This is a genomic window from Agrobacterium sp. B1(2019), from assembly GCF_008274755.1.
Taxonomy (GTDB): Bacteria; Pseudomonadota; Alphaproteobacteria; order Rhizobiales; family Rhizobiaceae; genus Agrobacterium; species Agrobacterium salinitolerans.
On record NZ_VTPB01000001.1, the window covers coordinates 1,293,902 to 1,522,203 of the forward strand.

At 59.3% G+C, this 228,302-nt stretch carries 218 protein-coding genes, 5 tRNA genes and 1 pseudogene (2 of these 224 running past the window's edge); 84 read left to right on the plus strand and 140 right to left on the minus strand.

Annotation, left to right across the window (positions count from 1 at the left end; genetic code table 11):
* The 5 genes from AGR1_RS06445 to cysG form a co-directional block, all read right to left on the minus strand.
* A protein-coding gene (locus AGR1_RS06445) for a ferredoxin--NADP reductase (RefSeq protein ID WP_149146497.1) crosses the window boundary here: on the minus strand, positions 1-674 show its 5' portion. The gene continues 139 nt to the left of window position 1, outside the view; the window shows 674 of its 813 coding nt (coding positions 1-674); the start codon lies at positions 672-674; the stop codon falls past the left edge of the window.
* Between the two features lie 146 nt (positions 675-820).
* A complete protein-coding gene (locus AGR1_RS06450) occupies positions 821-1,327 on the minus strand; it encodes a DUF934 domain-containing protein (RefSeq protein WP_149146498.1) in 507 nt (168 codons plus the stop codon).
* Positions 1,328-1,337: 10 nt separating this feature from the next.
* On the minus strand, positions 1,338-3,008 hold the full coding sequence (locus AGR1_RS06455; RefSeq protein WP_149146499.1) for a nitrite/sulfite reductase: 1,671 nt from the start codon (positions 3,006-3,008) through the stop codon (positions 1,338-1,340).
* 8 nt (positions 3,009-3,016) lie between these two features.
* A complete protein-coding gene (locus AGR1_RS06460; RefSeq protein ID WP_077982333.1) occupies positions 3,017-3,331 on the minus strand; it encodes a DUF2849 domain-containing protein in 315 nt (104 codons plus the stop codon).
* Positions 3,324-4,787 carry a siroheme synthase CysG gene (cysG, locus tag AGR1_RS06465; RefSeq protein WP_149146500.1) on the minus strand — a complete coding sequence of 488 codons (1,464 nt, stop codon included), beginning with the start codon at positions 4,785-4,787 and terminating at the stop codon, positions 3,324-3,326. Before cysG ends, AGR1_RS06460 begins: the two co-directional genes overlap by 8 nt.
* A 263-nt stretch (positions 4,788-5,050) precedes the next feature.
* Here cysG and AGR1_RS06475 point away from each other — a divergent pair, with 263 nt between their 5' ends.
* The gene (locus tag AGR1_RS06475) at positions 5,051-5,638 is read left to right on the plus strand and encodes a nucleoside deaminase (protein WP_080790781.1); all 588 of its coding nucleotides are present in this window, start codon (positions 5,051-5,053) and stop codon (positions 5,636-5,638) included.
* 77 nt (positions 5,639-5,715) lie between these two features.
* Positions 5,716-6,561, plus strand: coding sequence for a nucleoside triphosphate pyrophosphohydrolase (mazG, locus tag AGR1_RS06480; protein ID WP_149146502.1), 846 nt, complete (start codon positions 5,716-5,718; stop codon positions 6,559-6,561).
* A gap of 159 nt (positions 6,562-6,720) precedes the next feature.
* Here mazG and hflX read toward each other — a convergent pair whose 3' ends face one another.
* From hflX to dusB, 8 genes are all read right to left on the minus strand, one after another.
* Entirely contained in the window at positions 6,721-8,157 is a 1,437-nt protein-coding gene (hflX, locus tag AGR1_RS06485) for a GTPase HflX (protein WP_187772067.1), read from the minus strand.
* Positions 8,158-8,249: 92 nt separating this feature from the next.
* Complete coding sequence (gene hfq, locus AGR1_RS06490; protein ID WP_003496145.1) at positions 8,250-8,492, minus strand: RNA chaperone Hfq; 243 nt, start codon at positions 8,490-8,492, stop codon at positions 8,250-8,252.
* A 184-nt stretch (positions 8,493-8,676) separates the two neighbouring features.
* Positions 8,677-10,053: a Trk system potassium transporter TrkA gene (gene trkA / locus AGR1_RS06495; RefSeq protein WP_077982336.1), complete on the minus strand. Its 1,377-nt coding sequence runs from the start codon at positions 10,051-10,053 to the stop codon at positions 8,677-8,679.
* A gap of 48 nt (positions 10,054-10,101) precedes the next feature.
* Positions 10,102-11,466: a sigma-54 dependent transcriptional regulator gene (locus tag AGR1_RS06500; RefSeq protein ID WP_003521348.1), complete on the minus strand. Its 1,365-nt coding sequence runs from the start codon at positions 11,464-11,466 to the stop codon at positions 10,102-10,104.
* Positions 11,456-13,717: a PAS domain-containing sensor histidine kinase gene (locus tag AGR1_RS06505; protein WP_149146504.1), complete on the minus strand. Its 2,262-nt coding sequence runs from the start codon at positions 13,715-13,717 to the stop codon at positions 11,456-11,458. Before AGR1_RS06505 ends, AGR1_RS06500 begins: the two co-directional genes overlap by 11 nt.
* 150 nt (positions 13,718-13,867) lie before the next feature.
* The gene (ntrC, locus tag AGR1_RS06510; RefSeq protein ID WP_077982338.1) at positions 13,868-15,319 is read right to left on the minus strand and encodes a nitrogen regulation protein NR(I); all 1,452 of its coding nucleotides are present in this window, start codon (positions 15,317-15,319) and stop codon (positions 13,868-13,870) included.
* The gene (locus AGR1_RS06515; RefSeq protein ID WP_080790785.1) at positions 15,316-16,464 is read right to left on the minus strand and encodes a nitrogen regulation protein NR(II); all 1,149 of its coding nucleotides are present in this window, start codon (positions 16,462-16,464) and stop codon (positions 15,316-15,318) included. Before AGR1_RS06515 ends, ntrC begins: the two co-directional genes overlap by 4 nt.
* Entirely contained in the window at positions 16,461-17,477 is a 1,017-nt protein-coding gene (gene dusB, locus AGR1_RS06520; RefSeq protein ID WP_080790786.1) for a tRNA dihydrouridine synthase DusB, read from the minus strand. The genes AGR1_RS06515 and dusB overlap by 4 nt, the downstream gene beginning before the upstream one ends.
* Positions 17,478-17,753: 276 nt before the next feature.
* On the opposite strand from dusB, the gene AGR1_RS06525 reads away from it, so the two are divergent.
* Entirely contained in the window at positions 17,754-18,941 is a 1,188-nt protein-coding gene (locus AGR1_RS06525; RefSeq protein WP_149146505.1) for a bifunctional 2-C-methyl-D-erythritol 4-phosphate cytidylyltransferase/2-C-methyl-D-erythritol 2,4-cyclodiphosphate synthase, read from the plus strand.
* Entirely contained in the window at positions 18,938-19,447 is a 510-nt protein-coding gene (locus AGR1_RS06530) for a CinA family protein (RefSeq protein WP_149146506.1), read from the plus strand. The genes AGR1_RS06525 and AGR1_RS06530 overlap by 4 nt, the downstream gene beginning before the upstream one ends.
* Here AGR1_RS06530 and AGR1_RS06535 read toward each other — a convergent pair.
* Together AGR1_RS06535 and AGR1_RS06540 are read right to left on the minus strand one after the other, a co-directional pair.
* On the minus strand, positions 19,429-19,884 hold the full coding sequence (locus tag AGR1_RS06535) for a type II toxin-antitoxin system RatA family toxin (protein ID WP_149146507.1): 456 nt from the start codon (positions 19,882-19,884) through the stop codon (positions 19,429-19,431). The genes AGR1_RS06530 and AGR1_RS06535 overlap by 19 nt on opposite strands.
* Positions 19,885-19,893: 9 nt before the next feature.
* Positions 19,894-20,463 carry an AAA family ATPase gene (locus AGR1_RS06540; RefSeq protein ID WP_149146508.1) on the minus strand — a complete coding sequence of 190 codons (570 nt, stop codon included), beginning with the start codon at positions 20,461-20,463 and terminating at the stop codon, positions 19,894-19,896.
* A gap of 240 nt (positions 20,464-20,703) precedes the next feature.
* Here AGR1_RS06540 and AGR1_RS29510 point away from each other — a divergent pair, with 240 nt between their 5' ends.
* The 3 genes from AGR1_RS29510 (at position 20,704) to AGR1_RS06555 (ending at position 22,766) form a co-directional block, all read left to right on the plus strand.
* Complete coding sequence (locus tag AGR1_RS29510; protein ID WP_003496171.1) at positions 20,704-20,880, plus strand: hypothetical protein; 177 nt, start codon at positions 20,704-20,706, stop codon at positions 20,878-20,880.
* Between the two features lie 127 nt (positions 20,881-21,007).
* A complete protein-coding gene (locus AGR1_RS06550) occupies positions 21,008-21,742 on the plus strand; it encodes an AraC family transcriptional regulator (protein ID WP_149146509.1) in 735 nt (244 codons plus the stop codon).
* A gap of 94 nt (positions 21,743-21,836) precedes the next feature.
* Positions 21,837-22,766: a DMT family transporter gene (locus AGR1_RS06555; RefSeq protein WP_149146510.1), complete on the plus strand. Its 930-nt coding sequence runs from the start codon at positions 21,837-21,839 to the stop codon at positions 22,764-22,766.
* Positions 22,767-22,967: 201 nt separating this feature from the next.
* On the opposite strand, the gene lipA is transcribed toward AGR1_RS06555, so the two are convergent.
* The 11 genes from lipA to AGR1_RS06610 form a co-directional block, all read right to left on the minus strand.
* Positions 22,968-23,939: a lipoyl synthase gene (gene lipA, locus AGR1_RS06560; protein WP_080790793.1), complete on the minus strand. Its 972-nt coding sequence runs from the start codon at positions 23,937-23,939 to the stop codon at positions 22,968-22,970.
* Positions 23,940-24,041: 102 nt separating this feature from the next.
* Entirely contained in the window at positions 24,042-24,290 is a 249-nt protein-coding gene (locus tag AGR1_RS06565; protein ID WP_149146511.1) for a GlsB/YeaQ/YmgE family stress response membrane protein, read from the minus strand.
* Between the two features lie 95 nt (positions 24,291-24,385).
* The gene (gene lpdA / locus AGR1_RS06570; protein WP_149146512.1) at positions 24,386-25,831 is read right to left on the minus strand and encodes a dihydrolipoyl dehydrogenase; all 1,446 of its coding nucleotides are present in this window, start codon (positions 25,829-25,831) and stop codon (positions 24,386-24,388) included.
* A 57-nt stretch (positions 25,832-25,888) separates the two neighbouring features.
* Positions 25,889-26,533 (minus strand): SGNH/GDSL hydrolase family protein, encoded by a 645-nt coding sequence (locus tag AGR1_RS06575; RefSeq protein ID WP_080790796.1) that lies wholly within the window; start codon positions 26,531-26,533, stop codon positions 25,889-25,891.
* A 12-nt stretch (positions 26,534-26,545) separates the two neighbouring features.
* The gene (locus AGR1_RS06580) at positions 26,546-27,907 is read right to left on the minus strand and encodes a pyruvate dehydrogenase complex dihydrolipoamide acetyltransferase (RefSeq protein WP_149146513.1); all 1,362 of its coding nucleotides are present in this window, start codon (positions 27,905-27,907) and stop codon (positions 26,546-26,548) included.
* A 14-nt stretch (positions 27,908-27,921) separates the two neighbouring features.
* Entirely contained in the window at positions 27,922-29,343 is a 1,422-nt protein-coding gene (locus AGR1_RS06585; RefSeq protein ID WP_149146514.1) for a pyruvate dehydrogenase complex E1 component subunit beta, read from the minus strand.
* 17 nt (positions 29,344-29,360) lie between these two features.
* Positions 29,361-30,404 (minus strand): pyruvate dehydrogenase (acetyl-transferring) E1 component subunit alpha, encoded by a 1,044-nt coding sequence (pdhA, locus tag AGR1_RS06590; protein WP_149146515.1) that lies wholly within the window; start codon positions 30,402-30,404, stop codon positions 29,361-29,363.
* A gap of 153 nt (positions 30,405-30,557) precedes the next feature.
* Entirely contained in the window at positions 30,558-30,875 is a 318-nt protein-coding gene (locus AGR1_RS06595; RefSeq protein WP_080790800.1) for a septum formation initiator family protein, read from the minus strand.
* A gap of 316 nt (positions 30,876-31,191) precedes the next feature.
* A complete protein-coding gene (gene eno / locus AGR1_RS06600) occupies positions 31,192-32,466 on the minus strand; it encodes a phosphopyruvate hydratase (RefSeq protein ID WP_149146516.1) in 1,275 nt (424 codons plus the stop codon).
* A 149-nt stretch (positions 32,467-32,615) separates the two neighbouring features.
* Positions 32,616-33,461: a 3-deoxy-8-phosphooctulonate synthase gene (gene kdsA / locus AGR1_RS06605; RefSeq protein WP_149146517.1), complete on the minus strand. Its 846-nt coding sequence runs from the start codon at positions 33,459-33,461 to the stop codon at positions 32,616-32,618.
* Complete coding sequence (locus AGR1_RS06610; RefSeq protein WP_149146518.1) at positions 33,461-34,342, minus strand: VOC family protein; 882 nt, start codon at positions 34,340-34,342, stop codon at positions 33,461-33,463. Before AGR1_RS06610 ends, kdsA begins: the two co-directional genes overlap by 1 nt.
* A gap of 212 nt (positions 34,343-34,554) precedes the next feature.
* Here AGR1_RS06610 and lexA point away from each other — a divergent pair, with 212 nt between their 5' ends.
* Entirely contained in the window at positions 34,555-35,277 is a 723-nt protein-coding gene (gene lexA, locus AGR1_RS06615) for a transcriptional repressor LexA (RefSeq protein WP_080790804.1), read from the plus strand.
* 437 nt (positions 35,278-35,714) lie between these two features.
* Positions 35,715-36,392 carry a glutathione S-transferase family protein gene (locus tag AGR1_RS06620; RefSeq protein WP_149146519.1) on the plus strand — a complete coding sequence of 226 codons (678 nt, stop codon included), beginning with the start codon at positions 35,715-35,717 and terminating at the stop codon, positions 36,390-36,392.
* Between the two features lie 19 nt (positions 36,393-36,411).
* Here AGR1_RS06620 and AGR1_RS06625 read toward each other — a convergent pair whose 3' ends face one another.
* Positions 36,412-38,841, minus strand: a complete 2,430-nt coding sequence (locus AGR1_RS06625; RefSeq protein ID WP_149147289.1) for a ComEC/Rec2 family competence protein — start codon at positions 38,839-38,841, stop codon at positions 36,412-36,414.
* Between the two features lie 307 nt (positions 38,842-39,148).
* Here AGR1_RS06625 and gltA point away from each other — a divergent pair, with 307 nt between their 5' ends.
* Positions 39,149-40,438 (plus strand): citrate synthase, encoded by a 1,290-nt coding sequence (gltA, locus tag AGR1_RS06630; protein WP_003502585.1) that lies wholly within the window; start codon positions 39,149-39,151, stop codon positions 40,436-40,438.
* Positions 40,439-40,513: 75 nt separating this feature from the next.
* Here the strand turns inward: gltA and AGR1_RS06635 are convergent, their stop codons facing one another.
* The 19 genes from AGR1_RS06635 to AGR1_RS06725 all read right to left on the minus strand — a co-directional run bounded on the left by AGR1_RS06635 (position 40,514) and on the right by AGR1_RS06725 (position 58,605).
* The gene (locus tag AGR1_RS06635) at positions 40,514-41,248 is read right to left on the minus strand and encodes an amino acid ABC transporter ATP-binding protein (RefSeq protein ID WP_080790806.1); all 735 of its coding nucleotides are present in this window, start codon (positions 41,246-41,248) and stop codon (positions 40,514-40,516) included.
* On the minus strand, positions 41,226-41,885 hold the full coding sequence (locus AGR1_RS06640; RefSeq protein WP_003521390.1) for an amino acid ABC transporter permease: 660 nt from the start codon (positions 41,883-41,885) through the stop codon (positions 41,226-41,228). The genes AGR1_RS06635 and AGR1_RS06640 overlap by 23 nt, the downstream gene beginning before the upstream one ends.
* The gene (locus AGR1_RS06645; RefSeq protein WP_149146520.1) at positions 41,882-42,553 is read right to left on the minus strand and encodes an amino acid ABC transporter permease; all 672 of its coding nucleotides are present in this window, start codon (positions 42,551-42,553) and stop codon (positions 41,882-41,884) included. The genes AGR1_RS06640 and AGR1_RS06645 overlap by 4 nt, the downstream gene beginning before the upstream one ends.
* Before the next feature lie 81 nt (positions 42,554-42,634).
* A complete protein-coding gene (locus AGR1_RS06650; protein ID WP_149146521.1) occupies positions 42,635-43,420 on the minus strand; it encodes a transporter substrate-binding domain-containing protein in 786 nt (261 codons plus the stop codon).
* 6 nt (positions 43,421-43,426) lie between these two features.
* A complete protein-coding gene (locus AGR1_RS06655; protein ID WP_149146522.1) occupies positions 43,427-44,137 on the minus strand; it encodes a GntR family transcriptional regulator in 711 nt (236 codons plus the stop codon).
* Positions 44,138-44,300: 163 nt separating this feature from the next.
* A complete protein-coding gene (gene lpxB / locus AGR1_RS06660) occupies positions 44,301-45,485 on the minus strand; it encodes a lipid-A-disaccharide synthase (RefSeq protein ID WP_149146523.1) in 1,185 nt (394 codons plus the stop codon).
* On the minus strand, positions 45,482-46,348 hold the full coding sequence (locus AGR1_RS06665) for an LpxI family protein (RefSeq protein WP_187772068.1): 867 nt from the start codon (positions 46,346-46,348) through the stop codon (positions 45,482-45,484). Before AGR1_RS06665 ends, lpxB begins: the two co-directional genes overlap by 4 nt.
* A 3-nt stretch (positions 46,349-46,351) precedes the next feature.
* Positions 46,352-47,167 carry an acyl-ACP--UDP-N-acetylglucosamine O-acyltransferase gene (gene lpxA / locus AGR1_RS06670; protein WP_149146524.1) on the minus strand — a complete coding sequence of 272 codons (816 nt, stop codon included), beginning with the start codon at positions 47,165-47,167 and terminating at the stop codon, positions 46,352-46,354.
* Positions 47,164-47,631, minus strand: a complete 468-nt coding sequence (gene fabZ, locus AGR1_RS06675) for a 3-hydroxyacyl-ACP dehydratase FabZ (protein ID WP_149146525.1) — start codon at positions 47,629-47,631, stop codon at positions 47,164-47,166. Before fabZ ends, lpxA begins: the two co-directional genes overlap by 4 nt.
* Entirely contained in the window at positions 47,624-48,691 is a 1,068-nt protein-coding gene (gene lpxD / locus AGR1_RS06680) for a UDP-3-O-(3-hydroxymyristoyl)glucosamine N-acyltransferase (RefSeq protein ID WP_149146526.1), read from the minus strand. The genes fabZ and lpxD overlap by 8 nt, the downstream gene beginning before the upstream one ends.
* 49 nt (positions 48,692-48,740) lie before the next feature.
* The gene (gene bamA, locus AGR1_RS06685; RefSeq protein ID WP_149146527.1) at positions 48,741-51,065 is read right to left on the minus strand and encodes an outer membrane protein assembly factor BamA; all 2,325 of its coding nucleotides are present in this window, start codon (positions 51,063-51,065) and stop codon (positions 48,741-48,743) included.
* 199 nt (positions 51,066-51,264) lie between these two features.
* Entirely contained in the window at positions 51,265-52,386 is a 1,122-nt protein-coding gene (rseP, locus tag AGR1_RS06690) for an RIP metalloprotease RseP (RefSeq protein WP_187772170.1), read from the minus strand.
* Between the two features lie 49 nt (positions 52,387-52,435).
* Positions 52,436-53,269, minus strand: coding sequence for a phosphatidate cytidylyltransferase (locus AGR1_RS06695; protein WP_080790816.1), 834 nt, complete (start codon positions 53,267-53,269; stop codon positions 52,436-52,438).
* Entirely contained in the window at positions 53,269-54,012 is a 744-nt protein-coding gene (locus AGR1_RS06700) for an isoprenyl transferase (RefSeq protein ID WP_080790817.1), read from the minus strand. The genes AGR1_RS06695 and AGR1_RS06700 overlap by 1 nt, the downstream gene beginning before the upstream one ends.
* 65 nt (positions 54,013-54,077) lie before the next feature.
* Positions 54,078-54,635 carry a ribosome recycling factor gene (gene frr / locus AGR1_RS06705; RefSeq protein WP_004441558.1) on the minus strand — a complete coding sequence of 186 codons (558 nt, stop codon included), beginning with the start codon at positions 54,633-54,635 and terminating at the stop codon, positions 54,078-54,080.
* Between the two features lie 61 nt (positions 54,636-54,696).
* Entirely contained in the window at positions 54,697-55,419 is a 723-nt protein-coding gene (pyrH, locus tag AGR1_RS06710; RefSeq protein ID WP_077982942.1) for a UMP kinase, read from the minus strand.
* A gap of 97 nt (positions 55,420-55,516) precedes the next feature.
* A complete protein-coding gene (gene tsf / locus AGR1_RS06715) occupies positions 55,517-56,443 on the minus strand; it encodes a translation elongation factor Ts (protein ID WP_077982378.1) in 927 nt (308 codons plus the stop codon).
* Between the two features lie 358 nt (positions 56,444-56,801).
* Entirely contained in the window at positions 56,802-57,569 is a 768-nt protein-coding gene (gene rpsB / locus AGR1_RS06720; RefSeq protein ID WP_003496241.1) for a 30S ribosomal protein S2, read from the minus strand.
* A 193-nt stretch (positions 57,570-57,762) separates the two neighbouring features.
* Positions 57,763-58,605 carry a cell envelope integrity EipB family protein gene (locus AGR1_RS06725; protein WP_149146529.1) on the minus strand — a complete coding sequence of 281 codons (843 nt, stop codon included), beginning with the start codon at positions 58,603-58,605 and terminating at the stop codon, positions 57,763-57,765.
* A gap of 116 nt (positions 58,606-58,721) precedes the next feature.
* Between AGR1_RS06725 and AGR1_RS06730 the strand changes: the two genes are divergently transcribed.
* The 4 genes from AGR1_RS06730 to AGR1_RS06745 are packed head-to-tail and all read left to right on the plus strand — an operon-like array spanning position 58,722 to position 61,573.
* Positions 58,722-59,192 (plus strand): RidA family protein, encoded by a 471-nt coding sequence (locus AGR1_RS06730; protein ID WP_020012414.1) that lies wholly within the window; start codon positions 58,722-58,724, stop codon positions 59,190-59,192.
* Positions 59,189-59,929 carry a glycerophosphodiester phosphodiesterase gene (locus AGR1_RS06735; RefSeq protein ID WP_162927365.1) on the plus strand — a complete coding sequence of 247 codons (741 nt, stop codon included), beginning with the start codon at positions 59,189-59,191 and terminating at the stop codon, positions 59,927-59,929. Before AGR1_RS06730 ends, AGR1_RS06735 begins: the two co-directional genes overlap by 4 nt.
* On the plus strand, positions 59,926-61,119 hold the full coding sequence (locus AGR1_RS06740) for a GNAT family N-acetyltransferase (RefSeq protein WP_149146530.1): 1,194 nt from the start codon (positions 59,926-59,928) through the stop codon (positions 61,117-61,119). The genes AGR1_RS06735 and AGR1_RS06740 overlap by 4 nt, the downstream gene beginning before the upstream one ends.
* A gap of 22 nt (positions 61,120-61,141) precedes the next feature.
* Entirely contained in the window at positions 61,142-61,573 is a 432-nt protein-coding gene (locus AGR1_RS06745) for an HIT family protein (protein ID WP_149146531.1), read from the plus strand.
* 125 nt (positions 61,574-61,698) lie between these two features.
* On the opposite strand, the gene AGR1_RS06750 is transcribed toward AGR1_RS06745, so the two are convergent.
* A complete protein-coding gene (locus AGR1_RS06750; RefSeq protein ID WP_149146532.1) occupies positions 61,699-62,550 on the minus strand; it encodes an urea carboxylase-associated family protein in 852 nt (283 codons plus the stop codon).
* A gap of 110 nt (positions 62,551-62,660) precedes the next feature.
* On the opposite strand from AGR1_RS06750, the gene AGR1_RS06755 reads away from it, so the two are divergent.
* Positions 62,661-63,524: a LysR substrate-binding domain-containing protein gene (locus tag AGR1_RS06755; RefSeq protein WP_149146533.1), complete on the plus strand. Its 864-nt coding sequence runs from the start codon at positions 62,661-62,663 to the stop codon at positions 63,522-63,524.
* Between the two features lie 12 nt (positions 63,525-63,536).
* On the opposite strand, the gene AGR1_RS06760 is transcribed toward AGR1_RS06755, so the two are convergent.
* The 6 genes from AGR1_RS06760 to AGR1_RS06785 form a co-directional block, all read right to left on the minus strand.
* Positions 63,537-63,881 carry an AzlD domain-containing protein gene (locus AGR1_RS06760; protein WP_020810566.1) on the minus strand — a complete coding sequence of 115 codons (345 nt, stop codon included), beginning with the start codon at positions 63,879-63,881 and terminating at the stop codon, positions 63,537-63,539.
* Positions 63,878-64,636 carry an AzlC family ABC transporter permease gene (locus AGR1_RS06765; protein ID WP_149146534.1) on the minus strand — a complete coding sequence of 253 codons (759 nt, stop codon included), beginning with the start codon at positions 64,634-64,636 and terminating at the stop codon, positions 63,878-63,880. Before AGR1_RS06765 ends, AGR1_RS06760 begins: the two co-directional genes overlap by 4 nt.
* Before the next feature lie 167 nt (positions 64,637-64,803).
* Complete coding sequence (gene clpA / locus AGR1_RS06770) at positions 64,804-67,317, minus strand: ATP-dependent Clp protease ATP-binding subunit ClpA (protein ID WP_080790824.1); 2,514 nt, start codon at positions 67,315-67,317, stop codon at positions 64,804-64,806.
* Positions 67,318-67,327: 10 nt separating this feature from the next.
* Positions 67,328-67,684, minus strand: coding sequence for an ATP-dependent Clp protease adapter ClpS (gene clpS / locus AGR1_RS06775; RefSeq protein ID WP_003502541.1), 357 nt, complete (start codon positions 67,682-67,684; stop codon positions 67,328-67,330).
* Between the two features lie 283 nt (positions 67,685-67,967).
* On the minus strand, positions 67,968-70,556 hold the full coding sequence (locus AGR1_RS06780; protein ID WP_149146535.1) for a PAS domain-containing sensor histidine kinase: 2,589 nt from the start codon (positions 70,554-70,556) through the stop codon (positions 67,968-67,970).
* 166 nt (positions 70,557-70,722) lie between these two features.
* Positions 70,723-71,004 carry a hypothetical protein gene (locus AGR1_RS06785; RefSeq protein ID WP_246669631.1) on the minus strand — a complete coding sequence of 94 codons (282 nt, stop codon included), beginning with the start codon at positions 71,002-71,004 and terminating at the stop codon, positions 70,723-70,725.
* A 234-nt stretch (positions 71,005-71,238) separates the two neighbouring features.
* Here AGR1_RS06785 and AGR1_RS06790 point away from each other — a divergent pair, with 234 nt between their 5' ends.
* The gene (locus tag AGR1_RS06790) at positions 71,239-72,489 is read left to right on the plus strand and encodes a flagellar biosynthetic protein FliO (RefSeq protein WP_187772069.1); all 1,251 of its coding nucleotides are present in this window, start codon (positions 71,239-71,241) and stop codon (positions 72,487-72,489) included.
* Between the two features lie 110 nt (positions 72,490-72,599).
* Here AGR1_RS06790 and dksA read toward each other — a convergent pair whose 3' ends face one another.
* On the minus strand, positions 72,600-73,019 hold the full coding sequence (gene dksA, locus AGR1_RS06795; protein ID WP_003496274.1) for an RNA polymerase-binding protein DksA: 420 nt from the start codon (positions 73,017-73,019) through the stop codon (positions 72,600-72,602).
* A 302-nt stretch (positions 73,020-73,321) separates the two neighbouring features.
* Here dksA and AGR1_RS06800 point away from each other — a divergent pair, with 302 nt between their 5' ends.
* The 4 genes from AGR1_RS06800 (at position 73,322) to AGR1_RS06815 (ending at position 77,172) form a co-directional block, all read left to right on the plus strand.
* A complete protein-coding gene (locus tag AGR1_RS06800) occupies positions 73,322-73,798 on the plus strand; it encodes a histidine phosphatase family protein (protein WP_236760873.1) in 477 nt (158 codons plus the stop codon).
* A gap of 129 nt (positions 73,799-73,927) precedes the next feature.
* Complete coding sequence (locus AGR1_RS06805) at positions 73,928-75,406, plus strand: YcjX family protein (RefSeq protein ID WP_149146537.1); 1,479 nt, start codon at positions 73,928-73,930, stop codon at positions 75,404-75,406.
* Entirely contained in the window at positions 75,403-76,482 is a 1,080-nt protein-coding gene (locus AGR1_RS06810) for a YcjF family protein (RefSeq protein ID WP_149146538.1), read from the plus strand. Before AGR1_RS06805 ends, AGR1_RS06810 begins: the two co-directional genes overlap by 4 nt.
* Before the next feature lie 129 nt (positions 76,483-76,611).
* Positions 76,612-77,172 (plus strand): hypothetical protein, encoded by a 561-nt coding sequence (locus AGR1_RS06815; protein WP_149146539.1) that lies wholly within the window; start codon positions 76,612-76,614, stop codon positions 77,170-77,172.
* Between the two features lie 14 nt (positions 77,173-77,186).
* Here AGR1_RS06815 and folK read toward each other — a convergent pair whose 3' ends face one another.
* The 3 genes from folK to folP form a co-directional block, all read right to left on the minus strand.
* Positions 77,187-77,702 carry a 2-amino-4-hydroxy-6-hydroxymethyldihydropteridine diphosphokinase gene (gene folK, locus AGR1_RS06820; RefSeq protein WP_187772171.1) on the minus strand — a complete coding sequence of 172 codons (516 nt, stop codon included), beginning with the start codon at positions 77,700-77,702 and terminating at the stop codon, positions 77,187-77,189.
* Between the two features lie 4 nt (positions 77,703-77,706).
* A complete protein-coding gene (gene folB / locus AGR1_RS06825; RefSeq protein WP_080790831.1) occupies positions 77,707-78,072 on the minus strand; it encodes a dihydroneopterin aldolase in 366 nt (121 codons plus the stop codon).
* Between the two features lie 75 nt (positions 78,073-78,147).
* Positions 78,148-78,933, minus strand: coding sequence for a dihydropteroate synthase (gene folP, locus AGR1_RS06830; protein ID WP_149146540.1), 786 nt, complete (start codon positions 78,931-78,933; stop codon positions 78,148-78,150).
* Between the two features lie 179 nt (positions 78,934-79,112).
* Here folP and AGR1_RS06835 point away from each other — a divergent pair, with 179 nt between their 5' ends.
* Positions 79,113-79,739 carry a DUF922 domain-containing Zn-dependent protease gene (locus AGR1_RS06835; RefSeq protein ID WP_149146541.1) on the plus strand — a complete coding sequence of 209 codons (627 nt, stop codon included), beginning with the start codon at positions 79,113-79,115 and terminating at the stop codon, positions 79,737-79,739.
* A gap of 301 nt (positions 79,740-80,040) precedes the next feature.
* Here AGR1_RS06835 and AGR1_RS06840 read toward each other — a convergent pair whose 3' ends face one another.
* Positions 80,041-80,361 (minus strand): 2Fe-2S iron-sulfur cluster-binding protein, encoded by a 321-nt coding sequence (locus tag AGR1_RS06840; RefSeq protein WP_003502527.1) that lies wholly within the window; start codon positions 80,359-80,361, stop codon positions 80,041-80,043.
* Between the two features lie 130 nt (positions 80,362-80,491).
* On the minus strand, positions 80,492-80,860 hold the full coding sequence (locus AGR1_RS06845) for an Hpt domain-containing protein (RefSeq protein ID WP_080790834.1): 369 nt from the start codon (positions 80,858-80,860) through the stop codon (positions 80,492-80,494).
* Positions 80,861-81,336: 476 nt separating this feature from the next.
* Between AGR1_RS06845 and AGR1_RS06850 the strand changes: the two genes are divergently transcribed.
* From AGR1_RS06850 to AGR1_RS06860, 3 genes and pseudogenes are all read left to right on the plus strand, one after another.
* Positions 81,337-87,681, plus strand: a complete 6,345-nt coding sequence (locus tag AGR1_RS06850) for a hypothetical protein (RefSeq protein WP_149147292.1) — start codon at positions 81,337-81,339, stop codon at positions 87,679-87,681.
* Between the two features lie 118 nt (positions 87,682-87,799).
* Positions 87,800-88,578, plus strand: a protein-coding gene (locus tag AGR1_RS06855) for an IS5 family transposase (RefSeq protein ID WP_246666603.1) whose coding sequence is annotated in 2 segments (ribosomal slippage) — positions 87,800-88,126 and positions 88,129-88,578 — 777 coding nt in all. Because the reading frame shifts where the segments join, the coding sequence is not laid out codon by codon here.
* A gap of 73 nt (positions 88,579-88,651) precedes the next feature.
* Positions 88,652-89,869, plus strand: a pseudogene (locus AGR1_RS06860) (IS701 family transposase).
* Between the two features lie 259 nt (positions 89,870-90,128).
* On the opposite strand, the gene AGR1_RS06865 reads toward AGR1_RS06860, so the two are convergent.
* Together AGR1_RS06865 and AGR1_RS06870 are read right to left on the minus strand one after the other, a co-directional pair.
* Complete coding sequence (locus AGR1_RS06865) at positions 90,129-92,078, minus strand: TetM/TetW/TetO/TetS family tetracycline resistance ribosomal protection protein (RefSeq protein WP_149146542.1); 1,950 nt, start codon at positions 92,076-92,078, stop codon at positions 90,129-90,131.
* A gap of 249 nt (positions 92,079-92,327) precedes the next feature.
* Positions 92,328-93,245, minus strand: a complete 918-nt coding sequence (locus tag AGR1_RS06870) for a PhzF family phenazine biosynthesis protein (protein WP_149147293.1) — start codon at positions 93,243-93,245, stop codon at positions 92,328-92,330.
* Positions 93,246-93,549: 304 nt separating this feature from the next.
* Between AGR1_RS06870 and AGR1_RS06875 the strand changes: the two genes are divergently transcribed.
* Positions 93,550-94,323: an NAD kinase gene (locus tag AGR1_RS06875; RefSeq protein ID WP_149146543.1), complete on the plus strand. Its 774-nt coding sequence runs from the start codon at positions 93,550-93,552 to the stop codon at positions 94,321-94,323.
* Positions 94,324-94,344: 21 nt separating this feature from the next.
* Positions 94,345-94,845 (plus strand): hypothetical protein, encoded by a 501-nt coding sequence (locus AGR1_RS06880; RefSeq protein WP_149146544.1) that lies wholly within the window; start codon positions 94,345-94,347, stop codon positions 94,843-94,845.
* A 27-nt stretch (positions 94,846-94,872) separates the two neighbouring features.
* On the opposite strand, the gene AGR1_RS06885 is transcribed toward AGR1_RS06880, so the two are convergent.
* The 4 genes from AGR1_RS06885 to AGR1_RS06900 all read right to left on the minus strand — a co-directional run bounded on the left by AGR1_RS06885 (position 94,873) and on the right by AGR1_RS06900 (position 100,683).
* A complete protein-coding gene (locus tag AGR1_RS06885; protein ID WP_149146545.1) occupies positions 94,873-95,343 on the minus strand; it encodes a cysteine hydrolase family protein in 471 nt (156 codons plus the stop codon).
* A 75-nt stretch (positions 95,344-95,418) separates the two neighbouring features.
* Positions 95,419-96,550 (minus strand): peptide chain release factor 2 gene (gene prfB / locus AGR1_RS06890; RefSeq protein WP_162927369.1). Its coding sequence is split into 2 segments (ribosomal slippage): positions 95,419-96,480 and positions 96,482-96,550, totalling 1,131 coding nucleotides; the frame shifts between segments, so codons are not numbered across the junction.
* Between the two features lie 98 nt (positions 96,551-96,648).
* On the minus strand, positions 96,649-99,096 hold the full coding sequence (locus AGR1_RS06895) for a penicillin-binding protein 1A (protein WP_149146546.1): 2,448 nt from the start codon (positions 99,094-99,096) through the stop codon (positions 96,649-96,651).
* Positions 99,097-99,423: 327 nt separating this feature from the next.
* Positions 99,424-100,683, minus strand: a complete 1,260-nt coding sequence (locus AGR1_RS06900) for an N-acetylmuramoyl-L-alanine amidase (RefSeq protein WP_149147294.1) — start codon at positions 100,681-100,683, stop codon at positions 99,424-99,426.
* A gap of 645 nt (positions 100,684-101,328) precedes the next feature.
* Between AGR1_RS06900 and AGR1_RS06910 the strand changes: the two genes are divergently transcribed.
* Positions 101,329-104,217 (plus strand): ribonuclease E/G, encoded by a 2,889-nt coding sequence (locus AGR1_RS06910; protein WP_149146547.1) that lies wholly within the window; start codon positions 101,329-101,331, stop codon positions 104,215-104,217.
* 90 nt (positions 104,218-104,307) lie between these two features.
* Here the strand turns inward: AGR1_RS06910 and AGR1_RS06915 are convergent, their stop codons facing one another.
* The 3 genes from AGR1_RS06915 to AGR1_RS06925 form a co-directional block, all read right to left on the minus strand.
* Positions 104,308-105,012, minus strand: coding sequence for an SDR family oxidoreductase (locus AGR1_RS06915; protein WP_149146548.1), 705 nt, complete (start codon positions 105,010-105,012; stop codon positions 104,308-104,310).
* Between the two features lie 132 nt (positions 105,013-105,144).
* Positions 105,145-105,504 (minus strand): antibiotic biosynthesis monooxygenase, encoded by a 360-nt coding sequence (locus AGR1_RS06920; RefSeq protein ID WP_080790842.1) that lies wholly within the window; start codon positions 105,502-105,504, stop codon positions 105,145-105,147.
* Positions 105,501-105,827, minus strand: a complete 327-nt coding sequence (locus AGR1_RS06925; RefSeq protein WP_003521451.1) for an NIPSNAP family protein — start codon at positions 105,825-105,827, stop codon at positions 105,501-105,503. Before AGR1_RS06925 ends, AGR1_RS06920 begins: the two co-directional genes overlap by 4 nt.
* 74 nt (positions 105,828-105,901) lie before the next feature.
* On the opposite strand from AGR1_RS06925, the gene AGR1_RS06930 reads away from it, so the two are divergent.
* Entirely contained in the window at positions 105,902-106,585 is a 684-nt protein-coding gene (locus tag AGR1_RS06930) for a winged helix-turn-helix domain-containing protein (protein WP_149146549.1), read from the plus strand.
* A gap of 24 nt (positions 106,586-106,609) precedes the next feature.
* Here AGR1_RS06930 and AGR1_RS06935 read toward each other — a convergent pair whose 3' ends face one another.
* The gene (locus tag AGR1_RS06935) at positions 106,610-107,767 is read right to left on the minus strand and encodes an aminotransferase class I/II-fold pyridoxal phosphate-dependent enzyme (protein ID WP_187772172.1); all 1,158 of its coding nucleotides are present in this window, start codon (positions 107,765-107,767) and stop codon (positions 106,610-106,612) included.
* 173 nt (positions 107,768-107,940) lie between these two features.
* On the opposite strand from AGR1_RS06935, the gene AGR1_RS06940 reads away from it, so the two are divergent.
* The 5 genes from AGR1_RS06940 to aat all read left to right on the plus strand — a co-directional run bounded on the left by AGR1_RS06940 (position 107,941) and on the right by aat (position 111,768).
* Positions 107,941-108,708: a DsbA family protein gene (locus AGR1_RS06940; RefSeq protein WP_077982407.1), complete on the plus strand. Its 768-nt coding sequence runs from the start codon at positions 107,941-107,943 to the stop codon at positions 108,706-108,708.
* Positions 108,709-108,833: 125 nt separating this feature from the next.
* Positions 108,834-109,271 (plus strand): type II 3-dehydroquinate dehydratase, encoded by a 438-nt coding sequence (aroQ, locus tag AGR1_RS06945; RefSeq protein WP_077982408.1) that lies wholly within the window; start codon positions 108,834-108,836, stop codon positions 109,269-109,271.
* A 25-nt stretch (positions 109,272-109,296) separates the two neighbouring features.
* Entirely contained in the window at positions 109,297-109,788 is a 492-nt protein-coding gene (gene accB / locus AGR1_RS06950; RefSeq protein WP_080790847.1) for an acetyl-CoA carboxylase biotin carboxyl carrier protein, read from the plus strand.
* Positions 109,789-109,800: 12 nt separating this feature from the next.
* Positions 109,801-111,147, plus strand: a complete 1,347-nt coding sequence (accC, locus tag AGR1_RS06955) for an acetyl-CoA carboxylase biotin carboxylase subunit (protein WP_077982410.1) — start codon at positions 109,801-109,803, stop codon at positions 111,145-111,147.
* A 6-nt stretch (positions 111,148-111,153) separates the two neighbouring features.
* Complete coding sequence (gene aat / locus AGR1_RS06960; protein ID WP_080790849.1) at positions 111,154-111,768, plus strand: leucyl/phenylalanyl-tRNA--protein transferase; 615 nt, start codon at positions 111,154-111,156, stop codon at positions 111,766-111,768.
* A 15-nt stretch (positions 111,769-111,783) separates the two neighbouring features.
* Here the strand turns inward: aat and AGR1_RS06965 are convergent, their stop codons facing one another.
* From AGR1_RS06965 to gatB, 5 genes are all read right to left on the minus strand, one after another.
* Positions 111,784-112,221 (minus strand): DUF2155 domain-containing protein, encoded by a 438-nt coding sequence (locus tag AGR1_RS06965; protein ID WP_080790850.1) that lies wholly within the window; start codon positions 112,219-112,221, stop codon positions 111,784-111,786.
* Positions 112,222-112,349: 128 nt separating this feature from the next.
* A complete protein-coding gene (locus tag AGR1_RS06970) occupies positions 112,350-112,748 on the minus strand; it encodes an NADH:ubiquinone oxidoreductase subunit NDUFA12 (protein ID WP_004441414.1) in 399 nt (132 codons plus the stop codon).
* Between the two features lie 109 nt (positions 112,749-112,857).
* A complete protein-coding gene (locus tag AGR1_RS06975) occupies positions 112,858-113,331 on the minus strand; it encodes a GNAT family N-acetyltransferase (protein ID WP_149146551.1) in 474 nt (157 codons plus the stop codon).
* Positions 113,328-113,825 carry a GNAT family N-acetyltransferase gene (locus AGR1_RS06980; protein WP_080790853.1) on the minus strand — a complete coding sequence of 166 codons (498 nt, stop codon included), beginning with the start codon at positions 113,823-113,825 and terminating at the stop codon, positions 113,328-113,330. Before AGR1_RS06980 ends, AGR1_RS06975 begins: the two co-directional genes overlap by 4 nt.
* A 207-nt stretch (positions 113,826-114,032) precedes the next feature.
* Positions 114,033-115,538, minus strand: a complete 1,506-nt coding sequence (gene gatB, locus AGR1_RS06985) for an Asp-tRNA(Asn)/Glu-tRNA(Gln) amidotransferase subunit GatB (RefSeq protein WP_149146552.1) — start codon at positions 115,536-115,538, stop codon at positions 114,033-114,035.
* A gap of 151 nt (positions 115,539-115,689) precedes the next feature.
* On the opposite strand from gatB, the gene AGR1_RS06990 reads away from it, so the two are divergent.
* On the plus strand, positions 115,690-116,013 hold the full coding sequence (locus AGR1_RS06990) for a DUF1294 domain-containing protein (RefSeq protein WP_149146553.1): 324 nt from the start codon (positions 115,690-115,692) through the stop codon (positions 116,011-116,013).
* On the opposite strand, the gene AGR1_RS06995 is transcribed toward AGR1_RS06990, so the two are convergent.
* Complete coding sequence (locus tag AGR1_RS06995; RefSeq protein WP_149146554.1) at positions 115,995-116,504, minus strand: GNAT family N-acetyltransferase; 510 nt, start codon at positions 116,502-116,504, stop codon at positions 115,995-115,997. The two genes, AGR1_RS06990 and AGR1_RS06995, sit on opposite strands and share 19 nt — an antisense overlap.
* A gap of 274 nt (positions 116,505-116,778) precedes the next feature.
* On the opposite strand from AGR1_RS06995, the gene AGR1_RS07000 reads away from it, so the two are divergent.
* Positions 116,779-117,036, plus strand: a complete 258-nt coding sequence (locus tag AGR1_RS07000) for a YjhX family toxin (protein WP_149146555.1) — start codon at positions 116,779-116,781, stop codon at positions 117,034-117,036.
* Between the two features lie 65 nt (positions 117,037-117,101).
* Here AGR1_RS07000 and AGR1_RS07005 read toward each other — a convergent pair whose 3' ends face one another.
* The 4 genes from AGR1_RS07005 to AGR1_RS07020 form a co-directional block, all read right to left on the minus strand.
* Positions 117,102-117,599 (minus strand): GNAT family N-acetyltransferase, encoded by a 498-nt coding sequence (locus tag AGR1_RS07005; protein WP_348640583.1) that lies wholly within the window; start codon positions 117,597-117,599, stop codon positions 117,102-117,104.
* A complete protein-coding gene (gatA, locus tag AGR1_RS07010) occupies positions 117,590-119,071 on the minus strand; it encodes an Asp-tRNA(Asn)/Glu-tRNA(Gln) amidotransferase subunit GatA (RefSeq protein WP_080790857.1) in 1,482 nt (493 codons plus the stop codon). The genes AGR1_RS07005 and gatA overlap by 10 nt, the downstream gene beginning before the upstream one ends.
* Before the next feature lie 54 nt (positions 119,072-119,125).
* The gene (gene gatC, locus AGR1_RS07015) at positions 119,126-119,413 is read right to left on the minus strand and encodes an Asp-tRNA(Asn)/Glu-tRNA(Gln) amidotransferase subunit GatC (protein WP_003521472.1); all 288 of its coding nucleotides are present in this window, start codon (positions 119,411-119,413) and stop codon (positions 119,126-119,128) included.
* A gap of 124 nt (positions 119,414-119,537) precedes the next feature.
* Positions 119,538-120,242, minus strand: a complete 705-nt coding sequence (locus AGR1_RS07020; protein ID WP_149146557.1) for a metal-dependent hydrolase — start codon at positions 120,240-120,242, stop codon at positions 119,538-119,540.
* Positions 120,243-120,326: 84 nt separating this feature from the next.
* On the opposite strand from AGR1_RS07020, the gene AGR1_RS07025 reads away from it, so the two are divergent.
* Together AGR1_RS07025 and ruvX are read left to right on the plus strand one after the other, a co-directional pair.
* Positions 120,327-120,629 carry an alkylphosphonate utilization protein gene (locus tag AGR1_RS07025; protein WP_149146558.1) on the plus strand — a complete coding sequence of 101 codons (303 nt, stop codon included), beginning with the start codon at positions 120,327-120,329 and terminating at the stop codon, positions 120,627-120,629.
* Between the two features lie 14 nt (positions 120,630-120,643).
* Positions 120,644-121,123: a Holliday junction resolvase RuvX gene (gene ruvX / locus AGR1_RS07030; protein ID WP_080790859.1), complete on the plus strand. Its 480-nt coding sequence runs from the start codon at positions 120,644-120,646 to the stop codon at positions 121,121-121,123.
* On the opposite strand, the gene AGR1_RS07035 is transcribed toward ruvX, so the two are convergent.
* The 5 genes from AGR1_RS07035 to AGR1_RS07050 form a co-directional block, all read right to left on the minus strand.
* Positions 121,075-121,392 (minus strand): DUF6105 family protein, encoded by a 318-nt coding sequence (locus tag AGR1_RS07035; protein ID WP_004441389.1) that lies wholly within the window; start codon positions 121,390-121,392, stop codon positions 121,075-121,077. The two genes, ruvX and AGR1_RS07035, sit on opposite strands and share 49 nt — an antisense overlap.
* On the minus strand, positions 121,389-121,550 hold the full coding sequence (locus tag AGR1_RS29515; protein ID WP_162927292.1) for a hypothetical protein: 162 nt from the start codon (positions 121,548-121,550) through the stop codon (positions 121,389-121,391). Before AGR1_RS29515 ends, AGR1_RS07035 begins: the two co-directional genes overlap by 4 nt.
* Before the next feature lie 246 nt (positions 121,551-121,796).
* A complete protein-coding gene (locus AGR1_RS07040) occupies positions 121,797-122,441 on the minus strand; it encodes a TetR/AcrR family transcriptional regulator (protein WP_080790860.1) in 645 nt (214 codons plus the stop codon).
* 155 nt (positions 122,442-122,596) lie between these two features.
* Positions 122,597-123,208: a GNAT family N-acetyltransferase gene (locus tag AGR1_RS07045; RefSeq protein ID WP_080790861.1), complete on the minus strand. Its 612-nt coding sequence runs from the start codon at positions 123,206-123,208 to the stop codon at positions 122,597-122,599.
* A gap of 138 nt (positions 123,209-123,346) precedes the next feature.
* Entirely contained in the window at positions 123,347-124,999 is a 1,653-nt protein-coding gene (locus AGR1_RS07050; RefSeq protein ID WP_149146559.1) for an acyl-CoA dehydrogenase family protein, read from the minus strand.
* Between the two features lie 336 nt (positions 125,000-125,335).
* Here AGR1_RS07050 and AGR1_RS07055 point away from each other — a divergent pair, with 336 nt between their 5' ends.
* The 5 genes from AGR1_RS07055 (at position 125,336) to dprA (ending at position 130,057) form a co-directional block, all read left to right on the plus strand.
* Entirely contained in the window at positions 125,336-125,767 is a 432-nt protein-coding gene (locus tag AGR1_RS07055) for a nuclear transport factor 2 family protein (RefSeq protein ID WP_149146560.1), read from the plus strand.
* 238 nt (positions 125,768-126,005) lie between these two features.
* Complete coding sequence (locus AGR1_RS07060; RefSeq protein ID WP_080790864.1) at positions 126,006-126,947, plus strand: aspartate carbamoyltransferase catalytic subunit; 942 nt, start codon at positions 126,006-126,008, stop codon at positions 126,945-126,947.
* Positions 126,944-128,236 carry a dihydroorotase gene (locus tag AGR1_RS07065; RefSeq protein WP_149146561.1) on the plus strand — a complete coding sequence of 431 codons (1,293 nt, stop codon included), beginning with the start codon at positions 126,944-126,946 and terminating at the stop codon, positions 128,234-128,236. Before AGR1_RS07060 ends, AGR1_RS07065 begins: the two co-directional genes overlap by 4 nt.
* A 48-nt stretch (positions 128,237-128,284) precedes the next feature.
* Complete coding sequence (plsY, locus tag AGR1_RS07070; protein WP_187772070.1) at positions 128,285-128,902, plus strand: glycerol-3-phosphate 1-O-acyltransferase PlsY; 618 nt, start codon at positions 128,285-128,287, stop codon at positions 128,900-128,902.
* 21 nt (positions 128,903-128,923) lie between these two features.
* Positions 128,924-130,057 carry a DNA-processing protein DprA gene (dprA, locus tag AGR1_RS07075; RefSeq protein WP_149146562.1) on the plus strand — a complete coding sequence of 378 codons (1,134 nt, stop codon included), beginning with the start codon at positions 128,924-128,926 and terminating at the stop codon, positions 130,055-130,057.
* Here dprA and AGR1_RS07080 read toward each other — a convergent pair.
* A complete protein-coding gene (locus AGR1_RS07080) occupies positions 130,010-130,243 on the minus strand; it encodes a hypothetical protein (protein WP_149146563.1) in 234 nt (77 codons plus the stop codon). The two genes, dprA and AGR1_RS07080, sit on opposite strands and share 48 nt — an antisense overlap.
* Before the next feature lie 259 nt (positions 130,244-130,502).
* Here AGR1_RS07080 and topA point away from each other — a divergent pair, with 259 nt between their 5' ends.
* From topA to rpmG, 6 genes are all read left to right on the plus strand, one after another.
* A complete protein-coding gene (topA, locus tag AGR1_RS07085; RefSeq protein WP_149146564.1) occupies positions 130,503-133,187 on the plus strand; it encodes a type I DNA topoisomerase in 2,685 nt (894 codons plus the stop codon).
* Positions 133,184-135,526, plus strand: a complete 2,343-nt coding sequence (rnr, locus tag AGR1_RS07090) for a ribonuclease R (protein WP_149146565.1) — start codon at positions 133,184-133,186, stop codon at positions 135,524-135,526. Before topA ends, rnr begins: the two co-directional genes overlap by 4 nt.
* Before the next feature lie 42 nt (positions 135,527-135,568).
* Complete coding sequence (locus AGR1_RS07095) at positions 135,569-136,012, plus strand: DUF983 domain-containing protein (protein ID WP_080790870.1); 444 nt, start codon at positions 135,569-135,571, stop codon at positions 136,010-136,012.
* Between the two features lie 62 nt (positions 136,013-136,074).
* Positions 136,075-136,701 (plus strand): NUDIX hydrolase, encoded by a 627-nt coding sequence (locus AGR1_RS07100; protein WP_080790871.1) that lies wholly within the window; start codon positions 136,075-136,077, stop codon positions 136,699-136,701.
* A 17-nt stretch (positions 136,702-136,718) separates the two neighbouring features.
* The gene (locus AGR1_RS07105) at positions 136,719-137,885 is read left to right on the plus strand and encodes an MFS transporter (RefSeq protein ID WP_162927516.1); all 1,167 of its coding nucleotides are present in this window, start codon (positions 136,719-136,721) and stop codon (positions 137,883-137,885) included.
* A gap of 89 nt (positions 137,886-137,974) precedes the next feature.
* Entirely contained in the window at positions 137,975-138,142 is a 168-nt protein-coding gene (gene rpmG / locus AGR1_RS07110) for a 50S ribosomal protein L33 (RefSeq protein WP_003496403.1), read from the plus strand.
* 894 nt (positions 138,143-139,036) lie between these two features.
* On the opposite strand, the gene AGR1_RS07120 is transcribed toward rpmG, so the two are convergent.
* Positions 139,037-140,407, minus strand: a complete 1,371-nt coding sequence (locus AGR1_RS07120) for a PleD family two-component system response regulator (protein ID WP_149146566.1) — start codon at positions 140,405-140,407, stop codon at positions 139,037-139,039.
* Between the two features lie 18 nt (positions 140,408-140,425).
* Positions 140,426-140,797 carry a response regulator gene (locus AGR1_RS07125; RefSeq protein WP_003521498.1) on the minus strand — a complete coding sequence of 124 codons (372 nt, stop codon included), beginning with the start codon at positions 140,795-140,797 and terminating at the stop codon, positions 140,426-140,428.
* A gap of 131 nt (positions 140,798-140,928) precedes the next feature.
* Between AGR1_RS07125 and AGR1_RS07130 the strand changes: the two genes are divergently transcribed.
* From AGR1_RS07130 to AGR1_RS07140, 3 genes are all read left to right on the plus strand, one after another.
* Positions 140,929-141,237, plus strand: a complete 309-nt coding sequence (locus AGR1_RS07130) for a DUF3572 domain-containing protein (protein ID WP_149146567.1) — start codon at positions 140,929-140,931, stop codon at positions 141,235-141,237.
* 69 nt (positions 141,238-141,306) lie between these two features.
* A complete protein-coding gene (locus AGR1_RS07135) occupies positions 141,307-142,590 on the plus strand; it encodes a DNA polymerase IV (protein ID WP_149146568.1) in 1,284 nt (427 codons plus the stop codon).
* A gap of 169 nt (positions 142,591-142,759) precedes the next feature.
* Positions 142,760-143,998, plus strand: a complete 1,239-nt coding sequence (locus AGR1_RS07140) for a L,D-transpeptidase family protein (protein WP_149146569.1) — start codon at positions 142,760-142,762, stop codon at positions 143,996-143,998.
* A 10-nt stretch (positions 143,999-144,008) separates the two neighbouring features.
* On the opposite strand, the gene dnaE is transcribed toward AGR1_RS07140, so the two are convergent.
* The 25 genes from dnaE to AGR1_RS07270 all read right to left on the minus strand — a co-directional run bounded on the left by dnaE (position 144,009) and on the right by AGR1_RS07270 (position 171,595).
* Positions 144,009-147,509 carry a DNA polymerase III subunit alpha gene (gene dnaE, locus AGR1_RS07145; RefSeq protein WP_149146570.1) on the minus strand — a complete coding sequence of 1,167 codons (3,501 nt, stop codon included), beginning with the start codon at positions 147,507-147,509 and terminating at the stop codon, positions 144,009-144,011.
* Positions 147,510-148,044: 535 nt separating this feature from the next.
* Positions 148,045-148,728 carry an ABC transporter ATP-binding protein gene (locus tag AGR1_RS07155; RefSeq protein ID WP_149146571.1) on the minus strand — a complete coding sequence of 228 codons (684 nt, stop codon included), beginning with the start codon at positions 148,726-148,728 and terminating at the stop codon, positions 148,045-148,047.
* A 15-nt stretch (positions 148,729-148,743) separates the two neighbouring features.
* Positions 148,744-150,051, minus strand: a complete 1,308-nt coding sequence (locus AGR1_RS07160) for a lipoprotein-releasing ABC transporter permease subunit (protein WP_149146572.1) — start codon at positions 150,049-150,051, stop codon at positions 148,744-148,746.
* A gap of 124 nt (positions 150,052-150,175) precedes the next feature.
* A complete protein-coding gene (gene proS, locus AGR1_RS07165) occupies positions 150,176-151,498 on the minus strand; it encodes a proline--tRNA ligase (RefSeq protein ID WP_149146573.1) in 1,323 nt (440 codons plus the stop codon).
* A 637-nt stretch (positions 151,499-152,135) separates the two neighbouring features.
* Complete coding sequence (locus AGR1_RS07170) at positions 152,136-152,441, minus strand: DUF1467 family protein (RefSeq protein ID WP_162927371.1); 306 nt, start codon at positions 152,439-152,441, stop codon at positions 152,136-152,138.
* Between the two features lie 132 nt (positions 152,442-152,573).
* Positions 152,574-154,241 carry a ribonuclease J gene (locus AGR1_RS07175; protein WP_149146574.1) on the minus strand — a complete coding sequence of 556 codons (1,668 nt, stop codon included), beginning with the start codon at positions 154,239-154,241 and terminating at the stop codon, positions 152,574-152,576.
* Positions 154,242-154,445: 204 nt separating this feature from the next.
* Entirely contained in the window at positions 154,446-155,186 is a 741-nt protein-coding gene (locus AGR1_RS07180) for a biotin--[acetyl-CoA-carboxylase] ligase (RefSeq protein ID WP_187772071.1), read from the minus strand.
* Positions 155,187-155,212: 26 nt separating this feature from the next.
* Entirely contained in the window at positions 155,213-156,655 is a 1,443-nt protein-coding gene (gene nuoN / locus AGR1_RS07185) for an NADH-quinone oxidoreductase subunit NuoN (protein WP_149146576.1), read from the minus strand.
* 18 nt (positions 156,656-156,673) lie between these two features.
* Entirely contained in the window at positions 156,674-158,185 is a 1,512-nt protein-coding gene (locus tag AGR1_RS07190) for an NADH-quinone oxidoreductase subunit M (protein WP_149146577.1), read from the minus strand.
* Positions 158,185-160,182, minus strand: a complete 1,998-nt coding sequence (gene nuoL, locus AGR1_RS07195; RefSeq protein WP_065115441.1) for an NADH-quinone oxidoreductase subunit L — start codon at positions 160,180-160,182, stop codon at positions 158,185-158,187. The genes AGR1_RS07190 and nuoL overlap by 1 nt, the downstream gene beginning before the upstream one ends.
* A gap of 7 nt (positions 160,183-160,189) precedes the next feature.
* Positions 160,190-160,498 (minus strand): NADH-quinone oxidoreductase subunit NuoK, encoded by a 309-nt coding sequence (gene nuoK, locus AGR1_RS07200; protein WP_003521516.1) that lies wholly within the window; start codon positions 160,496-160,498, stop codon positions 160,190-160,192.
* Between the two features lie 28 nt (positions 160,499-160,526).
* Positions 160,527-161,141, minus strand: a complete 615-nt coding sequence (locus AGR1_RS07205; protein ID WP_149146578.1) for an NADH-quinone oxidoreductase subunit J — start codon at positions 161,139-161,141, stop codon at positions 160,527-160,529.
* 136 nt (positions 161,142-161,277) lie between these two features.
* Entirely contained in the window at positions 161,278-161,769 is a 492-nt protein-coding gene (gene nuoI / locus AGR1_RS07210; RefSeq protein WP_077982447.1) for an NADH-quinone oxidoreductase subunit NuoI, read from the minus strand.
* A 36-nt stretch (positions 161,770-161,805) separates the two neighbouring features.
* Positions 161,806-162,852, minus strand: coding sequence for an NADH-quinone oxidoreductase subunit NuoH (gene nuoH / locus AGR1_RS07215; protein ID WP_080790884.1), 1,047 nt, complete (start codon positions 162,850-162,852; stop codon positions 161,806-161,808).
* A gap of 13 nt (positions 162,853-162,865) precedes the next feature.
* A complete protein-coding gene (gene nuoG / locus AGR1_RS07220) occupies positions 162,866-164,947 on the minus strand; it encodes an NADH-quinone oxidoreductase subunit NuoG (RefSeq protein WP_149146579.1) in 2,082 nt (693 codons plus the stop codon).
* Positions 164,948-165,095: 148 nt separating this feature from the next.
* On the minus strand, positions 165,096-166,400 hold the full coding sequence (gene nuoF / locus AGR1_RS07225) for an NADH-quinone oxidoreductase subunit NuoF (RefSeq protein ID WP_077982450.1): 1,305 nt from the start codon (positions 166,398-166,400) through the stop codon (positions 165,096-165,098).
* 10 nt (positions 166,401-166,410) lie between these two features.
* Positions 166,411-167,508, minus strand: a complete 1,098-nt coding sequence (locus AGR1_RS07230; RefSeq protein ID WP_149146580.1) for an NADH-quinone oxidoreductase subunit E — start codon at positions 167,506-167,508, stop codon at positions 166,411-166,413.
* A 16-nt stretch (positions 167,509-167,524) separates the two neighbouring features.
* Positions 167,525-167,785, minus strand: coding sequence for a hypothetical protein (locus AGR1_RS07235; protein WP_149146581.1), 261 nt, complete (start codon positions 167,783-167,785; stop codon positions 167,525-167,527).
* Positions 167,785-168,975 carry an NADH-quinone oxidoreductase subunit D gene (locus AGR1_RS07240; protein WP_020012326.1) on the minus strand — a complete coding sequence of 397 codons (1,191 nt, stop codon included), beginning with the start codon at positions 168,973-168,975 and terminating at the stop codon, positions 167,785-167,787. Before AGR1_RS07240 ends, AGR1_RS07235 begins: the two co-directional genes overlap by 1 nt.
* A gap of 1 nt (position 168,976) precedes the next feature.
* Positions 168,977-169,405: a GFA family protein gene (locus tag AGR1_RS07245; RefSeq protein ID WP_149146582.1), complete on the minus strand. Its 429-nt coding sequence runs from the start codon at positions 169,403-169,405 to the stop codon at positions 168,977-168,979.
* On the minus strand, positions 169,402-170,004 hold the full coding sequence (locus AGR1_RS07250; protein ID WP_149146583.1) for an NADH-quinone oxidoreductase subunit C: 603 nt from the start codon (positions 170,002-170,004) through the stop codon (positions 169,402-169,404). Before AGR1_RS07250 ends, AGR1_RS07245 begins: the two co-directional genes overlap by 4 nt.
* Before the next feature lie 21 nt (positions 170,005-170,025).
* Positions 170,026-170,610 carry an NADH-quinone oxidoreductase subunit B gene (locus tag AGR1_RS07255; RefSeq protein WP_003512655.1) on the minus strand — a complete coding sequence of 195 codons (585 nt, stop codon included), beginning with the start codon at positions 170,608-170,610 and terminating at the stop codon, positions 170,026-170,028.
* Positions 170,601-170,966 carry an NADH-quinone oxidoreductase subunit A gene (locus AGR1_RS07260; protein WP_003496469.1) on the minus strand — a complete coding sequence of 122 codons (366 nt, stop codon included), beginning with the start codon at positions 170,964-170,966 and terminating at the stop codon, positions 170,601-170,603. Before AGR1_RS07260 ends, AGR1_RS07255 begins: the two co-directional genes overlap by 10 nt.
* Positions 170,967-171,400: 434 nt before the next feature.
* Positions 171,401-171,477: transfer RNA gene (locus AGR1_RS07265), tRNA-Asp, on the minus strand.
* A 41-nt stretch (positions 171,478-171,518) separates the two neighbouring features.
* A tRNA-Asp gene (locus tag AGR1_RS07270) sits at positions 171,519-171,595 on the minus strand.
* 447 nt (positions 171,596-172,042) lie between these two features.
* On the opposite strand from AGR1_RS07270, the gene AGR1_RS07275 reads away from it, so the two are divergent.
* Both AGR1_RS07275 and AGR1_RS29520 read left to right on the plus strand, forming a co-directional pair.
* Positions 172,043-172,118, plus strand: a tRNA-Val gene (locus AGR1_RS07275).
* A gap of 310 nt (positions 172,119-172,428) precedes the next feature.
* Complete coding sequence (locus AGR1_RS29520; RefSeq protein ID WP_165691159.1) at positions 172,429-172,566, plus strand: hypothetical protein; 138 nt, start codon at positions 172,429-172,431, stop codon at positions 172,564-172,566.
* 193 nt (positions 172,567-172,759) lie between these two features.
* Here the strand turns inward: AGR1_RS29520 and AGR1_RS07280 are convergent, their stop codons facing one another.
* The 5 genes from AGR1_RS07280 to clpP form a co-directional block, all read right to left on the minus strand.
* Positions 172,760-174,958 (minus strand): esterase-like activity of phytase family protein, encoded by a 2,199-nt coding sequence (locus tag AGR1_RS07280; protein WP_149146584.1) that lies wholly within the window; start codon positions 174,956-174,958, stop codon positions 172,760-172,762.
* A gap of 255 nt (positions 174,959-175,213) precedes the next feature.
* Positions 175,214-175,489, minus strand: a complete 276-nt coding sequence (gene hupB, locus AGR1_RS07285; RefSeq protein WP_003496481.1) for a DNA-binding protein HupB — start codon at positions 175,487-175,489, stop codon at positions 175,214-175,216.
* A 289-nt stretch (positions 175,490-175,778) separates the two neighbouring features.
* Positions 175,779-178,196 (minus strand): endopeptidase La, encoded by a 2,418-nt coding sequence (gene lon, locus AGR1_RS07290; protein ID WP_003521527.1) that lies wholly within the window; start codon positions 178,194-178,196, stop codon positions 175,779-175,781.
* A 411-nt stretch (positions 178,197-178,607) separates the two neighbouring features.
* Positions 178,608-179,885, minus strand: coding sequence for an ATP-dependent Clp protease ATP-binding subunit ClpX (gene clpX / locus AGR1_RS07300; protein WP_063951205.1), 1,278 nt, complete (start codon positions 179,883-179,885; stop codon positions 178,608-178,610).
* 291 nt (positions 179,886-180,176) lie between these two features.
* Positions 180,177-180,809 (minus strand): ATP-dependent Clp endopeptidase proteolytic subunit ClpP, encoded by a 633-nt coding sequence (gene clpP / locus AGR1_RS07305; protein WP_003521529.1) that lies wholly within the window; start codon positions 180,807-180,809, stop codon positions 180,177-180,179.
* Between the two features lie 453 nt (positions 180,810-181,262).
* Here clpP and AGR1_RS07310 point away from each other — a divergent pair, with 453 nt between their 5' ends.
* Together AGR1_RS07310 and AGR1_RS07315 are read left to right on the plus strand one after the other, a co-directional pair.
* The gene (locus AGR1_RS07310) at positions 181,263-182,510 is read left to right on the plus strand and encodes a GGDEF domain-containing protein (RefSeq protein WP_149146585.1); all 1,248 of its coding nucleotides are present in this window, start codon (positions 181,263-181,265) and stop codon (positions 182,508-182,510) included.
* A gap of 83 nt (positions 182,511-182,593) precedes the next feature.
* A complete protein-coding gene (locus AGR1_RS07315; protein ID WP_162927373.1) occupies positions 182,594-183,847 on the plus strand; it encodes a cytochrome P450 in 1,254 nt (417 codons plus the stop codon).
* A 23-nt stretch (positions 183,848-183,870) separates the two neighbouring features.
* Here AGR1_RS07315 and AGR1_RS07320 read toward each other — a convergent pair whose 3' ends face one another.
* Positions 183,871-184,641: an SDR family oxidoreductase gene (locus AGR1_RS07320; RefSeq protein WP_187772072.1), complete on the minus strand. Its 771-nt coding sequence runs from the start codon at positions 184,639-184,641 to the stop codon at positions 183,871-183,873.
* An 89-nt stretch (positions 184,642-184,730) separates the two neighbouring features.
* On the opposite strand from AGR1_RS07320, the gene AGR1_RS07325 reads away from it, so the two are divergent.
* Entirely contained in the window at positions 184,731-185,045 is a 315-nt protein-coding gene (locus tag AGR1_RS07325; RefSeq protein ID WP_080790894.1) for a helix-turn-helix domain-containing protein, read from the plus strand.
* Between the two features lie 23 nt (positions 185,046-185,068).
* Here AGR1_RS07325 and AGR1_RS07330 read toward each other — a convergent pair whose 3' ends face one another.
* The 3 genes from AGR1_RS07330 to AGR1_RS07340 all read right to left on the minus strand — a co-directional run bounded on the left by AGR1_RS07330 (position 185,069) and on the right by AGR1_RS07340 (position 187,217).
* Entirely contained in the window at positions 185,069-185,413 is a 345-nt protein-coding gene (locus AGR1_RS07330; protein WP_080790895.1) for a cupin domain-containing protein, read from the minus strand.
* Between the two features lie 12 nt (positions 185,414-185,425).
* The gene (locus AGR1_RS07335; protein WP_149146587.1) at positions 185,426-186,709 is read right to left on the minus strand and encodes an O-acetylhomoserine aminocarboxypropyltransferase; all 1,284 of its coding nucleotides are present in this window, start codon (positions 186,707-186,709) and stop codon (positions 185,426-185,428) included.
* Positions 186,710-186,782: 73 nt separating this feature from the next.
* On the minus strand, positions 186,783-187,217 hold the full coding sequence (locus AGR1_RS07340) for a CoA-binding protein (RefSeq protein WP_149146588.1): 435 nt from the start codon (positions 187,215-187,217) through the stop codon (positions 186,783-186,785).
* A gap of 901 nt (positions 187,218-188,118) precedes the next feature.
* Here AGR1_RS07340 and AGR1_RS07350 point away from each other — a divergent pair.
* From AGR1_RS07350 to AGR1_RS07375, 6 genes are all read left to right on the plus strand, one after another.
* A complete protein-coding gene (locus AGR1_RS07350; protein ID WP_149146589.1) occupies positions 188,119-188,955 on the plus strand; it encodes an EamA family transporter in 837 nt (278 codons plus the stop codon).
* Between the two features lie 252 nt (positions 188,956-189,207).
* Positions 189,208-189,672 (plus strand): 50S ribosomal protein L13, encoded by a 465-nt coding sequence (gene rplM / locus AGR1_RS07355; RefSeq protein ID WP_080790898.1) that lies wholly within the window; start codon positions 189,208-189,210, stop codon positions 189,670-189,672.
* 2 nt (positions 189,673-189,674) lie between these two features.
* Positions 189,675-190,142: a 30S ribosomal protein S9 gene (rpsI, locus tag AGR1_RS07360; RefSeq protein WP_051795849.1), complete on the plus strand. Its 468-nt coding sequence runs from the start codon at positions 189,675-189,677 to the stop codon at positions 190,140-190,142.
* Positions 190,143-190,274: 132 nt separating this feature from the next.
* Positions 190,275-191,228 (plus strand): agmatinase, encoded by a 954-nt coding sequence (speB, locus tag AGR1_RS07365; RefSeq protein WP_080790899.1) that lies wholly within the window; start codon positions 190,275-190,277, stop codon positions 191,226-191,228.
* A gap of 70 nt (positions 191,229-191,298) precedes the next feature.
* The gene (argC, locus tag AGR1_RS07370) at positions 191,299-192,231 is read left to right on the plus strand and encodes an N-acetyl-gamma-glutamyl-phosphate reductase (protein ID WP_149146590.1); all 933 of its coding nucleotides are present in this window, start codon (positions 191,299-191,301) and stop codon (positions 192,229-192,231) included.
* A 10-nt stretch (positions 192,232-192,241) separates the two neighbouring features.
* A complete protein-coding gene (locus AGR1_RS07375; RefSeq protein WP_149146591.1) occupies positions 192,242-193,087 on the plus strand; it encodes an aminoglycoside phosphotransferase family protein in 846 nt (281 codons plus the stop codon).
* Positions 193,088-193,093: 6 nt separating this feature from the next.
* Here AGR1_RS07375 and AGR1_RS07380 read toward each other — a convergent pair whose 3' ends face one another.
* Positions 193,094-194,197: a COX15/CtaA family protein gene (locus tag AGR1_RS07380; RefSeq protein WP_162927517.1), complete on the minus strand. Its 1,104-nt coding sequence runs from the start codon at positions 194,195-194,197 to the stop codon at positions 193,094-193,096.
* A 141-nt stretch (positions 194,198-194,338) separates the two neighbouring features.
* On the opposite strand from AGR1_RS07380, the gene AGR1_RS07385 reads away from it, so the two are divergent.
* Positions 194,339-194,551, plus strand: coding sequence for a DUF2842 domain-containing protein (locus AGR1_RS07385; protein ID WP_020811154.1), 213 nt, complete (start codon positions 194,339-194,341; stop codon positions 194,549-194,551).
* 97 nt (positions 194,552-194,648) lie between these two features.
* A complete protein-coding gene (gene uppA, locus AGR1_RS07390) occupies positions 194,649-195,875 on the plus strand; it encodes a polysaccharide biosynthesis GNAT family N-acetyltransferase UppA (RefSeq protein WP_149146592.1) in 1,227 nt (408 codons plus the stop codon).
* 28 nt (positions 195,876-195,903) lie between these two features.
* Here the strand turns inward: uppA and uppB are convergent, their stop codons facing one another.
* Complete coding sequence (gene uppB / locus AGR1_RS07395; protein WP_149146593.1) at positions 195,904-198,174, minus strand: polysaccharide biosynthesis protein UppB; 2,271 nt, start codon at positions 198,172-198,174, stop codon at positions 195,904-195,906.
* 210 nt (positions 198,175-198,384) lie between these two features.
* Between uppB and uppC the strand changes: the two genes are divergently transcribed.
* From uppC to AGR1_RS07425, 6 genes are all read left to right on the plus strand, one after another.
* The gene (gene uppC, locus AGR1_RS07400) at positions 198,385-198,957 is read left to right on the plus strand and encodes a polysaccharide export protein UppC (protein ID WP_080790905.1); all 573 of its coding nucleotides are present in this window, start codon (positions 198,385-198,387) and stop codon (positions 198,955-198,957) included.
* Positions 198,958-198,973: 16 nt separating this feature from the next.
* The gene (uppD, locus tag AGR1_RS07405; protein ID WP_162927518.1) at positions 198,974-200,116 is read left to right on the plus strand and encodes a polysaccharide biosynthesis type 4 glycosyltransferase UppD; all 1,143 of its coding nucleotides are present in this window, start codon (positions 198,974-198,976) and stop codon (positions 200,114-200,116) included.
* 223 nt (positions 200,117-200,339) lie between these two features.
* Positions 200,340-201,893: a polysaccharide biosynthesis glycosyltransferase UppE gene (gene uppE / locus AGR1_RS07410; protein WP_080793017.1), complete on the plus strand. Its 1,554-nt coding sequence runs from the start codon at positions 200,340-200,342 to the stop codon at positions 201,891-201,893.
* Positions 201,890-203,131, plus strand: coding sequence for a polysaccharide biosynthesis O-antigen ligase family protein UppF (gene uppF / locus AGR1_RS07415; protein ID WP_149146594.1), 1,242 nt, complete (start codon positions 201,890-201,892; stop codon positions 203,129-203,131). Before uppE ends, uppF begins: the two co-directional genes overlap by 4 nt.
* Positions 203,132-203,208: 77 nt before the next feature.
* Positions 203,209-203,358 carry a hypothetical protein gene (locus AGR1_RS07420; RefSeq protein WP_003521552.1) on the plus strand — a complete coding sequence of 50 codons (150 nt, stop codon included), beginning with the start codon at positions 203,209-203,211 and terminating at the stop codon, positions 203,356-203,358.
* A gap of 172 nt (positions 203,359-203,530) precedes the next feature.
* Positions 203,531-204,184, plus strand: a complete 654-nt coding sequence (locus AGR1_RS07425; RefSeq protein WP_149146595.1) for a hypothetical protein — start codon at positions 203,531-203,533, stop codon at positions 204,182-204,184.
* 71 nt (positions 204,185-204,255) lie between these two features.
* Here the strand turns inward: AGR1_RS07425 and AGR1_RS07430 are convergent, their stop codons facing one another.
* Entirely contained in the window at positions 204,256-204,792 is a 537-nt protein-coding gene (locus AGR1_RS07430; protein WP_003521556.1) for a DUF1269 domain-containing protein, read from the minus strand.
* A 218-nt stretch (positions 204,793-205,010) separates the two neighbouring features.
* On the opposite strand from AGR1_RS07430, the gene AGR1_RS07435 reads away from it, so the two are divergent.
* The 3 genes from AGR1_RS07435 (at position 205,011) to AGR1_RS29525 (ending at position 205,793) form a co-directional block, all read left to right on the plus strand.
* Positions 205,011-205,087, plus strand: a tRNA-Pro gene (locus AGR1_RS07435).
* A gap of 138 nt (positions 205,088-205,225) precedes the next feature.
* Positions 205,226-205,486, plus strand: a complete 261-nt coding sequence (locus AGR1_RS07440) for a hypothetical protein (protein ID WP_020811146.1) — start codon at positions 205,226-205,228, stop codon at positions 205,484-205,486.
* 103 nt (positions 205,487-205,589) lie between these two features.
* On the plus strand, positions 205,590-205,793 hold the full coding sequence (locus AGR1_RS29525; protein ID WP_020811145.1) for a hypothetical protein: 204 nt from the start codon (positions 205,590-205,592) through the stop codon (positions 205,791-205,793).
* A gap of 70 nt (positions 205,794-205,863) precedes the next feature.
* On the opposite strand, the gene AGR1_RS07450 is transcribed toward AGR1_RS29525, so the two are convergent.
* From AGR1_RS07450 to AGR1_RS07480, 7 genes are all read right to left on the minus strand, one after another.
* Positions 205,864-206,361, minus strand: coding sequence for a ferritin (locus AGR1_RS07450; RefSeq protein WP_078054033.1), 498 nt, complete (start codon positions 206,359-206,361; stop codon positions 205,864-205,866).
* A 73-nt stretch (positions 206,362-206,434) separates the two neighbouring features.
* A complete protein-coding gene (locus AGR1_RS07455; protein WP_080790911.1) occupies positions 206,435-206,890 on the minus strand; it encodes a pseudoazurin in 456 nt (151 codons plus the stop codon).
* Positions 206,887-207,708 carry an ABC transporter ATP-binding protein gene (locus tag AGR1_RS07460; RefSeq protein ID WP_149147296.1) on the minus strand — a complete coding sequence of 274 codons (822 nt, stop codon included), beginning with the start codon at positions 207,706-207,708 and terminating at the stop codon, positions 206,887-206,889. Before AGR1_RS07460 ends, AGR1_RS07455 begins: the two co-directional genes overlap by 4 nt.
* A complete protein-coding gene (locus AGR1_RS07465; protein WP_149146596.1) occupies positions 207,705-208,757 on the minus strand; it encodes an iron ABC transporter permease in 1,053 nt (350 codons plus the stop codon). The genes AGR1_RS07460 and AGR1_RS07465 overlap by 4 nt, the downstream gene beginning before the upstream one ends.
* 112 nt (positions 208,758-208,869) lie before the next feature.
* A complete protein-coding gene (locus AGR1_RS07470) occupies positions 208,870-209,982 on the minus strand; it encodes an ABC transporter substrate-binding protein (RefSeq protein ID WP_187772073.1) in 1,113 nt (370 codons plus the stop codon).
* Between the two features lie 294 nt (positions 209,983-210,276).
* Positions 210,277-210,831: a dual specificity protein phosphatase family protein gene (locus AGR1_RS07475; RefSeq protein ID WP_187772074.1), complete on the minus strand. Its 555-nt coding sequence runs from the start codon at positions 210,829-210,831 to the stop codon at positions 210,277-210,279.
* A gap of 138 nt (positions 210,832-210,969) precedes the next feature.
* Positions 210,970-211,557, minus strand: coding sequence for a YqaA family protein (locus tag AGR1_RS07480; protein WP_080790915.1), 588 nt, complete (start codon positions 211,555-211,557; stop codon positions 210,970-210,972).
* Positions 211,558-212,068: 511 nt separating this feature from the next.
* Here AGR1_RS07480 and AGR1_RS07485 point away from each other — a divergent pair.
* A complete protein-coding gene (locus AGR1_RS07485; RefSeq protein WP_080790916.1) occupies positions 212,069-212,713 on the plus strand; it encodes an exopolysaccharide biosynthesis protein in 645 nt (214 codons plus the stop codon).
* A gap of 3 nt (positions 212,714-212,716) precedes the next feature.
* Here AGR1_RS07485 and AGR1_RS07490 read toward each other — a convergent pair whose 3' ends face one another.
* On the minus strand, positions 212,717-212,995 hold the full coding sequence (locus AGR1_RS07490) for a hypothetical protein (RefSeq protein ID WP_080790917.1): 279 nt from the start codon (positions 212,993-212,995) through the stop codon (positions 212,717-212,719).
* A gap of 176 nt (positions 212,996-213,171) precedes the next feature.
* Here AGR1_RS07490 and AGR1_RS07495 point away from each other — a divergent pair.
* Positions 213,172-213,246 (plus strand) — tRNA-Asn (locus tag AGR1_RS07495).
* A gap of 85 nt (positions 213,247-213,331) precedes the next feature.
* Here the strand turns inward: AGR1_RS07495 and AGR1_RS07500 are convergent.
* The gene (locus tag AGR1_RS07500; RefSeq protein WP_149146598.1) at positions 213,332-213,691 is read right to left on the minus strand and encodes a DUF2934 domain-containing protein; all 360 of its coding nucleotides are present in this window, start codon (positions 213,689-213,691) and stop codon (positions 213,332-213,334) included.
* Between the two features lie 167 nt (positions 213,692-213,858).
* On the opposite strand from AGR1_RS07500, the gene AGR1_RS07505 reads away from it, so the two are divergent.
* Complete coding sequence (locus AGR1_RS07505; RefSeq protein WP_080793020.1) at positions 213,859-214,098, plus strand: hypothetical protein; 240 nt, start codon at positions 213,859-213,861, stop codon at positions 214,096-214,098.
* A 64-nt stretch (positions 214,099-214,162) separates the two neighbouring features.
* On the opposite strand, the gene AGR1_RS07510 is transcribed toward AGR1_RS07505, so the two are convergent.
* The 3 genes from AGR1_RS07510 to AGR1_RS07520 form a co-directional block, all read right to left on the minus strand.
* Positions 214,163-214,606 (minus strand): TIGR02594 family protein, encoded by a 444-nt coding sequence (locus AGR1_RS07510; protein ID WP_080790918.1) that lies wholly within the window; start codon positions 214,604-214,606, stop codon positions 214,163-214,165.
* Between the two features lie 113 nt (positions 214,607-214,719).
* Positions 214,720-215,277, minus strand: coding sequence for a methylated-DNA--[protein]-cysteine S-methyltransferase (locus AGR1_RS07515; RefSeq protein WP_149146599.1), 558 nt, complete (start codon positions 215,275-215,277; stop codon positions 214,720-214,722).
* Between the two features lie 135 nt (positions 215,278-215,412).
* Positions 215,413-215,682, minus strand: coding sequence for a DUF982 domain-containing protein (locus AGR1_RS07520; protein ID WP_162927377.1), 270 nt, complete (start codon positions 215,680-215,682; stop codon positions 215,413-215,415).
* Between the two features lie 189 nt (positions 215,683-215,871).
* Between AGR1_RS07520 and AGR1_RS07525 the strand changes: the two genes are divergently transcribed.
* From AGR1_RS07525 to sseA, 4 genes are all read left to right on the plus strand, one after another.
* Positions 215,872-217,311, plus strand: a complete 1,440-nt coding sequence (locus AGR1_RS07525) for a deoxyribodipyrimidine photo-lyase (RefSeq protein WP_149146600.1) — start codon at positions 215,872-215,874, stop codon at positions 217,309-217,311.
* A 122-nt stretch (positions 217,312-217,433) separates the two neighbouring features.
* Positions 217,434-218,471 (plus strand): cysteine synthase A, encoded by a 1,038-nt coding sequence (locus tag AGR1_RS07530; RefSeq protein ID WP_080790922.1) that lies wholly within the window; start codon positions 217,434-217,436, stop codon positions 218,469-218,471.
* 12 nt (positions 218,472-218,483) lie between these two features.
* Positions 218,484-219,221: an alanyl-tRNA editing protein gene (locus AGR1_RS07535; protein ID WP_149146601.1), complete on the plus strand. Its 738-nt coding sequence runs from the start codon at positions 218,484-218,486 to the stop codon at positions 219,219-219,221.
* Positions 219,222-219,237: 16 nt separating this feature from the next.
* Entirely contained in the window at positions 219,238-220,659 is a 1,422-nt protein-coding gene (gene sseA, locus AGR1_RS07540; protein WP_149146602.1) for a 3-mercaptopyruvate sulfurtransferase, read from the plus strand.
* Positions 220,660-220,906: 247 nt separating this feature from the next.
* Here sseA and AGR1_RS07545 read toward each other — a convergent pair whose 3' ends face one another.
* Positions 220,907-221,788 carry a DUF4344 domain-containing metallopeptidase gene (locus AGR1_RS07545; RefSeq protein ID WP_149146603.1) on the minus strand — a complete coding sequence of 294 codons (882 nt, stop codon included), beginning with the start codon at positions 221,786-221,788 and terminating at the stop codon, positions 220,907-220,909.
* A 164-nt stretch (positions 221,789-221,952) separates the two neighbouring features.
* Here AGR1_RS07545 and AGR1_RS07550 point away from each other — a divergent pair, with 164 nt between their 5' ends.
* The 3 genes from AGR1_RS07550 (at position 221,953) to AGR1_RS07560 (ending at position 225,049) form a co-directional block, all read left to right on the plus strand.
* Entirely contained in the window at positions 221,953-222,420 is a 468-nt protein-coding gene (locus AGR1_RS07550) for a DUF1203 domain-containing protein (RefSeq protein WP_149146604.1), read from the plus strand.
* Between the two features lie 97 nt (positions 222,421-222,517).
* On the plus strand, positions 222,518-222,853 hold the full coding sequence (locus tag AGR1_RS07555) for a PilZ domain-containing protein (RefSeq protein WP_149146605.1): 336 nt from the start codon (positions 222,518-222,520) through the stop codon (positions 222,851-222,853).
* A gap of 207 nt (positions 222,854-223,060) precedes the next feature.
* Positions 223,061-225,049: a bifunctional 2',3'-cyclic-nucleotide 2'-phosphodiesterase/3'-nucleotidase gene (locus AGR1_RS07560; protein ID WP_080790927.1), complete on the plus strand. Its 1,989-nt coding sequence runs from the start codon at positions 223,061-223,063 to the stop codon at positions 225,047-225,049.
* Positions 225,050-225,091: 42 nt separating this feature from the next.
* Here the strand turns inward: AGR1_RS07560 and AGR1_RS07565 are convergent, their stop codons facing one another.
* Together AGR1_RS07565 and AGR1_RS07570 are read right to left on the minus strand one after the other, a co-directional pair.
* Positions 225,092-225,634: a DUF2087 domain-containing protein gene (locus tag AGR1_RS07565; protein ID WP_080790928.1), complete on the minus strand. Its 543-nt coding sequence runs from the start codon at positions 225,632-225,634 to the stop codon at positions 225,092-225,094.
* A 289-nt stretch (positions 225,635-225,923) separates the two neighbouring features.
* Positions 225,924-226,892, minus strand: coding sequence for a LysR family transcriptional regulator (locus AGR1_RS07570; RefSeq protein WP_077982494.1), 969 nt, complete (start codon positions 226,890-226,892; stop codon positions 225,924-225,926).
* 148 nt (positions 226,893-227,040) lie between these two features.
* On the opposite strand from AGR1_RS07570, the gene AGR1_RS07575 reads away from it, so the two are divergent.
* On the plus strand, positions 227,041-227,658 hold the full coding sequence (locus AGR1_RS07575; RefSeq protein WP_072494288.1) for an FMN-dependent NADH-azoreductase: 618 nt from the start codon (positions 227,041-227,043) through the stop codon (positions 227,656-227,658).
* 32 nt (positions 227,659-227,690) lie between these two features.
* Here the strand turns inward: AGR1_RS07575 and AGR1_RS07580 are convergent, their stop codons facing one another.
* A protein-coding gene (locus AGR1_RS07580) for a GGDEF domain-containing protein (RefSeq protein WP_149146606.1) crosses the window boundary here: on the minus strand, positions 227,691-228,302 show its 3' end. It continues 654 nt past the right edge of the window; the window shows 612 of its 1,266 coding nt (coding positions 655-1,266); its start codon lies off the right edge, out of view; it ends in the stop codon at positions 227,691-227,693.

The window sequence follows — 228,302 nt, forward strand, 5'->3', positions numbered from 1 at the left end:
GGATCGAGCGTCGGCACACCAAGATCAGCAAACAGCTTGCCGTTCTCGATCAGCGTGGTGATGCGGCCCTTGAAGGGGTAATCTTCGCGGGTGACGGTCGCATAATGCTTCAGCTTGTCGCCGACGATCTCGTTCAGGAATTCGTGGTTGCGGATTTCCTCAATCAGATCGAAGCCGTATTTCAGCTCGGCCACGTCACGGCAGGTATGGGTGAGGATGACTTCCTCGAACTTCTCATAGGTCTCCGGGTCACGGATCAGGCTCGCGAAAGGAGCGATGCCGGTGCCGGTGGAGAACATGTAAAGCCGTCTGCCGGGCGTCAGCGCATCCAGAACCAGCGTGCCTGTCGGCTTCTTACGCATCAGGACGGTATCGCCGGGCTTGATCGCCTGAAGATGCGATGTCAGCGGGCCATCCGGAACCTTGATCGAGAAGAATTCCAGTTCCTCGTCCCAGGCGGGGCTGGCGATGGAATAGGCGCGGTAGATCGGCTTGTCGCCGACCATCAAGCCGATCATGGCGAATTCGCCGGAACGGAAACGAAAACCCGCCGGACGCGTCATGCGGAAACGGAACAGGTGATCCGTATAATGCTCCACCGATAAAACCGTCTCGGCGTAAACACCGTCAGGTATCTTGATCGCGAAATCTTCCGTCTTGGCTGGCGCGTTCATTTCAGGTTCCGTCCATTCTTATTGGATGCGACATTCTCCGACCGGGCAATTATACCATTTTTGCTCGGGTTTGAAGGCATGAGAATGTCAATACTGCCATGTGCGTAGGAAATATGTATATAAAACCCATATTTCCACGCAACGTGTCATAGAGACGCACGACGACGCCAGCTATAGGCCTCGCCGCCACTCGCCGGCTTGGCTGTCGGCTGATAATAAACCGGAATTTCCGGCAGGCGATTTTCGGACAAACGGCTGATGGCCGTGCCGTTCGTCACCGCAAAGCTGGTGAAGCCGGTGCGCAGCATCAGCGGCACCTGATCGATCAGGATGTCGCCAACCGCCCTCACCTCGCCCGCAAAATCAAGACGGCTGCGCAGCAACGAGGCGTGGCTGAACCCGCGACCGTCATTGAAGGCCGGGAAGCTTACGGCGACGAGGTCGATACGGTCGAGATAAGGTCCAAGCCGCGTCACATCGTCGGCGGGCGTGATCAGAACACCGAGGCCGATATCGTTACTTTCGGCGGCACGAACCAGAAAATCGGCAAGTGACAGCACCGGCTTTTGCTCCGCCGTCGCTTTCACTTCTTCCGTTTCAATCACCCAGGGATCGTTTTCCACGAAGCCGTCGCGGTTCCAGATTTTCGTCATGGTGTTCTCCTCAGGCGGCTTCAGCGGCGGAACCGTAGAGCGCATCCTTGAACGGCTGCGGCCCGACACGGCGATAGGCTTCGAGGAAGTTTTCCTCCTTCGAAAGGCGCAAGCCAAGATAGGTGTCAACGATGGTTTCCACCGCGTCCGTCACTTTTTCCGGCTCGAAGCCACGGCCGATGATCTCACCGATCGAGGTGTTCTCGTCGCCCGATCCGCCAAGCGTGATCTGGTAGAGTTCCGCACCCTTCTTTTCCACACCCAGCAGGCCGATATGGCCGACGTGGTGGTGACCGCAGGCATTGATGCATCCGGAAATCTTGATCTTCAGCTCACCGATTTCCGCCTGGCGCTCCGGCGAGCCGAAACGGGTGGAAATTTCCTGCGCCACCGGAATGGAGCGCGCATTGGCGAGCGCGCAATAGTCCAGCCCGGGACAGGCAATGATATCGGTGATGAGCCCGGCATTGGCGGTCGCAAGTCCAGCGCCCACCAGCGCGCGATAAACCGGCTCGAGATCGGCCAGCGCCACATGCGGCAGTATGATGTTCTGCTCATGGCTGATACGGATTTCGTCGAAGGCATATTCCGCGGCGATATCGGCGACGAGTTCCATCTGTTCGTCCGTCGCATCCCCCGGAATCCCGCCGATCGGCTTCAGCGAAATCGTCACCATGCCGTAGTCAGGATGCTTATGCGGCGCGACGTTCTGCTCGACAAAACGGGCAAAGCCTTCATCGGCCCGCTTCCAGCGCGCCAGGCTTTCCCAGCCTTCCGGCCGGTCCTTCAGCACCGGCGGCGCGAAATAAGCGGTGATTGCCGCGATATCGGCATCGGGAAGCTTCAACTCGGTGTTCTTGAGTTCGGCGAATTCGACCTCGACCTGGCGGGCCAATTCTTCCGCACCGGTCTCGTGCACGAGGATCTTGATGCGCGCCTTGTATTTATTGTCGCGACGGCCATGCAGGTTATAAACGCGCATGATCGCCGTGGTGTAGGACAACAGGTCCTCTTCCGGCAGGAAGTCGCGAATTTTCTTGGCGATCATCGGCGTGCGACCCTGTCCGCCGCCGACATAGACGGCGAACCCGATCTCACCCTTGTCGTTCTTTTTGAGATGCAGGCCGATATCGTGAACCTGAATGGCCGCACGGTCGCGCTCGGCGCCGGTGACAGCGATCTTGAACTTGCGCGGCAGGAAGGAGAATTCCGGGTGCACGGAAGACCACTGACGCAGGATTTCCGCATAGGGGCGCGGATCGGCGACCTCATCGGCAGCCGCGCCAGCGAAATGATCGGCGGTAACGTTGCGAATGCAGTTGCCAGAGGTCTGGAGCGCGTGCATTTCCACGCCCGCCAGTTCGGAGAGGATATCCGGCGTGTCCGACAGGCGCGGCCAGTTGTACTGGATGTTCTGACGGGTGGTGAAGTGGCCGTAACCCCGGTCATATTTGCGGGCGATATGGGCCAGCATCCGCATCTGCTTCGAATTCAGCGTGCCGTAGGGAATGGCGACGCGCAGCATATAGGCGTGCAGCTGAAGATAGACGCCGTTCATCAGGCGCAGCGGCTTGAACGCATCTTCGGCCAGTTCGCCGGACAACCGGCGTTCGACCTGGTCGCGAAACTGCGCCACGCGGCCTTCAACAAATGCGTGATCGAACTCGTCGTAACGGTACATATTCTTCCTCAGACTGCGATGAATGCTGCATCGGCCGGCTTGTAACCGGCGGCATAGTGCATGGTCGGGCCGGCGGCGCGGATGCGTTCGCGAAGACGCGTCGGCCAGAGCTTGCCATTCTCCTCGACGACGTCGATGATGGCCACATCAACGACCTTGTTGGCGGAAAAATCCCGCTTGCCGATTTCCTCGAGCGAGGCGACGGCCTCCGCATGGCGGGCAACGATAGCGCCCTGCAGGTTCTCCGTCCACTCCCCGTTGGCATCGAGCCAGACGGCGATGCCATCGCTCAGCCGGTTGGCGGTCAAAACCTTGTCAGCCATTTACATACTCCCGTTTGAAATCCGCTGGCCGCACTGACGATGCAAGCGCCTCGGACCTGTCAAAATTAGCGCCCGCCACCGCATCGCCAATGATGACCATGACCGGGCCGGTCAGTTCATCGTGATGTTCGAGCTCGGGCAGATCGTTCAGTGTGCCATGCAGCAGGCGGCGATCCGCGCGGCTGGCGTTTTCTATGACGGCGACGGTGGTTTCCACACCAAGCCCTGCGTCGATCAGCCGCTTCGCGACCGAAGCAGCAACACTGCGGCCCATATAGACGGCGATGGTGGCGCCGGAAACCGCAAGCCGCGCCCAGTCGGGCAGAACATCGCCCGCCAGATCGTGGCCGGTGGTGAAAATCAGCGATGAAGCGACACCGCGCAGCGTCAGCGGCAATTCGAAATCCGCAGCCGCGGCAAAGGCCGAGGTGATGCCGGGGACGATCTCATAGGCAATACCGGCATCGCGCAGCGCCGCCATTTCTTCGCCCGCCCGGCCATAGACCAGCGGATCGCCGGATTTGAGGCGCACGACGCGCTTGCCATCTTTGCCGAGGCGCACCAGCAGGCGGTTGATCTCATCCTGCGATTTGCTGTGGCAGCCCTTGCGCTTGCCAACGGAGAGGCGCTCGGCGTCGCGGCGCCCCATATCGACAATCGCCTGCGGCACAAGCGCGTCGTAAACGATCACATCGGCTTCCATCAGTACGCGCTGCGCGCGCAGCGTCAGCAGATCTTCAGCGCCCGGTCCCGCGCCGACGAGCCAGATACGGCCTTCGCTGCGTTCGGGCGATTGCAACAGGCGGTCGACGGCCTGACGGGCGGAGAACGTGTCGCCAACGGCGACGGCATCCGCCACCGCACCTGAAAAGAACCGTCGCCAGAAATTGCGCCGCAAGGCGCCCTTCGGCACGTTCTCCTCGGCCGCACCACGATACTGCACGGCAAGGCGCGCAAGCTTGCCAAGCGACGGCGACAGCATCTGGTCAATGCGGGCGCGGATCATCTGGGCGAGAACAGGCCCTGCCCCTTCCGTGCCGATAGCCACGGCGACGGGCGCGCGGGCGACGAGCGCGGGGGTAAAGAAATCGCAGAATTCCGGCTGATCCACCGCATTGGCAGGGATTTTCGCGGCGCGGGCGACGGTGACGATTTCACGGTCCAGCGCCTCATCGCCGGTAGCGGCGAAGACCAGCGTGGCGCCTTCGATCATTTCGCCGGCGAAAGCCAAAGCCCGATGATCAATGCCGTTTTCGCTGATATAACGGGCAAAATCGGCTTCCGGCTGATCGGCATAGGCAATGATATGCGCGCTGGTATTGGCGAGAAGCCTTACCTTCGCGAAGGCTTCATCGCCATTTCCGAAAACAGCGACCTGCCGCCCCTCGACCCGGAAGAAAGCGGGGAAGGTTGAAAGGCGGTCGCCAGCAGCAGAAAAATCGTGTTCGTTGTGCATTGGACATATATCCCGCATAGCGGTGCAAGATTGAAGAAACAGAAATTCAAGCCTTTCCGGCACCTGGATTTTTATTTCTCGAAGACCGCGGTTTTGGAGGAAAACAAACCGGCGATGCTTTTCCACACCCGCGCAAGCTCTGAGAATCCCCTCGCAATCCCTTGACAAAGCGGGTCCCCACGCCGAACAAGGAGCGATCATCGACTGTCGATTTTCCCATGCGAAGACCGTTTTTCCTTAAAGCGGCACGAAGGACCAGCCCCTTGACCAGCACCACCCTAGCCGCCCGCCTTCTCGATGTCATCGAACACGATATTCTGCCCTTGACGGCGCGTGGCGTCAGCCTTGGCAACAAGGTTTTCGGTGCGGCGATCCTGCGAAAATCGGACCTGTCGCTGGTGGTCGCCGAGACCAATAACGAGCTGGAAAATCCGCTCTGGCATGGTGAAGTGCACACGCTGAAGCGGTTTTACGAGCTGGGCGAAAAGCCGAACACGAAGGAACTGATTTTTCTCTCCACCCACGAACCCTGCACCATGTGCATGTCCGCCATCACCTGGGCCGGTTTCGACAATTTCTATTCCTTCTTCAGCCACGAGGATTCCCGCGACGCTTTCGCGATCCCGCATGACCTGAAAATCCTCAAGGAGGTCTTCGGACTGGAACCGGGCGGCTATCGCCGCAACAATGCGTTCTGGAATTCGTATTTCATCGCTGATCTGGTGGAGCGTGAAGAGGACCCGCTGAAAACCGCGTTGAAAACGCAGACGGCCCGTATCAAGGCCGCTTATGACGATCTTTCCACCAGCTATCAGTCGTCCAAGACCGGAAACGACATCCCATTGAACTAGGACATTTCCGAAGGAAGTGCGTGGCGGTTTTTCCGTCCAGACGTTGCGCAGAAACAAAAACGAAGGTTTGAGACATTATGGAAGCCTCGAAGGATATTTCCCGCCTGATCGAGATCATGGAAGCGCTGCGTCAGCCGGAAACCGGCTGCCCCTGGGACGTCGTGCAGACCTTCGAGACAATCAAGCCCTATACGATCGAAGAAGCTTATGAAGTTGCCGACGCCATCGAACGCAAGGATATGGACGATCTTTGCGAGGAGTTGGGCGACCTGCTGTTACAGGTGGTTTTCCATGCCCGTATTGCCGAAGAGCTGGGCGAATTCACCTTCGGCGATGTGGTGCAGGCCGTCACCGCGAAGATGATCCGCCGTCATCCCCATGTCTTCGCCGTATCCGACGCCGACACGCCGGACGGCGTCAAACTGCAATGGGATCGCATCAAGGCGGAAGAGAAACGCGAGCGTGCAGAGCGACGCGCGCGACGGGGCATCACCGAGGATTTCAAGGCAGGTTTTCTGGGCGGCGTACAGCGTAGCCAGCCGGCGCTGACCGAGGCCCTGAAGCTACAGGAACAGGCAGCGCGTGCCGGTTTCGACTGGTCGAACCCCGCTCCCATTCTCGACAAGATCGAGGAGGAAATCGCCGAACTGCGTGAGGCGCTGGCGGAAGGAAAACCGGAAAAGGTCTCGGACGAGCTCGGCGATCTCATTTTTGCCCTCGTCAACATCGGGCGGCATGTCAAAGCCGATCCGGAAGATGCGCTGCGCGGTACGAATACGAAATTCCGCAGACGTTTCAATCACATTGAAACGTCGCTCAGCCAAAATGGCGAGACACTGGAAGAAGCGAGTCTCGAGAGAATGGAAGATCTCTGGCAGGCGGCGAAACGCATCGAACGGTCACTTGATACGGTTTCATCCTAGCCCACCGTCACCCCGGATTTAGTCCGGGGTCCAGTGCGATCAAGTCCTTGATCGCAAAAGACTCGTTTTTCACGACGCAGACGCGTCGTGGCTGGGTTCCGGCTCAAGGCCGGAATGACTGGGAGAGGTTTTCGCGCCTTATAATCGTCCCAGGAACGCTCAGCGCTCCCAGTCCTCGCGTTCGCGGACAGTCGCTTTACCAAGCTTCCGCTCCAGTTCGGCCGCCTGTGCTTCCGACAGGCGCACATCAAGCGCAACCGATCCATCCTCATGGTCTTCACGACCGTCGACAATGGAATTGCTATAGACCCACGAAATTAACGGCAATTGTTCGACGGAAAGCAATACCGTCGTTTCCGTCAAAACACCGGAAAGACGCTTTGAAATCTCGTCCATCAAGGCATCGACGCCCTCGCCCGTTATGGCCGAAACAGCGCGGATATCGGAACGACCTTCGGCGCGCTGCATGATGGCGTCATGCGCTTCCGGCTCGAGACGGTCGACCTTGTTCCAGACCTCGATGATGCGCTTTTCCGCTTCCTTCTCGTCAATGCCGAGGTCGCCGAGAATACGCAGCACATCCGCAGACTGGGCGGCATTGTCCGGATCGGACATATCGCGCACATGCAGAACGAGATCGGCTTCCAGCACCTCTTCCAGAGTGGCGCGGAAAGCGGCGACCAAATGTGTCGGAAGATCGGAAATGAAACCAACCGTATCGGACAGGATGACGGTGCGGCCATGCGGCAGCTTCATGCGGCGCAAGGTCGGGTCGAGCGTGGCGAACAGCATATCCTCGGCCAGAACACCAGCGCCGGTGATGCGGTTGAACAGCGTGGATTTGCCGGCATTGGTGTAACCGACCAGCGCGACGATCGGATGCGGCACCTTGCGGCGCTTGGCGCGGTGTAGCTGGCGCGTGCGCACCACCTGCTCCAGCTCGCGCTCCAGCTTGACGATGCGTTCCTGCAAAAGCCGGCGGTCGGCTTCGATCTGGGTTTCCCCCGGACCACCCATGAAACCCGCACCGCCGCGCTGGCGCTCAAGGTGGGTCCAGCTCCGGACGAGGCGGCCCTTCTGGTAGTTCAGATGCGCAAGATCGACCTGCAGCGTGCCTTCCTTGGTGGAGGCGCGGCGGCCGAAGATCTCAAGGATCAGGCCCGTGCGGTCGATGACCTTGCAATTCCACTGCTTTTCGAGATTGCGCTGCTGCACCGGGGTCAGCGGATGATCGACGATCACCAGGCCGGAATCGGTCTCGTCGAGAAGATGACCGATTTCTTCGATCTTGCCGGTTCCGAACAGCGAGGCCGGGCGCGGCTGGTTCACCGGAACGATAAGACCCTGCGTCACCTCCAGATCGATGGCGAGCGCCAGTCCCTTTGCTTCCTCAAGCTTTGCTTCGACCGAACGACCGGGGGCAGCTGGGCCGGCAGCCGCATCGCGGGTTTCGCGCTGCTTGAGGACCGGCACGAGGACGACCGCACGCATATCGTCGCGGCGCTTTTCCTGCTCCGGAATAATCGATTCGTTCGAAGTGTCGCGCGTTGAAATGGGCTCAGCCTTGTTCACAAAGATAATTGCGGCCGACCGCATCCGCGCGGGCGGCCATGGAAATTAACCGAACCGCGCGGGAAATGTTCCCGGTCCGGGTCAGTCTACGTCGAATATCCGTCGAGAGAGCCCGATCAGGCAGCGCCTTCTTCGCTTTCGAACATCTGCATCGGCTGGCCGGGCATGATGGTGGAGATCGCGTGCTTGTAGACAAGCTGCGAATGACCGTCACGGCGCAGAAGCACGCAGAAATTGTCGAAGGAGGTGACAACGCCCGTCAGCTTGACGCCGTTGATCAGGAAAATCGTGAGCGAAATCTTTTGCTTACGAACGGTATTGAGGAAGAGATCCTGAAGGTTTTGAGAACGTTCCGCCATAGCGCCGCTTCTTTCTTTTTTGCCGGCAGGGATACCGGAAAATAATCAATCAATAATAAGCCGGCCGAGTCTTGTCCCCCGCTTGGCCGACCTCAAACTCTGGTATCAAATCATGTTCCGTTCCGCAACGGTCAAAACAGCCGAATGAGTACGAGTATTGACCCACATTTTCAATTCGGGACAGTCAAAAATATTGTATCGAAACACGGAAGAGTTGTTCCACATCGCGCACCGCATCGGCGGATGCAAACAGCACGACTCGGTCCTTCGCCTTGATTTTCGTGCTGCCATCCGGGCGGATCACCACGCCGTCGCGATAGATTGCCCCGATGCGCACACCCTCCGGCATGTCGATGTCGCGGAATGACTGGCCGACCAGCGGCGACGTTTCCAACGCTTCCGCTTCGATCACCTCCGCCGAGCCGCGCTGGACGGCATATACTGAGCGGATGCGCCCCTTGCGCACATGCTGAAGCACGCGGGAGATCGTAACGGCCCGCGGGTTGATATAGGCATCAAGCCCCAGAGAGCGGGAGACATCGTGGAACGACGTACTGTTTAACAGCGCCAGATTCGATTTGCAGCCGAGTTGTTTGGCGATCACCGCGGCCAGAATATTGGTCTGGTCGTTATTGGTGAGCGTCACGATAAGATCGGCATCCTGAATATCGGCCTGCATGAGGATTTTCTGGTCGAGCGCCGAGCCATGCATGACGATGGTGTGGCTTAAGTGTTCGGATGCGGCAACCGCCCTGTCGCGGTCCGCCTCGATGATCTTCACCCGCGTTTTCGGCTGCAGTTCCTCGATCTTGCGCGCGACGAAATGGCCGATATTACCGGCGCCCGCAATCACGATTCGCTGTGCTTCCTGCTCCTCATGGCCGAAAAGACTTAAGGTGCGGCGGGCGTGATGGCGCTGGCAAATGACATAGGCAAGGTCGCCCACCCGCAATTGCTCGGAGGAATGCGCAACCTTGAGAACGCCGCCCCGGTAAACGCCCACTACCGTGGCGATGAGGTCGGGAAAGAGGCTGGAAAGCTGGTGCAGCGGCGTGTTGATGACCGGACAATCCTCCATGCATTCGATTGCCAGCATGGAGATCGTGTCGTCTGCAAACCGAACCACATCGGTCGCGCCCGGAAAGGCGATACGCCGCAGCACCATCTTGCCAACTTCGACTTCCGGGGAAATCGTCACATCGATGGACATGTTTTCGCGGCTGAAGAGATCGGCATATTCCGGCTTCAGGTAGCTCTGGTCGCGGATGCGGGCGATTTTGGTCGGCACGCTGAACAGAGCATGCGCCACCTCGCAGGCGACGATGTTGATCTCGTCATGCAACGTCACGGCGATGATCATGTCGGCCTGATCGGCGCCGGCCTTGGCCAGCATGTCGGGATGGGCGCCATGACCGACGTAACCGCGCACATCCAGCGTCTCGGTAATGGCGGTGATGAGCGGCGCGGCGGTATCGATCACCGATACTTCGTTGTCCTCTCGAGACAGTTGTTCGGCGATGCCGTAACCCACCTGCCCTGCGCCGCAAATGATAACTTTCATGCTGTCTCTCTGACGGAATAATCGGTTACGCCGAAGCGCCTTCCTCCCTTATACGCCGAGAGATTTCAGTTTGCGATGCAATGCAGACCGTTCCATGCCGACAAATTCCGCCGTTCGCGAAATATTGCCGCCGAAACGGTTGATCTGGGCCATCAGATAGTCACGCTCGAACATCTCACGGGCCTCGCGCAGCGGCAGGGTCATGATGTGCTGATCGCCCTGCGCCGAAATCTTCGGCAGCATGTCGCCAATATCCGAGGGGAGCATGTCGGCCGAGATCGGCGCTTCGCCGCCTTCTGGACGGGCGAGAATCATCAGCCGCTCGATATTGTTGCGCAACTGCCGGATGTTGCCCGGCCAGTCATGCGTCTGAAGAACGGCCATGGCGTCGTCGCCGATCTTGCGCGGGCGGATGCCGGCCTGCTCGGAAATCTGGCGCATGAACATATCGACCAGGAAGGGAATATCCTCGCGTCGTTCGGAGAGCGCCGGGACCTTGACCGGCACGACAGCGAGTCGATGATAGAGATCTTCGCGGAACTGGCCTTCGGCGATCAGGCTTTCGAGGTGATGAGCAGTCGAGGAAATGATGCGCACATCCACCTTCACCCGCTTGCCGCCGCCGACGCGCTCGAACTGTTGGTCGACCAGCACCCGCAGGATCTTGTTCTGCGTTTCGCGCGGCATTTCGCCGACTTCATCGAGATACAGGACGCCGCGATGGGCTTCTTCCAGAGCGCCGACCTTGCGCGGCTGTCCGGGAAGGCCTTCCGTGCCGAACAGCGCGATTTCCATGCGGTCCGGGGTGATCGTCGCGGCGTTCAGCGCCACGAAGGGTCCGCTCGCCCGCGAGGACTTCTTGTGCACCATGCGCGCCACAAGTTCCTTGCCGGAACCGGAGGGGCCAAGGATCATGATGCGGCTGTTGGTTGGAGCAACCCGGTCGATGGTCTGGCGAAGCTGCGACACCGCAAGCGACGCGCCGACGAGCTCAACCGCGTCACCGGTGCGCTTCTTGAGTTCCTGAACCTCACGCTTCAGCTTGGAGTTTTCCAGCGCCCGCTCGGCGATCAGGATGAGGCGATCGGCCTTGAAGGGCTTTTCGATGAAATCGAAGGCGCCGCGCTTGATGGCGTTGACGGCGGTTTCGATATTGCCGTGACCGGAAATCATGACGACAGGAATTTCGGGGTGACGGCTCTTGATTTCGTCCAGCAGCGCCAGACCGTCGAGCTTCGAACCCTGCATCCAGATGTCGAGAAATATCAGGCGCGGCACCCGCTCCGAAATGGCGGCCAGCGCGCTGTCACTGTCAAACGCCATGCGGGTCTCGTGGCCTTCGTCGGAAAGAATGCCTGCTACGATTTCGCGAATGTCCGCCTCGTCATCCACGACCAGAATATCAGACGCCATATGCTGCTTCCTTGTTATTTTCGCCGCCGACCGCCTCGATATAGGGCAGCAGCACTCTGATCATGGCGCCGTGGCCGTGATCGAACTCCGGCGGGGCATCGTGGAGTTCCAGATACCCGCCATGCTCTTCGATGATTTTCTTGACGATGGCCAGACCGAGGCCCGTGCCCTTGTCCCGCATCGTCATATAGGGTTCGAGAATGCGGTGACGGTTCTCGACGGGCAGACCACGGCCATTGTCGATGATATCAGCCACGAAACGCGAATTGGCCTCGTCGAAGGATGCGCGCACCAGGATTTTACCCGGACGTTTTTCACCTTCCACCGCCTCAATCGCTTCCGTCGCATTCTTGATGAGATTGCCGAAGGCCTGACCCAGCATGCGGGCATCGAACATGCCCTCCAGCGGGACATCGCCGAGCTCGGTCGAGAACTTCGTATCAGCCGCGCTGATTTCGCGCAGGAATGCCGCATCCTTCAAGATCGCCCGCAGGTCCGATTTCTCCTTCGTCGGCTTTGGCATGCGCGCAAAGGCCGAGAATTCATCGACCATACGGCCGATATCGCCCACCTGCCTGACTATGGTGTCGGTACACTGATCGAAGATGGCGCGGTCGTTTTCATCGATCTGCTTGCCGAAACGGCGCTTGATTCGCTCTGCGGAAAGCTGGATCGGCGTCAGCGGGTTCTTGATCTCATGCGCGATGCGACGTGCCACATCCGACCATGCGGTCGAACGCTGGGCGATGACGAGATCGGTGATGTCATCAAGTGTGATGACATAGCTGTCACGGCTGTCGCGAGCATCCTCACGGGTCACCTGCACATTCAGCGTCCGTTCCTTGCCGCGCCGCATGATATTGATCTGCTTGCGGAAGTTGCCGCGAGACCAGGTATTGGCCTCGTTGACGACCTGTTCGATTTCAGGCGCGATCTCCGACAGTTGCGCGCCGATAAGCTGCTCGGAGGTCTGCGCCAGGAATTCTTCGCCCGACGGATTGACGATGGTGATCCTGCGGCTTTCATCGACACCGATGACGGCGGCGGTGACGCCTGACAGCACGGCTTCGATGAAGCGGCGACGGTCGTCGATATCGTCCTTGGCCTCAATGATCTGTTCCTGCTGACTGCGCAGTTCAGAAACCATCTTGTTGAAGGTACGCGACAGACGCCCGACGTCGCCATCGACAGCGCGAACGGGAACCAGCACATGCATATTGCCGGTAGCGACGCTGTCTGCAGCACTGATGAGCAGGCGGATGGGCCGCACGATACGGTCAGCCACCGCGATCGCCGTCCAGATGGCCGCCAGAAGAACGATCAGCGCAAAACCGAGATAGAGGATCGCAAAGGCGATCTGCAGCGGCGCACGGCCCGCCTCCATCGCCTTGTATTCGGCGCGGTTCTCCTCCATCAGCCGCATGGCGCCCATCACCTTGGGATCGACGGCGCGCACTGTGTACAGGAAGGTGCCGCTGATGCCTTCAAGCTTGATGATTGCGCCAACGAGGTTGGTGATACCCGGCGGGATCAGCGTCGGTTGGCCGGCGGCGGCCTTTTCCAGCGCGTCGTGCGGTATGGCGGGAAGCGGTTTTTCGGTCTTGATGTCGGCCTGGGCGACGGCGTCACCGTCCTCCTGCACCAGAAACGCGCCAAGAAGACCGCGCCCCTTGGCCTGACGGGTCATCAGATCGACGAAGCCGGTGCGATCCAGATAAAAAAGCGCACGGTTGCGGTCGAGGTCAGTTGCCATCGACAGGGTCTGACCCTGAAGATAACCGGCATTCTCCATCATATAGGCTTGGGCGATATTGCTAGATGAATCGACAATCGACTGCGTGCGCAGCGAAAACCAGCGGTCGAGGCCCACATTCAACGTCAGGCTGGCGAAGATGGCGACAAGGACTGCGGGCGTAATCGCCACGATGGAGAAAAGCACGACGATGCGCACGTGCAGACGCGCCGCCGCCCTGCCCTTTTTACGGGCTTTCAGCAGCCGGTTGATTTCGCGCCCGATAAGGAACATCAAGCCAATCACGAAGATCGAATTGATGACGACAGAGGCGATGACGACTTTCGATGTCGGTGCGATTGGCGTGACGCCCAGAAGCACGAACAGGGTGAGGATGGCGCAAACGAGAGCGACGCCGGCGAGCACCAGACCCGGCAGAGCGAAAGACATCCTGCGATCGGCAACCACCATGCCCGCTGCTTCGTCGACAACGGCGTTTTCGGCGGCGGGTTTCCGCATGCACTACTCCCAATCGCTGGCCAGCCAGCACCACATTTCTGAAGTCAGGCGAGACGCACCTCAGACCGGCGAATCTCTTCCCTTCCTAGTGTTTTTCAAGCAACACAATGTGGCGAAAGTGCAACGATAAATGCGGCCTTGTCAACATTCTCAGGTAGGACGAGAACTGCGATAAACGGAAACGCCAAGCTCGCGGATTTTCTTGCGCAGCGTATTGCGGTTCAGGCCAAGAAGATCGGCGGCCTTGATCTGGTTGCCGCGCGTCGCAGTCAAGGCGGCGAGAATCAACGGATATTCGAGTTCCCGCAGAACGCGGTCATAAAGACCGGGCGGCGGCAGGCCATCGCCGAAACTGGCGAAATAATCCCGCATATTTTCCTCCACCGCCTGTGAAATGGTGAGAGAACCTGTGCGGACCGCCATCTTGTCGAGTGGGCTGTCCGGGACATCCGACTGCAATTCCTGCTCGATGATCTCGCGGGTGATGACTTCCTGCGGATAAAGCGCCATCAGGCGGCGTATCAGGTTTTCCAGCTCGCGCACGTTGCCTGGCCAGGCATAGGCCTTCATGACCTCCAGCGCCTCGCTCTCGAAACGCTTGCCTTCCAGCCCTTCCTTCTCGCCGTGCTGGATGAAATGGCGTACCAGATCGGGAATATCCTCGGCGCGGTCACGCAGCGGCGGCAGCCGCAGCGGCACGACGTTCAGGCGGTAGTAGAGGTCTTCGCGGAAAAGGCCTTGATTGATCGACTGCTTCAGGTCCTTGTTGGTGGCCGCGACGATGCGGACATCGGTGCGGATCGGCGTGCGACCGCCTACCGTCGTATATTCGCCCTGTTGCAACACGCGCAGCAGCCGCGTCTGGGCGTCCATCGGCATGTCGCCGATTTCGTCGAGGAACAGCGTGCCGCCCTCGGCCTGTTCGAAACGGCCGGTCGAGCGGTTCTGCGCGCCGGTGAAGGCGCCCTTCTCATGGCCGAAGAGTTCGGATTCAATGAGGTCGCGCGGGATGGCCGCCATATTGATGGCGACAAAGGGGCCGTTGCGACGCTTGCCGTAATCATGCAGCGCGCGCGCCACCAGTTCCTTACCCGTGCCGGATTCGCCCGTGATCATCAGCGTCAGGTCGGTCTGCATCAGGCGCGCAAGAACGCGGTAGATTTCCTGCATCGCCGCAGAGCGGCCAACGAGCGGCATGCCGTCCTGCATGTCGTCATCGAGCTTCGCCGGCTTACGCTTCGGCTCAGACAAAGCGCGGCCGATGATGGCGATCAGTTCCGTGAGGTCGAAGGGCTTCGGCAGGTAGTCGTAAGCGCCTTTTTCCGAAGCCTTTATGGCTGTCATGAAGGTGTTCTGCGCACTCATGACTAGAACCGGCAGGTCCGGGCGGGCCTTCTTGATGCGCGGCAGCAGGTCAAAGGCGTTTTCATCCGGCATAACGACATCGGTCACGACGAGATCGCCCTCACCCGCCGACACCCAGCGCCAGAGCGTTGCGGCATTGGAGGTGATGCGCACGTCATAACCGGCGCGGCTGAGCGCCTGATTCAAAACGGTGCGGATTGCGGCATCATCATCGGCGACGAGGATCGTAGCTGTCATCTGTCATTTCCTGTCGAGTTCGGCAAAGAGCTGTCGTCGAGCGCCACTTCCGGCGAGACGGGCATCAATACGCGGAAGGTCGTGCGGTGGTTCTGGCTGTCGCATTCGACGATGCCACCATGGGCGCCGATCAACTTCGCGACCAGCGCCAGCCCGAGGCCGGAACCATTCGTCTTGGTGGTGATGAAAGGATCGAAGAGATGCGGCAGAAGGTCGGCCGGGACGCCGGGGCCATTGTCATGTACGCAGAATTCGAGCGGCAGCGAGATGCGTTCGCGGCTACCGGCAACCGAAAGACGGATGCCGGGGCGATAGGCGGTCGTCAGCACGATTTCGCCATCCGGCTGATTGCCCACGGCTTCCGCCGCATTCTTCACGAGATTGAGAAAGACCTGCACCAGCTGGTCGCGATTGGCATAAACCGGCGGCAGCGACGGGTCGTAGTTCTCGGAAATCTTGATATTGCGGGCAAAGCCGGCCTTGGCGATGGCCTTCACATGATCCAGCACGGAATGGATGTTGACCGGCACGCGATCCACCGGCCGCTCGTCGGAAAATACCTCCATGCGGTCGACCAGCGAGACGATGCGGTCGGTCTCATCGCAGATCAGCCGCGTCAGCGCACGGTCTTCGTCGGCAACCGAGGTCTCCAGCAACTGGGCAGCGCCGCGAATGCCGGAGAGCGGGTTCTTGATTTCATGCGCGAGCATCGAGGCAAGGCCGGTGACCGAGCGCGCCGCAGCGCGATGCGTCAGTTGCCGGTCGATCTTGTCGGCCATGGACCTTTCCTGGAATACGACGACCACCGATCCCGGTTCGCTGACAACGGGCGCAACGTAAAGATCGACCAGCTTGTCCTGGCCGAGACGCGGCGAACTCAGATCGACGCGATATTCGTTGACCGGCGCGCGGCGCTCGCGCACCTGATCGATCAGCGCAAGCAGCGGGCTGCCGAAGGGAATGAAGGTGGAAACGCGGTAGCGGGCGAGATGGGAGGCGCTTGCCCCAAAAAAGGCTTCGGCTTCCCAATTGGCGAAGGCGATGAAACCTTCGGCATCCACCAGGATAACGGGGTTCTGCACCGCGTTCAGAACCGCCATGGCAAGCGGGTTTCCATCTGCCGGGCTTTGTTTGTCAGCGCTCATGCGGCCTTCCTTGCGGCGTCTTCGCCCGCATTTGCGCAAAGGGCGGTGCGCAGCAGATCCGCCACCTCTCCCGTGTCACGCGATGTCATGATTTCAGCCTTGTCAGTCGAGGCGATCTCCGACGCGAAACGGTCGAGATACCAGCCCAGATGTTTGCGGGCGTGCCTAAGACCGGCTTCCCTTCCGTAAAATTCCAACATCATCTCGTAATGTTCGATGGCGATGGCGGGAATATCGTCGCGGTGCGGCGCTGAATGTCCGGCAAGCACTGCCGGCAGCCAGGGCTGCCCCTGCGCGCCGCGACCGACCATGACGGCATCCGCACCCGAACGGCGCAGGATTTCGCGTGCATCATCGGCCGTTTCCACATCGCCATTGGCGATCAGCGGCACGGAAATCACCTCGCGCACGGCGCGGATGGCATCCCAGTCCGCCCGTCCCTCGTAAAACTGCATACGGGTGCGGCCGTGAATGGTGATCAGTTTGACGCCTGCGGCTTCGGCACGGCGGGCGATCTCCGGCGCATTGATGGTGTTCTCGTCCCAGCCGAGCCGCATCTTCAGCGTCACAGGCACGTCGACCGCACTGACCGTCGCCTCGATGAGCGAGAGTGCATGATCCGGATCGCGCATCAAAGCCGAACCGGAGTAACCACCCGTCACCTTCTTGGCTGGACAGCCCATATTAATGTCGATGATGCCGGCGCCATTATCGGCAGCGATCTTCGCCGCCTCAGCCATGAAATGCGCCTCGCGCCCGGCGAGCTGCACCATATGCGGAACCATGCCGGCGTTTTTCAGCCGCGCCCAGGATTCGCCTCGGTTGGCGACGAGCTCACGGCTTGCCACCATTTCCGTCACGACAAGGCCCGCGCCATAACGCCAGGCAAGTTGCCGGAACGGCAGATCCGTCACGCCAGACATGGGCGCCAGCACGGCACGATTACGGATCGTAACTGAGCCGATGCTGAACGGTTCTGACAACTCCGGAAGATGCAATTGATGATCTTTCATGCAGAAGGTTTATTTGCATTATTTTTAGACAGTGTTTGTGCGGTTGCCAAGCACTTTTAGAGGGTTGCACCTTTTATTTGCTGGGCGACTGCCTGCCTGTTTTGCTGTCGGCAGCAATTTGTGCAGGTTTGAACGCGCAATGGCTGCTGATCCTGCGGCATGCAGGGGCGAATGCGCGTCATATCGGGCTGGCCATCCGGGTTTTGAAACGCTAGAGCAGGACTGTCAACCGCTAAGGGTTGCGCGCAAAGCATAAGACCAATGCAGGAAAGTACTATGAAACTCGGCATCGTCATCGTCGCCGCCGGACGCGGAGAAAGAGCGGGCTCTCCCGAGGAAGGGCCGAAACAATATCGCCCGATCGGAGGCCGGGCCGTGATCGAGCACACGCTGGCGACCTTCCTGCGCTGGAACGACGCCTGCCCGATCGTGGTGGTCAGCCATGCCGACGATACAGCCCTGCTGTCGCCGATCCTTGGGCGGCTTGAGGCTGGCGAGCGGATCACCACGGTCACGGGCGGCGCAACACGTCAGCAATCAGTGCTGGCCGGGCTTGAGGCACTCTCCTCGCACGGCCTTACCCATGTGATGATCCACGATGCCGTGCGGCCCTTCGTCGCCGCGGACATGCTGGAACGCATCGTAGCCCTGCATCAGGCTGGCGCCAGCAGCGTTCTACCTGCCCTGCCCGTCACCGATACGCTCAAGCGTGGCCTGGATGATCGCGTTGTGGAGACAGTCTCCCGGCAGGGACTTTATGCAGCGCAGACACCGCAAAGTTTCGGCTACGGCGATATTCTCGGCGCGCATCGTGCCGCTGCAGCTTCTGCCAAAACGGATTTCACCGATGACGCATCGATTGCCGAATGGGCGGGATTGGCGGTGACGCTGACAGAAGGTTCGGTCGACAATGTAAAACTCACTCTCAAGCGGGATATCGCCATGGCCGATGAAAAGCTCTCAAACGGATTGCCGGACGTGCGCACCGGCAATGGTTACGACGTGCATCAGCTGGAGACCGGCGATGGCGTTACGCTCTGCGGCATCTTCATCGAGCATGACCAGAGACTGAAAGGCCATTCGGATGCCGATGTGGCGCTGCATGCGCTGACGGACGCCCTGCTCGCCACCTGCGGTGCCGGCGACATCGGCGATCACTTCCCGCCTTCCGATCCACAATGGAAGGGTGCAGCCTCGCGCATCTTCCTGGAGCATGCGGCAAAGGTCGTACGCGACAATGGCGGCACGATCATGAATGCCGATGTCTCGCTGATCGCCGAAGCGCCGCGCATCGGTCCGCACCGCCAGGCGATGCGGGAAGCACTTTCGGACATGCTCGGCATTGCGCTGGAGCGCTGCTCGGTGAAAGCGACAACCAATGAGACGATCGGTTTCGTCGGCCGGCGGGAAGGCATCGCTGCAATCGCCACAGCTACGGTCGTCTACAGGGGCAGACCTCTATGAGCCTTTTTCCCGCAGACATAGAAGAGCTGGCGCGGTGGATCATTGCCGATTTCACCACGCATGGTTTCATGGTCTCGACCGCGGAAAGCTGCACGGGCGGCCTGATTTCCGGCGCGCTGACGGAGATTGCCGGCTCCTCCGCTGTCGTTGATCGCGGTTTTGTCACCTATACCAATGAAGCCAAGATGGACATGCTGGGCGTTGGCGCCGAGACGCTGGAGAATTTCGGCGCAGTGTCCCGGCAGACGGCGCTGCAGATGGCGCATGGCGCCCTCTTTCGTTCACGAGCGAATTTCGCCGTGGCGGTCACCGGCATTGCCGGTCCGGGCGGCGGCTCCCCTGACAAGCCGGTGGGGCTGGTGCATCTGGCCGCCAAGGCGCGCAATGGCGGCAGCCTGCATCAGGAAATGCGCTGCGGAGATATCGGTCGCACCGAAATCCGGCTTGCTACGGTGAGAACGGCGCTCGAGATGCTGATAGCCCTCAATCAGGCCGGGTCCGTATAAATTTTATCCGCACGCGTTTCGAAGGCTTCTGCGAACATGCGGAAGGCCCGGTCGAACATCGACCCCATGACCGCGCCGAGCAGGCGGTTCTTGAATTCGTAATCGATGAAGAAATGAATGGCTGAGCCGCCCTCGTCCGAGGCCTCGAAACGCCAGCGATTGTCGAGATATTTGAACGGGCCGTCGATATATTTCACGTCGATGGCGCGCTCTGCCGGGTTCAGCAGCACCTGCGTGGTGAAGGTTTCGCGAATGGCCTTGTAGCCAACAGTCATATCCGCCACCAGTAGCACCTTGCCATCCCGTTCCTTGCGCGAGCGGACGGTGAGCGCCTCGCAAAGGGGCAGAAACTGCGGATATTTCTCCACATCGGCGACGAGGTCGTACATGCGGTCGGGCGAGTGTTTGACAAAGCGATGCGTTTCGAACTGTGGCATGAGCGGCAGTTAATCCTCGATAACGAGAAGATCAAGAAGGCGGCGAAGCTGTTTTCGGCTTTTCAGCTGGAATATCGGCACGTTGGGGCCATACAGCGCGAAATTCTGCTCGAAGATCGGCGTATGGCGCCGCTCGAAATTCCAGATATAGCGCAGGAATTCGACGTCTATTCTTTCAGGGCACCCCTCCGCCATTTCCGGGCGGGCCTTGCCATAGCCCTTGATCGCCCGGCTGACGGCGCCCCACAGGCAAAGCCAGCGCGGCATGCGCACCCACAAAACGATATGGGATCGCGGCAGCCGCATATCGAAAGACGACGGATTGCTGCCGTCCATCAGCCAGCGCTCTTCGGTAATGATGGCGGCTATCCTCTCTCGCTGCTCGTCGCGCGGGCGCGCCCGCCAGCCGGGCAGCCAGAAAACATCCCGATCCATGGAGATGTAGCGAAGCCCGAAATTGCGCGCGAGCTTCTGCGAAAGCGTCGATTTGCCGCCGCCGGAACAGCCCACGACCATGATTCGCTGCGCCCCGGCGATGATCGCAGCAGCATCTTCCACCCTGTGAAGATAATTTGGCATTTCTGACACCTCACCTGACTGCCGGATATTTTCTGCCATCCCTACGCAGCGATATCGTCACCGCACATGACAGTTACGGAAAATTGACTATTGTAACCCCGTCGCAGGGATTGCTATTTATTTGCGACTAATATTACACCCATTGGATGTAACGGCGCTGGAAGCTCCCGATTTCACCCAGCGTATTCATCCTTGGGTTCAGACCCGACATATAACCGCTTTGAGCCACTGAGTGAGCCGATGGACGATTTTTCCAACATCATCAACCTTCTCGAATCCGCCAAGCAACTTGCATCGATGAACGGCATGCCGGTGCTTGCCTATCTGATCGACGTCGCGAAATGCGAAGCGAGAGAGAACAAGCCGGTTCTGCGCAAGCGCAAACGCGGCGAATCGACCGCCAAGGAAGACTGTTAATTGCCGGCGCGCAGAGCCGACCGATAAAGCTGACTGGCCCAATCTTCAAGACGATGTCATAATCAAGTGATGAACTGGCCGCTTTTTCGAGGCGGCCATTTCTTTGCACAATGGAAACGACAGCGTCATGACAGCCGCATCCGCCGACATCAGAATCTACAGGGAAGAAAGACCGAAGGAGCGTCATGGCTTCGTTCAGATCGTTCTTCCTGTCTCCGGGCGTCTGCTGATCGATGTGGCAGGACGGCAGGACGAATTGTCGACCGGACGCGGCGTGTTCATCCATCGCGATGCGCCGCATACGCAGGAAGCGACAGCAAGAAACCGCTCGCTGGTGGTCGATATCGATGAAGGCGCCCTTCCCGAGCAAACGCTCGAGAAATTCGTCCGCTCGCCGTTTGTCGACATAACGCAGGATACGCGTCACTTGATCGCTTATATGCGCGGCGTCATCGGAACAGAGGGGCGACGCGACGATATTGCCGGCCTGTGGGCGCCGCTGCTGGTCGACAGCCTTGCCAACGAGAAAGCCGACATCCGCCACCGCCTGCACAGGCTCGTTGCACTGGTCAGGGCGGAACCGTTCTTCCCCTGGACCATCGAGATGCTCGCCTCCTGCGTGACGATCAGCGACAGCCGCCTGCATGCGCTGTTTCTCGAGGAATTCAGCCTCCCTCCTCACCGCTGGCTGGCCGGGCTGCGCATGGACAAGGTCTGTGCATTGCTCACCAATTCCACCCTGCCTATTGCCGAGATCGCCTTGCGGGCCGGTTTTTCCGACCAGACTGCGCTGACGCGGGCCATGCGCAACACAGTGGGTGAAACGCCCGCAGCCTACCGTCGAACCTACGGGATTCATTAAAACCTCCGGCGCATCAGGTCAGGAGTTTTTGTCAAGACAGCCGCAGAGGGCTGTGGCACATCGCAGGCAAATACGAATGCGGATGTGAAATGACATGAACAGAACAGGTCTCGGTGTTTTTTACGGCATGCTGGCGGGTGCGCTCTGGGGCGGTATATTCCTCGCGCCCAAACTCGTGCCGGATTTTTCCGCGCTGCAACTCTCGACGGCGCGTTACCTCACCTACGGGCTGATTTCCCTCATTATCATCGGGCCGCGCCTCAAACGGATATCGGCCCATTTCGGCTCGCGTGAATGGTTCGCGCTTGGCTGGCTGAGCATGATTGGCAACATCGCCTATTATGTCTTCATATCGACGGCAGTGAAGCTGAGCGGTGTCGCCTTCACGTCGATCATTATCGGCTTCCTGCCGGTCGCCGTCACGATTATCGGCAGTCGCGATCACGGCGCTGTGTCGCTGAAACGGCTCTGGCCGTCGCTTGCCTTCGGTGCGATCGGCATTATCGGCATTTCCTGGCAGTCGCTGACGGAAAACGATGCAGGGCTCGATGTCTCTCGTGTCATCGGGCTTGCTTGTGCGCTCGGTGCGCTGGCGTCATGGACTGCCTTTGCAGTCGGTAACGCCCGCTGGCTCTCCCGCCTTCACGATGTCAGCGCCGATGACTGGAACATGATGACCGGCGTAGTGACCGGCGGGCTTGCGCTGGCGCTCGCCATCCCCGCCTTTGCATTCGGCGCGGAAAGCCATAGCTCGGGAGACTGGCTGCATTTCGCCGCCATCGCCGCCGGACTGGGCTTCACCGCCTCCATTCTCGGCAATGCATTCTGGAACCGTATGAGCCGCATGCTGCCGCTCACCATGGTCGGGCAGATGATCCTGTTCGAAACGCTGTTTGCGCTGCTTTACGGTTTTCTCTGGGAAGGACGCGGGCCGACACTGATTGAGGTCGTGGCAATATGTTCGGTCGTGCTGAGCGTCGTGCTTTGCATGCGGGCGCATAGGCAGGAGAAGGTTGTGGTGTGATCGGTTGAAGGCCGGGAACAGACGGCGGAGCCATTTCACAAGCCTCGCCTCCTACTCACGTCATCCTCGGGCCCGTCCCGAGAATCCAATCACGTATCGTACAATCGATAGGTTGCAGATGCTCGGGACAAGCCCGAGCATGACGGTGGAGAGAGCGTATATCGACCGATGCAGCAACCTATGTTGCCGAACCTTTGTCCCTTACTCAGCAGCAGCCAGCAGCTTCTTTTCGCGGGCCGCGCGCAGGCGTTCGAAATCGTCGCCGGCATGGTGGGAAGAGCGGGTCAGCGGGCTGGAAGACACCATCAGGAAGCCCTTGGTATAGGCCACCGTCTCGTAGGACTTGAATTCCTCCGGCGTGACGTAAGCCTCAACCTTGTGGTGCTTGCGGGTCGGCTGCAGATACTGACCGATGGTCAGGAAATCCACGTCTGCGCTGCGCAAGTCATCCATCAGCTGCAGCACTTCGTTACGCTCTTCACCGAGGCCGACCATGATGCCTGACTTGGTAAACATGGTGGGGTCCAGTTCCTTGACCCGCTGCAACAGGCGCACGGAATGGAAATAACGCGCGCCGGGGCGAACAGTAAGATAATTTCCCGGAACGGTTTCCATATTGTGGTTGAAGACGTCAGGCTTGGCGGCGACGACACGCTCCAGCGCACCGGGTTTCTTCAGGAAGTCGGGCGTGAGGATTTCGATGGTCGTCGTGGGAGACGCGGCGCGGATCGCCCAGATCACCTTTTCGAAATGTTCAGCGCCGCCATCGGCGAGATCGTCACGGTCAACCGAAGTGATGACGACGTGGGACAGGCCCATCTGCTTGACGGCCTTGGCGACATTTTCCGGCTCATTCAAATCGAGCGGATTGGGCTTGCCGGTCGCGACGTTGCAGAAGGCGCAGGCGCGGGTGCAGATTTCACCCATGATCATGAAGGTCGCGTGCTTCTTGTCCCAGCATTCACCGATATTCGGACAGCCGGCTTCCTCGCAGACCGTCACGAGCTTGTGGCTGCGCACCAGTTCGCGCGTCTCGTGATAACCCTTGGAGGTCGGCGCCTTGACGCGAATCCATTCCGGCTTGCGCATGACCTCGGTATCGGGCTTGTGAGCCTTTTCCGGGTGGCGGATGCGCTTTTCGTCGGACGACGTCCTGTCGAGAATAGTGACCATAAAAACCTGCTTCCATCGCCTTTGGCGATCCAGACATCTTTGGTGCGATGCTTTAGAACAATTCCAGAAAAAGCGTAAGCCCCTTCCGGTCACGAAGCCTTGTCAGCGCCGCACGAGCTTTGCCATGAACAGCAAAAGGCTGGCGCCGATGAACGACGTGACGAAATAGCCGAGCCTGCTGTCCTGCACGAAAACATCGAAGGTTCGCAGCACCGCGACAGCCACTACCGAACCGACAATGCCGAGCACGATGTTCATGAAAATGCCGAAGCGCATGTCCATGAGCTTGCCAGCAAGCCAGCCGGCGAGACCGCCGATGATGATTGCTGCAATCCAGCCTACACTTTCCATTCCCACGCTCCCTGAAACAACAGCCCGCCTTAAGGCTGCATCGAGACATATGGGACACCCGGCAAGGTTAGACAATGCCGGGCGTCACGCGGCACTTATGCGTTCAGCACACGTCCATAAGCGTCGAGCACGCTTTCCTTCATCGATTCCGAAATGGTCGGATGCGGGAAGATCGTGTGCATCAGATCCTCTTCCGTCGTCTCCAGATTCATGGCGACGACGAAGCCCTGAATGAGTTCGGTCACTTCCGCACCCACCATATGCGCACCAAGCAACTCACCGGTCTTCTTGTCGAAGATTGTTTTGACCATGCCCTGGTCTTCACCAAGCGCGACCGCTTTGCCGTTTGCCGCAAAGGAGAAGCGGCCGACGCGGATATCGCGGCCCTGTTCCTTGGCCTTGGCTTCCGTCAGGCCGACCGAGGCGACCTGCGGGTTGCAATAGGTGCAGCCTGGAATCTTCAGCTTGTCCATCGGGTGCACATTCGGCAGACCGGCGATCTTTTCGACGCAGATCACGGCCTCATGCTCGGCCTTGTGGGCGAGCAGCGGCGGACCGGCGACATCGCCGATGGCGTAGATGCCGGGAACATTGGTCTTGCCGTAACCGTCGATGACGATGAAGCCGCGATCGGTCTTCACGCCGGCAGCTTCAAGGCCGATGCCTTCGATATTGGCAACGACGCCGACGGCGGAGATCATACGATCAGCCGTAATCTTTTCAGAAGAACCGTCCTTCTTCTCCAGCGTCGCAGTGACGGAATTTGCGCCCTTCTCCACTTTGGAAACCTTGGTTTCCAGGTAGATTTTCATGCCCTGCTTCTCAAGCTGCTTCTTGGCGAAGGTGGAGATTTCCGCATCTTCGACAGGCATGACCTGGCTCATGATTTCGACGACGGTGACGTCGACGCCCATGGTGCGGTAGAAGCTGGCGAATTCGATGCCGATGGCGCCCGAGCCCATGACGAGCAGCGACTTCGGCATTTCTTCCGGCTTCATCGCTTCGAAGTAAGTCCAGATCAGCTTGCCATCGGGCTCGATGCCGGGCAGCGCGCGTGGGCGCGCACCGGTGGCCACGATGATATGCTTGGCAGTGTAAGTGCCCTCACCCAGCGTATTCTTTGGAACTGGACCCTGCGGCTGCACCACCGGCTTGGTGGACTTGCCGACCACAATTTCACCCGGTTTGGTGATCTTGGCTTCACCCCAGATGATATCGACCTTGTTCTTCTTGAACAGGAAACCGACGCCATTGTTCATGCGCGCGGCAATGCCACGCGAGCGCGCCACGATTGCCTTTACGTCAGGCTTGATCGAGCCTTCCAGCGTCAGGCCGTAATCCTTGGCGTGAGTGGCGGTGTGCATGACATCGGCGGTGCGCAGCAGCGCCTTGGTGGGAATGCAGCCCCAGTTGGAGCAGATGCCGGCCAGATGCTCGCGCTCCACGACGGCAACCTTCATGCCGAGCTGGGCTGCGCGGATCGCGGCAATATAACCGCCCGGTCCCGAACCGATGATGATGACGTCATAAGATTGAGCCATTGGAAATCCTGCCTTGTCATATCGGGTCGCGAGCAGCGCCACGACCGGGAATTGTTCCTAAAGTCCGAGCATCATGCGGACGACGGGCTCCAGCCCTCGCCCGATAGCCCGCGTGTTTTCAGCATCGAGATGGACACCATCCACCGGCGTCGTTCGGGCAACGGAGCCCGCATCGAAAAAGCCGCAATCGAGCTCGTCGGCCAGATCGCGGTAAACGGACGCGAGCATTGCCGATTCATCGATCGCATCGCGAAAGATCGCACCCATCACCGGGTTGGCCGTCTCGCAAAGCTGCGGCGGGGCGACGATCAGCACATCAGGCGCTTCCCAATCGGCCACCTGCCAGATGTGGTTGCGCGTGAGCTTCACAAGCCGCTCCACGCCCTTCATGGCAACAATCGCCGACCCATGGATCGCCGGTTTCATGTCGTTGGTGCCGAGCATGATAATCACCAGATCCAGCGGCGCATGGCTGTGCAGCAACGTCGGAAGAATCCGAGCACCGTTGCGGTCGCAATCAGCGGTGTTGTCGTCATAGGCCGTGGTACGGCCGCCAAGACCTTCGTGGATTACATGCGCATCAGAACCGAGCGCCTTCTGCAAGACGCTCGGCCAAAGATCGTCATGGCTGTGCCGGCCACCCGTTTCCGCATTTGATCCCCAGGTCAGGGAATCGCCAAAGCAGAGGACCGACTTCACCATGTTACTCTCCGATCAAACCAGCATGCCCATCGGGTTTTCGATGTAGCGCTTGAAGGCGCCGATCAGCTCGGCTCCGAGCGCGCCATCGACGCAGCGGTGGTCGGTGGAGAGCGTGACCGTCATGACGTTGGCGATCTTGATTTCGCCGTTCTTGACGACCGCGCGTTCTTCACCCGCGCCGACCGCCAGAATGGTGGCATGCGGCGGGTTGATGACGGCGGAGAAGCTTTTTACGCCCATCATGCCCATGTTGGACACGGCAGTCGTGCCACCCTGATATTCCTCAGGCTTCAGCTTGCGTTCTTTTGCGCGCTTGCCGTAGTCCTTCATCTCGTTGGAGATAGTGGAGAGCGACTTCTGCTCGGCCTTGCGGATGATCGGTGTGATCAGACCACCCGGAATGGAAACGGCAACGCCGACATCCGAGTGCTTGTGCTTGACCATGGCGCTTTCCGTCCAGGAGACGTTGGCATCCGGTACATCGCGCAGAGCAAGGGCGAGAGCCTTGATGACCATGTCGTTGACCGACAGCTTGTAGGCCGGCTTGCCGTCCTTTTCAGGGGCAGCGGCGTTAAGCTGGGCACGGAGTGCCAGAAGCGTATCAAGCTCGCAATCGACCGAAACGTAGAAGTGCGGAACGGTCTGCTTGGATTCGACCAGACGCTTGGCGATGACCTTGCGCATACCGTCATGCGGCACAAGCTCGTAAGAGCCTTCTTCGAACAGCTTGAGAACCGCTTCGTCCGACTGGCCCTTGGCAAGCGCCGGAGCCGGTGCGCCTGTGGATGCAGCAGCGGCGCTCGGCGCAGCCTTCGCACCGCCGGAAGCGGCAGCCTTTTCGACGTCGGTCTTGACGATACGGCCATGCGGACCGGAACCGGAGACGGCCGAGAGGTCGAGACCGGCTTCCTTGGCGAGACGGCGGGCAAGCGGCGAAGCGAAGATGCGCTCGCCAGACTTGGAAACCGGGGCCGGGGTGGAGGGTGCCGCTGCCTGATCGGCCGCCGGCTTTTCAGCCTTGGCCGGTGCAGCTTCTTCCTTCGGCGCTTCGGCCTTGGCAGCTTCCTGCTTCGGAGATTCCGCCTTGGCAGGAGCGGCATCGCCACCCTTTGCCGCCTCGGCCACATCCTCGCCATCGGCGGCGAGGATTGCGATGAGGGCGTTAACTTTCACGGCTTCCGTGCCGGCCGGGACGACCAGCTTGGCAACGGTGCCTTCGTCAACGGCTTCCACTTCCATGGTCGCCTTGTCGGTCTCGATCTCGGCGATCACGTCACCGGGAGCGACCTTGTCGCCTTCCTTGACCAGCCACTTGGCCAGATTGCCCTCTTCCATGGTGGGAGAAAGGGCAGGCATGGTGATGTTTATCGGCATCGAAACGCCTCCCCTTATTTGTAGCAGACGGTTTTGACGGCCTGAACGACTTCATCGACGTTGGGCAGAGCCAGCTTTTCGAGGTTCGCCGCATAAGGCATCGGAACGTCCTTGCCAGCAATCGTCAGGATCGGCGCATCGAGGTAATCGAAAGCGGCGCGCATGACCTGGTTTGCGATGAAGTCACCGACCGATGACTGCGGGAAGCCTTCCTCGACGGTGACCAGACGACCGGTCTTCTTCACCGATTCGATGACGGTCGGCAGGTCCATCGGGCGGATGGTGCGAAGGTCGATCAGCTCGACATCGATGCCAAGCTTTTCGAGTTCCGCAACCGCCTTGATGGCGTAAGTCATGCCAATGCCGAAGGAAACGATCGTCGCATCCTTGCCCTTGCGGTGAATGCGCGCCTTGCCGATCGGCAGGACGAAGTCATCGAGCTTCGGCACTTCGAAGCTCTGGCCGTAGAGAATTTCATTCTCAAGGAAGATGACCGGGTTCGGGTCACGAATGGCTGCCTTCAGGAGACCCTTGGCGTCAGCTGCCGTGTAAGGCATGACGACCTTGAGGCCCGGAATATGGCTGTACCATGCGGCGTAACATTGCGAATGCTGTGCGCCAACGCGGGCAGCAGCACCGGACGGACCACGGAATACCATCGGTGCACCCATCTGGCCGCCCGACATGTAAAGCGTCTTCGCCGCCGAGTTGACGATCTGGTCGATCGCCTGCATGGCGAAGTTGAAGGTCATGAATTCAACGATGGGCTTGAGGCCCGTCATCGCAGCACCGACACCGATACCGGCAAAACCATGCTCGGTGATCGGGGTGTCGATGACGCGGCGCTCGCCGAATTCCTGCAACAGGCCTTGAGTAATCTTGTAGGCGCCCTGATATTCGGCGACTTCTTCACCCATGACGAAGACTTTTTCGTCGGCGCGCATTTCTTCGGCCATGGCGTCGCGCAGCGCTTCACGCACCGTCGTCATTACCATTTCCGTGCCTTCCGGAATATCCGGATCGGCTGCGGCTTCGATCTTCGGCGCAGCTGGAACCTTGGCGGCTTCCTTGGCAGCGCTCGGCTCTTCGGCAGCTTCGCGGGTCTTGCCGCCGGCGGCATCGGAACCGGAATTGGCGGCTTCAGCCTTCGGTTCTTCCTTCTTGGCAGAGGAAGAGATGTCGTCGGCGCTTTCGCCATCCTGAAGAAGAACGGCGATTGCCGTGTTGACCTTCACACCTTCAGTGCCGGCCTCGATCAGCAGCTTGCCGATCACGCCTTCATCCACGGCTTCCACTTCCATGGTCGCCTTGTCGGTTTCGATCTCGGCGATCACGTCGCCGGAGGTAACCTTGTCGCCTTCCTTTTTAAGCCACTTGGAAAGCGTACCTTCCTCCATGGTCGGAGAAAGGGCGGGCATAAGAATTTCTACTGGCATTGGTTTCCCTTTCCCGATCAGAGCAGAATGTCGGTGTAAAGCTCGGAGACATCCGGCTCTGGGTCGTTCTGGGCGAAGTCGGCGCTATCGGCGACGATATCACGGACATCCTTGTCGATGGCCTTGAGTTCGTCTTCGCTTGCCCAGCCCTGCTCCAGAAGCCGTGCCTTGACCTGCTCGATCGGGTCATGTTCGGAGCGCATCTTCTGCACTTCGTCCTTGGAACGGTATTTCGCCGGGTCGGACATGGAGTGACCACGGTAGCGGTAGGTCAGCATTTCCAGAATGATCGGACCCTTGCCGGAGCGGCAATGTTCCAGCGCCTGATCGGCGGCGGCCTTGACGGCGCGCACATCCATGCCATCAACCTGAACGCCGGGGATGCCGAAGGACTGGCCACGCAGCGAATAATTCGACTGGGCCGTAGCGCGGGCGGTCGAGGTACCCATGGCGTAACGGTTGTTCTCAACGATATAGATGATCGGCAGTTTCCAGAGAGCAGCCATGTTGAAGCTCTCGTAGACCTGACCCTGGTTGGCCGCACCATCGCCGAAATAGGTCACAGAGACGTTGTCGTTACCACGATATTTGTTGGCAAAGGCAAGACCGGTTCCAAGCGAAACCTGCGCACCGACGATGCCGTGGCCGCCATAAAAATGCTTCTCTTTCGAGAACATGTGCATGGAGCCGCCCTTGCCTTTCGACAGACCGCCGCGGCGGCCGGTCAATTCGGCCATCACGCCACGCGCGCTCATGCCGAGCGCAAGCATGTGGCCATGATCACGGTAAGCGGTGATGACCTGATCGCCTTCCTTCTGCGACATCTGCATGCCGACAACAACGGCTTCCTGACCGATATAGAGGTGACAGAAACCACCGATGAAGCCCATGCCATAAAGCTGGCCGGCCTTTTCCTCGAAGCGGCGGATGAGCAACATTTCACGGTAAGCGTGAAGTTCGTCTTCCTTGGAGAAGTCGAGGCTGTTCTTGCCGGTGAATTCGGTTGCAGCCTTTGCCGTGGTCTTGCGGCCGGATACGGTCGCTGGTTTTCGCGGCGCCATTCATCCCTCCCTGAGTTGCCATTTGAATGGATAGAGTGGCGCGTACCATATGCAAGAAAACGCCATGCAGCAATGCTTTAAACGCATGGCACATATTCACGCTAAGATGCTGTGAATAAATCAAAAATGTTAAATTAACTTGATTTCGGTTAATCAGAAATATGTGTTCATGATGACGATTTCGTCCGTTCGGGACATATTCAGTTGATAACGGGAAATCTCGTCGATCATGTCACGTTCAAGCGAACCGTCGCTCAGCAATTCCACCTGTCGCTCCAGCGCCGCGCGGGCCTGCGTCAGCTTTGCAAGCTCTGCCATCCTCGCAATACGCTGCCGCTCTAGCCGCTCCGTCGCCTGCAGGCCGAAGTCGCCATGGATGGAATGATATCCGAAGTAGGAAAGAAAAGCGATCGTGATGGCCGGAACGATTAAACGGCCGAATCGTCTCTTTTTATGATGTCTGGTCCACATGCCGGAGAGAAGCCTTAAAACGCATAACGTGAGTCTTGAGACTAAAGCGGATTGTTTAACTATCCGTTGACCTTGATAGCGACCGGCAAATGGACGCAAAAAAGCCCGCCGGAGGGCGGGCTCAAACTGCTGACGAAGTCCTTTAATCTCTCCACCATCATGCTCGGGCTTGTCCCGAGTATCTGCAACGTCTCACGCTGGTGGGAAATTGGCAGATCCTCGGCACAAGGCCGAGGATGATGTCGAATGTGTTGCCAGACCTGTTGTCAACCTCGGTCAACCGGTCAGCGGGGCTCTACCGCCCCGAGAACACACGTTACCCGCGCAAGATCGAACGACCGGCGTAAGCAGCCTGCGGGCCCAGCATTTCCTCGATGCGGATCAGCTGGTTGTACTTTGCGAGCCGGTCGGAACGGGCAAGCGAGCCGGTCTTGATCTGACCGCAATTGGTGGCGACCGCGAGATCGGCAATGGTGGAATCTTCCGTTTCGCCCGAACGGTGCGACATGACGGCGGTGTAACCGGCTTTGTGTGCGGTTTCGACCGCATCCAGCGTCTCGGAGAGCGAACCGATCTGGTTGACCTTGACGAGGATGGAGTTGGCGACACCCATCTTGATGCCGTCGCGCAGGCGGGCGGAGTTGGTGACGAAGAGATCGTCGCCGACCAGCTGGCACTTGTTGCCGACGAGATCGGTCAGCGTCTTCCAGCCTTCCCAGTCGTCTTCGGCCATGCCGTCTTCGACCGAAATGATCGGGTATTTGTTGACGAGCTCGGCCAGATATTCAGCCATGGCGCCCGGCTCCAGCGTGCGGCCTTCGCCTTCCAGAACGTATTTGCCGTCCTTGAAGAATTCGGTCGATGCGCAGTCGAGGCCGACATACATGTCTTCGCCCGGACGGTAGCCGGCCTTTTCGATCGACTTCATGATGAAATCGAGCGCTGCCGGCGCGCTTTCGAGACCCGGTGCGAAACCGCCCTCGTCGCCGACATTGGTGTTGTGACCCTGGGCAGCCAGTTCTTTCTTCAGCGTGTGGAACACTTCAGAACCCATGCGCACGGCTTCGCGGATGTTTTCCGCGCCAACCGGCAGGATCATGAATTCCTGGAAATCGATGGGGTTATCGGCATGGGCACCGCCGTTGATGATGTTCATCATCGGAACCGGAAGCAAATGTGCGTTCGGGCCGCCGACATAACGGTAAAGCGGCAGACCGGAGGCTTCAGCAGCAGCCTTGGCGATAGCGAGCGAAACGCCGAGGATGGCGTTGGCGCCGAGGCGCGACTTGTTCGGCGTGCCGTCAAGCGCGATCATCATCTGATCGATCTGGATCTGGTTCTCGGCATCGAAGCCGCCGATGGCGTCGAAGATTTCCGTATTGACGGCTTCGACTGCCTTTTCCACGCCCTTGCCGAGATAACGCTTGCCGCCATCGCGCAGCTCAACCGCCTCATGCGCGCCGGTGGAGGCGCCCGAGGGAACGGCCGCACGGCCCATGGAGCCGTCTTCGAGGTAAACATCGACTTCAACGGTCGGATTGCCGCGGCTGTCGAGAATTTCGCGCGCGATGATATCGGTAATGGCAGTCATGGTCTCTCCCTTGGGAATGGAACAGATATTTTCCGTCGCCTGTCTTAGACGATGGCGAAGAAATTACAATGACGGCGGACGGCAGAAACGGCCCGCCCGCCATTAAAATCGATTGGCACAAACCCTGCCCGCTGCAATGGCGCAGCCCCTCAGGCTTTGGCGATGGCGTCGAAAGCCAGCAGCTTTTCGAGCAGTTTCGGCATGTCCTTCAGATGCACCATGTTGGGACCGTCGGACGGCGCGTTGTCCGGGTCCTCATGGGTTTCGATGAAGAGGCCTGCTACACCGACAGCAACTGCCGCCCGCGCCAAAGTCTCAACGAATTCGCGCTGGCCGCCCGTGGAGCCGCCCTGCCCGCCCGGCTGCTGGACCGAGTGAGTGGCGTCAAACACGACCGGCGCGCCAAGAGATGCCATGATCGGTAAGGAGCGCATGTCGGAGACCAATGTGTTGTAACCGAAGGACGCGCCGCGCTCGCACAGAAGCACATTAGGATTGCCGCTCTCATTCAGCTTGGCCAGCACGTTCTTCATGTCCCAGGGCGCCAGAAACTGACCTTTCTTGACGTTTATCACGCGGCCGGTCCTGGCGGCGGCGACGAGAAGATCGGTCTGGCGGCTGAGAAAGGCCGGAATCTGCAGCACGTCCACCACCTCGGAAACGATGGCGCATTGCTCTTCGGTGTGAATATCGGTCAGCACCGGAAAGCCGAATTCCTTCTTGAGATCGACGAAAACCTGCATGGCGCCCTCAAGACCGATGCCGCGCTTGCCGGAAAGCGAGGTGCGGTTCGCCTTGTCGAAGGAGGACTTGTAGACAAGGCCTATACCCAGCTTGTCGCAAAGCTCCTTCAGGACGCCTGCGACCATGAAGGCATGTTCGCGGCTTTCCATCTGGCAGGGGCCGGCGATCAGCGAAAATCGCTCGGCGTTGGAGAAGGAAACCTTGCTGGCGCCATCGCCGGCGGTGACTTTGAGATTGTTCGTAACGCTCATCATTTTTCCTCGAAGGCGAAGGCAACGCCCTGACCGGGTGCTTCGGCCACCACCAGGCGACCGCCCGCTTTTGCGCAGGACACGCCATTAGCAGCAAGCACCGCTTCTGTCACGGCAAGATCGTCAACGGAAAAGACGATGCCTGCGCCCCGCAATCCGACGTCGCTCCCGCCAGAAACGCTTAAGGCCAGTCCGCCCAAGTCAGTTTTTTGGGTTAGTCTCACGCGGGCATTGCCGGTCAGGAAAACCATATCTCCACCCGAAGACACCCTACCCTCACAGCTCAATACAGTTTCGATCAGGTGCACCGCCTTCGTGTCGCCACCTGAAAACAGGATGATTTCGCTAATGCCTGAGACACGGTTGGCATGACGCTCCAGCGCCGCGCGGTCTCTCGGCAGGGCGCGCAGCCGCTGGCAACTGAAGAGGAAGAAATCCGCCGCTGAACCGCTTGCCGCAAAGGCAAGCCGGAAGGCCGCCTCGCTCTGCGACCCGTCTGGCATCCGCACAGGGCGTGAAAAATGGAACACATCGCCAGCCGACACGTCTGACGTCACAAACCTGTCATGGTCTGCAAGGGCATCCTCTGTTTTGGCCACGAGAGCCGAGAAGCCCTCCTGCCCGCCTTTTTGCCGGAAGGCCCTGTCCCTCCCTGTGAACACATCACCGCTGTCCGCAGATGCGTTATATTTAGCCGGATCAGCAATCGCGAGTGGCTCAAGATAGGTATCGTCTTTGAAAAAAACACAGGCATTTCGGGTTCCGAACGGATGCAAAGCCTCCGGTGCGACCGTAAATCCAAGGCTGACAAGGCGCTTCACGGCAATGCCGATATCCTCCACCGGCAGAACGAGATGATCGATGCGATGCGATTTCATCATGACCTGTTTTCCTGCGCTGGCGCTCCGCCCAAGCATACCCGGACGATTTGGACGTTAGAAGAGCACAATCAGGCGCCGTGAAGCAAATCATCAAAACAACAGATAGCAGGTTCACGAAATTTTAGGGGATTGCGGAACACATATGGAACATATAGTGTTCGTTCTGTATTTGTTTCGCGACTCCAACGACGATTCTCAAGGGTGTTTTCCTCATGCTCACGCGCAAACAGCAGGAATTGCTTCTCTTCATTCATGAAAGAATGAAAGAGTCCGGCGTGCCGCCCTCCTTCGATGAAATGAAGGACGCACTCGATCTTGCTTCCAAATCCGGCATTCACCGGCTGATCACCGCACTCGAAGAGCGCGGGTTTATTCGCCGGCTGCCTAACAGGGCGCGGGCGCTGGAAGTGATAAAATTACCTGAGGCCTATACGCCGGGCGCAAGGCCGCAGCGTGGTTTTTCACCGAGCGTCATCGAAGGCAGCCTCGGCAAGCCGAAGGCGCCGGAACCGGCCCCTGCCCCCAAGGCAGCGGCAAACGATCTCGGCGGGGCCGTCACCGTGCCGGTCATGGGCCGCATCGCCGCCGGTGTGCCGATTTCCGCCATCCAGAACAACACCCATGATGTGGCTGTGCCGGTGGATATGCTGGGTTCGGGCGAACATTACGCTCTTGAAGTCAAGGGTGATTCGATGATCGAGGCCGGCATTTTTGACGGCGATACCGTCATCATCCGCAACGGCAATACGGCCAATCCGGGTGATATCATCGTCGCACTGGTGGATGATGAAGAAGCGACCCTGAAGCGTTTCCGCCGCAAGGGAGCCTCCATCGCTCTGGAAGCGGCCAATCCCGCCTATGAGACCCGTATTTTCGGACCGGACCGGGTGAAAATCCAAGGCAAGCTGGTTGGCCTGATCCGCCGCTACCATTAATTCGAGCGCCTTTTTTTTGACAGGGGCGTTATCGGCAAGATGACGTTCCTTTTCAAGCATCGTGGCTTGTTCCCTGGAACAACGCGGCTCTGCCGAAGTAAAAAGAGATCGCCCAACGGACCGGAACTGGATTGTCGAGAAAGCTGGTTCCGGTTTTTATGCCAGATGCTTTCTTTGCGCTACAGGCTTCGACAAAATGAACGCTAGTTGAAACCATGGAAAATGAGCGCCCTTCACTTCGTTGAACAGGGATGCACGTTACCAGTCTCGTCGCAGTGTGTTTAGCTCTCGTCTCCGGGCGGCGATGCTAGGTGATGTCTTTCCGCTGCCGTCATCTTTCCATTCATCAATGCGGCTTATGGGAGCCATGGATTATTTGCAATATTCCAAGGCCATCCGCCGGTATAGAAATGCGCGTCATATCGGGGAGACACGTCATGTACGATCTTTATATCGCCAACAAGAACTATTCCTCATGGTCATTGCGGCCCTGGGTTTTGATGCGCACGCTTGGCATCGCCTTTGATGAAAAACTCGTTCCCTTCGGCGAAGGTGTTTCCTTCTCCACCTTTTCGCCGACCGGCAAGGTGCCATGCCTTGTCGACGAGGGAATGACGGTTTGGGAATCACTGTCGATCGCCGAATATCTGGCCGAGAGACATCAGGGCGTCTGGGCGAGCGACAAGCAGGCGCGGGCCTGGTCACGCTCGGCGGCGAGTGAAATGCATGCGGGTTTTTTCTCGCTGCGTAATCTCTACCCTATGTCGGTCGGTATCCGGGTAAAACCCAAAGCCGGCGATGCCGGGCTTGCGGCCGATATAAAGCGCATCGATGCGCTGTGGAACGAAGGTCTCACCAAATTCGGCGGACCTTTTCTTGCAGGCCCAAAATTCACGGCGGTCGACGCCTTCTTCTGCCCGGTGGCGTTCCGTTTCCAGACCTATGGTGCCGATCTTTCGCCGGCGGCGACGGCCTATTGCGACCGGCTGCTCGCCCTGCCCGCCATGCGCGAATGGTACGAGGCCGGACTGAAGGAAATCTGGCGCGATCTGCCGCATGAAGAGGAAATCGGCGGCATTGGCGAGTTGACCGCGGATCTGCGCGTCAAGGCCTGACGAACCATGCTGGCGGCGTTTATTGCGATGCCTTCAGCACCTGAGTGACGGCTTCAGGCACGTCGTGGTCAAAACGGCCGCTCTTCCAGTCATAGAAGCGATGTTCACTCCACGGCCTGTGCGCGCCGGCGGTTGCGGCGCGCATCTGCCCGACAACGCCCGCTTGATCGCTGCCGGCGAAATTTAGCTCCACCGAGCCGATGCGCCTTAATATGTCGCGGTTGAGCAGCAATGCTCCCGAGCGGCATTGCGCAAACGGGGTTCTGCGGGAAACGATGACGATGTCGGCGATGTCACAGGCTTTGACGGCAAACCGGCCGTCCTCCAGCACGATGATCCATTCGCCGCTTCGCGCACTTGCCACGCACCAGATGCCCGTCTTGCAGGTGAATACACCCGGCGCAGCATCCCTTAGCGTGGCCGTCATTTCACGCGCCAAGGCCTTCAATTCCTCCGGCGCCAGTTTCGATTTTGCGCTTAGAGCAACGGTGGTCGCTGGAACCGCTTTCTTGAGAAGGACGGGCGCTAGCGGTTTCTCAGGCAGCAGCAGAGCCCTTTGCCACTGGTCATAGATGAAGCCCTGTGGTCGGGTTTTTGTGGTGTAGACCTTGCCCTCGTCCAGAAGCGCCACCAGCCTCCCCTCCTCATGGACAAGCAGATCGGGCAGATTGCGATGTGCGACGGCTCCGGACAGGCCGAAGGCAAAGAGCAGAGGTGGAATTCCAAGCAGCGCCAGCCGGCTGCGCAGCAATGTCAGCGTCAGGAAACCCACCGAAGCAACGCCGATGAAAGCGCCATGCGGCCGGCCGGTCGCCGCGCTGCCGCCCCAGGACGCGACTTCATCAGCAACCTCGATGACAAGCGCCATGCCGTAACCCATGACCTTCAGAAATGGTGCATCGAGCCCGAAGGGCATCAGCAGCATGGCGATAAGACCGAAGGGCATGACGATCAGCGACATCAGCGGCATGGCTGCCAGATTGGCAAAAAGTCCATAAGTGGTGACACGCTGGAAATGCTCGATGGAATAGATCGCCGTCGAAAGTCCACCGATCAACGATGTGGTGATGACGCCACCGATGACGGCGCCTGCCGTTTCCACCACCGTCATCCATGCCGGTTTGCGCCCGATGAACAGGCGCTCTCGATCAATGCGCCAGCGGCTCCAGGCGGCATAGGCGGCTACAAGCGCGATCGTCGCGGCGAAGGACATCTGGAAGCTCGGCCCCATGATTTCCGAAGGAGACAGGGCGAGGATGACCAGAGCGGACAGCGCAACATTCCTGAGGCTGAGCGACGGCTGATCGAAGAGAACGGCGATCAGCATCACCGACATCATCAGCCAGGCACGTTCGGCAGAGACGGCAAAACCGGAAATCAGGTAATAGGCGAGCGTCATCAGCAGAGCCGCAAAGGCGGACATCTTCTTCACCGGCCAGCGTTGAGCAAAGGCCGGAAACAGGCTGAAGGCGAGCCGCAATCCCACGAAGAATATGCCTGACGCCAGCGCCATGTTGAGCCCGGATATGGCGACGATATGGGCAAGGCCGGAAAGCCGCAACGCCTCCATCGTCCCGGCCGATATGGCCTGTCTCTCATCGGTGACGATGGAGGCGGCAAAAGCACCAGCGTCGCCACCAATCGTGGTGCGAATGCGCTCGGCAATGGCGGTGCGCAGACCGTAAAGCCGCATATCCGCCCATTCCAGCCAGTTCTTTTTTGCGTCGCTATCGGGGGCGGCGACCATCTGCGGCGGCTTATAGAAAAAGCCTGTCGCGCCAATGCCCCTGAAATAGGAGGCGAAGGCAAAATCATTGAGACCGGGCAAAGCCGGACCGGATGGCGGCGAAAGCCGCGCCTTGCCGCGGATCGTCGCACCGAGCGCCACCGGCTTTCCGCCGCCGCGGGCCAGCAGCGAAACCTTTCCAGGCACGCGTGACAATACCGGCGCTTCCGTCGCAGTCAGCTGCACCACATATCGCCAGTCGCCGCGGGCATCGACCTCCCGGCGCATCACCGTACCGGTAATGGTGGTGGTAACGGGCGTATCCAGCACCACAGTCCCTGCCCTCCGCGTTTCAAATTCGGCGAAAAGCATGCCCAGCAACAGCAGTGCGACGAGGCTGCACGCCGTGGCTAGCAGGGTCGCGCGATACCGAGCGGCGAATGCCAGGCCGACGGCGAGCAAAAATAGAACAACAAGAAGCGGCAATGAAGGTGCTGCATCAAGCGAAAACCAGAGGATTGCCCCACAGCCGATGAAGACCGGCATGAAAAGAAAATCATGGCCGAATGCACGTTCCTCGGCGAGGCAGGCGGTGATTTTCTGGAGAATGGCAGTTCGCGGTTTCGGCCTGCTGACAAGGGCCGGCAGACCATATGTTGCGACCTCGCCGGTCCGGCGCAGCGGAGACAGGATATCCGCCGTGCGGGGCAAGCCGCCCGGCATCGTTTCGGCATATCCGAAATGCTGTTTTTCCCCTTGGCCGATCAATCCGCGCCGCGCCCCTGCCGCACCGGAAACAGGTTTGCAGGCGGACGCGCGGGATTGCAATCCTTTCCTTTAACCCCGCGTTGACTGATACTGAATTGCCATCACCAGGAAAGACGAGAGCAGAGCAATTGCGTTTGCCGCAATGCACAATTTGACCTTTGGATAGCTTGGCATCCGCGCAAGGATCATATAGCTAATCGGTAGACGCTTAACCGCGGGGCGTGTCTCAACGCCCCCACCCGCATGTTCTCGGAGGATCAGTATGACGGAAAAAAGCGCTACAGTGACACTTGGCGAAAAGCAGGTGGAACTCCCGGTCAGGGAAGGCACGATTGGACCAAGCGTCGTCGATATCGCCACGCTCTACAAGCACACGGGCTCCTTCACTTACGACCCGGGTTTCACGTCGACGGCCTCCTGCGAATCCAAGATCACCTATATCGACGGTGACGAGGGCGTTCTCCTTCACCGTGGTTTCCCCATCGAGCAGCTCGCCGAACAGGGCGACTTCCTGGAAACCTGCTATCTGCTGCTTTACGGCGAACTGCCGACCGCCGCGCAGAAGAAAGATTTCGACACCCGCGTCACGCGCCACACCATGGTGCATGAGCAGATGAGCCGCTTCTTCACCGGCTACCGTCGCGATGCGCATCCGATGGCCGTCATGTGCGGCACGGTCGGCGCTCTCTCGGCCTTCTATCACGACTCGACCGACATCACCGATCCGCACCAGCGCATGGTCGCTTCGTTGCGCATGATCGCGAAGATGCCGACGATCGCCGCCATGGCCTACAAGTACCATATCGGACAGCCCTTCGTTTACCCGAAGAACGATCTGGATTACGCCTCGAACTTCCTGCACATGTGCTTTGCCGTGCCCTGCGAGGATTACAAGGTCGATCCGGTTCTGGCGCGCGCCATGGATCGCATCTTCATCCTGCATGCCGATCACGAGCAGAACGCCTCCACCTCCACGGTGCGTCTTGCCGGTTCGTCGGGTGCAAACCCGTTCGCCTGTATCGCGGCTGGCATTGCCTGCCTGTGGGGCCCGGCACACGGCGGCGCCAATGAAGCGGCGCTCAACATGCTCAACGAAATCGGCACGGTTGACCGTATTCCCGAATATATCGCCCGCGCCAAGGACAAGAACGACCCGTTCCGCCTGATGGGCTTTGGCCACCGCGTCTACAAGAACTACGACCCGCGCGCCAAGATCATGCAGAAGACGATGTATGAAGTGCTGGAAGCCACCGGCAATTCCGACGATCCGATCATGCAGGTTGCTCTGGAGCTGGAAAAGATCGCCCTTTCCGACCCCTACTTCGTCGAGAAGAAGCTCTATCCGAATGTCGACTTCTATTCGGGCATCACGCTGAAGGCTCTCGGCTTCCCCACGACCATGTTCACCGTTCTCTTCGCTCTCGCCCGCACCGTTGGCTGGATCGCGCAGTGGAACGAAATGATCGAAGATCCGCAGCAGCGTATCGGTCGTCCGCGCCAGCTCTACACGGGCGCCGGCAAGCGCGACTACGTTCCGGTTTCCAAGCGCTAAGCCGCGAAACCATATAAGATCAAAGGCCGGCAGGTTTTCACCCGCCGGCCTTTTTGTTGAGCATCTGAACGATTCTCAGTGACGCGCGGCAACGCCGAGGAACTGCTTGAGTTCAGGCGTTGAGGGATTGGAGAACACCTCTTCCGGCGGGCCGATTTCATGCACCCTGCCCTCATGCATGAAAACGACGCGGGAGCAGACGTCGCGCGCAAATTTCATTTCATGGGTCACCATCAACAGCGTCATGCCTTCCCCGGCCAGTTCACGCACCACCGCCAGCACTTCCGAGACCAGCTCGGGATCGAGCGCCGAGGTGATCTCATCGCACAGCAAAGCAATCGGCTGCATGGCGAGCGCGCGGGCAATGGCGACGCGTTGCTGCTGGCCACCGGACAATTCATCGGGATAGGCGTCGAATTTATGCGCCAGCCCCACCCGTTCCAGCATCTTGCGGGCAACGGCTTCCGCTTCCGGCTTCGGTGTTTTCTTCACCACGGTCTGTGACAGCATGACGTTGCCGCCAACCGTCTGGTGCGGGAAGAGATTGAACTGCTGGAAGATCATGCCGACCTTCAGCCGCAGTGCCTTGAGATGCAGATCATCGTCGAGAAGCTGCGCGCCAGCGACCGATATCGAACCGGCCGAAATCGTCTCGAGCCCGTTGATGCAGCGAAGCAGGGTCGATTTTCCCGATCCGCTCTTGCCGATGATGGCAATGACCTCGCCCGGCTCGACGTCCAGATTGATGCCTTTGAGAACCTCGTTGCTGCCATAGCTTTTGCGGACTTCAGTGATTTCGATGAGCGACATTGAGCTTCCTTTCGAGGATCTGGCTGCTCTTCGACAGCGGCCAGCACAGCGCGAAATAGATGAGGGCGACGAGGCCATAAACGGTGAAGGGCTGGAAGGTGGCGTTGGTGACGACCGTGCCCGCCTTGGACAGCTCGACGAAACCGATGATAGAGGTCACCGCCGTTCCCTTGATAACCTGCACGAAGAAACCGACGGTTGGCGGAATGGCGACCCTCATGGCCTGCGGCAGGATGACATAACGCATCTGCTGCAGGCGCCCCATGGCAAGGCTCGCCGATGCCTCCCACTGGCCTTTGGCGACAGATTCGACGCAGCCGCGCCAGATCTCGGTGAGGAACGCTGCCGCCCACAGGATCAAAGTGAGGCCCGCCGCGAGCCAGGCGGGCACATCGATGCCGAACAGGCCGAGGCCAAAAAAGGCGATGAACAGCTGCATCAGCAGCGGCGTGCCCTGGAAAAGCTCGACATAATAGCGTGCGAAAGCCCGCATCGATTTTTTGCGGGAAATGCGCATGAAGAGCAGAAGCAGCGCCACCAGACCACCGCCGGCAAAGGAAACGAGCGAGAGCAGCACGGTCCAGCGCGTGGCGAGCAAAAGGTTTCTGAGAATATCCCAGGTGGAGAATTCGATCATCGGACACTCCTGCGCGGAAAGATGAGGTTGCCGCCCATGACCAGCACCTGTCTCAACAGAATGGCCAGTACGAGATAGATGACGGTGGAGACCATGTAGGCTTCGAAGGCGCGGAAGGTGCGCGACTGGATGAAGTTGGCCGCGAAGGTGAGATCCTCGGCAGCGATCTGCGACACGACCGACGAGCCGAGCATGACGATCACCACCTGCGAAGATAGCGCTGGCCAGATGCGTTGCAGTGATGGCACAAGCACCACATGCCGGAAGGTTTCGAAACGGGTCATGGCAAGGCTTGCCCCGGCCTCGAACTGCCCCTTGGGTGTCGCCTGAATACCGGCGCGAATGATCTCGCAGCTATAGGCTCCGAGATTGACCACCATGGCGATATTGGCCGCGCTCAGTTCCGACAGTTGCAGGCCAAGCGATGGCAGGCCGAAAAAGATAAAAAACAATTGTATGAGGAATGGCGTGTTGCGAATGAGTTCTACATAGGTCGCGACCGGCAGCCGCAGCCATTTTGGCCCGAGCGCGCGCACCCAGGCGCAGAATATGCCGAGCGCGATGCCAAGAACGCCGCCGACGGCGATCAATTCCAGCGTGACGCCGATACCCTTGACGATCTGCGGATAATAGTCGAGGAGCCATCCAAAATCGAATGTGTATTTCACCCGATGCTTCCTTTCGGCGAGGACAAACCATGCGCCAGCCCCGCCTCAGGCAAGGCCGGCGCATGCATTTTGCCGGGTTGCTCAGAGATCCTTCGGCAGATCGGTTTTCAGCCATTTCTGCGCGATCGTGTTCAGCGAACCGTCGGTCTTTGCTGTGGCAATGATGGCATTGACCTTTTCAAGAAGCGCCGGCTGTTCCTTGTTAAGGCCGATATAGCAGGGCGAATTCTTGATCAGGAACTTCAGTTCGGGGCGCTTAGGCGGATTCTTCGCAAGAATAGCGGCGGCGACGACATTGCCCGTGGCGACGGCTTCCACCTGACCAGCGAGGAAGGCCGAAATCGTGCCGTTATTGTCCTCATAGCGCTTGATGGTCGTGTCAGCCGGGGCGACCTTGGTCAGTTCCAGATCCTCGACAGCGCCACGGGTAACGCCGATGGTTTTACCGGCCAAATCTTCCGCCTTGGTGACGGCAACCGAGTCTGGGGCAAAGACGCCATTATAAAAAGGCGCATAGGCGGTGGAGAAATCGATGACCTTTTCACGGTCCGGGTTCTTGCCGAGGCTCGAGATGACGAGATCGACCTTGTTGGTCTGAAGATAGGGAACGCGGTTGGCACTTGTCACCGGCACGAGTTCAACCTTCACGCCAAGCTTCTCGCCGATCAGATTGGCGACGTCGATGTCATAACCCTGCGGGGCCATATCCGTGCCGACACTGCCGAAGGGTGGGAAGTCCTGCGGGACGGCAACGCGGATCGTGCCGCGGGACGTGATATCACCGAGCGCATCGGCAAAGGCTGCGGGCGAAAAACCAATCGTTGCGGAAATCGCGGCAATGGCAAGCAATGAACGTCTGGAAAACATCGGGATTTACTCCTTGGGGCTTGAGGGAAGAGGCTGCAGTGAAAGGGAATTGCGAAGCTCGTAGAGCGGGTCCGGCCTGCGGGTGAGATCGAGACCCGTTTCAACTTCGTCGAGGTGGCGGATGGCGAGTTCGGCGGCGCCATGAAAATCGGCGGCCCTGATCGCCTCGAAAATGCGGCAGTGCCCGTCATGCGATTGTTGTGCATGGAAGTCGGACTGATAGAGCATGGAAATGAGGATGGTTCTGGCCGTCAGGTCACGTAGCGCTTCGACGATGATGTCGTTTCCGGCGATTTCGGCGATCCGGATGTGAAAGTCGCCCATCAGGCAGGTCAGTCGCTGGCGATCACCTTTGGCAATCGCTGCCTTCTCCTCATCGAGATGATCGGCGAGGATTGCGATGCCTTGCGCGCTGACGCCGGAAAGATTGCGCAAGAGACCATATTCGATGATACGCCGGGCCTCATAGACCTTGATGGATTCTTCAGCGGAAGGTTCCACCACGAACCAGCCGCGGCGCGGACTGACGGTGACGATGCCACGCGTCTCCAGCCGCATCATCGCCTCGCGGATGCGCGTGCGCGAGACGCTAAAAAGGCTGGCGAGCTGGTTCTCGCTGAGGCGGGTTCCCGGACGGATGCGCGCGGAAAGAATGCCTGAGATGATGGCGTCTTCTACCGCGCTCTGGGCGCTTTCTGATGTATGGCTATCTTGCATACAAGATTGAAAGCAAGAGGTGTGCCAGATGGAAATTTATGGGCCGAGAGACCTCCGATGGTCAGCCGTTTGCCGCCCTAACGATCAAATGCAGTAAAATCGCGCCCTCGCCTGCCTGCATCGGCGGCAGGACAGCAGTCGGTGGAGCGAGAGGGCTATACGATTATTGTGAGGGACGAGCTTTGCTCTTCAGGACATCCAGAAGAATACGCGCACCGGTTTCGCCCGGAGGCACATCCGTATGCAAACGCTGCTGCGCGAGTGCATAACCTTCGAGCATCGCCTGCCGCTCGGTGGTATTGGAGGACAGACGCTCTGCCCAGCGCAGCATCGAACCTGCCCTTACCACCTCGTTGAAATATTCCGGCACGACGGCGTAATCGGCGATCAGGTTCGGCAGCGCGCCCGTCCAGGTCTTCACCCGCTTGCTCAGCATGGTGAAAATCCAGTCGGTCTTGTAGACCGAGATGGTTGGCACCCCTGCAAGTGCGAGTTCAAGAATGACCGTGCCGGAAGCGGCAATCGCCGCATCGGCCTCAGCGAACGCATTCCATTTGAAGGTGGAATCGATACCGATTTCGGGCCTGATATCTTCCGGCCATGACGCCGCCAGTTCGTAGATGCGTTTTTCTTGACGCGGTACAGTGGGCAACAGGAACCGCGTCGGACCGTTGCGCTCGACAAAAGCTCTCGCCGCCGCCTGAAACGGCTCCATCAACCGCGTCGTTTCAGTGGAACGAGACCCTGGCAGGAGAAGAATGGTCTTCGGTTCGCCATCCGCCGGCAGAGAACGTTCCGCCCGCTTCTGTCGCACCGCCAGCACATCGGGGTCGACGCTAAGGCGATGACCGACAAAGGTGGTCGGCGGACCGCCGAGACGGCGCATGGCTTCCGGCTCGAAGGGCAGAAGAGCCAGCACATGATCGACATAAGAGAGCATCGCGGTGGCGCGATACTCCTTCCACGCCCAGACGCTGGGGCAGACGTAATTAACGACCGGCAGATGCGGCAATTGTCGCCGGACTTTCTTTGCAACGCGATGGGTGAAATCCGGGCTGTCGATGATCAGCAGAATATCGGGCTTTGCGGCGGCGATTGCCTGAGCGGTCTGGTTGATCCGCGCAATGAGCTTCGGCAGTTTTTTCAGAACCTGCGTGAAGCCCATGATGGAGAGTTCGGAATAGTCGAACAGGGAAACCAGTCCTTGCGCTTCCAGCGCTTCGCCTCCGACCCCGACCAGCTCGACAGGCCCCGCATATTGGACCTTGAGCGAGCGGATCAGATCCGCGCCCAGAAGATCGCCGGATACCTCCCCGGCTATGACCGCCACTTTTAATGCCGCCGTCATCCGATCATGTCTCCACCAAGTGACGTGTCGATGCCGCAGACGAATATGCCTGCCTCGTCGGCTGCTTTCAACATCGCTTCACGATCGAGCACCAGTGCCCGCCCGGCTTCGACAGCGATGCCCGCCAGCCCGGCTCTTTTCGCATTTTCCACGGTTTCGATGCCGATGGTCGGCAGATCGGCGCGTATATCCTGCTGGGGCTTGCAGAGCTTGACCAGTACGCCTTTACGGCGGGGCGATATGCGCCCTTCGGCACGCAGAGCAGCGACACGCGCCAGCATGGCATCCGTGCCCTCGACACCCTCCAGCGCCACGATGCGGCCACCAACAGAGACAGCCCCCTGCCCGACATCGAGCTTGCCGAGCGTAAGTGCCGCCTCAGCCGCCTTGCGAATATCCTTTAGATCTTCTTCGGCAGGCTTCTGTCCGCCGAAAGGACCGGTCGTTGCCAAAAGGCCGGGCGCAATCTCGTGCGCGCCGATGACTTTTGCGCCGAGCGTGCTGATGATCTTGATGACCATCTGCAGAACGGCGTCATCACCGCCTGACAGCAACGTCTTGACGATGGAGGGCAACTTCAGCAGGATACCGGCGGTGGGGCGGATTTCCCGCCATTCCGGTCGCCGCGCCACGCCGCCGGACAATACGACGCGATCTACCTGGTTTTCACGCAGCAGACGGCCGAGACCCGCGACATCACCGACGCTGATGACGGCATTGTCGAAACCGCTCCAGTCGAAACGGGAATCATCGCGCAGGCGCACGATGAAGGGGTTCTCGCCCATCTCACGGGCGGCAGCCGCCACATAAAGCGGCAGCTGGCCGCTGCCGGCCACAATGGCGAGACGCCCGCCGCCTGTCACGGCTCACTTGCCCCGATTGGGCGAAGAGATCGCGCGGTCGCTATCCGCGCCGATGAAATCGATGACCTCAAGCGCCTGCGGGCAATCCAGATACTCGTTACGGTCGATGGCCGCAGCATTGCCGCGGATCGTGCCTTCAGCCTCGAAAATCGCCTTGTAAACGCGTCTGACCTTGTGGATGTCCGCGCGCTCGATGCCGGCACGGGTCATTCCAACGACATTCAGACCGCCGAGAATGCCGGGATTGCCATTCAGCATGCCATAGGGGATCACATCGTAGTTGACGGCGGAAAGCCCACCGATGAAGGCCTGGCGGCCGATGCGCGTGAACTGGTGCACGGCGCAGCCGCCGCCCAGAATCGCGCGGTCCTCAATGGTGACATGGCCCGCCAGCATCACATTGTTCGACAGGATGATATGGCTGCCGAGGCGACAATCATGCGCCACATGCGAATTGGCGAGGAAAAGATTATCGTCGCCGATAACGGTCTTGCCGCTGCCATCGGAACTGCCGGCGTTCATCGTCACGCCTTCACGCATGATGCAGCGCTCGCCGATCTCGAGCGTCGTTTCCGAACCGTCGTGGCGAACCGCCTGCGGCGCGCCGCCGATGACCGCCATGGGATGGACAACCGAGCCACAGCCGATCACGGTAAGGCCGGAAACAACGGCGTGATTGTGCAGCTGGACATCGTCATGCAGCGTGACTTTCGCGCCGACATAGCTCAGCGCACCGATGACGACGTTTTCACCGATCACCGCACCGTCTTCGATCACGGCGCTCGGATGAATTCTGGCCGAGGCGGCAATCGTGCTCATTGCTGATCCTCGGGGATCATCATGGCGCCGACATCGGCCTCCGCCACCAGCGCGCCGTCCACCTTCGCTTCGCAATGGAATTTGAAGACATTGCCGCGCTGGCGCTGCTTGACGACGTGGATTTCCAGACGATCACCGGGGACCACGGGCTTGCGGAAACGCGCATTGTCGATGGTCATGAAGTAGACCAAGTGACCGCCCTCACCCTGGCTCCGAGCGCAGATCGCACCCGCCGTCTGGGCCATGGCCTCAACGATCAGAACGCCCGGCATGATCGGCCGATCCGGGAAATGACCGGTGAAATGCGGTTCGTTGACAGTGACGTTCTTGATGCCGATCGCCGAATTGTTACCATCGATCTCGATGATCTTGTCGATCAGCAAGAATGGGTAACGATGCGGCAGAAGCTTCATGACTTCCAGAATGTCAGCCGCGCCAAGCGTCGTCTTCGTTTCTTCAGTCATTTTTTTTCTCTCCTGTTTTTTTATCACGCCCTTCAGCGCGCGCCAGAATTTCGGCCATGTCGCGCAGGAAATATTTCATCGGACGTGCAGGCGTGCCGCCATAACGGGCGCCTGCCGGCACGTCCGCCACAACGCCGCTCATCGCCGCGATCTGTACGCCGTCGCCGATGTTGATATGGCCATTGATTCCGGCCGCACCGCCAATCATCACACCGTCGCCGATGCGGGTGCTGCCCGCAATGCCGACCTTGCTGACGATGCCGCAATGGCGGCCGATGCGGACGTTGTGGCCGATCTGGACCTGATTGTCGATCTTGGTGCCTTCGCCGATGACCGTGTCGTCCATGGTGCCGCGATCGATCGTGGTGTTCGCGCCAATCTCGACGTTGTCCTGAATGATGACCCGGCCGATCTGCACGATCTTCAACATGCCGCGCGGACCAGGCGCATAACCGAAACCGTCCTGACCGATGCGCGCGCCGTTATGGATAATCACATTATTACCGATGAGGGCCGCAAGAACGCTTGCGCCGCCGGCAATGGTGCAATCGCGTCCGATCTGCACATCCTGCCCGATGATGACGCCGGGACCGATGCGCGTACCCGCACCGATATGGGCGCCAGCTCCAATCACGGCGAGCGACTCGACGATGACGCCCGCCTCCAGCTTTGCGGATGGATCAACATGAGCAGCATGGGAAATTTCAGCTTCCATCCGCGCGATCGGACCCGGACGCATGGCGGAGGGATGAAGCAAGGCACCCACCTGCGCAAAAAGCGTGTGCGGGTTTTTCGATATCAGCGCAGGTGTGTGAGACGGAAGCATGTCTACAAGTGCGGCGTCACAAATGACGGCTCCAGCGTCGCAGGTCTGCAGCTCGTCGCGGTTCTTGCGCGAAAGAATGTAGCAGAGCTGATCGGGTTTTGCCCGGTAGACCGGCGCAACGGAGCGAATGATCCGCTCTCCCGCCGCGTCATCAGACAGTTCCGCCCCAAAACGGTCTGCGATATATTTCAATCGCAGTCCCTCGTGGGGCGGAAAAAAGGCGTTGTATTCCATCAGCCGGAAACTCCAGAACGTTCAAAGTTGCAGTTCTGGACTGCCGATATCAGAAAGTGTTGGACATGCCAAACCGGAAACGCTGTTCCTCGTCGTAGTCTTCCTTGGCGAAAGGCACGGCGTAGTCGACACGGATCGGACCGAAGGGCGACGCCCACATTACGCCGACACCAGCGGATGCGCGGATGGAGTTGTCGTCCTTCACACCTGCGCTGTTGGCAACCTTGTTGCCATACAGCGTGCCTGCATCCACGAAGCCAGCAAGACGCAGGCCGAAATCTTCCGGAACGCCAGGCATCGGAGCCGAGACTTCAGCAGAAGCGGCGAAGTAGGTCGTGCCGCCGATGGAGTCGGAGCCGATGCGCGGACCGATACCATCGTTCTTGAAGCCGCGAACCTGTCGGCCGCCGAACTTGAACTGATCGAATACCAGAAGGTTGTCGCCCGTCGGCATGACGTGACCGGCTTGGCCGGTGAGCGAGCCGATAACATCGTATTCGTCAGACAGCGTATAGAAGAAACGAGCCTTGGCGTAGATCTTGTAATATTCGGAATCGCCGCCAAGGCCTGCAAATTCGTTCGTAAGAGCAGCCTGCCAGCCTTCGCGAGGCATGTTGCGGTCGTCGAGCGTATTGTAGTTCAGCGTGTTCGAAATGATGGACTGCGTCCAGTCACCGCCGCGGATCAAGTCCTTGTAGGGCTCGGCAAGGTTGCTGCCGGTTTCCCAGTCGCCCTCACCGTCATAATTGATCTGCTTGTAGGTGTACTTGAACGTCGTCGAGAGGTCCTCGGTAATCGGCGCGGTCACGCGCAGCGAGAAGCCCTGCTCGTCGTAGTCATAATAGTCTTCGCTGCGGCTCTGGCTCTTGAACAGGTCGAAACCTGCAGCCAGACGGTAGCCGAGGAAATAAGGCTCCGTGAAGGACAGCGTATAGCTGCGTGCATCGTCTTCACCCGCACCGGCGGCGAGACGGATGTACTGGCCGCGACCGAGGAAGTTCTTTTCCTCGATGGAAGCTTCGAGCAGCACGCCGTCGTTCTGCGAGTAGCCCGCACCGATACCGAACGAACCCGTCGACTGATCTTCAACGTCAACCACGATCACGACACGGTCAGGCGCGCTGCCGCCGGCGGTCGAGATATTGACCTTGGAGAAGTAACCCAGCGCTTCGAGACGACGCTTCGCAGCGGTGATGACTGTCTGGTTAAACGCATCGCCTTCGGAAATATCGAATTCGCGACGGATGACATAGTCACGCGTGCGGGTGTTGCCACGGATTTCGATACGCTCGACATAGGCGCGCTCACCCTGGTCGACGATATAGGTCACACCGATGGTATTGCCAGCCATGTCGCGGTCACCGCGCGGCGTTACGCGGGCGAAGGGATAACCTTCGCCGGCCACGCGCTTGGAAATCGCCTCCATGCTCTGCTGAACTTCCTTGGCGCTGTAGCTTGCACCCTGGCGGGTTTCAACGAGACCCTGCAATTCAGCACCATCAACACCCGGAACGGTCGATTCGACAACGACGTTGCCGAAATCGTATTTCTTGCCTTCATCGACCGTGATCGAGATGGTGTATTCATTCTTGGATTCGTCCAGCACCGCGTCAGACGATACGACCCGGAAGTCGGCATAACCGCGGTTATAGTAGAACTGGCGCAGCGCCTCTTCGTCAGCGCGCAGCTTGTCCTCGTTATAAACGTCCTTACGCGTCAGGAACGACAGCATGTTGGACTTCTTGGTATTGATGACGGCGGCCAGACGACCATCGCTATAGGCATTGTTGCCAACGAAATCGATGCGACCGATCTTGGTGCGCTCGCCTTCATTGATGACGAAAGCAATGTTCACCCGACCCTGACCGACGGAAACGGTCTGCGTGGTGATTTCGACATCGCTGCGGCCAATGGCGGCATAAGCTTCCTTGATACGAGCGATATCCGCCGTCACGATTGCCTGATTGAACGGACCCATCGACTGGGTCTGCACGATGCCGGCGAGCTTGTCGTCCTTGATCTTGCGGTTGCCGTTGAAGACCACCTGATTGACGAGCTGGTTCTCGTCGACAGTCACGACCAGCGTGCTGCCGGAAACGCGCATGGAGACATTCGAGAAATAACCGGTGGCGTAAAGACGCTTCACCGATTCATCGATGTCCGAATTGGAAAAGTTCTTACCCGCCGCAATGGTGATGTTGGAACGCACGGAGTCCGCGCCCGACCTTTCGGCCCCGCGAACATCGATCCTGCTGATGACGGCTGCATGTGCAACGCCAGCAGAGGCAAGCACACCAAGGCCCGCAACCGAAGAAACACCGGCAGACAGAGCAACCGCCGACACAGCGTTCAAAAATCTTGAACCAGCCTTCATTTCAATTCTTACCTTTTTACGTTGTCCCTCAGCGGGCGGAACCCGACTCCGGCCATGTGCGTCGTTTTACCTGCTTTTCCCCTACAAGCAAGCGTGAACGTTAAATTCTGTTTACTTCGTGCTTCAGAGTGGCTCATTCGCCACTTCGGCATATAAACACGGTAAACAAGTCACTAACAAAACCGTTAAAACACAATCATCAGCCGATCAAGCTGCTGATATCGTTCCATGTTGCAAAAACCATAAGACCCAAAATCATCATCATTCCGATACGGAACGCGACTTCCTGCGCGCCCGCGCCGAGCGGCCTGCCGCGAATGGCCTCGATGGCGTAGAACACCAGGTGCCCGCCGTCCAGAACCGGCACAGGCATCAGGTTCAAAAGACCGATGGAGACGGAAAGAACGGCGGCAAGCTGGATAACGGCGGAAATACCGAGTGTCGCCATCTGGCCGGACGCCTGCGCCACCCGGACCGGACCGCCAAGCTGATCGGCATTCATGCGCCCAGTCACGAGATTGCCGATATAATTGAAGGTGCCGGTAATAACGTGGCCGGTTTCGCGCACACCTTCGGTCAGCGCCTCAGACGGCGAGTAATCAATATGGCGAAAGTTACCGCTGGTCTGGTCGGTGACGATGCCGATAATACCCATTTCCAGCTTGTTGCCGAACTGGTCCGTTGTCTCCGTGCGGGTCGGAACCATCGGCAGCTTCAGCTCCTCGCCCGCCCTTTCAACCGTTACGGTGATCGGCGTGCCCGGGCGGATGCCGACATAACGGCGGACATCCTCGAAAGTCATCACTTTTTCGCCATCGATCGCCACCAGCCTGTCACCGGGCTGAACGCCGGCTGCGGCAGCAGCACTGTTTTCACGGACTTCCGCCACGACCGGATCGGCGATCATCCGGCCATAAATGCCGAAGAGCACCGCAAAGATGAGAATGGCGAGAATGAAATTCGCGATCGGGCCTGCGGCAACCGTGGCCGCCCTCTTCCACAGCTTCGCACCGGAAAGCGTCTGCGCCCTCTCCTCCAGCGACATATGCGACAGGCCGGAACTATCCGGCTTGCTCGCCGCGTCCTCATCGCCGAAGAACTTGACGTAACCGCCGAGCGGAATCGCCGAAATCTTCCATCGCGTGCCGCGCTTGTCGGTGAAACCGATCAGCTCCGGGCCGAAACCGATGGAAAACGCGGTAGAGCGGATTCCGCACCAGCGACCAACAAGATAGTGGCCCATCTCATGCACAAAAACGAGCAGCGACAGCACCAGGATGAAGGGCACAATATAGCCGGTCAGAAAACCGGTCGCCGCCATTACTGTGTTCATGACAATCTGCCCTTTGTGTCGTGACCTTTCGCGCCGCTCAGAAACCCGGCAACAGACCGCCGCCCGATCCGGGCACGTCGCCAGTTGCCGCCGCATGCACGAAAGCTATGAGGAATACCGCAAAACAGGCGAAAACAAGACCGTCAACTCGGTCCATGAAACCGCCATGGCCTGGAATGAGATGGCTGGAATCCTTGACCTGGAAACGCCGTTTCACGAAGGATTCGAAGAGATCGCCTATCTGGCTGAATACCGAAAGAACAAGAGCGAGCACCAGCACCAGCACGCTGATCCTGCCGTGATAGGCCATGGACACCGCGCCGCCGCCGATCACGGCCGCCACCGCCCCGCCGATGGCGCCAGACCAGGTCTTGCCGGGCGAGATCGAAGGTGCAAGCTTCGGCCCGCCAATGGCGCGTCCTACGAAATAGGCAAGAATATCCGTCGACCAGACGACGGCGAAGATGAACAGGATGGACACGAAGCCCGTCAGCTCGTCACCACGGATGGCCGAGAGCGATATGCCGCTCAGGCCCGCATAAAAAATACCACCCACCAGCCACCAGTTTTTGCCGCGCAGGATCGGAAACAGCGCAGCGGTCAGCGTGAAGCCGGATAATAGAGGCAGATCGAGCGAGGATTCGCCGAAGATCGTGTTACCGGCGATGACGGCAACCGCGAACCAGCCCCAGGCGTTGCCTGTCGGGTTCGACTCCGACAGTCGGCTAATCGTCGACCATTCATAATAGATGAGGATCGCCAGAAGGCCCGCAACGATGCGGAACAGAATGCCGCCATACCAGGTCGCGGCCAGAATGACCGCCGCCATGACGATTGCGGACACAATCCGCAGTCTAAGTTCACGGCTCATCAGGCACCTGCCACGGCAACCTGCTCGGTGAGTGCACCGAAGCGGCGGTCACGCGTTGCATATTGCTCGATTGCGGAGAAGAATCGCTGGCGGTCGAAGTCCGGCCAATATTCCGGAACGAACAGGAACTCGGAATAAGCAGCTTGCCAGAGCAGGAAGTTCGACAGGCGCTCTTCGCCGCTGGTGCGGATAATGAGATCCGGATCGGGCATACCCGACGTGTCTAGTCTGGCCGAAATCATCTCCGGCGTAATGGATTCGGCATTAATCCTGCCTTCGGCGACATCGCGCGCAATCGCCGCTGTCGCACGCGCAATCTCGTCGCGACTGCCGTAATTGAAAGCGATCACCAGCGTCAACTTGGTATTGCCGGATGTCATCTGCTCCGCCTCTTCGAGGAGAGCGCGTATGTCGTGCTTCAGCCCTTGCCGGTCGCCGATGATCCGCACGCGGACATTTTCGCGGTGCAGTTCCGCAAGATCACGCCGGATGAAGGCTTTCAAAAGCCCCATCAGATCGCTCACCTCGGATTCGGGTCTACGCCAGTTTTCCGAGGAGAAGGCAAAGAGCGTGAGATAGCGTATTCCGCAGTCGCCGGCCGCGCGAACGGTCTCGCGCACGGCCTCCACACCGCGGCGATGCCCCATCACGCGCGGAAGACCGCGCTGCTTTGCCCAGCGTCCATTGCCATCCATGATGATGGCAACGTGCTCGGGTATGGAGGAACGTGTCGTCGTCGGCATATCGATCCAGTAACAGGGCAGCGCGAAATTAAAACGAATAAAATACAGGTCTATCGCGAACGATATCAGACCTGCATGATTTCCTTTTCCTTCTCGGCAAGCAAGCGGTCAATTTCCGAAATCGTGTCATCGGTCATTTTCTGAACCTTTTCCGACTGTCCACGGCTTTCGTCCTGACCGATGTCACCGTCCTTTTCGGCTTTTTTCAGACCATCCATGCCATCACGACGCACATGGCGAATCGCCACCTTGGACTTTTCGGCATAATCATGGGCGACCTTCACCAGCGATTTGCGGCGCTCCTCGTTGAGTTCAGGCAGAGGAATGCGCAGGTTCTGGCCGTCGACGATGGGGTTGAGGCCGAGATTGGATTCGCGGATCGCACGGTCGACGGCGTTGACCATCGACTTGTCCCAGATGTTGACGCCGAGCATGCGCGGCTCCGGAACTGTGATGTTGGCCACCTGGTTGAGCGGCACACGCGAGCCGTAGGCATCAACGGTGACCGGGTCCAGAATATTGGCCGAAGCGCGGCCGGTGCGCAGCGACGCGATATCGCTCTTGAACGCATTGATGGCGCCATCCATACGGCGCTTGATATCGTTGAGGTCAACACCACTCATCTTGATACTCCATCTTGTCGGCCAGCGGCCGTAATCGCCCCTTGAGGCGTCATCGTTTTGATTATTTGTCGTGCACGATGGTCTTGCGGCCGCCGCCGGTCAATATCTGCGCAAAACCGCCCTTCTCGTGGATCGAGAAAACAATGATCGGAATGTGGTTTTCGCGGGCAAGCGCAACGGCGGCGACATCCATAACCGCCAGCCCCTTGCCGAGCACTTCACTGTGGGTCAGTTCGTCGAAACGGGTCGCCGTCGGGTCCTTCTTCGGATCGGCGGAATAGATGCCGTCCACCTGCGTGCCCTTGAAGATCGCTTCGGCGCCCATTTCGGCGGCGCGCAGTGCAGCAGCGGAATCAGTGGTGAAGAACGGGTTGCCCGTACCGCCGGCGAAAATCACCACGCGCCCCTGCGCGAGATGATGGAGCGCCGCACGTTGCGAGAAGCTTTCACAGATTTCAGGCATGGCGATTGCGGAAAGAACCACGGTATCGATGCTGAGCTTGCGTAGCGAGGTTGCAAGCGCCAGCGCGTTGATGACGGTCGCCAGCATGCCCATATGGTCGCCGGTAACGCGGTCGCCGCCCTTGGAGGCCACGGCGACACCGCGGAAAATATTGCCGCCGCCGACGACAACACCGACTTCGACGCCCATCGCCCTCGCCTGCGCGATATCGGAAGCGATGCGGTCAGCCACCGCCACATCGATACCGAAACCCTGATCGCCCATGAGGGCTTCACCGGAAGCCTTGAGAAGAACACGTTTGTAGATCGGCTTGGAAGACATCATGACTCCTCGGAAATGTAACCGAAACGCGGATACACGAAGGGCACCGCGTTGTCACGCGATGCCCTCCCGTTTTCCCAAGATTGGGTAAATATAATCAGCCCTTGGCGACGGCTGCGACTTCTGCTGCGAAATCGCTTTCTTCCTTCTCGACGCCTTCGCCGAGCAGCAGGCGAACCATACCCGTCACTTCGATGGAAGCGCCGGCTTCCTTTTCGGCTGCCTTGACGGCGTCGCCGACGGTCAGGTCAGGATTGATGACGAAAGCCTGCGACAGAAGGGCAACTTCTTCAAAGAACTTGCGCATGCGGCCATCGACCATCTTTTCGATGATGGCTTCCGGCTTGCCGGATTCGCGGGCCTGTTCGATGAACACGTTGCGCTCGCGCTCGGCAACGGCAGCGTCAACTTCTTCAGCGCGGATGGCGAGCGGGTTGGTCGCAGCGATGTGCATGGCAACCTGACGGCCGATGGAGTTCAGAACAGCCTTGTCGCCTTCCGACTTCAGGGCAACGAGAACGCCGAGCTTGCCGATGCCGTCGCCGGCAGCGTTGTGGATGTAGGTCGCAACAACGCCGTGCGGCACTTCGAGTGCAGCGGAGCGGCGGAGCGTCATGTTCTCACCGATGGTGGCAATCGCGTCCTTGATGCTGTCGGCAACGGACTTGCCGGTTGCCGGGTAGGTGGCGGCGGAAACCGCGTCAACGGTGCCATCGGTGGTGAGGGCGACCTGGGCGATACCGCGGATGAGGTCCTGGAACGCATCGTTGCGGGCAACGAAGTCGGTTTCGGAGTTCAGCTCGACAACAACAGCCTTGTGACCCATGGTGGCGACGCCGACCAGACCTTCGGCAGCCGTGCGGCCGGACTTCTTGTCGGCCTTTGCGATGCCCTTGGCGCGCAGCCAGTCGATTGCCGCTTCCATGTCGCCATTGGTCTCAGCAAGAGCCTTCTTGCAGTCCATCATGCCTGCGCCAGACTTCTCGCGCAGTTCCTTCACCATTGCGGCTGTGATTTCGGTCATTGTGTGCCTCTTATCGGTTCGATCGGTCAGCCGGCGGAATTTGCCGTGCCGAAGTTCTGGGTGATGACTGTACCCGGCCGCACACCCTCTGAAACCGGAGAGGATTTCAAAAAGGGGCATGCGCATTCCCAAGTGCTGCGGCGTCTCCATGCATCGTGATGATGGGTGCCGCTGAAGTATGACAGCGTTATGAAGACTGCCTTCCGTTTCAACCGCATCGGACGCCAGCGATTTCCTAAAAACGTGGCGGAGCGCTTGAAACGAACAAGGCCGTCAACCCATTGAAGGTCTTTGACGGCCTTGTCATATCCTGGTCGAGGAGACGGCGATGCAAGATCGCCGCCAGACAGGGCCTATATCAGGCGCCAGCCTCGTCTTCGAGAGCGGGCTCGATCGGAGCTTCTTCCGAAGCGCCGATGTCGCGGCCGGAAGCGCCCTGCTGACGGGCAATACCGTCGATGGCGGCACGGGCGATCAGGTCGCAGTAAAGCGAGATGGCGCGCGAAGCATCGTCGTTACCCGGGATCGGGTAGTCGATGTGATCCGGGTCGCAGTTGCTGTCGATGATCGCAACGACCGGAATGCCAAGGCGCTTGGCTTCTTCGATCGCGATCTTTTCCTTGTTGGTGTCGATGATGAACATCAGGTCCGGAACGCCGCCCATATCGCGGATACCGCCGAGAGCCTTTTCAAGCTTTTCGCGCTCGCGCTCGAGGTTCAGGCGTTCCTTCTTGGAGTAGCCGGAAGCTTCCGAGTTCAGGATCTCGTCGACCTTGCGCAGGCGCTGGATCGAGTTGGAGATGGTCTTCCAGTTGGTCATCATGCCGCCGAGCCAGCGGGAGTTGACGTAGTACTGGGCCGAACGCTTTGCGCTGTCGGCAATGATTTCGGACGCCTGGCGCTTGGTGCCGACGAACAGAACGCGGCCGCCGCGAGCGACGGTGTCGGACACGACCTGAAGGGCGCGCGACAGCATCGGAACGGTCTGAGCCAGGTCGATGATGTGAATGTTGTTACGGTCGCCGAAGATGTACGGCTTCATCTTCGGGTTCCAGCGGTGCGTCTGGTGGCCGAAGTGAACACCAGCTTCCAGAAGCTGGCGCATAGAAAAATCGGGCAATGCCATGCCTTGTTACTCCTTTTCCGGTTTAACCCCCGCGAAGCGAACAGCGCCGATTTTTCATCGACACCACCGGGCGGAACGGACCGGATTTCTCCCGGAACATCCCAAGCTTCGCGTGTGGAATGGTGAGCCGCATACAGTCGCCCGCATGAAAATGCAAGCATTTATGCGAAAAAACCGCTCAAACAGCCGCGTTTCAGCGGACAGGCTTGTTTTCGCAGGTTTCGGGCTTGAGAATATCGAGCTTCGCAAGCTTTCCCGTCAGAACGAAATCGCCGTAATCCATCGTCAGGTCGCGGGTGATTCCGTTTTCGTAAAGCTTGAACGACATGCGGTAGATCGGCAAAGCGTCGGTGCCGGTCTTGTCGTTGTAATAAGCGATCGTTACCGGCCAGAATGCCGCCTTGGCGAATTCGCCCGCCTTGCCGGCGTCGGCATCGCCATCCTTCGGCATCTGCGACTTGCCGACGAGCGTGGAGGTGATCAGGCTTTCATCGCCGTCGTCCGAACCGTCGAATATCCGGGATTCGAAGATGCGCTTTCCCTGTTTCGCATGTTCGATGACCTGAAACATATGCTGCGTCGGGAATTCGCTGGCGACAAGGCTGACCTGACGGGCATCCGGGCGGGTCAGATCGACCTTCACGCCATCGGTGCCGTCGATTGCCGCCCCCTGCACTTCCTTGTCCAGCTTGTCGTCGGTGTAGGACTTGGTTTCGAAGGTGAATTTCTTGGCCGTGAGATCCTCGAAGGTGGTCGTCTGCTGGTCGGTCATGCGCACCGCGTCGCCGGTGTTGATCTGCGTCACGAAACGGAAATCCGTCTTGTACCCCTGACAGGCCGAGCCGGTGAACTCATAGACCATGCGGCCCGTCATGCCCTCGATGCCGGATCGGTCAGACGCATCCTTGAGTTCAAGATCATAGACGGCGCGGTGGGCAATGAGATCCGGAGCCGCGACGGGCAAGGCGCTGGCGGCGTTCGACAGGCCGGTCATAAGCCCTGTTGCGGCAACGAAACCAAGCGTCCTGACAAACATGCAATATCTCCTGTTGGACTCGCCGCTCATATTGTACAAGCAACCGCCCGGCTTTTGGATCAACATCTTCTGAATGCCGGATTCTTGAAGGATTTACAACAAAACCGGAGACGAAAATGTCGGACGTCATCGAAGGCCGCCTCAAGGAACTTGGCTTCACGCTTCCCGTCGCCGCGGCACCAGCCGCAAACTACGTTCCGTTCGCCATCAGCGGCAATCTGCTTTATGTATCGGGTCAACTGCCGATGGAATCAGGCAAGATTGCGGTGACGGGCCTCGTTGGCCGCGATGTCGACGTGCCGGGCGCCCAGCGCGCGGCCGAATTATGCGCCGTCAACATTCTCGCACAGGTCAAGGCCGCTTTGAATGGTGACCTCTCGAAAATCCGCCGTGTCATCAAGCTGAATGGCTTTGTTGCTTCGGTTCCGGAGTTCGTGGAACAGCATCTCGTCATCAACGGCGCGTCCAATCTTCTCGCCAATGTTCTCGGGGATGCCGGCAAACATGCCCGCGCCGCCGTCGGCATGGCCTGCCTGCCCTTCAATGCCTCAGTCGAGATCGACGCCATCGTGGAAATCGACGTATGACGCTGAAACTCTCCTGGCTGACGGCGCAGCCCGTCGCCCATCGCGGTTATCATGATCTCAACAAGGCGGTCTGGGAAAACACGCTTTCGGCATTTTCCCGCGCCATCGAGGCCGGTTTCGCCATTGAATGCGACGTTCAGCTGGCAGCCGACAGCGTGCCGGTGATTTTTCACGACGACGACATGGCCCGCCTGACGGGCATCAAGGGCGACGTGCGCGAACGCACATCGGCTGAATTGTCGCTGCTTGCCGTCGGGCAGACCAAGGACCGCGTGCCTACCCTCAAGCAGCTTCTGGCGCTCTGCGCCGGCAAAGTGCCGCTGGTGATCGAGCTGAAGGGCCGTGCCGGCGAAGGCGTCGATGACGGTTTTGCCGAGGCGGTTCTGGAGGACCTCGAAGGCTACAAGGGCCATGTGGCGCTGATGAGCTTCGACCATCATCTGCTGCGGGACCTGAAGGCTGCCGGTTCACCCTGGCCGCTGGGCCTCACCGCCGAAGGCGACAAGCCGGAAGACTTCTTCAAACATGATGAAGCGATGCAGCTGGGGCTCGATTTCATTTCCTATCATTGGGGTCATCTGCCCAACAGCTTTATCGAGGCGCAAAGAAAACTCGGGCTTCCGGTGATTACCTGGACGGTCAGGGATGAAAATGCGCGCGAGACTACCTATAAATATGCGGACCAGATGACATTCGAAGGTTTCGACCCGAGAGAGAACCCATCCGCGACGGCATGACAGAAGACTATTCCATCAGCATTGCGCAATCCTTTGGGGATATCGATCCGGAAAGCTGGAAACGGCTTTCCGGAACATCGCGCAATGCATTAGGAAAACACTACAACCCTTTTATCTCCCATGAATTTTTATCGTCTATGGAAGAGTCAGGGTCAGCGACAGCCAAGACCGGCTGGCTTGGGCACCATCTTCTTCTCGAAAACGCCTCCGGTGTGCTCGTCGGCGCAGTGCCGGCCTATCTGAAGAACCACAGCAAGGGCGAATACGTCTTCGACCACGGCTGGGCGGATGCTTTCGAGCGGGCCGGCGGGCATTATTACCCGAAACTGCAATGTTCAGTGCCCTTCACGCCGGCGACCGGGCCAAGGCTGCTCGTTTCAGAAAACGAAGACGAGACTCGCTTCAAGGCGTTACTGGCCTCCGGTCTCGCGCAGGTGACTGAAAAGATCGGCGTTTCCTCGGCACATGTCACATTTTTGGAAGAGAGCGATCTTTCCGCCCTTCTGCCGCGCGATTTCCTGCACAGGACTGACCAGCAGTTCCACTTCATCAATGATGGCTATCGCGACCACGATGATTTTCTTGACGCCCTTTCCTCACGCAAGCGCAAGGGGCTGAAGAAAGAACGCCGCACCGCACTCGAAAACGGCATCGAGATCGACTGGCTGACTGGAAGCGACCTGACCGAGGATATCTGGGACCAGTTCTTCGCCTTCTACATGGATACCGGCAGCCGCAAATGGGGCCGGCCTTATCTGACGCGGGAGTTTTATTCGCTGATCGGCGAACGCATGGCCGATGATGTGCTGCTGGTAATGGCGAAACGCGAGGGGCGCTATATTGCCGGTGCGATCAACTTCATCGGCTCGGACGCGCTTTATGGTCGCCACTGGGGCTGCATCGAGGATCACCCCTTTCTGCATTTCGAGGTCTGTTATCATCAGGCAATTGATTTCGCGCTTTCCAGGGGATTGAAACGGGTGGAAGCTGGCGCTCAGGGCGAACACAAGCTGGCGCGGGGTTATGTGCCGGTCACCACCCATTCGGCGCATTTCATCGTGCATCCGGGCCTGCGCCGCGCCATTGCCGATTATCTTCAGCGCGAGCGCGAAGAGGTCGAGCATATCGGCGATTATCTTGATGAACACACGCCCTTCCGCAAGGGCGAGAGACAGGAACCGGACGTATAGTCCGCCATGAGGAGAGATCACGATGACGGCCAGCGCCTATGACGACAACAATATCTTCGCAAAAATACTGCGCGGCGAAATTCCGAGCCACAAGCTTTACGAGGACGAGTATACGCTTGCTTTCATGGATGTCATGCCGCAGGCCCCCGGCCATTTCCTCGTTGTTCCCAAGACCGGCTCCCGCAACCTGCTCGATGCCGACCCGGAAGTGCTGGCGAAAACCATTCCTGTCGTGCAGAAACTCGCCGTGGCGGCCAAGGAAGCCTTCGATGCGGATGGCGTCTTTATCGCGCAGTTCAACGAGCCGGCGGCTGGCCAGACCGTTTTCCATCTGCATTTCCACGTCATTCCGCGCAAGGAAGGTGAGCCGCTGAAGCCGCATTCCGGCGTGATGGCCGATGGCGACATATTGAAGGCCCACGCGGAGAAGATAAAGGCCGCGCTTGCTTCGTGATGGTTGCCTGGTATGCGACTTTATCCTCGGCCTTGCGCCGAGGACCCAACCTCGTATCTGAAATCAATCGGTTGCAAATGCTCGGGACAGGCGCGAGCATGACGAAGGAGCGGTTTTCGGACTGATCATTCCGGAGAGCGGTAAGCATTTCTCTCCGGCCACGGCCAGCCTTCAAGCGCCGTCATATCGGGCCGGAATATTTCCACCTTCAGCGGATAACAGGCCGCCGTATCGCTCGAATGCGTGGCGCTGCAATCACCACCCGGACAGGCGGAAAGCGCGCCGATAAGATCGATCTCGGCAAAAAGCTCCAGATAATCACCCGGACGCACGGGGCTCGCCTTCATGAAATACTGGTGTGTGTCGCGGGTGAAACCCGTGCACATGAAGACATTGAGGACATCATGCACATGCGGCTCCGCCTGCCGGAATGACAGGCCGCTGGCGGAGGCCAGCGCGTTGGTCAGATTGGAATGGCAGCAATGGTGGTAGTCGCCGCCGCTCAGCAGCCTGTTGGTATAGGGATCGCAGCGTGTGCCAATCACATCATGCACACCGCCGCCGTCTTCGTCGAAACCATACCATGACAGCGTGTCATGCGTGATCGTCGCCATCGGCCGCAGGGACGGCAGGTTGCTCCACAGCCGGTTGCCGACCGAAACATGGGTGGCGTGCAGGGCGCGGGTCTTGCCGCTGAAAAACCGCTCGGTCAGATCATGGGCGTTCCAGAGGTTCAGGTCTCCGACCTGCGGACCTTCAACGCTTACGATGCGAAAGAAATGCCCCTTCGGAACGTTGAAAGTGCGGCCGTCACGCGGCGGCACGATGACCTCATCGATCTTCTCCATGCTTCGTTTGGCTTCTTCCAGACGCGCGAGGTCCGGCATTTCAAGCGTCCCGTTCGGATAAACAACAACAGGACGGACGGCGCGGCGTTCAGCGGCGTCGACGGGTTCGGTGGCGGGCATGGGGGTCATGAAATCCTCGGACAATCAAAATCTCGAGGCGAAATTGCGTCATGAGCGCCCGCCTGACAAGACGGGTTTTTCTTGCGCTCAGCCCAAGTCTTACTTACCCTTGAGAGACCATGAAATTACCGCCGCTCACCACCCTCCGGGCATTCGAAGCCGCGGCCAGAAGAACGAGTTTCTCTCTGGCTGCGCAGGAACTCGGCATGACGGCAACTGCCGTCAGCCAGCATGTGCGCAATCTGGAGGCCTGGCTCGGTGTAGCGCTGTTCGAGCGGCATGCGAGGGGTGTGAGGCTTACCCCGGCCGGAAAGGAATTCGGCACGACGGTTTCGACCGCCCTACGCCAGATTGCCTCTGGCGCCGACCGGATCCATCAGGGCCGTGACCGCATGACCGTTCGCCTTGCCAGCCTGCCCTCAGTCGTCGCGCATTTTCTGACGCCCCGCCTGCCTCGCTTTCGGGCGCTTTACCCCGATATACAGGTATCCATCAGCTATTCCGGCGCGCATCACGCAATACCGGCCGATCTCACCATAGGACATGGCGTCGCCTCCGGGGAAAATGCGGTCGCGCTTTTCAGCGCAGAGACGCGGCCGACATGCGCGCCGGGCTATGTCGCTAAACTCGGTCCTTTTGACAATGTAGACAGCCTGTTACGAGCGGAATTGCTGCATGACGACACCGAGGCGGCCTGGCAGAACTGGTTCGCAGCCGGGGGAATATCCCTGCCCGATAACGCCGGTCCGGTTTTTGCGGATTTCAATCTGCTCGTGACCGCGCTCAAAGCCGGTCAAGGCATTGGCCTCTGCCCGACGGCGCTGTTTCACCAAGAGATCGCCGAAGGTCAACTGACCGTGCTCTTCGATCGGGCGACGGATACAGAGAAATATTACTGGCTGATGGAAGCAGACGAGATGACCGCACCGGCTAGACTTCTTGCGGATTGGCTTGTTGCGGAATCCCGCCGGAGCAGTCTCTGACGTAAACCAATCTCAGAAACCGAGCGCGAACAACCCACCCGCCAGAAGCAGGATCGGCACCGCCACACCAACGATGACCCGCTGGCCCGCCATCAAAAAAGCGATGAAACCGAGTGCGGCAGCGCCGATGCGCAGCCACAGGGGCGATGCTTCCAGCGTTCCGGTTGGAAAGACGATGAGCTTGGCGGTGACGGCCATGACGAGCGCCGTGGCGACGGCCCTCACCCAGTGCAGCGCTTCGGAATCCTCCTTCAGGCGGTTACCGGCGAGAACGCCGAGCCAGCGCCAGAGATCGGTCGCCAGCCAGCCGGCAATCGCGATGAAGAGATAGGGTGCCCACCAATGTTCGGTCATCATGGTTCGCTCTCCGGTGAGACGGGTTTTATCCGGCGGCGGAACACGAGGCGGTCGATCAGATAGGCAGCCGTGCCCCCGCCTATCCCGGCATAGAGAATATCGAATTCCGGCGCGATGACCGCGAAGGCAGGCCCGGCGATAACGCCGATGACGAAGGCGACCTTGACGACGGAATGGCGGGCCGAAGCCCAGATCGAGGCCACGAAATAGACCGGTGTGAGAAAAAACAGCATGCCGGCGACGAGTGGTGGAAAGGCGGCGACAACACCGTAACACAGGCCGACGATGATGGCATTGACCACGGTAAGCGTCATGCCAAAACCGGCGAACCAGGCGGCGCGCGCTTCACGCGGCACCCTGGAGAGGTTCTGCGTGGCAAAAACCCAGGCCGTGATCGCAACGAAATGCGAGAGGAACAGCAAAATCCATGTTGGCGTCTTCGCGCCGCGCATTTCCGGAACGATGGAGGCGACCATCGGCATCATCCTGACCGACGACAGCGTTACCGCCAGAAAACAGGCGGCAAGATTTGCGCCGCCGACCATCGAGCCGATCAGGATCATCTTGGCCGGCAGGGCCCAGATCATCAGTGTCATGAACACGGCTTCACCGCGCGCGACACCGGATTCCAGCGCGAAGGCACTGAAACCGACGAAAGATGTCATCAGAATGAGCGAGGGCAGCGAAAATATGCCCCGCATTCCCCGGAAAAACCAGCCGCTCAGGGGGATGGTATCGCTGTCGGCAGTCTGCATTGCTGACCCACTTGTGCATGTCACCCGAAACTGTGCCGCAGCTTCGGGGTAACGTCATGCATAAAACAAAAAAGAGCGTCGCAGGCATCAGGGAAAAACGCGACGCGCTTCATACATGAAAATGCCGGGCTTTCGCCCGGCATCGGTTTATCGGTCGAAGACCTTGATCATTTCTTCTTCGGCACTTTCGGCACCGTGTTAGCCTTGCGCCGCGGCTTGTTGTCATCGTCCGACTTGTCGGCCTCGGCAACAAGGACATCCGTCTCTTCATTGACCTTCGCCGCCTTGGAAGCAGGTTTCGTCTTGGCCTTTGCCTTGCCGGGCGATTTGGCCGCTTTCAGTTCGGCCTCCGGTTGCGGCTTGACGGGTGCGGTCTCCGGCAGAACCTCGAGTATGAGACCTTCGGAGCCGTCATCCTTCTTGCCGACGGTGACGCTGACGACGCCGCCCTTCTTGAGCTTGCCGAACAGGATTTCATTGGCAAGCGGCTTCTTGATGTTCTCCTGGATCACGCGCGACAGCGGGCGGGCGCCCATCTTCTCGTCGTAACCCTTCTCCGCCAGCCAGGAGATCGCATCTTCATGCAGATCGAAGGTGACGTTGCGCTCGGAGAGCTGGGTTTCCAGCTGCATGACGAACTTCTGCACGACCTTGTGGATAACGGCGGTCGGCAGCGGCGAGAACGGAATGATCGCATCCAGACGGTTGCGGAACTCCGGCGTGAACAGGCGGTTGATCGCCTCTTCGTCCTCTCCCGTGCGGCGCGAAGAGCCGAAACCGATCGCCGATTTCGCCATCTCGGATGCACCCGCATTGGTCGTCATGATCAGGATGACGTTGCGGAAGTCAATCTTCTTGCCGTTATGGTCGGTCAGCGAGCCATGGTCCATCACCTGCAACAGGATGTTGTAGATATCAGGATGCGCCTTTTCGATTTCGTCCAGCAGTACCACGGAATGCGGATGCTGATCGACGCCATCGGTCAGGAGACCGCCCTGATCGAAGCCGACATAACCGGGAGGCGCACCGAGCAGGCGCGACACGGTATGACGCTCCATATACTCCGACATGTCGAAGCGCAGCATCTCGACGCCGAGCGAAGCGGCAAGCTGCTTGGCCACTTCCGTCTTGCCCACGCCCGTCGGGCCGGAAAAGACATAGGAGCCGATTGGCTTGTTCGGTTCTCGCAGGCCCGCACGCGCCAGCTTGATGGCCGTCGCGAGCGCTTCGATCGCGATATCCTGACCATAAACGACGGAGCGCAGTTCCTTTTCGAGGTTGGCGAGAACCATCTCGTCATCCTTCGACACCGTCTTCGCGGGAATACGGGCCATCGTCGCGATGGTGGCCTCGATTTCCCGTTCGGTGATCAGCTTGCGACGCTTGGAAACAGGCAGCAACATCTGCGCCGCACCGGTTTCGTCGATCACGTCAATCGCCTTGTCCGGCAGCTTGCGGTCCGAGATATAGCGGGCCGACAGCTCCACAGCAGCCTTGATCGCCTCATTGGAATATCTGAGGTGATGGTAGTCCTCGAAATAGGGCTTCAGGCCCTTCATGATCGCGATCGCATCATCGATGGAAGGTTCGTTGACGTCGATCTTCTGGAAGCGACGCACCAGCGCACGGTCCTTTTCGAAGAACTGCCGATATTCCTTATAGGTGGTCGACCCGATGCAGCGGATTGCACCCGAAGACAGCGCAGGCTTCAAGAGGTTCGATGCATCCATCGCGCCGCCGGAAGTGGCGCCCGCACCAATCACGGTGTGGATTTCATCGATGAACAGAACCGCGCCCGGAAACTCCTCGAGTTCCTTGACGACCTGCTTCAGGCGCTCTTCGAAATCACCGCGATAACGGGTGCCGGCAAGCAGCGTGCCCATGTCGAGCGAAAAGATCGTGTCATTGGCGAGCGCCTCCGGCACCTTGCCTTCGACGATACGCTTGGCCAACCCCTCGGCGATCGCCGTCTTGCCAACGCCTGGATCACCCACATAAAGCGGGTTGTTCTTGGAGCGGCGGCAGAGGATCTGGATCGTCCGGTTAACCTCGTCGTGGCGGCCGATCAACGGGTCGATCTTGCCGTTCTTGGCCTTCTCGTTGAGATTGACGCAATAGGCCTTCAGAGCATCCTGCTGCTTCTTGGCGGAGGAACCGTCCTCTTCCGGATTGCTTCGGTTCGGCTTGTTCTCGCTTTCCGGCTCATCGGCGCCGCGCGGCGTGCGCGTCTGCGATGTGCCGGGGCGCTTACCAATGCCGTGGGAGATGTAGTTGACCGCGTCGTAACGGGTCATTTCCTGTTCCTGCAGGAAATAGGCGGCATGGCTCTCGCGCTCGGCAAAAATCGCCACGAGCACGTTGGCGCCGGTCACTTCCTCGCGGCCGGACGATTGAACATGGATGACGGCCCGCTGGATGACGCGCTGGAAGCCGGATGTGGGCTTGGAATCCTCGTCATAACCGGTGACGAGGTTGGTCAATTCATTGTCGACGTAATCGCTGACAGTCTTGCGAAGAGCATCGAGATCGACATTGCAGGCGCCCATGACGGCTGCGGCATCCGCGTCGTCAATCAGCGCCAGAAGGAGATGTTCGAGCGTCGCATATTCGTGGTGACGCTCATTTGCAAAGGTCAGTGCCTGGTGCAGCGCCTTCTCGAGACTCGGGGAAAAAGTTGGCACGTTGCGATCCTCATTTCTTTTCCATGACGCATTGCAGCGGATGCTGGTGCTGTCGGGCGAAATCCATGACCTGGCTTACTTTCGTCTCTGCGACCTCATATGTAAACACCCCGCATTCGCCCACGCCGTGCTGGTGCACGTGCAGCATGATGCGGGTTGCAGCCTCGCGATCCTTCTGGAAAAACCGTTCCAGAATATGGATGACGAATTCCATGGGAGTGTAATCGTCATTCAGTAAAAGAACACGGTACAAATTCGGTCTTTTCGTTTTCGGCTTGACGCGGGTGATAACAGACGTTCCGCGGTTGGTGCCGCCGCCGTCTTCCCCTTCGCCCTCGCCCTGCATGTAGATCGGCTTAGCGATCATCTTTCATCATTCTCCAAACTGTTCTCAAACCGACAGCTGATTGCCAGGAGGGAGAACTTCGCCTCTCCATATCTAGGTCGTTGAGATGCGATTTTAAGCCCCTTGCGCAACGGTGCAATCACTATTGCGTTTGCCAGGAGGCAAACCTCGGGAAAAGTGCCGATATGGGGGCAGCGAGGGCGCTGGAAAACACAGGCCCGTCGTCGAGGTGCATTTTTCAAGCCCGATGCAAATGGATGCGACAGGTCGCGGCGCAGCCGAATCCGGTTCGCCGCCGCCGGTCTTATTCCTTTTCGTCGAGCATTTCCCGAACAGCGATGGCCAGCTGCTTGAGCGAGAAGGGCTTCGGCAGGAAACCGAACTTGGCGTCGGCAGGCAGGTTCTTTGCGAAGGCATCTTCGGCATAACCCGAAACAAAGATGAATTTCAGGTCCGGATAGGATTTGCGCAGTTCTCTCAACAGCGACGGACCGTCCATTTCCGGCATCACGACGTCGGAAACGACGATATCGACCTTGCCTTCCAACTCCTCCATCACCTCCAGAGCTTCGGTGCCGGAGCCGGCCTCGTGCACGGTATAGCCGCGGGTTTCCAGCATGCGCTTGCCGCCGCGCCGCACCGCTTCCTCATCCTCCACCAGAAGCACGACGGCGGATTTGCCGGTGAGGTCCAGCGGCTCTTCCTTCACCGGCTCGGCTGCGATGGCCGGAGCAAGCGCCGCCGCGCCGGGCTGCTGCCCGTTGTTCTGAACGGCCTCCACCACATGGCGCGGCAGGTAAATGCGGAAGGCGGTGCCCTTGCCCACCTCCGATTCGGGATAGATGTAACCGCCCGACTGTTTGACGATGCCATAGACCATGGACAGGCCAAGACCGGTGCCTTTGCCAACTTCCTTGGTGGTGAAGAAGGGCTCGAAAATCTTGTCCATGATCTCCGGCGGAATGCCCGTGCCGTTATCGGCGACTTCCACCATCACCATGTCCTCGGCCGGGAATTCCGGACGGCCAAGTGCGGCGATTTCCTTCGCGTCGACGTTACGCGTGCGGATGGTGATCTTGCCGCCGTCGGGCATAGCGTCGCGCGCATTGACGCAGAGATTGATAAGCACCTGCTCAAATTGCGAGAGATCCGTCTTCACTGGCCAGAGATCGCGGCCATAATCGACCTCCAGCTTGACATTCGTGCCGGAAATAAGCCTGTCCACCAGCATGCGCAGATCGCCGATCACATCCGTCAGGTTGAGGATGGCCGGACGCATGGTCTGCTTGCGCGAGAATGCCAGAAGCTGGCGCACCAGCACGGCCGCGCGGTTGGCGTTGCGCTTGATCTCCATGAGGTCGGCGAAGCTCGGATCGGCTGGCCGCGCCTGCAGCAGCAGATGATCGGAAGACAGCAGAATGGCGGTGAGCACATTGTTGAAATCGTGGGCGATGCCCCCCGCCAGCGTACCGACCGCATTCATCTTCTGGGTCTGCGCCATCTGGGTCTCGAGCGCCTTCTGCTCCGTCACCTCGATGGCATAGACGATCGCCACCTCTTCCGGCGCTTCATCATCCTGATCGATGACAGCGTTGACGTAGAATCGGAAATGCCGGCCTTCGTCACTCGGGTGACGGGAATCGAAGGGGGCGATATCGCCCTGGCGGTCCTTGGCCTCGGCCAGCGCCTGCTCGAGCCTCGGCTTCTCATTGTCGTGAAGGATGGTTTCAAGCGCCACGCCGCGATCGATATCGTCGCGTCCGACAACGCCGGAAAACAATTTCAGGAAGGGCGCGTTGATCCGCAGGATGCGGCCTTCGCCATCGAGCGAGGCGATCGCCATCGGCGTATTGTTGAAAAAGCGGGTGAAACGCATGGCGGAGGAGGATTCCGTATCCTCCTGCCCCTTGGGGCGCTTCAGGACGATGGTGCGACTCTCACCGGGGGCGCCATCCTTCGAGGTGACCTGATGCACGAGGCGAGCCGGCATGCTCTGCCCGTTCACCCGGCGCATGTCGAGGTCGAGGATTTCAGTGCGCTTCGCCGTGCCCTGCGGATGCACCGATTCGATAAGCGCCATACCCTCGCCAGCGACGATATCGGAAACGGTCATGGAACCGGGTGAAAACTGCGCAAGATCGATGCCCAGCCATTCCGACAGGGTGGCGTTCAGATAAACGATCTCGCCCTTGCGTCCGGCGGAAAAGAAACCGGCCGGGGCGTGATCGAGGTAATCGATGGCGTTCTGCAATTCGCGGAAAAAGCGCTCCTGATCCTCGCGCTCCGGCGTGATATCGGCGATCTGGAAGACGTGCAGCCCCTCGCCGCCGGCATCCTTCAGCACCCGCCCTTTCAGCCGGTACCAGTGCGGCCCCGCATTGGAATCCTCGCCCAGCGGTTTCAGCAGCCGGAATTCTTCGTAGCCCTCGCGGCCTTCGCGCAACACGTTGATAAGCCGGTAAAGCGCTTCGGTCGATTCCCGGCTGCGCGACAGGAGCGTTTCGAGACTCTGGATATCGCTCGCCTTGGTGGTGCCACTCATCCGGCAATAGGTGGCGTTGGCATAGACCATATGCCCCTTGGCGTCGGTTATCAGCGTGCCTTCGGGATGGGCAGAGAGAAAGCGGCGGGCAAGGCCGTCCGATTGCGACTGCGGCATGACCTCGATGAAGCCGATGATCGACGAGACCAGAAAGAAGATGCCCATCATGGCCAGCACGCCGAGTATGCCGAGCACGATTTCGTTTTCCAGCGAATCCCTGAAATAGACAAAGGCGGCGGCCGCCGCGATCAGAACCAGCGCCAGAAGCAGAATGCGCAAGACGGTGCCGGAACGGGCGCGCCTGTCCACCAGCGGAAGGTCGTTGTCGCTTGTCTCGCGCACCCGTGTCATCTTGGCCTCGCAGTCGTGCAGGTCTTCATTCGGTCAGCCCTATTCCCTTGACGGAATCGGACACTAAAATTTCTTGTAGCAACTCGCTTGACCGGCAAAAAGCTCCGCCAGGACACAAAGGCTTAAAAACGCACAGCGAAAACGGCCTGAAAGGTGTATAAAAGCCTTAAAAGACTAATGCCTCGTACAAGTCAGTTCCTTCACCTGACATTGAATGCGCGGCGCGGGAACAGACGATCTTGCCGTCAGCGACGGTACAAACCGAGCATCCGTCCGTGAAGTCGAGGCAGGAGGGATTATCGCGCACGAACTCCGCCATGGTCGCTGAGCGATCCGGTGCCTTGTCTTCGGCCCTCACGATCGAATGCGGCGACGCGAAAAGCGATAGCAGCAAAACAACCGTGAAACGCCGGGCAAGGGAGCCGTCAATGCGCAATGCTTGGAACATTCAGAACCGCTCCTTTGGCAAAAGAATTGCAACTTTCACTGCCTCTCAGCATTGAAGGACGAGATGAGGCGCTTTGGTGGCGTTTCTACGTTTGAGGCGGCAATCCTGTGGGCGAAATCAATAAACCTTGTCTCGCGCCTAAAAAAATCGTCTTTTCCTGCTTGATGTTCACATTATAAGAACCACGGCAATATTAATTGCCCAAGAAACGAAAAAGCCAAAAAATCTGAAGGGATGATCTCCATGATGGAAGATTTTATCGGCGCTTATGGAAACCGTCTCATCGTCGCCGTTGTTGGTGTGGGTGTGGCCCTGATCATTCTGGCGATTGCGCTGTGGCTTCTGCGCAGACGCAGCGGTTCGGCCCCTTTCATTCGAGGCGGACGCAACCGGCAGCCGCGCCTGCAGGTCCTCGACGCGACGGCCGTGGACGCACGCCGCCGTCTGGTGCTGGTGCGCCGTGACAATGTCGAGCATCTCGTCATGATCGGCGGTCCGACCGATATCGTCATCGAAAGCGGTATAGGCGCGATCCCTATTGTCAGGGACGTGCAGGAGCCGGAATTGAAGGCGCTCCCGCGCCAGGAAAGCGAGCAGAAGAGAGCCGAACCGGCGATCCAGCAGGAACGTCGCCCCGCCCTGCCGCAACAGCAGCCCGTTGCGGCTGCGGATCCCGTTTCCGTGCCTGAAGAACCCGTGAAGCAAGCACAGCGGCCGGAGCCGTTGGCACCTGCGCCGTCCCCGCGTCCAGCACCCGTTGCGGCGGCCGCCGCTCAGCTTCCTCCACGCCCATCGACCCGGCCGCAGCGCCTACCCACGCCTGTGCCGGCGCGCGAAACCGCGCCGCCGGCACGACAGGCGGCACCCGAGCGAGAGACCGCGCGCGCCACACCGCCGCCGATACCGGTTGCAACGGCTTCGGTCGCTGCCGTCTTGCCGATGGCGGCGGCATCGCTCGACATGGCGGCGGCCCGAACGGAACCAAGGCGTGCCGAGCCCGTCGTGCAGGCTCCGGCGCCGGTCGCACCGCCGATCCCTGCACAGGGTCCCGTCGAGGCAAAGGCGGAAGAACGGACTGCGGAATTCGCCCCGCCAGTCTTTGCCGCGCGAGAGCCGGTGATCGACCAGTCCATCGCCGCCGATTTTCTCGACGCTGCCCGTAACCGCGTTCTTCCGGATATGAAACCGGAACAAACAGCGACGCCCGCACCTTTTCCGCCCAAGCCTGGAAATCCGGTTCTCGCTTCCAATGACGCCGAGCCGAAATTTTCCGATGAGCTCGCCAGTGATTTCGAAAGCTTCCTCGAGGCGGAGATCGCCAAGAGCAAGGAGGCGGATAACGAGCCGTCCGTTGCCCCTGTCGCGGAAAAGCAGGCCAAGACCCAGCCCGCCTCCCCGCCTGTCACCGGCGCTTCACCGGATGGAGACATGCAGAAGGAAATGGCGCGTATCTTCGGAGAACTTTCCGTGACCTGCGACCGCTGACGGGCGCGGGTCTTGCGACCAGAAGTTCGGAACAGAAAAGGGCACGGAAGCGATTTCCGTGCCCTTAATTTATTTGTCATGCGATTTGCCAACCTGCCGGCCGCAGCGCCTTATTCGTCGCGATAGACTTTTTCGCGACGCTCGTGACGCTCCTGCGCCTCGATGGAAAGCGTTGCAATCGGGCGGGCGTCCAGACGCTTGAGGCCGATAGGCTCGCCCGTTTCCTCACAGTAACCGTAAGTACCGTCTTCGATCCGCTGAAGAGCAGCATCGATCTTGGAAATCAGCTTGCGCTGACGGTCGCGGGCGCGAAGTTCGATTGCCCGGTCCGTTTCGGAAGAAGCCCGATCGGCGAGATCAGGGTGGTTGGCGCTTTCTTCGGCGAGATGTCCGAGGGTCTCGCGCGCTTCTCTCAGGATGTCATTTTTCCAGGCGACCAGCTTCGCGCGGAAGTAAGCCCGCTGGCTGGCATTCATGAACTCATCGTCTTCCGAGAGCACATATTTGCTAAGATCGATCTTCTCACTCAACGCGATTCTCCTCGAAGAACATCTCAATGCGGCGGTGTATACTCCAATGATAGTCAACGATTCAAGTCTGCAGATCAGTTTTCAGGCATTTTTAAAACTGACACAAAAATCATCTAAATGACTAATTTTTATCCTTTATTCGTATTGAAGCGAACTCTTCTTCAATCACTTCAACGCGACTTACCAACAGGAAAGAGGACTTGCGGTCCTGCAACCCTATCCTGTAGCATTCAAGTTGTGTCCTGACATTCGAACGCCGGTCCCCGCCCTTGACAGCATCTTCCCCGAGCCGAGTTTATCTTCTGCGCCACGCCAAGGCCGCCTGGGCGGCGCCGGGAGAACGGGATTTCGACCGGGGATTGAACGAAGCGGGTTTTGCCGAGGCGGAGGTCATTGCCGACCTTGCCGCCGACCGGCGCTACCGTCCCGATCTGCTTCTATCATCCACCGCCGCGCGCTGCCGGCAGACTACGCAGGCGTGGCAGCGTGCCTTCAACGAAGGCATAAACATCTCGTACGTCGATGAGATGTATAATGCCCGCAGCGAGACCTATCTGTCGCTCATCGCCGCGCAAACGGAGGTGCAGTCGGTGATGCTGGTGGGGCACAACCCCACCATGGAAGCAACGCTGGAGGCCATGATCGGCGAGGATCTGCTGCATGCCGCCCTGCCCTCGGGTTTTCCGACATCGGGTCTTGCGGTTCTGGATCAGGACGACAGCGCGGCAGGTGGGAAAAATCGCTGGCGACTGATCGATTTCCTGGCACCAGGCAAATAGTAACCGCCGCGCACACCAAAAGCACCGGGAGAGCAACCCCGCCGAAAATCCGCTGGAGCGCTTCTTTTTTGGGCAGCCGCACCTTCCTATATGCAGCCGTGACCGTGAAAAACAGCCAGGAAACTGCCATTGCCGCCTTCTCTTACGTCCCTGACAGACAGCGCGCTTATCGCTTTCGATAATCTGGCCGACCGTGCGAGCAACCTCACCCATCCGACATTGCGGCTTGGCGTCACCGGCCTTTCGCGGGCGGGCAAGACGGTTTTCATCTCTTCCCTCGTCCACAATCTCCTGAATGGCGGCCGGCTGCCGCTGTTCGAGGCGATGCGGTCCGGACGCGTCTCGAATGTGCGGCTGGAGCCGCAGCCGGACGACGCCATTCCGCGTTTTCAATATGAGGATCATATTCAGGCGCTGGTGCGTGACAGGCTGTGGCCGGATTCGACAAGGGCGATTTCGGAACTGAGGATAACGCTTGATTATCAGAGCGCCAGCGGCTGGGGCCGGTGGTTCTCGGCCGGCAAGCTCTCCATCGATATCGTCGATTATCCCGGCGAATGGCTGCTCGATCTGCCACTGCTTTCGCAGGACTACAAACAGTTTAGCGACGCGACCGTCGCCCTTGCCCAAAGCGGCATCCGCGCCGAACTGGCGCAGGAATGGCTGGCGATCGCCTCCTCGCTCGACATCAATGCGCCAGCGGATGAGATGACGGCGCGACGGCTGGCGGAAAGTTTCGCGGCCTATCTGAAGGCCGGCAAATCCGACGAGAGGTCGCTTTCCACCTTGCCGCCCGGCCGTTTCCTGATGCCCGGCGACCTGGAAGGATCGCCGGCGCTGACCTTCGCACCGCTTCCGGGCCTGACCGAAGAGAAAGCGCCAAAAGGTTCGTTGCGCGCCATGATGGAACGGCGTTACGACGCCTATAAGTCGATTGTGGTCAAACCCTTCTTCCGCGAGCATTTCGCCCGCCTCGACCGGCAGATCGTTCTGATCGACACGTTGCAGGCCGTCAATCGCGGCCCTGAAGCCGTGCAGGATCTGGAGCGGGCGCTGGGCGATGTGCTTGCCTGTTTCCGCCCCGGCACCAACAGTCTGCTGTCGTCGCTGATTGGCCGGCGCATCGACAAGGTGCTGATCGCCGCCACAAAGGCCGATCACCTGCATCACGAAAGCCATGACCGGTTGGAGCGCCTGACCCGACGTCTGGTGGACCGCGCCATCACCACCATCGGCATGAACGGCGCCGGCATTGAGGTCATGGCGCTTGCCTCCGTGCGCGCCACCCGTGAGGCAAGCGTGCGGCAGGACGGCCACGAGCTTCCCGTCATCGTCGGCACGCCGATGGCGGGTGAAACCATCAATGGCGAGACGTTCGACGGCAATCGCAAGACGGCGATCTTTCCGGGTGACCTGCCCGACGATCCGGAACCGCTGTTCCGCAGCATCGACCAGGATGGCGACAAGGCGACACTGCCTGACGTCAATGTCGTGCGTTTTCGCCCGCCCAATATTGACGAGCCGGGCAGCGGCGGCATCCGGCTTTCCGTTCCCCATATCAGGCTCGACCGCGCCATGCAGTTCCTGTTCGGAGACAAGCTCGCATGAAGGCTCCCACACAAAACGATCCGCAGACACGCCGCCCGGCGGCTTTCACGCTCGAGACAGAAGACGCGGCGCGACCGTCCGCCGCGCAGAAACGCGCGCCGCGCAGTTTCGACACCGAAATTTCGCTGACGCCCGACGAGGACGATCCGTTTCTGGCGTCTGAGGAGATTGATGCCGCCACGCTGCCGGTGGCGTCTCCGAAGAAAAGCCGATTCTCCTTCGGTAAGCTTGCGCTCGGCGCGCTTGGCGTCCTGTTCTCGCTCGCCTTCGGGCTCTGGGCGGATCAGCTCATCCGCAACCTGTTCTCCCGTTCCGACTGGCTAGGTTACACAGCCACTATCGCTCTTATTGTGGCACTTTTCGCCGTTCTCGCCCTTGTCGGCCGCGAGGTCTTCGGCATCATGCGGCTCAACGCCGTGCAATCCTTGAAGGCCGATGCCGAGACGGCGAGACTCGACAAGAGCCCGAAACCCGCACGCGCCATCGTCACCCGTCTGAACGCGGTCCTTTCGCACCGAGCAGAAACGGCCAAGGGGCGTGCGGCGCTGAAGGAAACGGAAAACGACGTGATCGACGGCCCGCATCTGATCGAGCTTGCCGAGCGCGAGTTGCTGGTGCCACTCGATAGGCAGGCCCGTGCCCTCATTCTCAATTCCTCCAAGCGCGTGTCCGTCGTTACTGCCGTCAGCCCGCGCGCGGTGGTCGATCTCGCTTTTGTGCTTTTCGAGGTGACGCGGCTGGTGCGCGCCATGGCGGAGCTTTATGGCGGTCGTCCCGGCACGCTCGGCATGCTGAAGCTCCTGCGCGATGTCGTCGCCCATCTTGCCGTCACCGGCTCGATCGCCGTTGGCGACGGGCTTGCCCAGCAGGTTCTCGGCCATGGCCTTGCCTCGAAACTCTCCGCCCGCCTCGGCGAAGGCGTCATCAATGGCCTGATGACGGCGCGAATCGGCATTGCCGCCATGGACCTTTGCCGTCCGCTGCCTTTCAGGGCGGTGAAGCGGCCGGGCATCGGCGATTTCATGTCCGACCTTACACCCGATTTGAACGGTGGAAAAACCGTTGAAAAAGCCTGATTGCGGGGGCTTGAGCGGTTCAAAAGGTTACGGACAAAGCCGCAAATGAGAGCAAAATAAACCAAGCATTAACCATTCCGCCGGTAGATTACAGCCTATCGAACAGGCATCTTCGCCGGGGAAAGTATCATGTATTCGCGCTTCTTTTCGCTTGTGGGCGGGCTTGCCGCCATTTTGTCCGTCAGCGGCGGTTTCGGCCTGTCTGACGTCCATGCAGCATCGCGCGATCGCGACGACGTGTTCTTCCGCTCCGTAGCCGGTGTCTGGAAAGGCCCGGGCGAAATCGTCGCCGGCAAATACAAGGGGACGAAGTTCACCTGCGATCTGACGGGCGAACCGCTCGACGACAAGCAGACCGGCATCAAGCTCGGTGGCACCTGCCGCGTCGGCGTCTTCAGCCAGCCCATGTCGGCCGTCATCAGCCAGAAGGGCAATTCTTACGAGGGCAAGTTCCTCGACGGCGCCGAAGGCAAGGGACTGGACATCACTTCCGGTCAGGTCAGCGGCGACAAGGTCGTCGTCGGCATCAATCGCGCCAAGCTGAATGGCGCGATGGTCGCACGCGTCTCCAAAGACAATTCGATGAATATCACAATTTCCGTCAAGGTCGCCGATCAGATGATTCCGGTCATCGGTGTGACGCTGGCGCGCGATATAGACCAGCTCGCCGTCGGTTCGATCAAGCCGTAAAAGCCATACTCTTCTCAGCCATCGCCAAGCGGGAGTGTCCACCACTCCCGTTTTTCGTTTGCGCTGACAATGCCGGTCTTGTCCGCCTGCTGAAGCCATTCCCGCACGGGCTTGCCTTTTACCTCAAGGTCGGGCGCGATATCGGCAAGCGGCATCAGCACGAAAGCACGCTCCGCCATGCGCGGATGCGGCACCTCGATGCTTTCCGTAACGATAGCCTCATTGCCATAGGTGAGCACATCGATATCGATCGTGCGCGGCCCCCAGCGCTCCGTGCGCACCCGCTTCATGCCCCTTTCGATATCGAGACAGAGTTGCAGCAGAGCGGGCGCAGTGAGCGCGGTTTCAACGAGAGCGCAGCAATTGAAGAAATCGGCCTGATCGGTCTTTCCCCAGGGCGGCGTGCGGTAGAGGCCGGAAACAGCTTGCACCCAGCAGCCATCATGTGCGTCAAGTTCGCGCAGCGCGCGCGCCATGGCAGCGGCTGGATCACCGATATTACCGCCGAGGCCCAGTGCGGCGACTGTCATCTTTTCAGGCACGATGCTCAACGCTCACCTGCGCATAGTCCAGAATTCCGGGAACCGGCGCCGAGGGTTTACGCACCGTGATCTTGAGCCAGACGATCTGTGGATAACGGACGCGCAGCGCCTTGGCGATATCGTTCGCCAGCGCCTCGATGAGATAACGGCGCTGGCCGACGACGATTTTTTCGATGACGGCGAAGGCCACCCCATAATCGACGGTATTTTCGATATCATCGGTTTCCAGCGCATCACCTGCTTCGACCTCCATCTCGGCATCGACGAAAAAGCGCTGGCCCAGCACCTCCTCCTGCTCGAGAAGGCCATGACGGGCGAAAAAGGAACAATTTTTCAGGATGATGGTATAGCGGCTCATCGCATCGCCTCCATGGCAGGATTGTTCACCTGAAAACCGCGCATCTTCGGACACGGCATTCCGGCACTCATTAATCTACGCATCGGCCTTTGCCGACGATTTGGCAAGAACCGCATCGGCAATAGCCAATGCATCGCGGGTCGCGGCGACATTATGCACGCGAAAAATCGAAGCACCCGCAAGCCTCAGGATCGCGGTGGTCGCAGCCGTTCCGATATCGCGTTCTTCCGCCGCATCCCTGCCCGTCAGCGACCCGATGAAACGCTTGCGCGACGTGCCGGCAAGAACCGGCAGGCCAAAAGCGGCAAGTTCCGCGAAACGGGCCATCAGCTCGACATTTTCCCGCTCGTCCTTGGCGAAACCAAAACCGGGATCGAGCACCACGGCGTCGCGGGCAATACCTGCATCCTCGGCGATCTCGAGCGAGCGATTGAGGAATTCAAACTGGTCTGCGATCACATCGGCAAGCTTCTGCCTGTCGCGGCCGGTATGCATGATGCAGACGCCGGCGCGGGTGGCATCAACCACGCCCGCCATCTCCGGGTCCTTCTGCAGACCGAAGACGTCATTGACGATATGTGCGCCCGCGCTGATCGCCAGCCTTGCCGTCGACGCACGATAGGTATCGACGGAAATCAGCACATCGGTCTCGCGGCGCAATTTCTCGATGACCGGCAGCACCCGGTCCTGCTCCTCTGCCTCCGTGACCGCAGCAGCGCCAGGCCGCGTCGACTCGCCGCCGATATCGATGATGTCAGCCCCCTCCTCCACACAGGTCAGCGCGTGGGAAAAAGCCGCATCGACGGCGAGATAACGGCCGCCATCTGAAAAGGAATCGGGTGTGGCATTGACGATGGCCATAATACGGCCACGCCCATCAAGTTTCAGGGAGCGACCATGGGCCGCTTGCCACGCGTTGCTGCCGACTGTTATCACGTAACACGCGCCTTTCGGGAATAACGGAGTGTTATGCCAATTGTTATAAGTTCCGCTCCGCCTATGCAGCAAACCTTTTTCGAGTTCAACCGGAAGGCCGGGTCATGACTAAATCATCACGTGCTCTTTGCGCGGCTTTAGCGGCTGCACTGGCGCTTTCCCTACCCGGATCGGCTTCTTCCGAAACAATCGTCCGCAAGACCTATTCCTATTTTTCGATCAGCGGAAAAACCGCCGCCGACCTCGACCAGCAGCTTTCCAGACATGGCCCGCTGACGCGCAATACCGGCGCGCGTCATCCGGGTGCTACCGAAATCAAATTCGGCGGCGAGCTCACTTATGTGGAAAAAAACGGCCTTTGCAGCGTTGGAACCGCCAAAGTAGTGTTGAACACTCGCATCCTCCTGCCGAAATGGAAAAACCGCCGCCGCACCACGGCGGAACTGGCCTTCATATGGGATACGCTGCTTGCCGATATCAAGCGCCATGAGGAACGCCACGCGGAAATCGCCCGCACCCATGCCCGTTCGCTTGAAAGGCAGCTGACAGGACTTCGGCCGCAGAAAAGCTGCGAGACGCTGCAGAAAATGGTCGGTAAGATCACCCAGACGGTGATGGACGCACACGACCGCGATCAGTTGCGCTTCGATGTGGTGGAATCGAAAAATTTCGATGCCCGCATGACCCGGCTTTTGAAGAACCGGCTCGAACAGGGTCAGAACCGCCGCTGAGCGGTCTCACACCCCATGCCATTCGCTAACATCGAGCACGGACATGACGTTACGTCATGTCCGATATCACCCGTGAATTCTCGTCATGGTGCCGTCGCCAAGACTCATTGTACGTTCTTCATACGGTATCGGATCATTCGGCCAAGCGGCTTGAGGCTCCAGCCGTCCCCGGTTCTCCCGGTGCGCACTTGAGGGCTCGCAGGTGTTTCCTCCCTCGCCTGCATGCTGCGTACCCGCCTCGCCCCGCTCCCCGCTATCAGGTGAGCGGGGCTTTTTCTGCGTTTAGCAATGACGAAAGATTTCAGCCCTGACGTTCGGGAACATGAACGACGAGACCATCAAGCTCGTCGTTCATCTTGATCTGACAGGAAAGCCGCGAGGTAGGGCGCACGTCGAAAGCAAAGTCCAGCATGTCCTCTTCCATCGGCTCCGGTCCGCCGACGCGCTCGGCCCAGGCGTCGTCGACATAGACATGACAGGTCGCACAGGCGCAGGCGCCGCCGCATTCCGCATCGATGCCGGGAATGGAGTTGCGCACCGCATTCTCCATGACGGTGGAGCCGTTGCTCACGTCGAGTTCATGGGGCGTGCCGTCAAAGGCAACGATGGTCAGTTTTGTCATGCCGGAAATCCAAAATGTGATCTGAGAACTGTTCTAAACACATAGAAAGGCCGGTCCGCCTTGGCAACCCGCTTCAAGGGCGCGCAGACGCAACCGGCGTTGCAAAACAACAAATTTGATATGTTACGCCTCAGCGGCAGAGCTTGAGGATGAAATTTTCAGCTTCGACAATGGCCGCCGCAAGTTTTGCAATCGCCGCGCTGTCATTGCCCTTGTCCTCCACCACGGCCGCGGCCGCGGAAACGGCGGAAGCCCCGACGGCCTGGGCCGCCCCTTTAAGACGGTGCGCTGTCGCCATGACGGCCTTGTCGTCGGCGTCCGCCATGTCATGCAGGGCGGCGCGGGCGTTGCGGCTGAAAAGTTGCAGCACCTCGATCTCCAGATCCTTGTCGCCCATAGTCTGCCGGGCAAGATGATCGAAATCGATCGGTTTTTTACCGGCGGCGGACGCGCCGCCGCAATTGTCTGGAGCTTCGAAAGCAATACTGACCGCTGCCATGGCTGAAATCCTGTCTCGCCGTTTCCTGTTTCGTGTCACATCTGTGTCGTATTCACGCATCGTGGCGGCTGCTATCAGCTTAAATTACGGCGTGACGCGGGCGAAAATCTTCTGCTATGGTTAATTTATGTTAAACTTATGCGAAACAAGGCGTTCAGCGTGAAACTCAGGTTTAAAAACTGTTAAAAAGCCGACACTTCGCCGCCGCCGCAAATCCGCATTAATTGTTTCGAACACCTAAATGTGTCACTACGGTACTACCGTTCTCTCAGGGCTTAAGCTCAAGCTTTGTTATTGCGGCACAGTGATGTAATTTCGCCCGAAAGCTGGGCCACCAGCAATTCGGGATTTGGTAAATGGCGAGACTGTTCTCTTTTGAGGGAAAGTTTCGTTGGCATGATGGCGGCAGTCCGCTTGCTGATCGCAAGTGGGTCAACGGCATGAAGCCGGGCGTATGTGTAACGAGGCGTAACCGCATGGCGAATAACAAGATCAGCGACTCTGTCGACGAGACTGCATTTCAGGCGTTGGAAGATGCCTTGCAGCTTGGCGCTTTCGAAGAAAAGCCGGAGACGCGGAAAACTGCAGCGCCGAAGCAGCCGGAGGCCAGAGTGAAGGAAGCTAGCAGACCGACCCCTGCTCCCGAGGCCCCGCGTGCGCCTGCCGAACAGACGCCCAGATCGCCCAATCTCGAAGCGGCCAATGACGGCTCCAAGCGCAGCCCGGCGATGATCCTGAAATCGCTGGAAGGTGGCTCCATCGGCGGCGCGCTTCGCAACGCCACGATCATGTCGGTCATCTGGGCGCTCGGCGGCCTTGGCATCGCCCATCTTCTCTACGGCAATGCGCTTTGGAACATCGGATCGGTCGCCGATCTCACCGCGATCCCCGGCTTGATGGCGATCGTCGTCGGCATCCTCGTTCCCGTCATGCTGTTCTTCGCCTTCGCGATCATGATGGCGCGCGCCCGCGATCTGCGAAATGCCGCCCGCTCCATGGCGGAAGTCGCCCTTCGTCTTGCCGAACCGGAAACGGTCGCCTCCGACCGCATCATGTCCGTCGGCCAGGCGGTTCGCCGCGAAGTTTCGGCCATGAACGACGGCATCGAGCGCACAATCGCCCGTGCGACCGAGCTCGAAACTCTCGTTCATTCCGAAGTCAACGCGCTCGAGCGCAGCTATGCCGACAATGAACTGCGCGTGCGCAGCCTCGTGCAGGAACTGACCGCCGAGCGTGACGCCATCGTCAACCATGCAGAGCGCATCCGCTCCTCCATCGTCGGCGCGCAGGAACAGATCAAAGAAGAGCTTTCCATCGTCGGTGAAGAGCTTTCCATGCGGATCGCCACGACCGGAGAGGCTTTCGCCTCGATGATCGACACCCGCTCGGCCGCGCTTTTGGAAAAATCGCGCGCCTCGACCGAAGCGATGGGCAGCCTGATCGCCGCCAAGACCGAAAACCTGCTTCAGGCGCTGAATTCCTCCGGCTCAACGATTTCCAACGAATTCGACATGCGTCTTCATAACCTCACCTCGACGCTGGACGAGCGCGGTGAAGTCCTGCTGGAGCGTTTCGCGATCCATGCATCGACGCTGGATAGTGGCGTGGAAAGCCTCAACAGCGCGCTTGAAGAGCGCACCCGTCAGCTCAACGACACGCTGTCGACGCGCACGCTGGAACTCAACCGCAATATCGAACGCGGCCAGCAGATCATCGGCGGTTCGCTCGATACGGTTCTCGACAAGCTGTCCACGACCCTTGAAGAAAAGGGACTCTCCTTCCGTCAGAGCCTGCAGAGCACGGCTGACGATGCGATCATGGATCTCGATCTTCGTTCCGGCCTCTATGAAGAGCGCATGCAGGCGACCGTCGGCCAGGTCAACTCGGCCTTCGACGAGCATGTGGCGCAGTTCGCCAGCGCCTTCGACCAGCGTGCCGGCAGCCTCGACAGCAAGCTGATGGAAAGCCTCGCCCGCATCAACGAAACCGTTGCCGGCGGCTCCGAAGCGCTCGACACCATGCTGAGCAGCGGTCTGGAGCGCATCGGCACCACGATGACCGATCAGTCGCTGGCGCTGGCAACCGCTCTGGGCACAGGTCAGGAAATGCTCGAAAGCGCGCTTGAAAGCCGGACGCAGGCCTTCAGCGACGCCATCGGCCAGCGCACCGCCGAAATCACCGACGCTTTTGCCAATTCGCACGAGAAGATCGACGCCGTGCTGGCGGAACGCAGCAACGCCCTGTTCGGCGCGCTTTCGGCCAGCCAGGACCGTTTTGACGAAGCGCTCGCCAGTCGTTCGATGGCGATTACCGGCTCGGTCTCCGGCACGGCCGAACGTCTCGCCGCGATGCTCGACGAACGCGCCGCTGCGATCAACAGCGTTGTTGCCGATGTGGAACGCCGTCTTGCCGAAACGCTCGAAACCCGGGCAGCAGCCATCACCGGCGCGGTTTCCGGCATAGAAGACCGCATTTCCGACACGCTGGAAAGCCGCACAGCCGCGCTGCATGACGTCGTCTCCGGTGCGGAGAGCCGTATCGCCGAGACGCTCGACGGCCGCACTGCCGCCCTTTCCAGTACCATTTCCGGCGTCGAGGAGCGCATCGCCGACACCATGGACAGCCGCACGCTGTCTCTCGACATGACCTTCGCCAATGTCGAGGAACGGCTTTCGGAAACGCTCGACAACCGCACGTCCGCCCTCACCGGCATTGTCGCGAGCGCTGAGGAAAAAATTGCCGGCGCGCTCGACAGCCGCACGGCCACGTTCGGAGACGTGGTGGCGGGTGCGGAAACCCGTATCGCGGAAACGCTGGATGGCCGCACCGCCGCTCTCAACGCCGTTGTTTCGGGTGCCGAGGAACGCATCGCCGATGCGCTCGACAGCCGTACCATGGCTCTTGACATGACATTCTCCGGCGCGGAAGAAAAAATCACCGAAGCGCTCGACACGCGCACCGCGGCCCTTGGCGAGTTGGTGGCAAGCGCCGAGACCCGCATTGCCGGCGCGCTCGACAGCCGCACGGATTCGCTGAGAACCGTCGTTTCCGGCGCGGAAGAGCGGATCACAGATGTGCTCGACAGCCGCACCATGGCGCTCGATATGAGCTTCTCCGGTGTCGAAGAAAAGATCGCCGATATTCTCGATGGCCGCACAGCCGCTCTCAATAACGCCGTTGCCGGTGTTGAGGACCGAATCGCCGGCGCTCTGGACACGCGTACTGCTGCACTTTCCGGAATTGTTTCCGGTGCTGAAGAGCGCATCGCCGATGCGCTCGACAGCCGTACCATGGCGCTCGACATGACGATTTCCGGTGTCGAAGAGCGGATCGCCGAAGCCATGGATGCGAGAGCGTCGTCGCTCTCGCTTGCGGCGGCCGGCGTCGGCCAGCGTCTGGAAGCCACCGCATTCACGCTTGAAAACGCGCTGGCCAGCGGCCACGATCGGCTGGAAACCATGCTCGGCTCGCAGGCCGAGCGCATTGCCGGTTCGCTGGAGCGCAATAGCGGCCTGATCGAACAGAGCGTCTCGGGCGCGGCCAACCGCATCGAAAGCGTCGTCGAAGACGGCAGCAGCCGCTTTGCCCAGACGGTGGAAGAAGGCGTATCCCGCCTCGAAACCAACTTCTCGCAATCGCATGAGAATATTCGCACGGCGCTCGACCAGCGTCAGGCGGACCTTGCCGCGACGCTCAACTCCGCCACGGCCCAGATGGGCGACATGCTTTCCGAGCAGGCGATGATGATCGGCACCACTGTCGCCTCCAGCGCCAGCATGCTGGAACTGTCGCTCGAAACCCAGCAGGAAGCGCTGCAGAAGACGATTGACGGCAGTGCTGCGACGCTGGAAGAACGTCTTCGCAACAGCGCCGGCGATATCGCCCTCAAGATCGGCGAAGCAGCCCGCGAAATCGGGGGGGCCACCGACGCCCTCTCCAACCGCATCGAAACCTCAATCGGCAATGTCAACACCCGTCTCGACGAGACCGGCGCACGCATCGAGACCTCGCTCGATACGTTACAGGCACGCGTCGGTGGCGATCTGGCCAATGTGAACACCTCAATCGAGGATGCCGGCCGCCGCTTTGCCGAAGCGCTGGAAGACAAGACGGCTGTGTTCGCCCGTACCAGCGACGAGGCCGCCGAGCGCATCACCGGCATTCTGGACGAGCAGACGACCCGCGTTGCCGATACGTTCGAAAGCCGCACCAGCCGCCTGGCCGAAACCTTCGATACCGGCACGGCCCGCATCGACGAGCGTCTCGGCACCATGGACAGGGCGCTGACCATCGGTCTCGAAAACGTCAACCGCACCATCGAAGGCAAGGCGACTGATCTTGCAATGAGCCTGCGCGGCGCGGTCACCTCGGCCACCCAGAGCATCGGCGACGAAGCCGCCCGCTCTTCTGCCCTGCTCTCGAAATCCGGCTCGGAATTTGCAGAACAGGTGCAGGCGCAGAACGAAGCCTTCACCAAAGCAATCGAAGAAAAGTCGGGAGAAATCGTCAATCGCATTTCCGATGCGCAGACGCGCCTTTCCGGCCAGGCTGCCGCTGTTGCACAGACCTTCTCCGAAGCCGGCAACATCATCGTCAACAAAGTTGCCGAGGCTGAAGCCGTGGTCCGCTCTCAGGTCGGCGTCATTTCCGAAACGCTGACGGGCGTCGAATCCGCCCTCGACGCGCGCGGCGAATCCATCCGCTCGGCGCTGGACAACCGCACGCGCGAGCTCAATTCGATGCTGGCCAGCCGCTCCGCCGAACTGTCGCGCCTTATCGAGGAGAAAGCCAAGCCTGTCGTCGACGAATATGCCACCATCGGCCGCGAAGCCGCCGAGAAGATCGTTTCCGCAGCCCAGCAAAGCGCAGATCTTCTGTCGCAGAGCAACAGCGGCATGGTCGGCATGGTGGAACAGGCGATCAGCGATTACGCCAATGCCGGAACGGATGCGGCCAGCAAACTCGTCGCCGCCACCCGCCAGAGCACCGACATGCTGTCGGAAACCCATACGGCCATGGCGGACGCCGTCGAACAGGGCATCGACAAATATGCCCGGGCCGGCAGCGATGCGGCCAACAAGCTGGTTGCCGCCACCCGCCAGAGCACGGATATGCTGTCGCAGACCCATAACAGCATGGCCGAGATCGTCGAACAGTCGGCAAGCAACTTCAACTCCGCCGTTGAGCGTGCCGCACAGGGCTTCGGCGCGGCAGATGAAGCGTTGAACGCCTCGGCGACCCGCTTCTCCGAATCCGCCTCGCAGGCCGCCGACATGGTCTCCAGCTCCAGCCGTCTGCTCGAAGGAAAGATCGACCGCCTGTCGAATATTTCCGGCCAGACACTGGCGCAGGTCGCCGGCATCGTCGGCCGCCTCGAGGAGCATTCGAAGGTGCTGAGCCAGGCGTCGGAACTGCTCAATGCCGCACAGTCGAGCCTCGTCGGCACGCTGGAGGAACGTCAGGACGCGCTGCGCAGCCTGTCTGTCGGCCTCGTCAAGCGCTCCGAGGAAATTGAAAGCGCCATGCGCAACGTCGTCGGCGTGGTGGAAACCACCCTCAACGAAGCCGAGGAGCGTTCGCAGAACGTCGCCGGCAATCTGCGTGACAATCTACAGGCGTCCTTCTCCGATATCGGCCGCTCGCTTGATGAGACGGAACAGCGCGCCCGTTCGGCGGCACAGACCATGCGGGGCGCCCTGCTGTCGGCCGGTCAGGATGCCAGCCGCTCGATTGAAAACACGCTCTCCGACGCGCAGAAATATTCCGACGAACTGGTCAACCGCCTGCGCGGCGGTGTCGAAGCCTCGCTTTCTGAAGTCGACAATATTCTGGACAGCGCTTCGGAAAAATCCAATGCCGCCGCAGCCAACCTCAAGGAAACGCTGCGTCAGGCCGTGGAAGAAGCCGTCAGCCGCTTTGCCGGCGCAACGGACGAAATCCGCCGCTCGAGCCACGATATTCGTCGCGAGCTGGATTCGACTCGCGCCGAACTGAAGCGCGGCGCCTTCGACCTGCCGGAAGAGGCCAAGGAAAGCGCTGCCGCCATGCGCCGCGCCGTTTCCGAACAGATCAAGGCCCTTCAGGATATTTCGCAGCTTGTCGGTCGTTCGACCCACCAGATGGAAGTGTCCGAGCCGGTCGCCCGTGCGATTGCTGCGACTCAGCCAGCCGCAGAACGCCGCGTCGAGGCGCGTCCGCAGCCTGCAGCAGCCGCTCCTGTGCAACAGCAGCGCCCGGCACAGCCACAGCAGCCTGCCCCCGCACCGGCTCTGCGTGGCACCCTGCCGCTTGAAAACCGCCAGGCACCTGCCCCTGCTCAGCCGGTCGCGACCAACCCGGCCGGACGCCGGGAAGAAGGTGGTGGCTGGATCAGCGATCTGCTGCGCGGCGCATCACAGGAGACGCCAGCGGCGTCCGCACCTCGCGCCGGCGCGGAACAGCAGCCCACCCGTGCGGCCGACACCCGCAATCCGCGCCACATGGTGGAATCGCTGAACTCGCTCTCGGTCGACATTGCCCGCGCCATCGATCACGACGCCTCCGTGGAGCTGTGGCGTCGCTACCAGCGCGGCGAGCGTGACGTCTTCACCCGTCGCCTCTACACGCTGAAGGGTCAGACGACCTTCGACGAAATCAAGCGCAAATATGAGCGGGAAGCGGAATTCCGCACCGCCGTGGACCGCTACATCACCGATTTCGAGAAGCTGCTCGCCGACGTGGCCCGCACCGACCGCGACCGTACAGTCACGCAGTCCTACCTCACCTCCGACACCGGCAAGGTCTATACGATGCTTGCCCATGCGGCGGGCCGGTTCAACTGACGCGGAGGCACGCGGAGATGGATACCTCTCCGCGTGCCTGTGCAGCCTGACTAGGACGCGTCCCCATAAACGGGGTTCATGTGGCGAGCGGATTATGATTCACTCCCCTTGAAGGGAGATCGTCATGCGCCGTCACGAACTGAGCGACGAAGAATGGGCCGTCATCGAGCCGCTGCTTCCCACCAAGAGCCGTGGAGTGAAACGCGTTGATGACCGCCGGGTGATCAATGGTATCCTTTGGCGGTTTAGGACGGGTTCGTCCTGGCGCGATGTGCCCGAGCGCTATGGCCCGCGAACGACGCTCTACAATCGCTTCTCTCGCTGGCGAAAGGCAGGTGTCTGGGATCAACTTCTTGATGCCGTGTCAAAGCGTTATGCGGGTGACATCGTGATGATCGACAGCTCGTGCGTTCGCGTTCACCAGCACGGTGCCAACGCTAAAAAGGGGGCTCTGCCGATCCTTGCATGGGACGTTCCCGTGGCGGCCTGACCACCAAAATCCATGCGCTCGTGGATGCCGATGGGCGGCCTGTTCGTATGGAGCTGACCGCAGGTCAGGCTGCCGACGCTCCCATGGCGGAAAAGTTGCTGAGCGGATTGCGGCCCGGTGCGACGCTTCTTGCGGACAAGGCTTATGACACCGACGCGATCCGTCGCTTTGCCAAGCAACGGAAATGCTGGGCAAACATTCCCGCCAAGGCCAACCGCAAACAGACCTTCAGCTTCAGCCGCTGGGTCTATCGTCAGCGCAACCACGTCGAGCGTTTTTTCAATCGTATCAAACAGATGCGCGGACTTGCCACAAGATATGACCGCCGGGCCGACAACTATCTGGCAGCACTCAAGCTCGCAGCAATAAGGATATGGATTGCATCATTTAACGAGTCCGCGCCCTAACACTACTTTGGCAGATTAACTGACGGTTAACGATAATCGGCCATCTTTGGCCCCTCAAAAAGGGGTGCGGTGGATGGTGGAGCAGAATATTGCACTGGCGGATTGGCTGAAGCCGTTCGTTGAGAAGCTTGGTCACAAGAAGCGGCGGCAGATGTGCCCGGTATATGTTTCAGGCCTGATCGGACCGGGTGATCGCAAGAGTATCGAACCGATGGCGGAACGCCTTGCGCCCGATCATTACGACCGTCTGCATCATTTCATCTCGGATGGGATTTGGGACGCCAGTCCGCTTGAGACTGAACTGGCTGTGCAGGCGGACAGAATAGTCGGAGCTTCAGACGCCTTTCTGGTGGTCGACGATACGGGTCTGCCGAAGAAGGGTGATCATTCGGTCGGGGTCGCTCCGCAATATGCTTCGATGCTGGGCAAACGCGCCAATTGCCAGACGTTGGTATCGCTGACGCTGGCACGCGATGAGGTTCCCGTTCCGGTTGGTTTGCGACTGTTCTTGCCGGAAAGCTGGACCAGTAACCAGGATCTGATGGTTAAGGCTGGCGTCCCCGAGTAGATGCGTATATCCCGCACCAAGCCGACGATCGCGCTCGACGAGATCGACAGGCTGATCGCGGCGGGGGTGCGGTTTGGCACCGTGCTCGCCGATGCCGGCTATGGTTTATCGGCCGCGTTTCGCCAGGGGCTCAGTGCACGCGGCCTCACATGGGCTGTCGGTATTCCCAAACATCAAAAGGTCTACCCCCATGATGTCGCCCTGATTTTTCCGGTTTCCGGTCATGGCAGACCGCGCAAGCATTCGATCCCCGACACCCTGTCGATGGCAGCCGAAACGATCCTGGAAGCATCCTCCTGGAAGAAGGTCAGTTGGCGTCGCGGCACGAAAGGTCGCCTGACAGCGCGCTTTGCTGCGCTCCGCATTCGGATCGCTGATGGTAGTCCGCAACGTATCCTCGACAAGGGACAGCAGCATATGCCGGGCGAAGAGGCGTGGCTGGTGGGCGAATGGCGCTCGAACGGCGAGCGCAAATACTATCTCTCCAATCTGCCGGCCGAAGCAACGTTAAAGCAGCTGGCAGCTGCCATCAAAGCCCGATGGGTCTGCGAGCAGGCGCATCAACAAATGAAAGAAGAACTCGGCCTCGATCACTTCGAAGGCCGATCATGGCAAGGTCTGCATCGACACGCGCTGATGACAATGATCGCCTATGCCTTCCTGCAACATCAGCGCCTACACCAGGCCAAGCGGGAAAAAAACCAAGAGGCACGGCCCGCCTAAACCGACACTGCCAGCCATCCGACGCGCGGTCATAAACACCCTCCTGGCAGCGTCAGCCCCAGAACGATGTCCGCACTGCAGAATCCGCTTCAGACCGCCAAAATGCATTCTGCCAAAGTAGTGCTAAAGCGCGTCACGTTTAATCCGATTCATGCGATACGCTTTGTATATTTGTTTTTAAGCATGTCTTGGTCCCGAAAACGCTGCACGCTTTTGGGAGACATGCTTTAATAAATGACCGTCGCGGACCACGCGGCGGTCATTCTGCATTTCGGCCTATGCGCAGCAGATAGTCCCGCTCGTTGAACGGATCGGAACCTGAGCGCCGGCGCGGAGGCGGGGGATTGTCAGTTCGCGCATAGTGGTCGAACGATGTTTCCATCACGCCCATGCCGCTGGTCAATCCCGGCAGCTGCTGTTGAACACCCTGAACCGCCGCAGACGCTATCGTCCCTTCAAGCCTTGCTACGCCCCCGGAAATAACAGAGTTTTCGGGGGCCGCCCCTGCCTTGGCAAGCAGGGCGATCAACCGCGTCATGGCTGTGGCGGGCGCTTCGAGATGAAAGCGGTCGAACGGCTCGCAAACGAAGGTTTGCGCTTCCTTGAGCGCCGTCGCCAACACCCACGGCGTCAGTTGCCGGAAATCCGCAGCAGTGCTCGATGGGGAGGTATGCCGCGCAGCCGTCATTGCGACGTGACAATCCTGCACCTGCCAGCCGAAGACACCCTGTTTCAGCGTTTCGAATACGGTCTCCTCCACCGCACGATAGAAGCTTGCCGGCATCTGGCCAGTTTCCACTTCCAATGCAAAACTGTTGCCGGCGCCATCCGCGCGCGGCTCGACGCGAAGGCCCACGGTCGCGAGAAACGGGTTGGGCTCCTTAAACAGGATTTGAAGCCCCTGCCCGATGCCGGAAAGCCTTTCCACGCAGATAACCGTGCTGTCTTCAAAATCGGCCTCGATACCGAAACCTGTCGACAGCTCAGACTGAATGATCTCCTTTTGCACCTCACCGTAGAGAGATACGAAAACATCGTTTGTCTCATCGTTCATTCGCAAACCTATCAGCGGATCCTGCTCGGCCAATTGGTTGAGCGCTAGCCACAGGGCCGCATGTTCGGACGGCCGCCGGGAAACGACGCGCGTCTCGAGTGTAGGCGGCGCAAAATGAAATGCGCCGCCGGTAACGGCGTTCACACCCACCCGGTCGCCAACTCTTGCGTCGGCAAGACCGGCAACACGGGCAATTTGCCCGGCGCAGAGACTTGTCGTATTTTGAACGCGGCCGTCCTTGAAGAGCTGTATTCCCGTGAGCCTCGCCGGCCCCAGCGGTAGAGGCAGATAGTGCCGAAGCCGGATCGTTCCCGATGCAAGGTACAGATAGGACAGTTTTTCACCGCCCCATCCGCGCTCGATCTTGAAGATTTTTCCCGCGACCTCACCGTCGGGATCGGGGTTACGAGCGGGCAGCATGTCGGTAATAGCCGAAATCAAAGCCGGCAAACCGACCCCCGTCATTGCCGCACCGGCAAAAGTCGGATGCACCAACCCGCGGGCAGTCTGCTGCCTGAGCGATCGGGAGAGCTTTTCGGCATCCGCCCGGTCTGGCATAAAAAGATAGTCATGCAGCAACTCTTCATCGTTGTCCGCAAGCGTTTCACAGAGGCTGCTGAAGAATGGCTCGCTCCCCATATCGGTTGCCGCCACCCGCACGCGCTTTCCGCCCGCATCGGTGACTGTCGACATGGCGACCGGGCGCACCCGCAACTGACTGGCGAGGTCGTTCACAACCTCGTCATAACGCGCACCGACCCGGTCGACCTTGTTGATGAAGAACAGGAACGGCAGGCCAAGGCGTTGCAGCGCCCGCACCAATACACGCGTCTGGGCCTGCACGCCCTCCACGGCGGAAACGACGACCACTGCCGCATCGAGCAGCCCCAGCACCCGCTCCACCTCCGCGATAAAGTCGGGGTGGCCGGGCGTATCGATGAGATTGACGTTAGTATCGCCGATCGTGAAAGAGACGACGGCGGCCCTGATCGTGATGCCGCGTTGCCGTTCCAGTTCGAGACTGTCTGTCTGCGTATTGCCGGTATCGACGCTGCCCAGCTTGTCGATCACACCGGCATCAAAAAGGAGACGCTCCGTAAGGCTAGTCTTGCCTGCGTCCACATGGGCGAGGATGCCCAGATTCAAAGTGCGCATGAACCCTCAACTTCTCAGAAACTCCAAGGTGATTTTCTTGAGAAGGGACTCGGCGCATTGGGACCTCTATGTGCGGAAACCGTGAGTTATTAAGCGCATCTCCACCAGTTTGCGGAGAGGCTGACGAATTTAGAACCTGGGTCGTGATAGATGTCAAGCATGACAGGATCGGCGCCTCCACCGGCGCAAACAGGGTGAAGCCACCGTAAAAATCCGCGACCCCCGGAATGCTGCACCATTATGCGGAAATCAAATCTCGAACGTGCCCGAGGCAACGCGCACCGCGTGGCCGCCGATGCGGGCGCGGGCGATTTCGCCGTCCTTGATGTCCATACGCAAATGGATATGTGACGGTCGTTCCATTTCCACGCCCTGTTCGATGAGCAGCGGATAATGGCCGTCGGTCAGACCGTCGAAATGGTGGATGGCGCCGGAGAGAGCGGCCGCGGCTGAACCGGTGGCAGGGTCTTCCGAAATGCCCATATCCGGAGAAAACATGCGGGCGTGAAACTTCGCTGCATGATTGACGCCGCCGCGACAGTAGATATAGGCCGCCGTCAGGCGTCCTTCCACCAGCGGCGCGGTGCGCAACCACAGATTAGCGTCGAAATCCATCTCGCTGATGGCCGCGATATTGTGCACGGGGACGATGAGGAACGGCACGCCGGCCGTCCAGATCGACGGCATGTGATTTTCAAAACCGAGTTGTGCTTCACTAACCCCCAGCGCATCGGCAAGCGCCGTGTGATCGAGCGGCAACTCGACGCGGGTTGATTTGCGCGGCAAGTCGAATTCGGCGAAGCTGACCGCACCGGGGCGCATCTTCACCGCACAACGCACCGGACCCACCTGCTCCTCCAGTACGCAGACCATATCGATGTCGTCATCGCCCTTGCCGCGATTTCGCTCGGCGATGGCCACCGCCGCGCCGACTGTCGGATGGCCGGCAAAGGGTAACTCGCCCGAGGGCGTGAAGATGCGTAGCGAGGCCGCATGGGCCGGATTGCTGGACCCGTTGACGAAAACCGTTTCGGAAAGGTTCATTTCCCGCGCGATCGCCTGCATCGTAGCCTGGGGAAGATCATCGGCGTCATACATGACCGCCAGCGGGTTCCCCGCCATTTTCGTTTCGGTAAAGACATCGTAGATATCGTAGTTCAGCGCCACATCCGTCTCCTGCCACTCGTCATTCCGACTGCCTTTGGCAAACTGCATCAGGCCGCCCCACATCGCAACCCTTGTCCTTGGGTGGAAATCAAGAAGCTGTGGACCGGATCGGTGCGGTCCACTGTCCGGGAACGCCTGCGCCTGTGAAAGGCCTTGTCGCCAGCCGCCGTCTTCATGTACCAAGGGTGCGTCTGGCGGCTTGTTATCGACCTCCCTGTTGAGGTTTCAAGATTTCGAGCCGCTTCAACGGGTTACAGCGCCTTGCGTGGACAGTTTCCGGTCTGCGCGTTGTCGAGGGAAGCGGATGTTGCATTCTACCTATTCACTGTCCTTCGTCGCCTCCGCAACAGAGGAGGCGCAGGCGGCGCTGAAAGAGCTGAAAGGCATTTACGGAGATACACCTTTCGAAGAGGCTGAAGTGATCGTCGCGCTCGGCGGCGACGGCTTCATGCTGCAAATTCTCAACGAGACGATGAATTCGGGCAAGCGGGTCTATGGCATGAACCGGGGGTCCGTCGGTTTCCTGATGAATGACTACCGGGTGGACGGCCTGCTGGAGCGTATCGCGGTGGCGAGCGGCAATGATTTCCATCCCCTGCGCATGACGACGACGGATTCCGACGGCGACGAGTTTACGGCGCTTGCCATGAACGAGGTCAGCCTGTTTCGCCAGTCGCACCAGGCCGCCAAGCTGCGTGTGGAGGTGGACGGCAAGGTGCGGTTGGAAGAATTGATCTGCGACGGCATGATGGTTGCGACGCCAGCAGGCTCCACAGCCTACAATTTCTCCGCCCATGGACCGATCCTGCCGCTGGAATCGCCGCTGCTGGCACTCACCCCCGTCAGTGCTTTCCGTCCGCGGCGCTGGCGCGGCGCGCTTTTGCCGAATAAAGTAACGGTCGATATTCATGTTCTGGAACGCGACAAGCGCCCGGTGAACGCGGTGGCCGACCACACCGAGGTGAAATCCGTTCGTCATGTTCGGATTGCACAATCGCAGGACCGGACGGCAAGGATTCTCTCGGATCCGGATCGTTCATGGTCGGACCGGGTTCTCGCCGAACAGTTCAACAATTGACGCTCACAATCGACAATGGCCATGCAACTGACAAGACCTATCCTCGCTGCCCTCCTTTTCGCCGCCGCCGTGCTTCCCGCGCGGGCGCAGACGGAAGCGATCGACGCCTTGCCGGTTTCGGCAATCTTCGTCGTCAGCAGCGGCATGTGGGAAGAACGGAATCTTGAGCCGGTGAAAGGCCCCGACGGGCAATTGCGGCCGCCGCCTGCCTCGCCCACGCGCGGCTATTACAAGGTCATCGCCATCCGCCAGGGCGACGGCACGGCGAAGGTCTACCTGCAGCGAATCGTCTTTACCGCAGAAGGGCCGAATCTCCTGGAAAATATCGAACTGGAAGAATTCAGCCAGATGAAATCCTATGTCACGGATATTCGTCCCGAAAGCTCGAATGGCGCGCCCGCCTCGCCCGGCCTGTTCGTGACTGTCTACCTGAAAACGGACCCGATGAGCAAGGAAGCTGAAAGCTGGACGATCCTGATCGACGAGCTGGGCGAGATGAAGGTCGAGAAAGCGTCAAACTGATTGGCCCGATGCGCGGGCCGGGCAAGGTTACGCTTGCAGCGCCTCCGGGCCGGCAAGAACCGCACCGAAATGATGTTTCCATAATCTCGCCCCGAGTTCACCACTGCGATCGAGACTGGAGCCCACCGTAAGCCACGGCAACAGCGTGGGATGCAGCCCCGCATCGAAGAGGGCAAAACCGGCGGCCAGCACACAGGTATCGGCCTGAATGCCGCAGACCAGCACCCTGTCGAGTTTCAGCGACAGAAGATGGTCGATGACCTCCCGGGGTGGCGCATAACCGTGTTTGATGAATATGCGATCTGCCGCAACAAGCGACTCGTCGTTCCTGCCCGGCTTCCAGCCGAGTTGCCGCTCAAAGGGTGTTACGCTTTCGTCATGGCGCTCGACGGTGGCGATGCTGGGCATTGTCAGGGCGACAGCGGCTATCTCCGCCACCAGAGAGGCAGACGGATTGAAGCTCGGCTGGACGTCGACGATATAGAGCGCCTGTTTCATGCTTGTCCTCCAACGAAAAACCCCTCGCAATGGGTTTGCGAGGGGTAATCTTTTTTAATCGACGCATTTGACGCGTCAGTCGATATCCGCGACTTCCACATCCGCGCCGCCGCTGATGCGGTGCGCGAGAGCGGCTTCCATGAACTCGTTCAGGTCACCGTCCAGCACGTTGCCGGGTGCAGTGCTTTCCACGCCGGTGCGCAGATCCTTGACCAGCTGGTAAGGCTGCAGAACGTAGGAACGGATCTGGTGACCCCAGCCGATATCGGTCTTGGAAGCGGCCTGCGCATTGGCTGCCTCTTCCCGCTTCTGCAACTCCACCTCGTAAAGGCGGGCGCGCAACATGTCCCACGCCTTGGCGCGGTTCTTGTGCTGGGAGCGCTCCTGCTGGCAGGCAACGGCAATACCGGTCGGAATGTGCGTGATGCGCACGGCCGAGTCGGTGGTGTTGACGTGCTGGCCGCCTGCGCCGGATGAACGATAGGTATCGATGCGGCAATCGCTTTCGTTGACGTCGATCTGGATCGAATCGTCGACCACCGGGTAAACCCAGACGGAAGAGAACGACGTATGGCGACGCGCATTGCTGTCATAGGGCGAAATACGAACGAGACGATGCACGCCCGATTCCGTCTTCAGCCAGCCGAATGCATTGTGGCCCTTGACGAGGATCGTCGCGGACTTGATGCCGGCTTCTTCGCCGTCGTGAACTTCGAGCACCTCGACCTTGAAACCTTCACGGTCGGCCCAGCGGGTATACATGCGCAGTAGCATGTTGGCCCAATCCTGGCTTTCGGTACCGCCGGCGCCGGAATGCACTTCGAGATAGGTATCGTTGGTATCGGCTTCGCCTGACAGCATGGCTTCCACCTGACGGCGGTTCGCCTCGCTCTTCAACGCTTTCAATGCGTCTTCGGCGTCCTTGACGATCTCGTCATCGCCTTCCATCTCGCCGAGTTCGATCAGCTCTATATTGTCTTTGAGCTGCTGCTCGAGCGCCCTGACGCCATTGATGCTGTCATCCAGCTGCTGGCGTTCGCGCATCAGCTTCTGAGCCTCAGCGGCATCGTTCCAGAGGGTCGGGTCCTCTGCCTTGTTATTCAACCAGTCCAGTCGTCTTATCGCCTGGTCCCAGTCAAAGATGCCTCCTCAGCAGGCTTATGGCCTGCTTGATTTCGTCGACGACGTTCACGATTTCATTGCGCATTTCGCTGGTTCTTCACCTTCATTGAAACTCGTTGCTCAAATAAATGCGGGGGGCGCGGATGTAAAGACCCGCGCCCCCGCCAAACGTCAGGAGTGATATCAATAAAGACCGCCGCCACCGCCGGTGATGGCCTGCTGCGCCTGCGGCGAGGTCTTCAGAATGTCTTCCTGCGACATGTATCCGTCATCGCCGATGACAGAGAAGGTGGAAGCGGGACCCGTGCCGGGCTTGAAGGCTTCCATGATGGTGTCCGGCTCGCCCTCGACCGCCGCCATGCCAGTCTTGCGGTTAACGGCAACGAAGTTCATGCCAGCAGGCACGATGAACTTGCTCGGCTCCATGTGCTTGGCCGCATCGGCGATGAATTCGCCGAAGATCGGCGCCGACAACGAGCCGCCGGTGCCGCCGCGGCCGAGAGGCGCCGGCGAATCGAAACCGATATAGAGGCCGGCGACCATGTCGGGCGTATAACCGACGAACCAGGCGTCCTTTTCATCGTTGGTCGTGCCCGTCTTGCCGGCAACCGGCAGATCGACTTTGATCTTGCCCGCCGCCGTGCCGCGCTTCACGACACCTTCCAGCATCGAGGTCGTCTGATAGGCGGTCATCGGATCAAGAACCTGTTCGCGATTGTCGACGATCACAGGCTCGTCCTGGTTCTGCCAGCTTGTCGCGTTGCAGCCTTCGCAGGCGCGCTCCTCATGCCGGAAGATCGTCTTGCCGTAGCGGTCCTGAATACGGTCGATCAGCGTCGGTTTGATCTGCTTGCCGCCATTGGCGAGAACCGAATAGGCAGAGACCATACGCATGACGGTCGTTTCACCGGAACCGAGCGACATGGCCAGAAGCGGCGGCATCTTGTCGTAGATGCCGAAACGTTCCGCATATTCCGCGACCAGATTCATGCCCATGTCCTGCGCCAGACGCACGGTCATGAGATTGCGGGATTTCTCGATGCCGAGACGCAGGGTCGACGGACCCGCAGATCCTCCGCCGTAATTCTGCGGCTTCCAGACCTGACCGCCGGAAACGACCTCAATCGGCGCATCGAGTATGACCGATGCCGGCGTATAACCATTGTCGAGCGCCGCCGCATAGATGAACGGCTTGAAGGAGGAACCCGGCTGACGCATCGCCTGCGTCGAGCGGTTAAATTCCGACTGCGCATAGGAGAAGCCGCCGACCATGGCCAGAACACGTCCGGTATGCGGATCCATCACCACCATGCCGCCCTGCACTTTCGGCGGTTGGCGCAGGCGGTATTCATTACCGGACTTGGCAAGCGGCTGCGCATAAATCACGTCGCCGGCGGCCAGAACGCCGACCGGGGACTTGGTGGTCGCCTTTTTACCCGTCGCGTCGCGAAAAGCCCAGCGCATGTTTTCTGCGGCGATATGGCCGCGCGTGCGCTTGTCGCCCTCTTCCGTTTCCGCATCCGCCTGCACGCCTATATCGACGCCATCGGCCGCAACGGCGAGGACCACGGCGATTTTCCACTCCGGAACGTCGCGCAAACCCTTGACATTGGCGAGCGCCGCCGTCCAGTCGCCCGTTGTATCGATCCGCTCTACGGGGCCGCGAAAACCGCGACGCTCGTCATATTGAACCAGACCGTCCTGGAGGGCCTTGCGCGCCTCCATCTGGATCTGCGGATCGAACGAGGTACGGACCGATAGCCCGCCTTCGAGAAGGGCTTCCTCGCCGTATTTCTCGACGATCTGGCGGCGGACTTCCTCGGCAAAATAATCGGAAGCGAAAATATGGGCGCCGCCGCGACGCAGATTGACGCCAAGCGGCTGCTTTTTGGCGTCCGTCGCGTCGTCCGCAGTGATATAGCCATTCTCGGCCATACGGTCGATCACCCAGTTACGACGCTCGAGAGCAGCCTTTTCGCGACGGATCGGATGGTAATTGGCCGGGCCCTTCGGCAGCGACGCAAGATAGGCGGTTTCCGCAATCGTCAGTTCCGTCACCGACTTGTTGAAATAGGTGAGCGCCGCACCGGCAATCCCATAGGAGTTCAGGCCGAAGAAAATCTCGTTGAGATAAAGCTCGAGAATCTTGTCCTTGGAATAGGTCTGCTCGATGCGGAAGGACAGAATGGCTTCCTTGAGCTTGCGGTCGATGGTCTGGTCGTTGGTCAGAAGGAAGTTCTTCGCCACCTGTTGGGTGATGGTGGAGGCGCCGACCGGACGGCGACCGGAGCCGAGATTCTGGATATTGACGAGAATGGCGCGGCCGAGGCCGAAGACATCCACACCCGGATGGTTATAGAAATTCTTGTCTTCCGCCGAAAGGAAAGCGGCCTTCACGCGGTCGGGAATGGCCTGGATCGGCAGGAAAAGGCGTTTTTCATGCGCATATTCTGCCATCAGCGCGCCGTTGCCGGCATGCACGCGGGTCGTCACCGGCGGCTCATAGGTGCTCAGAACTGCATAATCCGGCAGGTCCTTTGTCACGCCGTGCAAATAAATCGCACCGGCGGCGGCTGCGCACAGAAAAAGCACGCTGGCCAAGCCGAAGAAATATCCAATCAGTCTGATCATACCAAGCTACCGATAATTCGAATCGTAACCATCAACGCCCGACGATATACGGGCGCATCCTTGCATATCGCGTGCCGTTTTGCACACCATACCTTCGATGACAAGCCGGATACGGCAGCATTCGCTGATATGTTACCGGGCGGCAGTCCGCAATCGCGCTCAGGGCGCTTTGCGGATCGCCACCGAATCCGCTTTCCGAGTAACGCGGCGAATGTGAGTAAAATAGGGCTTCGCCTTCGTAATCGTCCGCAGGACCCAAGAATTGAACAGGTTTTCAGCGGTCAATGGCAGGGCTGCAACAGCATTGCCGCTTCGCCGGCAGCCCTCTCAGCCGCCATTTGCCATGGCCTTGGCACGGTATCGCCCAATCGCGGTTGCGAGCGTATCGGCCACCTTCTTGCGCCACTCCCCATCGAGAAGCAGCTTTTCGTCTTCCGGATTGGAAAGGAAACCGAGTTCCAGCAGCACCGACGGCACATCATGGGCGCGCAGCACCATGAAACCGGCGTAACGGTGCGGATTGTTGATAAGCCCCACCTGCCCCTCGAAGGAGGAGACGATGTTTTCGGCCAGCGTCACCGAAAAGGCCTGGGTTTCCCGGCGGGTGAAATCGAGAAGAATATCGGCGACCTCAGGCGGCTCGCTGGAGGCGGCAACACCCGCGATCTGGTCGGACTTGTTTTCGCGCTCCGCCAGTTCCTGCGCCTGCCGGTCCGACGCCCGGTCCGACAACGTATAGACCGTCGCGCCACGGATACCCTTTTGTCTCAATGTATCCGCGTGAAGGGAAATAAAGAGATTGGCGTTGTTCTGGCGGGCGATGGTCACCCGTTCGGACAAGGCGAGAAAAGTATCGGAATCGCGCGTGAGGAATGCCTTGATACCAGGTTCGCGGTTCAGCCGCTCGGCAAGTTCCTTGGCGAAAGTCAGCGTGATGACCTTTTCCTCGGTGCCGGTAGTGCCGCCGCTGGCGCCCGCATCGATGCCGCCATGGCCGGCATCGACCGCGATGACGAATTCCGCCGGCCGCGACGTCTTGTCATCCGGCGCGATCGCGGCAGTCGTCACCGGCGCTGGTGTCCGCCACTGCTGATGCTTCACCAGCTCCGCGAACTTGCCCTTGGTGGTGATTTCCGCATCGAGAACGAAATGGAAAGATTGGCCGCTATCAGCTTTCTTGGTTTCGGCAACCGCCACCTGAACCGGCTTTTTCGCCGTCAGCACGATGCGGGCGCTGTTTTGCCCCATGGTGCCAAAGCGGATATCCGAAAAAAGACCCGTCGGCTTCAGGTCGGATGCGGGGAAGCTGAAATTCACCGCCGGAAAGTCCACAACGATGCGGGCGGGCGAATCGAGATAGTGAACATCGAATTCCGGCTCCTCGGCAAAGTCTAGAACGATGCGCGTGCGCGCCTCATCGCCAATGATCCGCGCCTGATGGACAACGAGCGGCTCCACGGCATGGGCCGACGGCGCGACGGAGATAGAAGCGGCGACGGAAAATGCCAGAGCCGCCGCAAGCCGCGCGATTCGCGCGCCAAACCGCCCTCTCCCACCGAATATCGCTGCGTTGCGCGTGAAATTCATGGTCTTCAAGAAATTCCGTATTTCAGTCATTTTCGATAAACGGCGAGGAAAAACGCTGGTAACAGCGCCATTTCAACCACGCCGTACGATAGTTTGCGCGTGTGCGCCCCACAATCGCAGGCCTTGGTGAACCAATTGTTAACCCGGAAATTCCACCAATAATATGGCATATTTAGCCAGCCTATTGCTATTATGACAGAGAAAACATACAACACGGATGAGGGTTAAAAGTGTTGACGGGATAGATGCCCGCCGGCTGCCAATCGAAAAAGACGCTGGCGCTGCAAATCGGGCAATCATCTGCCGTCGTTACATTTATCCTGAAACTCGATCAATTCCGGCCGTGGCCGGAGACCTACCCGGTGGCGTTGCCACCGCCGCTCTGAGGAGAGCAAATTCATCGGATCCCAAGGGGTCTATATATTATTGTCGTTCCGCCTGGCCAATGATGTCGCAGCAGTTTTCACATGAACCGGATACCAGGAGCAGGCCAAGCGCCTCGCCGTCGGTCCGGATGCTGCCAGTTTACAGACGCCCGGCAGGAGACTTCATTTCCGGCACATCCTTGCACTCATATGAAAGGCTCGTCCGTTTGGCGGGCCTGTTCTCGTATAAAACAAGGCTGCGCCGAGGAGCACAGCTTACATGGCAGACAAAATGCTTATCGACGCCTCCCACGAAGAGGAGACACGCGTAGTCGTTGTCCGTGGGAACCGGATCGAAGAATTCGATTTTGAATCGGAGCACAAGAAACAGATCCGCGGCAATATCTATCTTGCCAAGGTCACCCGCGTTGAACCCTCGCTTCAGGCGGCTTTCGTTGATTACGGTGGAAATCGCCACGGCTTTCTCGCCTTTGCGGAAATACACCCGGATTATTACCAGATCCCGCTCGCTGACCGACAGGCACTGCTGAAAGCAGAAGCCGAGGATCATCGCCGCAGCGACGATTTCGAATCCGCCGACGCTCCCGAGCCCGGTGCGCCCATGATCGACCTTTCGCAGGTGGATCAGCCGGATGTCGGCATTGTTTCCGCAAGCGAAACCAACGAGACCGTTGTCACGGAAGAAGCTGCACCCGTCGTGGAAACGGTTTCCGAAGAAGCGGCCGTCGAGGTCGTCCCGGCAGAAGCACCCGCTGAGGAAGAAAAGCCGAAGAAACGCACCCGCCGCCCCCGCGCCAAGAAGAAGACTGCGGAAGAAGAAGCAGCGGCAGCCGAGGCTGCCGAAGCCTCCTCCGAAGATGAGGGCAGCGCCGGCGGCGAAATGGCCGCCATGGTCGATACCGACACCATTTCCGAGGAAGTCGAGGGGCTTCGCCGCGGCAATGACGACGATGACGACGACGATGACGATCATCACGAGAAGGAAGTGATCGAATCCGTCGGCGCCGAAGACGCCATGGAAGAGGTTCCGGACCGCGTCGCCCGCAAGCCGCGCAAGCAGTATCGCATCCAGGAAGTCATCAAGCGCCGCCAGATTCTTCTTGTGCAGGTTGCCAAGGAAGAACGCGGCAACAAGGGTGCGGCGCTGACCACTTACCTGTCGCTTGCCGGCCGTTACTCCGTTCTGATGCCGAATACGGCGCGTGGCGGCGGTATTTCCCGCAAGATCACCCAGCCGGCCGACCGCAAGCGCTTGAAGGAAATCGCGCGCGATCTGGACGTGCCGCAGGGCATGGGCGTCATCCTGCGCACCGCCGGCGCCAACCGCACTCGCGTCGAAATAAAGCGCGACTTCGAATATCTGATGCGTCTGTGGGAAAATGTCCGCACGTTGACGCTGAATTCCACGGCCCCTTGCCTCGTCTATGAGGAAGGCTCGCTGATCAAGCGTTCGATCCGCGATCTCTACAACAAGGATATTGGCGAGATCATCGTTTCGGGCGAAGAAGGCTATCGTGAAGCGAAAGACTTCATGAAGATGCTGATGCCGAGCCACGCCAAGGTGGTTCAGCCCTACCGCGACATTCACCCGATCTTCTCGCGCTCCGGTATCGAGGCCCAGCTCGACCGCATGCTGCAGCCGCAGGTCACGCTGAAGTCGGGCGGTTACCTCATCATCAACCAGACGGAAGCGCTGGTTTCGATCGACGTCAACTCCGGCCGTTCGACCCGCGAGCACTCCATCGAGGAAACCGCGCTGACGACGAACCTCGAGGCGGCGGAAGAAGTGGCGCGGCAGCTGCGTCTGCGCGACCTTGCCGGTCTTGTCGTCATCGACTTCATCGACATGGAAGAAAAGCGTAACAACCGCGCTGTCGAGAAGAAGCTCAAGGATTGCCTGAAGAACGACCGGGCACGCATCCAGGTCGGCCGCATCTCGCATTTCGGCCTTCTGGAAATGTCGCGCCAGCGCATTCGCGCTTCGGTGCTGGAATCGACCACGCAGGTCTGCCAGCATTGCGGCGGCACGGGCCATGTGCGCTCGGAATCCTCCATCGCCCTGCATGTTCTGCGTGGCGTCGAGGAATATCTGCTGCGCAATACCACCCACAACATCACCGTGCGCTGCACGCCGGAAACGGCGCTTTACCTGCTCAACCACAAGCGCGGCACCATCGTTGATTATGAAGGCCGCTTCGGTGTGTCCATCATCATCGCTGCCGACGCCGGCGTCGGTGCGCAGCATTTCGCCATCGATCGCGGTGAAGCCGTCGAAAATCCGGTGAAGATCGAAAGCCTCATCCAGATGCTGCCGAACTTCGTGGAAGAGGAAGACGATTTCGTCGCCGAGGTGGAAGAGGACGAAGACGAGGAAGAAATCGTCAAGGCCCAGACCTCCGAGCCGCGCCAGCAGCAGGGCGACAATGGTGAGGAAGGCAAGCGCAAGCGCAAGCGCCGCCGCCGTCGTCGCGGCAAGGGCGGTCAGAACGATCAGAACGGCGCGCTTGACGCCCAGTCCGAAGGCGATGATGCCGAAGGTGACGACGACGGCGTCGAAACCGATGAGGCCGATGCTGAAAACGAAAATGGTACAGCGGAAGCACTGGCGTCCGATGAGGATGGCAAGCGCAAGCGCCGACGTCGCGGCAAGCGCGGTGGACGCCGCAACCGTGCGGAAGACGAGGCACTCGACGCCGCGGACGCCGAAGCCGGCGAGGAAGGCGAAAGCGAAGAGGTTTCCGCCGAAGCATCCGTGAATGAAGAACCGACCGCCGCCGAAGTGGTGGAAGGTGCAGTCGCCGACGTCGTTGAGGTTGAAGCACCGAAAAAGCCGCGCCGCACCCGCAAGGCGAAAGTAAAGACTGAAACCGAAGAAGCACCGAAGACAGAAGCCGTTGAAACGGTGGAGCCGGTGATCGTCAAGGAAACCGTTGCCGACGTCGCCATCGAAGAAGCAGGTGAAGCCTCGGCCGATCTCGCTCCGGAAGCGGAAGCAACGGCGAACGAAGAAAAGGTCCGCGCGAACCGGGGCAGCAATGTCTCGCATTCGGAGCCGGTGGTGACCTCTTCCGGCTCACCCGCAACGTCTGAAGGCGACGAGCCGAAGCCGCGCAAGGGCGGCTGGTGGCAGCGCAAAGGTTTCTTCTGAGAGAAGTGACACTGAATAAAAAACGCCCGCAACATCGTTGCGGGCGTTTTGTTTTGTCGATGCAAGAATGAGGATCGATATAGGCATCCGTCAAACAGACCGCGTCAGCCCGCCATCAACCCGGATATTCTGCCCGGTAATATACCCTGCCCCTTCAGACGCAAGAAAAGCCACGGTGGCGGCGATTTCCTCGCTCTTGCCGTAACGCTGCATCGGCACGCTCTCTCGGCGCTCCTCCGTCGTCGGCAGGCTGTCGATCCAGCCGGGCAAAACATTGTTCATGCGCACATTGTCGGCCGCATAGGTATCGGCGAAAATCTTGGTGTAGGAGGCAAGGCCGGCGCGGAACACGGCGGATGTCGGGAACATGCTGCTAGGTTCGAAAGCCCAGGCAGTCGAGATGTTTACGATGGCGCCCGCTTTCTGTTTCACCATGACGGGGGCGACGATCCGCGTCGGACGAATAACATTCATCAGGTAGACATCGAGGCCGGTGTGCCATTGCTCGTCGGCAATATCGAGGATGGAGGCGCGCGGGCCATGGCCGGCGCTGTTGACCAGCACATCGATGCGTCCGAATTTTTCGAGCGTCAGATTAGCGAGCCGCTGGAGATCGTCATTGGACTGGTTGGAGCCGGTGATGCCGATGCCGCCCAGCTTCTGCGCCAGCGCCTCTCCCTTGCCGGAAGAGGACAAGATCGCGAGTTTGTAGCCATCCGCGGCCAGACGTTTCGCCACGGCAGCCCCCATGCCGCTGCCGCCTGCCGTTACAATCGCTACTTTTTCCGCCGACATCGCTTTTCTCCTTGCCCATAAATTCAGGGTGTCCCGCACCACACTGGCCCATCTATAACCGGTTTCAAAGGCGAGTTCGATCCAGAAAGCCTTGCAGCGGCGTGCGGAAAAACTGATGCTGAAAATGTCAACCTAGCCATTTCCCTCTGCCGGATGGGCTTTCCGGCTGTCGGCTGGCGCTTCCTTCCGTTCCTCCAGGCCGTAGTCGCGGATCACCTGCGCAATACGCAGCCGGTAATCGGAAAAAACGCCGGACCGGCCAAGCGACTGCGCGGCGCGATGCGGCATGGTGTTGCGCCACGCCCTCACCGCCTCCTCATCCCGAAAAAAGGACAGAGAGAGCATCTTGTCCGGATTACCGATACTTTGAAACCGCTCGACAGACAGAAAACCGTCGATGGTTTCCAGTTCAGTCCGCAGGCCTGCCGCGATGTCGAGATAATGCTGCTTCTCGCCTTCAGCCGGCCAGACCTCGAAAATAACGGCAATCATTGCCCGCCTCCGGCGTGCGGAGCGGAGGCGAGACGCAGGAAAAGCCGGTCCTCTCGGCGAATGAACTGTTCGCGGCGGGCGAATTCGTAGTTTTCCCGCCCCGCGGGATCGGCGGCGAGCCGTGCCCGGTAGGCTTCGTAGGCCGCAAGATTTTCGATGTTGTAGACACCGTAGGCAATGGTGCTCGATCCCTCCTTCGGCGCATAATAACCGATCAGATCGGCCCCGCAGCGCGGTATCGCCTCACCCCATGTGCGGGCATATCGCTCAAAAGCATCGACCTTGAAAGGATCGATCTCGTAGCGGATGAAACAGGTCAGCATCGTTTGTCTCCTCGTATTTTGCCTCTCTCTTTTACGCCATTGCTTTGCATCAATGCTTCGGTTACCATCGAAGCATGAAAGACGGCCCCTTGATCGCCAATGTCGCCGCGCTGATCGGCGACCCTGCCCGCGCCAACATCCTGACGGCGCTGATGGACGGACGTGCGCTGACCGCAAGCGAGCTTGCCGAAGCCGCTGGCGTGACCCTGCAGACCACCAGCGGGCATCTGTCAAAGCTCTCCGAGGCGCAACTCCTGAAAGCGGAAAAACAGGGGCGTCACCGCTATTTCCGTCTTTCCGACGAGGATGTGGCGCATGTTCTGGAAGCGTTGATGGGTCTTGCCCAGCGCACGGGCGCAGTCCGCGTCCGCACGGGACCGAAGGACAAGGCGCTGCGGGAAGCGCGCATCTGTTACGACCATCTTGCCGGAGAAAGCGGCGTGTCGCTGCTTGTCGCCATTACCGCCAAGGGGTTTGTGACGTCAGGTGACGATCCTGCCCTTACGGAGAGCGGGCGCGACTTCTTCTCGAGCTTCGGCATTGATCTTTCGCCGCTCGAGAAGGCCCGTCGCCCGGTCTGTCTGCATTGCCTCGACTGGAGCGAACGCCGCCATCACCTCGGCGGCGGACTTGGCGCATCGCTTCTCGACGCCATGCAGCAGCGCGACTGGCTGCGGCGCGGAAACGGCCGTGTGCTGACCTTCACTGCAAAGGGTGAAAAGGCGTTCAACAGCACCTTTGGCTGCACGCCCGCCTGATCTCCCAGAGCAAATGATCCTGGCTTATTTCAGCCAGCCTGCAATACGTCCAACGGCCTCGGCGATATCAGACACGGAACCCGCATAGGAAATGCGCAGCGCGCGATGGCCCTCCTCGGGGTCGAAATCCATGCCCGGCGTCGCCGCCACATCGATTTCCGCCAGCATGCGCCTGGCGAAGTCCATGCTGTCATTGGAATAGCGGCTGGTATCGACATAGGCGTAAAAAGCCCCATCCATGGGGGATGCGAGCGGCAGGCCGATTTCCGGCAGACGCGCCATCAGGAAATCGCGATTGGTGCGATAGCTTTCCCTATAGACATCCAGTTCCTCCGCCGCCGAAAAGGCTGCCGTCGCCGCAAGCTGCGACAGTTCGGGCGCGGAAATATAAAGGCTCTGGGCCAGACATTCGACGGAGCGGACCAGATTTTCAGGCAGAACCATCCAGCCAATGCGCCAGCCGGTCATGCAATAATATTTGGAGAAGGAGTTGATGATCACGGCATTGCCGGTGATTTCGAGCGCACTCGTCTCTTCCCCGACAAAGGTGAGGCCGTGATAGATCTCGTCGGAAATGAAAGCCATGTCGCGGCTTTCGCAGTAGCTGGCCAGCCGCTTCAAAGCCTCGCGGCCGGTCACCGTGCCGGTTGGATTGGCCGGGCTTGCCAGAAGCACGCCCTTCAGCTTGCAACCGGCCTTTGTCTCCGCCCGCTCAAGACTTGCCGGCGTCAGCGTATAACCCGTTTCGGCCGTGACCGGCACTTCCACGACATTGAGGCCGAGAGCCTTCAAAATATTGCGATAGGCCGGATAGCCGGGCCTTGCGATGGCGACGTAATCGCCCGAATCGAAAAGGCTCAAAAAGGCGAGGTTGAAGGCGGCAGATGAGCCCGTTGTCACGGCGATGCGGGCGGGATCGATGGCGACCTGGTGGCGCAGTCGGTAATGACCGGCGATCGCCTCCCGCAACTCACGCAGGCCGAGCGCATCGGTATAGCCGATCCGCCCATGCTTCAGCGCAGCCTCAGCCGCCGCAAGCGAGGCTTTCGGTGCAGGATGGGAGGGCTGACCGACCGCCATGGAAATGACGGGGCGGCCCACCTGCCTTCGCCTGTTCGCTTCCGCCAGAATATCCATGGCGTGAAAGGGTTCGACTGCGCTCCGCTTCGACATCGTAATCAAGGGCATGCTCTTTCCTGAACCGTATTTCGCAGACTTGCCGCAGAATCACAATCTTCACAATCATGCGATCATAATGCGGACAAGTATTTTTGCCGTATGGCATTTGGCTTAAAGTAAGGTAATTGCCTTCATAAGATTTCAAGAGGCTCCGGCCGCACAGAATGAGGACCGATATGGCGCATTTTCTCCGTTCCACCCTTCTTGCCAGCGTGACGGCCCTTTCAACGGTATTCGCCTCCCTGCCCGCCCATGCGCTCGACGAGCAGCAGAAGAAGGAAATGGGCGAGTTCATCAAGCAGTATCTGATCGAGAACCCGGAGATCATGCTCGAGGTTCAGGACGCGCTTGAGCGCAAGCAATATGCGGCGCGCAACGCCAAGGCGGCGGAAGCCGTTGCCGACAACAAGAAGACCATCTTCGAATCAAAATATGATCTGGCGCTCGGCAACCCGGATGGCGATGTGACGCTGGTCGAGTTCTTCGACTATAATTGCGGTTATTGCAAACGCGCCATGGGCGATATGGACGCGATTTTGGAGGGCGACAAGAAGGTGCGCGTCGTCCTCAAGGAATTCCCGATCCTCGGACCGGAATCGGTTGCCGCGCACCGCGTTTCCAACGCCGTGAAGCTGCTTGCTCCGGCCAAATACGCAGAGTTCCAGCGCACCCTGCTTGGTGGTCGCGGACGGGCGAATGAGGACAGCGCCATGGAAGTCGCGACCTCGCTCGGCCTCAAGGAAGCAGACATCCGCAAGTCGATGGCGGAAAACCCGAATGATGCGCAGGTGCAGGAAACCTACAAGCTGGCCAACAGCCTCGGCATCACCGGAACGCCGTCCTATATCGTCGGTGACGAGGCGGTTTTCGGTGCGGTCGGCGCCGACCCTCTGAAGGAAAAAATCGCCAATATGCGCAGCTGTGGAAAAGCCACCTGCTCCTGATTGCTAAAAAAGCCACTGCATTCCCTGTGAGATGCCTGCCCAGCGGCCGGTTTAGGGCTTGCGGGGGCTTTTCCTTGACGGCTGCGCAGTCTATAGGTGTCGCTGATTTTCTTATGGAAACGTGAATGAGCAACATCATCATCGTCATCAACGGCCCCAATCTCAACATGCTGGGAAAAAGGGAACCGGGTATCTATGGTGGCAAGACGCTGAAGGACATCGAGAATGATTGCCTTCAAGCCGGTGCCGATCTCGGTTTCGCAGTGGAATTCCGTCAGTCGAACCACGAAGGCGTGCTGGTGGACTGGTTGCAGGAGGCGGGCGAGCGGGCGGCTGGCGTTGTCATCAATCCCGGCGCCTACAGCCACACATCCATCGCGTTGCATGACGCCATTCGCGCGATTTCCACGCCCGTCGTGGAAGTGCACATTTCCAACATCCACGCCCGCGAAGAGTTCCGTCACAAATCGATGGTATCACCCGCGGCTAAAGGCATGGTCTGCGGTTTCGGACCATATGGATACATCATGGCGCTTCACGCGCTGAAAAACATCACGGCATAAAAAGAAACAAAGAATAGGGTTTGTCATGTCTGAAAAGAAACAGGGTATCGACAAGGAACTGATCCGCGAACTCGCGAATATCCTCAACGATACCGACCTTTCGGAAATCGAAGTGGAGCAGGACGACCTGCGCATCCGCGTTTCCCGCGCCGCTCCCGCCGCCACGGTCTATGCCGCAGCGCCTGCTCCTTATGCGCCAGCACCGGCGGCAGCCCCCGTTGCTGCGCCGGCCGCAGCCGCGCCGGTCGCCTCTGCGGCCTCCGCAGCACCTGCCCGCAACCCGGCCAACACCGTGTCCTCGCCGATGGTCGGCACGGTCTATCTTTCGCCTGCCCCGGGCGCACGTCCCTTCATCGAAGTGGGTGCAACGGTCAAGGAAGGCCAGACCATCCTCATCGTCGAGGCCATGAAGACCATGAACCAGATTCCGGCTCCCAAGTCCGGCAAGGTCGTGGAAATCATCGTCAACGACGCTCAGCCCGTGGAGTATGGCGAAGCCCTCGTGGTCATCGAATAAAGGCGGTTCAGCATGGTTTCGAAGATCCTCATAGCCAACCGCGGCGAGATTGCGCTACGTGTCCTGCGCGCCGCCAAGGAGCTTGGCATTCCGACGGTTGCCGTGCATTCCACGGCCGACGCGGATGCCATGCATGTGCGCCTTGCCGACGAGAGCGTCTGCATCGGCCCGCCGCCCTCGCGTGACAGCTACCTCAACATCCACCAGATCGTTGCGGCCTGCGAAATCACCGGTGCGGACGCCGTTCATCCCGGTTACGGCTTCCTGTCGGAAAACGCCAAGTTCGCCGATATTCTCGACGCGCACGGCATCACTTTCATCGGACCGACCGCCGAACATATCCGCATCATGGGCGACAAGATCACCGCCAAGCAGACGGCGATGGAGCTTGGTATTCCCGTTGTTCCCGGTTCCGATGGCGAAGTGAAGCCTGAAAACGCGCTTGAGATCGCCCGCGAAATCGGCTTTCCCGTCCTCATCAAGGCGACGGCGGGCGGCGGCGGTCGCGGCATGAAGGTGGCGAAGACCGAAGCCGATCTGGAAGAGGCCGTTGCGACGGCCCGCTCCGAAGCGGCAGCAGCCTTTGGCAACGACGCGGTCTACATGGAAAAATACCTCGGCAAGCCGCGCCATATCGAAGTGCAGGTGTTTGGCGATGGCGAAGGCAATGCCGTTCACCTTGGCGAACGCGATTGCTCGTTGCAGCGCCGTCACCAGAAGGTGCTGGAAGAAGCCAATTCGCCGGCTCTGACCGTCGAACAGCGTATGAAGATCGGCGAGATTTGTGCGAGCGCCATGCGCAAGCTGAAATATCGCGGCGCCGGCACCATCGAGTTCCTTTATGAGAACGGCGAGTTCTATTTCATCGAAATGAACACGCGTCTGCAGGTGGAGCATCCAGTGACGGAAGCGATCACCGGCATGGATCTCGTGCAGGAACAGATCAGGGTTGCTTCAGGCCAGGGCCTGTCGGTCACGCAGGCGGATATCGAATTCCATGGCCACGCCATCGAATGCCGAATCAATGCCGAAGACCCGCGCACCTTCGTTCCCTCGCCGGGCACGCTGACCTATTTCCACACGCCGGGCGGTCTTGGTGTGCGCGTTGATTCTGGCGCCTATCAGGGCTACAAGATCCCGCCCTATTACGACAGCATGATCGGCAAGCTCATCGTTCACGGTCGCGACCGTGACGAGTGCATTCGCCGCCTGCGTCGCGCGCTGGATGAGTTCGTCGTTGACGGCATCAAGACAACACTGCCGCTTTTCCAGGATCTTCTCCAAAACGAGGATATTCTGAACGGCGATTACGATATTCACTGGCTGGAAAAATATCTGGCCGGTGACGCGTCTCACTAAGACGATATGGCTGGGCGGCGCAGCAGAAATAACGACATAACGGTCGATATTCTGCTGCGCGCCTATTCAGCCGGCCTGTTTCCCATGGCCGATTCGGCCGATGATCCGGAACTGTTCTGGGTCGAGCCGGAAATTCGCGGCATCATTCCCCTTAACGCCTTTCATGTTTCAAAAAGCCTCGCCAAGGCGATGCGCAAGAAGCCGTTCGAGATTCGCTTTAACACCGCCTTCGAAGCGGTGATGGCTGGATGCGCGGCGGAAGCGCCGGACAGACCGAGCACCTGGATCAACGCCGTCATCCGCCGTCTCTATAGCGAGTTGCACCAGATCGGCCACGCCCATAGTGTCGAAGCTTGGGAAGGCGAGGAACTTGTCGGCGGGCTTTACGGCGTCTCGCTGGGCGCCGCCTTCTTCGGCGAGAGCATGTTTTCCCGCCGCACCAATGCATCGAAGATTTGCCTCGTGCATCTGGTGGAGCGCTTGCAACAGCAGGGCTTCACCCTGCTCGACACGCAATTTACGACAGAGCACCTCAAGACATTCGGCGCGATTGACGTGCCGAAGCAGGATTATACGAAAATGCTCGACCTTGCCGTCAACCGGCCCAGTCTACAATTTTGAAGACTTTACGTAAGGTTATTTGCTTGCCGTAGAGGGAGCGGGAACGTCCGAATCCTGCTTGCAGCCCGTCAGCCACACGTCGTAGATCGGGTGTTCCACAGCGTTGAGGCCGGGACTGTCGGCGAACATCCAGCCCGTGAAAATTCGCTTGATCTTGCGGTCGAGCGTGATTTCATCGACCTCGACAAAAGCGTCGATCTTCTGGGCTTCCGTCTGGTCGCGGGAATAACAGACTTTCGGCGTCACCTGAAGCGCGCCGAACTGCACGGTCTCATCGATATAGACATCGAAAGACGTGATACGGCCGGTGATCTTGTCGATGCCGGAGAACACCGCGACGCGGTTTTCGAGACGGGCTGCGGAGACGGGTGATACGAGGAGAACAGCAGAGACCGCTGCAAACAGCGAGACTGTCAGCGCACGCAAAGAACGATCCCGCGTGAATTTCCTCATAGAGTGGTCTCCAAAATTTGCCTACGTCGTTACTCCGACCGGATCAACGCCTAAGGGCGGAATGTGGCAAAAACCGGTGGGCCGGATGCCGGCGCGGTGTTTTGCACAACACCGCGCGTCTGAAATGCTCAGTTGCCAGGCGTCCAGGCGTCGTAGTCGCCAGTCACACGCGGACGCTCGCCGGCCACCGCCAGCGACCCTTGAGGACGGTAAGCCTTGGACGAACCGGTGAGGTTCGGCTGGTGCGGCTTCTGCCATTCGCGTGCGACGTAGCTTTCCTGGCTCGGCGGCACGTCGGTGCGGTAATGCATCCAGCCATGCCAGCCGGGCGGAATGGCCGACGCTTCGGCATAGCCGTTGTAGATCACCCAGCGGCGCGGCATGCCCCAGGAGGTGGTGCCGCCTTCGTAATAAGTATTGCCCAACTCGTCCTGCCCGACCTTCTTGCCGAAACGCCAGGTGTGAAACCGCGTTCCGATCGTCTGGCCGTTCCACCAGGTGAAGATTTGCGTCAGGAGAGTCTTCATTCTACGTTCCTCGGGCTTGAATGCGCCGCAGCGATTTTCCGTGCTCGGCACAAGACATGCTTATGCCGCCCCTCACGGCAATTGTCCAGCATTTCGAGATATATCCGCGCTATTTCAGCTTCATCCTGAAGCCCAGATGCCGCTTCTCGAAACCTAGCCGCTCGTAAAAGCGATGCGCGTCTAGCCGGGCCATGTTGGAGGTGAGCTGCGCGGCTTTCAGACCCTGACGGCGGGCTTCTTCCAGGCAAAAATTGATCATCACCGCACCGATGCCGCGACCGCGCATATCGGCCCGCGTCTGCACCGCCTCGATGACCATGGACTTCGCCCCTCGCCCGACGAGCTTGGTCAGGATCGCGGTCTGAAAGGTGCCGACCACCTCGCCATCCAGTTCGGCGACATAAAGCGTTTCGCTCGGCGATGCCTCAATCGCCCGGAAGGCGGCGAGATAATCGGGCTGCGCCGATTCGTCGGCCGTATCGCCGTGACCGCCGATTTCATCGGCGGCGAAGATGGCGGCGAGCGCCGGAATATCCTCTTCTCGTGCGGTGCGGATTATCAGCTTTTCCAGTGTCGCATTCATCGTTTCAGGCTCTTTTCCATAACGATGCCGGGTAGGCCCTCGATGCCCGCCATGCGCTCGATTCGGTCCACCTCGACAAATCCGACGCCTTCATAAAAGGCGATTGCGACAGTATTTTTAGGCTCGACTTCCAGCCGCATGATTTCCGCATCCGGAAAGCAGGTTTCCAGTTCAGCGAAAAGATCGCGGCCGACGCCCTGCCGCTGGAGGTCGGGTGCGACATAGAGCTGGTGCAGCAGGGCCGTTTTCGCCATTTTGGTGGACATGGAACCATAGGCCATGCCGCCGATCCGCTTGCCGTCGTCAGCCACCAAAAACTCGCCACCCTTTTTCTCGATGCGGTCCTTCATGGCCTGCGGCGAATGCCATGCGAGGATCAACTGGTTCACCTTGTCCACGCCGTAGATCGCATCATAGGTCGCGTGCCATGTCGTCGCGAGCAGGGTGCGGACCGGCTCTATGTCACGGAGGCTGGCTGTGCGGATGAAAAACATGATCTGGCTCCGTCTCAGAATAGAAAAAGCCGGGCGTTGATCCCGGCAAAAGTGATAACAGTCGTTCGTACTCGACGTCATCCTCGGGCTTGTCCCGAGGATTTGAGCACATTTGACCTTGTGGGTCGTTAGATCCTCGGGACAAGCCCGAGGATGACGGATGAGAGCTGTCGGCCTCAATGCCTCTAGGCACGAGGCAGCGTCCGCTTACTCTTCCTCGATACCGAGCTTGGCCTTCACCAGCGCCTGCACCGCCTGCGGGTTGGCTTTGCCGCCCGTCGCCTTCATGACCTGACCGACGAACCAGCCGGCGAGCGTTGGCTTCGCCTTGACCTTCTCGACCTGATCCGGGTTGGCGGCGATGATCTCGTCGACAGCCTTTTCGATGGCGCCGGTATCGGTCACCTGCTTCATGCCGCGGGCTTCGACGATCTCGGCCGGGTTGCCGCCCTCGTTCCAGACGATTTCAAACAGGTCCTTGGCGATCTTGCCGGAAATGGTTTCGGCCTTGATCAGATCGATGATGCCGCCGAGCTGTTCAGGAGACACCGGCGTCGTCTCGATATCCTTGCCCGATTTGTTCAGCGCGCCGAGCAGATCGTTGATCACCCAGTTGGCGGCAGCCTTCGGATCGCGTCCGGCGGCCACGGCTTCATAATAATCGGCAATCGCCTTTTCCGAAACGAGGATCGAGGCGTCATAGACAGACAGGCCGAGATCGGCCACGAAACGGGCCTTTTTGTCATCAGGCAGTTCCGGCAGATCGACTTTCAGCGCCTCGACGAAGGCGTCATCGAATTCGAGCGGCAACAGGTCCGGATCGGGGAAATAGCGGTAATCATGCGCGTCTTCCTTGGAGCGCATGGAACGCGTCTCTCCCTTGCCGGGATCGAACAGGCGGGTTTCCTGATCGATGACGCCGCCATCCTCCAGAATGGCGATCTGACGACGCGCTTCATATTCGATGGCCTGACCGACGAAGCGGATGGAGTTGACGTTCTTGATTTCGCAGCGCGTGCCGAAACCTTCGCCCGGACGGCGCACGGAGACGTTGACGTCGGCGCGCATGGAGCCTTCATCCATGTTGCCGTCGCAGGTGCCGAGATAACGCACGATAGAGCGCAGCTTGGTGAGATAGGCCTTGGCCTCATCCGACGAGCGCATGTCCGGCTTGGAGACGATTTCCATCAGCGCCACGCCCGAACGGTTGAGGTCCACGAAGGACATGGTCGGGTGCTGGTCGTGCATCGACTTGCCGGCGTCCTGCTCCAGATGCAGGCGCTCGATGCCGATTTCAGTATCCTCGAAATTGCCCTGACGGTCCGGACCAAGCGAAATGGTGATGGTGCCTTCGCCGACGATCGGGTCCTTGAACTGCGAAATCTGGTAGCCCTGCGGCAAATCGGGATAGAAGTAGTTCTTGCGGTCGAAGATCGAGCGATTGTTGATCTTGGCCTTGAGGCCGAGACCGGTACGCACCGCCTGCTTCACGCATTCCTCGTTGATGACGGGCAGCATGCCGGGCATGGCGGCATCGACCAGCGACACGTTGGAGTTCGGCGCATTGCCGAAGGTGGTGGAGGCGCCGGAGAACAGCTTGGAATTGGAGAGAACCTGCGCGTGCACCTCCATGCCGATCACGATTTCCCAATCGCCGGTGGCGCCGGGAATGAAGCGTTTCGGGTCGGGGGTGCGCACGTCTACAAGGGTCATCTGAAGCTCACGATATACGGGTTCTTTGGCCTTGGTGGGTAGAACAAATGCAGCGCGGGCGCAAGACATGTTGCGCCCCGTCAAGCCCGACCTGCGGTTTTCGAGAGTGCCGGACACGCCTTTTTTACGCTTACCGGTTTGAATTCACGCTATGGAAATGATGACCCTCTGCCTCATTGCCTATATCGGCTTCAATCTCTTCGTTTTCCTTGTCTATTGGTGGGACAAGGAAGCCGCGAGACATGGCGGATGGCGTATACGGGAAAGCACGCTGCTCTTGCTGGCTCTTCTGGGTGGCGGCGGGGGCGCTATCTCAGCACAGCGACTGCTACGTCACAAAACGCGCAAGGAGCCATTCCGCAGTATCCTCCTATCGATCGTGATATTGCAGGCAGGCGTTATCGCATCGCTTGCCATCATGCCGGACTGGCTGGCGCGTGCGCTGAAAACCGTCCTTCAGAACCCGGCTCCGTAAAGCCCGCTCTCAATCTCGGCCAACTGTTTTTGCAGACCCACCGACTGCACCTCGCGGTCCAGCTTCGGCGCATAAGAAACGGAAAGCCAGCGCACGCTATAGCCGTGGTGTCGAAAAAAGGCGACAGCCGGTTCGTTCTGGGCGTGTGTCTCAAGCCGGATGGTCTCGAAGCCCTTAACCTCTATTAGTCTCTCAACATCTGCGAGCAGACGGCTGCCGACGCCCCTCCGTTGAAAATCGGGATCGATCCAGAAGTCGGAAATAACCTCGTCAAAATGCTCCCGCGCGGCCCAACCCGCAACCGAGCCGCCCAGCTCCGCGACGCGGATGGCAAGCCATGATGAGCGGGTGAAATTGGAAAAGGCGCTCGCCGCATTGTCGTAAAGCGTGGGTGTGATGCCGAGAGCCGCAGTTGCCTGCCGCCATGCCCTGATGCCGATGGCCGCAAGGACTTCCGCTTCCCGCTCATGCGCATTGCGAATGACGATCAAACCGCGCCCTCCTTGGCCGTAAAAATTAAACCATTGCGAGTGTGATTCGGCCAGCGTGCTTTTGCTGGGCAAGCCACCGGCTTGACCCTGCTGGACTTGCCCGCTATCCAAAAGAAGCAAGAACGGAGTTTTTATGTTCGCTCAATCGGAGTCCCGTTAAAGGCCCTGCCCGCAAGTTTCTTGCGCGCCGGGCCAGATGAAACCGAGCCGGATGCCCTAACGGCACCCGGGTTTGCTTTCACGCGTCCATGTGACGCCGACCGGACTTCCAACAATGGACATTTCCCGCGCCGAACAGCGCATTCTTCACCTGCTCGCCCAGGGCGGCAGAATTGAACTCGTTCGAGACGACGCCCGCAAAATTGAAAAACTTTCGCTCTTCACGCGCGAAGGATGGATTTTCAGCGGCCTCGATCTCCTCACCTTCCGCAAGCTGAAACGGAGGAGAGCCATAGCCTCCTTCGGTGGCAAGCCCTACCGCATCACCACGCGCGGGCTAGAACTCGTACGGGGTGAGCTGGACAACCGATAAACTGACCGGGCGGCGGCAATGCTGTCGCCCGGCATTTCGCCACGCGGCATCGACGGTGTAAAAAATTATGAAGAGAGCATTTGCTCCAGCTTCACCTTCTCAAGTTCGACTTTCATGATGTCGGACCATTCCATGCCGCGCCAGACGATCTGAAAGCCACAACGCTCATAGAGACCGATGGCAGCGCGATTTCCGGCGTGAGTGTCGATGGTGGCGAGCTGCAGAGCTTCGGCCCGCATCCTGTCGAGAAAATGGACAATCAGCGCTTTGCCAATCCCCTTGCCCTGCCAGTTGGGGTCCACCCACAGATCGGAAATATGATGAGGCTTGGTATCGCAAGCGCCCCAACCGACGACAACACCATCCATTTCGGCCACAACGACATCACCGGTTGGAGACTTGGCGAAGCTTTCGAATTCGCCCCTCACCCGCTCGATGACATGGGAATCGAGATAGGCGGCGTCGAAGGCTTCACCGGCACGCCACGCGGCAAAACCGACGAAGCCGACCGCATCGCGATCGGCTTCGTTCATCTGTCTAAGCTTGAGACCGCTTACCACCACTTGGCGGGCGTGAACTTGCCGGCTGCCTGCTCGATGGCATGGGCCGTCTTGAACAGCGTTTCTTCCTCGAACGGCTTGCCGATCAACTGCAGGCCAAGCGGCAGGCCCTTGCCGTCGAGACCGGCAGGAACCGAGAGGCCCGGAAGACCGGCCATGTTGACGGTGATGGTGAAGACGTCCTGCAGGTACATCTTGACCGGATCGGAAGCTAGCTCCTCATCACCGACAGCGAATGCGGAAGACGGGGTGATCGGCGCAAGAATGGCGTCGACGCCTTCGTGGAAGACGTTTTCGAAGTCGCGCTTGATGAGCGTGCGGACCTTCTGCGCCTTGAGATAGTAGGCGTCGTAATAACCGGCCGAAAGCACATAGGTGCCCACCATGATGCGGCGCTGCACTTCCTTGCCGAAACCGGCGGCGCGGCTCTTTTCATACATGTCGGCAATGTCCTTGCCATCGACGCGCAGGCCGTAGCGGACGCCGTCATAACGGGCAAGGTTGGACGAGGCTTCCGCCGGTGCGACGATGTAATAGGCGGGCAGCGCATATTTGGTGTGCGGCAGCGAGATGTCGACCACCTCGGCACCGGCGTCGCGCAGCCATTCGACGCCCTTGGCCCAGAGCTTTTCGATCTCTTCCGGCATGCCGTCGACGCGGTATTCCTTGGGAATACCAATCTTCAGGCCCTTCAGCGACTGGCCGATGGCCTTTTCGTAATCCGGCACCGGCAGGTCGACGGAGGTGGTATCCTTGGCATCCACGCTTGCCATGGTCTTCAGCAGGATGGCGGCGTCGCGCACGTCACGGGCGATCGGGCCTGCCTGATCGAGCGAAGAGGCATAAGCGACGATGCCGAAGCGCGAGCAACGGCCATAGGTCGGCTTGATGCCGACAGTGCCGGTGAAGGCCGCCGGCTGGCGGATGGAGCCGCCGGTATCGGTTGCGGTTGCGCCGGCGCAAAGATGCGCGGCAACGGCTGCGGCCGAACCGCCCGAGGAGCCGCCAGGCACCAGCTTCTGCTCGGAACCATTGGCCCGCCACGGGTTGATGGCCGGGCCGTACCAGGAGCTTTCATTGGACGAGCCCATGGCGAATTCGTCCATGTTGAGCTTGCCGAGCATGACCGCGCCCTGATCCCAGAGGTTCTGGGTGACGGTCGATTCATATTTCGGCTTGAAGCCGTCAAGGATATGCGAACACGCCTGGGTGTGGATGTCACGGGTGGCGAACAGGTCCTTCACGCCGAGCGGAATACCTTCCAGCTCACCGGCCGCACCGGCGGCAATACGGCCATCGGAAGCTTTCGCCATATCGCGCGCTTTTTCGGGCGTCGTTGTCACATAGGCGTTCAGCGCGCCGTTGGCCGCATCGATGGCGGATAGATAGGCGTCGGTCAGCTCAAGGGCGGAAAACTCCTTGCCTTTCAGCTTTTCGCGGGCTTCGGCAATGGTCAGGCTCGTCAGGTCGGTCATGGTCGGCAACGGCTTTCGAAAATCTCGGAAAAATCGGGCGGCAGAGGCGGTCGCTTATTCGACCACTTTCGGAACCATGAAGAAGTCCCGGTCGGTCGCAGGCGCATTGGCGACAATGTCTTCCGCCTTGTTGCCGTCGGTCACCACGTCGGCGCGTTTTTTCATGTCCACCGGAGTCACCGATGTCATCGGCTCGACGCCGTCGACATTCACTTCCGAAAGCTGCTCCACGAAACCGAGTATGCCGTTCAGCTGGCCGAGCATATTCTGTGCTTCTTCTTCGCTGACAGCGATACGGGCAAGGCGCGCAACGCGCTTTACGGTGGCGAGATCGACGGACATGGTTCTACTCCGGTCAGAATTTTCCTACCGCTATAATCACCATGTCCGTCCTTCGCAACGGTAGAAAGCATGTCGTGCAAAAGAGTATCGCGGTTTTACGCTCACGACATGCACGGGCAAAATGTCAGAAGGATAGCGTATCGCCGGCCTTCGGCGTGTGGACACGCGCTTGCGCCCCTTCCATGCCAGCCACGAACTTCTCCGGTGTCTGGTCGATGATCGGGAACGAACCGTAGTGGCAGGGAATGACATTGCCGAAATTGAAGAAGCGCTGGCAGGCAAGCGCTGCGACGGCTCCGCCCATGGTGAAGCGGTCACCGATCGGCAAGAGGCCGATATCCGGCTGGTGCAATTCGTTGATGAGCTTCATGTCGGAGAAGATATCGGTATCGCCCATGTGATAGACCGCCGGGCCGTCTTCGAAATGCAGCATCAGGCCATTGGCATTGCCGAGCGAATGGGAGACGCCATCCTCGGTGATTTGAGCCGAGGAATGCAGCGCATTGGTGAAGGTGACGGAAAAACCATCGAAATGCACGGTGCCGCCGGTATTGCCCATATCGACCTTTGCGACACCCTTGGCGGAAAGCCAGGCGGCAAGATCGGCGTTCGCCAGTACCGTCGCGCCCGTTTCGCGGGCAAGCTGCACTGTATCGCCGACATGGTCGCCATGGCCGTGGGTCAGCAGAATATGGGTGATGCCTTCGGCCGCCGACTTCGCATCCTGCCCGGCAAAACCGGGATTGCCGGTGAAGAACGGATCGATGAGGATCTTCGCGCCGCCGTTTTCGAGGCGGAAGGCGGAATGGCCGAGCCAGGTGATTTTCATGGGAAGTTCTCCTTTGTATTGCCGGTATAGTATGACATAGGACGGCCTGAACAACCGCACTACCGATATTTAAGAGAGGGGACAATGGCCGCGGACAATGACGATTATGTGTACGACGAAGCCACTGGCGAATGGCGCCCTGCTTCCGAACTGGCTGCGGAGGCTGCGCGTGCGAAGGAAGTGCGCGATGCGGCGGGCAACGTGCTGTCGGATGGCGATTCCGTCACCCTGATCAAGGATTTGAAGGTCAAGGGTACCAGCACGGTCATCAAGCAGGGCACTGTCATCAAGTCGATCCGCCTCACCGACAATCCTGAAGAGATCGATTGCAGGCATGATGCGGTCAAAGGTCTGGTGCTGCGCACCGAATTCGTCCGCAAACGGTAAGGACAGCACACGACATGGCAACACTCTCCATCGAGGAACTGGCGGCGATGCTTCAGCCTGCACAGGCAATTGCCGGCCTCGACCTTGGTACAAAAACCATCGGGCTCGCCATGTCGGATCTGTCGCGGCGTTTTGCGACACCGCGACCCGTCATCAAGCGCGTGAAATTCACGCTGGATGCGGAAGTGCTGCTGGCCTTCGCTGAAAAGGAAAAGGTCGCCGCCTTCATCATCGGCCTGCCGATGAACATGGACGGCTCCGCCGGGCCCCGCGTGCAGGCAACCCGCGCCTTCGTGCGCACCATGGGCGAAAAAACCGCCCTGCCATTCGTTTACTGGGATGAGCGGCTTTCTACCGTTGCGGCAGAGCGCGCGCTTCTCGAAATGGATGTGTCTCGCGCCAAGCGGGCCGAACGGATCGATTCGGCCGCCGCCAGCTTCATACTTCAGGGCGCGCTGGACAGGCTTTCCGCACTCACCCGCGCGGCCGACTGACGGCCCTGCCACCAGGCGTAAATCTGCCTGCGCTTGCGGAAACCGAGAATCGCAAAAACGATCAGGCTGTCGACCGCAATGGCACGCGCCACCAACGGCGGCAGGCTTTCCGGCGGCAGGCCGAGAATATTGCCGTAAATCTCGAACACCAGATCATGAGTCTGGCGTGTGAGCATGTAGAAACCGAAGCTCATGTCGTAATAGGAAAGCCAGTACCAGCTGCCCAGCAACGCAACGGGACCGGCCCAGAGGATCAAAAACCACTTCATGCCGTCTGCCCCCGCACAAAAAACGTATCAGGAATGCCGGCAAGCACCGCCCAGCGCACCGCAGCCATCAGGCATAGGTTCAGCGCCGGCGCGTCGATATCCAACGGCAGCATAGCAAAAAACGTCATCATGACGCCCAAGGCTGTCCAGCGGCTCACTTGCGGCTCCCTTATGCGCAGTCATTGCGCATGGTTAGCAGTTCGTTAATCCACACTGGACCGTCAGCTTCAACGACGCAAACAAAAGCTGCCATTATAGTTAATGGCGGTCGGTCGGCATGTGGAAAACACCGTTAACGAAGCAACGGAAGAGAACACCGGACGGTTGCCCGGCGATAAAAACATGGTTGATAAAGCCTTACGATGACGACTGATCAAATCCGCGCTGTCTGCAGCGTGGGAGGATCAGCCGTAAACGCCCCGCACCAGCCTTTTGACGGCGGTCGTGATCTTTTCCCAATCACGCTCCGATTTTAACGACACGCCCGCAAATTGGCCGCTGGTGGCCGCGGAAATAACGAGGTGCTGGATGGCGGCGAACAGCACGGCGTTGACGGCGGCTGTATCCACGCCCTTCGGCGCAGCGAGCGAGCCGCGCATGCGTTCCAGCCATTTGCCCAGCGATTTTGCGCGGGCTTCGGCCAATTGGCGCACCTGCGGCGAACCATCAGACACTTCCCAGGCGATGATCTTGCAGACGAGCGGATCGCTGCGCAACGCATCCATGAAATAAAGCGCCAGCTTTTCCATGAGATCGCCATAGGTCAACAGAAACATGCCGCCTGTATCTTCGGGAATCCGATCCTTCACCCAGGAACCGAGATCCTCGCCGATCGCCTCGATCAGACCATCAAGGCCGCCGAAATAACGGTAGATGAGCTGCTTGTCGCAGCCGGCGCGGCGGGCAACGGCATTGATGCCGAAGCCTTGAAACCCCTCTTCGGCAAGCAGCGACCGCGCCGCATTAAAAATCGCCTTCTCGGTTTGAGCGCGATCCTTGATGCGCTTTTCCGGTCTGTCGGCTGAAATCGCCTCTGCGGTCGCCAGCATTATTCCCTACCCCTTTTCTGAAAGGCCTTCCTCAACGGGTTAACAAAGCGTGTAGGGAAGAACAACGTGGCGGGATGGATGGACGGAAGGTTCCTGTGGATGAATGATAGCCGACGCGAATATTCCCGAACCCATATTACGCGGAATCTGTCGGCTTACTCCAGCGCCATGCCGAACCACACGCTGCCCGGCGTTTCGTGGCTTTCAAGGCGTTTGAACCCGCGCGTTTCCCAGAAGCGCATGCCCGCATGGTTGCGTTCGCTGGCGCCGAGGTGGATGCCGTAGACGTTGTTCTGTCTCGCCATATCGAGCCAGCGCGACAGAAGCCGGGTGCCACCGCCCTTGCCCTGTGTACGCGGCAAGAGGTTCATGTGGATATGCGCCGGAAACGGATCGGTGAGCCAGGCGGGCGTGCGGCGCGGATGGTGGATGAACTGGGCGCGGCGCTGGTCGGCGTCCCATGTCTGCTGGTCGCCGCCGGGATCGGGGTAAAGGCTGCGCAGATGCGGCCACCATTCCCGCTCCAGCCGCTCTTCGTGCACCGCCGTATCGAGAGCGCCGACGATATAACCGCACACACCTTCCTCATCCTCCGCAACGAAAACGGCATCGGGCCAGAGATGCAGATAGGGGACGGAATAGATATGCCCGACCATGCGGCCATCACTGTAAAGGGCGGCGGCGTCCTGCCCGGCATCGCCGGTGGCGAGGCTTATGGCGTAGAGCGCGTCTTCATCCTCGGCGCGGGCGGAACGGAAGGTCAGCATTGGCAGCCGCCTTCCCTTGCCGCGCATCGATGCGAGAAAGTGTCACGACAGATTAGAACACGCTTTACGCAATTGCTGTTTTTCAAATCCGAGCCCCCCTCCCGCCGGGATTGCAAAACCTTCTTCCGCACGCATCGGTCAAGATGCAGGCGGATAAAGAAGATCGATTATATAATTCGGATCGAAGCGGGAATCGAGCATGCCGTAACTATGCCGCCAGCCGCCTGCGAGACGGGTCTCGAGGAAGGCATCGGCGATCTTGCCGGCGCCGAGACGGCAAAGCTCGGCGGCAGCGGCCGCAAGCGCGAACTGCTCCACCAGCAGGCGGGCCGCTCCCTCGTCACGTTCGGCAAGGGCGATTGCGGCGCGCAGCACGTCGGTGGTCTTTTTGCCGGCTGCTCCGAGATCGCGCTCCAGCGTCTGGAAGACGAGATCGAACAGATCCTTGCCGCGCTGGAGAACCCGCAGCACATCCAGCGCCATCACGTTGCCGGAGCCCTCCCAGATGGCGTTGACGGGTGCTTCGCGGTAGTGGCGGGCAATCGGTCGCTCTTCCACGTAACCATTGCCGCCAAGGCACTCCATGGCCTCATAGATCAGCGCCGGCGCGATCTTGCAGCACCAGTATTTTACGATGGGCGTCATCACCCGCGCATAGGCGGCTTCGGCCGGATTGTTGCGGGCGGCGTCGAATGCCGTCGCCAGCCGGAAGGAGAGAGCAGTGGCCGCCGCAACATCCAGCGCCATGTCGGAGAGAACGCGCGTCATGATCGGCTGCGTGACCAGCATCTTGCCAAAAACAGAACGGCCGCGGGCATAGTGCACGGCTTCGGCAAGCGAGGCGCGCATCATGCCGGCCGATGCCAGAGCGCAGTCGAGCCGCGTGAGTGTCACCATGTCGAGAATGGTGCGGATGCCGCTACCGGGATCACCAAGCAGGTAACCGAAGGCATCGGTGAATTCGACTTCGGCGGACGCGTTGGAGCGGTTGCCGAGCTTGTCCTTCAGGCGTTGGAAATGCAGGCCGTTCTTCGAACCGTCTTCCAGATAACGCGGCACGAGGAAGCAGCCCATGCCGTCGCCCATCTGGGCGAGCATGACGAAACCGTCGCTCATCGGCGCGGAGAGGAACCATTTGTGACCGGACAGGCGATAGATGCCCTCGCCCACCCGCTCCGCCGTGGTGCGGTTGGCGCGCACATCCGTGCCGCCCTGCTTTTCCGTCATGCCCATGCCAATGGTGACGGCGGTTTTCTGCAGGGCCGGCTTCTGCGAGCTGTCATATTTGCGCGAGAGTATCTTCGGCGCCCATTCCTTCTGCACGCGCGGCGAGGCCATGATGGCGGCGACGGAGGCGCTGGTCATGGTCAGCGGGCAGAGATGCCCTGCTTCCAGCTGCGAGGTCAGGTAGAATTTCGTGGCGCGGGCCTTGTGCTCATTACCGCGCGTATCGGGAGAATTTTCCCAGACGCTGGAATGCAGGCCGGACGACATGGAACGGCGCATCAGCGCGTGCCAGGCGGGGTGGAATTCCACCTGATCCAGACGCTCGCCGCGCGGACCGTGTGTATGCAGCTGCGGCACACCCTGATTGGCCATGCGCGCCAGTTCCTGCGCCTCATGCGACGTGACATAGCGGCCGAGCTGGTCGTACTCGTCCCTCAGATTGCGCGACAGGCCGGAGGTGAGATCGACGATCAGCGGATCGGAACGATAGGCGTTGATACCGGACCAGAGGCTTGGCTGGTTCAGTTCGGCGAGCGTTTCTTCTATCCGGGAATTCTGGGTCATCCGCTGCTTCTAGCTGTTTTGTACTGGCGTTGCATAGTGGGGTGATATTGCATAATTCCACCCGCAGGAAGCGATTGAGACGATTAAACCGCCGCTTTCAGCATTTTTCGGGAATGACCCTGATCTAGGTATCCGACCCGGCGAATGCCAGACACGTTTCCGGCAAGACCGGCGGCAACGTCCGAAACAGCCCTGGGCGGCGGCGCGCGGAAATTGCGGCCACGACTGACGTGGCACGACAGATAAAACATTCCCCAAAATCCGCAGCCAGATGTGGAACCCGCGACAGGCTTTTTCGGTTGGCGACTTGATGAACGGCTGCACAGGGAGGGAACCATGGAGGCCAGCGCAAGAAAGCTTTTCGAGCGATATGAGCGATTTTTCAATAAGTCTCTTGAGGGTGACATGGATGTGGAGGAGATCGCCGAGCTCTACGCCTCCGACTTCATCGCCGCCTCCCCCGCCGGGGTGATGAGCGGAAAGAACGATGACCACTTAAAGCAGGTCATGATGAAGGGTTACGAGCGCTATCGGACGATCGGAACGAAGGAGATGCGGATACGCAATCTCCGTATCTCGCCCATCGATGAACATCATTGCGTGGCACATGTCGCCTGGACTGCGACCTTTGCCCGCAAGCGGCAACCGGATGTCGCAATCGATTTCGATGTTCACTACTTCGTCCAGAGGCTGGATGGAACACCGAAGGTTTTCGGCTGGGCGTCAGGCGACGAACAGGCTCTTTTGAAGGAACATGGCATCCTCTGATGTCTGTTCCTTCCGTCGTACGACCCTTTGCCCTCGAGGATTGGGGAAACATCGCCATGTTTTCATTTCAGGAGTTGCGGGCGCTTGCCCCGCGACCATGCAGTCTCTATAGAGCGCAGGACCGAATTCCGCCGCACTCCTGAGGCGTGTTCACAGCGAAGGGGAGCGCGCGGATCAGCATTCGGGCGTTCCGGGCATTTTCACGGGAAAATGCGACGCCCGTCAGGAGGCAAACCGCATGGTCTTCTTCCCCCATCGCCATCTCCTCGGCATCAAGGGGCTTTCCCATCAGGATATCACCCTGCTTCTCGACAAGGCCGACGAGGCGGTGAAAATCAGCCGCCAGCGCGAGAAGAAGACCTCGACGCTTCGGGGCCTGACGCAGATCAACCTGTTCTTCGAAGCCTCGACGCGCACGCAGTCCTCCTTCGAGCTTGCCGGAAAGCGCCTCGGGGCTGACGTGATGAACATGTCGGTCGGCAATTCCTCGGTGAAGAAGGGCGAAACGCTTATCGACACGGCGATGACGCTGAATGCCATGCGCCCGGATGTGCTGGTGGTTCGCCACTCCTCGGCCGGTGCGGCCGCGCTTCTCGCGCAAAAGGTCGCCTGCTCCGTGGTCAATGCCGGAGACGGCCAGCACGAGCACCCGACGCAGGCGCTGCTGGACGCGCTGACAATCCGCCGCGCCAAGGGCGATCTTTCAGGCATCACGGTGGCGATCTGCGGCGATGTGCTGCATTCGCGCGTTGCCCGCTCCAACATCATTCTGCTCAACCAGATGGGCGCGCGCGTGCGCGTCGTCGCCCCCGCCACGCTTCTTCCCTCCGGCATTCGCGACATGAGCGTGGAAGTCTTCCACGACATGAAGGAAGGGTTGAAGAACGCCGATGTGGTGATGATGCTGCGCCTGCAGCGTGAGCGCATGTCCGGCTCCTTCGTGCCTTCGGTGCGCGAATATTTCCATTATTACGGCCTCGACGCCGAAAAGCTGAAGGCGGCGAAGGAAGATGCGCTGGTCATGCATCCCGGCCCGATGAACCGCGGCGTGGAAATCGCCTCGGAAGTGGCCGATGGCCCGCAGAGTGTTATCGAAAGCCAGGTGGAAATGGGGGTTGCCGTGCGCATGGCTGTGATGGAAACCCTGCTTGTCTCGCAAAATCAGGGTGAGCGCGTATGAGTGCCGTGACCGTTCTCAAGAACCTCCGCATCGTCGATCCTTCCCGAAATCTGGACGAGACCGGCAGCATCGTTATCGGTGCTGATGGTACCATTCTCGCAGCAGGCAAGGATGCGCACAATCAAGGCGTGCCTGATGGTGCGACGGTGCGCGACTGCAAGGGTGTCGTGGCCGTTCCCGGTCTGGTGGATGCCCGTGTTTTCGTGGGTGAGCCGGGTGCCGAACACCGCGAAACCATTGAATCCGCATCGCGTGCGGCAGCGGCCGGCGGCGTCACCAGCATCATCATGATGCCGGATACCGATCCCGTCATCGACGACATCGCGCTGGTCGAATATGTGAAGAAGACGGCGCGCGACAAGGCGATCGTCAATGTCCATCCCGCAGCCGCTTTGACCAAGGGCCTGCGGGGCGAGGAGATGACCGAGTTCGGCATGTTGAAGGAAGCCGGTGCGGTGGCCTTTACCGACGGTCGCAAGGCGCTTTCCGACACGCTGGTGCTGCGCCGCGCCATGACCTATGCGCGTGAACTGGGGGCTGTCATCGCGCTCGAGACCCGCGACAAATATATTGGCGGCGGCGACATGAATGAGGGGCTTTTCGCGAGCTGGCTCGGACTGTCAGGTGTTCCGAAGGAAGCCGAGATCATTCCGCTGGAGCGTGATCTGCGCATCGCCGGCCTGACGCAGGCGATCTACCACGCCGCCAAGATTTCCGTACCGGAATCGGCAGAGGCGATCCGGGTTGCGCGGCAGCGGGGCGTGAAGGCCACCTGCGGCATCTCGATCAATCACCTCACGCTCAATGAAAACGATATCGGCGAATACCGCACTTTCTTCAAGCTTTCCCCGCCGCTGCGCGCCGAAGACGACCGCAAAGCCATGGTGGAAGCGCTGAAGGACGGCACGATCGATATCATCGTTTCCTCGCACGACCCGCAGGATGTCGATACCAAGCGCCTGCCGTTTTCGGATGCAGAAAGCGGCGCGGTGGGGCTGGAAACCATGCTGGCGGCGGCGCTGCGTCTCCATCACAGTGGCGAAGTTCCGCTGATGCGGCTGATCGATGCGCTCTCCACGCGTCCAGCCAAGATTTTTGGTCTCGATGCTGGAACGCTCAAAGTCGGCGCGAAGGCAGATATCACGCTGATCGACCTCGATGAACCGTGGCTCGTGGCAAAGGACCAGCTTGTCTCAAAATCCAAGAACACGCCGTTCGAGGATGCCCGTTTCAGCGGCCGCGCTGTCGCCACTTATGTGGCTGGCAAAGCCGTTCATTCCTTGGCATAAGATCACGAACAGAGATCACGCTGACGGCGGGACAGAGGGGACATTGGAATGAGTGCTTTGACTGAGTGGCAGACCGCGCCTGCCCTTCTCGCGCTTTCGGCGCTGATCGGCTATCTATTGGGCTCCATTCCGTTCGGCCTCCTTCTTACCCGCATGGCCGGTCTGGGCGATGTGCGCAAGATCGGTTCCGGCAATATCGGCGCCACCAATGTGCTGCGCACCGGCAACAAGAAGCTCGCCGCTGCAACCCTGTTACTCGACGCGCTGAAGGGCACCGCCGCGGTTCTGGTCGCCAATGCGCTCTGGGGTTACGAAGCCTCGCTGGTCGCCGGTTTCTTCGCCTTTCTCGGCCACCTGTTTCCGGTGTGGCTAGGCTTCAAGGGCGGCAAGGGTGTGGCCACCTATATCGGCGTGCTTCTCGGCGCCGCACCCCTGATGATGCTGGCATTTGCGCTCATCTGGATCGCGACCGCCTTCATCACCCGCTATTCGTCGCTCTCGGCGCTGGTGGCAATGGTGATCATCCCCGTCGCACTTTGGGTGCTCGGACCCGAGAAGACGGCGCTTCTCGTGACGCTGCTCAGTGTGATTTCCTGGTTGAAACACCACGAAAATATCAGACGTCTGGTTGTGGGCACGGAAAGCAGGATCGGACAGAAGAGCTAAGGTTCACCTTGGGGACATGTCATGCCGCATAAGGAAACTACACGGCAGGGCATAGAGCTTTCCGCGCGGCAGCGGGTGGCGTGGCTACGGTTGATCCGCAGCGATAATATCGGTCCCGTGACCTTTCGCGAACTTATCAATCATTTCGGCAGTGCTGAAAAGGCGCTCGATGCCCTGCCCGAACTGTCGCGCCGTGGCGGTTCTTCGCGCAGCCCGCGCATTGCCACCCAGGGGGAAGCGGAAGGCGAGATCGAAACCGCCGATAAATTCGGCGCGCGTTTCGTCGGCATTGGCGAACCGGATTATCCGCCTGCCCTGCGGCAGATGGATGGGGCGCCGCCGCTGATCGCCATGAAGGGTTCGGCGACAAGAGCCTGCGTCGGCATCGTCGGTTCACGCAACGCCTCCATCAACGGCGCGAAATTCGCCGCCATGCTGGCACGCGACTGTGGGCGGGCCGGTTATACGATTGCATCGGGACTGGCGCGGGGCATCGATGCGGCCGCGCACAGGGCAAGTCTTGCAACCGGCACAGTGGCTATGCTGGCCGGCGGTCTCGACCGCCCCTACCCGCAGGAAAATTTCGGACTTTTGCAGGAGATATACGATCAGGGCGGCGCGACAATCAGCGAAATGCCGTTTGGCTGGGAGCCTCGCGCGCGGGATTTCCCGCGCCGCAATCGGCTGATCGCGGGCGCCTCGCTCGGCGTCGTCATCGTGGAAGCAGCGGAACGTTCGGGTTCATTGATTACGGCGCGGCTTGCAGGTGAAGCCGGACGGCTTGTTTTCGCCGTGCCCGGTTCCCCGCTCGATGCGCGCTGCGAAGGCACCAACCGGCTGATCAAGGAAGGCGCCATGCTGACCACGGGTGCAGCCGATATTCTTGATGCACTGCGACCATTGATGGAGCCGCAATTGCCCTATGACCAGAAGATCGAGGAACCGAGTTCCGACACCGAGATGTCACCGCTAGGGGACGACGAGCGCAGCATCATCGCCGCCGCTCTCGGTCCATCGCCTGTGGAAACGGACGATATCATCCGTCACACGGGTTTCTCCGCTGCCACCGTTCACCTGGTGCTGCTGGAGCTTGATATTGCCGGACGCCTAAACCGGCATGCCGGGGGGCGTGTGTCGCTCTTCATCGCGGATTGACAGCTTGCGCCGTCCGCTTTGGATATCGCCGACTTCGACATAGGCCATCTCGATCAGATAACACAGCATGTCGGCCCCCTCACGGCTTGCGACCTGCCGCAGTTCCGCCAGCATCTGGCGGATGTATGCCAAGCTCTCTCTGGTCCCATCATTTTCGGCATTATTGTTTGTTGCGTTGGGGACCATATATTTATCCTGGAAATTCAGCCTGAAATGGGGAGCATTAAGTCTGTTCAAATGATGTTGCCCATCATAACCAATTTACCAAAGATTGCAATAAAACAATAGATTATCCATAGGTTGCTGTCGCCCTGAAGCGAGAAAATCGGGCTTGCCTCTTGACCAGCGGGCATTACCTGTCCATGTCGAATTATAAAGAAGGCCAATTGCGGCGCCGCGCCGCAACCGGGGCCACGTTAACGGACCAGTTCCAGAGAAGAACAATATGAATGTCGTCGTCGTAGAATCTCCTGCCAAAGCCAAGACGATCAATAAGTATCTTGGCTCGGGCTATAAGGTTCTTGCATCCTTTGGCCACGTCAGAGACCTTCCTGCCAAGGACGGATCGGTGCTGCCCGACCAGGATTTCGAAATGTCCTGGGAGGTCGATAGCGCGTCCGCCAAACGCATGAAGGATATTGCCGATGCGGTAAAATCCTCCGATGGCCTCTTTCTCGCAACCGACCCGGATCGCGAAGGCGAGGCCATTTCCTGGCACGTTCTCGATCTCCTGAAGAAGAAGCGCGTCCTCGGCGACAAGCCGGTGAAGCGCGTGGTCTTCAACGCCATCACCAAAAAGGCGGTTCTGGACGCCATGGCCAACCCGCGCGACATCGATGTGCCGCTGGTGGACGCCTATCTCGCCCGCCGTGCGCTCGATTATCTCGTCGGCTTCAACCTCTCTCCGGTCCTGTGGCGCAAGCTGCCCGGCGCGCGTTCCGCCGGGCGCGTCCAGTCGGTGGCGCTGCGCCTCGTCTGTGATCGCGAATCCGAAATCGAGCGTTTCGTTTCCGAAGAATACTGGAACATCAGCGCGCTTCTGAAGACACCGCGCGGTGACGAGTTCGAAGCCAAGCTGGTTTCGGCCGATGGCAAGCGCCTGCAAAACCGCTCGATCAAGACCGGAGACGATGCGAACCGGCTGAAGGCGCTGCTGGAAGGCGCGACCTATGTTGTCGACAGCGTCGAGGCGAAACCCGTCAAACGCAACCCCGGCCCGCCCTTCACCACTTCGACGCTGCAGCAGGCAGCCTCCTCACGCATGGGTTTTGGCGCCTCGCGCACCATGCAGGTGGCGCAGAAACTTTATGAAGGCATCGACATCGGCGGCGAGACCGTCGGTCTGATCACCTATATGCGTACCGACGGCGTGCAGATGGCCCCGGAAGCGATCGATGCCGCCCGCCGCGCCATTGGCGAGCAGTTCGGTGGCCGGTACGTGCCGGAAAAGGCCCGTTTTTATTCCACCAAGGCGAAGAACGCACAGGAAGCGCACGAGGCAATCCGCCCGACCGATTTCAACCGCACGCCGGATCAGGTTAAGCGTTACCTCGATGCCGATCAGTTGCGTCTTTACGATCTGATCTGGAAGCGCGGTATCGCCAGCCAGATGGCATCTGCCGAAATCGAGCGCACGACCGTCGAAATTCTCGCGAGCAACGGCGGCGAGAAGGCTGGCCTGCGCGCTGTCGGCTCCGTCATCCGCTTCGACGGCTTTATTGCCGCCTATACCGACCAGAAGGAAGACGGCGAGCAGAGCGACGATGGTGACGATGAAGGCCGTCTGCCGCCGATCAATGAGCGCGAGAACCTCGCCAAGCAGAAGATCAACGCCAGCCAGCACTTCACCGAACCGCCGCCTCGTTATTCGGAAGCCTCGCTGATCAAGAAGATGGAAGAACTCGGCATCGGCCGTCCTTCCACCTATGCGGCAACGCTGAAGACGCTGAGCGACCGCGAATATATCGTCGTCGACAAGCGCAAGCTTATCCCGCATTCGCGTGGCCGGCTGGTGACCGCTTTCCTCGAAAGCTTCTTTACCAAATACGTCGAATATGACTTCACCGCCGCCCTTGAAGAAAAGCTCGACCGCATTTCCGCCGGCGAACTGGACTGGAAGCAGGTGCTGCGTGATTTCTGGAAGGATTTCTTCGCCCAGATCGAAGACACCAAGGAACTGCGTGTCACCAACGTTCTGGACGCGCTGAACGAGGTTCTGGCGCCGCTGGTCTTCCCGAAGCGCGAAGATGGCTCTGATCCGCGCATCTGCCAGGTTTGCGGCACCGGCAATCTGTCGCTGAAGCTCGGCAAATACGGCGCTTTTGTCGGTTGCTCCAACTATCCGGAATGCAATTACACCCGCCAGCTGACCTCGGACGGTTCGGAAGCCGAAGCTGCGGCTTCGAACGAGCCGAAGGCGTTGGGCGCCGATCCTATGACCGGCGAGGAGCTGACGCTGCGTTCCGGCCGTTTCGGGCCCTATATCCAGCGCGGTGACGGCAAGGAGGCCAAGCGCTCCTCGCTGCCCAAGGGCTGGAAGCCTGAGGATATCGACCACGAAAAGGCGCTGGCGCTCATCAACCTGCCGCGCGATATCGGCAAGCACCCGGAAACGGGCAAGATGATCTCCGCTGGTCTCGGCCGCTACGGGCCGTTCCTGCTGCACGACGGTTCCTATGCGAACCTCGAAAGCATCGAGGACGTGTTCTCTATCGGCCTCAACCGCGCCGTGACCGTGATTGCCGAAAAGCAGAGCAAGGGACCGGGTCGCGGGCGTAGCGGCACGCCGGCTGCGCTGAAGGAGCTGGGCGACCACCCCGATGGCGGTGCGATCACCGTTCGCGACGGGCGTTATGGCGCTTACGTCAACTGGGGCAAGGTCAACGCCACCATTCCGAAGGGTCAGGATCCGGCCTCAGTGACGCTGGACGAGGCGCTCGTGTTGATCGCCGAGCGCATTGCCAAGACCGGCACCGGCGGCAAGCCTGCCAAGGGCAGAAAGACGGCTGCCAAGAAGGCCGATAGTGACGCCGCGGCCAAGCCGAAGGCGACCAAGGCCAAGGCTGCGACAAAGAGCAAAACGGCCGCCAAGCCAAAGGCAGCGGCCAAACCCAAGAAGGCAGCAGAGTGAGCAAAGCGCCGCGTCAGAGACAGGGTTCCGCCAGCGACGGTTTCGGACGCACCGGGCGCGGCAAGCGGGTGAGTGAAGGCGAAGGCATCATCCATGGCGAGGTGCCTTCCCGCGAGGTGCTGCTGAAATTTATTGCGGACCATCCGCAGCAGGCCTCCAAACGCGAAATCGCCAAGGCTTTCGGGCTGAAGGGTGAAAACCGCGTCGTTCTCAAGGCGCTGCTGAAGGAACTTGAAGTTGACGGCATGGTGCACAAGAGCCGCAAGTCACTGACGCGACCGGGTGGCCTGCCGCCCGTGACGGTTCTCGACATCACCACCCGCGACAAGGACGGGGAACTGATCGGCCGCCCGGCGGAATGGCCCGAGGATCTGGGCGCAGCGCCGGCGGTGCTTATCCGCCAGTCCTCGCAGGACCGCGGCAAGAAGGCGCCGGCCGCCGGTCTCGGCGACCGTGTTCTCGCGAAAATCTTCCCCTCGAAGGAAAGTGCCGGCCCGGCCTACACAGCCCGCGTCGTCAAACTGATCGACCGCCGCCAGAATGCACTGCTCGGCGTTTTCAAGGAAACGCCGGGCGGCGGCGGACGGCTGATGCCGATCGACCGGCGCGGCGAGGAAATGGTCATCGATCCCGATGGCGTCGGCGATGCCAAGGATGGCGATCTGATCGAGGTTGAAACCTCGCGCAACAGCGGCCGTTATGGCCTGACCCGCGCCAAGGTCCTGTCGGTCATCGGCTCCGTTGCTTCGGAAAAGGCGATCTCGATGATCGCGATCCATTCCCACGGCATTCCGCACATCTTCCCGTCCAACGTTCTGGCCGAGGCGGATGCGGCCAAGGCAGCGACCATGTCCCACCGCGAGGACTGGCGCGACCTGCCGCTCATCACCATCGATCCGGCCGACGCCAAGGATCATGACGACGCGGTCTATGCCGAGCCGGACACGTCACCCGACAATCCTGACGGTGTCGTCGTCACCGTCGCCATTGCCGATGTCTCCTGGTATGTGCGTTCCGGTTCGCCGCTCGACCGCGAGGCGCTGAAGCGTGGTAACTCCGTCTATTTCCCCGACCGCGTCGTACCGATGCTGCCGGAGCGCATTTCCAACGATCTCTGCTCGTTGAAGGAAGGCGTCGACCGCCCTGCACTTGCGGTTCGGATGATCTTTTCGAAGGAAGGCCGCAAGGCCGGCCACACCTTCCACCGCATCATGATGAAGAGCGCCGCCAAGCTCTCCTACCAGCAGGCACAGGCCGCAATTGACGGCAAGCCCGACGACAAGACCGGCCCGCTGCTGAAGCCGCTATGGCACGCCTATGCCGTGATGAAGCGCGGTCGCGACCGCCGCCAGCCACTGGAACTCGACATGCCGGAGCGCAAGATCAAGCTGCGCCCCGATGGCACCGTCGACTCGGTGGTCATTCCCGAACGTCTCGATGCGCACAAGCTGATCGAGGAAATGATGATCCAGGCGAATGTGGCCGCCGCCGAGACACTGGAAAAGAAGAAGCAGCCGCTGGTCTATCGCGTCCACGATGCGCCCACACTTTCCAAGCAGGAGGTGCTGCGCGAATTCCTTGGCACCATCGGCATCACCATGGCCAAGGGTGCGGCCATGCGCGCCAATTCCTTCAACGGCATTCTGGCCCGCGCGCTCGACACACCGCACCAGATCATGGTCAACGAGATGGTGCTGCGCAGCCAGAGCCAGGCGATCTACAGCCCCGAAAATATCGGCCATTTCGGCCTCAACCTGATGAAATACGCCCATTTCACCTCACCGATCCGCCGTTATGCCGACCTCATCGTGCATCGCGCGCTGGTGGGGTCGCTTGGCCTCGGTGAAGGCGGCATCACACCGCAGGAAGAGGCGACGCTGGACGATATCGCCGCCGAAATCTCGACCTTCGAGCGCCGCGCCATGGCTGCTGAACGCGACACCGTCAACCGGCTGATCGCGCATCATCTCTCCGAACGGGTGGGCGAAGAATTCGAAGGCCGCGTCGGTGGTGTCACCAAGGCGGGACTATTTGTCGCGCTGCCGCAGTTTGGCGCGGACGGCTTTGTTCCTATATCTACGCTTGGAACCGATTATTTCCTGTATGATGAAGCCCATCAGGCTTTGACGGGGGAAAAGACCGGTCTCGGTTATCAGCTTGGTGACACGGTGCAGGTGCGGCTTGCGGAAGCGGTGCCGCTGGCGGGTGCGCTGAGATTCGATATGCTGAGTCCGGGGCGCAAGATGCCGATGGGCGTACGCTCGTTCCATAAGGCCGGACGGCGGACAGCACGGGCTGCCGCAAAGCCCGGAACACGGCCGCCGAGAAGGCGACGATAACAAGGCCGCCTCGGCGGTTGAACGGACGGGAAGGACTTAAGGATGAGTGCACATCGGGGCTCGGAGACCGTTACCATCGGAGACGACAGCGCCGAACGGCCGCTTGGCCGGTCCATCATGCGCGGCATGGCAAACCGTTGCCCGGCCTGTGGCAGCGGTCGCCTCTTCGGTGCCTGGCTGAAGCCGGTGGATGCCTGCGCGGCCTGCGGCGAGGAAATGCACCATCACCGCTCGGACGACCTGCCACCCTATATCTCCATCGTCATCATCGGCCATATCGCGGTCGGCGGCTTCATGATGACCGACATGGTCCTCAACATTCCCATGTGGGCCCATTTCGCCATCTGGGTGCCGATCACCATTCTGGCAGCACTTCTGACGCTGCAACCGATCAAGGGCGGTGTCATCGGCTTGCAATGGGCGCTGAAGATGCACGGATTCGACCGAAAGCAGCAGAAAGTGCAGATCGACGGCTCGTCTCACTGACGGCGGACGGGACCTTGCACCTGCCTCCGCCTCCCCGGCGCGCCGAAACAACGAGCACGCCCATGCGGCCGCGCGACGCCGCCTCCATCATTCTGTTCGATCGGTCCGGCTCGCAGCTCAGGGTGTTGATGGGCCGGCGTAGCAGCGCCCATGTCTTCATGCCGGGCGCTTATGTGTTTCCCGGCGGCAAACGGGATCCGCGCGACCATGCGCTGCCCTTTTCGAGCGATCTGCATCCCGCCGTTCTCCACAGTCTCACTGCTTCCGCAGCACGGCGGCTTAGCGCCGCCGGCGCGAGAGCGCTCGCGCTTGCCGCCGCGCGCGAGCTTTTCGAGGAAACCGGCGTGGATCTTGGCTTGAACACCAGGGGTCCCGATCTTTCCCGTTTCCGATATGTGGCCCGCGCCATCACCCCGCCCGGCAATGTGCGGCGCTACGACACGCGATTCTTCTGCTGTTATGCAGATGAACTGCACCTCGATATTAGCCTCACACGCGATTCCGACGAACTCTCCGATGTGCAATGGCTTGACATGACAGACCTTTCCAGTCTGAACATGCCGAAAATCACGCGGACGGTTCTCGAAGATGTCACAAAGCTCATGATAGGTGATCCCTCATTGCCCTTTGAAAGCCCCGCGCGGCTCTATGTCACGCGCCACGGCCGGTTCATTCGAGACTTTGTATAAAGGCCGTCATGTCACAAATGAAATGCGAAGAAGCGGACGCCATTCACTGGCCCTCACTGATCGCCGCCATTTCCGCCATCAGTGCGGTCGGCGTCGCCATCGGCCTCGGCCTTCCGCTCCTGTCGATCATCCTTGAGAAGCGCGGCATCTCCTCCACCATGATCGGGGTGAATTCGGCCATGGCCGGCGTCGCGGCGATGATGGCGGCGCCCGTGACCACCAAGATCGCCCATGATTTCGGCGTGGCGCGAACCATGCTGTTCGCAGTCGTCATTTCGGCACTGAGCGCGCTCGGTTTTTATTTCGCCGAAGCCTTCTGGATGTGGTTTCCGCTGCGAATCGTTTTCCACGGCGCCACCACCACGCTTTTCATTCTTTCCGAATACTGGATCAACATGACCGCGCCGCCCAGGAAGCGCGGCATGGTTCTCGGCATCTACGCCACCGGCCTTGCGGTCGGATTCGCGGTCGGTCCGCTGTTGTTTTCCCTGGTCGGCAGCGAAGGCATATTGCCGTTTCTGGTCGGTGCGGCGATCATCCTGCTCGCCGCGATCCCGATCTTTATGGCGCGCGGCGAAAGCCCGGAGCTGGACGAGCGGCCCAACCACCATTTCGTCCGTTATGTCTGGCTGGTGCCCATGGCGTCCGCGGCGGCCTTCGTCTTCGGTTCGGTGCAGGCCGGCGGCCTTTCGCTGTTTCCGATCTATGCAACGCGGGAAGGCTTCAACGAATCGCAGGCAGCGCTTCTCCTTACCGTGATGGGCATCGGCAATATGGTATTCCAGATACCGATCGGCCTGCTTTCGGACCGGATGAAGGACCGGCGGACGATGCTGGGGCTGATGGCCTTTGCCGGCGTCTGCGGCACGCTGGCGCTGCCTTTCCTCGTGGAAAGCTGGCTTCTGGTGGCGGCCCTGCTGCTGTTCTGGGGCGGGCTGGTTTCCGGCATGTATACTGTCGGCCTCACCCATCTCGGATCGCGCCTGAAAGGCGCCGATCTGGTCGCCGCCAATGCCGCCTTCATCTTCTGTTACGCCATCGGCACGATTGCGGGGCCGCAGGCCGTGGGCATTTCCATGGACCTTGCCGGAACCGATGGCTTTGCCTGGTCGCTTGCGGTGTTTTTCGGGCTTTACGTGGTGCTTTATATCGTCCGTTTTGTTTTCCGGGCAAAACAGGCTTGACTTTTCGGGCGCGATACGTAGTTTCGCGCCAGATTTAGCCGAGGTCAGAAGCGCCTGCGGCTTCTCTTTTGTTTAAAGGCAGGACGACCATGGCGAAAGCTACAACAATCAAGATCAAGCTGCTGTCGACAGCCGACACCGGTACTTTCTACGTCACCACCAAGAACAGCCGTACGTTCACGGACAAGATGACGAAGACGAAGTACGACCCGGTTGTACGCAAGCACGTTGAATTCAAGGAAACCAAGATCAAGTAATTTCTTGATCGGTCTCCGACAAAAGCGCGCCCAACGGGCGCGTTTTTTGTTTGCGCCGAAGGAAGATGCTGCCGCCAGCCTCTTCGCGCCCAGACGCTTTCCAAGGGGCAAGTAAGGCCCCGTCTCCCCTGCTGTCCGAGGAATTGTAGCCGACACTGGTAAAGCACGAGAGCAGCCATGGGTAAGCCCGACCACATGGTTTGATGCCCCGTCCGATACAGCAATCATTCAGGTGCACTGAAGACACATCCCCAAGGCGCCGTCCGCCCCTGCCCCGTATCTCGGCTTCGCATACGACGTGAACAAAGACGGATTGCACGCGCCGCGAAGCTGCGACGCACACACCACGAACCGGCAATTTTCAGGAAGAAGGCGGTCGGCTAACGATGCGATTACGGCACGAGGAACCGATTCGAACATCGTCAGCCGACCGACCCCACGATTCAGGAGATGCGGCGGACCTGAGCATCATGGGGCATTCAAACTACGCAATACCAGCCCCTGACGAGCGAAATCGCGACGGCTAAAGCCGCTATCATTCATCATCACAAGACGGATAAGCCGCCGGAAGAACTGTTACTCTCAATAAGGAGTGTGCGCAGAAGTGAAATAAAAATCAACAAATTCTTAAGCCAGGGACACATCACCTGGGAAACATGGTTAAGTATACGAAGCTGGCACACTATAGTTGCCGGAGAGATTGAATTCAACGCATTTTTCAACTTGAACTCTATTTATCTCGTCGATCTGCATCTATTCATTGCAAAGTGATAAAATACATACAACGTCAATGGCTTGCTGCCTTACGACGATCAACTAGCGTCGCGAATAATTACTTCGCCGGAACACGACGGCAAGATTGCCGCAATATTTTAGTTAATCCGCCGTTGAGGTTCAGGCAGCAGCAGCCACGACGCGGTTGCGCCCGGCGTGTTTCGCCTCGTAAAGCGCTTTGTCCGCCTGCTTCAGGATTTCGTCCGGAGCGTCGAAGGCGCCGCTGCTGGTGGCGATACCGAGGGAGGCGGTAATGCTCAGTTCCCGGTCGATGGAACGAACATAAAAAGGCTTGTCCTCCACGATCGCCCGCAGGCGCTCGGCGACGCTTGCCGCAAGCTCCATCGGCGTATCGGGCATGACCACGACGAACTCCTCCCCGCCATAACGGCAGGCGAGATCCGCACCGCGCACCGTGCTGCGGATGCGCGCTGCAAATTCCCGAAGCACCTCATCGCCCACATCGTGGCCATAGGTATCGTTGACCAGCTTGAAGCGGTCTATATCGGTCATGCAGATGGAGATCGGGCGGCCACGAACGGCGGCGCGGTCAAAGAGTATCTTCAGGTGGTTGTCGAGGTAACGGCGATTGTTGAGACCGGTCAGCCCGTCAACGATGGCAAGTTCCATCGTGTGCTGGAGATTGAGCCGTAGATGCTCGTTATAGCGCTTGCGCCTGATCTGCGTCAGCGCCCGGGCAACGAGTTCGTTCGGATCGATCGGGCGGAGAATGTAATCATTCACACCAAGATCGAGCGCCCGCGCCACCATATCGTCCGCCCCCTGCTCCGCCACCAGAAGCAGCGGTAGAAAACGGGTGCGTTCCAGCGAACGAAGCTGTGAACACAGCCGCAGCGGATCGTAATCCTCGAAATTGGAATTGACGATAACGAGCTCGAAAGGATTGCCCGCGGCCTTGAGCAGCGCCGCCTGCGGTTCCGTGACGGCATCCACCTCCGCAACCGGCTTCAGCGCCCGGATGATGCGCTCCTGCGAGCTGGCGCGGCCATCCGCAACCAGCACGCGGCCCGGCGTCTGCATCAGCCCGTCGCTGCGCAGCATCTCCTCGATGCCGATCTGACGTGCGGTTTCGGCGCGCAGCCGCAATTCATCGCTGACGGCCTTAAGCCGCACCAAGCTTTTGACGCGGGCGATGAGTTGAAGGTCGTTGACCGGCTTGGTGAGAAAATCGTCAGCGCCGGCCTTGAGGCCACGCACGCGGTCAGACGGTTGATCGAGCGCCGTGACCATCACCACCGGAATATGCGCGGTATTCGGATTGGCCTTCAGCCTTTCGCAGACCTCGAAACCGTCCATGCCCGGCATCATGATATCGAGCAGGATGATATCGACCTGCTCCTTGTCGCAGATCGCCAGCGCCTTGAAACCATCCTCGGCGGTGACGACATCGAAATATTCCGCCAAAAGACGGGCTTCGAGAAGCTTCACATTGGCCGGAATATCGTCAACAACCAGAACTCTCGCCGTCATAACCGTTCCCCAGTCGCCTCACGCATCGCCCAGATAAGTCTTGATGACTTCGATGAATTTTGGAACGGAAATCGGCTTCGACACATAGGCCTCGCATCCGCCCTGGCGAATGCGTTCCTCGTCTCCCTTCATGGCGAAAGCCGTGACCGCGATGACCGGAATGACATGCAGCTCGTCATCTTCCTTCAGCCACTTCGTCACCTCAAGCCCTGAAACTTCCGGCAACTGGATATCCATGAGGATGAGGTCCGGGCGGTGCTTGCGGGCAAGATCGAGCGCTTCCATGCCGTTGCGCGTCTGGATCGTGGTATAACCAGACGCCTCGATCAGGTCGCGAAAGAGCTTCATGTTCAGCTCGTTGTCTTCGACTATCATGACCTGCTTGGGCATGGTGAGCAGTCCCCGTTTCGCTTTGAAACCTTCATCCAGACATATAAGTTGCCAGAGAGCCGATTCCATCGTCCATTTGTTGCACAAGGCTAGAGGGATTTGGTTTCAAAATAGGTAACTTCGGGGAAGAAATGCTGCGCGATACAAAAAACAAAGGCAGTGCCGGCCAGGATCCGCAAGAAACGGCCGCCGCCATACTTGGCTGGCTCGCAAACGAACCGGAGATGCTGGCGCGTTTTCTGGCGCTGAGCGGGTTGCAGGCCAATATGCTGCGCCAGGCCGTCAATGATCCCGGCTTTCTGGCGGGGCTCACCGATTTTCTGATGAGCCACGAGCCGGACTTGATGGCGTTTTGTGCCGCAACCGATACCTCGCCCGAAACGGTGGCCGCCGCCTGGCACCATTTTTCCGGGCCGGGGCTGGATTCCGGTGTGTATTGACGAGACGACCCTTGAGCCGTCGTCACGGCCGACGTATGGTCGGCTACGTTCCTGTTTTGTTTTCGGCCCATGTCCACGTCGCACCGCTATGATCCCGGTTTTTGCCGCGACTGTCTGGCTGGCCAGCCAGAAGGGTCGAGGCGTTGCCGCGCGTGTGGCAGCCCGCGTCTGCTCTATCATTCCGAACTTTATGATCTCAGCATCGCCCATATTGATTGCGACGCTTTTTACGCCTCCGTCGAAAAGCGCGACAATCCGGAACTGGCCGACAAGCCCGTCATCGTTGGCGGCGGCAAGCGCGGGGTTGTCTCCACCGCCTGTTATATCGCCCGCATCCACGGCGTGCGCTCCGCCATGCCCATGTTCAAGGCGCTGGAGGCCTGTCCGGATGCCGTTGTCATCAAGCCGGACATGGAAAAATACAGCCGTGTCGGGCGCGAAATCCGGGCGATGATGCAGGAATTGACGCCGCTGGTGCAGCCGCTTTCCATCGACGAGGCGTTTCTCGATCTTTCCGGCACCGAGAAGCTGCATCACGATCCGCCAGCGCGTGTGCTCGCGAAATTCGCCCGGCGCGTGGAAAAAGAGGTGGGTGTGACCGTTTCTGCGGGGCTTTCCTATTGCAAATTTCTCGCCAAGGTCGCCTCCGAGCTGCAAAAACCGCGCGGCTTTTCGGTTGTCGGTGAAGCGGAGGCTCTGTCCTTCCTGGCGGCGCGCCCGGTCACGACGATCTGGGGCGTGGGAAAGGCCTTTGCAGCAACGCTGGAGGCGGATGGCATCCGCATGATCTCGCAGTTACAGGAGATGGAAGAAAGCGAGCTGATGCGCCGTTACGGCGTGATGGGACAGAGGCTGTTCCGCCTCTCCCGCGGCATTGACGAACGGCATGTGCACAATAACGATCCGGTCAAAAGCGTGTCGTCCGAAACCACCTTCTTCAACGATATTTCCCGCCATGACGACCTCGTCCCAATCCTGCGCTCGCTTTCCGAAAAGGTTGCCTGGCGGCTCAAGAAGAATAGCATTGCCGGCCACACCGTGGTGCTGAAGATGAAAACCGCCGACTTCAAGTCCCGCACCCGCAACCGCCGGCTGGATGACCCCACGCAGCTTGCCGATCGCATCTTCCGCACGGGTCTTGCGCTGCTGGAGAAGGAAACCGACGGCACGAAATTCCGCCTCATCGGCATCGGTGTCAGCGATCTGCGCGATGCTGGCCTTGCCGATCCTCCCGATCTCGTCGACAGCCAGGCCGCGCGACGGGCCGCAGCGGAAGCAGCGATGGACAAGCTGCGCGACAAGTTCGGAAAGGGCAGCGTCGAGACCGGCTACACCTTCGGCAGCCGAAAATAGGGCTCCCGAGTAGACCATGCGGGCCCTGTCCACCCCGGCCTCCCATCACCCTGTCCACTGTATTTTAGATTTACACAAATTAGTGATGTCGCGGCCGCAGCTTCCTTAAACTTCATTAAACTTCACATGGTTGAGTAAGGGAAGTTTTGTGCATGTGGTGTATTGCGTCATGTCCCTTCGCCTCCGTCTTATGGCCGGCATGCTGTCGGCCAGCATTCTTGCCTTTCCGGCGCTTGCCGCTGACAGCAGGTCTCTGCAGATACTGGTATCGAAAAGCGATCAGTCGCTCTCGCTTTATGAGAACGGCGAAATCGTCGCGACCTCGAAAGTCTCCACCGGCAAGGCCGGACATGAGACACCGAGCGGCATATTCTCAATTCTGGAAAAGCGGAAATACCACGAGTCGAATATCTATTCGGCCGCACCCATGCCCTTCATGCAGCGGCTGACCTGGTCCGGCATCGCACTGCACGAAGGCAAGGTGCCGAACTATCCTGCCTCGCATGGCTGCGTGCGCCTGCCCTCCAAATTCGCCAAGTCACTTTTCGGCGACACGCGCACTGGCGTCCATGTCATCATCACTGACCGCCCGGTCTCGTTGCGTTTCGTGCAGCATCCGGCGCTGTTTGTTCCACGCGACGATGCCGATGACGGCAAACTTCTTCTGTCGGATGTGGAATTGCGCCCGGCCACATTCGATGCAGCCTTGGGCACGGTTGAGGTTGCCGTCAATGAAAAAACCCAGTCCCTCAAGCCGGCGGCGAAGGCCAGAGAACCCTCACCCCTGCGCATTCTCATCACCCGGCGTGGCGAGCGCGAAAAGGTGATGGATATTCAAACCGTGCTGACCCGTCTCGGTTTCGACGCCGGTGCAGCCGATGGTTATGCCGGGGAGATGACGATCAGCGCCATCAATGGTTTCAAGCGCTGGAAAGGGCTGAAAACCACCGGGCCGCTTCTGAACGACGCCTTCGTGACGGCGCTTTATGCCTCCGCCGGTGAAGACCACCCACTGAGCGGCCAGATCATGGTGCGGCAGGATTTCAAGCCGCTGTTTGAAGCGGCAATCAATATCAAGGATCCGGAAGTCGCGCTCGGAACCCATTTCCTGGAGGCTGTTTCCGTGGATCGCGCAGCAGGAACCGCCGAATGGAACGGCGTGACGCTCGACAATCATCTGCCAGCCGCCGCCCGGAAGCGGCTTGGCATCACCGTTACCGAACCGCCCGGCGGTTTTGATCAACTAAGCGCCATGCTTAGCCGCCTCGAAATTCCCGCAGACATACGCGACCGGATCGAACAGGAGCTTTCAAGCGGAAGCTCGATTACCGTCTCCGATCTCAGTCACCAGATGGAGACAGGAACCGGAACGGACTTCATCACCGTCACAAAGGAAGGACCCGTGTGAGGGCGTAGCGTCACACCAGTTCCACATCAACGACGCCGGGAGCGGACCGCAGCGCGGCGGCGATCTCGGGTGAAATGCGGTATTTCTCCGTCAGCTCCACCTCGATCTCGCGGCTGCCTTCATCCTTGATGACGATGAAATAGACCGAGCCGTCGCCCTTGGTGTTGAGGTGGCGGGCAACGGTTTTCAGCGGGCCGGAATCGCGGACATAGACACGAAGCGCTCTCTGCATCTGCACGGATTTCTCTTCCAGAGACTGAGCCGTCTGAATGCGAAGACCGATGCCTTCCGGCCGCTCCTCCGCCTGCACGGTGATGACAAGCGATTTGCCGACTTCCAGCAGGTCGCGGAATTGTGCCAGCCCCTCGGAAAACAGCACGGCTTCATATTGCCCCGATGCATCCGAGAAGGTGACGATGCCCATCTTGTTGCCGGTGCGCGTCTTGCGTTCCTGCTTGCCGGTGACGGTGCCAGCCAGACGCCCGGCGGTCGCCCCCTGTTTCACCGCGGCGGAAAAATCGGCGAAATTCTGCACGCGCAATTTTTCCAACACGGGACGATAGGTATCGAGCGGGTGAGCGGTGAGGTAAAAACCGAGCACCTGATATTCGCGCAGGAGTTTTTCTGAAGCGAGCCAGGGTTGAAACGCGGGAAGGACCAGCTTTTCCGGGCCGTTGCCGCCGCCGGAGCCGAACATGTCCGACTGGCCGATGGTACGGTTGTTCTGCGCCATCTGCGCATAACCGATAATGCGGTCCAGCCCGCCGATCAGTTCGGCGCGGTCGCGGCCGAAACAATCAAAGGCGCCGGCATTGATCAGGCTTTCCAGCACACGCCGGTTGATCTGCTTGGGATCGATGCGCAGGCAGAAATCCTCAAGGCTCGTGAAGGGCTTGCCGTCGCGTACCTGGACGATGTGCTCCACCGCTCCCTCCCCCACGCCCTTGATGGCGGCGAGCGAATAATAGATGCGGTTCTCACCCGTTTCGAATTGCCGGAACGACGTCTGCACCGAAGGCGCGACGACCTCGATGCCAAGGCGGCTGGCATCCTGACGGAAATCGTTGAGCTTTTCCGTGTTCGCCATATCGAGCGTCATGGAGGCCGCCAGGAACTCCACCGGATAATGCGCCTTCATATAGGCGGTCTGGTAGGAGACGATGGCGTAGGCAGCGGCGTGGCTCTTGTTGAAGCCGTAATTGGCGAATTTCGCCAGCAGGTCGAAGATGGTGTTGGCCTGCGGCTTCGAGACGCCGTTCTTGATGGCTCCGTCGACGAAACGCTCGCGCTGCTTGTCCATCTCCTCCTTGATCTTCTTGCCCATGGCGCGGCGCAGAAGATCGGCTTCGCCGAGCGAATAACCGGAGAGGACCTGGGCGATCTGCATCACCTGTTCCTGATAGACGATAACGCCCTGCGTTTCCTTGAGCAGATGGTCGATGGTCGGGTGGATCGATTCCAGCTCCTCCTCGCCATGTTTGCGGGCGTTGTAGACCGGGATGTTTTCCATCGGTCCGGGGCGATAAAGCGCCACCAACGCGATGATGTCCTCGATGCAGTCCGGCCGCATGCCGATCAGCGCTTTGCGCATGCCCGCACTTTCCACCTGGAACACGCCGATGGTTTCGCCGCGCGACAACATCTCGTAGGTTTTGGCGTCGTCCAGCGGAATCGCCGCGAGATCGACCTTGATGCCGCGCTTGGCGACGAAATCGACGGCGACCTTTAGCACCGTCAGCGTCTTCAGGCCGAGAAAGTCGAATTTGACGAGGCCCGCGCTTTCCACCCATTTCATGTTGAACTGGGTGACCGGCATATCCGAGCGCGGATCGCGATACATCGGCACCAGCTTCGACAGCGGTCGGTCACCGATGACGATACCGGCGGCGTGGGTGGAGGCGTGGCGGTAAAGTCCTTCGATCTTCTGGGCGATATCCAGGAGGCGGGCGACGACCGGCTCCTTGTCCGCCTCTTCCTGCAGGCGCGGCTCTTCCTCGATCGCTTTCGACAGGGGTGTCGGGTTGGCCGGGTTGTTGGGCACCAGCTTGCAGATCTTGTCCACCTGCCCATAGGGCATTTCCAGCACGCGGCCGACGTCGCGCAGGGCCGCGCGCGCCTGCAGCGAACCGAAAGTGATGATCTGCGCCACCTGCTCACGGCCATATTTGGCCTGCACGTAACGGATCACCTCCTCGCGACGATCCTGGCAGAAGTCGATATCGAAGTCGGGCATCGAAACGCGTTCGGGATTGAGAAAGCGTTCGAACAGCAACGAGAAGCGCAGGGGATCGACATCGGTAATCGTCAGCGCATAAGCGACAAGCGAGCCAGCACCCGAACCACGGCCCGGGCCGACCGGAATATCATGCTGCTTGGCCCATTTGATGAAGTCGGCAACGATCAGGAAGTAACCGGGAAACTTCATGCGCGAGATGACGCCGAGTTCGAAATCCAGTCTGTCGCGATACTCCTGCTCGGTATAACCGGGCGCCATGCCGAGCGCGGCAAGCCGCTGATCCAGCCCCTCCACCGCCTGGCGGCGCAGTTCCTCCGTTTCGGCGCGCTCGGCTGCTTCCGGGTCGTCGCTGGCACCGGTGAACCGTGGCAGGATCGGCCCGCGCTTCTTCAGCACATAAGAGCATCGGAGCGCGATCTCGACGGTATTCTCCAGCGCCTCGGGAAGATCGGCAAACAGCGCCGTCATCTCTGCGCGGCTCTTGAGGTAATGATCGGGTGTCAGGCGGAAGCGGCTGTCATCGGACACGATGGCGTTATGTGCCACCGCCATCAGCGCATCATGCGCCTCGTAGTCAGCCTTGGACGGGAAAAACGCCTCGTTGGTGGCAACGAGGGGAATGTCGTGTTCATAAGCGAGACCAATCAGGCGCCGCTCATGGGAACGGTCATAACCGGACTGGCGCTGCAATTCGATATAAAGCCGGTCGCCGAAGAGCGACTTAAGCGTCAGCAGGCGCTGCTTCGCCTGCGCGGTGTGGCCTTCCTTCAAGGCCATATCCACCGGACCGCCGGAAGCGCCCGTGAGCGCGATTAGGCCGGCATTGGAGGCTTCCTCCAGCCACGCACGGGTAATGTGCACGGAATGGCTGCTGCCCTCGCCGTCCAGATAGGCCCGGCTGACGAGATCCACCAGCCGCTCATACCCTTCTGCATTGGCAGCGAGGAGGACGATGGCCGGGAGTTTCTGAAGATGGCTGTTGTGGTTGCGGCGGTCCTCCGCCGCATCCTGCATGTCGATAGACAGCTGGCAGCCGATGATGGGCTGCAAACCTTCATCACGCGCCTTTTCGGAAAATTCCAGCGCGACGAAGAGGTTGTTGGTATCGGTAATGGCGATGGCCGGCTGGCCGTCTCCTACAGCCTTGGACATGATTTTCTTGAGGGGCAAGGCCCCCTCAAGCAGCGAATAGGCGGAATGAACCCGCAGATGGACAAAACCGGGCGTCTTCAACGTTTCGCCAGAGATCTCTCCACGCATAACCGTATCGCCCATATCATCATCCTGTCACTCTGAATCACGAGGGCGATTTTCCGATTTCCGGCGCTTAATGTCCACCGCTTTGCGGCGTCCATACAGGCTTCTGCGCCGGTGTCTTCTTCACAGGGCGGTGAGGATCACCGAAAAGCTGGCAACAAAGACAGCGATGGAAGCGAAAGCAGCAACGTCACGGATGAAATCAGTCATTGGTCTCTCCTTACTCGTTATGTTCCAACTTTGTTCTCATTTTGTTCGATTGTCAACAGAGTTCTGCTGATATTGCTCTTGCTAATGTACGAGAATCGCCTTCGGTTCCGATCAAGGGAACGGCAAGTCGCTGACTCCAAAGCGAAAAACCCGAAGGCAAAAACGCCTCCGGGTTCAAAAAAAATCAGATTCAGGGAACAGGTATTCTTCAGCAGGCGCCGGAAGGATTGAACCACGCTCGCGATGGCTTGTTCTTTCTCCTTCACGGCAACGACCGGCTTACTCGGTTCGATCGCAGCGGAGGCATTTGATGCGCGAGGACCAACCCCGCGCAATCCCATGGTCAGAAATCGACAATCTTGCCGTCGGCGAGCGTTACGCGTCTGTCCATACGGGCGGCAAGTTCATGATTGTGGGTGGCAATCAGCGCTGCGAGGCCGGATTGGCGCACCAGTGCCTCCAGCGCGTCGAATACGTAATGCGCGGTTTCCGGATCGAGATTGCCGGTCGGCTCGTCCGCGAGCAGCAGGAGCGGCGCGTTGGCGACGGCGCGGGCGATGGCGACACGCTGCTGTTCACCGCCGGAGAGTTCGGCGGGCCGATGCTCACCGCGGTGCCCTACCCGCATGTAGTCGAGCAGCGCACTGGCGCGCTTGCGGGCTTCGTTCTGTGTCAGACCGGCGATGAGCTGGGGCATCATCACATTTTCCACCGCCGAGAATTCCGGCAGGAGGTGATGAAACTGATAGACGAAACCGATATCGCTGCGGCGGATCGCGGTGCGCGTTTCATCCGGCAGGCCGTTGCAGGGCGCGCCGTTAATATAGACCTCGCCTGCATCGGGATGTTCCAGCAGCCCCGCCAGATGCAGCAGCGTCGATTTGCCGGTGCCCGAAGGGGCGACCAGCGCCACCATCTCACCGCTCTTCAATTCAAAATCGGCCTTGCGCAGAATGGAAAGCGACGTCTCGCCCTGACCATAGGTCCGCTCGACACCGGTAAGCCGCAGCACTGTTTTTTTTGCCATATTGCGAAGCGGTCCTTATTCGTAACGCAGGGCCTGCACCGGATCGAGCTTGGAAGCACGCCAGGCTGGAAAGATCGTTGCCAGGAAAGAGAGCGTCAGCGCCATGATGACGACGGTGATGGTCTCGCCGATATCCATTTCGGCCGGAAGCTGGCTGAGGAAATACAGCTGCGGATCGAACAGCACCGTGCCCGATATCCAGGAGAAGAACTGCCGGATGGATTCGACATTGAGGCAGACGATGACGCCGAGCGCCACGCCCGCGAAGGTGCCGACCGTGCCGATCGCCGCCCCGGTCATGAAGAAGATGCGCATCACTGCACCGGAGCTAGCGCCCATCGTGCGCAGAATGGCAATGTCGCTGCCCTTGTCCTTCACCAGCATGATGAGGCCGGAAATGATGTTCAGCGCTGCCACCAATACGATAAGGGTGAGGATCATGAACATGACGTTTCGTTCCACCTGAAGGGCGGAGAAGAAGGTCTGGTTCCGCTGCCTCCAGTCGGTGATGTAGATCTGCCTTTCAGCCGCCTGCTCCACCAGCGGACGGATGCCATCGACATCATCAGGGCGGCTCACATAAAGCTCGATGGACTGCACGAGGCCTTCGGCATTAAAATAAAGCTGGGCTTCGGACAGAGGCATATAGATCATCGACGCGTCATATTCCGACATGCCGATCTCGAAGACGCCGGAAATCTTGTAAGATTTGACGCGCGGATTGACGCCCATCGGCGTCACGTCACCTTCCGGTGATATGAGGGTGATATCGTCACCCGCCGTAACACCAAGCTGGGCGGCGAGCCTGGAGCCGACGAGAACGCCGTCACCCGCCATGAAGCCGACAAGATCGCCGGTCTTGATGTTGGTGGCGACTTCCTTGACCTTGTCGATATCCTCCTGGCGCACACCGCGCACCAGAGCGCCGGAACCCGCACCGCCACGACCGGAGGCCAATGTCTGGCCCTCCACCAGCGGCAGAGCCATGGTGACGCCCGGAACGGCGGCGAATTTCTTAGCCAGCTCATCATAATTATTGAAGGGCTGGTCGATTGGCTGCACGATCATATGGCCATTGATGCCGAGAATGCGGGAAATCAGCTCCGTGCGGAACCCGTTCATCACAGCCATGACGATGATAAGCGTCGCCACGCCCAGCATGATGCCGACAAAGGAAAAACCGGCGATGACGGAAATGAAGGCTTCCTTGCGCCGTGATCGCAGATAACGCCAGGCCACCATGCGTTCAAAAGCAGAAAACGGCCGGGCGGTCTTTGCCCCGGCGGAAACAGCCGCACCCTTGTCAGCCTCGGCTTGTGCCATGTCGTCTCCCTGATCTCAAACTATAAGGCCGGTCTTTTCCGAAAACCGGCCCAAATTTCCGCGGCATCTGCCTTACGAAACCGGAGCGGACTTCGGGTGAAGCCGCTCCGTCTTCCGCTCGCTCTTAGCCGAGCACCCTGTTCATCGCCGCCTCGATCGTCACGGTCTCCCGCTCGCCGGTCTTGCGATCCTTCACTTCGACTTCGCCATTCGCGACCGAACGCGGGCCGACGATGATCTGCACCGGCACGCCAATCAGATCTGCCGTGGCGAATTTCTGGCCTGCACGGTCGTCCGTGTCGTCGTAAAGAACATCCTTGCCGGCGTTGGAGAGCGAGTAATACAGCTTTTCGCAAGCCGCATCGCAGGCCGCATCTCCAGCCTTCATGTTGATGATCACGACATCGAAAGGAGCGACCGAGGCCGGCCAGATGATTCCATTCTCGTCATGCGATGCTTCAATGATGGCGGGAACAAGGCGTGTCGGTCCGATACCATAAGAACCCATGTGGACAGGGTGTTCCTTACCATCCTTACCCTGCACTTTCGCGCCCATCGGCTCGGAATATTTGGTGCCGAAATAGAAGATGTGGCCGACTTCAATGCCGCGCGCAGAAAGGCGCTCGCCTTCGGGAATGGCATTATAAGCCGCTTCGTCATGCATTTCGGACGTGGCGGCATAATCGGCCGTCCACTCGTCGAATACGCCCTGCAAGGCTGCGACATCGTCGAAATTGGTGTTTTCAGCGGGAATGGCGCGGTCGAGGAAGCTCTTGTGGCAGAAGACTTCGGATTCGCCGGTATCGGCAAGAATGATGAACTCATGGCTGTGGTTGCCGCCGATCGGGCCGGTATCGGCGCGCATGGGAATGGCGCGCAGACCAAGGCGCTCGAACGTGCGCAGGTAAGCCACGAACATCTTGTTATAGGAATGGATCGCGTCTTCCTTGGTAAGGTCGAAGGAATAGGCGTCCTTCATCAGGAACTCGCGCGAACGCATGGTGCCGAAACGCGGACGCACCTCGTCGCGGAATTTGAGCTGAATATGGTAGAGGTTCAGCGGCAGGTTCTTGTAGGACTTCACATAGGAACGAAAGATGTCGGTGATCATCTCCTCATTGGTGGGGCCATAGAGCATCTGGCGGTCCTGACGGTCCTTGATGCGCAGCATTTCCTTGCCGTAGTCATCGTAACGGCCGCTCTCCTGCCAGAGCTCGGCGGTCTGCAGCGTCGGCATCAGAAGCTCGATGGCGCCGGAACGGTCCTGCTCCTGGCGGATGATCCTGTTGACCTTGTCCAGCACGCGCTTGCCAAGCGGCAGCCATGAATAGATGCCAGCCGATTGCTGCCGGATCATGCCGGCGCGCAGCATGAGGCGGTGAGAAACGATCTCCGCTTCCTTGGGATTTTCCTTCAGGATGGGCATGAAATAACGGCTGAGACGCATGACGGCTTCCATTGATGCGGACGAAAGCGCGCAAAGGCGCGGGAATCGCCCCGAATAGAGGGATATTGGCGCCGGATATAGCCGTTTCCCGCCAAGAAGAAAACCCGCCATGAAAAGAGCCTTAAAGGCGATTTCGTGGCATTTTCGTGATAGCTAATTCGCGTCAAAACGCTTTGATCGAAATATTATTCTTGATCTCGTGCGACAAATTGCACCACGGAGAAATTTTTGCCGACTGTAACAAATATGCAAAAAATGAGATGACAAGCATGGGGGTTTGAGCTAGCCTTAGCTTACAAAAGAGGCAGGAAGTTTAAATTCTTGTCATTTTCGCGGTCAGTCTTGGGAGGATCAGATCTTAGGCGCGCTTGTTCGCAGCCCCGGCAACGGTTACAGATCACGCGAAACCTAGAAAACAAGGCTGAAAGGCCTTGTTTTTTTTTGCTTCTGCACAAAGAAACACGCTCATCGCGATATTCCGGTAAAATTATGGCGTTGAATCAGGCACCAGAATGTTCCTGCTGTGTGCACGACGGATATGACATCCATATGACAGAACATCGGTCATATCCGCCGCAAACCGCCGTCAGTCTGAGCGTACGGATGCGCGCGGAATGGCGATTATCTGTGCAACTTTTCAATCGAAAACAGGAATAATTCTCGGAAGATCATCAAGGCTGACGCCGAACCACCAGGTTCCACCGTACCAGAGCCCACAGATCAGGGCCGAGATCAGGGTGGTCCACAAAACGATCCGCCCACCTCTGAACCTTGATGGCGCACTGGCGACCGTGCCCAGCGCCACATCGCCCTCCTCATCCTGAGTGCGCAGGCCAATCGGCAGCACGATGAAGAGCACCGTCCACCAGACGATGAAATAAACGGCGAAGACCGAAAGAAGCGGCATGTGATCCTCCTGCACAATGGGTTTCTTGTAACGCATTCATCCGCAGATCGGAATCACTTCTCAGCAAGAAGGCCGAAAAGAAAAAAGGAGGGCCGCGCTTTGCGGCGCGGTCCTGAAATCGACGGAGAAGAGGCAGACGCCCAGGCCGATTACCGGGACGCTACCGGCTCAGACCTTGGTCACAAAAACCGTCACGATCGGCTTCTTACCCCAGCTCTGGTTGGCGGCGGCCCGCACGGCGCGACGCACCGCTTCACGCAACAGATCCAGATCCTTGCGGCGGGCGCGCGGAATGCTTTCGACGGCGCCGAGCACCGCATCATAAAGCGTGTCCTCCATCGCCTCATCCTCATCATCGAATTCCGGCAGGCCGAAAGGCACCACATCGGGATCGCCGAGGAAATCATAACGGCTGTCCAGCACGACATTGACAGAGACATGGCCGGCGAAGGAGAGCTTACGCCGATTGCTGATGCCCATTTCGTCCATATCGCCGACGAGATTGCCGTCCTTGAAGACACGGCCATGCGGCACGTCGTCGATCACTTCGGCCGGGCCGGGCGCAAGGCGCAGAACATTGCCGTTGCGCACTTTTGGCACCTGGGAAATACCGGCCTGCTCGGCCAGTTCCTTCTGCGCCACCAGATGTGCCGCCTCGCCATGGACGGGCACGACGATCTGCGGCTTCGTCCATTCATACATCTTCAGGAGTTCATTGCGACGCGGATGGCCGGAGACATGCACCAGCGCCTCATTATCGGTGACGATATGAACACCCTGTTCGATCAGGCCGTTCTTGATCTCGATGATCGCCTTTTCGTTGCCAGGAATGGCGCGTGAGGAAAATACGACAGTATCTCCCGACGCGAGCGCCACATTGCGCATCTCGTCGCGGGAAAGCTTGGCGAGAGCTGCGCGTGGTTCGCCCTGCGAACCGGTCAGGATCAGCACTACACGATCACGCGGAATATAGCCGAATTCATCTTCGGCCAGGAACGGCTTGATGCCTTCCATGATGCCGAGATCCTGTGAAACGTTGACGACACGCTTCAGCGAGGAGCCGAGCAGCAGCACCTCGCGGCCGGCAGCTTCCGCCGCCTGCGCAATCGAGCGGATGCGCCCGACATTGGAGGAGAAGGTGGTGACGGCCACGCGCCCTTCGGCTTTTTCGATGATCTGCCGCAGGCCTTCCGAAACCTCGTGTTCGGAGGGCGACACGCCATCGCGGACCGAGTTGGTGCTGTCGCACATCAGCGCCAGCACGCCCTCGTCACCGATGGCGCGGAAGCGGGCTTCATCCGTCAAAGGCCCAAGCGACGGCGCCTCGTCGATCTTCCAGTCACCGGTGTGGATGACATTGCCGAGCGGTGTGCGGATGACCAGCGACATCGGCTCCGGTATGGAGTGATTGACGCCGACCGCCTCGATTTCGAACGGGCCGACGTTAATACGGTCGCCAGCCTTGAAGATCGTCACCGGAATTTCGGCGCGCGTGCCCTCATAGGCGCGCTTGGCTTCCAGCATGCCGGCCGTGAATGGCGAGGCATAGACCGGCACGTTGAGGCCGGGCCACAGATCGTTCAGCGCGCCATAATGGTCTTCATGGGCGTGGGTGATGATGATGCCCTTCAAGTTCTTCTTCTGCTCGGCGATATAGCTGATGTCCGGCAGCACCAGATCGACGCCCGGCAGGTCCGGGCCGGCGAAGGTCACGCCGCAATCCACCATGATCCATTGGCGCTTGCTTTCCGGCCCGTAGCCGTAAAGCGCCAGATTCATGCCGATTTCACCCACGCCGCCAAGCGGCACAAAGACCAGTTCGTCCTGTTTAGCCATTATTTTTCTTATCCATTCACGAAAGCACGCAGGCAACGGCAATTGGCCGCGCCCGTCGCGATCTTAAAGCATCGGACCTGTTGAACCATCTGATCGACCGGGCCGATGCGGAACCGGTTTGTCGCCCTGCTTTTCATGAGCCGCAGGAAAGCTCCAACCTTTTGGATCCAGTTCGGCGCGGGTTTCTTGCCCGCACCGTCCACCTCATCCGAAAAACACGTCGCCGGCGGCAATCGAGCGCCTTGCGCCCTCGTCCTCATCCAGCAGCAGATAACCATTATCATCAATTCCGACAAAACGCCCGCCAATCGAGCGGTCCGGGAAATTGACGGTGATGTGTTCGCCAATACCGCAGGCCGCCGCCCGCCAGCCAGCCATGATGCCGGACACGCCCCTGCCCTCGTCCCATTCACGCAGAACCTCCGCCGTTTCACGGAAGAGATGCGCAAACAACTCGTCGGGCGAGCAGGATGCGCCATGTTCCGACAGCATGGTGACGGGGTAAAGCGGATTGTCCGGTTTATGGGCGATATTGATGCCAATGCCGATAACGATCACGCGCCGCCCATCTGGCAGCAACTCCGCCTCCATCAGAATGCCGCAGGTCTTGCAGCGGCCGATCAGCACATCGTTCGGCCATTTGATTTCCAGCGCCGCGCCACCGGTGGGCAGAACCGCGCGAATGGCGCGATAGACGGCCAGCGCAAAAGCAAGCGGCAGGGAACCGATGCGCTCCATCGGCGCAGGATCGATCAGAAGAAGGGAGGCGTAGAGATTGCCGGGCTCGGAGACCCATGGACGGCCGCGACGGCCGCGGCCGCCGGTCTGGCGGATGGCGGTAATCCACAGATTGCCGCCATCACCCGCCCGTGCCCGGGCGAAACATTCCAGATTGGTCGATGGCGTTTCCGCCATCGCCTCGTGCCGGAAGTCATCAATGGACATCCGGCCCGTATGCTTATGTGTGTTGCTCAAAAGAAGGTCTTCGCCGCAACAGTGACCGCGTTGCCGAGCGCACCGCCGAAGACGATGAAGGCGACAACAAAGAGACCGGAAAGCGCATAAACGACCTTAAGTTCGCCGGCGGGACGCTCGAACTTGTCCTTGGCCTCATCGAACCACATCACCTTGACGACGCGGATGTAATAATAAGCGCCGACAACCGAGCCGATCACACCGATAATCGCGAGCGGATAAAGCTTCGCTTCGATGGCGGCGAGGAAGACGTAATACTTGCCGAAGAAGCCGGCGAGCGGCGGGATGCCGGCAAGCGAGAACATCAGGATCGTCAGCACAACCGCCATAAAGGGGTTCGAAGACGAAAGACCGGCCAGATCCTCGACAGTCTCGACATTGCCGATTTCCTTGCGGCGCATGGAGAGAATGCAGGCAAAGGTGCCGAGCGTCATGACCATGTAGATGGTCATGTAGAGAATAACGCCCGAGATACCGGCTTCGGTGCCCGCAGCAAGACCAACCAGCGCATAACCCATGTGGCCGATGGAGGAATAGGCCATCAGGCGCTTGATGTTCTTCTGACCAATCGCAGCGAAAGAGCCAAGCAGCATGGAGGCGATCGAGATGAAGACGACGATCTGCTGCCAGTCGGCAAAGACCGGCTGGAACGCTTCGATGACGATGCGAACGAGGATCGCCATGGCGCCGATCTTCGGTGCTGCCGAGAGGAAGGCCGTGACCGGGGTCGGAGCGCCTTCATAAACATCCGGCGTCCACATATGGAACGGAACGGCGGAAATCTTGAACGCCAGACCGGCCAGCACGAAGACCAGACCGAAGACGAGGCCGAGCGAACGGGTTTCCGATGCCAGAACCTGAGCGATTTCGGTGAAGCCGGTATTGCCGGTAAAACCGTAGACCAGCGACATGCCATAAAGCAGCATGCCGGAGGAGAGTGCGCCGAGAACGAAATATTTCAGGCCCGCTTCCGTTGAGCGCAGGCTCTCGCGGTTGATGGCGCAGACGACGTAGAGCGCGAGCGACTGCAGTTCCAGCGCCATGTAGAGCGAGATCAGATTATTGGCCGAGATCATCAGCAGGATGCCGAGCGTCGCGAGCACCAGCAGCACCGGATATTCGAAACGGCCGATGGGCTCGAAGCGGCCCTGGCCGACGGCCAGGATCATGGCGGTGATGGAGCCGATCAGCGCCAGCACCTTCATGAAGTTACCGAAGGCATCGGCGATGTAGACACCGCCGAAAGCCACGCCCGATGCGGGGGCAAAGATGATCCAGAGACCGACGACGAGCAGGAGGGCAACGGCAAGGCCGGTGACCGTCGTTGTCGACTTGTCGCCCGAGAAGACGCCAATCATGAGCAGCGCCAGCGCGCCGACCGCAAGGATCAGCTCGGGCGTCGCAATGTGCAGACTGGCAAAAAGGATTTCAGCGGTCATGTCCAACGGGTCCTGTCGTCAATTCATAGAGAGCGCAACATTTTGCGCCGCCTGCAGTGCAGCCGAATAGTTGTTTACCAGAAGATCGACCGACGCGGCTGTCGCATCGAACACCGGCGCCGGATAGACACCGAAGAAGATCGTCAGCACGACCAGCGGATAAAGGATGACCTTTTCGCGGGTCGACAGATCGAGCAGGCTCTTCAGGCTTTCCTTCTCCAGCGCGCCGAAAATCACGCGGCGGTAAAGCCACAGCGCATAGGCGGCCGAGAGGATGACGCCGGTGGCGGCGAACAGGGCGACCAGCGTGTTGGCGCGGAAGACACCGATCAGCGTCAGGAATTCACCGACAAAGCCGGACGTGCCGGGCAGGCCGACATTGGCCATGGTGAAGATCATGAAGGCGACGGCATATTTCGGCATGTTGTTGACGAGACCGCCATAGGCGGAAATCTCGCGGGTGTGCAGCCGGTCATAGACGACGCCGACGCATAGGAAGAGCGCGCCTGAGACGATACCGTGCGACAGCATCTGGAAGATTGCGCCCTGCACGCCCTGAACGTTGGCTGCGAAGATGCCCATGGTCACGTAACCCATGTGGGCGACGGAGGAATAGGCAATCAGCTTCTTGATGTCGTCCTGCATCATCGCCACCAGCGAGGTGTAGATGATGGCGAGAACCGAGAGCGTGAAGACGAAGGGTGCGAAATAATCCGACGCCAAGGGGAACATCGACAGCGAGAAGCGGATGAAACCGTAACCGCCGAGCTTCAGCATGACGCCAGCCAGGATGACCGAGCCTGCGGTCGGGGCCTGAACGTGGGCATCCGGCAGCCAGGTATGCACCGGCCACATCGGCATCTTAACCGAGAAGGCGGCAAAACAGGCAAGCCACAGCCAGGTCTGCATTCCCGCCGGGAAGCCGTATTTCAGCAGTTCCGTCATATCGGTCGTGCCGGCCTGCCAGTACATTGCCATGATGGCGAGCATGGTCAGAACCGAGCCGAGCAGCGTGTAGAGGAAGAACTTGTAGGAGGCGTAAACGCGATCCTTGCCGCCCCACACACCGATGATGATGAACATCGGGATCAGAGTCGCTTCGAAGAAGACGTAGAAGAGAACCGTATCCAGCGCCACGAAAACGCCGATCATGACGACTTCCAGCAGCAGGAAGGCGATCATGTATTCCTTGATGCGTTTCTCGATCGAATCCCAGCTTGCCAGCACGCAGAAAGGCATGAGGAAGGTGGTGAGGATGACGAAGAGCATGGAGATGCCGTCGACGCCAAGATGGTAGGCGGCGATGTTGCCGAACCACTGATGCTTCTCGACCATCTGGAAACCGGGGTTCGAATTGTCGAAACCGATCCAGATGAACAGCGACACGATGAAGGTGAAGACTGTCGTCAGCAGCGAGACATTGAGAATGTTGCGGCGACCATAGGGGCCGTTCTCATTCGTCAGAAGCAGGAGCACCACGCCGACGAGCGGCAGAAAGGTGACCGTTGAAAGAATGGGCCAATCGGTCATCAGAGGGCACTCCCGAGCATCATCCAGGTGACAAGCGCCGCGATGCCGATCAGCATCGCAAAGGCATAATGATAGAGGTAACCGGATTGCAGGCGGACCATGCGGTTGGTCACGTCAACCACACGCGCTGCAATGCCGTTCGGTCCATAATGGTCGATGACGGCGACGTCGCCCTTCTTCCACAGGAAGCGGCCGAGCGCCTTTGCGGAACGAACGAAGAGGAAGTCATAGAGTTCGTCGAAGTACCACTTGTTGAGAAGGAACTGGTAGAGGCCGCGATGGGTCTCGGCCAGACGCTTCGGCGTCTCCGGCGACTTGATGTACATGTACCAGGCGGTCACGAAACCAAGAGCCATGGCGAAGAACGGGCTCCACTTCACCCACAGCGGAACGTGGTGGAACTCTTCGAGGATCTCATTTTCCGGGAGCGTGAACAGAGCGCCCTTCCAGAACTCGGCATATTCGTGGCCGAAGAAATAACCTTCGAAGGCCACACCGGCGAAGATCGCGCCAACGGTGAGGATGAAGAGCGGGATCAGCATGACCATCGGCGATTCATGCACATGGTGCATCACGTCGGCCGAAGCACGCGGCTTGCCGAAGAAGGTCATGAAGGCCAGACGCCAGGAATAGAAGCTGGTGAACAGCGCCGCAATGACCAGCAGCGTGAAGGCGAAACCGGACAGAACCGAATGCGAGGCATAAGCGGATTCGATGATGACGTCCTTCGAGAAGAAGCCGGCAAAACCGATCATCGTGCCCGGAATACCAACGCCGGTCAGCGCCAGCGTGCCAACGGTCATGGTCCAGAAGGTGATGGGGATATGCTTGCGCAGGCCGCCCATGTAACGCATGTCCTGCTCGCCATCGACGGCATGGATGACCGAGCCGGCGCACAAGAACAGAAGAGCCTTGAAGAAGGCGTGCGTGAAGAGGTGGAATACGGCGGCGCCGTAAGCACCGACGCCAAGCGCCACGAACATGTAACCGAGCTGCGAGCAGGTCGAATAGGCAATCACGCGCTTGATGTCGTTCTGCACGAGACCGACGGTTGCCGCGAAGAAGGCGGTGATGGCGCCGATCAGCGTCACGACGGTGAGCGCATCATGCGACAGTTCAAACAGCGGCGACATGCGGGCGACGAGGAAGACGCCGGCGGTGACCATGGTTGCTGCGTGAATGAGAGCCGACACAGGTGTCGGGCCTTCCATGGCGTCCGGCAGCCAGGTATGAAGCAGGAACTGCGCCGATTTACCCATGGCGCCCATGAAGAGCAGAAGGCAGACGCCGGTCATCGCATTGGCCTTGTCCAGATGCATACCGAACAGGTTGATGACGGTTTCCGAGGAGGCCGCGCCTTCAGCCGGCAGATAGGTCGCAGCGGCAGCGAAGATGGTTTCGAAATTGATCGAGCCGAACAGCACGAACACGCCGCCAATGCCGAGGATGAAGCCGAAGTCACCGACGCGGTTGACGATGAATGCCTTCATCGCAGCAGCAGAAGCGGACGGCTTCTTGAACCAGAAGCCGATCAGCAGGTAGGACGCCAGACCCACGCCTTCCCAGCCAAAGAACATCTGCAGCAGGTTGTCGGAGGTCACCAGCATCAGCATGGCGAAGGTGAAGAGCGACAGATAGGCAAAGAAACGCGGACGATGCGGATCGTGGTGCATGTATCCGATCGAATAAAGGTGCACCAGCGTCGAGACGGTGTTGACGACGACGAACATGACGGCCGTCAGCGTATCGATGCGGAAAGCCCATTCGACATCAATGCCGCCGGACTGGATCCAGCGCAAGACAGTAACCTTGATCACCTCGCCCGGCTCGCCATGGGCGAGCGCGACGGTGAAGAAGACGATCCAGGACAGGATGGCGACCACGATCATCAGACCGGTGGTGACATATTCCGAAGCCTTGGCGCCGATGGAGCGGCCGAACAGGCCGGCGATCAGGAAGCCGATCAGTGGAAGAAAGACGATAGCCTTGTAGATCATAGCCTTATCAGCCCTTCATCATATTGACGTCTTCGACGGCGATCGATCCGCGGTTGCGGTAGAAGACAACGAGTATTGCAAGACCGATGGCCGCTTCGGCAGCTGCGACGGTCAGAATGAACAAAGCGAAGACCTGGCCGACGATATCGTTCAGGAAGGCCGAGAAGGCCACCATGTTGATGTTGACCGCAAGCAGGATGAGTTCGATCGACATGAGGATGACGATGACGTTCTTCCGGTTGAGGAAGATGCCGAAGACGCCGATCGTGAAGAGGATCGCGCTGACCGTCAGGTAGTGGGAAAGACCGATTTCCATGTTCTGTTTCCTTGGATCCGTTCGCGCCTCAGATGCCCTGGCCCGGCTTGACCTTGACCGTGGTAACCGCGGTCTTGGGGTCACGGCCGACCTGCGTGGCAATGTCCTGCCGCTTGATGTCGGTGCGATGACGCAGGGTCAGCACGATGGCGCCGATCATGGCCACCAGCAGCACAAGACCGGCGAGCTGGAAGAAGTAGACGTAATTGGTATAGAGCACGTCGCCGAGTGCGGCCGTATTGGTGCGTTCGGTCACAGGCGGGATGGGCATGGTGATGGACTTTGCCGCGATCGGGTTCAGCATGCTGCCGCCGACCACAACGATCAGTTCCGCCGCCAGGATGACGCCGATCAGCGCGCCGACAGGCGCATATTGCAGCACCCCGGAGCGCAGCTCGGCAAAATCCACGTCCAGCATCATCACGACGAAGAGGAACAGCACCGCCACGGCGCCGACATAAACCACCAGCAGGATCATGCCGAGGAATTCGGCGCCCGTCAGCAGGAACAGCGCGGCCGCGTTGAAGAAGGTCAAAATCAGAAACAGCACCGAATGAACAGGGTTCTTCGATGCGATGACCATGAACGCAGACGCCACCGCGACGAAAGCGAATATATAAAAGAATACAGCGTGCAGACCCATGTTGGTGCCTTCTTGTCCTCATCGGGCAAAGATGGCTCGAAGGCCCCTCACCCGTTTCGTCCCCGCCGGCGAAAACCGCGCAGGCATTTTACTTTTCATCGCTCTCCGGGGTCGCCCCCGGAAAGACGGTTGCACCTTAACGGTAAGGCGCATCCAGTGCGAGGTTGCGCGCGATTTCACGCTCCCAGCGGTCGCCATTGTCGAGAAGCTTCTGCTTGTCGAAATAAAGCTCCTCGCGGGTTTCCGTCGCGAATTCGAAGTTCGGGCCTTCGACGATGGCATCGACCGGGCAGGCTTCCTGGCAGAAACCGCAATAGATGCACTTCACCATGTCGATATCGTAACGCACCGTGCGGCGGGTGCCGTCATTGCGGCGCGGACCGGCTTCGATGGTGATCGCCTGAGCGGGACAGATCGCTTCACACAGCTTGCAGGCGATGCAGCGTTCTTCACCGTTCGGATAACGGCGCAGCGCATGTTCACCACGGAAGCGCGGCGAGACCGGACCCTTTTCGAAAGGATAATTGATCGTCGCCTTCTGCTTGAAGAAGTGGCGCATCGTGAGCAGGATCGCGCCGACGAATTCCTTGAGGAACAGCGAGTTGACGGCTTGGGAGAGGCTTGCCATCTCAGTCTCCAGATCTTTGAGCGAGGAGTTCAGACATCAACCGGCCCACCCCGTCAGCTTCAATACGAATGCAACAATAACGACCATCGCGAGCGACAGCGGCAGGAACACCTTCCAGCCAAGACGCATGAGCTGGTCGTAACGGTAACGCGGAACGAATGCCTTGGTGAGAGCGATCATGAAGAAGACCATGCAGCCCTTCAGCGCGAACCAGACGATGCCTGGAACCCAGTTCAGGAACCATACATCCACGATCGGCAGCCAGCCGCCCATGAACAGGATCGTCGTCAGGCAGCAGATCAGGACGATCGCAGCATATTCGCCGAGCATGAACATCATGTAAGGCGTGGAGCCGTATTCGACCATGTGACCGGCAACCAGTTCCGACTCCGCTTCCGGAAGGTCGAAGGGCGGACGGTTGGTTTCGGCAAGGCCCGAAATGAAGAACACGATGAACATCGGGAACAGCGACAGCCAGTGCCAGTCGAGGAACGAGGCCGGCAGACCGAGCATGGTGCCGAGGCCGGTCTTCTGGGCAAGCACGATGTCCGTCAGGTTAAGCGAGCCGACGCAGAGCAGAACGGTGACGATGACGAGACCGATCGACACTTCGTAGGACACCATCTGCGCAGCGGAACGCAGCGCGCCGAGGAACGGGTACTTCGAGTTCGAAGCCCAGCCGCCCATGATGATGCCGTATACTTCGAGCGAGGAAATCGCGAAAATGTAGAGAATGCCGACATTGATATTGGCAACGACCCAGCCATCGGCGAAGGGAATGACCGCGTAGGTGGAAAGCGCCAGCGTCACCGCAACCAGCGGCGCCAGAAGGAAAACGGCCTTATTGGCGCCTGCCGGAATGACCGGTTCCTTCAGGATGAACTTCAACAGATCGGCGAAAGACTGGAAGAGACCGAAGGGACCAACGACGTTCGGACCACGGCGCAGCTGCACGGCCGCCCAGACCTTGCGGTCGGCTAGCAGCAGGAACGCGATGGATACCAGAAGGCAAACGAGAAGCAGCAGGGACTGGCCGACCATGATCAGCGCGGGCCAGACGTAGCTCCAGAAAAACTGTTCCATAAATCCCCTACCCTTACTCTGCCGCAGCCTGGAAATTGTTGCGGGCCAATGCGGAGCACTCGGCCATGACGGCGGATGCACGCGCAATCGGGTTCGTCAAATAAAAGTCTTTTACCGGCGAAGCAAACGCCGACTTCACGAGCGAGCCGGTCTTGCCGGCCAGCGCTTCGATATCCGTGGCCTTGCCGGCGACGATCTCGTCGGTTTCCGCCAGATGCGGATGGGCGACGTAGAGCTGGCCGCGCAGGGCAGACAGCGAATCGAACGGCAACTTCTTGCCGAGAACGTCGGACAGCGCACGCAGGATAGCCCAGTCTTCACGGGCTTCGCCCGGTGCGAAACCGGCGCGGTTGCCAACCTGCACGCGGCCTTCGGTATTGACCCAGATACCGGATTTTTCCGTATAGGCCGCACCCGGAAGAATGACGTCGGCGTTCATCGCGCCCTGATCGCCATGGCTGCCGATATAGACGGTAAACTTTGCGCCCTTGTTCGACAGGTCGAGTTCATCGGCGCCCAGCAGGAAGAGAACATCCATGGAGGCGACCATGTCAGCAGCGGCTACACCGCCCTCTCCCGGCACGAAGCCGATATCGAGACCACCAACACGGGCAGCGGCAGTGTGCAGAACCGAGAAGCCATTCCACTCTTCGGTGACAGCGCCGACCGAGGTGGCGAGCTTGGCAGCAGCGGCAAGAACAGCAGCGCCATCAGCACGGGCCAAAGCGCCCTGACCGATGATGATCAGCGGGTTTTTGGCGGACTTCAGTTTTTCAACGAAGCTGTGCGAACCGTTGGCCAGATCGGAGAGCGTTTCAGCACCCGGACCGAGATATTCGTAATTGTAACGCAGCTCGCCAGCTTCGCCGATCACGCCGATCGGGAAGCCGCCGCGACGCCAACGCTTGCGGATGCGGGCGTTCAGCACGGCCGCTTCGTAACGCGGGTTGGAACCAACGATCAGCAGTGCGTCGGCCTGCTCGATGCCTTCAATGGTGGAATTGAAGATGTAGCTGGCGCGGCCGAGCGACGGGTCAAGCGCTGCGCCATCCTGGCGGCAATCGACATTGGCCGAACCGAGCGACGCGAGAAGCGACTTCAGCGCGAACATTTCTTCGACGGAAGACAGATCGCCGGCAATCGCACCGATCTTGGAGCCAGAGGTTGCGGCGACAGCCTGCTTGATCGCACCGAAGGCTTCGCCCCAGGTCGCGGCCTGCAGACGGCCGTCCTTGCGGACGTAAGGCCGGTCGAGACGCTGCGTCTTCAGGCCGTCCCAGATGAAGCGACTCTTGTCGGAAATCCACTCTTCGTTGATGGCTTCGTTGACACGCGGCATGACGCGCATGACTTCACGGCCACGGGTATCGACGCGGATGGCCGAACCGAGAGCGTCCATCACGTCGATGGTTTCAGTCTTGTTCAGTTCCCACGGACGGGCGGTGAAGGCGAAAGGCTTGGAGGTGAGCGCGCCGACGGGGCACAGGTCAACAACGTTGCCCTGAAGCTCTGATGTCATCGCCTGCTCGAGATAGGTGGTGATCTCAGCATCTTCGCCGCGGCCGATGAGGCCCAGTTCGGCAATGCCGGCCACTTCCGTGGTGAAACGAACGCAGCGCGTGCAGTGAATGCAACGGTTCATGACCGTCTTGACGAGCGGTCCGATATATTTGTCTTCAACCGCGCGCTTGTTTTCCGCATAACGCGAACCGGCGATACCGAAGGCCATGGCCTGGTCCTGCAGGTCGCATTCACCGCCCTGGTCGCAGATCGGGCAATCCAGCGGGTGGTTGATGAGCAGGAATTCCATCACGCCTTCGCGGGCCTTCTTGACCATCGGCGTGTTGGTGAAAACCTCAGGCAATTCGCCGTTCGGGCCGCCGCGAACGTCGCGCACGCCCATGGCGCAGGAAGCGGCCGGTTTGGGCGGTCCGCCCTTCACCTCGATGAGACACATGCGGCAGTTACCCGCGACCGACAAGCGCTCATGAAAACAAAAGCGCGGAACTTCGGCGCCAGCCTCCTCGCACGCCTGCAACAGCGTGAAATGATCCGGAACCTCGATCTCTTTACCGTCAACCTTGAGCTTTGCCATGGTTCTACTTACGTCCTGTTGCCTGTTCGTCCCATGTCTCACACGGTCCGCAACAAATCCTTAATCACGCCCGGCATCCGAAGGTTCGCCAGACGTTTCATGGTGTTGCGGGGCCGGAAATTTCCGGCTCCGCTCGAAGCCTCAACGCTTATTCAGCGGCTTCCAGAACAGCGCCATCATCCATGGCCCTGTAGGTATATTGGTCGATGCGCTTTTCGATTTCCGGACGGAAATTGCGGATCAGCGCCTGTACCGGCCATGCGGCGGCATCACCGAGCGCACAGATGGTGTGGCCTTCGATCTGCTTTGTCACTTCAAACAGCATGTCGATTTCACGCTTCTGCGCGTTGCCCTTGACCATGCGTTCCAGCACGCGCCACATCCAGCCCGTGCCTTCGCGGCACGGCGTGCACTGGCCGCAGCTTTCATGCTTGAAGAAGGCCGCGATGCGGGCAATCGCCTTGATGACGTCGGTGGACTTGTCCATGACGATCATGCCGCCGGTGCCGAAGGAAGACTTCACTTCGCGCATGCCGTCAAAGTCCATGATGGCGTCCTTCATGTCCTCACCGCGAACGATGGGGCAGGATGCGCCGCCCGGGATGACGCCGAGCAGATTGTCCCAGCCGCCGCGAATGCCACCGCAATGGTGCTCGATCAGCTCGCGGAAGGACAGGCCCAGCGCATCTTCGAAGGTGCACGGACGCTCGACATGGCCGGAGACCATGAACAGCTTGGTGCCGACATTGTTCGGACGGCCGATGGACGAAAACCATGCAGCGCCACGGCGCAGGATGGTCGGGGCAACGGCGATCGATTCGACGTTGTTGACCGTCGTCGGGCAGCCATAGAGACCCATATTGGCCGGGAACGGCGGCTTAAGACGCGGCTGGCCCTTCTTGCCTTCAAGGCTTTCGAGCAGCGCCGTCTCTTCACCGCAGATATAGGCGCCTGCGCCGTGATGGACGTAGATGTCGAAATCCCAGCCGTTCTTGTTGTTCTTGCCAAGCAGGCCGGCATCGTAGCACTCGTCAATGGCTGCCTGCAGCGCCTCACGTTCGCGCATATATTCGCCGCGAACATAGATGTAAGCGGTGTGCGCGCCCATGGCGAAACCGGCGATTACGCAGCCTTCGATCAGCGTATGCGGATCGTTGCGCAGGATTTCGCGGTCCTTGCAGGTGCCGGGCTCGGATTCGTCGGCATTGACGACAAGGTAATGCGGACGGCCGTCATTCTCCTTCGGCATGAAGGACCATTTGAGACCGGTCGGGAAGCCAGCACCGCCGCGACCGCGAAGGCCGGAAGCCTTCATCTCGTTGATGATCCAGTCACGGCCCTTTTCGATGATCTGCTTGGTGCCGTCCCAATGGCCGCGCGCAAGCACACCCTTCAGGGACTTGTCCTTGAGGCCGTAGAGATTGGTAAAGATGCGATCCTGATCTTTTAACATGCTTCACCTCTTACCGCGGCTTCTTGCCGAAGACCCTGATGTACTCGGCTTCGCCACCCTTGGCGAGCGCCTCGGCCTGCTTGACCCAGTCATCACGGCCAATACGGCCCTTGAAATTCAGATATCCATCGACCCAGTCGCATTCGGCCTGTTTCCAGCCGGCGATCTGCGCAAATGTGAAGATGCCGAGATCGTGCAGCGTGCCTTCGATTTTCGGACCGACGCCGGAAATGAGCTTCAGGTCATCGGGCGTTGCGGGCTTTTCGATACCGGCCGGACGATCCTTGGAATCGAGCGACGGCTTCGCGGATCCCGAAGCTTCCTTTTCGGCGGTCTTCGCATTCGCTTCGGCAGCCTTCGGTGCGGTCGCAGGCGTCTTCAGCTTCGGATCGGTTTCCGGGGCGTCCGTTTTCGGCTTGGCGGCGTTGGACGGCGGAACCGACGCGGCGTCCGCAGGCGCTTCGGCCGGCTTGTCGAGATTGGAGCGATCCGGCTTGATCTCTTGCGTCAGCGTCGTCAGACCGCCGACCGGGACCGACTGGTGACGGTCGATCTGCGGGCCGGTCTTGACGGTGTCGCCCTTGCCGGCCTCGAATGTGTCGATGATCTCTTCCAGACGCTCGGGCGTCAGGTCCTCATAGGCGTCCTTGAAGATGATGACCATCGGCGCGTTGACGCAGGCGCCCTGACATTCCACTTCTTCCCAGGAAAGCGTCCCGCTCTCATTGGTGTGCAGCGGATCGTGGTGGATCTTCTTGCGGCAGACATCCATCAGCGCTTCAGAGCCGCGCAGCATGCAGGGCGTGGTGCCGCAGACCTGAACGTGGGCGCGCGTGCCAACCGGCTTCAGCTGGAACTGCGTATAGAAGGTCGCCACCTCCATGACGCGGATATAGGCCATATCCAGCATGTCGGCGATTTTCTCGATGGCGGCGCGGGTAACCCAGCCGTCCTGCTCCTGCGCACGCATGAGAAGCGGGATGACCGCCGATTGCTGGCGTCCCTCGGGATATTTCTTGATCGTCTTTTCAGCCCATGCGGTGTTTTCCGCATTGAAGGCAAACGCCACGGGCTGGAACTGATCTTCGGCTAGTCGACGAACGGACATACTTCCTCACGCCTTTTCAGTTTAACGTCTCACAACGCGATCTCGCCACCGTGACGAATTCGCAGGCGTAAGCCGCCTTGTCTTTCTGCATGAACACGATGAACTTGCTGCCATTGGGAACCGAGGCCTTGATCTCGTATCCCGACGACAGAAGCTGCTTGATGGTCGAGCCGCCACCGCTTGAGTACGATACGCTCCCCTCGTCCGTCGCCGTCTGGGCGAGAACGGAGGTCGACATCGCAGCAAGAGAAGCCAGAATGGCCAGCGGCAGACGCATCAGCGGTCGACCTCCCCGAACACGATGTCGAGGGAGCCGAGCACGGCTGTAACGTCAGCAAGCTGATGGCCCTTGCACAGGAAATCCATCGCCTGAAGATGGGCGTAGCCCGGAGCGCGGATTTTGCAGCGATAGGGCTTGTTTGAACCGTCTGCGACCACGTAAACGCCGAACTCACCCTTGGGCGCTTCAACGGCGGCGTAAACTTCCCCAGCCGGAACGTGGTAACCTTCGGTATAGAGCTTGAAGTGGTGGATGAGCGCTTCCATCGAACGCTTCATCTCGCCGCGCTTGGGCGGGACCACCTTGCCATCCAGCGAGGAGACCGGGCCGATGCGATGCTTGCCGGAGAGAAGATCGACGCATTGCTTCATGATCTTTACCGATTCGCGCATTTCCTGCATGCGGATCAGGTAACGGTCATAGCAATCGCCGTTCTTGCCGACGGGAATGTCGAATTCCAGATCGGAATAGCACTCATAGGGCTGCGAACGACGCAAATCCCAGGCAGCGCCCGAGCCGCGCACCATCACGCCGGTGAAGCCCCAGGCGAAGGCGTCTTCCAGCGAGACGACGCCGATATCGACGTTACGCTGCTTGTAGATGCGGTTGTCGGTCAGAAGACCTTCGATATTGTCGAGAACGGTCAGGAACGGATCGCACCATTTGCCGATATCGTCAACCAGTTCCGGCGGCAGATCCTGATGCACGCCGCCCGGACGCACATAGGCCGAGTGCATGCGGGCGCCACAGGCGCGCTCATAAAACACCATCAGCTTTTCGCGCTCTTCGAAACCCCAGACCGGCGGCGTCATCGCGCCGACGTCCATGGCCTGCGTAGTGACGTTCATGATATGCGACAGGATGCGGCCAATTTCCGAATAAAGAACGCGGATCAGCTGGCCGCGCATCGGAATTTCGAGACCGAGCAGCTTTTCGACGGCGAGCGCGAAAGCGTGTTCCTGGTTCATCGGCGCGACGTAGTCGAGACGGTCGAAATAGGGAACGGCCTGCAGATAGGTCTTGGTCTCGATCAGCTTTTCAGTGCCGCGATGCAGCAGACCGATATGCGGATCGACGCGCTCAACGATTTCGCCGTCCAGTTCCAGAACCAGACGCAGCACGCCGTGCGCGGACGGATGTTCCGGACCGAAGTTGATCGTGAAATTGCGGACGTTATGCTCAGTCATACTAGTGCTCCGCCGAGGTGATCATGGCGATGAATTCGGGGCCGGTCATGTTCTGCGTGGTCTCAGCGAAGGAATAGCTCGAGGGCTTCTCATCCGTGAAAATCTGCTGCGCGAACGTAAAACTGGAAGGATTGTCGAAAGCCTGCAGCGAAACGGCAAAATGCTTGCCGTCCTTCGAACGCCACATCAGCGTGCTGCCGCAATTCGTGCAGAAGCAACGTTCGCCCCATTCCGAGGAGGAAAAGACGCCAAGATGTTCATCACTCTCGAAAGACACGCCTTTGCATTCGACAGCCATGAACGCACCGCCGGACCAGCGGCGGCACATGGAGCAATGGCAGACGCCGAATTCGCGGGCACCGAGCGTGGCTGTGAAGCCGACGGCGCCGCAAAGACATTGTCCATGCTCTGTCGCGGGGGCTTCGCTCATTGCTTGGCCTTTTCGTCACCCGGGAGAACATATTCCGTTCCTTCCCAAGGGGAAAGGAAATCGAAATTGCGGAATTCCTGCTTCAGTTCGACCGGTTCATAAAGAACCCGTTTCAGAACGTCATCGTAACGCACTTCCACAAAGCCGGTAACCGGAAAATCCTTGCGCAGTGGATGGCCTTCGAAGCCGTAGTCGGTGAGGATGCGACGCAGGTCCTTATGGCCTTCGAAAGGAATGCCGTACATATCCCAGGCTTCGCGCTCGAACCATTCCGCCCCCATGTAGACGGAGGTCGATGAAGGAACGCCTTCGTCTTCCGCCACCTGCAGCTTGACGCGCACGCGCAGATTCTGGCGCGGTGACAGAAGATGGTAGACGACATCGAAACGCTTTTCGCGCTGCGGCCAGTCAACGCCGCAGATATCGATGATGTTGACGAAACCGCACTGCACGTCGTCACGCAGGAAGGTCAAAAGCGCGATCACGCTTTCAGTTGTCGTGTTCAGCGTCAGTTCGCCATAGGCGATATCGGCAGACACCACGAGGGAACCGCGCGCTTCCTTAACGTAAGCAGCAAGATCGTTGAGAGCTTCGCTCATTCTTAAATCCGTCCTTTGCCCTTAGCGCTCGATCGTACCGGTACGCCGGATCTTCTTCTGTAGCAGAAGCACACCGTAAAGCAGCGCCTCCGCCGTGGGCGGACAGCCCGGAACGTAGATATCCACCGGCACGACGCGGTCGCAGCCGCGCACCACGGCGTAGGAATAGTGGTAATAACCACCGCCATTGGCGCAGGAACCCATGGAAATGACGTAACGCGGCTCAGGCATCTGATCATAGACCTTGCGCAGCGCAGGTGCCATCTTGTTGGTCAGCGTGCCGGCGACGATCATCACGTCCGACTGGCGCGGCGAAGCGCGCGGGGCGACGCCGAAGCGCTCCATGTCGTAACGCGGACCGGACGCCTGCATCAGGCCTTCGACAGCGCAGCAGGCAAGACCGAACTGCATCCACATCAGCGAGCCGGTACGGGCCCAGGTGATCAGCTCGTCGGTCGAGGTAACGAGGAAGCCCTTGTCGGCCAGCTCGTCGTTGATTTCCGTGAAGTAGGCGTCGTTGCTGCCAACCGGCTTGCCGGTTGCGGGATCGATGATCCCCTTCGGCTGCGGCGCAACGAGCGTGCTGTTGTTCTGGCTCATGCCCATTCCAGCGCTCCCTTCTTCCACTCATAGATAAAGCCGATGGTGAGAACGAGAAGGAACACCATCATCGACCAGAAACCGAACCAGCCCATCTCACCGAAAGACACCGCCCAAGGAAACAGGAAGGCGACTTCCAGGTCAAAGATGATGAACAGAATCGAAACCAGATAAAAGCGGATATCGAACTTCATGCGGGCGTCGTCGAAGGCGTTAAAACCGCACTCGAAAGCAGAAAGCTTTTCCGGGTCCGGCGCCTTATAGGCGACAGCGAAAGGCGCGATGAGAAGCGCCAGGCCGATGACGAGAGCGATACCGATGAAGATTGCGATCGGAATGTAGGAACTGAGGAGTTCAGTCATGGTCTCTTCCTTGCCCGGCCGGGCGCCGGGCCTGCCTTTGCGACCCAAGTCTCAAAGAACGGACAAATATGTTGCAACGCCAAAGTGGTTAGCGCAGCCGCGCCCTCTCTGCAAGAGTTTAGCCTCCATTTCAAGACACCTGCCGCATTGATTGGCAACAATATTGCCGGAATTGACGCAAATTTGGGCCACAATTCCGGCCTAAGCCCCTCAAATACAATAATAATCGATTGAACGACGCAACCGCAAAAAAGTCACACGAATTTTACGTCCGGAAGACGGCGAAGTGACGATATCGGGAGATCGAAACTTGATACAAAAATGCAGGAAAAATCACGACGGGAGAGCCCGGAATCAGACGCTGGAATGGTCAAAAACAGAGATGCGCGACGAGCGCTTTATTTTCTTTAAGGAGACATTTCATGAAGAAGAAATGGCGCGAGTGACGGGGCTCGAACCCGCGACCTCCGGCGTGACAGGCCGGCACTCTAACCGACTGAGCTACACCCGCGCTCCACAGACATTCGCCTGCGTATTTTCCGAGGAACAGGATGGCGCGAGTGACGGGGCTCGAACCCGCGACCTCCGGCGTGACAGGCCGGCACTCTAACCAACTGAGCTACACCCGCTTATCCTGACCGACAGAACCTTGGTTCCGCCGTACGAACCAGCCTCGGCTGTTCGTTGAGCGGCTAACTACGGCGTTCGTGCGGGGGTGTCAAGCAGGTTTCACGACAAAAGAATAAGCTTCTTCATTTTGATCGATAAAAACCCTTGGGCGTTTGATCGGCACTCCGGCAAATACCTTGTTTTACGGGCTTTTCCCAACGAAAACAAAAAACTTGTCCACAGCCAGCGGCGCCCCCAACGGTATTTCTCCGGGGTCATCACGGCGTCATCGGCTGCTGGTTTTGCCAAAAAGCCCGCAGTTCCCGGCTTTTAGCCCCTCCCCTTCGGAGGAGGGAAAAGCTTCCCCGAAAAAAAACAAAAAAACTTCACAAAAGCCCTTGCGGTTTTTTTCCGATCCGAATACATCACGGCCACCGACGCGGCGGACATGATCCGCAAGACGCGAAGGGCGATTAGCTCAGTTGGTAGAGCGCCTCGTTTACACCGAGGATGTCGGGAGTTCGAGTCTCTCATCGCCCACCATTTTCCCAGAAGATTTAAATAACAATCCGTGAATCAGCGCACACCTCGGTTTTTGCGAGCGATTCTGGTGCGGGGAATTATTGCCCCCTGCCCTCAATGCGATCCGTGAAGCGTCGTCATGATTGCCAACAGGTAGAATCGCTTCTCTTCAGTTGCGCCATGCCAAATCGGAACTGCTGTTCCATATTCCGACAGCTGTCCGCCCCTCCTGTATCACCTCGCAACATACCGGAAAATAAGGAAGATTCAGACTTTCTAAAGAGATTTCAGGCATTGTTTGCGCACCGTTTCATGATGAACGGTTGAACTGATGGATGAAGCCATGTCGATCGACGCGTTTGTAACACTCGCGCTTATTGCGCTGCCTGTTTATATTTTTTTTCGCTGGGTCCAGCAGGATTCGGAAAAACAAGATACTCCCAAAAGTCCAAAGTCCATGGGGCGCTGATCCATCGGGATCGGTCCGCTACATTTCACTGACGACATCCTCCAAGATCCGATACTGAAAGAACAATGCCGATTTGCGGCTCGTTTCGTGACGCAATGTTCAAGATTGGCGACAGCCCATGTGGCTCTCTTCGCCAAATAAAAAAGCCGGGCAATCGCCCGGCTTTTCTCTTTATCGATACAACTCTGCGCAATCAGTTGATCGCCTTCATCTCGACCTTGAAGAACAGCGTCTCGCCGGAAGAATCGTCCACACCGTCATTGTCTGTCACGGCATAGGCCGCTCCAGCCTTGTCGAAGGTGAAGCCTTCCAGCTTGTCGACGACGTAGCCGTTGGTCTGGGCCTTGAGGTCGGGCAGGAAGTCGTGGGCTTCCTGCTTGGTCACCAGCGGCAGTTCGCCGCCGATCTTGCCAGGCTTCAGGTCGGCGATCGCAACGCGGTAGAGCTTCTTGATCTTGGCCTTGTCGCCGATCTGGTTGTCGCGCTCGATGATATAGACATTATCGCCCTGCGCGGTGATTTCAGAAAGGCCGACCCAGCCGGCTTCGGTCTTGTCGAGCGGATAACGCACAGCGCCCCACTCCTTGGACTTCGGATTATAGGAGACGAGCTTGACGAAGCCCTTCTCGTCCGTGCCCCATTCACGCTGCACGGCCATCCACAGCGTCGCGTCGTCGCCCGTGCCGACCATCGTCACGCCTTCGAAACCGAAGCGGGTATCGCTGGCGAGCAGTTCCTTCGGCAGCGCGATCTCGGCCTTGATTTCACCCTTGGCGTTGACGTTATAAAGCGCATGCGGAACGAGCTTGGCGCTGTCGCCTTCAGAGGCCAGCCAGAAACCGCCCTTGCCGTCCAGCGTGATGCCTTCGATGTCAAGCTTCTGAGCGGCGACGCCGTCACGCTTGACGCGCAGCACGCTGGTGATGACAGCAGGCTTTTTCGTCGCATCAATGGTGAAGATCGACGGCTGATTGCCATAGACCGAATCGGACACGGCATAGAGAATGCCAGGCTTTTCGGCATCGCCGACCAGACCCGAGAGCGCACCCCAACCGATCGGCGCACCATCGACTGTCGCGGAGACGAGCTGCGGATAGGCTGCTTCACCTTCAGCACGCTCATAAAGCATGACATGCGAGCGGACGCCGCCGTCTTCGATCAGATCGACCTCATTGGCCGTGGCAAGGAGGTTGCGCGACGGGATGGCGACAGCGCCTTCCGGCGAAATGCCCGAAGGCAGGAGCTGGGTCAGCTGCGGTTCTGCCCCGGTATCCTTGTAAACAGCGGCAACGGAGGCGCGCTCGGCAAGCACGAAGAAGTACTTCTGGCCATCGAAGGTCGCCGCTTCCAGACCCTCGGGCTCGATCCCCTTGGCCTTGGAACGCTTTTCCGGATAGTGGCCGATGGCGGCAACCGCGTGCTCGAGCGAGGTGCCAGCCTCATAAAGAAGCTTGCCGGTCTTGTCGAAGATGGTGAAGCCGCGCGAACCGCCCTGCCAGTCGCCCTCATTGGCGATCACGATGCGGTCATTGTCCAACCACTTCACGGCGTCCGGCTCGCGCTTGCGGCCTTCCTGTTTGTCGGTGAATTTCAGCTGGCCATCGGTCTTCGTATCAATGCCTTCAAGATCGACCTTGCCGGCGGAGAAATGCGTCTTCACCGTGCCGGTCTTGCCGTCGATGATGACGATATGGTTGTTTTCCTGCAGCGTCAGCGCGATCTCGCCATTGGCGTTGATCGAAACAAATTCCGGTTCCGGATCCTCCGGGGAAATTTCAGCGAGACCGGTAACGTCGATCTTCTTCAGCGTCGCGCAGTCGGCAACACCATCCTTCAGGCCGACGGTAACGAGGTAACCGGCTGGCATCTGCGGCAGGGCGCCTTCGTTCACCTCTTCATCGCGCTCGTTTTCGATCGCGATGGCGGCAAAGGTCTTGTCCGGGGAAACGGCGACGGAATCGGGTTGGCCGCCGAGGTCGCAGCTTGCCTCAACCTTCTTCGTGGCGAGATCGACCGTCACCAGCTTGCCGGAAGGCTTGGCGCGATTTTCCGACGTATTGACGCCGGCCAGAACCTTCAGACCGGCAACGGCAACGGAGGTCGGCTCGCCTTCCAGCAACAATGCACCGCCGGCCTTGGGAGCCTTGGCGTCTGTGATGTCGATGAAACCGATGCCGCCAAGCGGGCTGTCCGAATAAATCAGCGTCTTGCCGTCTTCGCTGGCGGTAATGATTTCAGCCGAAGTGACAGACTTGGCGTCCTTGTCCGCGGGAAGGTTTTTCGCCACCGGGAACGATGCAATGCGGTTGAAAACCGGCTCGGCAGCGGCCGGGATGGCCGCGGACGCGAGCAGAGCTGCAGTCAAAGCCATTTGAGAAAATCGGAACGCCATTTTAATCCCCCTTGGGTCCAGAAATACCCCATGGCTTCTGCGTCAAAGACATGACAGTGGCATGACATTTCCTTGCGGGAGAATCAAAAAGCCCGACTGCTGGAGCCGGGCTTTCGCGTTTATGCGCACATTCCGCGTTTCGAAACACCACCCGCTTTAGCGTCGATGTGACGGCGTCAGGGCGTCAAAACATGTTTCCTCGTGAACCTGAAAAGCCGCCCGCCCGCCGCCGGACGTTGCAGCTTTCCGGAAACCTTACGAGTTGACGGCGTCCTTCAGGCCCTTGCCTGCGGAAAACTTCGGTACGTTGCGAGCCGGGATATCGACTTCAGCACCCGTCGAAGGGTTACGACCCTTGGAGGCTTCACGACGGCTAACGGAGAAGCTGCCGAAGCCAGCGAGGCGGATGTCGCCACCGCTCTTCAGTTCGTTCTGTACGGTTTCGAATACGGCATCAACAGCGGAAGCAGCATCTGCCTTCGTGAGACCAGCCTTTTCGGCAACAGCAGAGACGAGCTCGTTCTTGTTCATGTTTCCACCCCTTTCAATGGTTTGAAACGACTAGGAATTAAGTCGGCGCAGAATACCTTCGCATCCGCGCGCAGCAACCCAAAAGCGCTGGAATCGCCTGAAAAACAAGGGGTCTGGAGTTTTTTTCACAAAAAAGGCCGACATTTCTGCCGGCCTTCCACATATTCGTGCCAAATTCGCATCACTTGCGCTGATCTTGGCGCCGCATACACGATGGGCCACCTAACGCATTGATTCTATGCACACCCGTCGCGAAAGGCGATTCCCGCCCCTCGCGACGATGCATGTATCAATGGGCGATCGTCTGGCTGCCGTCATCAACACCTTCGACCGTTGCGATCACAGGCGTTTCGATGCTGCCGTCCCACTCGATGGGCTCCGGCTGGCGGATAAGGGCGTGCTTGATAACCTCGCCCATGCGCGACACCGGAATGATTTCCATCTCGTTCTTCACGTTGTCCGGAATCTCCGCCAGGTCCTTGGCGTTTTCTTCCGGGATCAGCACCTTCTTGATGCCGCCGCGAAGCGCTGCAAGCAGCTTTTCCTTCAGGCCACCTATCGGCAGAACGCGACCACGCAGCGTGATCTCGCCCGTCATCGCCACATCCTTCGAGACCGGGATACCGGTCATGATGGAGACGATGGCAGTCGCCATGGCAACGCCGGCCGACGGACCGTCCTTCGGGGTTGCCCCTTCGGGAACGTGGACGTGGATGTCGCTCTTGTCGAAGCGCGGCGGCTCGATGCCGAAGTCCACGGCGCGCGAGCGGACATAGGATGCCGCTGCCGAAATGGATTCCTTCATCACTTCCTTGAGGTTACCGGTCACGGTCATGCGACCCTTGCCCGGCATCATCACACCTTCGATGGTGAGCAACTCACCGCCGACTTCCGTCCAGGCCAGACCAGTGACAACACCGACCTGATCCTCACGCTCGGCCTCACCGTGGCGGAACCGCGGCACGCCCAGATAGTCGGGAACGTTTGCAGCGGTGACTTCCACGGACTTGACCTTGCCCTTGATGATCTCGGTGACAGCCTTGCGCGCCAGCTTCATCAGCTCGCGTTCGAAGCTGCGCACGCCCGCTTCGCGGGTATACTGCTGGATGACGACCATCAGGGCATCATCGGTGACCGAGAACTCTTCCGGACGCAAGGCATGTTCCTTGATCGCCTTGGGCAACAGGTGACGCTTTGCGATTTCGCGCTTTTCGTCTTCCGTGTAACCGGCGATGCGGATCACTTCCATACGGTCCATCAGGGGACCCGGAATGTTCAGCGTGTTGGCCGTGGTCACGAACATCACGTCGGAGAGGTCGTATTCCACTTCCAGGTAGTGATCCATGAAGGTGGAGTTCTGTTCCGGATCGAGAACCTCCAGCAGTGCCGACGACGGATCGCCACGGAAATCCATGCCCATCTTGTCGATTTCGTCGAGCAGGAAGAGCGGGTTCGCCTTCTTTGCTTTCTTCATCGACTGGACGATCTTGCCGGGCATGGAGCCGATATAGGTACGGCGGTGACCGCGGATTTCCGCCTCGTCACGAACGCCGCCCAGCGCCATGCGCACATATTCACGGCCGGTCGCCTTGGCAATCGACTTGGCAAGCGAGGTCTTGCCGACGCCGGGAGGACCGACGAGGCACAGGATAGGACCGCGGATTTTAGAAGCACGGGCCTGTACAGCCAGATATTCGACGATGCGTTCCTTGACCTTGTCCAGACCGAAGTGATCCTGATCGAGTATCGTCTCGGCCGCATTGAGGTCGGTCTTGATCTTCGACTTCTTGCCCCAGGGCAGACCCAGCAGCCAGTCCAGATAGTTGCGCACGACTGTGGCTTCCGCCGACATCGGGCTCATCTGGCGAAGCTTCTTCATTTCCGCCTCGGCCTTTTCCTTGGCCTCCTTGGAAAGCTTGGTCTTGGCGATGCGCTCTTCCAGTTCGGCCATCTCGTCACGACCGTCTTCGCCGTCGCCGAGTTCCTTCTGGATCGCCTTCATCTGTTCGTTCAGGTAATATTCGCGCTGGGTCTTTTCCATCTGGCGCTTGACGCGCGAGCGGATGCGCTTTTCGACCTGAAGCACCGAAATCTCGCCTTCCATGAAGCCGAGCGCCTTTTCAAGCCGCTGCTTCACGCTGACGGTTTCCAGCATTTCCTGCTTTTCGGTGATCTTGATCGACAGGTGCGAAGCGACCGTATCGGCGAGCTTAGAATAGTCGTCGATCTGGCCGGCAGCGCCGACAACCTCGGGCGAAATCTTCTTGTTGAGCTTCACATAGCTCTCGAATTCAGAGACGACCGAACGGGACAGCGCCTCGATCTCGACCGGATCTTCGGCAGGCTCCTGCAACGGCGTCGCGGTGGCTTCATAGAAGTCTTCACGGCCGGTGTAGCTGTCGATCTGGGCGCGGCCCTTGCCTTCCACCAGCACCTTCACTGTGCCGTCGGGAAGCTTCAGGAGCTGGAGCACATTGGCGACCGTGCCGACCTTGTGGATGGCTTCCGGTGCCGGATCGTCGTCGCTGGCGTTGATCTGGGTGACAAGCATGATCTGCTTGTCCGAACCCATGACTTCCTCGAGCGCACGAATGGATTTTTCCCGCCCGACGAACAGGGGAACGATCATATGCGGGAAAACGACAATGTCGCGCAGGGGAAGTACGGGATAGGTACCGCCAGATGCCGCAGACGTGATGTTCGTCATATCATTTCCTTTCCATGGTCCCTTTCGGGACACCTTGCCGGACAGCTTGGGGCATCCGGCACATTCATTTCTCGAGACTGAAAGTGGAGTTTCGAAACACCGATTTCAAGTCGTCGGAACAGACGGCCTGACGCACCAGCAAGACCGTGAAATTCAACAAAACTCAGCGCTGGCTAATACTCCCGACATTTCCGGTTATCCTTGATGACCAGGAACCGGGTCGCCGACGGAATTCACATTTCCGTCATATCGCGCTGCAAATCAGTTGTAAGACTTTATCAGCAAAGCGCAATCCGCTCCAAACGCAAAATCGGGCTTCGTCAAGTTAGACGCAAGTTTCGTGAGGTCGTTCTAATAGAAAAGGCCCGCACGGATGCGGGCCCTGATCTCGTCCAACATTGCATCAGCCGATCAGGCCGAAACGTTGGTCTTTTCTTCCTGGCGGTCCGCATAGATGTAGAGCGGACGGGCGACACCGCTGACGACCTCGTCGGAAATGACGACCTCGCGCACGCCTTCCAGGGTCGGCAGCTCGAACATGGTGTCCAGAAGGATCTTTTCCATGATCGAGCGCAGGCCGCGGGCACCGGTCTTGCGGGTGATCGCCTTGCGGGCGATTTCGCGCAGCGCGTCTTCGTGGAAGGTCAGCTCGACATCTTCCATCTCGAACAGGCGCTGGTACTGCTTGACCAGCGCGTTCTTCGGCTCGGACAGGATCTGGATCAGCGCATCTTCATCCAGGTCTTCCAGCGTCGCCAGAACGGGCAGACGGCCGATGAATTCCGGAATGAGGCCGAACTTCACCAGATCTTCCGGTTCCAGTTCGCGCAGCACTTCGCCCACACGACGATCGTCTTCCGCCTTGACGGTCGCACCGAAGCCGATCGATGTCTTTTCACCACGGGCCGAGATGATCTTGTCGAGACCGGCGAATGCGCCGCCGCAGATGAACAGGATGTTGGTCGTATCCACCTGCAGGAATTCCTGCTGCGGATGCTTGCGGCCGCCCTGCGGCGGAACGGAAGCGACAGTGCCTTCCATGATTTTAAGAAGCGCCTGCTGAACGCCCTCGCCCGACACGTCGCGCGTGATGGACGGGTTGTCCGACTTGCGGGAGATCTTGTCGACTTCGTCAATATAGACGATGCCGCGCTGGGCGCGCTCGACGTTATAATCCGCAGCCTGCAAGAGCTTGAGGATGATGTTTTCCACGTCCTCGCCGACATAACCGGCTTCGGTCAGCGTCGTTGCGTCCGCCATGGTGAAGGGAACGTCGATGATGCGGGCGAGCGTCTGGGCAAGATAGGTCTTGCCGCAACCCGTCGGACCGACGAGCATGATGTTCGACTTCGCCAGCTCGACATCGCCATTCTTGGAGGCGTGCGCGAGGCGCTTGTAGTGGTTGTGAACGGCCACGGACAGGATTTTCTTCGCCTGCTTCTGGCCGATGACATATTCATCGAGGATCTTGATGATATCCTGCGGGGTGGGAACACCCTCGCGCGACTTCACCATAGACGTCTTGTTCTCCTCGCGGATGATGTCCATGCACAATTCGACGCATTCATCGCAGATGAACACCGTCGGTCCGGCAATGAGTTTCCGGACTTCGTGCTGGCTCTTGCCGCAGAATGAACAATAGAGTGTATTCTTAGAGTCGCCGCCGTTGCTGCCGCTGACTTTGCTCATATCTCTTTCCTTCCAGCACGCCGCAGGTCCGCCAAACGGATCGCGGTCAACTTACCGCCCGCCGATACGGCAGCCCTTGGGGTGCATCGCCGTATCCGCCTCGTTTCCCGGGGTACTAACCGGTATCAGATACATGAGCTGATACCCGGCTGCAACGAATTCCCCATCAAACCTAGCTACGTCATAAAAACTCAACATAGCCTTTATATATACTAATATCGCTTTCTGTGGCGGTTGAAAGCCCCGAAATTACTTTTGCGGCTTCAAACAAACGTCAAAAAGCGGCGCGCCTCAATTCGCGGCGGCGCCTTCGATTTCCTGGCGCGAGGTCAGGATCTTGTCGATCACGCCCCAGTCCTTCGCCTCGTCTGCATCCATGAAATGGTCGCGATCAAGGGTTTTTTCAACCTCTTCGAGCGTACGGCCGGTGTGCTTCACGTAGACTTCATTGAGACGGCGCTTCATCTTGATGATGTCGCGGGCGTGGCGCTCGATATCCGATGCCTGCCCCTGGAAACCGCCGGAAGGCTGGTGAACCATGATGCGGGCGTTCGGGGTCGCAAAGCGCATTCCCTTTTCACCGGCGGCGAGAAGCAGCGAGCCCATGGACGCGGCCTGGCCGACGCAGAGCGTCGAGACCGCAGGGCGAATGAACTGCATCGTGTCGTAGATCGCCATACCCGCGGTCACGACGCCACCCGGCGAGTTGATGTAGAGCGCAATTTCCTTCTTGGGGTTTTCAGCCTCGAGGAAAAGCAGCTGCGCGCAGACGAGCGACGCCATCTGGTCTTCCACCGGGCCGGTGAGGAAAATGATGCGTTCCTTAAGAAGACGGGAAAATATGTCGTAGGAGCGTTCGCCGCGATTGGTCTGCTCCACGACCATCGGCACCAGAGCCATGGCGGTATCAACTGGATTTTTCATGTCCGTCCTTTGTCAAACTCTGCCCTTCGCGGAAATCCGCTCCGGAATCACTTCTAACCTTCATACTCCCTACATAGAGTGTCCCTGCCCCGTACTTCAAGACACGAAGCCGCATATCCTTAACGGCTCAACAGCGTTTGCAGGCCTTTCAGGCCGAGGTTGACAGGGCTTGCGGACCGGGCGGCGCCAGCCGGGCCTCTTTCCCACGCTGCCACCATTTTTTTACTATGGCGCGCGACGACGGCAAAAAATCGCCCGCCATGCACAGATATAACTTCTCACCGGCAAGAACTCGTTAGTATTTGCTGCTGATACTGGCCAGCGAATTTCCGGTTCCCGTTGGGGAATGGGCCCATCCGGGCGAAATGGCAGCTCAACAATTCCAGCGGGCATAACGCACCTCGTGCGGAAGGGCCCGCTTTTACCGCATTATGGCGCAGATAGGATTTTGCAATGCTGGATGCAAAGACGAGCACGCTACTGTGGGCGGCGGAGACGCTCACCCTTGCCGTGCTTTTGGGAACGCTGTGGCTGCACCGCCCTTCCCGCCGGCATAATCTCTATTTCGCGGCCGGTTTCCTCGCCACGGGCATCGGCACGGTAATGGTGGCGCTTCGTGGAGATATTTCCAGTTTTCTGTCCATCCAGGTCGGCAATACGCTCGCACTTTCCGCCTTCGGTTTCTGGCTTGCGGGCCTGCTGTGCTTCGAGCAGCGGAAAATCGGTGGCTGGGTCGCCATTCCGGCACTACTGTGGATCGCCGGAATGTTCCTGCCGCCCGTGCGTGAAAATATGGTGCCCCGCATCCTGCTCTATCACGCCAGTGCCGCCACCGGCTATTTCATGCTCGCCGGCGTCCTTCTGGCCAGCAAGGCGCGCACCTCACGCAGCCGCCTGGTTTTGGCCGCAATTCTGATCCTGCAGGCTTTTGCCGGAGCGTTTGTCGCATCCATCGTCATACCGGCCAATGCCGCGGCCCCCAACGCTATTCCGCTGACATCGGCGCTCGCCTTTTCCGGCATGCTCGGCTTCACGGCCATCATCATGATCAGCGCCAAGATCATCATGGAAGACACGGAAACGCGCCTTCACCGGCTCGCCATGACCGATCATCTGACCGGCGTTCTCAACCGTCGCGGCCTGCTGGAGGAGTTTGAGCGCATCAAGAAGAGGTCGCCGGCCTCCAGCCGTTACGTGGCGCTGGTGCTGTTCGATATCGACCATTTCAAAAAGATCAACGACAGATACGGCCACCAGTCCGGCGATGCGGTCCTCGTGCATTTCTGCAATATCGCCCAGCGTGTGATCGGCGATCGCGGGCTTTTCGTCAGGATGGGCGGCGAAGAATTCGCCCTGGTTGCCGAAGTGGAAAGCTCTTCCAGCACCGCGGCGCTTGCGGAAGCCATCCGCAGCAATCTGCGCCTTTCGAAGATCAGTTCGCGCGGTGAAGGTATCGAGGTGACCACCAGCGTCGGCATATCGGAAGCCATGATCAAGGACGCCGACCTGAATACGATGATGACGGAAGCCGACCGCGCGCTTTATGCAGCCAAGAAGGCCGGGCGCAACCGTACCGTCATCCATGTCAATTCGGCCAATGTCGTCGTGCCAGCTTCGGACCGCGACGAAAATCCGATGGACAACAATGCCGACCGCCAGGTGGCGGCGCTGAACCGGATATCCGCCATCGCCGGCCGATGATGATGTAACCATTCAGTGACATGCGCAGAGTTATCCGCAATGGATTTGTCTCCCTTCCCAAAGCGCGGCGCGCGGAATAGACCATGGGCATGACAGCGACATTTCCCTTTCTCAAAATCGACCACGCCAACCGCCGCATTTCCCTTGATGCCCGCGACCCGGCTTTCTACAACGACCCAAACCCGGTCTACGCGGCTCTGCACGCTGAATGTCCCACTTTCTACTGGGAAGAGCAGCGGCAATGGTTCTTCGCCGGTTACGACCATGTCAGCGCCCTTCTGCGCGACCGCCGCTTCGGACGGCAGATACTGCATGTGGCTAGCCGCGAGGAAATCGGCCTGCCGCAGCCGCTGGAACATGTGAAGCATTTCGACGCCGCCGAGCAGCATTCGCTTCTGGAGCTCGAGCCGCCGGAGCACACACGGCTGCGCACTCTCATCAACCGCGCCTTCGTGTCGCGGCACGTTGACAAGATGAAGCCGGAAATAGAGGAACTCGCCAACCGCCTCATCGACGCCTTCGAAAGCAAGGGCGAAGCGGAACTGCTCTCCTCTTATGCCGATATCATCCCGGTGACGATGATCGCCCGCATGATCGGCATTCCCGAGGAAATGGGGCCGCAGCTTCTGAAATGGTCGCATGCCTATGTCGGCATGTACATGTTCAAGCGCACGCCCGAAGATGAACTTCTGGCCGACAGGGCCGCGCATGAATTTTCAGACTATGTGCGCAGCGTGATCGCAGAGCGTCGGGCGGAGCCGAAAGACGATCTGCTGAGCCACATGATCCATACGGAGCACAAGGGCCAGTATCTGACCGACGATGAGCTCGTCTCCACCACCATCGTGCTGTTGAATGCCGGGCACGAGGCGACCGTACACCAGATCGGCAATTCCGTGCGTATCATTCTGGAAAGCGGCATCTCCCCCGAGGTCCTGTTCCACGACGATGCCGCCACGGAACGCACGGTGGAAGAAACCCTGCGCATCTGCGCCCCGGTGCATATTTTCCAACGCTGGGTTCTGGAGCCAGTCGAAATCGACGGCGTCGCGTTCAAGCGCGGCGACAAGGTCAGCCTCATCCTCGCCGCCGCCAATCTCGACCCGGCAAAGTTTTCCGATCCGCTGACGTTCCAGCCGGACCGCAACGAAGGCGCCAACGTCTCCTTCGGCGCCGGCATCCATTTCTGCATCGGCGCGCCGCTTGCGAGACTGGAGCTCAATCTGGCCCTGCCCCTGCTTTTCAAACGTCTGCCGGGCCTGAAGATCGCCGAGCCGCCCAAGGTGAAGGACGTCTATCATTTCCATGGTCTGGAGCGGCTCGATCTCAGCTGGTAGTGTGGGACAGCGAAGCCTCGTCTCTAGATCTGAGCCAGCCCACCGTCGACGGAAAGTTCCACACCCGTGATGTAGCTGGCTTTTGAAGACGCCAGAAACAGCACCGCCTCGGCAATTTCGTCAGGATCGGCCATTCGGCCGATCGGCGCCGCATCCTTCAAATAGGCCTTGAAACCGGCGATTTTCTCATCATCCATTTTCAGGCCATTTTCCATAATTGGCGTGCGGGTGACACCCGGGCTTATCGTATTGACGCGGATTCCCCGCCCCTTCAGGTCATTGGCAAAGCTGCGGGCGAATGACCGAACCGCCGCTTTCGAGGCATTGTAAGCGCTGAGCCTTTCCATACCCTTGTTGCCGACGATCGACCCCGTCAACACGATCGAACCGCCATCGCGCAGCACCGGCAGCAGGGTCTGCACCGTGTAGAATACGCCCTTCACATTAATATCAAAAATTCGGTCGTAAAGCGCCTCATTGGTCTCACCAAGATCGTTATTCTCGGCGATGCCGGCGTTGGCGACGAGTATGTCGACTTTCCGCCCATCAGCTTCTATGCGGCTCTTGAGCTGCTCCAGGTCCGGGAGCTTCGCGACGTCGGAAACGAAGCCGATCGCCCCTCTCCCAAGTTTGGCGATGGCGGCATCGAGATTGGCCGAATTGCGGCCCGTCACATAGACCGCAGACGCTCCACCTTCCAGAAACAATTTGGCGACTGAAAAGCCTATGCCGGTCGATCCGCCCGTGACGACGACCACTTGCCCGTTGAATATTCCAGACATTAAAAACTCCATAAATATCTAAACTTCCGAATAACCGTAATTCGGTATTTCGGTTTTATTGAAATATTGAAGCCTGTCAATCCATATGCTAGAGCCGACCCATGGTTCAGTTTTTTCATCCCGCTCGCGAGGACATATCGCTTACAGCCGTGCTGGCCGCCCTCGGCGAACCTGCACGCATGGGCATCATCCGCAAACTATGGGGGTCCGAGGCCGGGCAAAATTGTGGCGCGGCAGCGCCCTGCCAGGATATGCCGCGCTCAACCCTTTCCAGCCATATGCGAATCCTGCGTGAGGCCGGATTGATCCGCACCCATAAACACGGCGTCGAAAATATCAGCGTCGTCCGCCTCGAGGATTTGGAAGCCCGCTTTCCCGGGCTCCTTCCATCGATTCTCAAATTCGATGAGCAATAGCAGCTTTAGACCGTCACCCCGCCTCACAGCCGGATAACATAATCCTTCCGCGTGGTTTCCACGACCTCCCAGGTGCCGGTGAAGCCCGGGCGCAGGATAATCCTGTCACCCGGCCTCAGATCGCGCGGTGTGCCGCCGTCTTCGGTCAGGATGGAATGGCCTTCGAGAATGCTGAAATATTCCCATTCATCATAGACCACCCGCCATTTGCCCGGCGTAGACTGCCAGATGCCGGCATAGATGCCGCCGGGAGCCTCTTCGAGATTCCATGTCGTGAATTTGGGATCACCTGATATCAGTCTTTCCGGCGCAGGCGCGCCGTGCTCCACCTCAACGGCGCTGCTTTCAAAAGACACAAGATTTGTCATCGCGGCAGGTCCTCAGATTTTTTCAAAGGACTGTTCGAGATCGGCGATGATGTCCTTGACGTCCTCGATGCCGATCGACAGGCGCACCACATCTGGCCCGGCGCCGGCGGCCGTTTGCTGTTCCGGCGTCAACTGCGCATGAGTGGTGGAGGCCGGGTGGATGACGAGCGAGCGGGTGTCGCCGATATTGGCGAGATGCGAAAAAAGCTGCAGCCCTTCCACCAACGCCTTGCCGGCCGCATAACCGCCCTTGACGCCGAAGGTGAAGACCGAGCCCGCCCCCTTCGGCGAATAATGCTGCTGGATGGCGTGATTGTCGCTGTCCTCCAGGCCCGCATAATGCACCCAGCCGACCTTTGGGTGTGCCTTCAGCCATTTCGCGACGGCGAGCGCATTGTCGGAATGGCGCTGAACGCGCAGCGGCAGCGTTTCTATGCCGGTCAGGATCAGGAAGGCGTTGAAGGGCGAGATTGCCGGGCCGAGATCACGCAATCCCAGAACGCGGCAGGCAATGGCGAAGGCGAAATTGCCGAAGGTCTGGTGCAGCACGATGCCGGAATATTCGGGTCGCGGCTGCGACAGCGCCGGATATCTGTCCGTCGCCGACCAGTCGAAGGTGCCGCCGTCCACAATAACACCGCCCATGGAATTGCCATGGCCGCCAAGGAATTTCGTCAGCGAATGCAGCACGATATCCGCGCCATGCTCCAGCGGCCGCAGCAGATAGGGGCTCGCCATGGTGTTGTCGACGATGAGCGGCAGGCCGTGGCGATGGGCGACATCGGCGATTGCGGCGATATCCACGAAAGTACCACCGGGATTGGCGAGGCTTTCGATGAAGACGGCACGGGTACGACCATCGATCTGCGCCTCGAAGCTTGCCGGATCTGCGGCATCCGCCCAGCGCACCTGCCAGTCGAAACCCTTGAAGGCGTGGCCGAACTGGTTAATCGAGCCGCCATAAAGCTGGCGGGCCGCGACGAAATTATCGCCGGATTGCATGAGCGTATGGAACACCAGCAATTGCGCCGCGTGGCCGGAAGCAACGGCGAGCGCCGCTGTGCCACCTTCGAGCGCCGCCACGCGCTCCTCCAGAACCGCCTGGGTGGGGTTCATGATGCGGGTGTAGATATTGCCGAACTCTTTCAATCCGAACAGGGCGGCGGCGTGATCGGCGTCGCGGAAAGCATAGGCCGTCGTCTGATAAATCGGCGTCGCGCGCGCGCCGGTTGTCGGATCAGGCTGCGCCCCCGCATGAACGGCCAGTGTCGAAAAACCGGGATTGTTGCTCGGCATGATGTTTCCTCCATTGGAATTTTGGAGGGATCATAATGCCTTGGCGCCAAATGATAAGTGCAATCCGTACCAACTATCGCGCAATATTGAGACGCGGATACTCAATTGCGGGGCAACGGTCCATCACCACTTCCATGCCATAGGCTTCCGCCTTGGCGGCGGCATTGTCATCGCGAACGGAGAGCTGGCCCCAGATCACCGATGGCCGCTCGGGCAGTAAGATCGCCTCTTCGACGATGGCCGACAGATATTCCGGCGCCCGGAAAACGTCGATCATGTCCAACGGCTCGGGAATATCGGCGAGTCTGGCATAGACCTTCTGCCCCAATATTTCCTTGCCCGCCTGGCCGGGATTGACCGGAAACACGCGATACCCCTTGGACAGGAGAAAGCGCATCACGCCGTGGCTCGGCCTGTCGGGATTGGGAGAAGCACCCAGCAGGGCGATGGTTTTGACGTCAGTCAGAATTTTTCTGAGATAATCGGGCTCGTAAGTATCATGCTGCATGTCAACTTATCCCTTCCAGAACGTCATGTGGTTTGAAGAATGCCAGCGCCAATCCGCCATCCGAACGCCTCGCGAGCATGGCGTCTCGTGCATGATGTCGAAAACACAGCCCTGACGCCGCCGGTTGCGCCCACCCCTCCCATCTAGGAAGCTTCTTCATCCTCTTGAACCCCTGCCCAGCCAAAAATCGCTGCCGGAGAGTTCGACATCCTGCAGCGACCGCTTTTCGGTCACGCAAAATGATTTCACCAAACACAGGAGTTCAGATTTTATTGACCATTCCTGTCCAGTTTTAAAAAGTGGCGCAGACTGACCTGAATACCGCCACAAACAACATTGACGTGCAATTCATGCGCCGTTCGTCTCCTGTTTGTTTTCATTCCGTTCGCTGTTAAATTAGACGTGCCTAATTTTCAAGAAGTTATGTCGCAAACCAATCAATACATCGATCTGCAACGTTACAGTTATTAACAGCATGAATTTTTGAAATTTATTTTCATTCACGCCATTACCAAATTGATACACTGCTTTTCGAGGCATCCACAGGAGAGCAGCTGGAACATTTGGTGAAACAAGCCATTCCGCAGCCCCGGGCACGCCACTCGGCAGAACAATTAGCCGCGCGTCCAGCACTGATACCCACACCTGACAGATGAAATTCCGAGCAGAACCTGGCACCGAGCCCGCGCAAAATCATTCCGCCATTCGACGACATGAACAAAGTAAAAATTTTACGCGTGTAACAATATCTGCGACAGGCACACCCCATCCGGGTGGCTCTCCCGGTCGAAAACCATGTGCGTGGGCAATCGGAAAAGGCTGGCCACCCGAGGGAAATCGATTCCGGTTTTCAAACGGATGTTATAGGTTACCCAAAGTAGCCCGCGAGCGAGTCTCTATTGTGACATTTGACATTCTTCTTCTGGTGCTCATGGGCGCGATGCTGCATGCCGGATGGAATGCGCTGGTCAAAGCCGGATCCGACAAACCGCTGGACGCCTCGCTGATCGCGGCGGGCGCTGCGGCCTGTTCGCTGCCGTTTCTGCCTTTCCTGCCATTTCCCGCGCCGGTCGCCATTCCCTTCCTGATCGCTTCGGCCGTCCTGCAATTCGCCTATTTCCGCCTTGTCGCCGCCGCCTATACGATCGGCGACATCGGCCTTGTCTATCCCGTCATGCGCGGCGTGGCGCCTCTGATCGTCGCTGCGACGAGCGGCCTTTTCCTGGGCGAGATTTTGAGCCCGGTGGCGCTTGCCGGCATCGCCGTCATCTCAGGCGGCATCCTGACGCTCGCTTTCGAGGCGCGGCGCGGCGGCAGAAAGGCGATCATGGTCGCTCTGCTCAACGCTTTCGTGATCGCATCCTACACTTTCGTCGACGGTGTCGGCGCAAGGCTTTCCGGTAACGCCATCTCCTATACGTTGTGGATGTCGCTTCTGCCGCCCGTGCTGCTGTTCGGCTTTGCCCTTTACCAGCGCGGTGTGGGCCCGGTCGCAAACCATGCCCGGCGCAACTGGTGGCGCGGACTGATCGGCGGCGGCGGCTCCATTCTCTCTTACGGGCTGGCGCTCTACGCCATGACCAAGGCGCCTGTCGCGGTCGTCGCGGCGCTCCGGGAAACCTCCATTCTCTTTGCACTGGTGATCTCCGTGGTGATCCTGAAGGAACGCGCCAGCGTCTGGCGTTATCTTGCCGGAGGCATCATTGCAGCAGGCGTTCTGGTGATGCGACTGGGGTAAAACGGGGCTGTTTGATGAGGTAAAACAATACCCCATTATCAAGTCATTGTTTTTTATATCTTATTTTTACGACCTTCAGAATCCGTCATATTGACGCTTTCGTTCGCGCACCGTATAAGCGCGCCAGATCGGATTCCAGCCGGAATTGGGTCATTTGCGGTTGTCTTTCACGGCAACCAAACCAAGCAACAAGAAACGCCCGTATGCTCTTCATGCAAGAGGATGACGGGTCCACGTTAGAAAGTGAAATTCATGTCTACTTTCGTTCAGAAGCCCGCTGAGGTGGAGAAGAAGTGGGTCATCATCGACGCCGAAGGCCTCGTTGTTGGTCGCCTCGCCACCATCGTTGCAACCCGCCTGCGCGGCAAGCACAAGGCTACCTACACCCCCCACGTTGATGATGGCGACAACGTCATCGTTATCAATGCGGAAAAGGTTGCCCTCACCGGCAAGAAGTATTCCGACAAGAAGTACTACTGGCACACCGGTCATCCGGGTGGCATCAAGGAGCGTACGGCTCGCCAGATCATCGAAGGCCGCTTCCCGGAGCGCGTCGTTGAAAAGGCCGTCGAGCGCATGATCCCGCGCGGCCCGCTCGGCCGTCGCCAGATGAAGAACCTGCGCGTTTACGCCGGCTCGAACCATCCGCACGAAGCACAGCAGCCAACCGTTCTCGACGTGGCCGTGCTTAACAAGAAGAACGTAAGGAGCGCCTGATAATGGCCGATCTTTCCTCTCTGAAAGACCTCGCCCCGGCATCGGAAGCTTCGGCTCCCGTGCACGTCCGCAAGGTTGACACTCTCGGCCGCTCCTACGCGACCGGCAAGCGCAAGAACGCCGTAGCCCGCGTATGGGTCAAGGCCGGTTCTGGCAAGATCATCATCAACGGCCGCGATTTCACCGCGTATTTCGCACGTCCGGTTCTGCAGATGATCCTCCAGCAGCCTATCGTCGCCGCGGCCCGCACGGGTCAGTTCGACATCATCGCCACCGTTGCCGGTGGTGGTCTGTCCGGTCAGGCCGGCGCTGTTCGTCACGGTCTGTCCAAGGCCCTCACCTACTTCGAACCGGGCCTGCGCTCCGTTCTGAAGAAGGGCGGCTTCCTGACCCGCGACAGCCGCGTTGTCGAGCGTAAGAAGTATGGTAAGGCCAAGGCCCGCCGTTCGTTCCAGTTCTCGAAGCGCTAATCGCTTCTCAGAACGGTTCGTTCAGAACTCCGAAAGGCGGGGCTTCGGCTCCGCCTTTTTTTCATGGCTCTCCTCCCTTGTTTTTTTAGCAGGAAGACAGCACCTTCAGCGCGAAACGCAATGGGGTGAGATATGCCGGCCAAAACCATCGACCATGCCTTCACCGCAACGGCCCTGACATCGGCCGCTACCGACCCGACCCATGCAGGCGTCCTCTCCTTCATGCGGCGTAAATATACGAAGAACCTCAAGGGCGTATCCACGGCCATCTGGGGCATCCCCTTTGATGCGGCCACCTCCAATCGACCGGGCGCCCGTTTCGGGCCGCAGGCGATCCGCCGGGCTTCGGCGATCTTCGACAACGATCCGCAATATCCCTTCGCGCGTGATCTTTTTGCCCAAATGCCGACCATCGATTACGGCGACTGTCTGCTCGATTACGGCAATCACTGGAAGACACCTGATACGATCGAAAAGGAAGCGCGAAAGATTATCTCCAAGACGGATTATCTGCTGACGCTCGGCGGCGATCATTTCATTACCTGGCCGCTTTTGAAGGCGCATGTCGCGAAGCACGGCCCGCTGGCGCTGGTGCAGTTCGACGCACATCAGGACACCTGGTTCGATGACGGCAAGCGCATCGACCACGGGTCCTTTGTGGCGCGCGCCGTGCGCGACGGGCTGATCGACCCCGACCGCTCGATCCAGATCGGCATCCGCACCCATGCGCCTGACGATTTCGGCATTCGCATTCTCCATGGTTATGAGGTGGAGGAAATGCGGGCGAGCGATATCGCCTCGCTGATCGTCAAACACACGGCCGGCATGCCCGCTTATCTGACCTTCGATATCGATTGCCTCGATCCCGCATTTGCGCCGGGAACAGGCACGCCAGTCGCTGGCGGGCCGACCAGTGCGAAAATTCTCTCCGTTTTGCGCGGGCTTGGACAGCTCGATATTCGCGGCTCGGACGTGGTGGAGGTCGCGCCCGCCTACGACCATGCGGATATTACCGCCATTGCCGGAGCGACCGTTGCAATGTATATGCTTGGCCTGCGTGCCGAACGGCTGGCGAAGGCTGGCTGACAAAGACAACGGCGCTTGCCAAACTGATTCCGAATACCCTCGCAACACTTTGAAAAGTCAGGACAAGGACATGACAGCGAAGATCTTCATCGATGGCGAACACGGCACCACGGGTCTGCAGATCCGCACGCGCCTTGCCGGTCGCCGCGATATTGAGTTGCTGTCCATTCCGGAAGCCGAGCGCCGCAATGCGGCAATGCGCGAGGATATGCTCAACAACGCCGACATTTCTATCCTCTGCCTGCCGGACGACGCTTCCCGGGAAGCGGTCTCGATGGTGGCCGGCAATAACAATGTCCGCATCATCGATACCTCGACCGCCTATCGTATCCATCAGGACTGGGCCTATGGCTTTGCCGAAATGGATAAGGAACAGGGCGAGAAGGTTCGTTCCGCCCGTCTCGTCGCCAATCCGGGCTGCTATCCGACCGGCGCAATCGCACTTCTGCGCCCGTTGCGCGCCGCAGGCCTGCTGCCGGACGGTTATCCGGTCAGCGTCAATGCGGTTTCCGGTTATACCGGCGGCGGCAAGCAGATGATTGCCCAGATGGAAGACCAGAGCCGCGATGACGCCGTCAGCGCCAATAATTTCCTTTATGGCCTGTCGCTCAAGCACAAGCATGTGCCGGAGATGACCATTCATGGTCAGCTCGACCGTGCACCGCTGTTTTCGCCCTCCGTCGGTCGTTTCCCGCAGGGGATGATCGTGCAGGTGCCGCTGTTTGCCGCTGACCTGAAGGAAGGTGCGACCATCGAAACGATCCACGCGGCGCTGACTGCCCATTATGCGGGCCAGGACATCGTCAGTGTGGTGCCGCTTGCCGAAAGCAAGGGGCTCTCCCGCATCGATGCGGAGGAACTGGCGGGCAAGGACACGATGAAGCTTTTCGTCTTCGGTACGCCGGGCGGTGAGCATATCAACCTCGTGGCGCTGCTCGACAATCTCGGCAAGGGCGCATCCGGTGCGGCGGTACAGAACATGGAACTGATGCTCTCTGCATGAGAATGTTCTCATGAATATTGCCACCCCATCTTTTCCGGCCTCGTGGAATATCGAGGCCGCAGAACAGATTGCCGATACGCCGGCCGGGGTGGTGTACGAGCTTTCGCGCAGCGATGGTTCCCTCGCCGTCGCCAAGGTTCTGAAAAAGAAAGTATTGAAGGACAGCCTTCGCGGCGCGGATTTCATTAAATGGCGCGCTGGCATCGGCTGCGTGGAGCTGCTCGACCGCTCCGACGATATTCTGCTGATGGAACACGCCGGCACGGAGACCCTGCGCGACGTGCTGTTTCGCGACGGCAACGACAACGCCACGACGGAAATCGCCGCCGATGTCCTGCTCAGATATCATCAGCCATCGCAGCAGAAGCCGCCTTCAAGCCTGCTCACGCTGCCGCTCTATTTCGAGAGCCTGTTTCGCAAGGCCGAGCTGGATCGCACCGACGGCATGGACAGCCCCTATATCGAGGCGGCCACGCTGGCGCAGGCGCTGATCGACCGGCAGCGGGATGTGAAGCCGCTGCACGGCGATCTGCATCACGAAAACATCATGCGCAGTGAACGCGGCTGGATCATCATCGATCCGGCTGGCCTGATCGGCGATGCGGCGCTCGATGTCGCCAATATGTTCTCCAATCCGCTCGACCGTTTCGACCTTACCCGCAACGAGGCGCGCATCGCCTCCATGGCGGCGATTTTCGCGAAGGCTCTGCAACGGGACGAGCGGGTATTGCTGCAATATGCTTTCGCTTATGGCTGCCTTTCCGCCGTGTGGCACGAAGAGGACGGCAATGCGGAAGAGCGCGACAACGAACTCGCCGTCGCGGCCGCCATCAAAACGGTGCTCAGGCAGTTCTAAGCCGTCTCAGTCCCTGACTTCGACCGCAACGGGGGCCGGATATTCGCCAATGAAACCGCGCCAGTGGGCGACGGCGAAACCAAGCACAATCAGCGCCATGCCCTGATGGGCAAGCGCCACATGAATATCCACATGCATGAGCAGCGTGGTGATGCCTAGCGCCGCCTGAATGGAGACGAGCACGAAGAACAGCACCGCGCGGCGGGCGTGTGGTGTGCCGGGCAAGGCGCACACCATCGACACCATATGCCAAAGCGTGGCGGCAAACAGCGTATAGGCGCCGAGGCGGTGGACGAATTGCACCGTCTTGGGGTTCTCAAAAAGGTTGATCCACCAGGGCTGTTGCAGGAAGAGATCGCCCGGCACCAGTGAGCCGTCCATTAGCGGCCAGGTATTGTAGGAAAGGCCAGCATTCAGCCCCGCCACCAATGCGCCTAGATAGATCTGGAAGAGACAGAGCACCGTCAGCAGCGCGGCAAAACCCCTGCCCGTCTTTTCGCCGGCGGCCTCGGGAGAATGGTGTGACAATCCGCGCAAAATCCACATGCAGCCCGCAAAGATGAGGCAGGCGATAGTCAGATGCGTGGCAAGGCGGTATTGCGAGACATCCGTGCGGTTGACGAGGCCGGAAGAGACCATCCACCAGCCGATGAAGCCCTGAAAACCGCCAAGCGCCAGCAGACCGACCAGCGGCAGGCGCAGGCGCTTTTCGACGCGGCCTGTCAGCCAGAAGAAGGCGAGCGGCAAAGCGAAGATGAGGCCGATGGTGCGGGCAAGCAGGCGATGCGCCCATTCCCACCAGAAAATCGTCTTGAACTCGTCGAGCGACATACCCTTGTTGATTTCCTGATATTGGGGAATGCGCTTGTAGAGCTGGAATTCCTCTTCCCATTCGGCGACGGAAAGCGGCGGAATGGCGCCGTGGATCGGCTTCCATTCGGTAATCGACAGGCCGGATTCGGTGAGCCGCGTGGCGCCGCCGACGAGGACCAGACAGAAGAGCGTGAACAGCACAACGCGCAGCCAGATGCGAAGCAGCCGGCGGTCCTTCTCCTGTTTCTGCAGGGCAGCTTCCACCACCATGTCCGCCGAACCATTTGCCATTGTCATGCCGCTCGAACGCATCTTTCAGGTCTCCCTCATACAGTCATGTTGATTAGCCCCAACCGGCGCCACAAAACAAGGCCTCAGGGTTTGCGGCATGCGGTCGCGGCGGTATAGTCGGCCAGTTGTTCAATCACGGAAAATTTCATGCACCCTCGCCTCAGATCGCTTATCGGCACCATCGTCATCATCTGCCTCGTCGTCGTTTACGCCGTGGTGGCGACGGCCATTGCATCGGCGGCGCTGGCGCAATCGCCCTGGTGGGTGCATCTCGCTTATTTCGTGCTGACCGGAATCTTGTGGGTTCTGCCGGCGATGCTGATCATCAAGTGGATGGCCGGACCCAAAAAACAGGGTTAAGCGCCGACCATTGCATGACACCCTGAGGTCGCAATTTTATAAACCGATTGTTTGCCGCTCAGCGATATAGTCCGACCCAAACAACCGGAGAGAGTGGATGGCGGCTGAGGGGCCGATCTTTATCAGCGACGAGCAAGCACCGACCGCCGTGCAAAACGAGCGGCGGGGTGCTGATCGCCTGTTGATCGATCTGGTCGATGACGCCTCCACCATCCGCGTCGACTGGGAGCGGCTGGAAAACGATCCGCTCAATTCGCTGCATCAGGGTTTCGGCTGGTGCTCCATCTGGGCACAAACGCAGGATAGCGCGCTCCTGACGCTTCGCGGCCGGCAACGCGGCAAGACGATCTTTCTGCTGCCTCTCGAAATCGTAATGGAAGGCGTCGTTCGCAAGGCGCGTTTTCCAGGCGGCCGTTTCAACAATATCAATACGGGGCTTTTCGAACCCTCTTTTGCCGGACAGGCCGGAAAGGAAATCGCGACGGCGATTGCCCGCGAGGCGCGGAAGCTGTTGCACGGTCGAGCCGATATTCTGGCTTTGCAGAACATACCGCTGACGTGGCGCGACAGGACCAATCCCCTCTCGCATCTTGCTTCCGTCGAAAACCAGAACCCGGCCTTCCAGCTTCCCCTGTTCGAAAGTTTCGAGGCCACGCTTCGGCAGGTCAATGCCAAGAGGCGACGGAAGAAATTCCGCATCCAGAGCCGAAGGGCCGAGGAAATGGGCGGCTACAGCCATGTGATCGCGCAATCGCCACAGGAAAAATGCGAATTGTTGCAGGCGTTTTTCCGCCAAAAGGCCGCTCGCTTCGCCTCGCAGGGCATTCCGGACGTGTTTCGCGATCAATCGGTGAAGGATTTCTTCTACGATCTCGCCAATTTCCCACAGACGGGCACGGACAGCCTGCTGGAGCTGCACGCCATTCGCCTGCATGGCGAAAACGAGGGCGTCATCGCCGCGATAGCCGGGCTTTCGCGCAAGCAGGATCACATCATCTGCCAGTTCGGTTCGATCGATGAATCCGTTTCGGAAATCAGCCCTGGCGAATTGCTGTTCTGGCTGATGATCGAAAGGGCCTGCCGCGAAAAGGCGGCAATCTTCGATTTCGGCGTCGGCGACCAGCTCTACAAGCGCAGTTGGTGCCCGCTTTTCACCGTGCAGCACGATATATTCCTGCCGGTGACGTTGAAGGGTCGTGTTGCGGCCTCGGCCTATGTCGCCATTGCCCGGACGAAAAGCCTGATCAAATCCAATCCGGCGCTTTATGCGTTGATACAGCGGTTTCGCGCCGGACGGCCGAAGATGGACAGCGCCGCCGACTGAGGTGCCGGCGCAGTAGGTATGGGGCGCCTCAGGCCGCGCTCAGATGGCCCGGCGTGCGCATGCCGGTCAGCGGCAGCGCCTGTTCATAACCCTCGGCAACCAGTTCACCGAGCGTCTTTTCCAACAATTCGCTATCCTTGCCCGGAACCGAGACGATAATTTCCGCCGGCAGGTTACGCAGCATTTTCCCGAGGCTCGAAATCTGTACCGCGCCGCATTCGACGAGGACGGTATCATAAGCGTCGGAGAGCGCGCCGAGAATCATCGTCAGACGGTCTATCGCGCGCATAGCCTCACGCGGCTGCGCATTGCCACGCGGCACGATATGGGCGTCGGACAGGCGGTCGCCGTGAATTGTTTCGCCAAAGGCGGCCGCGCCCGCCAGAAGGTCCATCACACCGGGAAGTCCAGCCTCCGACGCCATCAATCGCGTCGGACAGGCTGACGCCGTCATGTCGACGAGAACGACCGAACGGCCCATTTCGGACAGAGCACGGGCCAGCATGACGGTCGTGGTCGAACCACTATCACCGGCCGGAGACACGATCGCGGCGACCGGCTTGGCAAGGCGGGTAGCCAGGAAACCTGCAACGGCGTTAATGGAGAAATCGTCATTGGCGTCGACCTCCTCCTCCACTGCCTCCTCTTTGGCGGCCGTGACATCCTGCACCGGCAAGGCCGGTATGGCGGCCGCAGCGGCGACGGCCGGTACACGCCGTTCTTCCTCTTCGGCAACCGGCTGGTATGCCGCGACCGGCATGGCTCGCGCGGCAGGCTGCATGGTTTCATGGCGCGCTGCTAAAGGCTGTCCCGGCGCATCCGTGGTCCTGTCCGGATCGACCGGCCCGCGTGAAGGAGGAGGCGGATCGGAGAGCGGCGGAACTTGGTTCCTGCCCAACGGCTTCAAGGCCCGGCCGGTGAAGAGCTCCACCAGCATGACGACGATGCAGGACAGCAGAAAGGCAGCCAGCGTCACGACGATGGTGATGGCGCCGGTCTTCGGGAAATAGGGTTCGCGCGGCTCCACCGCCGTCGAGATGACGCGCGCATCGGCCGGCGTGGAATCCACCGAACCGGCGCGCGATGTCGCTTCGCGGTAACGGGCAAGATAGGTTTCCAGAAGCTGCCTTTGCGCAGAAGCTTCCCGCTCCAGATCGTTGAGACCGACCTGCTGTTCGCCGGCACGAACGCTTTCCGATTTCAGCATGTTCAGCTGCTGAACCAGTTGCCGTTCCCGCAGACGCGAAACATTGGCCTCGTTTTCGAGACTTGCCAGCACCTTGCGGGTTTCTTCCTGAATCTGCCGCTGTATGCCGTCAAGCTGATTGCGCAGCGCACGGATGCGCGGATGGCCTTCCAGCATCGAAGACGAAAGATCGGAAATCTGGCTGCGGATCGTCGTCTCGTTTTCCTTCAGCCTCTGGATCGTCGGGGAACCGACGACATCGGGGAAAGTATCAAGCGGACGGCCGTTAGCAAGCGCGCTGCGCACGCCTTCCGCCCGCGCCTCGGCATTGGCGCGCTCTCCGCGGATACGGCCAAGTTCGGTGGAGATATCGCTGAGCTGGCGGGTGGCGAGCGTTTCGCCCTGCCCCGCCGAGAGAAGATCGGAGGAGGCACGATAATCCGCGACCTTCCTGTCGGCCTCGCGCACCTTTTCGCGCAGATTGGCGATTTCCGGCTCCAGCCAGCGCGCCGCTTCCGTGCTTGTATCCAGCTTTGCGCCGCTTTGCAGGGCGATATAGGCCTTCATCATCTCATTAGGGATGGCAGCGGCAAGCTTCGGGTCCTGCGAGGAAAATTCGACAGTGATGACGCGCGAGCTTTCGACCTGATAAACCTGCAGCTTTTCCCGGAAGGCCTTCAGCACCCGCTCTTCGGGCAACACCTGAAGCGGGTCCTTCTTGACGCCGACGGCGACCAGCAGCTGCGAGATGAGCGAAGGATGGGCCTCCGGATCGAACTCATCAAGCTCATAGAGCTTCATGTCTTTCGCGACCTGTTTGATGAGATCGACCGATTGCAGGATCTGCACCTGGCTGGAAACGGTCAATTCGTCGAGAACCGGCTCGGCGGGCGCATTGGACTGCTGCGAAGCGCCGAAGGAGGCCGTGCGGGATTCGATGAGCACGCGCGCCTCGCCCTTATAGGCGGGCGACATCATGCTGGCGATCACGAAGGCGGAGCCTCCGGCCAGAAGCGTTATCGCCGCGATCCGCCCCTTGCGCTGCCATATGGCCGCGACAAGCTGCGCAAGATCGATATCCACATCCCTGTCGTCAATGCGATCGCCGTTCATGCAGGCTCCGTAACCGAGACAAACCTCGGGCGTTCAAATATAGATGGTCAATTTTCGCGAAGCTTAAGTCTTGCGGGTAACACAACAGTTAATCCCGCAGAATCCGACGAAATAAAGCCGATATTACCATCGCTCGCGCCGGCTGTTTACCGCACATTAACCCTAACAGAACGATAAGAATGATCAAAGATCGACTCGGAGCCAGATGAGATGCCGCTCGCCGGATCACGACATGTCACCGCACTGACGCTCGCCGTTTTGACGGCCCTTTCCGGCTGCGCGGCATATCAACCCGCGCCGAGGTCCTTTAACGAGGCTGCGCTGCAACCCTATCATGTCGATAGCGGCGACAGGCTGCGCATCAACGTGTTCGAGCAGGCCGGGCTGACCAACACCTATACGGTCGACCAGGCCGGTTATGTCGCCTTCCCGCTCGTCGGTCAGGTTCCCGCACGCGGCAAGACCCTGCCGCAGCTCGAAGCCGCCATCGCCGCCAAATTGCGGCAGGGTTACCTTCGCGATCCAGACGTGACGATCGAGATCGACCGTTATCGCCCGGTCTTCATCATGGGCGAAGTCGGTCGTCCCGGCCAATATTCCTATGTGCCGGGCATGACCGCGCAAAACGCCATAGCCATTGCCGGCGGCTTTACTCCGCGCGCCAATCAGGCCGATGTCGACATTACCCGCAAGATCAACGCCGAGGTGATGACCGGCCGGATCGGGATCACCGCGCCCATTCTGGCGGGTGATACCGTCTATGTGCGTGAACGCTTCTTCTGAGAACGGAGTGGCGCACGTGTCGGATGACGGCCCTCCCCTGCGTATCATTCATTGCTTCCGCTCCCCGGTGGGCGGTGTTTTCCGCCATGTGCGCGACCTCATCGAAGAACATGTGAAGCAGGGCCACAAGGTTGGCATCGTTTGCGACAGTTCCACCGGCGGCGCGCATGAGGAGCGGCTCTTCGCACAGATCACCCCGATGCTGGAACTTGGCCTCACCCGCCTGCCCATCCGGCGGTCCATCAGCCCCGGCGATCTCATGGCGCTGTGGAAATCCTACAAGCACATCAAAAGTTTGCGGCCGGACATTCTGCACGGGCACAGCGCCAAGGGTGGCGCTCTTGCCCGGCTGATCGGCTCACTCCTGCGGGCGAACAGGTATCGCGTAGCCCGCCTCTATTCACCGCATGGCGGCAGCCTGCATTATGCCAGAAACAGCCTCAAAGGGCAGCTCTTCCTGCGGCTGGAGCGGTTTCAGGAACATTTCACCGATGCGCTCTGTTTCGTCTGCAATTTCGAGCAGGCGACGTATGAAACCAAGGTCGGCAGGCCGCGCACCCGCACCGCGATGATCTATAACGGCGTTCAGGAAAGCGAGTTCGAAACCGTACCCACCCGCGAAGACGCAGCCCGTTTTCTCTATATCGGCATGTTGCGCGACCTCAAGGGGCCGGATGTCTTCATCAGGGCATTCGCGAAAATGGAACGCAGTCTCGGCCAGCCCATGTCCGGCGTGATTGTCGGCGACGGACCGGACAGGGACAAATATGCGGCGATGATCGACAAGGCCGGGCTTTCCCGGCGTATTTCCATGCATGCGGCCATGCCCGCCAGACAGGCCTTCGAACTGGCGTCGACGGTAGTGGTGCCGTCGCGCGCCGAAGCCATGCCCTATATCGTGCTGGAAGCGCTTGCGTCGGGAAAGACGGTCATCGCCTCGCATGTCGGCGGCATTCCCGAGGTCCTTGGAGAAGACAGCGAAGCGCTGGTACCGGCTGGTGACGCCGATGCGCTGGCACGGATCATGGTCAAGGATGCCGAGGACGCCGACTGGGCGCAGCGGATCATGCCTCGTCCCGACAGCTTCAAAGCGAAATTTTCAACCCCGGTCATGGCGAATGAGATGATGAAACTCTATCGCGACCTGTTATCGACCTGATAGTCATTTCAAAAACACGATTTTTAATTGTATATTCCGGCCATCCTGTCGAAAATCATCATAAACGTTTCTTAGCATGTTTCGGCTAGTTTCCTGCTCGTAGAGCGCGTGCGCCCCTTCGGATGCATAAAAGGCGCTCTGCCACTTTGAGGTTGCGCATCGTTCAGGTCGGAAATTCAATGCGATTTTCAGCCCGATGCGCTGGAGGGTGCGGACCAAGGCAATGACCAAGACTGACAAGGACAGAATGCAATTCGATCTGGCGTCATTGCGCAAGAAACTCTCTGACCATGAAGCCGGCGGGTCTTCGGCGTCCGAAACGGTCGTGCTCAATCCGCTTGCACGGCAGATCGCCAACCAGCTTCGCGCCGGCAACCATTCGCCCAATATGGTGATCGGGCAATTGCGGCTTCTGGAATTCACAATGCTCGTCGTCATCGCCGCCATCGTCAACGGCATCGCGGCCGATCGCGGTCTCGAAACCTTTCTGTCGGTTTTCGGCGGCGGCGTATTGGGGGCGACGCTCTGCGTGTTTCTGTTGCAGGCCGGTGACTGCTATCAGCTTCCGACGCTGCGTACGCCGCTGAAGATGTTCGCCCGCATTCAGGGCGCAGTGTGCCTCTCCTTCGTGGGAATTGCCTGTTTCCTTCTCCTTTTCTTTCCCGATGCGCTGCATTCCTGGCAAGCCTTTGGCATCTGGTATGCAACGGCTGCGGTCGCGATTTTCGCCGGGCGGCTGATCCTCGGCTTCGCCATTCGCCATTGGGGCCGCAACGGCGTCATGGAACGCCGCGCCGTCATCGTGGGCGGCGGCGATACCGCCAAGGACCTTATCCGCTCACTGGAGCAGCAGTCCGACAACGATATCCGCATCTGCGGTATCTTCGACGACCGGAAAAGCGCCCGCTCCCCCGAAGTTGTCGCCGGTTATCCCAAACTCGGAACCTTTGCGGAGCTGGTAGAGTTCGCCCGCCTGACGAAGCTGGACATGCTGATCATCGCCCTGCCGCTCAGCGCCGAGGCGCGCATTCTCCAGCTTCTGCGCAAACTTTGGGTGCTGCCGGTCGATATCCGCATTGCGGCGCATGCCAATAAATTGCGTTTCCGCCCCCGCGCCTATTCCCATGTCGGCAAGGTACCGATGCTCGATGTGTTCGACAAGCCGATCCGCGACTGGGATTCGGTGGCGAAACGGGTGTTCGACATCACCTTCAGCCTCATCGGCATCGCCCTCTTATGGCCTGTGATGGTGGGGGCGGGAATTGCCGTGAAAACCACCTCGAAAGGCCCGATCCTCTTCAAGCAGAAGCGCCACGGCTTCAACAATGAGACGATCAATGTCTGGAAGTTCCGTTCCATGTATACGGAGCTCGCCGACCCGACCGCGAAAAAGGCCGTGACCAAGAACGACCCACGCGTGACGCCCGTCGGCCGCTTCCTGCGCAAATCCTCGATGGACGAACTGCCGCAGCTTTTCAACGTTCTTTACGGCGATCTTTCGCTCGTCGGGCCGCGTCCGCATGCCGTTCACGCCCAGACGGGCGACCTGAAATATACCGAGGTGGTGGAGCACTATTTCGCACGCCACAAGGTCAAGCCCGGCGTCACCGGCTGGGCGCAGATCAACGGCTGGCGCGGCGAGATCGACCATGGCGACAAGATCAAGTTCCGGACCGAATATGATCTCTATTACATCGAGAACTGGTCGCTGTTTCTCGATTTGAAGATCCTGTTCCTCACGCCGATCCGGCTGCTCAAATCGGAAAACGCCTATTGACCCACACCGGTTACCAGCACGCGGCGGATTTCGACGCACCTTTAGCCACCATACGGCTCATCGGTGCGTTCTTCATCGCGTTTGGCGTGTTCCTTTCCGGTTTCGTTATCTCCGAGCCGGCGCCTTATGAGTTGATGATGGTGGGACAGGTGGCGCTCTGGTTCCTGCTCGGCCTTCGCCTTTCGCGCACCGTCGTCCTGCTTCTGTGCCTGCTGCTTGCCTTCAATGTCGGCGGTTATCTTTCCCTCACCACCATGGCCGATCTGGATGAGGGACCGCTTTATCTCGCCGTCTCGACCTTTCTGGCGCTGACATCGGTTTTTTATGCGGCGATCATCGAGGACAAATACCAGCGGCTGCTTTTGATTTTCCGGGCCTGGCTTGCAGCGGCGCTGATCACCGCCCTGCTCGGCATCATCGGATATTTCCACGCTATTCCGGGTTTCGAGGTATTCACCCTTTACGACCGCGCCAAGGGCGCCTTTCAGGACCCGAATGTTTTCGGTCCCTTTCTGGTGACCCCGTCGCTTTATCTGATCTACGGCCTCCTCACCGGCAAGGCGATGCATGCGCCTTTACGGATCGTCGGGCTGCTCATCCTGTCGCTCGGCATTTTTCTGTCATTCTCGCGCGCGGCCTGGGGCCTGTTTCTGTTTTCCACCATCCTCCTCGTTTTCGTCATGCTGCTGAAAGAACGAACGGCCGCCTTTCGTCTGAAGATACTCGTGTTGTTTCTTGTCGCCGCGGGCCTCATGGTCGCGGCTATTGTCATCGCGCTGCAGTTCAAACAGGTGGCCGATCTGTTCCTTAGCCGCGCCTCTGCGGTGCAATCCTATGATGGTGGGCATCTCGGCCGTTTTGCCCGCCACTATCTCGGCTTCCTGCTCGCAATGGATCATCCGCTCGGCATTGGCCCGATGGTGTTCGACAATATCTTTCCCGCTGCCGAACATAATATCTGGCTGAAGAGCCTGACGACGCATGGCTGGTTCGGTTTCGTGATCTATCTCGTGTTGATCTGCTGGACCATTGCCGCCGGTTTCAGGCATCTGCTGCGGCCACGCCCCTGGCAGCCGTTCCTCATCATTTCCTGGGTTACTTTCGTGGGACATGTGATGATCGGCGCCGTCATCGATACCGACCACTGGCGGCATTTCTTCCTGCTGCTCGGCATATTGTGGGGGTGCATGGCGCTGGAAAAACGCGAAAGCCTGCGCCGCCGCGCACGCGCCGCGTAAAGACCTACCCTTACGGAACCTTACACCATTTCATGCGTTTAGCCCCCGATTCTGATTGTCAAACGGGGAGACATCTTATGACGCAGACCAATAATCTCTATCTCATTATCGGCGCCCTCATCGTCGTCATTGCCGGTCTCGGCATCTATGTCTGGCACGAGGAAAGCAAGCCGAAGGGAATCGAGATGAACATCGGCCCTAACGGGGTCTCCGTTCAGGAAAACTGATCCGCAAGCGTCGCGCAAAGTCCGGCCATTAAGACCGGGGGCATCCCAAGCCGAACGCGGTCGGGATTCGCCCGGTCTTCTTATGAGAGGAGACGAAAGGCGGGATCGATGCCCGCCGAGCCGGTTCGGTACGAATGATGCGTATCGCCCGATCAAGGAAACAGCTAGCGCAATGGTCTCCTCCATCGACCTGTCAACACGCCTCACCGCCACCAGACTGGCCCTCAAGGCCATCAAGGAGCAGGAAGACAATCCCGCCGTCACCTCCTCCTCCTCGACTCGGACGTCTTTGCTCGGCTCCTACGGGCTCGATACCACCAACTCCTCCTCTTCCACCAACACGCGACTCACGCAGCTTCTGGCACAATATGCCCAGACCTCGAACGAGGATACGCAGACCGACGACACGGATACCCGGCTTTCTTCCGGCGATATTACCAAGGTCGATTTCATGAAGGCGCTGAAGGAGACGCTGGAAGAACTGACCGCGGATCCGGACAAGGCTTCGCAGGCCAAGGCCATGCTGGAGGCTTTGACGGCCGGCACGCTGACCGTCTCCGATCCCGCCGAAGGCGCGCAGGTCAAAGCCTGGGACGTGGCCGCAGATACAAAAACCACCTCCAGACCGGCCACGGATATAGCCATGACGGGATGGAGCGACTTTCTGAAAGACCATCTCAAGCGCGACGGCTCGGCCTATGCGAGAAGCGAAACCGGCGCCTATGTCGATATCATCTCTGGCGACAGCGCGTTTTTCGGCAGCGTCGGCAGCCGCTATTATTATCTCACCTGGCCGCAGGCGAAAAACGGCACTTTGACCGTATAAGCCGAACTCGCCGATGCCTGAACGGATGGCTGCGACATGGAACATGCCGCAGCCTCGCTTTTATCGTCTGCTCAGACGGCAGGTGCGGCAGCCGGTTCGGCTCCGCCGGAAAGTGCCTTCTGCAACTGCGCTTCCTGCGCCGGCGACAGCGACGTCTTGATAACCCGCCCGCGCAGGCCTTCGAATTCCGCCAGCACCTTTTCCGGTTGCACCTTGCGGATCAGCACGAACAGCGCCGAAGAACCGTTGGGAATGGTCTCGCCGAGCGATTTGATGAAATCGTCATCGATACCGAAATCCGTCAGCGAACCCGCAAGAGCGCCCGTGCCGGCACCGATCGCGCCGCCGATGGCAAATCCCGCCAGCGGATTGAGAAACAGCAGGCCGACGAGGCCGCCCCAGAGACCGCCGGACAGGAAACCGGAGCTTGCGCCGATCGCCGTCAGATTGACGCTCTGTTTCAGATGCACCTTACCGTCTTCATCGCGAACGACGACCACGGCATCTTCCAGATCGACCAGATATTCCTTTTTGAGGCCTGCAAGCTTCAGAAGCACCCTGTCGGCCACTTCCGTTCCGTCAAAACCAACAACGACAAGTTCAGACATAGTTCGTCTCCCTGAGTTTCAATTCCGCTGCGATTGAACGCCGAAGCGGGCGGCTTGTTCCGGCAATGATGGAAAGCGGATGTGTCATGCGTTTGACGGCCGCCCATCCGGGCTGCTTCGGCCCCTATGCGCCATCCACACCCTTTGCTCCTTTTTTTATGAAAAGACCATTTTCCGCTTGCGCCCTAACAGGCTTATATATAAACGGCTTTCAGGTTCGGAGCGTAGCGCAGCCCGGTAGCGCACTTGACTGGGGGTCAAGGGGTCGTGGGTTCGAATCCCGCCGCTCCGACCATTAAAATCAGATAGATAGCCAGTTCCCCCAGAGCTGGCTATATTTGTTTCAGCCATCTGGTAACCCGCGCCATGCGCGAACTTAAAACACCGGATTCGGCTATACATTTGTCCAGGCCTGAGAATGAGGTGTGCCGAGATGGCCAAAAAAACGAAAATAGAACACTCGGAATTCTCGGGCGAGTTTGAAGACGATGGCATCACCGTTCTGGTTGATATCTACCGGCCCGCCGGCACCCAGCAGGATTGGACGCTCGAAGTCATCAGCGAGCATGACGATGTCACCACCTGGGACGAACCTTTCGCGACTGACAAAGACGCCTGGGAAGAATTCCTGGCCACGTGCGAGAAAGACGGAATTCGCAGCTTTCTGGATGGCGAGGATCCGTCTGTCCACTAACCTTCAACTCGCAGTGCCCGGACTGTAATGGGCGACGCCCATTGCCTTGTTGACTCTCTGCTAAAATTAGAACATTTAGTGAACAAAAGAGAGGTCATCCAATATGTCCGACGCTGAAAAAATCACCCCCATACGGCCTGACGACATAGCCGGATATGTCATCCAGTGTCATGACGGCGATGCGAAGGCGGCCGTCGAAGCCCTTCTCGGCGAAATCGAGCATCTGCAGGAACAGCTTTCCCTGGCGGTCGCCATTATGGGAAAGGGATATACGCGCGGATGGACACCGGATATCGGACGCGATTGAGCCGACGGCTTCCACTCCACAAGCCGTGTTCGGTGCGGCTTGTGGAGCGTAAGAAAAACTGGCGCAGCAATCAGCCCTTGTCCGCCAGCTGGCCGATTTCGCGGTCGATCAGGTAAAGCGCATTGGGGCCGTCGCCGATCAACTCGATCTTGCCGAGTATGGTGCGGCAAAGGCTGTCTTCCTCATGCTGCTCATCCACGAACCATTGCAGGAATGAGGTTGTAGCGTGGTCTTTTTCCACGTGGGCAAGATCGACTGCCGCGTTGATGGCGGCGGTGACGCGGGATTCGTGCTCCGTCACGATGGTGAACAGGCCTTTGATGTCGTTTGCCGTGACCTGCGGCGCCGGCAGTTCGGAAAAGGTGACGCGAGCGCCGAGATCGTTCAGGAAGCCGAAGATGCGGTGCATGTGCTCCAGCTCTTCCGCCGCATGGCCGAGCAGGAATTTATAGCAACCGTCGAGATTGCGTTCCGCCGCCCATGCTGCCGCCTGAAGATAGGCGTGGTGGGCGCGCAGTTCGCCATTGAGGAGATCGTTCAGCGTCGTTTCAATCACTTTGTTTGCCATGGTTTCATCCTTGGTTTCGGGGTTGAGGAAGCGGGTTTGCGGTGCGGATTGGCGCGGCCTGAAAGGCGGAGCGTTATTGTGCGGGCATCACCTGCCCCAGCGCCGCCTCCAGCCTTTCGCTCTTCATGACGAGCTTGGGCCGCAGCTTCTCGGCCTTTTGTCTGACGGCTTCGAGATTGACGGGCTTGCCGACCTGAATGATGCCGATCATCGCCATCATCAGATGCGGCGGGCAATAATAGAGATAGACGCCCTCCTTCTCGACGATGACGGTGAAGGCCTCATCGAGCTTGCTTTTCCAGGGACTAACACCGTCCGGAACCGCATAGGACTGCACATAGTGACTGGAATTTTGCGGCACGAAGGTAATGGTGTCGCCCGGCTCCGCCTTCACATAGGAAGGCTCGAACACCATGCCGCCATCCTTGCCGTAATTGAGCATCAGGACCTTGTGTTCGGCGGAAAGGGATGGCGTGACGGGCAGGATTACGGCCAAAGCCGTGGCAAGCGTCATCAAAAATCGTTTCATGCAATTATTCCTTCAAGGGTTTTGAAATGTTCGAGCGGTGGGTCGCCCGCCGGCTGGATGACGGGATTGCCGCGCCGGTCGCGCAACACCTCCACGGCAACGCCATAGGTCTCGGAAATGAGCTTCGGCGTGACGATATCGCCCGGTGCGCCGGTCGCCTTCAGCGCGCCATCCGAAATCACCAGCAGGTTGTCGGCATATTGGCAGGCGAGGTTGAGATCATGCAGCACGACAAGCGTCACCCGGCCATTGGCGCGGGTTTCCTGCCGCACCAGATCGAGAAGCGCCACCTGGTGCTTGAGGTCCAGCGCGCTGACCGGCTCATCGAGCAGCATCGCCCTCGGCTCACGCATCAGGACCTGCGCGAAAAGCGCCATCTGCCGTTGCCCGCCGCTGAGCGAGGCGATCTCCCTGCCCGCCAAATGGGCTATTCCGGCCTGATGCAGGCGTGTCATGGCCAGATCGAGCGTTTCGTCGTCAATACGGAGCGAAAGCCGGCCGAAGCGGCCGAGCGCCACCACCTCCAGCACGCTGAGCGCTATATCGGCGGCTGTATCCTGCGGCATATAGGCGAAACGATCCCGCCAGTCCCGTCTGTGCCGCCCTGGCCTTTCGCCGGTCTGAAGGCGACGATCGCCGAGGCCGATCGCACCGGCGGCAAGCGGCAGGTCACCGAAGATTGCTCTGAGAAGAGTCGTCTTGCCTGTGCCGTTCGGGCCGATGACAGCGTGGATTTGCCCGGCTTCCAGACGTGCCGAGAGGTCTCTCACAATAACCTGCCCGCCCCGTTCGACGGAAATATTATCCAGAACCATCATCGGCTGCGCCTCTTCGGAGCGAAAATCAGCCATAGGAGAAACGGCACACCGACAATGGCGGTGACGATGCCGACCGGGAATAGAGCGCCGGGAATGATTGATTTGGAGAGAATCGAAGCGGACGACAGCATCAGCGCGCCGCTCAGTACCGACACGGGCAAAAAGAAACGCTGATCCTCGCCCACCGTCATACGGGCGATATGCGGCGCGACCAGCCCGATAAAACCGATGACACCGACAAAACTCGTTGCCGTCGCGGTCATGATGGCGACGATGATGAGAACCTTCATGCGCAGCCGGCGCACATTGATGCCGAGGCTGGCTGCCCGCATTTCCCCCATCCTCAGCGCCGTCAGTTTCCAGCAATCCGCCATCAGCAGGGCGCAGCAGAGGGCGGTGACGGCGGCCGTCAGGCCGAGCGTCGGCCAGGTCGCCTTGGTCAGGCTGCCGAACAGCCAGAACAGAATCTGCTGCGACAGTTCCGGCGAGGACAGGAACTGAATGAGCGACAGCAGCGACTGAAACAGGAAAAGAAGTGCAATGCCGCCGAGAATGATGGTTTCGGCCGTCATCTGCCGCATGGAGGCCAATATGAAGAGGAAAAGCGCGGCGAGCATGGAAAAGACGAAAGCGCCGAGCGGAACGGCAATCATCGCATTCAGCCCGAGACCGCCGAGCGCAAGTACCAGCGCGGCGCCAAAACCCGCCGCAGCCGCCATGCCGAGCGTATAGGGGCTTGCCATGGGATTGTTGAGCAGGGTCTGCATCTGCGCGCCGCCGGCGCCGAGCGCCGCTCCTACGGCGAGCGCCATCAGCGCCATGGGCAGGCGAAGGCCGCGCACGATGGAATCGGTCATCGCCGCCCGTTCGCCAAGGCCAGTCAGCGACTTCACCACTTCGGCGGGCGACAGCAGCGAGGGACCGGTGGCGATATCGAGAACGAGACTTACCGCCATCAGCACAAAAAAGGCCGAGACGACGCGCCAGCGACGACGTTCACGCAGCCGGTGCGCACCGATGGCTTCGGCATTGCGGGCGGCAATTGTCATGGAAAACCTGTTTGAAAAAGACGCTAAAAAGCGGACGCCGTGCAGTGGCGTCCGCAGAATTTAACCTTCAGCGGCAAGCAAATGTGCTTTTCCGCCCCCGGCGACAGAACCATCAATCCTTGACGGCGATGGCAAAGGTGCCTTCAGGCGTGACCGGCAGGTACTTCCTGTAATAGCCAAGATAGTTGGCAATCGGATCGACATCCTTGAACTGCTCGGGATAAAGCCGCTTGGCGATATATTGCACCATGGCGAAATCGGAGAGCGTGCGCGAAGCGCCCTGATAGACACCAAACAACTGACCGTTCTTGATGGCCGGCAATTCACTCCAGCCCTGACGGCTCTCGAATGCCTCGAGCTTTTCGCGGGCATCCGCAGCCTTCACCGCCTGCCCCATCGGCAGCGCCGCCGGGTTCTTGTTGTTTTCACGGCCGGAAATGAAGATGGCGTCAGGCTTCGAAGCCAGAACCTGCTCGGGATTGATCGGTCCCCACCACTCGACGAAAGGTGCTGCGATATTCTCGCCACCGGCGGCGGTGGACATGGCGCCCCACATGTTCTTGCCATAGGTGAAGGAATATTCGGTCGGTCCCTTATTGCCGAATTCGACATAGACCTTCGGTTTCGGCTGACCGGATTTCACCACACGATCGGCGACATCCTTGAGCGAACCGGCGTAGAATTCGGCAATTTCCTTGCCGCGCTGTTGCTGGCCGGTGAGTTCGCCGAAAAGCCGGGTGGAGGCGACGTGGCGCTCGACCGTCTGGGCGTTATAGTCGACGACAACGACGGGAATGCCCTCTTCTTCCAGACGGTCGGCATCGAGACCGAGCGCCTTGTATTGCCAATCCGCCAGGATCACCAGATCGGGATTGAGGCTCAGCACTTTTTCGACCGAGAAGGTCTGGGCTTCGACTTCGCCGACATCGGCAATGTTTGCAAGCGAGGCGCGATGAGCGAGATGCATTTTCCAGTTGGCGGGAACCCAGCCTTCCCACGCTTCGCGGGAAATGCCGACGACGGAATCATAGGCCTTTTCGCCACCGACCGCCATATAGTCCTCGAAGTAGAAACCGAGAACGACGCGTTTTGCAGGAACATCAACCTTTACCTCGCGTCCGATGACGTCGGTGATGGTCTTCTCTGCGGCGATGGCGGAAGGTGCGATAAAGAAAACGGATAAGAACGATGCGGCGAGGCCGCCGATAAATGTTTTGCGGGTCATGATGCGATCCAGAAGTTGAAACAATGCCGCTGTATAAAAGGTGAGACTATGAGTCAACTTAAATCGCAAAATCACATAAGTTGCTAATATAAAAATGAAAATTGTCATTTCCGGTAAAAATGCACGTCGGGAAATCCGGCCGGGTGGAGGCAATAGATGCGCCGCCGCCGCCCCCTAAGCCGGCCGCTATCTGTAGGTTGGGCCCGTCCCGATAACCTTCGTCATCGAGACGTGACGCAAGATCCCGTTCCAATCGTCGAAGCGCTGCCCTGTGGGAATGCGCCCGAGCCGACTTCAGAACTCGTTAGAGGCGATGGCGAAATCGTCGGCGACGGTCATCTTCTCCACGTTTTCCCAGGTCCGGTCCATGGCGTAGGTTTGCGACAGATAGGGAATGCCGATATGGCCGAAGCGGAAGGAAAGCTGGCTTTCCGCCTGTTCCTCGTCAAGCTTTGCCACGCGACTGAGATAGAGCGCGGTGGCGAGGCCTGTCCTGTCCGCACCGGCCTTGCAATGAATGAGAATGGGTTTCGGCGCATCGCGCATGATCGCGACCAGCTTGTTGACCCTGTTCATGTCAAGCTCCTGGCTTGCCGACATGCCGAAATCGATGTGATTCAGTCCAAGCTCGCGGGCGGTTTCGACCTCATCGCGATACCATGCCTTGGATTCGTTCGCGCCGCGCAGATTGATGACCGTCCTAATACCGTGGTCCCTGGTATAGCGGACGAGCTGCTCATTGCTCGGCTGGTTGGAGCGATAAAGCTGTCCCGCGACAACCTCGTGAAAATTGCCCAGGAGCTGAATGGCGTAGAGATAACCGCCTGCGGCAAGCACAGCAATACCCATGCCCCAAAAGGAGCACTTCCAGAATCTTCGCATAATACAACGGTTCCCTTATTCGACGAGAGAACCGATACAGGCGGATTCTGACAGTAAGCTGAAAGTTATGCGACAGTATTGTAAGAGTAGAAAATTTGCGCTTGGTCAACGCACGAAAACGTAAACCGCATAGACCGCGATGAGTGCGGCGGCGGCCGCCGCGGTGATGGCGCCCAGGCGTTTTTCGATGAAATGGCGCACCGATTCCCCGTATTTCTGCAGCAATCCGGCAAGAATGAAAAAGCGTGCGCCGCGCGTGACGACCGCCGAAAGAATGAACAGGCCAAGGCTGATATTGGCCGCGCCGGAAAGAATCGTCACGACCTTGATCGGCGGCAGATGCGCGAGCCCTGATGTTACCAGCAGGAGAACGATGGTCTCGTAGTCGACCGAGTTCTTCAGATTTTCAAAGCTGTCGAGCTTGCCGTAAAATTCGAGAATGGGCCGGGCGATGCTTTCAAAGGCATAGTGACCGAGGAACCAGCCGGCGATACCTCCGAGAACCGAGGCGACAGTTGCCACCAGCGCATAAAACATCGCCTTTTTCGGCTTTGCCAGCACCATGGGCAGGAAAAGCACATCCGCAGGCACGACGAAGACGGAGCTTTCCACGAAAGCCACGATTGCCAGCCACCACACGGCGGTTTTGCGCGCGGCGAGCGCCATCGTCCAGGCATAGATGTTTTTCAGCATGTGGTGTCTCCGGGGAAGAGTGTTGCGGAGTGAAGGCAGGGGGAGCCAAGGCATATCGACGGTGATTCATGCGGTTGCAGACGGGCCGGAGAGACCGGCCCCCAAAGGAGGATTAGAGACAACGCAAGAGATTGGCAAATGTTGGAAAATTTATTTTTGCATCGCAAAAAATCATAAAGACGAGCATTTCCCGCCTATTCCGAAGCTCGGTTGCTGCAATGCAAAATTTCAGCCTGCGGTAGATTAACTCGCCTTTTTGCTGTAGAATAAGAGGTGGAGGAAAGAGGAGGAAGTTATCATGGACTATGTAAACTTCGTTACATCGATTAATCCGGTCATACTTGTCATTCTTCTGGTGGTTCTTCTTGCAGGCGCCTACAGCAACTGGGTTTCGCACTGATCAAGGCGAACCGCGCGACTAGATGTGATGAGGCTCCTTTTCTATCGGCGATAGGCATCGGGCCGGATGGATGTTATAAATCCCGGAGTTAAACAACTTCCGGGAAGCCGCATGACGAACGAATTCGCATTCACTGATACGTCTGAAAAGCTCAGCACAACGCTGGAAAAGCTGATAGGAAAATTGCAGGGCCAGACGATCACGTTGCGCGAGTTGATGGAAGCGATCGGCGAACAGGGCCTGTTGCTTATCTGCGCAATCGCTTCCCTGCCCTTTCTCATTCCGGTTTCCATTCCCGGCGTCAGCACCGTCTTTGGCGCGGCGATCATCCTTGTCAGCCTGGCAATCACCCTCAACCGTCTGCCATGGCTGCCGGCGAAAATCCTTGACCGGAAGATGGAGACGGCAAAGCTCGTCCCGGCACTTCAAAAAGGTATCGCCATTGTCTCCAAGCTCGATGCTTTCATCCGACCGCGCATTCCCGCGCTGACGACGGGCATCATCGCCAACCGGATCAACGGACTTGCGCTGATGACGGCGGGCGTATTGCTGATGATGCCGCTTGGCTTCATTCCCTTCTCCAACACCCTTCCAGGCGTTGCGATCCTGCTTTTTTCGGCCGGGATGATTCAGCGGGATGGCGTCACCGTGCTTGGCGGCTATCTTTTCCTGGGCCTGACATCGTTTTACTTCGCGGCGCTGGCCTATGCGGCGTTGTGGGCCGGCCAAGGCATCAGCAGCTCCATCGGCGCATAAGACCTAGTGCCGACCGTTATTTTGGGTGCCGCGGCGGTTCTGTCGCGACGCCCACCACACCGCCAGCCGTCGCCGCCGGCGGCGAACCGCAGGGAGATCGTGCGAAAGCACAATGAGCCCAAGCGGTATCATCCAGAATCCGAGAACGGGCAGGAAACCCAGCGTTCCGCCCACCACCAGCGCCGAGCCCGTCGCAATCCTGCCGACGCGCGAACGCGGCATGGCAAGGCTCCATTTTCCGACATGGAGACGCTGCGTTCTGTGGTCGATTCCGAATTTCATTCCATCCTGCCCTTTAACATCTGGCCTGTGGATATTTTTTTCATCGGCGATAAGCCCGGAAAATCGGGACTCTGAAGAGATAAAACAAGAGGAATGCGTTTTTTTTGAAAAAACCGCTTGGCAAATCGGAAAAGCATTTGTATTACCCCGCTCACACCGCGCCAAGCGGTGGACGTTCCCTGGTAGCTCAGCGGTAGAGCATTCGACTGTTAATCGACAGGTCGCCGGTTCGAATCCGGCCCGGGGAGCCATCTTCTCTCAAAACATGTAATGTAGAGCGTAAAATGGCTTTCCGCCCAGCCGGATTGACGTACCGCGCTTTTATGCCTGAAGGCTTCAGGCCTTTTTCGGTGCGCGTTTGGTTGCCCGGGTTGTCGTGGTAAGCGCTGGCGGATCGCTCGCGGGGAAACTTTCTTCAAGGCTTTCGGTCAAATCATCGTCCTTGTCCATCTGAGATGCCGTCTGCTCTTTCTGAAGCGACTTTACAGCCGGTGACTTCGTTTTTTTTGCCGGCGTTTTGGCGGCGGGGGATTTTTTTGCGCCGCTTTTGCTGGCAGATTTCGCCTTGCCGGCATTGTTGGAGACTTCCTGCTCCGCTTCCATCCAGTGCCGTTCGTGATGACCCTCCGGTCTTCCCTCTTTCTCCCATATTGCGCGGGCTCTTTCCCGGATTTCGGCTTCGCGATCATGGTCCATAACGGCCTCCCTCTTTTCGTGGCACCGGCTTTATTTTGCCCATGGAAAACCCGAAAACGCCAGAATTTGTTCCGCCTTCGAACGCCGTAGATGCGGATTTCGTGATCATCGAAGGAACCGCCCCGGCGGCTGATCGTTTGCTCCACAATAACAACAGGAGAATTCCGATGACCGGCGCCAGTCATAAAAGTCCCAAACCTCTCGATATTCGACAAAAAGACGTGGCGGATTTTGAAACCGACAGCGAGCTGAAGTCTAAAGACAGTGAAATCTATCCGGATGAATCGATCAGCCTTCGCGCGCGCAGGCAGGCGGCGCAGCAGCATGAGGATGCCTTTATCGTAGCGACTGACCTGGAAGACGACGATCAGCGCGACGCGGCACCGGGCACAAGAGAGCAGCCTTAGACCTGACCTGAAAACGGAAAAGGCGGGTCAAAGCCCGCCTTTATCAAAAAAAATGCAAGGAGATTTATCGGCGGACCGAAACGATGGCCTTGCGATTGAAGTTCGACACCTGCACCCGGCCGGACTGGTTACCGCCGAGGATTTGGGCGGTCTTGCCACTCATGCTCTTCAAAATGCCGGCGTGGTAACCACGGCCGTTGCGAATGACAACGACATCGCCGGGCTTGGCCTGACTGACAGGCACGGCATAGCCGAAGGATCTCCAGGACTTCGCAAATCCATAGGATTTTGGAGATTTCCGCCCGACCTTGCTGGCGACAGCGTGCAGGAAAAGTCCGCACCAGGGGGTGCTGCGTGGATTTGCGCCAAGAATGTTCCTAAGGCTCTTGTTATTTTTGGACTCATGCAGCCCGGTGTATTTTTCTGCCTGGTTCAGCATGCCGGCCGAGGCCGATGCAACGACTGTAAAAGACAAGGCAACCGATAGAATTAACGCGGATACTTTCAAACGTTTCGCCCTTATGTGAGAGGGCGCCCGTGTATTGTGACAATTTAGCGACAATTTGACGAGAAATGGGCAGAAATCAGACGCCTATTCATGCGCGCTCATCTGTCATTGCTTCAAAACAGGCTGCCCTGCGCCTCATCGGCGCGGCTGCGGCCGGCATTTTCGAGATCCAGCATACGCAATTTGGTGGTGGTTCCACCCGGCGCCGAGAAGCCGCCAAGCCTGCCGCCGGCGGCGAGCACCCGGTGACAGGGAATGATCAGCGGCACCGGATTTTTCGCCATGGCCTGACCGACATCGCGGGCCTTTTCCATCCCAAGACCAAGCGTCTTTACGATGCCGCCATAAGTCGTCGTGTTGCCCCAGCCGATCTGCCGCGCGACGGCGTAAACATCGAGGAAAAAACGCTCCTGCCCGGCGAGGTCGAGTTCGACAGTGGTAAAATCGATTTCCTCACCGCCGAAATAACGGGTGATCATTGCAACCACCTCACGCGTGCGTGTTTCCGGAACAGCGAGAGAGGCGGATGGCAGGCGCTTCTGGAGAAGCTTTTCTGTCTCGCCGGCATCAGGGCTGGGCAATTGCAGACGCGCGATACCATGCCCCGCCCATGCGAGGCCGCAATGGCCGAGGGCTGTGGGAAAAACAATATAGCCGTAGTGGTTGCTCATTGCCGTCACTCATTCGCTTTTCGTATGCACGATGCCATATCCCACATTCGAAACAACCCCGTTCCCGCCCTCTCAACACACAAGGCCACCCGTTTTTGGCGGGTGGCCTTTTACACGTCAGTTGCGAAAATCCGTTCAGGATGCGATTTTGTCCGGCTCTTCCACCAGGCACTGCGCCTGCCGACTGGCGGCGACGAAGGCCGTGCGGGCAATTTCTCCCGCCACGTCGCCCATCAGCGAGGCGCGGCACAGGCGCAGCGCCTGTTCATGCACCTTGTCGCCACGTCTGGGCCATTCATGCTGGAGAAAATCGAAAGCGTCGTAAACGCCGTTGAAAATCCGGGGAGCGCCGTTTTCAAGGGAGATGGTAACAGGCTTTTCCCACTTAACGTCATTCAGCAACATTGATTGCACTTCCATGCTCTATTAACCCGCGACAAACGCCGGCTCCTCCAGTTGGTTCCCTTTATCAGCGGTTTCAAGGGCGAAAAAATAACCCCCTAGAAACCGTGCGCCTCCATCTTTCCATTCTAGCTGATTTGCGGAACAAAGCGTTTCAACACTCATTCAAGCGGAAGTGAACCGGGACCCTTCATGTCAACCACAGCCTCCCCCGCCATCGTCTGGTTCCGCAAGGACCTGCGCCTTTCGGACAATCTCGCCTTGCTTGCCGCCGTGGAGCACGGGGGTCCGGTTATCCCCGTCTATATCAGGGAAGAATCATGTGGCCCGCTGGGCGGCGCACAGGAATGGTGGCTTCATCATTCACTCGCCTCGATTTCCGCCGCACTGGAAAAAACCGGCAGCCGTCTTCTGCTTTTAAGCGGCGATGCCGAAAAGACGTTGCGCGCGGTTATATCCGAAACCGGCGCTGACGCGATATTCTGGAACCGCCGGTATGATCCGGCCGGCATGGCCATCGACAAGGCGCTCAAACAAAAGCTACGCGACGACGGGCTGACCGTCCGCAGCTTTTCCGGGCATCTCCTGCACGAGCCATCACGGCTGCAGACGAAATCCGGCGGGCCTTACCGGGTCTATACGCCCTTCTGGCGGGCGCTGGAGGGCGGCGAAGAGCCACACGCGCCGGCGGATGCGCCGAAAGACCTGAAGGCGCCGACGACATGGCCGAAATCGGAAAAGCTCGATGACTGGACGCTGCTGCCGATCAAACCCGATTGGGCGAAGCACTTCAGCGACATCTGGGCTCCCGGCGAAGACGGCGCGCAAGAAAAACTCAACGATTTCATCGATGGCGCTCTGAAGGGTTATGAAGAAGGCCGCGATTTTCCGGCAAAGGACGCGACCTCTTTGCTTTCTCCGCATCTGGCGTCCGGCGAAATATCGCCTTCTGCCGTCTGGCACGCGACGAAAGGCCTCTCACGCCATATCACCTCCAACGACATCAGCCGTTTTCGCAAAGAAATCGTCTGGCGGGAATTCTGCTATCACCTGCTGTTTCATTTTCCCGAACTCGACGAAAAGAACTGGAATGACAGTTTCGACGCCTTCCGCTGGCGAGACGATGAAAAATCCTTCACGGCGTGGACCCGTGGGATGACGGGATATCCGATCGTCGATGCCGGCATGCGGCAATTGTGGAAACACGGCACCATGCACAACCGGGTGCGCATGATCGTGGCGTCCTTCCTCATCAAACATCTGCTGATCGATTGGCGGAAGGGTGAGAAATGGTTTCGCGATACGCTTGTCGATGCCGACCCGGCCTCCAACGCCGCCAACTGGCAATGGGTGGCGGGCTCGGGGGCAGATGCCTCGCCGTTCTTCCGCATCTTCAACCCTATATTGCAGGGAGAGAAATTCGACGGCGATGGGGATTATGTACGCCATTTCGTGCCTGAGCTTGAAAAGCTCGAGCGGAAATACATCCACAAGCCGTTCGAAGCGCCGAAGGATGTACTGAAAAAGGCGGGCATCGAACTCGGCAAGACCTATCCGCTGCCGATCGTCGACCACGCAAAGGCGCGCGAAAGAGCGCTCGCCGCCTATGCCGCAGTGAAGAAGACCACATAAAACTGGGTATCGGCAAAATTTTGCGTGGCTAAGCCAAAGCCGGGAAGATAATTTCTTGCCTTGAAGCGGTTGTAACGGGACATAACGGCACCTAATTTCCGCTCAGACAAGAAGGCTCGATCATGACCATTCATCCCTCTGCGCTCAGTGCTATCGGCAACACGCCGCTCATCCGTCTGAAGGCTGCCTCTGAAGCGACGGGGTGTGAAATCCTCGGCAAGGCGGAATTCCTCAATCCCGGCCAGTCGGTGAAGGATCGCGCGGCACTCTATATCATCCGTGATGCCGAGCGGCGCGGGCAGTTGCGCCCGGGTGGCACCATCGTGGAAGGCACCGCCGGCAATACCGGCATCGGCCTGTCGCTTGTCGCCAATATGCTCGGTTACAAGACGGTCATCGTCATTCCCGAGACGCAGAGCCAGGAAAAGAAAGATGCGCTGAAGCTTCTCGGCGCCAAGCTGGTCGAGGTTCCGGCAGCACCCTATTCCAACCCGAACAATTACGTGAAGGTTTCAGGCCGGCTGGCAAAACAGCTTGCCGCAACGGATGAGAACGGCGCGATCTGGGCCAACCAGTTCGATAATATCGCCAACCGCCAGGCGCATATCGAGACGACCGCCCCGGAAATCTGGGACCAGACGGACGGCAAGGTGGACGGCTTCATCTGCGCGGTCGGTTCCGGCGGGACGCTTGCGGGCGTGGCTGACGGCCTGCGCGATTTCAACCCCGACATCAAGATCGGCCTTGCCGATCCTGAGGGTGCCGCCCTCTACGAATTCTACAAGCACGGCGTCCTGAAATCCGAGGGTTCTTCAATCACGGAAGGGATCGGCCAAGGCCGCATCACCGCCAATCTGGAAGGTTTCGCCCCGGACTTTTCCTATCGAATTGCAGACGCGGAAGCCTTGCCCATTCTCTTTGATCTGGTCACGAAAGAAGGACTTTGCCTCGGCGGTTCTTCGGGCATCAACATTGCCGGTGCAATCCGCCTTGCCCGCGAGCTCGGTCCGGGGCATACAATCGTGACGATACTCTGCGACTACGGTAATCGTTATCAGTCGAAGCTCTTCAATCCGGATTTTCTACGCTCCAAGGGGCTTCCCGTGCCGCAGTGGCTGGCGACCAAGAGCGAGATTCCTGTTCCCTACGAAACCGTTTAAGGACATGCCGAAATGCCTGTGAATGCCCTGTTCCGTGACGATTTTTATCTTTCCACCGCAGAAGCGATCGTCACGGCGGTGCATGAGGATGGCGGCATCGAGCTAGACCAGACCTGCTTTTACGCCACCTCCGGTGGCCAGCCGGGCGATAGCGGCTTTCTGGAACGGGCCGATGGGTCGCGCATCAAACTCGGCATCACCAGAAACGGTGCCGACAAGAGCGTGATCGTCCATGTGCCGCTCGAAGGCCAACCTTCCCCCAGGATCGGCGAAAAACTGACGCTGCATGTGGACTGGCCGCGTCGTTACAAGCTGATGCGCATGCACACCGCCTGCCACCTGCTCTCCGTCATCTGCCAATGGCCGATCACCGGTGCGGCGGTCGGCGAGGATGAATCGCGTGTCGATTTCGACATGTCGGAAACCATCGACAAGGACGAGGTGACGGCAAAGCTGATGGAGCTGGTGAAAGCCAACCATCCGGTCTTCCTGCAATGGATCACCGACGAGGAGTTGCAGGCCAATCCGAGCATCGTCAAATCCAAGAATGTGCGCCCGCCAATGGGTCTTGGCCGGGTCAGCCTCGTCTGCATCGGCGAAAATTCCAGCATCGACAGCCAGCCCTGCGGCGGCACCCATGTTTCCGAAACACAGGAAGTGGGCGATATTCACATTGCCAAGATAGAAAAGAAGGGCAAGGAGAACAGGCGGTTCCGCATTCGTTTCGGCGCGCCTGAAGCTGTTGCCTGAGATCGGGAGAAACATCGTGAGCACGGATAAGAGCCGTTTCGTCGTTTCGGCGGACTGGGTGGAAAAGCAGCTCGGCACGGCCGGGTTTCGTGTCGTTGACGCCTCCTGGTATCTGCCGGCGCACAAACGCAACGGTGCGGAAGAATTCGCAGCCGGCCATCTGCCCGGTGCGGTCTTTTTCGATCAGGACAAGATCGCCGATCATACCACCGGCCTGCCGCACTCCCTGCCCTCGCCGGAATTCTTTGCGGAACAGGCCGGTTCGCTCGGGCTCAGCGACACCGATACGATCGTGGTTTATGACGGCCCCGGCTTCTTTTCCGCGCCGCGTGTCTGGTGGATGCTGCGGGTGATGGGCGTGGGCAAGGCCTATGTGCTGGATGGCGGCCTCGATGGCTGGAAACGTGAGGGCCGGCCGCTTGAAACCGGCACGCCCGAAATCGAACCGGCAACCTTTACGCCTGATTTCAACGAAAAGCGCGTGACGTCGCTTGGCGCCATGCGCGGCATTGTCGACAGCGGTGAAAAACAGATTGCCGACGCTCGCGGCGCCGGACGCTTTACCGGCGACGAGGCCGAGCCGCGTGCCGGCATGCGCTCCGGCCACATGCCCGGCGCACGCAACCTGCCTGCGACGGCCTTTTCCGAAAACGGCCACTTCAAGGACCTCACCGCCATCCGCAAGATGGTCACTGATGCCGGGATCGACCTTTCGAAGCCTGTCGTCACCAGTTGCGGCTCGGGTGTCACCGCCGCTGTCATTACGCTGGCGCTGGAATCGCTCGGCCATAAGGATAATTCGCTTTATGACGGCTCATGGTCGGAATGGGGCGGATTGCAGGATACGCCGGTGGTTACCGGTCCGGCGGATGCAATCCCCACATTGTCGCACGGGCCGCTGAAGGCGCATGTGACGCAGCTCGAAATGACGGCGCCGCCAAAGGTCAGCCTGCCGATCCCCGTCAACATCCAGACGGCGCTGATGCGGGTCAACAATATTCCACTGCATTTCTACCGCTATCTTTACTGGCGGGTGGGGAAACGCTGGCACTGGCAAAAGCGCATGCGCATGAGCGATGCGGAACTTTCCGCCGTTCTGCGCGATCCGAAAAACAGCGTTACGGTTCTTTATATGAACGGTGCGCCCGCCGGTTTCTTCGAACTGAACAGGGCGAGCGACGAGGTGACCGAGCTGTCCTATTTCGGGCTGCTCGAAGAGGCGATCGGTGCGGGCGTTGGCAAATGGTTCCTGTTGCAGGCGCTTTACGCCGCCTGGCAGGACAATCCGCAACGGGTGACGGTGACGACCAATACGCTCGACCATCCGCGCGCGCTGCAGCTTTACCAGATGATGGGCTTTTCGCCCGTCGGCACCTATGAGGCCTGGGTGGAGCCGCTTGCCGATACTGAGCTTCTGGAGATATCGCTGCGTAATTGAGTAGCGCCAGTGAGAGCAACGCATGCCATTCTCTGATAAGGAGTGTCTGGTCCCCGCTCCCTCAACCCTGTGACGAGCAGACGCGCGTCAGCTAGATTCCTGTGACAAGCACAGGATGAGGGAGTGAGGGAAATGTCAGCGCAGGAACCGCTGCGCAATGTTGGTGGGGATACCTTTAACGGCGCAGCAGCACGGCACTTTCCCCCCACATCAGGAAGCCAGATCGCCAGCGGCCGGCAATCTGCCCTCAGATTTCCCGTTCCAGATTAACGGCTGCCGTCGGGATTTTCCCGCCTACAGCACCTTTGTCTTCCGTGACGGTGTTCTGCAGATGATCGGCAATCAGTTCCGCCTGGAACTTGCCGAGTTCATAACAATAGGTAATCTCGCGCTTTTCCGCCGACCAAAAGACGTCGGGACGGCCGCAGGATTTGGCCGTCAGCTTGACGTCCCCTTTTAAGCCATAGCCGCTAAAACTGCGGCTGATGAGATCGAGAACTTTGGATTCCTTGATCATGATGGCGTAGGGTTCGAGTTCCGGGTCGCGCGGCGGCACGTAGCTGACAGAGAATCTGGAAGGCGCCTGGCTGCGGTGGGGCGCGAGAAAATTCTCCCAAGCCGACGCAACGCCCGGATAGGCGGCGGCGCATTTGTCGAATTCGGCATTGTTGAGCCCCATCATGGCGGCCAGATCGCCATAACCGTCCTTGTCGCGGCCGACCATCAGGCAGGCCATGTTGCGATCGCGGATCCTGTCAGGCACCAGCACAGAGAAGACCGGGGCTTCGTGCTCTGGCAGGGTGTGCGCCTCACGCGCCAGATACCAGCTGTCCGTGGCATTGACGAGCGCGGTGTCGAGCCACTCCTCGTTGGCCTGGAGGATAAGCGTTCCTGCGAGTTGATCCGCCGGGGCCTGGGAACTTGCCGTCTGCGCCGTTCCGAAATCCGAGATCAGCATGCGCGCGCCCTCGTGATAAAGCGAGAAGATCGCATTGCCGATGACGAAATTGACCGCCTGCTGAAGCTGTTCGTCGGACAGGCCATCGAGGCCAGATGCCATCTGGGCCTGAGCGGGAACCGTCAACGAAACGAAAGCCAGTGGAACGACGGCCAGAAAACGACGGAACATAAAATCAGACCTTCCGGGAACGAGGAGCGTCACTGATTCCCGAAGCTAACGAGTCACGCAATGGGCCGGTTGCATCGCCCGTCAAGAATCGGGTGGATAGCGATCCGTTTCGGGACCATAGCTGCAAAGAAGCAACGCCGATCCCAACACAGGAGGTTCCCGACATGACCGATCTCGTTTTCACCGCAATGCCGGCTAAGGAAGCCGAAGCTTACCGGGCAGGAGCCCCCGACGCCTATGGCAATCCACCGGAGAACGCCGTTTCTCCTGGAGGTATGCCATGCCGCCACTGCCTTCGCCAGATCGGTGAAGGCGACGCGATGCTGATCCTCGCCTACCGGCCCTTTCCCTCGCTGCAGCCCTATGCGGAAACAGGCCCGGTGTTTCTGCATGCCGACGCCTGTGAGCGCTACCCGCAGACGCAGACCATTCCGCCGATGCTGGACAGTCCGGATTACATCGTGCGCGGTTATGGGGCCGATGACCGCATCGTCTACGGCACGGGCGCAGTGACGGCGACAGACGAAATCGTGTCACGCGCGCAGCAACTTCTGGATCGTGCGGATGTCGCTTATGTCCACGTGCGCTCCGCCCGCAACAATTGCTATCAGTGCCGTATCGACACAGCATAATCGGTAATTACATGCAATTTTAAGAGAAGAACTAAACGGCTCTCAAGTTTTCCGCGCCATGATGCAGATATCGGAAACAATTGATTTGAGCAGCAAAATGACAAACAACCTCAATATGGCGACCCGGACCGCGCCCCGCAGCAAAACCAGGATTTTTGCGACCGTGCATTATTTCAGCCAGTCGACCAGAGGGCGTGTTGTCGATCTTTCCGCCACCGGAATGGCACTCGAACTGGATGGGTCTTTCGCGGCCGCCAAGGGCAGCCGGGTCAAGGTGCAGAGTGAAGATCTGGGCTTCATCGAGGGCGTCGTGCAGTGGCAGCACATGAACCGCCTCGGCCTGCAGCTCAAGCTTTCCACCAATACGCTGGCGCAGCTATCCTCCTATTTTCGCTTCTTCCACGAAGAAGTGAGACCAACCCTCGCCCGCTGATCCAGAGCACGGTAATGCGCAGAGCAAAGGATGCGCATTCTCCAGTGCGGTGACACCTGCGCCGCACTGCCATGATAAAAAATTTATCAAACGGTTGAAAACCGGCCCATCTGTCACGGCCCTGTCATTTTGGTGATGGACTCCTCTGCGATTGCTTCTACCCTGTCATTTTTCAAGACAGAGCAAGCTTCATCCGAAGGAGTTCCCATGTCGTCGCTTCTCGCTCTCCACCCCATTACCCGGCGTTCGCTTCTCGGCGGCATCGCAGCCTCCTCGGCGCTGGTGATGCTGCATCCCTTTGCTGCGCGTGCGGCGACCAACCAGGCGCATCTGCGCATCATGGAAACCACCGATATCCATGTTCACGTCTTTCCCTATGACTATTACGCTGACAAACCGAACGACACGATGGGACTGGCGCGCACCGCATCGATCATCGACAAGATCCGCGCCGAAGCCGGAAATTCGATGCTGGTGGACAATGGCGATTTCCTGCAGGGCAACCCGCTCGGCGACTATATCGCCTATGAGCGCGGCATGAAGGCCGGCGACAAGCACCCCGTGATCAACGCCATGAACGTGCTGGGGTATGATTGCGGCACGCTCGGCAACCACGAATTCAATTACGGTCTCGACTATATGTCGAACACGCTGGCGGGCGCCGGTTTCCCTTATGTCTGCGCCAATCTCACCAAGGGCCAGCTTGCTTCCGATCCGAAGAACGACGAGCTGTTCTTCAAGCCCTATGTCATTGTGGAAAAGCAGATACGCGACGGCGGCGGCGTGACGAGCCCGGTCAAGGTCGGCATCATCGGCTTTGTGCCGCCGCAGATCATGATGTGGGATTCCAAGAACCTCGAGGGCAAAGCGCAGACGCGCGATATCGTCGAGGCGGCAAAAGCCTGGGTTCCAGTGATGAAGGAGGAAGGTGCGGATATCGTCATCGCCCTTTCCCATTCCGGTATCGACGGCAAGGGCCAGACCGAGCGCATGGAAAACGCCTCGCTTTATCTGGCGGGCGTCGAAGGCATCGACGCCATCTTCACCGGCCACCAGCATCTCGTCTTCCCCGGTCCGAAGACCTGGGACGGCATCGAGGGTGCGGATGCGGTGAAGGGCACGCTGATGGGCAAACCGGCCGTGATGGCTGGTTTCTGGGGTTCGCATATGGGTCTCATCGACCTGCTGCTCGAAAAGGACGGCAAGAGCTGGAAGATCGTCGACTTCACCTCCGAAGCACGGCCGATCTATCATCGTGACGACAGCCGCAAGGTCGTTGCCGACTACACCGACAAGCCGGAGGTTCTAGCCGCCGCCAAGGCCGATCATGAAGCAGCGCTTGCCTATGTGCGCCGTCCCGTGGGCAAGACATCCGCACCGCTCTATTCCTATTTCGCGCTGGTGGCCGATGACCCCTCCGTGCAGATCGTCTCCAACGCCCAGACCTGGTACATCAAGGACATGCTGAAGGAAGGGCAATACAAGGATCTGCCCGTGCTTTCGGCAGCAGCCCCCTTCAAGTCCGGCGGTCGCGGCGGCGCGGATTATTATACCGATGTCCCCGCCGGTGACATCGCCATCAAGAACGTCGCCGACCTATACCTCTACCCCAACACGGTGCAGGCGGTGCTGATCAACGGCGCGCAGGTGAAGAACTGGCTGGAAATGTCGGCCGGCATGTTCAAGACGGTCGAGGCCGGCGCAAAGGATGCACCGCTGCTGAACGCCGACTTCCCGTCCTATAATTTCGATGTCATCGATGGTGTCACCTATCAGATCGACATTTCCAAACCGGCGAAATTCGACAAGGACGGCAAGGCGGTCAACCCGGACAGCAACCGCATCGTCAACCTGCAATTTGAAGGCAAGCCCATCGATCCCGAGCAGAAATTCGTAGTGGCTACCAATAATTACCGCGCGAGCGGCGGCGGCAAATTCCCAGATATCGCCGGTGACAAGGTGATCTTCGTGGCACCCGACACCAACCGCGACGTGATCGTGCGCTATATCATCGATCAAGGCACCATCAATCCGTCCGCGGACGCCAACTGGTCTTTCGCCCCTGTCGCCAATACCACGGCGATCTTCGAGACCGGCCCGAAGGGTCGCCACTATGCGGCTGAGATAAAGGGCGCAAAAATCGAGGATGCCGGCGACGGCGCAGAAGGTTTCGCGAAGTTCCGTCTGGTTCTTTAACGACTGTACCCTCCCGGCGGCTTATCGTCGGGAGGGTATTTCTTATTCGCGCCCACCGAGCGTTCGCAGCAGAAGCGGCAGTTCCAATGGCGGCTTCTGCTCTACACGCCGATAATCGCTACCATCGCGGTTGCGGCGGATGAGCCTCAGGCCGACCATGTCGCGCCTTAGCATGGCTGCATCCCCGAACAGGTGCAGGTTATTCAGAAAGCTGCTGAATTCGCGCTCTGAAAAGCTCCGCCCGGCGGGAATTTTCGCCCACAGATACCAGAGGCACAGTTCCTGATGCGAGCGGCGGGCCGGCCATTGCATCATCCGGCCGGCGGCGTCGAAGACACGGACGGTCCTCAGCACCCTTCCCTCATTGGCGGCCGAAAGCATCTCAGGCCGGGATGGCCCGCTTTCAGCGGATGGGTTTCTTGACGCGCGCAGATGCTGGAAATTTCGGAACCCGGCAGCGCGGCTCAGCAGATTGAGCATCTCCACATGGCTTGGCTTTCGGTCCAGCCTGCCGATCTGTTCACGGACGGATTTGGCGAAAGTCGACAGGTCAGCGATATCAATGGAAAGGATCGAACGTGGCATGACTTACCCTCACGTGCCATTCCGAAGAGGTGTCGCTGATCGCCGACTTCCGACATGGCACGGGATAAGTGCTGTCAAACTTTAAGAATGCAGGTTTAGCTTCCCTTGCGGGACGGCGATGCCTCGGTGAACTGCTGACCGTGTTTAGGTATAGGCAGGTGACCCGCCCACGTCAATTGGCCTTGCTGGCATAGCGCCGAGGTTGCCGCTTGTTTCTTCTTCCTGCCGGGGAGAAGAAACACGCGGCACCTTCTCAGTCTAAAAGTAATTGTCGCGGCTTCGACCGATGTCACTCAGCGGCGACAGCAATTGTCCTCTGCTTTTGGGCAGCAAGCATCCCGTTGAAATCCTTATGCTTCGGACAGGCCGACAGGCGCTGCTGAAATGCTTCGGTGAGCCATTGGCCGGCGGGGCCGGCGGGTGAATCGACACGCCGCAGCGCAAAGAGCGGATATTCGCCCTGCTCATAGGCCTCGAGCTCAAGCGCTTTGAGGCCGCCATTGGCCAGGTCGTTCCGCACGATCGATGCGGGCAAGCCGCCCCAGCCCAGACCGCCCTTAATGAGCTGGTATTTCGTGGCGATGTCGCTGACCCGCCATGTCTTGTAGGACAGCACGTTGAAATCCCGCCCCTTGGTGAGGCCCGATGCATCGGTGACGACAAGCTGAACTTCCTCGCGCACGTCAGCGAGAACCAGAGGCCGCTCGATCTGCGCCAGCGGGTGGTCCGACGCAACCACCGGCAACATGAAGGAATGGCCGACTTTTTCCATCACGAGTTCATCATCCTGGCGCAATACCGCCCCGCCGATGCCGATGCCGGCCTTGCGGGAAAGCACCATCTCCATGACCATGCCCAGCTCGCCGACATTGAGGCTGAGCGTGACGGTGGGGAACTGCTGGCGAAAATCCCGCAGCACGGCCACGACAGCCTCGGCCGGCACCATGGTGCTGATGGCGACCGAGAGCTCCGCCTCAAGCCCCTGCTTCAGCCCCTTGGCGCGGGCGCGCATCTCCTGCAGGCCGGCGACGATGCGCCTTGCATCCTCCAGCATGGCGCGACCTTCATCCGTCAGCTTCGGCTGGCGCACGCCGCTACGCTCGAACAGCGTCACTTCAAGCTGCGCCTCGAGATTGGCGATGGTGTAGCTGATCACCGACTGCGCTCGGTTGAGCGCCCGTGACGCGGCGGAAAAACTGCCGGTCTCGGCCACCGTCAAAAACACCTGCAATTGATCGAGTGTCGGGTTCGCGTCCATGTACCATCCATTTCATCGATAGATTGCTTCCACATTATCACAGTTTTCTTGATGGCAACAATTTTCCATATAGGGGCAAAGGAAGGGCATCGTGCTCTCCCGCCCTCCCAAGGCGCCTGTCAATTCATCGCTTATGCAAGGAAAGACCATGTCCAACATTCTTCTCATCACCTCCAGCCCGCGTGGCGACGAATCGGTTTCCAACAAGTTCGCCGGTGAACTCGCCAGCAAGCTGAAGGCAAAGTCGGCTTCCAACACCCTTGTCCACCGCGATCTCGCTGCTGACCCGATCCCGCATCTCGACACCGTCAAGACCGCCGCCATCCGCAAGGCGCCCGACCAACGCACGGCTGAAGAAGCGGTTGCCGCCGATTATTCCGACAAGCTGGTAACCGAGCTTCTGGCCGCCGATACCGTCGTCATCGGCACCGGCCTCATCAACTTCAACATTTATTCCGGCCTGAAGTCGTGGATCGACAATGTCGCGCGCGCCGGCCAGACCTTCAAGTACACCGAAACCGGCCCGGTTGGCCTTGCCACCGGCAAAAAGGTTTACATCGTGCTGGCCGCTGCCGGCGTTTACTCCGAAGGCCCGGCCGTATCGATGAACCATGCTGTTCCTTACCTGAAGACCGTTCTCGGCTTCATGGGCATGACGGATGTGGAAGTCATCTATGTCGAAGGCCTGGCATTCGGTCCGGAAGCCGTAGAAAAGGCTGTGGCCGCCGCTGAAGCCAAGGTTGAAGAGCTGGCGCAGGCCGCCTGAGACAATTTAATGGAGGCTGATGCGGCAATGTATCAGCCGACCCACATTCCGTAACGGCCGTGGACCTGATCACGGCCGTTATTTTTTGCCGCATAGAGCCGCGAGTCGGCTTCCGAAAGAAGTTCCAGAAATACCCGCCCGTCCTCGAGACCAGTTGCAACACCGATACTGACGGTCAACGGCGTTCCATCGGGCCGGCGCAGACCCGCCAGCACGGCGGCGCGCAGACTTTCGGAGAAAGCGAGCGCGGCCTCATGCGACATCGCCGGAAGCAGGGCCACAAATTCCTCGCCGCCGAAACGGTAGAGATGACCATGTGGCTGGACCGACCGCTTCAGCACGGCTGCGAATTCGCGCAGAATTTCATCGCCCTGTAGATGGCCGAAGGTGTCGTTGACGGTCTTGAAATGATCGATATCGACGATAAGCACACTGATCGCCCGCCTCTTCTCGGCGCAGTCAAGCACGATGGAAGGCGCGTCGAGTTCCATGCGGGCACGGTCCGAAACACCCGTCAGCATGTCGCGCCCGGAGCGCGACAGCAGTTCTTCGTAACGTTCGCGGAAAGTCAGATCGTTGAAGACATCCGCTATGTTGCGGCGTGTGAGGAAACGGCCCTTGGCGGATGTCAGCCAAAGATAGAT

Bases quoted from the DNA above. Each gene is read 5' to 3' on its own strand.
- AGR1_RS06450 (WP_149146498.1), bottom strand. From the start codon at position 1,327: ATGACGAAAATCTGGAACCGCGACGGCTTCGTGGAAAACGATCCCTGG.
- AGR1_RS06455 (WP_149146499.1), bottom strand. From the start codon at position 3,008: ATGTACCGTTACGACGAGTTCGATCACGCATTTGTTGAAGGCCGCGTG.
- AGR1_RS06460 (WP_077982333.1), bottom strand. From the start codon at position 3,331: ATGGCTGACAAGGTTTTGACCGCCAACCGGCTGAGCGATGGCATCGCC.
- cysG (WP_149146500.1), bottom strand. From the start codon at position 4,787: ATGCACAACGAACACGATTTTTCTGCTGCTGGCGACCGCCTTTCAACC.
- mazG (WP_149146502.1), top strand. From the start codon at position 5,716: ATGGAAGCCTCGAAGGATATTTCCCGCCTGATCGAGATCATGGAAGCG.
- hflX (WP_187772067.1), bottom strand. From the start codon at position 8,157: ATGCGGTCGGCCGCAATTATCTTTGTGAACAAGGCTGAGCCCATTTCA.
- hfq (WP_003496145.1), bottom strand. From the start codon at position 8,492: ATGGCGGAACGTTCTCAAAACCTTCAGGATCTCTTCCTCAATACCGTT.
- trkA (WP_077982336.1), bottom strand. From the start codon at position 10,053: ATGAAAGTTATCATTTGCGGCGCAGGGCAGGTGGGTTACGGCATCGCC.
- AGR1_RS06500 (WP_003521348.1), bottom strand. From the start codon at position 11,466: ATGGCGTCTGATATTCTGGTCGTGGATGACGAGGCGGACATTCGCGAA.
- AGR1_RS06505 (WP_149146504.1), bottom strand. From the start codon at position 13,717: ATGCGGAAACCCGCCGCCGAAAACGCCGTTGTCGACGAAGCAGCGGGC.
- ntrC (WP_077982338.1), bottom strand. From the start codon at position 15,319: ATGACAGCTACGATCCTCGTCGCCGATGATGATGCCGCAATCCGCACC.
- AGR1_RS06515 (WP_080790785.1), bottom strand. From the start codon at position 16,464: ATGAGCGCTGACAAACAAAGCCCGGCAGATGGAAACCCGCTTGCCATG.
- dusB (WP_080790786.1), bottom strand. From the start codon at position 17,477: ATGAAAGATCATCAATTGCATCTTCCGGAGTTGTCAGAACCGTTCAGC.
- AGR1_RS06525 (WP_149146505.1), top strand. From the start codon at position 17,754: ATGAAACTCGGCATCGTCATCGTCGCCGCCGGACGCGGAGAAAGAGCG.
- AGR1_RS06530 (WP_149146506.1), top strand. From the start codon at position 18,938: ATGAGCCTTTTTCCCGCAGACATAGAAGAGCTGGCGCGGTGGATCATT.
- AGR1_RS06535 (WP_149146507.1), bottom strand. From the start codon at position 19,884: ATGCCACAGTTCGAAACGCATCGCTTTGTCAAACACTCGCCCGACCGC.
- AGR1_RS06540 (WP_149146508.1), bottom strand. From the start codon at position 20,463: ATGCCAAATTATCTTCACAGGGTGGAAGATGCTGCTGCGATCATCGCC.
- AGR1_RS29510 (WP_003496171.1), top strand. From the start codon at position 20,704: ATGGACGATTTTTCCAACATCATCAACCTTCTCGAATCCGCCAAGCAA.
- AGR1_RS06550 (WP_149146509.1), top strand. From the start codon at position 21,008: ATGACAGCCGCATCCGCCGACATCAGAATCTACAGGGAAGAAAGACCG.
- AGR1_RS06555 (WP_149146510.1), top strand. From the start codon at position 21,837: ATGAACAGAACAGGTCTCGGTGTTTTTTACGGCATGCTGGCGGGTGCG.
- lipA (WP_080790793.1), bottom strand. From the start codon at position 23,939: ATGGTCACTATTCTCGACAGGACGTCGTCCGACGAAAAGCGCATCCGC.
- AGR1_RS06565 (WP_149146511.1), bottom strand. From the start codon at position 24,290: ATGGAAAGTGTAGGCTGGATTGCAGCAATCATCATCGGCGGTCTCGCC.
- lpdA (WP_149146512.1), bottom strand. From the start codon at position 25,831: ATGGCTCAATCTTATGACGTCATCATCATCGGTTCGGGACCGGGCGGT.
- AGR1_RS06575 (WP_080790796.1), bottom strand. From the start codon at position 26,533: ATGGTGAAGTCGGTCCTCTGCTTTGGCGATTCCCTGACCTGGGGATCA.
- AGR1_RS06580 (WP_149146513.1), bottom strand. From the start codon at position 27,907: ATGCCGATAAACATCACCATGCCTGCCCTTTCTCCCACCATGGAAGAG.
- AGR1_RS06585 (WP_149146514.1), bottom strand. From the start codon at position 29,343: ATGCCAGTAGAAATTCTTATGCCCGCCCTTTCTCCGACCATGGAGGAA.
- pdhA (WP_149146515.1), bottom strand. From the start codon at position 30,404: ATGGCGCCGCGAAAACCAGCGACCGTATCCGGCCGCAAGACCACGGCA.
- AGR1_RS06595 (WP_080790800.1), bottom strand. From the start codon at position 30,875: ATGTGGACCAGACATCATAAAAAGAGACGATTCGGCCGTTTAATCGTT.
- eno (WP_149146516.1), bottom strand. From the start codon at position 32,466: ATGACTGCCATTACCGATATCATCGCGCGCGAAATTCTCGACAGCCGC.
- kdsA (WP_149146517.1), bottom strand. From the start codon at position 33,461: ATGAGCGTTACGAACAATCTCAAAGTCACCGCCGGCGATGGCGCCAGC.
- AGR1_RS06610 (WP_149146518.1), bottom strand. From the start codon at position 34,342: ATGATGAAATCGCATCGCATCGATCATCTCGTTCTGCCGGTGGAGGAT.
- lexA (WP_080790804.1), top strand. From the start codon at position 34,555: ATGCTCACGCGCAAACAGCAGGAATTGCTTCTCTTCATTCATGAAAGA.
- AGR1_RS06620 (WP_149146519.1), top strand. From the start codon at position 35,715: ATGTACGATCTTTATATCGCCAACAAGAACTATTCCTCATGGTCATTG.
- AGR1_RS06625 (WP_149147289.1), bottom strand. From the start codon at position 38,841: ATGCCGGGCGGCTTGCCCCGCACGGCGGATATCCTGTCTCCGCTGCGC.
- gltA (WP_003502585.1), top strand. From the start codon at position 39,149: ATGACGGAAAAAAGCGCTACAGTGACACTTGGCGAAAAGCAGGTGGAA.
- AGR1_RS06635 (WP_080790806.1), bottom strand. From the start codon at position 41,248: ATGTCGCTCATCGAAATCACTGAAGTCCGCAAAAGCTATGGCAGCAAC.
- AGR1_RS06640 (WP_003521390.1), bottom strand. From the start codon at position 41,885: ATGATCGAATTCTCCACCTGGGATATTCTCAGAAACCTTTTGCTCGCC.
- AGR1_RS06650 (WP_149146521.1), bottom strand. From the start codon at position 43,420: ATGTTTTCCAGACGTTCATTGCTTGCCATTGCCGCGATTTCCGCAACG.
- AGR1_RS06655 (WP_149146522.1), bottom strand. From the start codon at position 44,137: ATGCAAGATAGCCATACATCAGAAAGCGCCCAGAGCGCGGTAGAAGAC.
- lpxB (WP_149146523.1), bottom strand. From the start codon at position 45,485: ATGACGGCGGCATTAAAAGTGGCGGTCATAGCCGGGGAGGTATCCGGC.
- lpxA (WP_149146524.1), bottom strand. From the start codon at position 47,167: ATGAGCACGATTGCCGCCTCGGCCAGAATTCATCCGAGCGCCGTGATC.
- fabZ (WP_149146525.1), bottom strand. From the start codon at position 47,631: ATGACTGAAGAAACGAAGACGACGCTTGGCGCGGCTGACATTCTGGAA.
- lpxD (WP_149146526.1), bottom strand. From the start codon at position 48,691: ATGGAATACAACGCCTTTTTTCCGCCCCACGAGGGACTGCGATTGAAA.
- bamA (WP_149146527.1), bottom strand. From the start codon at position 51,065: ATGAAGGCTGGTTCAAGATTTTTGAACGCTGTGTCGGCGGTTGCTCTG.
- rseP (WP_187772170.1), bottom strand. From the start codon at position 52,386: ATGGCGGCGACCGGTTTTCTGACCGGCTATATTGTGCCCTTCATCCTG.
- AGR1_RS06695 (WP_080790816.1), bottom strand. From the start codon at position 53,269: ATGAGCCGTGAACTTAGACTGCGGATTGTGTCCGCAATCGTCATGGCG.
- AGR1_RS06700 (WP_080790817.1), bottom strand. From the start codon at position 54,012: ATGCCGACGACGACACGTTCCTCCATACCCGAGCACGTTGCCATCATC.
- frr (WP_004441558.1), bottom strand. From the start codon at position 54,635: ATGAGTGGTGTTGACCTCAACGATATCAAGCGCCGTATGGATGGCGCC.
- pyrH (WP_077982942.1), bottom strand. From the start codon at position 55,419: ATGTCTTCCAAGCCGATCTACAAACGTGTTCTTCTCAAGGCTTCCGGT.
- tsf (WP_077982378.1), bottom strand. From the start codon at position 56,443: ATGACCGAAATCACAGCCGCAATGGTGAAGGAACTGCGCGAGAAGTCT.
- rpsB (WP_003496241.1), bottom strand. From the start codon at position 57,569: ATGGCATTGCCCGATTTTTCTATGCGCCAGCTTCTGGAAGCTGGTGTT.
- AGR1_RS06725 (WP_149146529.1), bottom strand. From the start codon at position 58,605: ATGTTTGTCAGGACGCTTGGTTTCGTTGCCGCAACAGGGCTTATGACC.
- AGR1_RS06730 (WP_020012414.1), top strand. From the start codon at position 58,722: ATGTCGGACGTCATCGAAGGCCGCCTCAAGGAACTTGGCTTCACGCTT.
- AGR1_RS06735 (WP_162927365.1), top strand. From the start codon at position 59,189: ATGACGCTGAAACTCTCCTGGCTGACGGCGCAGCCCGTCGCCCATCGC.
- AGR1_RS06740 (WP_149146530.1), top strand. From the start codon at position 59,926: ATGACAGAAGACTATTCCATCAGCATTGCGCAATCCTTTGGGGATATC.
- AGR1_RS06745 (WP_149146531.1), top strand. From the start codon at position 61,142: ATGACGGCCAGCGCCTATGACGACAACAATATCTTCGCAAAAATACTG.
- AGR1_RS06750 (WP_149146532.1), bottom strand. From the start codon at position 62,550: ATGACCCCCATGCCCGCCACCGAACCCGTCGACGCCGCTGAACGCCGC.
- AGR1_RS06755 (WP_149146533.1), top strand. From the start codon at position 62,661: ATGAAATTACCGCCGCTCACCACCCTCCGGGCATTCGAAGCCGCGGCC.
- AGR1_RS06760 (WP_020810566.1), bottom strand. From the start codon at position 63,881: ATGATGACCGAACATTGGTGGGCACCCTATCTCTTCATCGCGATTGCC.
- AGR1_RS06765 (WP_149146534.1), bottom strand. From the start codon at position 64,636: ATGCAGACTGCCGACAGCGATACCATCCCCCTGAGCGGCTGGTTTTTC.
- clpS (WP_003502541.1), bottom strand. From the start codon at position 67,684: ATGATCGCTAAGCCGATCTACATGCAGGGCGAGGGCGAAGGGGAAGAC.
- AGR1_RS06780 (WP_149146535.1), bottom strand. From the start codon at position 70,556: ATGACACGGGTGCGCGAGACAAGCGACAACGACCTTCCGCTGGTGGAC.
- AGR1_RS06785 (WP_246669631.1), bottom strand. From the start codon at position 71,004: ATGTTCCAAGCATTGCGCATTGACGGCTCCCTTGCCCGGCGTTTCACG.
- AGR1_RS06790 (WP_187772069.1), top strand. From the start codon at position 71,239: ATGATCTCCATGATGGAAGATTTTATCGGCGCTTATGGAAACCGTCTC.
- AGR1_RS06810 (WP_149146538.1), top strand. From the start codon at position 75,403: ATGAAGGCTCCCACACAAAACGATCCGCAGACACGCCGCCCGGCGGCT.
- AGR1_RS06815 (WP_149146539.1), top strand. From the start codon at position 76,612: ATGTATTCGCGCTTCTTTTCGCTTGTGGGCGGGCTTGCCGCCATTTTG.
- folK (WP_187772171.1), bottom strand. From the start codon at position 77,702: ATGACAGTCGCCGCACTGGGCCTCGGCGGTAATATCGGTGATCCAGCC.
- folB (WP_080790831.1), bottom strand. From the start codon at position 78,072: ATGAGCCGCTATACCATCATCCTGAAAAATTGTTCCTTTTTCGCCCGT.
- folP (WP_149146540.1), bottom strand. From the start codon at position 78,933: ATGGCCATCGTCAATGCCACACCCGATTCCTTTTCAGATGGCGGCCGT.
- AGR1_RS06835 (WP_149146541.1), top strand. From the start codon at position 79,113: ATGACTAAATCATCACGTGCTCTTTGCGCGGCTTTAGCGGCTGCACTG.
- AGR1_RS06840 (WP_003502527.1), bottom strand. From the start codon at position 80,361: ATGACAAAACTGACCATCGTTGCCTTTGACGGCACGCCCCATGAACTC.
- AGR1_RS06845 (WP_080790834.1), bottom strand. From the start codon at position 80,860: ATGGCAGCGGTCAGTATTGCTTTCGAAGCTCCAGACAATTGCGGCGGC.
- AGR1_RS06850 (WP_149147292.1), top strand. From the start codon at position 81,337: ATGGCGAATAACAAGATCAGCGACTCTGTCGACGAGACTGCATTTCAG.
- AGR1_RS06865 (WP_149146542.1), bottom strand. From the start codon at position 92,078: ATGCGCACTTTGAATCTGGGCATCCTCGCCCATGTGGACGCAGGCAAG.
- AGR1_RS06875 (WP_149146543.1), top strand. From the start codon at position 93,550: ATGTTGCATTCTACCTATTCACTGTCCTTCGTCGCCTCCGCAACAGAG.
- AGR1_RS06880 (WP_149146544.1), top strand. From the start codon at position 94,345: ATGCAACTGACAAGACCTATCCTCGCTGCCCTCCTTTTCGCCGCCGCC.
- AGR1_RS06885 (WP_149146545.1), bottom strand. From the start codon at position 95,343: ATGAAACAGGCGCTCTATATCGTCGACGTCCAGCCGAGCTTCAATCCG.
- AGR1_RS06895 (WP_149146546.1), bottom strand. From the start codon at position 99,096: ATGATCAGACTGATTGGATATTTCTTCGGCTTGGCCAGCGTGCTTTTT.
- AGR1_RS06900 (WP_149147294.1), bottom strand. From the start codon at position 100,683: ATGAATTTCACGCGCAACGCAGCGATATTCGGTGGGAGAGGGCGGTTT.
- AGR1_RS06910 (WP_149146547.1), top strand. From the start codon at position 101,329: ATGGCAGACAAAATGCTTATCGACGCCTCCCACGAAGAGGAGACACGC.
- AGR1_RS06915 (WP_149146548.1), bottom strand. From the start codon at position 105,012: ATGTCGGCGGAAAAAGTAGCGATTGTAACGGCAGGCGGCAGCGGCATG.
- AGR1_RS06920 (WP_080790842.1), bottom strand. From the start codon at position 105,504: ATGATTGCCGTTATTTTCGAGGTCTGGCCGGCTGAAGGCGAGAAGCAG.
- AGR1_RS06925 (WP_003521451.1), bottom strand. From the start codon at position 105,827: ATGCTGACCTGTTTCATCCGCTACGAGATCGATCCTTTCAAGGTCGAT.
- AGR1_RS06930 (WP_149146549.1), top strand. From the start codon at position 105,902: ATGAAAGACGGCCCCTTGATCGCCAATGTCGCCGCGCTGATCGGCGAC.
- AGR1_RS06940 (WP_077982407.1), top strand. From the start codon at position 107,941: ATGGCGCATTTTCTCCGTTCCACCCTTCTTGCCAGCGTGACGGCCCTT.
- aroQ (WP_077982408.1), top strand. From the start codon at position 108,834: ATGAGCAACATCATCATCGTCATCAACGGCCCCAATCTCAACATGCTG.
- accB (WP_080790847.1), top strand. From the start codon at position 109,297: ATGTCTGAAAAGAAACAGGGTATCGACAAGGAACTGATCCGCGAACTC.
- accC (WP_077982410.1), top strand. From the start codon at position 109,801: ATGGTTTCGAAGATCCTCATAGCCAACCGCGGCGAGATTGCGCTACGT.
- aat (WP_080790849.1), top strand. From the start codon at position 111,154: ATGGCTGGGCGGCGCAGCAGAAATAACGACATAACGGTCGATATTCTG.
- AGR1_RS06965 (WP_080790850.1), bottom strand. From the start codon at position 112,221: ATGAGGAAATTCACGCGGGATCGTTCTTTGCGTGCGCTGACAGTCTCG.
- AGR1_RS06970 (WP_004441414.1), bottom strand. From the start codon at position 112,748: ATGAAGACTCTCCTGACGCAAATCTTCACCTGGTGGAACGGCCAGACG.
- AGR1_RS06975 (WP_149146551.1), bottom strand. From the start codon at position 113,331: ATGAATGCGACACTGGAAAAGCTGATAATCCGCACCGCACGAGAAGAG.
- AGR1_RS06980 (WP_080790853.1), bottom strand. From the start codon at position 113,825: ATGTTTTTCATCCGCACAGCCAGCCTCCGTGACATAGAGCCGGTCCGC.
- gatB (WP_149146552.1), bottom strand. From the start codon at position 115,538: ATGACCCTTGTAGACGTGCGCACCCCCGACCCGAAACGCTTCATTCCC.
- AGR1_RS06990 (WP_149146553.1), top strand. From the start codon at position 115,690: ATGGAAATGATGACCCTCTGCCTCATTGCCTATATCGGCTTCAATCTC.
- AGR1_RS07000 (WP_149146555.1), top strand. From the start codon at position 116,779: ATGGACATTTCCCGCGCCGAACAGCGCATTCTTCACCTGCTCGCCCAG.
- gatA (WP_080790857.1), bottom strand. From the start codon at position 119,071: ATGACCGACCTGACGAGCCTGACCATTGCCGAAGCCCGCGAAAAGCTG.
- gatC (WP_003521472.1), bottom strand. From the start codon at position 119,413: ATGTCCGTCGATCTCGCCACCGTAAAGCGCGTTGCGCGCCTTGCCCGT.
- AGR1_RS07020 (WP_149146557.1), bottom strand. From the start codon at position 120,242: ATGAAAATCACCTGGCTCGGCCATTCCGCCTTCCGCCTCGAAAACGGC.
- AGR1_RS07025 (WP_149146558.1), top strand. From the start codon at position 120,327: ATGGCCGCGGACAATGACGATTATGTGTACGACGAAGCCACTGGCGAA.
- ruvX (WP_080790859.1), top strand. From the start codon at position 120,644: ATGGCAACACTCTCCATCGAGGAACTGGCGGCGATGCTTCAGCCTGCA.
- AGR1_RS07035 (WP_004441389.1), bottom strand. From the start codon at position 121,392: ATGAAGTGGTTTTTGATCCTCTGGGCCGGTCCCGTTGCGTTGCTGGGC.
- AGR1_RS07040 (WP_080790860.1), bottom strand. From the start codon at position 122,441: ATGCTGGCGACCGCAGAGGCGATTTCAGCCGACAGACCGGAAAAGCGC.
- AGR1_RS07045 (WP_080790861.1), bottom strand. From the start codon at position 123,208: ATGCTGACCTTCCGTTCCGCCCGCGCCGAGGATGAAGACGCGCTCTAC.
- AGR1_RS07050 (WP_149146559.1), bottom strand. From the start codon at position 124,999: ATGACCCAGAATTCCCGGATAGAAGAAACGCTCGCCGAACTGAACCAG.
- AGR1_RS07055 (WP_149146560.1), top strand. From the start codon at position 125,336: ATGGAGGCCAGCGCAAGAAAGCTTTTCGAGCGATATGAGCGATTTTTC.
- AGR1_RS07060 (WP_080790864.1), top strand. From the start codon at position 126,006: ATGGTCTTCTTCCCCCATCGCCATCTCCTCGGCATCAAGGGGCTTTCC.
- AGR1_RS07065 (WP_149146561.1), top strand. From the start codon at position 126,944: ATGAGTGCCGTGACCGTTCTCAAGAACCTCCGCATCGTCGATCCTTCC.
- plsY (WP_187772070.1), top strand. From the start codon at position 128,285: ATGAGTGCTTTGACTGAGTGGCAGACCGCGCCTGCCCTTCTCGCGCTT.
- dprA (WP_149146562.1), top strand. From the start codon at position 128,924: ATGCCGCATAAGGAAACTACACGGCAGGGCATAGAGCTTTCCGCGCGG.
- AGR1_RS07080 (WP_149146563.1), bottom strand. From the start codon at position 130,243: ATGGTCCCCAACGCAACAAACAATAATGCCGAAAATGATGGGACCAGA.
- topA (WP_149146564.1), top strand. From the start codon at position 130,503: ATGAATGTCGTCGTCGTAGAATCTCCTGCCAAAGCCAAGACGATCAAT.
- AGR1_RS07095 (WP_080790870.1), top strand. From the start codon at position 135,569: ATGAGTGCACATCGGGGCTCGGAGACCGTTACCATCGGAGACGACAGC.
- AGR1_RS07100 (WP_080790871.1), top strand. From the start codon at position 136,075: ATGCGGCCGCGCGACGCCGCCTCCATCATTCTGTTCGATCGGTCCGGC.
- AGR1_RS07105 (WP_162927516.1), top strand. From the start codon at position 136,719: ATGAAATGCGAAGAAGCGGACGCCATTCACTGGCCCTCACTGATCGCC.
- rpmG (WP_003496403.1), top strand. From the start codon at position 137,975: ATGGCGAAAGCTACAACAATCAAGATCAAGCTGCTGTCGACAGCCGAC.
- AGR1_RS07120 (WP_149146566.1), bottom strand. From the start codon at position 140,407: ATGACGGCGAGAGTTCTGGTTGTTGACGATATTCCGGCCAATGTGAAG.
- AGR1_RS07125 (WP_003521498.1), bottom strand. From the start codon at position 140,797: ATGCCCAAGCAGGTCATGATAGTCGAAGACAACGAGCTGAACATGAAG.
- AGR1_RS07130 (WP_149146567.1), top strand. From the start codon at position 140,929: ATGCTGCGCGATACAAAAAACAAAGGCAGTGCCGGCCAGGATCCGCAA.
- AGR1_RS07135 (WP_149146568.1), top strand. From the start codon at position 141,307: ATGTCCACGTCGCACCGCTATGATCCCGGTTTTTGCCGCGACTGTCTG.
- AGR1_RS07140 (WP_149146569.1), top strand. From the start codon at position 142,760: ATGTCCCTTCGCCTCCGTCTTATGGCCGGCATGCTGTCGGCCAGCATT.
- dnaE (WP_149146570.1), bottom strand. From the start codon at position 147,509: ATGGGCGATACGGTTATGCGTGGAGAGATCTCTGGCGAAACGTTGAAG.
- AGR1_RS07155 (WP_149146571.1), bottom strand. From the start codon at position 148,728: ATGGCAAAAAAAACAGTGCTGCGGCTTACCGGTGTCGAGCGGACCTAT.
- AGR1_RS07160 (WP_149146572.1), bottom strand. From the start codon at position 150,051: ATGGCACAAGCCGAGGCTGACAAGGGTGCGGCTGTTTCCGCCGGGGCA.
- proS (WP_149146573.1), bottom strand. From the start codon at position 151,498: ATGCGTCTCAGCCGTTATTTCATGCCCATCCTGAAGGAAAATCCCAAG.
- AGR1_RS07170 (WP_162927371.1), bottom strand. From the start codon at position 152,441: ATGCGTTACAAGAAACCCATTGTGCAGGAGGATCACATGCCGCTTCTT.
- AGR1_RS07175 (WP_149146574.1), bottom strand. From the start codon at position 154,241: ATGGCTAAACAGGACGAACTGGTCTTTGTGCCGCTTGGCGGCGTGGGT.
- AGR1_RS07180 (WP_187772071.1), bottom strand. From the start codon at position 155,186: ATGTCCATTGATGACTTCCGGCACGAGGCGATGGCGGAAACGCCATCG.
- nuoN (WP_149146576.1), bottom strand. From the start codon at position 156,655: ATGACCGCTGAAATCCTTTTTGCCAGTCTGCACATTGCGACGCCCGAG.
- AGR1_RS07190 (WP_149146577.1), bottom strand. From the start codon at position 158,185: ATGACCGATTGGCCCATTCTTTCAACGGTCACCTTTCTGCCGCTCGTC.
- nuoL (WP_065115441.1), bottom strand. From the start codon at position 160,182: ATGATCTACAAGGCTATCGTCTTTCTTCCACTGATCGGCTTCCTGATC.
- nuoK (WP_003521516.1), bottom strand. From the start codon at position 160,498: ATGGAAATCGGTCTTTCCCACTACCTGACGGTCAGCGCGATCCTCTTC.
- AGR1_RS07205 (WP_149146578.1), bottom strand. From the start codon at position 161,141: ATGGGTCTGCACGCTGTATTCTTTTATATATTCGCTTTCGTCGCGGTG.
- nuoI (WP_077982447.1), bottom strand. From the start codon at position 161,769: ATGGCAAGCCTCTCCCAAGCCGTCAACTCGCTGTTCCTCAAGGAATTC.
- nuoH (WP_080790884.1), bottom strand. From the start codon at position 162,852: ATGGAACAGTTTTTCTGGAGCTACGTCTGGCCCGCGCTGATCATGGTC.
- nuoG (WP_149146579.1), bottom strand. From the start codon at position 164,947: ATGGCAAAGCTCAAGGTTGACGGTAAAGAGATCGAGGTTCCGGATCAT.
- nuoF (WP_077982450.1), bottom strand. From the start codon at position 166,400: ATGTTAAAAGATCAGGATCGCATCTTTACCAATCTCTACGGCCTCAAG.
- AGR1_RS07230 (WP_149146580.1), bottom strand. From the start codon at position 167,508: ATGTCCGTTCGTCGACTAGCCGAAGATCAGTTCCAGCCCGTGGCGTTT.
- AGR1_RS07235 (WP_149146581.1), bottom strand. From the start codon at position 167,785: ATGCGTCTGCCGCTGGCCATTCTGGCTTCTCTTGCTGCGATGTCGACC.
- AGR1_RS07240 (WP_020012326.1), bottom strand. From the start codon at position 168,975: ATGACTGAGCATAACGTCCGCAATTTCACGATCAACTTCGGTCCGGAA.
- AGR1_RS07245 (WP_149146582.1), bottom strand. From the start codon at position 169,405: ATGAGCGAAGCCCCCGCGACAGAGCATGGACAATGTCTTTGCGGCGCC.
- AGR1_RS07250 (WP_149146583.1), bottom strand. From the start codon at position 170,004: ATGAGCGAAGCTCTCAACGATCTTGCTGCTTACGTTAAGGAAGCGCGC.
- AGR1_RS07255 (WP_003512655.1), bottom strand. From the start codon at position 170,610: ATGGGCATGAGCCAGAACAACAGCACGCTCGTTGCGCCGCAGCCGAAG.
- AGR1_RS07260 (WP_003496469.1), bottom strand. From the start codon at position 170,966: ATGACTGAACTCCTCAGTTCCTACATTCCGATCGCAATCTTCATCGGT.
- AGR1_RS29520 (WP_165691159.1), top strand. From the start codon at position 172,429: ATGGATGAAGCCATGTCGATCGACGCGTTTGTAACACTCGCGCTTATT.
- AGR1_RS07280 (WP_149146584.1), bottom strand. From the start codon at position 174,958: ATGGCGTTCCGATTTTCTCAAATGGCTTTGACTGCAGCTCTGCTCGCG.
- hupB (WP_003496481.1), bottom strand. From the start codon at position 175,489: ATGAACAAGAACGAGCTCGTCTCTGCTGTTGCCGAAAAGGCTGGTCTC.
- lon (WP_003521527.1), bottom strand. From the start codon at position 178,196: ATGACGAACATCACGTCTGCGGCATCTGGCGGTACCTATCCCGTACTT.
- clpX (WP_063951205.1), bottom strand. From the start codon at position 179,885: ATGAGCAAAGTCAGCGGCAGCAACGGCGGCGACTCTAAGAATACACTC.
- clpP (WP_003521529.1), bottom strand. From the start codon at position 180,809: ATGAAAAATCCAGTTGATACCGCCATGGCTCTGGTGCCGATGGTCGTG.
- AGR1_RS07310 (WP_149146585.1), top strand. From the start codon at position 181,263: ATGCTGGATGCAAAGACGAGCACGCTACTGTGGGCGGCGGAGACGCTC.
- AGR1_RS07315 (WP_162927373.1), top strand. From the start codon at position 182,594: ATGGGCATGACAGCGACATTTCCCTTTCTCAAAATCGACCACGCCAAC.
- AGR1_RS07320 (WP_187772072.1), bottom strand. From the start codon at position 184,641: ATGGAGTTTTTAATGTCTGGAATATTCAACGGGCAAGTGGTCGTCGTC.
- AGR1_RS07325 (WP_080790894.1), top strand. From the start codon at position 184,731: ATGGTTCAGTTTTTTCATCCCGCTCGCGAGGACATATCGCTTACAGCC.
- AGR1_RS07330 (WP_080790895.1), bottom strand. From the start codon at position 185,413: ATGACAAATCTTGTGTCTTTTGAAAGCAGCGCCGTTGAGGTGGAGCAC.
- AGR1_RS07335 (WP_149146587.1), bottom strand. From the start codon at position 186,709: ATGCCGAGCAACAATCCCGGTTTTTCGACACTGGCCGTTCATGCGGGG.
- AGR1_RS07340 (WP_149146588.1), bottom strand. From the start codon at position 187,217: ATGCAGCATGATACTTACGAGCCCGATTATCTCAGAAAAATTCTGACT.
- rplM (WP_080790898.1), top strand. From the start codon at position 189,208: ATGTCTACTTTCGTTCAGAAGCCCGCTGAGGTGGAGAAGAAGTGGGTC.
- rpsI (WP_051795849.1), top strand. From the start codon at position 189,675: ATGGCCGATCTTTCCTCTCTGAAAGACCTCGCCCCGGCATCGGAAGCT.
- speB (WP_080790899.1), top strand. From the start codon at position 190,275: ATGCCGGCCAAAACCATCGACCATGCCTTCACCGCAACGGCCCTGACA.
- argC (WP_149146590.1), top strand. From the start codon at position 191,299: ATGACAGCGAAGATCTTCATCGATGGCGAACACGGCACCACGGGTCTG.
- AGR1_RS07375 (WP_149146591.1), top strand. From the start codon at position 192,242: ATGAATATTGCCACCCCATCTTTTCCGGCCTCGTGGAATATCGAGGCC.
- AGR1_RS07380 (WP_162927517.1), bottom strand. From the start codon at position 194,197: ATGACAATGGCAAATGGTTCGGCGGACATGGTGGTGGAAGCTGCCCTG.
- AGR1_RS07385 (WP_020811154.1), top strand. From the start codon at position 194,339: ATGCACCCTCGCCTCAGATCGCTTATCGGCACCATCGTCATCATCTGC.
- uppA (WP_149146592.1), top strand. From the start codon at position 194,649: ATGGCGGCTGAGGGGCCGATCTTTATCAGCGACGAGCAAGCACCGACC.
- uppB (WP_149146593.1), bottom strand. From the start codon at position 198,174: ATGAACGGCGATCGCATTGACGACAGGGATGTGGATATCGATCTTGCG.
- uppC (WP_080790905.1), top strand. From the start codon at position 198,385: ATGCCGCTCGCCGGATCACGACATGTCACCGCACTGACGCTCGCCGTT.
- uppE (WP_080793017.1), top strand. From the start codon at position 200,340: ATGACCAAGACTGACAAGGACAGAATGCAATTCGATCTGGCGTCATTG.
- AGR1_RS07420 (WP_003521552.1), top strand. From the start codon at position 203,209: ATGACGCAGACCAATAATCTCTATCTCATTATCGGCGCCCTCATCGTC.
- AGR1_RS07425 (WP_149146595.1), top strand. From the start codon at position 203,531: ATGGTCTCCTCCATCGACCTGTCAACACGCCTCACCGCCACCAGACTG.
- AGR1_RS07430 (WP_003521556.1), bottom strand. From the start codon at position 204,792: ATGTCTGAACTTGTCGTTGTTGGTTTTGACGGAACGGAAGTGGCCGAC.
- AGR1_RS07440 (WP_020811146.1), top strand. From the start codon at position 205,226: ATGGCCAAAAAAACGAAAATAGAACACTCGGAATTCTCGGGCGAGTTT.
- AGR1_RS29525 (WP_020811145.1), top strand. From the start codon at position 205,590: ATGTCCGACGCTGAAAAAATCACCCCCATACGGCCTGACGACATAGCC.
- AGR1_RS07450 (WP_078054033.1), bottom strand. From the start codon at position 206,361: ATGGCAAACAAAGTGATTGAAACGACGCTGAACGATCTCCTCAATGGC.
- AGR1_RS07455 (WP_080790911.1), bottom strand. From the start codon at position 206,890: ATGAAACGATTTTTGATGACGCTTGCCACGGCTTTGGCCGTAATCCTG.
- AGR1_RS07460 (WP_149147296.1), bottom strand. From the start codon at position 207,708: ATGATGGTTCTGGATAATATTTCCGTCGAACGGGGCGGGCAGGTTATT.
- AGR1_RS07465 (WP_149146596.1), bottom strand. From the start codon at position 208,757: ATGACAATTGCCGCCCGCAATGCCGAAGCCATCGGTGCGCACCGGCTG.
- AGR1_RS07470 (WP_187772073.1), bottom strand. From the start codon at position 209,982: ATGACCCGCAAAACATTTATCGGCGGCCTCGCCGCATCGTTCTTATCC.
- AGR1_RS07475 (WP_187772074.1), bottom strand. From the start codon at position 210,831: ATGGGTATTGCTGTGCTTGCCGCAGGCGGTTATCTCTACGCCATTCAG.
- AGR1_RS07480 (WP_080790915.1), bottom strand. From the start codon at position 211,557: ATGCTGAAAAACATCTATGCCTGGACGATGGCGCTCGCCGCGCGCAAA.
- AGR1_RS07485 (WP_080790916.1), top strand. From the start codon at position 212,069: ATGACGAACGAATTCGCATTCACTGATACGTCTGAAAAGCTCAGCACA.
- AGR1_RS07490 (WP_080790917.1), bottom strand. From the start codon at position 212,995: ATGAAATTCGGAATCGACCACAGAACGCAGCGTCTCCATGTCGGAAAA.
- AGR1_RS07500 (WP_149146598.1), bottom strand. From the start codon at position 213,691: ATGGACCATGATCGCGAAGCCGAAATCCGGGAAAGAGCCCGCGCAATA.
- AGR1_RS07505 (WP_080793020.1), top strand. From the start codon at position 213,859: ATGACCGGCGCCAGTCATAAAAGTCCCAAACCTCTCGATATTCGACAA.
- AGR1_RS07515 (WP_149146599.1), bottom strand. From the start codon at position 215,277: ATGAGCAACCACTACGGCTATATTGTTTTTCCCACAGCCCTCGGCCAT.
- AGR1_RS07520 (WP_162927377.1), bottom strand. From the start codon at position 215,682: ATGTTGCTGAATGACGTTAAGTGGGAAAAGCCTGTTACCATCTCCCTT.
- AGR1_RS07525 (WP_149146600.1), top strand. From the start codon at position 215,872: ATGTCAACCACAGCCTCCCCCGCCATCGTCTGGTTCCGCAAGGACCTG.
- AGR1_RS07530 (WP_080790922.1), top strand. From the start codon at position 217,434: ATGACCATTCATCCCTCTGCGCTCAGTGCTATCGGCAACACGCCGCTC.
- AGR1_RS07535 (WP_149146601.1), top strand. From the start codon at position 218,484: ATGCCTGTGAATGCCCTGTTCCGTGACGATTTTTATCTTTCCACCGCA.
- AGR1_RS07545 (WP_149146603.1), bottom strand. From the start codon at position 221,788: ATGTTCCGTCGTTTTCTGGCCGTCGTTCCACTGGCTTTCGTTTCGTTG.
- AGR1_RS07550 (WP_149146604.1), top strand. From the start codon at position 221,953: ATGACCGATCTCGTTTTCACCGCAATGCCGGCTAAGGAAGCCGAAGCT.
- AGR1_RS07555 (WP_149146605.1), top strand. From the start codon at position 222,518: ATGACAAACAACCTCAATATGGCGACCCGGACCGCGCCCCGCAGCAAA.
- AGR1_RS07560 (WP_080790927.1), top strand. From the start codon at position 223,061: ATGTCGTCGCTTCTCGCTCTCCACCCCATTACCCGGCGTTCGCTTCTC.
- AGR1_RS07565 (WP_080790928.1), bottom strand. From the start codon at position 225,634: ATGCCACGTTCGATCCTTTCCATTGATATCGCTGACCTGTCGACTTTC.
- AGR1_RS07570 (WP_077982494.1), bottom strand. From the start codon at position 226,892: ATGGACGCGAACCCGACACTCGATCAATTGCAGGTGTTTTTGACGGTG.
- AGR1_RS07575 (WP_072494288.1), top strand. From the start codon at position 227,041: ATGTCCAACATTCTTCTCATCACCTCCAGCCCGCGTGGCGACGAATCG.